The organism is Streptomyces sp. NPDC056580 (assembly GCF_042793175.1).
Taxonomy (GTDB): domain Bacteria; phylum Actinomycetota; class Actinomycetes; order Streptomycetales; family Streptomycetaceae; genus Streptomyces.
The window spans coordinates 112,731-334,476 of the sequence record NZ_JBHTVE010000005.1 but is presented as its reverse complement, the minus strand read 5'-3'; the positions used below and the strand labels follow the sequence as shown (position 1 = coordinate 334,476).

General features: G+C 72.4%; 206 protein-coding genes, 2 tRNA genes and 6 pseudogenes (1 of these 214 running past the window's edge). 114 read left to right on the top strand and 100 right to left on the bottom strand.

Annotated elements, in window-relative coordinates:
* Together ACFQ9Z_RS12910 and ACFQ9Z_RS12905 are read left to right on the top strand one after the other, a co-directional pair.
* Window positions 1-941, top strand: the 3' portion of a protein-coding gene (locus ACFQ9Z_RS12910) for a potassium channel family protein (RefSeq protein WP_383015335.1). Its footprint begins 157 nt before the window's first position; the window shows 941 of its 1,098 coding nt (coding positions 158-1,098); its start codon lies off the left edge, out of view; the stop codon is at window positions 939-941.
* 47 nt (window positions 942-988) lie between these two features.
* Window positions 989-1,969, top strand: a complete 981-nt coding sequence (locus tag ACFQ9Z_RS12905; RefSeq protein ID WP_383015332.1) for an NAD(P)H-quinone oxidoreductase — start codon at window positions 989-991, stop codon at window positions 1,967-1,969.
* 189 nt (window positions 1,970-2,158) lie between these two features.
* Here ACFQ9Z_RS12905 and ACFQ9Z_RS12900 read toward each other — a convergent pair whose 3' ends face one another.
* Entirely contained in the window at window positions 2,159-2,758 is a 600-nt protein-coding gene (locus ACFQ9Z_RS12900; RefSeq protein WP_383015329.1) for a hypothetical protein, read from the bottom strand.
* 163 nt (window positions 2,759-2,921) lie between these two features.
* Here ACFQ9Z_RS12900 and ACFQ9Z_RS12895 point away from each other — a divergent pair, with 163 nt between their 5' ends.
* On the top strand, window positions 2,922-3,458 hold the full coding sequence (locus tag ACFQ9Z_RS12895) for a bacterial proteasome activator family protein (RefSeq protein ID WP_143630103.1): 537 nt from the start codon (window positions 2,922-2,924) through the stop codon (window positions 3,456-3,458).
* Between the two features lie 106 nt (window positions 3,459-3,564).
* Here ACFQ9Z_RS12895 and ACFQ9Z_RS12890 read toward each other — a convergent pair whose 3' ends face one another.
* Window positions 3,565-5,172, bottom strand: coding sequence for a protein kinase (locus ACFQ9Z_RS12890; RefSeq protein ID WP_383015326.1), 1,608 nt, complete (start codon window positions 5,170-5,172; stop codon window positions 3,565-3,567).
* 343 nt (window positions 5,173-5,515) lie between these two features.
* Here ACFQ9Z_RS12890 and ACFQ9Z_RS12885 point away from each other — a divergent pair, with 343 nt between their 5' ends.
* The gene (locus ACFQ9Z_RS12885) at window positions 5,516-7,099 is read left to right on the top strand and encodes a protein kinase (protein ID WP_383015323.1); all 1,584 of its coding nucleotides are present in this window, start codon (window positions 5,516-5,518) and stop codon (window positions 7,097-7,099) included.
* 80 nt (window positions 7,100-7,179) lie between these two features.
* Here ACFQ9Z_RS12885 and ACFQ9Z_RS12880 read toward each other — a convergent pair whose 3' ends face one another.
* The gene (locus ACFQ9Z_RS12880; protein WP_383015320.1) at window positions 7,180-8,223 is read right to left on the bottom strand and encodes a phosphotransferase; all 1,044 of its coding nucleotides are present in this window, start codon (window positions 8,221-8,223) and stop codon (window positions 7,180-7,182) included.
* 503 nt (window positions 8,224-8,726) lie between these two features.
* Between ACFQ9Z_RS12880 and pdhA the strand changes: the two genes are divergently transcribed.
* From pdhA to ACFQ9Z_RS12865, 3 genes are read left to right on the top strand one after another with little or no spacing between them, the layout of a single operon-like run.
* A complete protein-coding gene (pdhA, locus tag ACFQ9Z_RS12875) occupies window positions 8,727-9,914 on the top strand; it encodes a pyruvate dehydrogenase (acetyl-transferring) E1 component subunit alpha (RefSeq protein ID WP_383015317.1) in 1,188 nt (395 codons plus the stop codon).
* A gap of 1 nt (window position 9,915) precedes the next feature.
* The gene (locus ACFQ9Z_RS12870) at window positions 9,916-10,893 is read left to right on the top strand and encodes an alpha-ketoacid dehydrogenase subunit beta (protein ID WP_383015314.1); all 978 of its coding nucleotides are present in this window, start codon (window positions 9,916-9,918) and stop codon (window positions 10,891-10,893) included.
* Window positions 10,894-10,904: 11 nt separating this feature from the next.
* Window positions 10,905-12,317: a dihydrolipoamide acetyltransferase family protein gene (locus ACFQ9Z_RS12865; RefSeq protein ID WP_383015311.1), complete on the top strand. Its 1,413-nt coding sequence runs from the start codon at window positions 10,905-10,907 to the stop codon at window positions 12,315-12,317.
* A 542-nt stretch (window positions 12,318-12,859) separates the two neighbouring features.
* Here the strand turns inward: ACFQ9Z_RS12865 and ACFQ9Z_RS12860 are convergent.
* Complete coding sequence (locus tag ACFQ9Z_RS12860; protein WP_383015309.1) at window positions 12,860-13,765, bottom strand: D-alanyl-D-alanine carboxypeptidase family protein; 906 nt, start codon at window positions 13,763-13,765, stop codon at window positions 12,860-12,862.
* A 188-nt stretch (window positions 13,766-13,953) separates the two neighbouring features.
* Between ACFQ9Z_RS12860 and ACFQ9Z_RS12855 the strand changes: the two genes are divergently transcribed.
* Both ACFQ9Z_RS12855 and ACFQ9Z_RS12850 read left to right on the top strand, forming a co-directional pair.
* Window positions 13,954-14,604, top strand: a complete 651-nt coding sequence (locus ACFQ9Z_RS12855) for a GntR family transcriptional regulator (protein ID WP_383015306.1) — start codon at window positions 13,954-13,956, stop codon at window positions 14,602-14,604.
* Window positions 14,601-15,896: a nitrate/nitrite transporter gene (locus tag ACFQ9Z_RS12850; RefSeq protein ID WP_383015303.1), complete on the top strand. Its 1,296-nt coding sequence runs from the start codon at window positions 14,601-14,603 to the stop codon at window positions 15,894-15,896. Before ACFQ9Z_RS12855 ends, ACFQ9Z_RS12850 begins: the two co-directional genes overlap by 4 nt.
* A 92-nt stretch (window positions 15,897-15,988) precedes the next feature.
* On the opposite strand, the gene ACFQ9Z_RS12845 is transcribed toward ACFQ9Z_RS12850, so the two are convergent.
* Window positions 15,989-16,747, bottom strand: coding sequence for an SAM-dependent methyltransferase (locus ACFQ9Z_RS12845; RefSeq protein WP_383015300.1), 759 nt, complete (start codon window positions 16,745-16,747; stop codon window positions 15,989-15,991).
* A 174-nt stretch (window positions 16,748-16,921) separates the two neighbouring features.
* Window positions 16,922-17,746: a maleylpyruvate isomerase family mycothiol-dependent enzyme gene (locus tag ACFQ9Z_RS12840; protein WP_383015297.1), complete on the bottom strand. Its 825-nt coding sequence runs from the start codon at window positions 17,744-17,746 to the stop codon at window positions 16,922-16,924.
* A gap of 217 nt (window positions 17,747-17,963) precedes the next feature.
* Between ACFQ9Z_RS12840 and ACFQ9Z_RS12835 the strand changes: the two genes are divergently transcribed.
* Window positions 17,964-18,782, top strand: coding sequence for a carbon-nitrogen family hydrolase (locus tag ACFQ9Z_RS12835; protein ID WP_383015294.1), 819 nt, complete (start codon window positions 17,964-17,966; stop codon window positions 18,780-18,782).
* Window positions 18,783-18,856: 74 nt separating this feature from the next.
* On the opposite strand, the gene ACFQ9Z_RS12830 is transcribed toward ACFQ9Z_RS12835, so the two are convergent.
* From ACFQ9Z_RS12830 to ACFQ9Z_RS12815, 4 genes are all read right to left on the bottom strand, one after another.
* The gene (locus tag ACFQ9Z_RS12830) at window positions 18,857-19,348 is read right to left on the bottom strand and encodes an LURP-one-related/scramblase family protein (RefSeq protein WP_383015291.1); all 492 of its coding nucleotides are present in this window, start codon (window positions 19,346-19,348) and stop codon (window positions 18,857-18,859) included.
* 61 nt (window positions 19,349-19,409) lie between these two features.
* Window positions 19,410-19,664, bottom strand: coding sequence for a DUF6458 family protein (locus tag ACFQ9Z_RS12825; RefSeq protein ID WP_383015288.1), 255 nt, complete (start codon window positions 19,662-19,664; stop codon window positions 19,410-19,412).
* A 131-nt stretch (window positions 19,665-19,795) separates the two neighbouring features.
* The gene (locus ACFQ9Z_RS12820; protein ID WP_383015284.1) at window positions 19,796-21,094 is read right to left on the bottom strand and encodes a M18 family aminopeptidase; all 1,299 of its coding nucleotides are present in this window, start codon (window positions 21,092-21,094) and stop codon (window positions 19,796-19,798) included.
* A 112-nt stretch (window positions 21,095-21,206) separates the two neighbouring features.
* The gene (locus ACFQ9Z_RS12815) at window positions 21,207-23,033 is read right to left on the bottom strand and encodes an acyl-CoA dehydrogenase (RefSeq protein ID WP_383015281.1); all 1,827 of its coding nucleotides are present in this window, start codon (window positions 23,031-23,033) and stop codon (window positions 21,207-21,209) included.
* A 143-nt stretch (window positions 23,034-23,176) separates the two neighbouring features.
* Here ACFQ9Z_RS12815 and ACFQ9Z_RS12810 point away from each other — a divergent pair, with 143 nt between their 5' ends.
* From ACFQ9Z_RS12810 to ACFQ9Z_RS12800, 3 genes are all read left to right on the top strand, one after another.
* Entirely contained in the window at window positions 23,177-23,650 is a 474-nt protein-coding gene (locus tag ACFQ9Z_RS12810; protein ID WP_281294675.1) for an SseB family protein, read from the top strand.
* A 136-nt stretch (window positions 23,651-23,786) separates the two neighbouring features.
* The gene (locus ACFQ9Z_RS12805; protein ID WP_383015276.1) at window positions 23,787-24,764 is read left to right on the top strand and encodes a pirin family protein; all 978 of its coding nucleotides are present in this window, start codon (window positions 23,787-23,789) and stop codon (window positions 24,762-24,764) included.
* Between the two features lie 158 nt (window positions 24,765-24,922).
* Window positions 24,923-25,969 (top strand): AI-2E family transporter, encoded by a 1,047-nt coding sequence (locus ACFQ9Z_RS12800; RefSeq protein ID WP_383015273.1) that lies wholly within the window; start codon window positions 24,923-24,925, stop codon window positions 25,967-25,969.
* Here the strand turns inward: ACFQ9Z_RS12800 and ACFQ9Z_RS12795 are convergent.
* Window positions 25,939-28,059, bottom strand: coding sequence for a SpoIIE family protein phosphatase (locus ACFQ9Z_RS12795; RefSeq protein ID WP_383015270.1), 2,121 nt, complete (start codon window positions 28,057-28,059; stop codon window positions 25,939-25,941). The two genes, ACFQ9Z_RS12800 and ACFQ9Z_RS12795, sit on opposite strands and share 31 nt — an antisense overlap.
* Before the next feature lie 176 nt (window positions 28,060-28,235).
* Between ACFQ9Z_RS12795 and aspS the strand changes: the two genes are divergently transcribed.
* Window positions 28,236-29,999 (top strand): aspartate--tRNA ligase, encoded by a 1,764-nt coding sequence (gene aspS / locus ACFQ9Z_RS12790; RefSeq protein ID WP_383015267.1) that lies wholly within the window; start codon window positions 28,236-28,238, stop codon window positions 29,997-29,999.
* Between the two features lie 98 nt (window positions 30,000-30,097).
* Here aspS and ACFQ9Z_RS12785 read toward each other — a convergent pair whose 3' ends face one another.
* Window positions 30,098-30,454 (bottom strand): SH3 domain-containing protein, encoded by a 357-nt coding sequence (locus ACFQ9Z_RS12785; RefSeq protein WP_383015264.1) that lies wholly within the window; start codon window positions 30,452-30,454, stop codon window positions 30,098-30,100.
* Between the two features lie 385 nt (window positions 30,455-30,839).
* Here ACFQ9Z_RS12785 and ACFQ9Z_RS12780 point away from each other — a divergent pair, with 385 nt between their 5' ends.
* Both ACFQ9Z_RS12780 and ACFQ9Z_RS12775 read left to right on the top strand, forming a co-directional pair.
* Window positions 30,840-31,562, top strand: coding sequence for a response regulator transcription factor (locus tag ACFQ9Z_RS12780; RefSeq protein WP_383015261.1), 723 nt, complete (start codon window positions 30,840-30,842; stop codon window positions 31,560-31,562).
* Complete coding sequence (locus ACFQ9Z_RS12775; RefSeq protein ID WP_383015258.1) at window positions 31,559-33,175, top strand: sensor histidine kinase; 1,617 nt, start codon at window positions 31,559-31,561, stop codon at window positions 33,173-33,175. The genes ACFQ9Z_RS12780 and ACFQ9Z_RS12775 overlap by 4 nt, the downstream gene beginning before the upstream one ends.
* A gap of 53 nt (window positions 33,176-33,228) precedes the next feature.
* Here ACFQ9Z_RS12775 and ACFQ9Z_RS12770 read toward each other — a convergent pair whose 3' ends face one another.
* The 12 genes from ACFQ9Z_RS12770 to ACFQ9Z_RS12715 form a co-directional block, all read right to left on the bottom strand.
* Window positions 33,229-34,446: an ABC transporter permease gene (locus ACFQ9Z_RS12770; protein ID WP_383015255.1), complete on the bottom strand. Its 1,218-nt coding sequence runs from the start codon at window positions 34,444-34,446 to the stop codon at window positions 33,229-33,231.
* Window positions 34,443-35,189, bottom strand: coding sequence for an ABC transporter ATP-binding protein (locus tag ACFQ9Z_RS12765; RefSeq protein WP_383015251.1), 747 nt, complete (start codon window positions 35,187-35,189; stop codon window positions 34,443-34,445). The genes ACFQ9Z_RS12770 and ACFQ9Z_RS12765 overlap by 4 nt, the downstream gene beginning before the upstream one ends.
* The gene (locus ACFQ9Z_RS12760) at window positions 35,186-36,607 is read right to left on the bottom strand and encodes a peptidoglycan-binding protein (RefSeq protein WP_383015248.1); all 1,422 of its coding nucleotides are present in this window, start codon (window positions 36,605-36,607) and stop codon (window positions 35,186-35,188) included. Before ACFQ9Z_RS12760 ends, ACFQ9Z_RS12765 begins: the two co-directional genes overlap by 4 nt.
* Before the next feature lie 21 nt (window positions 36,608-36,628).
* A complete protein-coding gene (locus tag ACFQ9Z_RS12755) occupies window positions 36,629-37,210 on the bottom strand; it encodes a hypothetical protein (RefSeq protein ID WP_383015245.1) in 582 nt (193 codons plus the stop codon).
* A gap of 173 nt (window positions 37,211-37,383) precedes the next feature.
* Window positions 37,384-38,109 carry a hypothetical protein gene (locus ACFQ9Z_RS12750; protein ID WP_383015242.1) on the bottom strand — a complete coding sequence of 242 codons (726 nt, stop codon included), beginning with the start codon at window positions 38,107-38,109 and terminating at the stop codon, window positions 37,384-37,386.
* Between the two features lie 68 nt (window positions 38,110-38,177).
* The gene (locus tag ACFQ9Z_RS12745) at window positions 38,178-38,564 is read right to left on the bottom strand and encodes a phospholipase D-like domain-containing protein (RefSeq protein ID WP_383015239.1); all 387 of its coding nucleotides are present in this window, start codon (window positions 38,562-38,564) and stop codon (window positions 38,178-38,180) included.
* 63 nt (window positions 38,565-38,627) lie between these two features.
* Window positions 38,628-38,891 carry a hypothetical protein gene (locus ACFQ9Z_RS12740; RefSeq protein ID WP_383015236.1) on the bottom strand — a complete coding sequence of 88 codons (264 nt, stop codon included), beginning with the start codon at window positions 38,889-38,891 and terminating at the stop codon, window positions 38,628-38,630.
* 153 nt (window positions 38,892-39,044) lie between these two features.
* Window positions 39,045-39,488: a hypothetical protein gene (locus ACFQ9Z_RS12735; RefSeq protein WP_383015233.1), complete on the bottom strand. Its 444-nt coding sequence runs from the start codon at window positions 39,486-39,488 to the stop codon at window positions 39,045-39,047.
* Window positions 39,485-39,655 (bottom strand): hypothetical protein, encoded by a 171-nt coding sequence (locus ACFQ9Z_RS12730; RefSeq protein WP_383015230.1) that lies wholly within the window; start codon window positions 39,653-39,655, stop codon window positions 39,485-39,487. The genes ACFQ9Z_RS12735 and ACFQ9Z_RS12730 overlap by 4 nt, the downstream gene beginning before the upstream one ends.
* Window positions 39,656-39,862: 207 nt before the next feature.
* Entirely contained in the window at window positions 39,863-41,479 is a 1,617-nt protein-coding gene (metG, locus tag ACFQ9Z_RS12725; protein WP_383015227.1) for a methionine--tRNA ligase, read from the bottom strand.
* Window positions 41,480-41,565: 86 nt separating this feature from the next.
* Window positions 41,566-43,449: a VWA domain-containing protein gene (locus ACFQ9Z_RS12720; RefSeq protein WP_383015224.1), complete on the bottom strand. Its 1,884-nt coding sequence runs from the start codon at window positions 43,447-43,449 to the stop codon at window positions 41,566-41,568.
* 126 nt (window positions 43,450-43,575) lie between these two features.
* Window positions 43,576-44,379: an alpha/beta fold hydrolase gene (locus ACFQ9Z_RS12715; protein ID WP_383015221.1), complete on the bottom strand. Its 804-nt coding sequence runs from the start codon at window positions 44,377-44,379 to the stop codon at window positions 43,576-43,578.
* An 88-nt stretch (window positions 44,380-44,467) separates the two neighbouring features.
* Here ACFQ9Z_RS12715 and ACFQ9Z_RS12710 point away from each other — a divergent pair, with 88 nt between their 5' ends.
* Entirely contained in the window at window positions 44,468-45,820 is a 1,353-nt protein-coding gene (locus ACFQ9Z_RS12710; RefSeq protein ID WP_383015218.1) for a PLP-dependent aminotransferase family protein, read from the top strand.
* On the opposite strand, the gene ACFQ9Z_RS12705 is transcribed toward ACFQ9Z_RS12710, so the two are convergent.
* Together ACFQ9Z_RS12705 and ACFQ9Z_RS12700 are read right to left on the bottom strand one after the other, a co-directional pair.
* Window positions 45,714-46,661: a hypothetical protein gene (locus ACFQ9Z_RS12705; RefSeq protein ID WP_383015215.1), complete on the bottom strand. Its 948-nt coding sequence runs from the start codon at window positions 46,659-46,661 to the stop codon at window positions 45,714-45,716. The two genes, ACFQ9Z_RS12710 and ACFQ9Z_RS12705, sit on opposite strands and share 107 nt — an antisense overlap.
* 328 nt (window positions 46,662-46,989) lie before the next feature.
* Window positions 46,990-47,478 (bottom strand): hypothetical protein, encoded by a 489-nt coding sequence (locus ACFQ9Z_RS12700; RefSeq protein WP_383015212.1) that lies wholly within the window; start codon window positions 47,476-47,478, stop codon window positions 46,990-46,992.
* A 143-nt stretch (window positions 47,479-47,621) separates the two neighbouring features.
* Here ACFQ9Z_RS12700 and ACFQ9Z_RS12695 point away from each other — a divergent pair, with 143 nt between their 5' ends.
* Together ACFQ9Z_RS12695 and ACFQ9Z_RS12690 are read left to right on the top strand one after the other, a co-directional pair.
* Window positions 47,622-48,779 carry a PP2C family protein-serine/threonine phosphatase gene (locus ACFQ9Z_RS12695; protein WP_383015209.1) on the top strand — a complete coding sequence of 386 codons (1,158 nt, stop codon included), beginning with the start codon at window positions 47,622-47,624 and terminating at the stop codon, window positions 48,777-48,779.
* 76 nt (window positions 48,780-48,855) lie between these two features.
* A complete protein-coding gene (locus tag ACFQ9Z_RS12690) occupies window positions 48,856-49,992 on the top strand; it encodes a hypothetical protein (protein WP_383015206.1) in 1,137 nt (378 codons plus the stop codon).
* 127 nt (window positions 49,993-50,119) lie between these two features.
* Here ACFQ9Z_RS12690 and ACFQ9Z_RS12685 read toward each other — a convergent pair whose 3' ends face one another.
* The 3 genes from ACFQ9Z_RS12685 to ACFQ9Z_RS12675 all read right to left on the bottom strand — a co-directional run bounded on the left by ACFQ9Z_RS12685 (window position 50,120) and on the right by ACFQ9Z_RS12675 (window position 52,507).
* Complete coding sequence (locus tag ACFQ9Z_RS12685) at window positions 50,120-50,371, bottom strand: hypothetical protein (protein ID WP_383015851.1); 252 nt, start codon at window positions 50,369-50,371, stop codon at window positions 50,120-50,122.
* 166 nt (window positions 50,372-50,537) lie between these two features.
* Window positions 50,538-52,121 (bottom strand): LCP family protein, encoded by a 1,584-nt coding sequence (locus ACFQ9Z_RS12680; RefSeq protein ID WP_383015203.1) that lies wholly within the window; start codon window positions 52,119-52,121, stop codon window positions 50,538-50,540.
* Between the two features lie 179 nt (window positions 52,122-52,300).
* Window positions 52,301-52,507 carry a hypothetical protein gene (locus tag ACFQ9Z_RS12675; RefSeq protein WP_383015200.1) on the bottom strand — a complete coding sequence of 69 codons (207 nt, stop codon included), beginning with the start codon at window positions 52,505-52,507 and terminating at the stop codon, window positions 52,301-52,303.
* Window positions 52,508-52,619: 112 nt separating this feature from the next.
* Between ACFQ9Z_RS12675 and ACFQ9Z_RS12670 the strand changes: the two genes are divergently transcribed.
* Window positions 52,620-53,963 (top strand): tetratricopeptide repeat protein, encoded by a 1,344-nt coding sequence (locus ACFQ9Z_RS12670; protein WP_383015197.1) that lies wholly within the window; start codon window positions 52,620-52,622, stop codon window positions 53,961-53,963.
* Window positions 53,964-54,039: 76 nt separating this feature from the next.
* Here ACFQ9Z_RS12670 and ACFQ9Z_RS12665 read toward each other — a convergent pair whose 3' ends face one another.
* Window positions 54,040-54,816, bottom strand: a complete 777-nt coding sequence (locus ACFQ9Z_RS12665) for a hypothetical protein (RefSeq protein ID WP_383015194.1) — start codon at window positions 54,814-54,816, stop codon at window positions 54,040-54,042.
* A 207-nt stretch (window positions 54,817-55,023) separates the two neighbouring features.
* Between ACFQ9Z_RS12665 and ACFQ9Z_RS12660 the strand changes: the two genes are divergently transcribed.
* The gene (locus ACFQ9Z_RS12660) at window positions 55,024-56,010 is read left to right on the top strand and encodes a nucleoside hydrolase (RefSeq protein ID WP_383015191.1); all 987 of its coding nucleotides are present in this window, start codon (window positions 55,024-55,026) and stop codon (window positions 56,008-56,010) included.
* A 231-nt stretch (window positions 56,011-56,241) separates the two neighbouring features.
* On the opposite strand, the gene ACFQ9Z_RS12655 is transcribed toward ACFQ9Z_RS12660, so the two are convergent.
* Window positions 56,242-57,198, bottom strand: coding sequence for an LAETG motif-containing sortase-dependent surface protein (locus ACFQ9Z_RS12655; RefSeq protein WP_383015188.1), 957 nt, complete (start codon window positions 57,196-57,198; stop codon window positions 56,242-56,244).
* 257 nt (window positions 57,199-57,455) lie between these two features.
* On the opposite strand from ACFQ9Z_RS12655, the gene ACFQ9Z_RS12650 reads away from it, so the two are divergent.
* Window positions 57,456-59,102, top strand: a complete 1,647-nt coding sequence (locus tag ACFQ9Z_RS12650; RefSeq protein WP_383015185.1) for a glycoside hydrolase family 13 protein — start codon at window positions 57,456-57,458, stop codon at window positions 59,100-59,102.
* Here ACFQ9Z_RS12650 and ACFQ9Z_RS12645 read toward each other — a convergent pair.
* Entirely contained in the window at window positions 59,099-59,833 is a 735-nt protein-coding gene (locus ACFQ9Z_RS12645; RefSeq protein ID WP_383015826.1) for a DUF4142 domain-containing protein, read from the bottom strand. The two genes, ACFQ9Z_RS12650 and ACFQ9Z_RS12645, sit on opposite strands and share 4 nt — an antisense overlap.
* A gap of 298 nt (window positions 59,834-60,131) precedes the next feature.
* Here ACFQ9Z_RS12645 and ACFQ9Z_RS12640 point away from each other — a divergent pair, with 298 nt between their 5' ends.
* The 7 genes from ACFQ9Z_RS12640 to ACFQ9Z_RS12610 all read left to right on the top strand — a co-directional run bounded on the left by ACFQ9Z_RS12640 (window position 60,132) and on the right by ACFQ9Z_RS12610 (window position 68,017).
* Window positions 60,132-60,818, top strand: a complete 687-nt coding sequence (locus ACFQ9Z_RS12640) for a DUF6445 family protein (protein WP_383015182.1) — start codon at window positions 60,132-60,134, stop codon at window positions 60,816-60,818.
* A 114-nt stretch (window positions 60,819-60,932) separates the two neighbouring features.
* A complete protein-coding gene (locus ACFQ9Z_RS12635) occupies window positions 60,933-63,491 on the top strand; it encodes a YncE family protein (protein WP_383015179.1) in 2,559 nt (852 codons plus the stop codon).
* Window positions 63,492-63,634: 143 nt separating this feature from the next.
* Window positions 63,635-64,132 carry a SigE family RNA polymerase sigma factor gene (locus ACFQ9Z_RS12630; RefSeq protein WP_383015176.1) on the top strand — a complete coding sequence of 166 codons (498 nt, stop codon included), beginning with the start codon at window positions 63,635-63,637 and terminating at the stop codon, window positions 64,130-64,132.
* A 55-nt stretch (window positions 64,133-64,187) separates the two neighbouring features.
* Window positions 64,188-65,483, top strand: coding sequence for a hypothetical protein (locus ACFQ9Z_RS12625; protein ID WP_383015173.1), 1,296 nt, complete (start codon window positions 64,188-64,190; stop codon window positions 65,481-65,483).
* A 25-nt stretch (window positions 65,484-65,508) separates the two neighbouring features.
* Entirely contained in the window at window positions 65,509-66,225 is a 717-nt protein-coding gene (locus ACFQ9Z_RS12620) for a DUF4328 domain-containing protein (RefSeq protein ID WP_383015170.1), read from the top strand.
* A gap of 84 nt (window positions 66,226-66,309) precedes the next feature.
* The gene (locus ACFQ9Z_RS12615) at window positions 66,310-66,975 is read left to right on the top strand and encodes an SDR family NAD(P)-dependent oxidoreductase (RefSeq protein WP_383015167.1); all 666 of its coding nucleotides are present in this window, start codon (window positions 66,310-66,312) and stop codon (window positions 66,973-66,975) included.
* A 100-nt stretch (window positions 66,976-67,075) separates the two neighbouring features.
* Window positions 67,076-68,017, top strand: a complete 942-nt coding sequence (locus tag ACFQ9Z_RS12610) for an MIP/aquaporin family protein (protein WP_383015164.1) — start codon at window positions 67,076-67,078, stop codon at window positions 68,015-68,017.
* A gap of 131 nt (window positions 68,018-68,148) precedes the next feature.
* Here ACFQ9Z_RS12610 and ACFQ9Z_RS12605 read toward each other — a convergent pair whose 3' ends face one another.
* Entirely contained in the window at window positions 68,149-69,546 is a 1,398-nt protein-coding gene (locus ACFQ9Z_RS12605; protein WP_383015161.1) for a hypothetical protein, read from the bottom strand.
* Window positions 69,547-69,659: 113 nt separating this feature from the next.
* On the opposite strand from ACFQ9Z_RS12605, the gene ACFQ9Z_RS12600 reads away from it, so the two are divergent.
* Window positions 69,660-70,898 carry a molybdopterin-dependent oxidoreductase gene (locus tag ACFQ9Z_RS12600; RefSeq protein ID WP_383015158.1) on the top strand — a complete coding sequence of 413 codons (1,239 nt, stop codon included), beginning with the start codon at window positions 69,660-69,662 and terminating at the stop codon, window positions 70,896-70,898.
* Window positions 70,899-71,241: 343 nt separating this feature from the next.
* Here the strand turns inward: ACFQ9Z_RS12600 and ACFQ9Z_RS12595 are convergent, their stop codons facing one another.
* From ACFQ9Z_RS12595 to ACFQ9Z_RS12585, 3 genes are all read right to left on the bottom strand, one after another.
* Window positions 71,242-71,973 carry a methyltransferase domain-containing protein gene (locus ACFQ9Z_RS12595; protein WP_383015156.1) on the bottom strand — a complete coding sequence of 244 codons (732 nt, stop codon included), beginning with the start codon at window positions 71,971-71,973 and terminating at the stop codon, window positions 71,242-71,244.
* Window positions 71,970-72,581, bottom strand: coding sequence for a DUF2064 domain-containing protein (locus ACFQ9Z_RS12590; RefSeq protein ID WP_383015153.1), 612 nt, complete (start codon window positions 72,579-72,581; stop codon window positions 71,970-71,972). Before ACFQ9Z_RS12590 ends, ACFQ9Z_RS12595 begins: the two co-directional genes overlap by 4 nt.
* A 63-nt stretch (window positions 72,582-72,644) precedes the next feature.
* Entirely contained in the window at window positions 72,645-73,364 is a 720-nt protein-coding gene (locus ACFQ9Z_RS12585; protein WP_383015150.1) for a glycosyltransferase family 2 protein, read from the bottom strand.
* A gap of 104 nt (window positions 73,365-73,468) precedes the next feature.
* Between ACFQ9Z_RS12585 and ACFQ9Z_RS12580 the strand changes: the two genes are divergently transcribed.
* The gene (locus ACFQ9Z_RS12580; protein ID WP_383015147.1) at window positions 73,469-74,206 is read left to right on the top strand and encodes a response regulator transcription factor; all 738 of its coding nucleotides are present in this window, start codon (window positions 73,469-73,471) and stop codon (window positions 74,204-74,206) included.
* Between the two features lies 1 nt (window position 74,207).
* Window positions 74,208-75,320, top strand: a complete 1,113-nt coding sequence (locus ACFQ9Z_RS12575) for a sensor histidine kinase (RefSeq protein ID WP_383015144.1) — start codon at window positions 74,208-74,210, stop codon at window positions 75,318-75,320.
* 140 nt (window positions 75,321-75,460) lie between these two features.
* Here ACFQ9Z_RS12575 and ACFQ9Z_RS12570 read toward each other — a convergent pair whose 3' ends face one another.
* The 3 genes from ACFQ9Z_RS12570 to ACFQ9Z_RS12560 all read right to left on the bottom strand — a co-directional run bounded on the left by ACFQ9Z_RS12570 (window position 75,461) and on the right by ACFQ9Z_RS12560 (window position 80,400).
* Window positions 75,461-76,450, bottom strand: a complete 990-nt coding sequence (locus ACFQ9Z_RS12570) for an NAD-dependent epimerase/dehydratase family protein (protein WP_383015141.1) — start codon at window positions 76,448-76,450, stop codon at window positions 75,461-75,463.
* Window positions 76,451-76,744: 294 nt separating this feature from the next.
* The gene (locus ACFQ9Z_RS12565) at window positions 76,745-78,682 is read right to left on the bottom strand and encodes an N-acetylmuramoyl-L-alanine amidase (protein WP_383015138.1); all 1,938 of its coding nucleotides are present in this window, start codon (window positions 78,680-78,682) and stop codon (window positions 76,745-76,747) included.
* Between the two features lie 173 nt (window positions 78,683-78,855).
* Window positions 78,856-80,400, bottom strand: coding sequence for a M1 family metallopeptidase (locus ACFQ9Z_RS12560; protein ID WP_383015134.1), 1,545 nt, complete (start codon window positions 80,398-80,400; stop codon window positions 78,856-78,858).
* Between the two features lie 144 nt (window positions 80,401-80,544).
* Here ACFQ9Z_RS12560 and ACFQ9Z_RS12555 point away from each other — a divergent pair, with 144 nt between their 5' ends.
* Window positions 80,545-81,318, top strand: coding sequence for a VOC family protein (locus tag ACFQ9Z_RS12555; RefSeq protein WP_383015131.1), 774 nt, complete (start codon window positions 80,545-80,547; stop codon window positions 81,316-81,318).
* 218 nt (window positions 81,319-81,536) lie between these two features.
* Window positions 81,537-82,229: a TNT domain-containing protein gene (locus ACFQ9Z_RS12550; protein WP_383015128.1), complete on the top strand. Its 693-nt coding sequence runs from the start codon at window positions 81,537-81,539 to the stop codon at window positions 82,227-82,229.
* Between the two features lie 22 nt (window positions 82,230-82,251).
* On the opposite strand, the gene ACFQ9Z_RS12545 is transcribed toward ACFQ9Z_RS12550, so the two are convergent.
* The 5 genes from ACFQ9Z_RS12545 to ACFQ9Z_RS12525 all read right to left on the bottom strand — a co-directional run bounded on the left by ACFQ9Z_RS12545 (window position 82,252) and on the right by ACFQ9Z_RS12525 (window position 85,016).
* Window positions 82,252-82,572 carry a GYD domain-containing protein gene (locus ACFQ9Z_RS12545; protein ID WP_383015125.1) on the bottom strand — a complete coding sequence of 107 codons (321 nt, stop codon included), beginning with the start codon at window positions 82,570-82,572 and terminating at the stop codon, window positions 82,252-82,254.
* Between the two features lie 156 nt (window positions 82,573-82,728).
* Window positions 82,729-83,355, bottom strand: coding sequence for a hypothetical protein (locus tag ACFQ9Z_RS12540; RefSeq protein WP_383015122.1), 627 nt, complete (start codon window positions 83,353-83,355; stop codon window positions 82,729-82,731).
* A gap of 44 nt (window positions 83,356-83,399) precedes the next feature.
* A complete protein-coding gene (locus ACFQ9Z_RS12535; protein WP_383015119.1) occupies window positions 83,400-84,224 on the bottom strand; it encodes a rod shape-determining protein in 825 nt (274 codons plus the stop codon).
* Window positions 84,221-84,640 carry a TraR/DksA family transcriptional regulator gene (locus ACFQ9Z_RS12530; RefSeq protein WP_383015116.1) on the bottom strand — a complete coding sequence of 140 codons (420 nt, stop codon included), beginning with the start codon at window positions 84,638-84,640 and terminating at the stop codon, window positions 84,221-84,223. The genes ACFQ9Z_RS12535 and ACFQ9Z_RS12530 overlap by 4 nt, the downstream gene beginning before the upstream one ends.
* A gap of 49 nt (window positions 84,641-84,689) precedes the next feature.
* Window positions 84,690-85,016 carry a TraR/DksA family transcriptional regulator gene (locus tag ACFQ9Z_RS12525; RefSeq protein ID WP_383015113.1) on the bottom strand — a complete coding sequence of 109 codons (327 nt, stop codon included), beginning with the start codon at window positions 85,014-85,016 and terminating at the stop codon, window positions 84,690-84,692.
* Between the two features lie 322 nt (window positions 85,017-85,338).
* Between ACFQ9Z_RS12525 and ACFQ9Z_RS12520 the strand changes: the two genes are divergently transcribed.
* From ACFQ9Z_RS12520 to ACFQ9Z_RS12500, 5 genes are all read left to right on the top strand, one after another.
* A complete protein-coding gene (locus ACFQ9Z_RS12520) occupies window positions 85,339-86,292 on the top strand; it encodes a HAMP domain-containing sensor histidine kinase (protein ID WP_383015110.1) in 954 nt (317 codons plus the stop codon).
* A gap of 2 nt (window positions 86,293-86,294) precedes the next feature.
* On the top strand, window positions 86,295-86,954 hold the full coding sequence (locus tag ACFQ9Z_RS12515; RefSeq protein WP_383015823.1) for a response regulator: 660 nt from the start codon (window positions 86,295-86,297) through the stop codon (window positions 86,952-86,954).
* 1,316 nt (window positions 86,955-88,270) lie between these two features.
* Window positions 88,271-90,502, top strand: coding sequence for a protein translocase subunit SecD (gene secD / locus ACFQ9Z_RS12510; protein ID WP_383015820.1), 2,232 nt, complete (start codon window positions 88,271-88,273; stop codon window positions 90,500-90,502).
* 100 nt (window positions 90,503-90,602) lie between these two features.
* Window positions 90,603-91,547: an RNA polymerase sigma-70 factor gene (locus ACFQ9Z_RS12505; protein ID WP_383015107.1), complete on the top strand. Its 945-nt coding sequence runs from the start codon at window positions 90,603-90,605 to the stop codon at window positions 91,545-91,547.
* Between the two features lie 93 nt (window positions 91,548-91,640).
* Window positions 91,641-92,837, top strand: a complete 1,197-nt coding sequence (locus tag ACFQ9Z_RS12500) for an NAD(P)/FAD-dependent oxidoreductase (RefSeq protein WP_383015103.1) — start codon at window positions 91,641-91,643, stop codon at window positions 92,835-92,837.
* Between the two features lie 80 nt (window positions 92,838-92,917).
* On the opposite strand, the gene ACFQ9Z_RS12495 is transcribed toward ACFQ9Z_RS12500, so the two are convergent.
* The gene (locus ACFQ9Z_RS12495; RefSeq protein WP_383015100.1) at window positions 92,918-93,976 is read right to left on the bottom strand and encodes a PucR family transcriptional regulator; all 1,059 of its coding nucleotides are present in this window, start codon (window positions 93,974-93,976) and stop codon (window positions 92,918-92,920) included.
* 271 nt (window positions 93,977-94,247) lie between these two features.
* On the opposite strand from ACFQ9Z_RS12495, the gene ACFQ9Z_RS12490 reads away from it, so the two are divergent.
* Window positions 94,248-94,397 (top strand): hypothetical protein, encoded by a 150-nt coding sequence (locus tag ACFQ9Z_RS12490; protein WP_383015097.1) that lies wholly within the window; start codon window positions 94,248-94,250, stop codon window positions 94,395-94,397.
* A gap of 55 nt (window positions 94,398-94,452) precedes the next feature.
* Entirely contained in the window at window positions 94,453-94,740 is a 288-nt protein-coding gene (locus ACFQ9Z_RS12485) for a hypothetical protein (protein WP_383015094.1), read from the top strand.
* Window positions 94,741-94,882: 142 nt separating this feature from the next.
* Here the strand turns inward: ACFQ9Z_RS12485 and ACFQ9Z_RS12480 are convergent, their stop codons facing one another.
* Together ACFQ9Z_RS12480 and ACFQ9Z_RS12475 are read right to left on the bottom strand one after the other, a co-directional pair.
* On the bottom strand, window positions 94,883-95,608 hold the full coding sequence (locus ACFQ9Z_RS12480) for an anti-sigma factor domain-containing protein (RefSeq protein ID WP_383015817.1): 726 nt from the start codon (window positions 95,606-95,608) through the stop codon (window positions 94,883-94,885).
* A gap of 23 nt (window positions 95,609-95,631) precedes the next feature.
* On the bottom strand, window positions 95,632-96,216 hold the full coding sequence (locus tag ACFQ9Z_RS12475; protein ID WP_383015091.1) for a sigma-70 family RNA polymerase sigma factor: 585 nt from the start codon (window positions 96,214-96,216) through the stop codon (window positions 95,632-95,634).
* Between the two features lie 169 nt (window positions 96,217-96,385).
* Here ACFQ9Z_RS12475 and ACFQ9Z_RS12470 point away from each other — a divergent pair, with 169 nt between their 5' ends.
* The gene (locus ACFQ9Z_RS12470) at window positions 96,386-96,511 is read left to right on the top strand and encodes a hypothetical protein (RefSeq protein WP_383015088.1); all 126 of its coding nucleotides are present in this window, start codon (window positions 96,386-96,388) and stop codon (window positions 96,509-96,511) included.
* Between the two features lie 102 nt (window positions 96,512-96,613).
* Here ACFQ9Z_RS12470 and ACFQ9Z_RS12465 read toward each other — a convergent pair whose 3' ends face one another.
* The 3 genes from ACFQ9Z_RS12465 to ACFQ9Z_RS12455 all read right to left on the bottom strand — a co-directional run bounded on the left by ACFQ9Z_RS12465 (window position 96,614) and on the right by ACFQ9Z_RS12455 (window position 98,222).
* The gene (locus ACFQ9Z_RS12465; protein ID WP_007383480.1) at window positions 96,614-96,817 is read right to left on the bottom strand and encodes a cold-shock protein; all 204 of its coding nucleotides are present in this window, start codon (window positions 96,815-96,817) and stop codon (window positions 96,614-96,616) included.
* Window positions 96,818-97,047: 230 nt separating this feature from the next.
* Window positions 97,048-97,383, bottom strand: a complete 336-nt coding sequence (locus tag ACFQ9Z_RS12460) for a MerR family transcriptional regulator (RefSeq protein ID WP_383015084.1) — start codon at window positions 97,381-97,383, stop codon at window positions 97,048-97,050.
* Window positions 97,384-97,877: 494 nt separating this feature from the next.
* Window positions 97,878-98,222 (bottom strand): MerR family transcriptional regulator, encoded by a 345-nt coding sequence (locus ACFQ9Z_RS12455; RefSeq protein ID WP_383015081.1) that lies wholly within the window; start codon window positions 98,220-98,222, stop codon window positions 97,878-97,880.
* A 600-nt stretch (window positions 98,223-98,822) separates the two neighbouring features.
* Between ACFQ9Z_RS12455 and ACFQ9Z_RS12450 the strand changes: the two genes are divergently transcribed.
* Window positions 98,823-99,197 carry a hypothetical protein gene (locus ACFQ9Z_RS12450; protein WP_383015078.1) on the top strand — a complete coding sequence of 125 codons (375 nt, stop codon included), beginning with the start codon at window positions 98,823-98,825 and terminating at the stop codon, window positions 99,195-99,197.
* A 127-nt stretch (window positions 99,198-99,324) separates the two neighbouring features.
* On the opposite strand, the gene ACFQ9Z_RS12445 is transcribed toward ACFQ9Z_RS12450, so the two are convergent.
* From ACFQ9Z_RS12445 to ACFQ9Z_RS12420, 6 genes are all read right to left on the bottom strand, one after another.
* Entirely contained in the window at window positions 99,325-99,645 is a 321-nt protein-coding gene (locus ACFQ9Z_RS12445; RefSeq protein ID WP_383015075.1) for an SCO5918 family protein, read from the bottom strand.
* Between the two features lie 73 nt (window positions 99,646-99,718).
* Complete coding sequence (locus tag ACFQ9Z_RS12440) at window positions 99,719-100,051, bottom strand: CBS domain-containing protein (protein ID WP_383015072.1); 333 nt, start codon at window positions 100,049-100,051, stop codon at window positions 99,719-99,721.
* Between the two features lie 104 nt (window positions 100,052-100,155).
* Entirely contained in the window at window positions 100,156-101,646 is a 1,491-nt protein-coding gene (locus tag ACFQ9Z_RS12435) for a DEAD/DEAH box helicase (protein ID WP_383015069.1), read from the bottom strand.
* 181 nt (window positions 101,647-101,827) lie between these two features.
* A complete protein-coding gene (locus ACFQ9Z_RS12430) occupies window positions 101,828-102,031 on the bottom strand; it encodes a cold-shock protein (RefSeq protein ID WP_028799214.1) in 204 nt (67 codons plus the stop codon).
* A 438-nt stretch (window positions 102,032-102,469) separates the two neighbouring features.
* On the bottom strand, window positions 102,470-103,003 hold the full coding sequence (locus ACFQ9Z_RS12425; protein WP_383015066.1) for a hypothetical protein: 534 nt from the start codon (window positions 103,001-103,003) through the stop codon (window positions 102,470-102,472).
* A gap of 442 nt (window positions 103,004-103,445) precedes the next feature.
* Window positions 103,446-103,519 (bottom strand) — tRNA-Gly (locus tag ACFQ9Z_RS12420).
* A 523-nt stretch (window positions 103,520-104,042) separates the two neighbouring features.
* Here ACFQ9Z_RS12420 and dcd point away from each other — a divergent pair.
* Complete coding sequence (dcd, locus tag ACFQ9Z_RS12415; RefSeq protein ID WP_143629928.1) at window positions 104,043-104,618, top strand: dCTP deaminase; 576 nt, start codon at window positions 104,043-104,045, stop codon at window positions 104,616-104,618.
* Window positions 104,619-104,631: 13 nt separating this feature from the next.
* Complete coding sequence (locus ACFQ9Z_RS12410) at window positions 104,632-105,141, top strand: phosphoribosyltransferase (RefSeq protein WP_383015061.1); 510 nt, start codon at window positions 104,632-104,634, stop codon at window positions 105,139-105,141.
* Window positions 105,142-105,205: 64 nt separating this feature from the next.
* Here ACFQ9Z_RS12410 and ACFQ9Z_RS12405 read toward each other — a convergent pair whose 3' ends face one another.
* From ACFQ9Z_RS12405 to ACFQ9Z_RS12390, 4 genes are all read right to left on the bottom strand, one after another.
* Window positions 105,206-105,562, bottom strand: a complete 357-nt coding sequence (locus tag ACFQ9Z_RS12405; protein WP_383015058.1) for a hypothetical protein — start codon at window positions 105,560-105,562, stop codon at window positions 105,206-105,208.
* Window positions 105,563-105,803: 241 nt separating this feature from the next.
* Entirely contained in the window at window positions 105,804-106,829 is a 1,026-nt protein-coding gene (locus ACFQ9Z_RS12400; protein WP_383015055.1) for a YIP1 family protein, read from the bottom strand.
* A 115-nt stretch (window positions 106,830-106,944) separates the two neighbouring features.
* Window positions 106,945-107,199, bottom strand: a complete 255-nt coding sequence (locus ACFQ9Z_RS12395) for a hypothetical protein (RefSeq protein ID WP_383015052.1) — start codon at window positions 107,197-107,199, stop codon at window positions 106,945-106,947.
* 196 nt (window positions 107,200-107,395) lie between these two features.
* Window positions 107,396-109,678, bottom strand: coding sequence for a (Fe-S)-binding protein (locus tag ACFQ9Z_RS12390; RefSeq protein WP_383015049.1), 2,283 nt, complete (start codon window positions 109,676-109,678; stop codon window positions 107,396-107,398).
* A gap of 193 nt (window positions 109,679-109,871) precedes the next feature.
* Between ACFQ9Z_RS12390 and ACFQ9Z_RS12385 the strand changes: the two genes are divergently transcribed.
* The 7 genes from ACFQ9Z_RS12385 to ACFQ9Z_RS12355 all read left to right on the top strand — a co-directional run bounded on the left by ACFQ9Z_RS12385 (window position 109,872) and on the right by ACFQ9Z_RS12355 (window position 117,792).
* On the top strand, window positions 109,872-110,891 hold the full coding sequence (locus ACFQ9Z_RS12385) for an MraY family glycosyltransferase (RefSeq protein WP_383015045.1): 1,020 nt from the start codon (window positions 109,872-109,874) through the stop codon (window positions 110,889-110,891).
* Between the two features lie 94 nt (window positions 110,892-110,985).
* Window positions 110,986-112,824 carry a molecular chaperone DnaK gene (gene dnaK / locus ACFQ9Z_RS12380; RefSeq protein ID WP_383015042.1) on the top strand — a complete coding sequence of 613 codons (1,839 nt, stop codon included), beginning with the start codon at window positions 110,986-110,988 and terminating at the stop codon, window positions 112,822-112,824.
* Complete coding sequence (gene grpE, locus ACFQ9Z_RS12375) at window positions 112,821-113,483, top strand: nucleotide exchange factor GrpE (protein WP_383015038.1); 663 nt, start codon at window positions 112,821-112,823, stop codon at window positions 113,481-113,483. The genes dnaK and grpE overlap by 4 nt, the downstream gene beginning before the upstream one ends.
* Window positions 113,484-113,516: 33 nt before the next feature.
* Window positions 113,517-114,686, top strand: a complete 1,170-nt coding sequence (gene dnaJ, locus ACFQ9Z_RS12370; protein ID WP_383015035.1) for a molecular chaperone DnaJ — start codon at window positions 113,517-113,519, stop codon at window positions 114,684-114,686.
* A 7-nt stretch (window positions 114,687-114,693) separates the two neighbouring features.
* A complete protein-coding gene (locus ACFQ9Z_RS12365) occupies window positions 114,694-115,152 on the top strand; it encodes a heat shock protein transcriptional repressor HspR (RefSeq protein ID WP_383015032.1) in 459 nt (152 codons plus the stop codon).
* A gap of 308 nt (window positions 115,153-115,460) precedes the next feature.
* Window positions 115,461-116,567, top strand: a complete 1,107-nt coding sequence (locus tag ACFQ9Z_RS12360; RefSeq protein ID WP_383015029.1) for a sugar ABC transporter substrate-binding protein — start codon at window positions 115,461-115,463, stop codon at window positions 116,565-116,567.
* 172 nt (window positions 116,568-116,739) lie between these two features.
* Entirely contained in the window at window positions 116,740-117,792 is a 1,053-nt protein-coding gene (locus ACFQ9Z_RS12355; RefSeq protein WP_383015026.1) for a LuxR C-terminal-related transcriptional regulator, read from the top strand.
* 49 nt (window positions 117,793-117,841) lie between these two features.
* Here ACFQ9Z_RS12355 and ACFQ9Z_RS12350 read toward each other — a convergent pair whose 3' ends face one another.
* Window positions 117,842-118,825: a helix-turn-helix transcriptional regulator gene (locus ACFQ9Z_RS12350; RefSeq protein ID WP_383015023.1), complete on the bottom strand. Its 984-nt coding sequence runs from the start codon at window positions 118,823-118,825 to the stop codon at window positions 117,842-117,844.
* A gap of 204 nt (window positions 118,826-119,029) precedes the next feature.
* Between ACFQ9Z_RS12350 and ACFQ9Z_RS12345 the strand changes: the two genes are divergently transcribed.
* Window positions 119,030-119,218 (top strand): hypothetical protein, encoded by a 189-nt coding sequence (locus ACFQ9Z_RS12345; protein WP_383015020.1) that lies wholly within the window; start codon window positions 119,030-119,032, stop codon window positions 119,216-119,218.
* Window positions 119,215-119,550: a hypothetical protein gene (locus tag ACFQ9Z_RS12340; protein WP_250400914.1), complete on the top strand. Its 336-nt coding sequence runs from the start codon at window positions 119,215-119,217 to the stop codon at window positions 119,548-119,550. The genes ACFQ9Z_RS12345 and ACFQ9Z_RS12340 overlap by 4 nt, the downstream gene beginning before the upstream one ends.
* A 166-nt stretch (window positions 119,551-119,716) precedes the next feature.
* Here the strand turns inward: ACFQ9Z_RS12340 and ACFQ9Z_RS12335 are convergent, their stop codons facing one another.
* On the bottom strand, window positions 119,717-120,130 hold the full coding sequence (locus tag ACFQ9Z_RS12335) for a pyridoxamine 5'-phosphate oxidase family protein (RefSeq protein WP_383015015.1): 414 nt from the start codon (window positions 120,128-120,130) through the stop codon (window positions 119,717-119,719).
* A gap of 141 nt (window positions 120,131-120,271) precedes the next feature.
* On the opposite strand from ACFQ9Z_RS12335, the gene clpB reads away from it, so the two are divergent.
* A complete protein-coding gene (clpB, locus tag ACFQ9Z_RS12330; RefSeq protein ID WP_383015012.1) occupies window positions 120,272-122,869 on the top strand; it encodes an ATP-dependent chaperone ClpB in 2,598 nt (865 codons plus the stop codon).
* A gap of 171 nt (window positions 122,870-123,040) precedes the next feature.
* Window positions 123,041-123,571, top strand: coding sequence for a YbjN domain-containing protein (locus tag ACFQ9Z_RS12325; protein ID WP_143629888.1), 531 nt, complete (start codon window positions 123,041-123,043; stop codon window positions 123,569-123,571).
* 46 nt (window positions 123,572-123,617) lie between these two features.
* Here ACFQ9Z_RS12325 and ACFQ9Z_RS12320 read toward each other — a convergent pair whose 3' ends face one another.
* The gene (locus tag ACFQ9Z_RS12320; protein ID WP_383015008.1) at window positions 123,618-124,802 is read right to left on the bottom strand and encodes a pyridoxal phosphate-dependent aminotransferase; all 1,185 of its coding nucleotides are present in this window, start codon (window positions 124,800-124,802) and stop codon (window positions 123,618-123,620) included.
* Window positions 124,803-125,036: 234 nt separating this feature from the next.
* Entirely contained in the window at window positions 125,037-125,414 is a 378-nt protein-coding gene (locus ACFQ9Z_RS12315; protein WP_383015005.1) for an STAS domain-containing protein, read from the bottom strand.
* Window positions 125,415-125,575: 161 nt separating this feature from the next.
* Between ACFQ9Z_RS12315 and ACFQ9Z_RS12310 the strand changes: the two genes are divergently transcribed.
* Window positions 125,576-126,055: an ATP-binding protein gene (locus ACFQ9Z_RS12310; protein WP_383015002.1), complete on the top strand. Its 480-nt coding sequence runs from the start codon at window positions 125,576-125,578 to the stop codon at window positions 126,053-126,055.
* Between the two features lie 140 nt (window positions 126,056-126,195).
* Here the strand turns inward: ACFQ9Z_RS12310 and ACFQ9Z_RS12305 are convergent, their stop codons facing one another.
* On the bottom strand, window positions 126,196-126,528 hold the full coding sequence (locus ACFQ9Z_RS12305) for an STAS domain-containing protein (RefSeq protein ID WP_383015814.1): 333 nt from the start codon (window positions 126,526-126,528) through the stop codon (window positions 126,196-126,198).
* Window positions 126,529-126,808: 280 nt separating this feature from the next.
* Here ACFQ9Z_RS12305 and ACFQ9Z_RS12300 point away from each other — a divergent pair, with 280 nt between their 5' ends.
* Complete coding sequence (locus ACFQ9Z_RS12300; protein WP_383014999.1) at window positions 126,809-127,210, top strand: hypothetical protein; 402 nt, start codon at window positions 126,809-126,811, stop codon at window positions 127,208-127,210.
* 504 nt (window positions 127,211-127,714) lie between these two features.
* Here the strand turns inward: ACFQ9Z_RS12300 and ACFQ9Z_RS12295 are convergent.
* Window positions 127,715-127,858: a hypothetical protein gene (locus ACFQ9Z_RS12295; protein WP_383014996.1), complete on the bottom strand. Its 144-nt coding sequence runs from the start codon at window positions 127,856-127,858 to the stop codon at window positions 127,715-127,717.
* Window positions 127,859-127,872: 14 nt separating this feature from the next.
* On the opposite strand from ACFQ9Z_RS12295, the pseudogene ACFQ9Z_RS12290 reads away from it, so the two are divergent.
* From ACFQ9Z_RS12290 to ACFQ9Z_RS12195, 20 genes and pseudogenes are all read left to right on the top strand, one after another.
* Window positions 127,873-128,109 (top strand): annotated as a pseudogene (locus ACFQ9Z_RS12290) (tyrosine-type recombinase/integrase); the annotation flags it as partial.
* Between the two features lie 202 nt (window positions 128,110-128,311).
* Window positions 128,312-128,692, top strand: a complete 381-nt coding sequence (locus tag ACFQ9Z_RS12285) for a hypothetical protein (RefSeq protein ID WP_383014993.1) — start codon at window positions 128,312-128,314, stop codon at window positions 128,690-128,692.
* 352 nt (window positions 128,693-129,044) lie between these two features.
* Window positions 129,045-129,569: a DUF2617 family protein gene (locus tag ACFQ9Z_RS12280; protein WP_383014989.1), complete on the top strand. Its 525-nt coding sequence runs from the start codon at window positions 129,045-129,047 to the stop codon at window positions 129,567-129,569.
* A 148-nt stretch (window positions 129,570-129,717) separates the two neighbouring features.
* Entirely contained in the window at window positions 129,718-131,355 is a 1,638-nt protein-coding gene (locus ACFQ9Z_RS12275; RefSeq protein ID WP_383014986.1) for a polyamine aminopropyltransferase, read from the top strand.
* A 104-nt stretch (window positions 131,356-131,459) separates the two neighbouring features.
* Window positions 131,460-132,218, top strand: a complete 759-nt coding sequence (locus ACFQ9Z_RS12270) for an SRPBCC domain-containing protein (RefSeq protein ID WP_383014983.1) — start codon at window positions 131,460-131,462, stop codon at window positions 132,216-132,218.
* 77 nt (window positions 132,219-132,295) lie between these two features.
* Window positions 132,296-133,084, top strand: coding sequence for an aldose 1-epimerase (locus tag ACFQ9Z_RS12265; RefSeq protein ID WP_281294389.1), 789 nt, complete (start codon window positions 132,296-132,298; stop codon window positions 133,082-133,084).
* A gap of 10 nt (window positions 133,085-133,094) precedes the next feature.
* Window positions 133,095-133,643 (top strand): orotate phosphoribosyltransferase, encoded by a 549-nt coding sequence (gene pyrE, locus ACFQ9Z_RS12260; RefSeq protein WP_383014979.1) that lies wholly within the window; start codon window positions 133,095-133,097, stop codon window positions 133,641-133,643.
* 156 nt (window positions 133,644-133,799) lie between these two features.
* Window positions 133,800-134,822 carry a class II fructose-bisphosphate aldolase gene (fbaA, locus tag ACFQ9Z_RS12255; RefSeq protein ID WP_383014976.1) on the top strand — a complete coding sequence of 341 codons (1,023 nt, stop codon included), beginning with the start codon at window positions 133,800-133,802 and terminating at the stop codon, window positions 134,820-134,822.
* 63 nt (window positions 134,823-134,885) lie between these two features.
* The gene (locus tag ACFQ9Z_RS12250) at window positions 134,886-136,340 is read left to right on the top strand and encodes an MFS transporter (RefSeq protein ID WP_383014972.1); all 1,455 of its coding nucleotides are present in this window, start codon (window positions 134,886-134,888) and stop codon (window positions 136,338-136,340) included.
* A 262-nt stretch (window positions 136,341-136,602) separates the two neighbouring features.
* A complete protein-coding gene (locus ACFQ9Z_RS12245; RefSeq protein WP_383014969.1) occupies window positions 136,603-137,016 on the top strand; it encodes a DUF3151 domain-containing protein in 414 nt (137 codons plus the stop codon).
* 161 nt (window positions 137,017-137,177) lie between these two features.
* The gene (locus tag ACFQ9Z_RS12240) at window positions 137,178-138,026 is read left to right on the top strand and encodes a tryptophan 2,3-dioxygenase family protein (protein WP_383014966.1); all 849 of its coding nucleotides are present in this window, start codon (window positions 137,178-137,180) and stop codon (window positions 138,024-138,026) included.
* Complete coding sequence (gene kynU / locus ACFQ9Z_RS12235; protein WP_383014963.1) at window positions 138,019-139,215, top strand: kynureninase; 1,197 nt, start codon at window positions 138,019-138,021, stop codon at window positions 139,213-139,215. The genes ACFQ9Z_RS12240 and kynU overlap by 8 nt, the downstream gene beginning before the upstream one ends.
* Before the next feature lie 164 nt (window positions 139,216-139,379).
* The gene (locus tag ACFQ9Z_RS12230) at window positions 139,380-140,285 is read left to right on the top strand and encodes an alpha/beta hydrolase (protein ID WP_383014960.1); all 906 of its coding nucleotides are present in this window, start codon (window positions 139,380-139,382) and stop codon (window positions 140,283-140,285) included.
* 137 nt (window positions 140,286-140,422) lie between these two features.
* Complete coding sequence (locus tag ACFQ9Z_RS12225) at window positions 140,423-141,433, top strand: alpha/beta hydrolase (RefSeq protein WP_383014956.1); 1,011 nt, start codon at window positions 140,423-140,425, stop codon at window positions 141,431-141,433.
* 40 nt (window positions 141,434-141,473) lie between these two features.
* A complete protein-coding gene (locus ACFQ9Z_RS12220) occupies window positions 141,474-142,721 on the top strand; it encodes an acyltransferase (protein WP_383015811.1) in 1,248 nt (415 codons plus the stop codon).
* A gap of 235 nt (window positions 142,722-142,956) precedes the next feature.
* Complete coding sequence (locus tag ACFQ9Z_RS12215; protein ID WP_383015808.1) at window positions 142,957-144,291, top strand: sensor histidine kinase; 1,335 nt, start codon at window positions 142,957-142,959, stop codon at window positions 144,289-144,291.
* Entirely contained in the window at window positions 144,288-144,968 is a 681-nt protein-coding gene (locus ACFQ9Z_RS12210) for a response regulator (RefSeq protein WP_383014953.1), read from the top strand. The genes ACFQ9Z_RS12215 and ACFQ9Z_RS12210 overlap by 4 nt, the downstream gene beginning before the upstream one ends.
* 92 nt (window positions 144,969-145,060) lie before the next feature.
* The gene (locus ACFQ9Z_RS12205; protein ID WP_383014950.1) at window positions 145,061-146,401 is read left to right on the top strand and encodes a histidine kinase; all 1,341 of its coding nucleotides are present in this window, start codon (window positions 145,061-145,063) and stop codon (window positions 146,399-146,401) included.
* Entirely contained in the window at window positions 146,398-147,063 is a 666-nt protein-coding gene (locus ACFQ9Z_RS12200; protein ID WP_143629818.1) for a response regulator transcription factor, read from the top strand. The genes ACFQ9Z_RS12205 and ACFQ9Z_RS12200 overlap by 4 nt, the downstream gene beginning before the upstream one ends.
* 19 nt (window positions 147,064-147,082) lie before the next feature.
* Window positions 147,083-148,303, top strand: coding sequence for a cytochrome P450 (locus ACFQ9Z_RS12195; protein WP_383014946.1), 1,221 nt, complete (start codon window positions 147,083-147,085; stop codon window positions 148,301-148,303).
* A gap of 62 nt (window positions 148,304-148,365) precedes the next feature.
* Here the strand turns inward: ACFQ9Z_RS12195 and ACFQ9Z_RS12190 are convergent, their stop codons facing one another.
* Window positions 148,366-149,967: an ABC transporter permease gene (locus ACFQ9Z_RS12190; RefSeq protein WP_383014943.1), complete on the bottom strand. Its 1,602-nt coding sequence runs from the start codon at window positions 149,965-149,967 to the stop codon at window positions 148,366-148,368.
* A complete protein-coding gene (locus ACFQ9Z_RS12185; protein ID WP_383014940.1) occupies window positions 149,964-150,875 on the bottom strand; it encodes an ATP-binding cassette domain-containing protein in 912 nt (303 codons plus the stop codon). The genes ACFQ9Z_RS12190 and ACFQ9Z_RS12185 overlap by 4 nt, the downstream gene beginning before the upstream one ends.
* A gap of 113 nt (window positions 150,876-150,988) precedes the next feature.
* Here ACFQ9Z_RS12185 and ACFQ9Z_RS12180 point away from each other — a divergent pair, with 113 nt between their 5' ends.
* Entirely contained in the window at window positions 150,989-151,531 is a 543-nt protein-coding gene (locus tag ACFQ9Z_RS12180; RefSeq protein ID WP_383014937.1) for a GbsR/MarR family transcriptional regulator, read from the top strand.
* 16 nt (window positions 151,532-151,547) lie between these two features.
* Here ACFQ9Z_RS12180 and ACFQ9Z_RS12175 read toward each other — a convergent pair whose 3' ends face one another.
* Window positions 151,548-152,402 carry a diacylglycerol kinase gene (locus ACFQ9Z_RS12175; protein ID WP_383014934.1) on the bottom strand — a complete coding sequence of 285 codons (855 nt, stop codon included), beginning with the start codon at window positions 152,400-152,402 and terminating at the stop codon, window positions 151,548-151,550.
* Window positions 152,403-152,599: 197 nt separating this feature from the next.
* Between ACFQ9Z_RS12175 and ACFQ9Z_RS12170 the strand changes: the two genes are divergently transcribed.
* On the top strand, window positions 152,600-153,883 hold the full coding sequence (locus ACFQ9Z_RS12170) for an adenylosuccinate synthase (protein WP_383014931.1): 1,284 nt from the start codon (window positions 152,600-152,602) through the stop codon (window positions 153,881-153,883).
* 127 nt (window positions 153,884-154,010) lie between these two features.
* On the opposite strand, the gene ACFQ9Z_RS12165 is transcribed toward ACFQ9Z_RS12170, so the two are convergent.
* The 3 genes from ACFQ9Z_RS12165 to ACFQ9Z_RS12155 all read right to left on the bottom strand — a co-directional run bounded on the left by ACFQ9Z_RS12165 (window position 154,011) and on the right by ACFQ9Z_RS12155 (window position 156,961).
* Window positions 154,011-154,661 (bottom strand): hypothetical protein, encoded by a 651-nt coding sequence (locus ACFQ9Z_RS12165; RefSeq protein WP_143629802.1) that lies wholly within the window; start codon window positions 154,659-154,661, stop codon window positions 154,011-154,013.
* A 140-nt stretch (window positions 154,662-154,801) separates the two neighbouring features.
* Window positions 154,802-155,494 carry a GntR family transcriptional regulator gene (locus ACFQ9Z_RS12160; protein ID WP_383014927.1) on the bottom strand — a complete coding sequence of 231 codons (693 nt, stop codon included), beginning with the start codon at window positions 155,492-155,494 and terminating at the stop codon, window positions 154,802-154,804.
* Between the two features lie 111 nt (window positions 155,495-155,605).
* Window positions 155,606-156,961 (bottom strand): aspartate aminotransferase family protein, encoded by a 1,356-nt coding sequence (locus ACFQ9Z_RS12155; protein WP_383014924.1) that lies wholly within the window; start codon window positions 156,959-156,961, stop codon window positions 155,606-155,608.
* A 213-nt stretch (window positions 156,962-157,174) separates the two neighbouring features.
* On the opposite strand from ACFQ9Z_RS12155, the pseudogene ACFQ9Z_RS12150 reads away from it, so the two are divergent.
* Window positions 157,175-158,566 (top strand): annotated as a pseudogene (locus ACFQ9Z_RS12150) (serine/threonine-protein kinase); the annotation flags it as partial.
* Window positions 158,567-159,931: 1,365 nt separating this feature from the next.
* On the opposite strand, the gene ACFQ9Z_RS12145 reads toward ACFQ9Z_RS12150, so the two are convergent.
* On the bottom strand, window positions 159,932-160,681 hold the full coding sequence (locus ACFQ9Z_RS12145) for an SLATT domain-containing protein (protein ID WP_383014921.1): 750 nt from the start codon (window positions 160,679-160,681) through the stop codon (window positions 159,932-159,934).
* Window positions 160,682-160,955: 274 nt separating this feature from the next.
* On the opposite strand from ACFQ9Z_RS12145, the gene ACFQ9Z_RS12140 reads away from it, so the two are divergent.
* The 7 genes from ACFQ9Z_RS12140 (at window position 160,956) to ACFQ9Z_RS12110 (ending at window position 167,503) form a co-directional block, all read left to right on the top strand.
* Window positions 160,956-161,300: a YbaB/EbfC family nucleoid-associated protein gene (locus ACFQ9Z_RS12140; RefSeq protein ID WP_383014918.1), complete on the top strand. Its 345-nt coding sequence runs from the start codon at window positions 160,956-160,958 to the stop codon at window positions 161,298-161,300.
* Window positions 161,301-161,411: 111 nt separating this feature from the next.
* Window positions 161,412-162,011, top strand: coding sequence for a recombination mediator RecR (recR, locus tag ACFQ9Z_RS12135; protein WP_383015805.1), 600 nt, complete (start codon window positions 161,412-161,414; stop codon window positions 162,009-162,011).
* Window positions 162,004-162,666, top strand: a complete 663-nt coding sequence (locus ACFQ9Z_RS12130; RefSeq protein ID WP_383014915.1) for a DUF5063 domain-containing protein — start codon at window positions 162,004-162,006, stop codon at window positions 162,664-162,666. Before recR ends, ACFQ9Z_RS12130 begins: the two co-directional genes overlap by 8 nt.
* 159 nt (window positions 162,667-162,825) lie before the next feature.
* The gene (locus tag ACFQ9Z_RS12125) at window positions 162,826-164,118 is read left to right on the top strand and encodes an aspartate kinase (RefSeq protein WP_143629774.1); all 1,293 of its coding nucleotides are present in this window, start codon (window positions 162,826-162,828) and stop codon (window positions 164,116-164,118) included.
* Window positions 164,115-165,188, top strand: coding sequence for an aspartate-semialdehyde dehydrogenase (locus ACFQ9Z_RS12120; protein ID WP_383014910.1), 1,074 nt, complete (start codon window positions 164,115-164,117; stop codon window positions 165,186-165,188). Before ACFQ9Z_RS12125 ends, ACFQ9Z_RS12120 begins: the two co-directional genes overlap by 4 nt.
* A 321-nt stretch (window positions 165,189-165,509) precedes the next feature.
* Window positions 165,510-166,202, top strand: coding sequence for a SigE family RNA polymerase sigma factor (locus tag ACFQ9Z_RS12115; protein WP_143629768.1), 693 nt, complete (start codon window positions 165,510-165,512; stop codon window positions 166,200-166,202).
* Window positions 166,199-167,503, top strand: a complete 1,305-nt coding sequence (locus tag ACFQ9Z_RS12110; RefSeq protein ID WP_383014904.1) for a hypothetical protein — start codon at window positions 166,199-166,201, stop codon at window positions 167,501-167,503. Before ACFQ9Z_RS12115 ends, ACFQ9Z_RS12110 begins: the two co-directional genes overlap by 4 nt.
* A 67-nt stretch (window positions 167,504-167,570) precedes the next feature.
* Here the strand turns inward: ACFQ9Z_RS12110 and ACFQ9Z_RS12105 are convergent, their stop codons facing one another.
* On the bottom strand, window positions 167,571-168,395 hold the full coding sequence (locus ACFQ9Z_RS12105; protein WP_383014901.1) for an SURF1 family protein: 825 nt from the start codon (window positions 168,393-168,395) through the stop codon (window positions 167,571-167,573).
* Window positions 168,396-168,605: 210 nt separating this feature from the next.
* On the opposite strand from ACFQ9Z_RS12105, the gene ACFQ9Z_RS12100 reads away from it, so the two are divergent.
* Window positions 168,606-170,426 (top strand): prolyl oligopeptidase family serine peptidase, encoded by a 1,821-nt coding sequence (locus ACFQ9Z_RS12100; RefSeq protein WP_383014898.1) that lies wholly within the window; start codon window positions 168,606-168,608, stop codon window positions 170,424-170,426.
* A 101-nt stretch (window positions 170,427-170,527) separates the two neighbouring features.
* On the opposite strand, the gene ACFQ9Z_RS12095 is transcribed toward ACFQ9Z_RS12100, so the two are convergent.
* Both ACFQ9Z_RS12095 and ACFQ9Z_RS12090 read right to left on the bottom strand, forming a co-directional pair.
* Complete coding sequence (locus ACFQ9Z_RS12095; RefSeq protein ID WP_383014892.1) at window positions 170,528-172,438, bottom strand: NAD-binding protein; 1,911 nt, start codon at window positions 172,436-172,438, stop codon at window positions 170,528-170,530.
* 104 nt (window positions 172,439-172,542) lie between these two features.
* Window positions 172,543-173,493, bottom strand: a complete 951-nt coding sequence (locus ACFQ9Z_RS12090; RefSeq protein ID WP_383014889.1) for a hypothetical protein — start codon at window positions 173,491-173,493, stop codon at window positions 172,543-172,545.
* A gap of 302 nt (window positions 173,494-173,795) precedes the next feature.
* On the opposite strand from ACFQ9Z_RS12090, the gene ACFQ9Z_RS12085 reads away from it, so the two are divergent.
* The 3 genes from ACFQ9Z_RS12085 to ACFQ9Z_RS12075 all read left to right on the top strand — a co-directional run bounded on the left by ACFQ9Z_RS12085 (window position 173,796) and on the right by ACFQ9Z_RS12075 (window position 175,814).
* The gene (locus ACFQ9Z_RS12085) at window positions 173,796-174,269 is read left to right on the top strand and encodes a carboxymuconolactone decarboxylase family protein (RefSeq protein WP_281296764.1); all 474 of its coding nucleotides are present in this window, start codon (window positions 173,796-173,798) and stop codon (window positions 174,267-174,269) included.
* Window positions 174,270-174,435: 166 nt separating this feature from the next.
* Window positions 174,436-174,819: a BlaI/MecI/CopY family transcriptional regulator gene (locus tag ACFQ9Z_RS12080; RefSeq protein WP_383014884.1), complete on the top strand. Its 384-nt coding sequence runs from the start codon at window positions 174,436-174,438 to the stop codon at window positions 174,817-174,819.
* A 20-nt stretch (window positions 174,820-174,839) separates the two neighbouring features.
* Entirely contained in the window at window positions 174,840-175,814 is a 975-nt protein-coding gene (locus ACFQ9Z_RS12075; protein ID WP_383014881.1) for a M56 family metallopeptidase, read from the top strand.
* 94 nt (window positions 175,815-175,908) lie between these two features.
* Here the strand turns inward: ACFQ9Z_RS12075 and ACFQ9Z_RS12070 are convergent, their stop codons facing one another.
* Entirely contained in the window at window positions 175,909-176,364 is a 456-nt protein-coding gene (locus ACFQ9Z_RS12070; protein WP_143629752.1) for a tellurite resistance TerB family protein, read from the bottom strand.
* A 195-nt stretch (window positions 176,365-176,559) separates the two neighbouring features.
* Window positions 176,560-176,643: pseudogene (locus tag ACFQ9Z_RS12065) on the bottom strand (EF-hand domain-containing protein); the annotation flags it as partial.
* Between the two features lie 97 nt (window positions 176,644-176,740).
* Between ACFQ9Z_RS12065 and ACFQ9Z_RS12060 the strand changes: the two are divergent.
* Entirely contained in the window at window positions 176,741-177,526 is a 786-nt protein-coding gene (locus ACFQ9Z_RS12060) for a calcium-binding protein (RefSeq protein ID WP_383014878.1), read from the top strand.
* 76 nt (window positions 177,527-177,602) lie between these two features.
* Here the strand turns inward: ACFQ9Z_RS12060 and ACFQ9Z_RS12055 are convergent, their stop codons facing one another.
* Window positions 177,603-178,076 (bottom strand): ArsI/CadI family heavy metal resistance metalloenzyme, encoded by a 474-nt coding sequence (locus tag ACFQ9Z_RS12055; RefSeq protein WP_383014875.1) that lies wholly within the window; start codon window positions 178,074-178,076, stop codon window positions 177,603-177,605.
* 78 nt (window positions 178,077-178,154) lie between these two features.
* Between ACFQ9Z_RS12055 and ACFQ9Z_RS12050 the strand changes: the two genes are divergently transcribed.
* Genes ACFQ9Z_RS12050 through ACFQ9Z_RS12040 form a run of 3 tightly spaced genes read left to right on the top strand, consistent with a single transcriptional unit; the run spans window position 178,155 to window position 180,071 of the window.
* Window positions 178,155-178,562, top strand: a complete 408-nt coding sequence (locus ACFQ9Z_RS12050; RefSeq protein ID WP_383014872.1) for an ArsR/SmtB family transcription factor — start codon at window positions 178,155-178,157, stop codon at window positions 178,560-178,562.
* Complete coding sequence (gene arsB, locus ACFQ9Z_RS12045) at window positions 178,559-179,662, top strand: ACR3 family arsenite efflux transporter (RefSeq protein ID WP_383014869.1); 1,104 nt, start codon at window positions 178,559-178,561, stop codon at window positions 179,660-179,662. Before ACFQ9Z_RS12050 ends, arsB begins: the two co-directional genes overlap by 4 nt.
* A complete protein-coding gene (locus tag ACFQ9Z_RS12040) occupies window positions 179,655-180,071 on the top strand; it encodes an arsenate reductase ArsC (RefSeq protein ID WP_383014866.1) in 417 nt (138 codons plus the stop codon). Before arsB ends, ACFQ9Z_RS12040 begins: the two co-directional genes overlap by 8 nt.
* Before the next feature lie 34 nt (window positions 180,072-180,105).
* Here the strand turns inward: ACFQ9Z_RS12040 and ACFQ9Z_RS12035 are convergent.
* Window positions 180,106-180,288, bottom strand: a pseudogene (locus ACFQ9Z_RS12035) (winged helix-turn-helix domain-containing protein); the annotation flags it as partial.
* 8 nt (window positions 180,289-180,296) lie between these two features.
* On the opposite strand from ACFQ9Z_RS12035, the gene ACFQ9Z_RS12030 reads away from it, so the two are divergent.
* Window positions 180,297-181,622, top strand: coding sequence for a sensor histidine kinase (locus ACFQ9Z_RS12030; protein ID WP_383014863.1), 1,326 nt, complete (start codon window positions 180,297-180,299; stop codon window positions 181,620-181,622).
* Window positions 181,623-181,675: 53 nt separating this feature from the next.
* Here ACFQ9Z_RS12030 and ACFQ9Z_RS12025 read toward each other — a convergent pair whose 3' ends face one another.
* Entirely contained in the window at window positions 181,676-182,071 is a 396-nt protein-coding gene (locus ACFQ9Z_RS12025; RefSeq protein WP_383014861.1) for a DUF2267 domain-containing protein, read from the bottom strand.
* A gap of 314 nt (window positions 182,072-182,385) precedes the next feature.
* Between ACFQ9Z_RS12025 and ACFQ9Z_RS12020 the strand changes: the two genes are divergently transcribed.
* The 3 genes and pseudogenes from ACFQ9Z_RS12020 to ACFQ9Z_RS12010 form a co-directional block, all read left to right on the top strand.
* Entirely contained in the window at window positions 182,386-183,018 is a 633-nt protein-coding gene (locus ACFQ9Z_RS12020) for an MBL fold metallo-hydrolase (protein WP_383014858.1), read from the top strand.
* Window positions 183,019-184,153: 1,135 nt separating this feature from the next.
* Window positions 184,154-184,327, top strand: coding sequence for a hypothetical protein (locus tag ACFQ9Z_RS12015; RefSeq protein WP_381426670.1), 174 nt, complete (start codon window positions 184,154-184,156; stop codon window positions 184,325-184,327).
* Between the two features lie 341 nt (window positions 184,328-184,668).
* A pseudogene (locus ACFQ9Z_RS12010) lies at window positions 184,669-185,129 on the top strand (tyrosine-type recombinase/integrase); the annotation flags it as partial.
* Window positions 185,130-185,782: 653 nt separating this feature from the next.
* Here the strand turns inward: ACFQ9Z_RS12010 and ACFQ9Z_RS12005 are convergent.
* The 3 genes from ACFQ9Z_RS12005 to ACFQ9Z_RS11995 form a co-directional block, all read right to left on the bottom strand.
* Window positions 185,783-187,558: an SLATT domain-containing protein gene (locus ACFQ9Z_RS12005; RefSeq protein WP_383014853.1), complete on the bottom strand. Its 1,776-nt coding sequence runs from the start codon at window positions 187,556-187,558 to the stop codon at window positions 185,783-185,785.
* Between the two features lie 191 nt (window positions 187,559-187,749).
* On the bottom strand, window positions 187,750-187,959 hold the full coding sequence (locus ACFQ9Z_RS12000) for a KTSC domain-containing protein (protein WP_383014850.1): 210 nt from the start codon (window positions 187,957-187,959) through the stop codon (window positions 187,750-187,752).
* A complete protein-coding gene (locus ACFQ9Z_RS11995) occupies window positions 187,959-189,854 on the bottom strand; it encodes an ATP-dependent endonuclease (protein WP_383014847.1) in 1,896 nt (631 codons plus the stop codon). The genes ACFQ9Z_RS12000 and ACFQ9Z_RS11995 overlap by 1 nt, the downstream gene beginning before the upstream one ends.
* Before the next feature lie 507 nt (window positions 189,855-190,361).
* Here ACFQ9Z_RS11995 and ACFQ9Z_RS11990 point away from each other — a divergent pair.
* Together ACFQ9Z_RS11990 and ACFQ9Z_RS11985 are read left to right on the top strand one after the other, a co-directional pair.
* Window positions 190,362-190,607, top strand: a complete 246-nt coding sequence (locus tag ACFQ9Z_RS11990) for a hypothetical protein (protein WP_383014844.1) — start codon at window positions 190,362-190,364, stop codon at window positions 190,605-190,607.
* A gap of 180 nt (window positions 190,608-190,787) precedes the next feature.
* Window positions 190,788-191,931: pseudogene (locus tag ACFQ9Z_RS11985) on the top strand (flavoprotein); the annotation flags it as partial.
* Between the two features lie 445 nt (window positions 191,932-192,376).
* Here the strand turns inward: ACFQ9Z_RS11985 and ACFQ9Z_RS11980 are convergent.
* Entirely contained in the window at window positions 192,377-193,141 is a 765-nt protein-coding gene (locus ACFQ9Z_RS11980) for a DUF3800 domain-containing protein (RefSeq protein WP_383014841.1), read from the bottom strand.
* A gap of 461 nt (window positions 193,142-193,602) precedes the next feature.
* On the opposite strand from ACFQ9Z_RS11980, the gene ACFQ9Z_RS11975 reads away from it, so the two are divergent.
* A complete protein-coding gene (locus tag ACFQ9Z_RS11975; RefSeq protein WP_383014838.1) occupies window positions 193,603-194,001 on the top strand; it encodes a tyrosine-type recombinase/integrase in 399 nt (132 codons plus the stop codon).
* Between the two features lie 75 nt (window positions 194,002-194,076).
* Here the strand turns inward: ACFQ9Z_RS11975 and ACFQ9Z_RS11970 are convergent.
* The 3 genes from ACFQ9Z_RS11970 to ACFQ9Z_RS11960 all read right to left on the bottom strand — a co-directional run bounded on the left by ACFQ9Z_RS11970 (window position 194,077) and on the right by ACFQ9Z_RS11960 (window position 196,024).
* A tRNA-Pro gene (locus ACFQ9Z_RS11970) sits at window positions 194,077-194,150 on the bottom strand.
* A 65-nt stretch (window positions 194,151-194,215) separates the two neighbouring features.
* A complete protein-coding gene (locus tag ACFQ9Z_RS11965; RefSeq protein WP_383014834.1) occupies window positions 194,216-194,974 on the bottom strand; it encodes a Pr6Pr family membrane protein in 759 nt (252 codons plus the stop codon).
* 123 nt (window positions 194,975-195,097) lie between these two features.
* Complete coding sequence (locus ACFQ9Z_RS11960; protein ID WP_143629726.1) at window positions 195,098-196,024, bottom strand: metallophosphoesterase; 927 nt, start codon at window positions 196,022-196,024, stop codon at window positions 195,098-195,100.
* A 93-nt stretch (window positions 196,025-196,117) separates the two neighbouring features.
* On the opposite strand from ACFQ9Z_RS11960, the gene ACFQ9Z_RS11955 reads away from it, so the two are divergent.
* The gene (locus tag ACFQ9Z_RS11955) at window positions 196,118-196,585 is read left to right on the top strand and encodes a GatB/YqeY domain-containing protein (protein ID WP_383014830.1); all 468 of its coding nucleotides are present in this window, start codon (window positions 196,118-196,120) and stop codon (window positions 196,583-196,585) included.
* Window positions 196,586-196,792: 207 nt separating this feature from the next.
* Here ACFQ9Z_RS11955 and ACFQ9Z_RS11950 read toward each other — a convergent pair whose 3' ends face one another.
* Window positions 196,793-199,099, bottom strand: coding sequence for a transglycosylase domain-containing protein (locus ACFQ9Z_RS11950; protein ID WP_383014827.1), 2,307 nt, complete (start codon window positions 199,097-199,099; stop codon window positions 196,793-196,795).
* Window positions 199,100-199,653: 554 nt separating this feature from the next.
* Here ACFQ9Z_RS11950 and wblA point away from each other — a divergent pair.
* Window positions 199,654-199,992, top strand: a complete 339-nt coding sequence (gene wblA / locus ACFQ9Z_RS11945) for a transcriptional regulator WblA (protein ID WP_174266212.1) — start codon at window positions 199,654-199,656, stop codon at window positions 199,990-199,992.
* A gap of 341 nt (window positions 199,993-200,333) precedes the next feature.
* On the opposite strand, the gene ACFQ9Z_RS11940 is transcribed toward wblA, so the two are convergent.
* Together ACFQ9Z_RS11940 and ACFQ9Z_RS11935 are read right to left on the bottom strand one after the other, a co-directional pair.
* Window positions 200,334-201,671 carry an ArsA family ATPase gene (locus ACFQ9Z_RS11940; protein WP_383014824.1) on the bottom strand — a complete coding sequence of 446 codons (1,338 nt, stop codon included), beginning with the start codon at window positions 201,669-201,671 and terminating at the stop codon, window positions 200,334-200,336.
* The gene (locus ACFQ9Z_RS11935; protein ID WP_383014821.1) at window positions 201,668-202,645 is read right to left on the bottom strand and encodes an ArsA family ATPase; all 978 of its coding nucleotides are present in this window, start codon (window positions 202,643-202,645) and stop codon (window positions 201,668-201,670) included. The genes ACFQ9Z_RS11940 and ACFQ9Z_RS11935 overlap by 4 nt, the downstream gene beginning before the upstream one ends.
* A 197-nt stretch (window positions 202,646-202,842) precedes the next feature.
* Here ACFQ9Z_RS11935 and ACFQ9Z_RS11930 point away from each other — a divergent pair, with 197 nt between their 5' ends.
* From ACFQ9Z_RS11930 to ACFQ9Z_RS11915, 4 genes are read left to right on the top strand one after another with little or no spacing between them, the layout of a single operon-like run.
* The gene (locus ACFQ9Z_RS11930) at window positions 202,843-203,004 is read left to right on the top strand and encodes a DUF4177 domain-containing protein (protein WP_003975360.1); all 162 of its coding nucleotides are present in this window, start codon (window positions 202,843-202,845) and stop codon (window positions 203,002-203,004) included.
* Entirely contained in the window at window positions 203,001-203,465 is a 465-nt protein-coding gene (locus tag ACFQ9Z_RS11925) for a RidA family protein (RefSeq protein WP_383014818.1), read from the top strand. The genes ACFQ9Z_RS11930 and ACFQ9Z_RS11925 overlap by 4 nt, the downstream gene beginning before the upstream one ends.
* Window positions 203,466-203,522: 57 nt before the next feature.
* Window positions 203,523-204,452, top strand: coding sequence for an NUDIX hydrolase (locus tag ACFQ9Z_RS11920; RefSeq protein ID WP_383014815.1), 930 nt, complete (start codon window positions 203,523-203,525; stop codon window positions 204,450-204,452).
* The gene (locus tag ACFQ9Z_RS11915; RefSeq protein ID WP_383014812.1) at window positions 204,449-205,279 is read left to right on the top strand and encodes an MBL fold metallo-hydrolase; all 831 of its coding nucleotides are present in this window, start codon (window positions 204,449-204,451) and stop codon (window positions 205,277-205,279) included. Before ACFQ9Z_RS11920 ends, ACFQ9Z_RS11915 begins: the two co-directional genes overlap by 4 nt.
* A gap of 37 nt (window positions 205,280-205,316) precedes the next feature.
* On the opposite strand, the gene ACFQ9Z_RS11910 is transcribed toward ACFQ9Z_RS11915, so the two are convergent.
* Both ACFQ9Z_RS11910 and ACFQ9Z_RS11905 read right to left on the bottom strand, forming a co-directional pair.
* A complete protein-coding gene (locus ACFQ9Z_RS11910) occupies window positions 205,317-206,144 on the bottom strand; it encodes a nucleotidyltransferase (protein ID WP_383014809.1) in 828 nt (275 codons plus the stop codon).
* An 84-nt stretch (window positions 206,145-206,228) separates the two neighbouring features.
* On the bottom strand, window positions 206,229-206,903 hold the full coding sequence (locus tag ACFQ9Z_RS11905) for a Crp/Fnr family transcriptional regulator (RefSeq protein ID WP_143629705.1): 675 nt from the start codon (window positions 206,901-206,903) through the stop codon (window positions 206,229-206,231).
* A gap of 276 nt (window positions 206,904-207,179) precedes the next feature.
* On the opposite strand from ACFQ9Z_RS11905, the gene nth reads away from it, so the two are divergent.
* The 3 genes from nth (at window position 207,180) to ACFQ9Z_RS11890 (ending at window position 210,190) form a co-directional block, all read left to right on the top strand.
* Window positions 207,180-208,118, top strand: coding sequence for an endonuclease III (gene nth, locus ACFQ9Z_RS11900; protein WP_383014805.1), 939 nt, complete (start codon window positions 207,180-207,182; stop codon window positions 208,116-208,118).
* A gap of 52 nt (window positions 208,119-208,170) precedes the next feature.
* On the top strand, window positions 208,171-208,875 hold the full coding sequence (locus ACFQ9Z_RS11895; RefSeq protein WP_383014802.1) for an NUDIX hydrolase: 705 nt from the start codon (window positions 208,171-208,173) through the stop codon (window positions 208,873-208,875).
* A gap of 115 nt (window positions 208,876-208,990) precedes the next feature.
* Window positions 208,991-210,190, top strand: a complete 1,200-nt coding sequence (locus ACFQ9Z_RS11890; RefSeq protein ID WP_383014799.1) for a MarP family serine protease — start codon at window positions 208,991-208,993, stop codon at window positions 210,188-210,190.
* Between the two features lie 43 nt (window positions 210,191-210,233).
* Here the strand turns inward: ACFQ9Z_RS11890 and ACFQ9Z_RS11885 are convergent, their stop codons facing one another.
* The 6 genes from ACFQ9Z_RS11885 to ACFQ9Z_RS11860 form a co-directional block, all read right to left on the bottom strand.
* Window positions 210,234-210,413, bottom strand: coding sequence for a hypothetical protein (locus ACFQ9Z_RS11885; RefSeq protein ID WP_143629697.1), 180 nt, complete (start codon window positions 210,411-210,413; stop codon window positions 210,234-210,236).
* 126 nt (window positions 210,414-210,539) lie between these two features.
* On the bottom strand, window positions 210,540-211,475 hold the full coding sequence (locus tag ACFQ9Z_RS11880; RefSeq protein ID WP_383014795.1) for an alpha/beta fold hydrolase: 936 nt from the start codon (window positions 211,473-211,475) through the stop codon (window positions 210,540-210,542).
* The gene (locus ACFQ9Z_RS11875; protein ID WP_383014792.1) at window positions 211,472-211,960 is read right to left on the bottom strand and encodes a phage holin family protein; all 489 of its coding nucleotides are present in this window, start codon (window positions 211,958-211,960) and stop codon (window positions 211,472-211,474) included. Before ACFQ9Z_RS11875 ends, ACFQ9Z_RS11880 begins: the two co-directional genes overlap by 4 nt.
* Before the next feature lie 74 nt (window positions 211,961-212,034).
* The gene (gene nhaA / locus ACFQ9Z_RS11870; protein ID WP_383014789.1) at window positions 212,035-213,492 is read right to left on the bottom strand and encodes a Na+/H+ antiporter NhaA; all 1,458 of its coding nucleotides are present in this window, start codon (window positions 213,490-213,492) and stop codon (window positions 212,035-212,037) included.
* 238 nt (window positions 213,493-213,730) lie between these two features.
* Window positions 213,731-215,686, bottom strand: coding sequence for an acetate--CoA ligase (gene acs / locus ACFQ9Z_RS11865; RefSeq protein WP_383014786.1), 1,956 nt, complete (start codon window positions 215,684-215,686; stop codon window positions 213,731-213,733).
* 117 nt (window positions 215,687-215,803) lie between these two features.
* A complete protein-coding gene (locus tag ACFQ9Z_RS11860; RefSeq protein ID WP_383014783.1) occupies window positions 215,804-218,140 on the bottom strand; it encodes a SulP family inorganic anion transporter in 2,337 nt (778 codons plus the stop codon).
* A 337-nt stretch (window positions 218,141-218,477) separates the two neighbouring features.
* Between ACFQ9Z_RS11860 and ACFQ9Z_RS11855 the strand changes: the two genes are divergently transcribed.
* Window positions 218,478-219,743 (top strand): hypothetical protein, encoded by a 1,266-nt coding sequence (locus tag ACFQ9Z_RS11855; protein ID WP_383014780.1) that lies wholly within the window; start codon window positions 218,478-218,480, stop codon window positions 219,741-219,743.
* Window positions 219,744-219,746: 3 nt separating this feature from the next.
* Here the strand turns inward: ACFQ9Z_RS11855 and ACFQ9Z_RS11850 are convergent, their stop codons facing one another.
* Window positions 219,747-220,727, bottom strand: a complete 981-nt coding sequence (locus ACFQ9Z_RS11850; protein ID WP_383014777.1) for an ATP-binding protein — start codon at window positions 220,725-220,727, stop codon at window positions 219,747-219,749.
* A 100-nt stretch (window positions 220,728-220,827) separates the two neighbouring features.
* On the opposite strand from ACFQ9Z_RS11850, the gene ACFQ9Z_RS11845 reads away from it, so the two are divergent.
* Window positions 220,828-221,652, top strand: coding sequence for an oxidoreductase (locus ACFQ9Z_RS11845; RefSeq protein ID WP_383014774.1), 825 nt, complete (start codon window positions 220,828-220,830; stop codon window positions 221,650-221,652).
* Window positions 221,653-221,746: the final 94 nt, after the last annotated feature.

Sequence of the window (221,746 nt, the reverse complement as noted above, 5' to 3'; positions counted from 1 at the left end):
TCGTCTACGCCGACCGCGACGGCTACCGCGACAGCTCCGACAACTCCGTGGACCTGCTGGACGCGTTCTACTACGCGACCGTCACGCTCTCCACCACCGGGTACGGCGACATCACACCCGTCAGCGACAGCGCCCGGCTCACCAACATCTTCGTCATCACGCCCCTGCGGGTGCTGTTCCTGATCATCCTGGTCGGCACCACGCTGGAGGTCCTCACCGAACGCACCCGGGAGGAATGGCGCCTGAACCGCTGGAGGTCCACCTTGCGCGACCACACCGTCGTCATCGGCTACGGCACCAAGGGGCGGTCCGCCATCCAGACCGTCTGCGCAACAGGCCTGAAGGCGGAGCAGGTGGTCGTGGTCGACCCCAGCTCCAAGGCGGTCGACGCCGCGACGGCCGAGGGCTTCGCGGGTGTCATAGGCGACGCCACCCGCAGCGACGTGCTCCGGCGGGCCGAGGTGCACAAGGCGCGGCAGATCATCGTCGCCCCGCAGCGCGACGACACCGCCGTGCTGGTCACCCTCACCGCCAGGCAGCTCAACCGGAGCGCGAAGATCGTGGCCGCGGTCCGTGAGGAGGAGAACGCCCCACTGCTCAAGCAGTCGGGCGCCGACGCGGTCATCACCAGCTCGGGCGCGGCCGGCCGGCTGCTCGGTCTGTCCGTGCTCAGTCCGGCTGCCGGCATGGTGATGGAGGACCTGATCCAGCAGGGCAGCGGGCTCGACATCATGGAACGGCCCGTGGTGCGGGCGGAGGTGGGCAAGGGCCCGCGTGAGACGGACGACCTCGTGGTCAGCGTGGTCCGCGGGCACCGGGTGCTCGGCTACGACGACCCGTCCATCGGATCGCTGGAGCTGACGGACCGCCTGATCACCATCGTCCGGGTAAGCCCGGGCGCCCGGGTCACCCCGCACCACCGTCCGCTGCCGAGCGACTGAGCGGGCCTGCCCCGGGGAGGGCGCCGGTGAGGAGTAGCGTCACGGGCATGCATGCGATCACGATTCCCGAACCTGGTGGGCCCGAGGCGCTGGTGTGGGACGAGGTCCCCGAACCGGTTCCCGGCGAAGGCGAAGTACTGGTCGAGGTGGTGGCCAGTGCCGTCAACCGCGCCGACATCATGCAGCGGCAGGGCTTCTACGACCCGCCGCCGGGCGCGTCCCCGTACCCCGGCCTGGAGTGCTCCGGAAGGATCGCCGCCCTCGGCCCCGGGGTCTCCGGCTGGGCCGTGGGCGACGAGGTGTGCGCGCTGCTCGCGGGCGGCGGCTACGCCCAGAAGGTCGTGGTGCCGTCCGGGCAGTTGCTGCCGGTGCCGGAGGGCGTCGACCTGAGGCAGGCGGCCGCGCTGCCCGAGGTGGTCTGCACCGTCTGGTCCAACGTCTTCATGGTCGCCCATCTGCGCCCGGCCGAGACCCTGCTGGTGCACGGCGGCTCCAGCGGCATCGGCACCATGGCCATCCAGCTCGCCAAGGCCGTCGGAGCCAGGGTCGCGGTGACCGCCGGGACCAAGGAGAAGCTGGACTACTGCGCCGAGCTCGGCGCGGACATCCTGATCAACTACCGCGACCAGGACTTCGTCGCCGAGATCAAGCAGGCGACGGGCGGCGCGGGCGCCGATGTCATCCTCGACAACATGGGCGCCAAGTACCTGAACCGCAACGTCCAGGCCCTCGCCGTCAACGGCCGGCTCGCGATCATCGGCATGCAGGGCGGGGTCAAGGGCGAACTGAACATCGGCACCTTGCTGAGCAAGCGGGCCGCCATCAGCGCGACCTCCCTGCGGGCCCGCCCGCTGAGCGAGAAGGCCGCGATCGTGGCCGCCGTGGCCGAGCACGTGTGGCCGCTGCTGGCCGGGGGGCACGTCAGGCCGGTCGTCGACCGTGAGCTGCCGATGCCAGAGGCGGCCGAGGCGCACCGGGTGGTCGAGGCGAGCGGCCACATCGGCAAGGTGCTGCTGATCGCCCCGTGACCGCGGCGCCCGTGACCCTGCCGCCCGCGACCCTGCCGCCCGTGACCGTGGTGCACGTGACGGTGCCGCACATGACCGTGGTACCCGTGGCTCTGCCGCACGGGACTGTGGCGCCCGTGACGGTGCCGCCCGTGACCGTGGCGCTCCCGTCCGGCCCGCCGGTCCGTGCGGCGGCGGTGTCCGGGCCGGTCAGCTCCGGCGGATCCGCAGGCCCAGGAGCGCCAGGCCCAGGCCGAGACCGATGAGGACCAGCCCGGTTCCCAGCGGGAGGATCTCCAGCGTCGGCCCGTCCGGGGCGGCGTCCTGGCTCGCGTCGTTCCGCGTCGCGGTCGGCCGCGGGGACCGGGCGGGATCCAGGCCGGCCTCCTCCGGCGGGAGGGAGGCGGTCGCCGAGACCGCGGGGAGGTCGGCGGTCTCCGGTTCCTGCGGACCCGCGGGGTCGGGGACGTCGGGCATCGTCCCGGAGCCGTCGTCGCCCTCCACCTCGGCGACCGGTCCGTCCGGGCGGCCGGGACGCATCCGGCCCTCACCGGCCCTGCTCCCGGCCCGGGACGGCTCGGCGGCCGGACGGGAGTGGCCGTGGGGGTGGGACTCGGGGTGCGAAGCGGCCGGGGAGGCGAAGGCCGGAGCGGCCGGGTCGACCGGCGTGACGGGCCGGGCCGCGGGTACGGGCGGGCCCGGTGGTCCGGCCTGCGCGCCGTACGCGGAGGCCGTGCCGTACACCGGCGCCGTCGCGAGGGCGAGCAGCAGTGGTACGAGGCGGAGCGTGAGTCGCAGCCATGGAGTCACGGCGGTGACCTCCCGGAGCCCAGTCGTCAACATCGACGCAAGCCAGCCTCACATCGTGGGGCAGACCTGGCATTCCGGATTGCTCCGTCGGAGCTAAAGGGTGGATCTGCCCTATGAGGGGGCAGCACGGTGATGAGGTGAGGGCGTGCGAGACAATGGCGGCATGGAGATGCCGAGGAACGAACGGTCGCCGGAGAATCCCCAGATCCTGGTCGTGGGCCAGGACGGCATGGCGATCGGCGGCGGGGACGAGGACTCCCGTGAGACGCCGGTGACGGATCAGGTCGAGCAGCCGGCGAAGGTGATGCGGATCGGCAGCATGATCAAGCAGCTGCTCGAAGAGGTCCGGGTGGCTCCTCTCGACGAGGCCAGCCGGGCCCGGCTCAAGGACATCCACCGCAGCTCGGTCAAGGAGCTGGAGGACGGTCTGGCGCCGGAGCTGGTCGAGGAGTTGGAGCGGCTGTCGCTGCCGTTCACCGACGACACCACGCCGAGCGACGCGGAACTGCGCATCGCGCAGGCCCAGTTGGTGGGCTGGCTGGAGGGCCTGTTCCACGGCATCCAGACGACGCTGTTCGCCCAGCAGATGGCCGCGCGCGCCCAGCTCGAGCAGATGCGCCGCGCGCTGCCGCCGGGCGTGGGCCACGAGGGCGGCGACGACCCGCGCACGGGCGGCCGTTCGGGCGGCCCGTACCTGTAGTCCCTGCCCCGGGCCGGGCGGGCCGGTCCGCCCGGCGTGAACGACGAGGGCCCGGCGGTGTTCCGCCGGGCCCTTCCTCATGGCCGCGGGGCGCGGCCGGGCCGCGTCAGGGGTTGCCCGTCGAGACGTTGAGCTGGATCTCCACGTCCTTCGGATCGACGTCCGTGCCGGGCTTCGGGAACTGGTCGATGATCGCGCCCTGGCCGTAGGTGTTCTCGTCGACGTCCTTGGTGGTCACGCGCCAGCCCGCGGCCGCCGCGCACTCCTTGACGGACTTGATGTACTTGAAGCGGAAGTCCGGGAGCTGGATCTTCTTCTCGTCGTTGTACGACTCCTCCGGCTCCGTGCAGTCGGTCTCCTCGACCGTCTTGGAGGTGTCCGGTCCCCGGTAGCCCGCCGCGTGGGCCGAGGCCGAGGAGCTGGGGTCGCCGCCGCCCTTGTCGTCCGTGCCGCCGCTGTTCAGGGTCAGCGCGACGACCAGGCCGACGACCGCGACGAGGGACACCACGATCGAGCCGACGATCACCGGCTTGTTGCTCCTGCCGCCGCCCCCGCCCGGGGACTGCACGGCCGTCTGCGGCGTGATGCTGTAAGGCGGCGGGGTCGAGGGGGACTGCTGCCCGTACGCCACCGGCGTCTGGTAGCCGCCCTGCTGGGGGTAGCCGTACGCCGGGGTGGGCGCCGGGGTGCCGTACGGGTTCGGCTGGTACGGCGTCTGCACCGGGCCGGTGGGGGCCGGGGCCGCCTGGTCGACGGGCGGGAACACCGTGGCGCCCACGCCCGCGCCGCTCTGCGCCTGCCCGGCGCCGGGCACGATGCTGGGCGGGGCCGTGTGCAGGGAGGCGGCGACCCGCAGGCACTCGTCGCGCATGGACTCGGCGGTCGGGAAGCGCTCGTTCGGGTTCTTCTTCAGGGCGCGGGAGACCAGCGCGTCCACCGCGGGCGGCAGCGAGCGGTTGATCGAGGAGGGCTCGACCGGCTCCTCCTGCACGTGCGCGTAGGCGATCGCCAGCGGCGAGTCCGCGTCGAACGGCAGCCGCCCGGTCACGAGCTGGAACAGCATGATGCCGACCGAGTACAGGTCGGAGCGGGCGTCCACGCCCCGGCCGAGGGCCTGCTCGGGCGAGAGGTACTGCGGGGTGCCGACGACCATGCCGGTCTGGGTCATCGAGGTGACGCCGGACTGCATGGCGCGCGCGATGCCGAAGTCCATGACCTTGACCACGCCGCGCTTGGTCATCATCACGTTGCCCGGCTTGATGTCGCGGTGGACCAGGCCCATCTCGTGGCTGATCTCCAGCGCCGCCAGCACGTCCGCGGTGATCTTCAGCGCCTTGTCGGCGGGCATCGCGCCGAACTGCCGGACGTCCTCCTCCAGGACCGAGCCCAGCGGACGGCCCTCGACGTACTCCATGACGATGTACGGCATGGTCGAGCCGTCCAGCGCGTCCTCGCCGGTGTCGAAGACGGAGACGATGTTGGTGTGCGTGAGCTTGGCCACGGCCTGGGCCTCACGCCGGAACCGCTCGCGGAAGGCCTGTTCCCGGCCCAGCTCGGAGTGGAGGGTCTTGATCGCGACCTGGCGGTCGAGCACGGTGTCGTAGGCCAGGTGGACCGAGGCCATGCCGCCCTGGCCGAGCAGGTCGCGCAGCTGGTAGCGGCCGCCGGCCAGCGTCCGCCCCGCGTACCGCTCCTGTGCGCCGTCCTGGCTCATCTCTCCGCGTCCCCCACTGGCCGTCCGGCGCCGTCGCTGGGCGAACATGCCTTGATCGAATGTCTCATTCCCGGCCAAGTCTGCCCGAGGGCACTGACACGTCAAGCTCGGTGCCCGTTCCGTGACCGTACGCGAAAGAAGCGTCGCGTAAGCGTTACAGCGGACGTACGAGCGGTGCACAGAATTTGCACGAGAGCGCGTGCTACGGGTTTCATGGCCGGTCCGTCTCGGGCCGCCTCCGGTTCCGGTTCCGGACCGGAGGCGGACGCGGAGGCTGTAGCGTGGCCGACGGAGACCGTGACAACACCGCGCGCACCGCGGGCAGAAACGACGGCGAGGACCGATGGCACAGACGCACAGCGCCCAGGGCCCGTCCGACCCCGAGGCGACTGGCGGCGGCATGTCAGAGACGCCGGAGATGTGGGGCAACGGCGGGCTCGTCGGCGACGGCCGGTACCGGCTGACACACCGGCTGGGCCGGGGCGGCATGGCCGAGGTCTTCGCGGCCGAGGACGTCCGTCTGGGCCGCACGGTCGCGGTCAAGCTGCTCCGCGCCGACCTGGCCGAGGACCCGGTCTCCAAGGCCCGCTTCACGCGTGAGGCCCAGTCGGTGGCCGGGCTCAACCACCACGCGATCGTCGCCGTGTACGACTCCGGCGAGGACGCCGTGGGCGGTCAGTCGGTGCCGTACATCGTGATGGAGCTGGTCGAGGGCCGCACCATCCGCGACCTGCTGCTCAACGCCGAGGCGCCGGGCCCCGAGCAGGCCCTGATCATCGTCTCCGGGGTGCTGGAGGCGCTCGCCTACTCGCACCAGCACGGCATCGTGCACCGCGACATCAAGCCCGCCAACGTCATCATCACCAACAACGGCGCCGTGAAGGTGATGGACTTCGGCATCGCCCGCGCGCTGCACGGCGCGTCGACGACCATGACGCAGACCGGCATGGTGATGGGCACCCCGCAGTACCTCTCCCCCGAGCAGGCGCTCGGCAAGGCCGTCGACCACCGCTCCGACCTGTACGCGACCGGCTGCCTGCTGTACGAGCTCCTCGCCCTGCGGCCGCCCTTCACCGGTGAGACCCCGCTCTCGGTGGTCTACCAGCACGTCCAGGACATCCCCACCCCACCCTCCGAGGCCTCCGACGCCTGTCCGCCGGAGCTGGACGGCCTGGTCATGCGCTCGCTCGCCAAGGAGCCCGACGACCGGTTCCAGACCGCCGAGGAGATGCGCGGCCTGATCCAGTACGGCCTGCAGATGCTCTACGAGCAGGGCGGCCACACGGGCACCTGGAACACCGGGCCGGTGGACGCGCACGACGGCCGGCGCGCCGCCGCGGCCGGCTTCGCGGGGACGGCGGTGATGCAGCAGCCCGGCGACTTCGGCGCCGGCACCGCGCAGATCCCGCAGCCCATCCTGCCCTCCGGGTACGGGGGCGACGACGGCGGCTTCGAGGGGCACGGCAACCGGGGCAGCGGCCGCGGCAAGCTGTGGATCCTCGCCGTGCTCGCCGTGATCGCGATCGCGGCCGGTGTCGCGCTGGCGCTCAACCACAACAACGGCGACGGCGGCGGCGGCGGGACCACGCCGGCGCCGACGCACTCCAAGGCCACGAAGGACGAGACGGCCTCCGAGTCGCCGTCCGACGACAACACCGACCAGGCCACGGACCCGTCCACCGGCAAGGGGACGGACAACGGCAGCGGCTCCAACTGGGGAACGCCGTCCTACACCCCGTCGTACACCCCGTCCCAGCCGGCCACCGCGAACCCGAGCAACGAGCCGTCGGACCCGGCGCCCTCGCAGTCGCAGCCGTCGGACCCGACGGACGGCGGCACCGACGGCGGGACCACGGACGGCACCGACGGCGGCGCCACGGAGGGCTCGGACGGGGGCGTCACACCGTCGGCCCCGGTGTCCCCCTGAGCCGGCCCGGCTGAACCACTCCCACGCGCGCGGGCGAGCCACGGCTCACCCGCGCGCGTGGCGTTCCGCCCCCCGCGCCCTCACCCGGCGAAGGCGTCGCGCACCGCCTCGTACTCGCGCGTCCACCAGACCGCGAGCGCCGAGGCGGCCGGGAACTGGCAGTCGGCGCGGGTGTCGCCGCGCTCGTAGTGCCAGCGCAGCATCCAGAAGTCGTTCAGCCGCTCCCACCACACCCGGTGCACGGCGGCCGCCAGCTCGGACGGAGTGGCGCGGGCCGCGCGCCGGTACGCACGCGCGTAGGCCCGCACCTTCGGCAGGTCCAGCGCGCCCGCCGGCCGTACGAAGAAGATCGCGGCGGCGCGCACGGCCTCCTCGGCGCGGGGCTGCACGCCCAGCCGGTCCCAGTCGACGATGGCGGCGGGTGCGTCGTCCCTGTAGAGCAGGTTGAAGGGGTGGAAGTCGCCGTGCACCCAGCCGACCGGGCCGCCGCGCGGCGGACGCCGTCCGGCGTGCTGCTCCAGCAGGTCGCGGCGTTCCAGGAGCCGGTGGCGGGCCAGCTCGTCGAAGGCGTCGGCGGGGCGGTGGCGGCGGACGCGGCCGAGCAGCTCGTCGATCAGGGCGAAGGTGTCGGCCGGGTCGGCGCTCTCGACGGGATGCGGGCCGCTCGCCGGGCGGGTGCGCCCCTTGGGTGGCATCACCCGCTCCAGACAGGCGTGCACGGCGCCCAGGAGGGCCCCCAGATGTGCGCTCTCGGAGCGGGTGAGCTGGCCGCCGTGGCGGTGCCGGCCGTCGATCCAGGGGTGCAGGGCGTAGGCGTGGCCGCCCACGACGGCGACCGTGCGGCCGCCGCGGTGGGCGAGCGGCTGGGCGACGGGGACGCCCAGGTCGGCCAGGCGCTGGGTGGCCCGGTGTCGGCGCTCGATGGCGGCCGGGTCGGCGGTGTCCGGATCGAAGTGGTGCTTGAGGAAGTAGCGGCCGCGGGTGGTGCGCACCCGGTAGCCGCGGTTCAGCAGGCCCTGGTCGACGGGTTCGCAGGCGAGGGCGGTACCGGCGGCGTACAGGCGCAGCAGAGCGCCCAGAGGGGGCGCGTGGGGTACAGAGGGTGGTACACATGAGCGCGGCACGCCCCAGATGCTAGGGCACGAAAAGACGCCGTGAGCTGCGGCTTGTCACAGCCAGTCATCGGTGATCGCTTTTGGTCACAGGATGCGCAGGGGTGGACCGCGTCCCTGGCTGTCCAGGATCTCGTCTCGTATCGCGAGACGGTGCAACGGTCATGTCGTGAATTGTCTACTTTCGTTCGCGAGGCGCGAGTCACAAGTCGACTCTTCCCGTGTCCGGGGTCGCCGGGATAACGTGCCGTTGCTCCGGCCTCCTGCAAGGCTGTGACCAGCGACCTTCCGCCCCCTGCGGATTTACTTGGAAATCCAAGCAAAAACGCAGGTCAGGAGGGGTTTCACAGATATGTGGAGCACTGGGTAACGTAAACGTCGCAGGGCGCTCGCCGGGGCACCTGTCACGCCTGTTCCCGGCCGAGTGGCACCCACCCCGTGCCCGGTGGTCGAGAACAGGTGAGCCGCACTGGCCTACCGGCAACCCCGGGGGCCGGAACGACGGAGGAGCACACGTGACCGTGGACAGCAGTGCCGCGCGCAAGCCGCGACGCAGCGCCGCAGGCAAGGCCGGCACCACCGGCACCAAGCGCACCACTCGCACCACCCGGAAGAGCACCGACCCGGAGCTGGTGCAGCTGCTGACGCCCGAGGGCGAGCGGGTCAGGAACGCCGAGTACGACGGCTACGTCGACGGGATCACCCCCGACGAGCTGCGCGGCCTGTACCGCGACATGGTGCTCACCCGGCGCTTCGACGCCGAGGCCACCGCGCTGCAGCGCCAGGGCGAGCTGGGCCTGTGGGCCTCGCTGCTCGGCCAGGAGGCCGCGCAGATCGGCTCCGGCCGGGCCCTGCGCGACGACGACTACGTCTTCCCGACCTACCGCGAGCACGGCGTCGCCTGGTGCCGCGGGGTCGACCCCACCAACCTGCTCGGGATGTTCCGCGGCGTGAACAACGGCGGCTGGGACCCGAACGGCAACAACTTCCACCTGTACACGATCGTCATCGGCTCCCAGACGCTGCACGCCACGGGATACGCGATGGGCGTGGCCAAGGACGGCGCCGACTCGGCCGTCATCGCCTACTTCGGCGACGGCGCCTCCAGCCAGGGCGACGTGGCCGAATCGTTCACCTTCTCCGCGGTCTACAACGCGCCGGTGGTGTTCTTCTGCCAGAACAACCAGTGGGCGATCTCCGAGCCCACCGAGAAGCAGAGCCGGGTGCCGCTCTACCAGCGCGCCCAGGGCTTCGGCTTCCCTGGCGTGCGGGTGGACGGCAACGACGTGCTGGCCTGCCTCGCGGTCACCAAGTGGGCCCTGGAGCGCGCCCGCAACGGCGAGGGCCCCACCCTGGTCGAGGCGTACACCTACCGCATGGGCGCCCACACCACCTCCGACGACCCCAGCCGGTACCGGGGCGACGAGGAGCGGCTGGCCTGGGAGGCGAAGGACCCGATCCTGCGCCTGCGCCGGTTCCTGGAGGCGTCGAATCACGCGGACAAGGGATTCTTCGCGGAACTCGAGACCGAGTCCGAGGCGTTGGGCAGGCGGGTGCGTGAAGCGGTCCGCGCCATGCCGGACCCGGACCACTTCGCCATCTTCGAGAACGTGTACGCGGACGGGCACGCGCTCGTCGACGAGGAGCGAGCCCAGTTCGCCGCCTACCAGGCGTCGTTCGCGGACGCAGAGGGGGGTCACTGAGATGGCCGAGAAGATGGCTCTGGCCAAGGCGATCAACGAGTCGCTGCGGCGCGCTCTGGAGACGGACGACAAGGTCGTCGTCATGGGCGAGGACGTCGGCAAGCTCGGCGGTGTCTTCCGGGTGACCGACGGCCTGCAGAAGGACTTCGGCGAGAGCCGGGTCATCGACACCCCGCTCGCCGAGTCGGGCATCGTCGGCACCGCGATCGGTCTCGCCCTGCGCGGTTACCGCCCGGTGGTGGAGATCCAGTTCGACGGCTTCGTCTTCCCGGCCTACGACCAGATCGTCACCCAGCTCGCGAAGATGCACGCCCGGTCGCTGGGCAAGGTCAAGATGCCCGTCGTCATCCGCATCCCCTACGGCGGTGGCATCGGCGCCGTCGAGCACCACTCGGAGTCCCCCGAGACCCTGTTCGCGCACGTGGCCGGCCTGAAGGTGGTCTCCCCGTCGAACGCGTCGGACGCCTACTGGATGATGCAGCAGGCCATCCAGAGCGACGACCCGGTGATCTACTTCGAGCCCAAGCGCCGCTACTGGGACAAGGGCGAGGTGGACCCGGATGCGATCCCCGGCCCGCTGCACAAGGCGCGGGTGGTGCGGGAGGGCACGGACCTGACCCTGGCCGCGTACGGCCCGATGGTGAAGCTGTGCCAGGAGGTCGCGGCCGCGGCGGCCGAGGAGGGCAAGTCCCTGGAGGTGCTGGACCTGCGCTCGGTCAGCCCACTGGACTTCGACTCCGTCCAGGCCTCGGTGGAGAAGACCCGCCGCCTGGTCGTGGTCCACGAGGCGCCGGTGTTCTTCGGCTCCGGCGCCGAGATCGCCGCCCGGATCACCGAGCGGTGCTTCTACCACCTGGAGGCCCCGGTGCTCCGGGTCGGCGGCTACCACGCCCCGTACCCGCCGGCCCGCCTGGAGGAGGAGTACCTGCCGGGTCTGGACCGGGTGCTCGACGCCGTCGACCGTGCCCTGGCGTACTGAGGAGAGGGTTCGTGACGACGATGACGGAAGCATCCGTACGCGAGTTCAAGATGCCCGACGTGGGCGAGGGGCTCACCGAGGCCGAGATCCTCAAGTGGTACGTCCAGCCGGGTGACACGGTCACCGACGGCCAGGTGGTGTGCGAGGTCGAGACCGCCAAGGCGGCCGTCGAACTCCCCATCCCCTACGACGGCGTGGTGCGCGAGCTGCGCTTCCCCGAGGGCACCACGGTCGACGTGGGCACGGCCATCATCACGGTGGACGTCTCGGGCGGTGCCGCGCCGCAGGCCCCCGCCGGGCAGCCGGAGGCGGCCGCCGCCGCACCGGAGCCCGAGGCGCCGGAGCCCGAGCCGACGGGCCGCCAGCCGGTCCTGGTCGGCTACGGCGTGGCCACCACCTCCACCAAGCGCCGTCCGCGCAAGGGTCCCGAGGTCACCGTCCCGGCCGCCGCCCAGGCGGTCCAGGCCGAGCTGAACGGCCACAGCGCCCCGGCGGCCCCGGCCGAGACCCGCCCGCTGGCCAAGCCGCCGGTGCGCAAGCTGGCCAAGGACCTCGGCGTCGACCTCGCCACGATCACCCCGTCCGGCCCGGACGGCGTCATCACCCGTGAGGACGTCCACGCGGCCGCCGCGCCGAAGGCCGCCGGGACCGCCGCGCCGGCCGTGGAGGCGCCCGCCGCCCCGGCTCCGGCCGCCGCGCCCGCCGTCGCTACCCAGGACGGCACGCGCGAGACCCGGATCCCGGTCAAGGGCGTCCGCAAGGCGACGGCGGCCGCGATGGTCGGCTCCGCCTTCACCGCGCCCCACGTCACGGAGTTCGTGACGGTGGACGTGACCCGCACCATGAAGCTGGTCGAGGAACTCAAGCAGGACAAGGAGTTCCAGGGCCTGCGGGTGAACCCGCTGCTCCTGATCGCCAAGGCGCTGCTGGTCGCCATCAGGCGCAACCCGGACATCAACGCGTCCTGGGACGAGGCGAACCAGGAGATCGTGGTCAAGCACTACGTCAACCTGGGCATCGCGGCCGCCACCCCCCGCGGCCTGATCGTGCCGAACATCAAGGACGCCGACGCCAAGACGCTGCCCGAACTGGCGCAGTCGCTGGGCGAGCTGGTGTCCACGGCGCGCGAGGGCAGGACCTCGCCGGCCGCGATGCAGGGCGGCACGGTCACCATCACCAACGTCGGCGTCTTCGGCGTCGACACCGGCACGCCGATCCTCAACCCCGGCGAGTCCGCGATTCTCGCGGTCGGCGCGATCAAGCTCCAGCCGTGGGTGCACAAGGGCAAGGTGAAGCCGCGCCAGGTGACGACGCTCGCGCTGAGCTTCGACCACCGCCTGGTCGACGGCGAGCTGGGCTCCAAGGTGCTGGCGGACGTGGCGGCGATCCTGGAGCAGCCCAAGCGGCTGATGACCTGGGCCTGACGGCTGTGGCCCGGAGGGCCTCCGGGTCATGAGAGGGGGTGGTCGCGATCCCGGATCGCGACCACCCCCTCTCCCGTCGGCTCCGCGGCCCCGGCCGCCGCGTGCCCCCGGTCACGGCCGCCGTGCCGCCCGGCGCGCGTGCGGACCGGGCGCCGGCTCCTCCCGGAGCCAGTGGCCGCCGGTGCTCCAGCCCGGCAGACGGCGGCCGGCGCCGTCGTCCGCCTGCCCGCGGGACAGGACCCGACGCAGCCCGGTGACGGCGGGGGGGCGCCGTCCGGCCACGTGCCAGGGCTGCCGCGCGCACTCCTCGGCGACGCGGCCCGGGACGCGCCGCTGCCGGTCCGGCGGGTCCGGGGGTCCGGGTGGAGGGAGTAGGCGACCGAAGGCCGCCGTCACAGAGGGTTTCCGGTGGCCCGCCGGGCTCGTCCGGTGACAGGGGGACACTCCGACCTGACGTCGGGGACGCGTCCGCCGGGCCCGGGACCGGACGTGAAAGGGCCCGCCGCACTGAGTGCGACGGGCCCCGGTGGCCGGTGCGGCCGTCAGCCGAGCTTGGCGAAGCCGTAGTTGAGCAGCTTCTTCGCGTCCGACTCGCGCTGGGTGATGGAGGTGGAGGCGAGGACGGTGCCGACGACCGTCTTGCCGTTCCGGGTGGCGGCGAAGACCAGGCAGTACTTGGCCTCCGGGCCGGAGCCGGTCTTCACACCGATGGTGCCGCTGTAGCTGCTGAGCAGACCGTTGGTGTTGTCCCACGTCTTCATCGTGCGGGTGCTGCCGGTCTTGGTGATCGTCTTGGCCGTGTAGTGCTTGGTCTTGACGACCGTGCGGAACGTGGAGCTCTTCAGCGCGTTGCTGGCCAGCTTGGTCAGGTCGCGCGGCGTCGAGTAGTTGGAGCCGTTGCCGATGCCGTCGAACGAGTCGAAGTGCGTGTTCGTCATGCCGAGGCTCCGGGCGGTGGAGTTCATCTTGGAGATGAACGACGCCACGCGGGTGGCCCGCGTCGAGCCGGTGCCGAACTTGTCCGCGAGCGCGTAGGCGGCGTCGCAGCCGGACGGCAGCATCAGGCCGTACAGCAGCTGGCGGACGGTGACCTTGTCGCCGACGATCAGGTGCGCCTGGGAGGCGTTGTTCGCGACGACGTAGTCGCTGTACGCCTTCTGGATCGTCACCTTGGCGTCCAGATTGAGGTTCGACTGGGCGAGCACGACCTTGGCGGTCATGATCTTGGTGGTGGAGCCGGTGGAACGCTTGGTGTCCGCTGCCTTGGTGTACAGCGTCTTGGCGTTGGCGTTGTTCATCACGTAGCCGCCCTTGGCCACGATCGAGGGCGTGGTGACGGCCTGCGCGGGTGCCGCGGTGAGAGCCCCGGTCGCGAGCAGCGCGCCGGACGTCACGGCGACGGCGGTTGCTCGGCGGATACGGCGGGTGCCCTTGATGCCGGTAATCAAAGTGAAGTACCCCGATTGTCTGGAATGCCCCTGGTATGCGGCCGAGTTGAGGTGGCGAGCGAGTGGGGCCGCAAGAGTGTGACATGTAAGTAGCACAGATGGTTGTGCGGGCGCTGGGGGCGATGTGCGTCACGTCCGCATGGTGGACGTGGACCCTCATGCGTACGTGTTGTATCTATCCTGTGGACATGGCCACGTCCGTGAAGCAACCACCCGCCGCCGACCGCGTCTACACCCATGTCAAACAAGGAGTGCTCGACCGCCGTTACGAGGGCGGGACGCTGCTCACCGAGGGCGAGCTGGCCGATGCCGTCGGGGTCTCGCGCACGCCCGTCCGGGAGGCGCTGCTCCGGCTGGAGATGGAGGGCCTGATCAGGCTCTACCCGAAGAAGGGCGCGCTGGTGCTGCCGGTGTCGGCGCAGGAGATCGCCGACGTGGTCGAGACCCGGCTGCTGGTGGAGGCGCACGCGGCGCGCAAGGCCGTGCCCGCCCCGCCGGGCCTGGTGGAGCGGCTCGCGGAGCTGCTGGAGCGGCAGAAGGAGCAGGCCGCCGCCGGCGACCTCGCCGCCGCCGCGGTGACCGACCGCTGCTTCCACGCCGAGATCGTGCGCAGCGGCGGCAACGAGATCCTGTCGCGGCTGTACGACCAGTTGCGCGACCGCCAGCTCCGGATGGGCGTAGCCGTCATGCAGTCGCACCCGGACCGGATCGCCAAGACGCTCGCCGAGCACGAGGAGATCCTCCAGGCCCTGCGCTCCGGTGACGCGGAGGCGGCCGTCGGGGTCGTGCACCGGCACGTGAGCTGGTTCTCCCACCTCGCGCGGGGTGAGGTGCGATGAGCGGCGCCACCCTGCCGGGTGACCCCCCGGGCGGCCGCCGCGCCGTTTGGATGTGGTCGATCGGCGTCTCGGTCTACTTCGTCGCCGTCATCTTCCGCACCTCCCTGGGCGTGGCCGGCCTGGACGCGGTCGAGCGCTTCCACGTGGGCGCCTCGGCGCTGTCGACCTTCTCGATCCTCCAGCTCCTGGTCTACGCCGGCATGCAGATACCCGTCGGCCTGCTCGTCGACCGGCTCGGCACCAAGAAGGTGCTGAGCCTCGGCGCGGTGCTGTTCACGCTGGGCCAGCTCGGCTTCGCCTTCTCGCCCTCCTACGGCATGGCGCTGGCCTCGCGCGCGCTGCTCGGCTGCGGTGACGCGCTGACCTTCATCAGCGTGCTGCGCCTCGGCACCCGCTGGTTCCCCGCCCGGCGCGGGCCGCTGGTCGCCCAGCTCGCGGGCCTGGTGGGCATGGCCGGGAACCTGGTATCGACCCTGGTCATCGCCCGGCTGCTGCACGGCATCGGCTGGACCGCCGCGTTCGCCGGCAGCGCGCTGGCCGGCGCGGTCGTGCTCGTCCTGACGCTGCTGTTCCTGAAGGACCACCCCGAGGGGCACGAGCCCGCGCCGTCCCCGCACCAGGGCGCGGTCTACGTCCGCCGGCAGATCGCGGCGGCCTGGCGGGAGCCCGGTACCCGGCTGGGTCTGTGGGTGCACTTCACCACCCAGTTCCCGGCGATGGTCTTCCTGCTGCTGTGGGGCCTGCCGTTCCTGGTCCAGGCGCAGGGCCTGAGCCGCGCCACGGCCGGTGAGCTGCTCACCCTGGTCGTGCTGTCCAACATGGTGATCGGCCTGGTCTACGGCCAGGTCGTGGCCCGGCACCACGCGGCCCGGCTGCCGCTGGCGCTCGGCACGGTGGCCGCGACGGCGCTGATGTGGGCGGTGACGCTCGCCTACCCGGCCGAGCACGCGCCGATGTGGCTGCTGGTGGTGCTGTGCGCGGTGCTCGGCGCCTGCGGCCCCGCCTCGATGCTCGGCTTCGACTTCGCCCGCCCGGCCAACCCGCCCGAGCGACAGGGCACCGCCTCCGGCATCACCAACATGGGCGGTTTCATCGCCTCGATGACGACGCTGTTCGCGATCGGTGTGCTGCTCGACGCGACCGGCGACGACTACACCGTGGCCTTCTCCGCGGTGTTCGTCCTGCAGGCACTCGGGGTCAGCCAGATCCTCCGCCTGCGCGGCCGGGCCGCCCGCCGCGAGCGGGAACGCCTGGTGGCGAGCCGGGTGGAAACGGTCCACGTACCCGCGTGAACCGCGCCCCCGGGCGTGCGGGGCGGCCGGCGCCCAGCGCCGGGAGGGGGACCGGCGGACGCGTCCCGCGGGCCCGCATACCCCGGAGCGCGTCAGCGGGCGACCGGCACCAGCGTGAGGTAGGCGAGGCCGAGGACGCCCCGGTAGGCCATCCACCGGGCCCGGTGCCGGTCGAGGCGGTCGCGGACCGCCGCGGCCGAGGGATGTCGCGGGTGGGCGGCGAGCCACACCTCGGCGTCCGCCTGGTACCCGGACTCGAACGCCTCCCACTCGTCCCGGCTCGCGGTCTCCGTCCACTCGGGCCGGAAACCGGCCCCGACGGCGAGGTCGAGCAGGGCGCCCAGGTCGCAGTGGTCCGCAGCGGACGCCTCCGGCCACATCCGGGCCAGCTCGTGCGGGGCCGGGGGGCGCTCCCAGAAGCCCTCGCCGAGCACCACCCGACCGTCGTCGGCCACCAGCCGCCGCAGCTCGCGCAGCGCCTCGGCGGTCGGCGACGCGGCCGTGCTCAGCGCCTGGCTCGCGCCCAGGCACAGCACCAGGTCGGCGGGTCCGCGCCGGGTCCCGAGCGCGGACTCCTCGGCGAACTCCACACGGTCCGCCAGGCCGCGCAGCCCGGCGTCGCGCCGCCCGCGGGCCAGGTCCTCTCCGTTGACGTCGACGCCTGTCCCGCGGGCTCCGGGCACCGCCTCCAGCACCCGGAGCAGCAGTTCGCCCCAGCCGCAGCCGACGTCCAGGACGGTCCGGGGCCGCGCCGCGGCCAGCCGCCGTACCAGCGCCGTCGCCCGGGCGTCGGAGAGGGGGCCGTGGAAGGAGAGGCGGGTGAGCCGGGGAGGGCCGTCGTCGTCGGTCATGGGGGCACGCTAGTGAGCCGGGCGGCGCCGGTCACCGGAATATCCCGCCCGCCCCACGCGCGGAAGCCGCTCCACGTACGGAAGCCGCCCCGGGCGCGAGCCGACCCACGCCCGAGCCGTCCCATGCCCGAGCCGACGTGCGTCCCGAGGCCGCCGTGCCCGGCGCGCGTTCCGTTACGGCGTCACCCTGAGGTTCCGCAGGATCGCCGACGTCAGTTCGGGCTCGCCCTCGGTCTTCACCCGGTCCGCCACCGCCTCCGGGGTCACCCGGCCGCAGGAGAGCCGGACGTAGGTCTCCCAGTCGAGGGTGAGGGTGGCCGCCGGACCGAGGGCGGGCGCGGTCTCCAGGGTGCCGCGGCCCTGGATGTCGACTCGGATCGTGCGCAGGAACTCGACGGGCCCGTGCACGTCGAAGACGATCGCGGAGCTGCGCGGCGCGTTCGCGTCCTTCGCGACGATCCTGGGCAGCGCCTCCAGCAGCACGTCGCGGGCGACGTGCGCGCCCGGCGAGTCGAGGTTGCCGGGGCGGGCGAGGGCCGCGCGCAGGTCCTGCTCGTGCACCCACACGTCGAACGCCCTGTTGCGCATCGCCTGTTCGAGGGTGATCTCGCGGCCCATCGGGCCGCGCACCGTGGTGCCGGGGTCACGGGACTCGTTGCGAAGCTGGCGGTTCCTGCGGATGACGGTGTACTCCAGCTCCGCCGTCATCTCCGGCGCCGTGTGGTGGCGGCGGACGTCGACCTGCATCTCCATGTACCGCTGGTGCTCGTTGGTGACGTGGAAGAGGTCACGGGGCAGGGTGTGGATGGGCCGCGGGTCGCCGAGCATCTCGCAGTCCAGGCCGATGACGTGCGAGACCACGTCGCGCACGGACCAGCCCGGGCACGGGGTCCGCCGGTTCCACTCGGCCTCCGGGAGCGGCTGCACCAGCTCGGATATCGCTTCGATGGAGTGGGTCCAGGCGTCGGCGTAGGGCTGGAGGGTGGGATGCAGACTCACGGAACGGGACCCCTCGGCGGTCGGTACACGGGCAGGTTGCGGCGGCGTTGCCGGCGGACGGTGGCTGCACTCGGCGGGTGTCGTGGCGCTCCCCCGGCTCTCGACTCCGCTCGAGCGGGGGAACCCCAAGTTACGCTGCTGCGAGGCACCCCGGCAGTGCTTTCGTGTGACGATCGTAGGCCTGTATGGACGACTCGAATGCCAGGACGGTGGTAGTGTGCGCGCCTCGCTGATCCAGATCGCCGTGGACGAGGGCGAATCGGTGGCCTCCCGACGGCGGCGGGCGGCCGCTCTTGTCCGGGAGCAGGCCGGCTCCGACCTCGTGGTCCTGCCCGAGCTGTGGACCACCGGCGCCTTCGCCTACGAGGAGTTCGGCACGGAGGCCGAACCGCTCGAGGGACCGACGTTCGAGGCGATGGCCAAGGCGGCGAGCGACGCCGGCGTGTGGCTGCACGCCGGTTCGATCCCGGAGCGGGCCGCGTCCGGGGACGGCTCCGCCGCGGCGGACGGCCCCCTCTACAACACCTCTCTGGTCTTCTCGCCCTCCGGTGACCTGGTCGCGGCCTACCGGAAGATCCACCGCTTCGGCTTCGACAAGGGCGAGGCCGTGCTGATGAGCGCTGGTCGGGACGCGGTGACGGTGCCTCTGCCCCGCACCACCCTCGGCGTCGCCACCTGCTACGACCTCCGCTTCCCCGAACTGTTCCGCACCCTGGTCGACGCGGGCGCCGAGACGCTGGTGATCCCGGCCGGCTGGCCCGAGCGGCGGCGGGCGCACTGGACGCTGCTGGCCAGGGCGCGGGCGGTGGAGAACCAGGCGTTCGTGCTCGCCTGCGGAACGGCCGGGACGCACGCCGGGGTCCCGCAGGCGGGCCACTCGATCGTGGTCGATCCGTGGGGCGAGGTGCTCGCCGAGGCGGGCGCGGGCGAGGAGGTCCTCACGGTGGAGTTCGACCCCGCGAAGGTGGCGGTCACCCGTGAGCAGTTCCCGGCCCTGAAGGACCGCATGATGGGCCTGGAGCCGCCGCGCCGCTGAGCCGCCGACCGCCACGCTGCTGAGCCGCGCCCCGGCGCCGCAGCCGGGGTCCCACCCTGCCGCGGCCCCGGCGCTCAGTCCTCGCGCTCCTTCTCCGCCAGATGGATCACGCACACCGCCACCGCGATCAGCAGCGCCGGGTCCGCGTCCTCCCGGACGACGTCGACGCCGTACGTCTCCCGGACGTGCAGCCAGCGCCGGGAGATGACGGCGAGCAGTTCGCCGTCGTACTCGACGGCGAACTCACGGTCGAGGATCTTGCCGCTGACGTCCAGGTCGGTGCCGTCGGCCAGGGACACCCGGTAGTGGTTGCGCAGCAGGGACAGCCGCTTGCGCCGGATCGTGGCCAGGCCCTCGCCGTCCCGTTCGATCACCATGGTGTCGCGCAGGGCGAACATCTTCTGGTGGATGTCGATGAGGACGCGCCCCTGGGCGTCCTTCAGCTCGAAGGTGTCCCGCAGCCGCATGGCCTTGCCGTCGACGAGGAACACCTTCTGGCCGTGTTCGTCCTCGATCCAGTAGTCGTCACCGATGCCGAGGAGTCGGTCGCGCACGAGGAATCTCATACGGTCACCGTTCCCCGGCGCCGGGCGGTCGTCACAAAGCCGTCGCCGGGCCGGGGGACCCTCACACGCCGTAGCCGTCGGTGTAGCCGTCGCGGCCGTGATGGTGGTGGTGCGGTTCCTCCTCGACCACCGGCGTCGACGGCACCACGACCCGGCGGCGCCGTGCGATGCCGCTGAACGTGGCGATGCCGATGAGACCGACGGCCATGAAGATGATCCCGACGAGGTCGAGGTTGACTCCCTGCATGTGCCAGTCCGTCGCGAACGTCAGGATGGCACCCAGGGCGATGAGGATGATGCAACCGCCGAGGCCCATTGTCGTCGCCTCCCCTTCCGGTTCCGGAATCTCCGGTGCGCTCCGGGTACCCGGAGCCGCCCCGAACATGTGTGGGGGCGGCGCGTGACGGTCGCTCAGGGGCCGGGCCGGGGCGGGCCGGACGGCGGGGCTCAGTCCTCCAGGAACGCCACCAGGGCGTTCGCCAGCAGGAACGGGTCGTCAGCGCCGCACAGTTCACGCGCGCTGTGCATCGACAGGATCGCCACGCCGATGTCGACGGTGCGGATGCCGTGCCGGGCCGCGGTGATCGGGCCGATGGTGGTGCCGCACGGCATGGAGTTGTTGGACACGAAGCTCTGGAACGGCACGCCCGCCCGCTCGCAGGTGGCGGTGAACACCGCGCGGCCCGAACCGTCCGTGGCGTAGCGGTTGTTGACGTTGACCTTAAGGATCGGCCCGCCGTTGACCCGCGGGTGGTGCGTCGGGTCGTGCCGCTCGGCGTAGTTGGGGTGGACGGCGTGGCCGGTGTCGGAGGACAGGCAGACGGTGCCGGCGAAGGCGCGCGCCCGGTCCTCGTAGGAGCCGCCGCGCGCGAACACCGAGCGCTCCAGGACCGAGCCGAGCAGCGGGCCGTCCGCGCCGGTGTCCGACTGCGAGCCGTTCTCCTCGTGGTCGAAGGCGGCCAGCACGGGGATGTGGCCGAGCGCGGCGCCCGAGGACGCGGCGGCGGCCAGGGCGGCCGTGCCGGCGTGCACGGACAGCAGGTTGTCCATCCGGGGGCCGGCGACCAGTTCACGGTCCCGGCCGAGGTAGGCCGGCGCCTCCACCGGGTGCACCATGAGGTCCCAGCCGGCCACCGAGCCGGCGGCGAGCCCGGCCTCCTCCTCCAGGAAGGCGATCAGGCCGCCGTCGCGCAGGTCGTCGCCGAGTCCCCAGACGGGCTGCAGGTGGCGCTGCTTGTCGAGCTTGAGGCCGTCGCTGTTGACCGCGCGGTCCAGGTGGATGGCGAGCTGCGGCACCCGCAGCAGCGGGCGGTTCACGTCGACGAGGACGGCGCTGCCGTCGCGCAGGGTCAGCCGGCCGGCCAGGCCCAGGTCCCGGTCGAGCCAGGAGTTCAGCAGGGGGCCGCCGTAGATCTCCACCGCGACCTGCCGCCAGCCGTGGGCGCCGGTGTCGGGCAGCGGCTTGACCCGCAGGTTCGGCGAGTCGGTGTGGGCGCCGATGATGCGGAAGGGGGTGTGCGGTGCGGCGCCCTCGGGGACGTACCAGGCGACGATCGCGCCACCGCGCAGCACGTACTTGCCGCCGCTCGTACCGTCCCAGGCGTCCGTCTCGGCGACCTGCCTGAAGCCCGCCTTCTCCAGCCGCTCGGCGGTGTTCGCCACGGCGTGGTACGGCGACGGGCTCGCCGCCAGGAAGGACATCAGGTCGTCGGTGTGGCCGCGGTCGAAGCGGGCTGCTGCGCTCATGGGTTTACCTTAACGACGTGCGTGGGCCCGCCCCCGGTACGGGAGCGGGCCCACGACCGCGGTCGGTGGACGCGGAACGGGCCGCCCGGCGCGCGGCCGGCCCGGGTCCGTCCTAGAAGGCGGCCTCGTCCAGCTCCATCAGGTCGAGCTCGACGCCCTCCGCGACCTTGCGGGCCAGGGTGACGCCCGGCAGCACGTTGGCCGCGAAGAACTTCGCCGCAGCGATCTTGCCGGTGTAGAACGCCTTGTCCTTCGCCGAGGCCGTCTGCAGCTTCTCGGCGGCGACGGCGGCGCCCTTCAGCAGCAGGTAGCCGACCACGACGTCGCCGGAGGCGAGCAGCAGGCGGCTGGTGTTCAGGCCCACCTTGTAGATGTTCTTGACGTCCTGCTCGGTGGCCGCGAGGTCGGTCAGCATCAGGCCGACGATGGCCTCCAGCTCGACGGCCGCCTTCGCGAGGTTCTCGCGGGCGCCCGCCAGCTCCTCGCCGCCGGTGCCGAGCGCCAGGAACTTCTTGATGTCCTCGGCGAGCGAGTTCAGCGCGGCGCCCTGGTTGCGGACGATCTTCCGGAAGAAGAAGTCCTGGCCCTGGATCGCGGTCGTGCCCTCGTACAGGGTGTCGATCTTGGCGTCGCGGATGTACTGCTCGATCGGGTACTCCTGCAGGAAGCCGGAGCCGCCGAAGGTCTGCAGCGACTGGGCGAGCTGCTCGTAGCCCTTCTCGGAGCCGTAGCCCTTGACGATCGGCAGGAGCAGGTCGTTGAGCGCGTGCTCGGCCTTGGCGTCCTCACCGTTCGCCTCCTTGACCGCGATGGCGTCCTGGATCGAGGCCGTGTAGAGGACGAGGGCGCGCATGCCCTCGGCGTACGCCTTCTGCGTCATCAGCGAGCGGCGGACGTCGGGGTGGTGCGTGATGGTGACCTTGGGCGCGGTCTTGTCCATGAAGTTCGCCAGGTCGGGGCCCTGCACGCGCTCCTTGGCGTACTCCAGGGCGTTGAGGTAGCCCGTGGAGAGGGTGGAGATCGCCTTCGTGCCGACCATCATGCGGGCGAACTCGATGATGCGGAACATCTGGCGGATGCCGTCGTGCTTGTCGCCGATCAGCCAGCCCTTCGCGGGGTGCCGGTCGCCGAAGGTCATCTCGCAGGTGTTGGAGGCCTTCAGGCCCATCTTGTGCTCGACGTTGGTGGCGTAGACGCCGTTGCGCTCGCCCAGCTCGCCGGTCTCGAAGTCGAAGAGGTACTTCGGGACGAGGAAGAGGGACAGGCCCTTGGTGCCGGGGCCGGCGCCCTCGGGGCGGGCGAGCACGTAGTGGAGGATGTTCTCCTCCATGTCGTGCTCACCGGAGGTGATGAAGCGCTTCACGCCCTCGATGTACCAGGAGCCGTCCTCCTGCTGGACGGCCTTGGTGCGGCCGGCGCCCACGTCGGAGCCCGCGTCGGGCTCGGTGAGCACCATCGTGGAGCCCCAGGTCCGCTCGACGGCGATCCGCGCGATGTTCTTCTGGACGTCGTTGCCCTCGTCGAAGAGGATGCCGGCGAACGCCGGGCCGGAGGAGTACATCCACACGGCCGGGTTCGCGCCGAGGACCAGCTCGGCGTAGGCCCAGATCAGGGACGGCGGGGCCGTGGTGCCGCCGATCTCCTCGGGCAGGCCCAGGCGCCAGTACTCGGACTCCATGAAGGCCTTGTAGCTCTTCTTGAAGGACGCCGGGACGGGCGCGGTGTTCGTCTCCGGGTCGAAGACGGGCGGGTTGCGGTCCGCGTCCGCGAAGGACTCGGCCAACTCGTTCTCCGCCAGGCGCGTCAGCTCCTCGAGGACGCTCCTGGCGGTGTCCGTGTCCATCTCGCCGAACGGGCCGGTGCCGTAAAGCTTGTCGCGCCCGAGTACTTCGAACAGGTTGAACTCGATGTCGCGGAGGTTCGACTTGTAGTGCCCCATGGTGACGGCTCCGTATCGGACTCGGCGAGGCACTGTCTCCTCGCATCTGGTTCACGTACCAACAAGTAGTTCCGATGATGCTACCCGTCGGTAATAAGACGCAAGCCCGATCCGGTCATCTGTGACTGAGTACTCTTCTGCGCATGTACGGATACGGCCAGCCCATGGACGGTGGCGCCGCTCAGCAGAGTTACGTCCCTCCGCAGCAGGGCGGTGTCGGCGGGTACGGACAGCAGCCTCCGCTCTATCCGGAGCCGTCCCCACCCTCGCTCGCGGACGCGGTGCGCGCCTTCACCACCGGTCAGATGCCCGCCGAGGACTTCCAGCAGATCTTCGCCACCTCGAAGGTGTACTGCCCGCGCGGTGACACCCCGGGCTTCCTCGCCCTGCACAACACGCAGCAGCCGGTGATCCCGATGTTCACCTCGCTCAAGGAGCTGCGCCGGTACGCGGGCAAGGAGTCCAAGTACTTCGTGATCACCGGGGCCGAGGTGATCGACCTGCTGCCGAGCGGCTACGGCTTCGTCCTGGACATGGAGGGCGAGCACCGGATGGTGTTCGACGCCAAGGCGGTCGAGCAGATGGTCGACTTCGCCATGCGCCGCATGTACGGCTAGCCGCCATCGCTGCGCACACGCCGGCCGCCCCGCAGCCGCCGCGAGCCCGGAGGGAATGCCCTCCGGGCTCGCTCTGTTGCGGGGTGGCAGAAAGTTCAACGCTCAACTAAACTGGGTACACAAGGAGGTACCGACCATGCCTGCAGTGACCGTCGAGAACCCGCTGACCCTGCCCCGCGTGACCGCTCCCGCCGACGCGGTGGCACGGCCCGTGCTCACCGTCACGACCGCCCCGGGCGGTTTCGAGGGCGAGGGCTTCCCGGTGCGCCGGGCGTTCGCCGGGATCAACTACCGGCACCTCGCCCCGTTCATCATGATGGACCAGATGGGTGAGGTGGAGTACGCGCCGGGCGAGCCCAAGGGCACCCCCTGGCACCCGCACCGCGGCTTCGAGACCGTCACCTACATCATCGACGGGATCTTCGACCACCAGGACTCCAACGGCGGTGGCGGCACCATCACCAACGGCGACACCCAGTGGATGACCGCGGGCTCGGGCCTGCTGCACATCGAGGCCCCGCCGGAGCAGCTCGTCATGTCCGGCGGTCTCTTCCACGGGCTGCAGCTCTGGGTGAACCTCCCGGCCAAGGACAAGATGATGGCCCCGCGCTACCAGGACATCCGCGGCGGCAGCGTCCAGCTCCTGACGACCCCGGACGGCGGCGCGCTGCTGCGCGTGATCGCGGGCGAGCTCGACGGCCACGCGGGCCCCGGCATCACGCACACGCCGATCACGATGATCCACGCGACCCTGGCCCCGGGCGCCGAGGTCACCCTGCCCTGGCGCGAGGACTTCAACGGCCTCGCCTACGTCATGGCCGGCCGCGGCAGCGTCGGCGCCGAGCGCCGGCCGATCCGCCTCGGCCAGACCGCCGTCTTCGGCGCGGGTGGCTCCCTCACCGTCCGCGCGGACGAGAAGCAGGACTCCAACACCCCGGACCTGGAGGTCGTCCTCCTCGGCGGGCAGCCGATCCGTGAGCCCATGGCCCACTACGGCCCGTTCGTCATGAACACCAAGGAAGAGCTGATGCAGGCGTTCGAGGACTTCCAGAAGGGCCGCCTCGGCACGGTCCCGGCCGTCCACGGCATGACCCCGAACGGCCCCCAGGCCTGACCCCGAAGGCCCTGACGGCCTGATCCGCCCGTCCCGTCGCCCGGACCGCGCACCCAGCGGCCCGGGCGACGGCCGTGCGGGCGCCGGGCGCCGTGCCCCTCACCCGGCCGGACCCGTGCGGCAGGACAGACGGGCCCGGGGCGTGGTCGGCTGGGACCGTGCCGCTGTTGCCCGAGTCCGTGCGCCGTCTCGCCGCCTGGTGTGCCGTCGTGCTGCTGGTCGCCGGGGTCGGGTGGATCGTGATCCGGCTGTGCGAGGTGCTGCGCACCGCCGTCGTGCCGGTGCTGCTCGCGCTGCTCGGCACGGCGCTGCTCGGGCCGCTGTACCGGCGGCTGGTGCGGGCCAGGGTGCAGCGGTCGCTCGCCGCCGGGCTGACCTGCGTCGCCGTGGTGGCCGTCGTCGGCGGCGCCGTTTACATCGTGGTCGCCGCGCTCGTCGACACCGGCGACCAGATCATCGCCTCCGTACGCCAGGCCGTCAGGGCCCTGACGAAGCACTTCGGGGCCGCCGGGACCGGTCTCGACGACCTGATCGGCAACGCCAGGAAGCTGCTGGGCAAGTACGGCGGGACCGCGGCCTCCAACGTCCTCAGCGGGGTCGGCGTGGTGGGCGAGTACCTGGCGATGGCGCTGCTCGCGCTGCTGCTCGTCTTCTTCTTCCTGCGCGACTCGCACCGGGCGGCCGCCGCCCTGCGGTCCGTCGCACCGGGCGCCCGCGGCGAGGAGCTGGAGGCGATGGCCCGGCGCGCCTTCGGGGCGGTGCAGGGGTTCATGCGGGGCACCACGCTGATCGCCCTCATCGACGCCGTCTGCATCACCGTCGGCCTGCTGATCCTGCGGGTGCCCGGCGCGATCGGGCTCGGCGCGCTCGTCTTCGTCGGCGCCTACATCCCCTACCTGGGCGCCTTCATCTCCGGGACGGTGTCCGTGCTGGTCGCGCTCGCCGACCGCGGTTTCGTGATCGCGCTGTGGGCGCTCGGAGTGGTGCTCGCGGTGCAGGTGCTGGAGGGGCACGTGCTCCAGCCGGTCATCCAGAGCCGGACCGTGCAGATGCATCCCGCGGTGGTGCTGCTGGCGATCACCGCAGGGGCGTCCGTGGCGGGCATCATCGGCATACTGCTCTCGGTGCCGCTGACCGCGGCCGCCGTCGGGGTCGTCGACGAGCTGCGCGAGCGTCACACGGCGGCCGGGCCGTCGGACTCGTAGAGCTCGAACCAGATGCTCTTGCCCTTGCCCCTGGGGTCCACGCCCCACAGGTCCGCGAGCAGCTCGATCAGCATCAGGCCGCGGCCGGAGGAGGCCAGTTCCCCGGGCCGGCGCCGGTGCGGGAGGTCGTCGCCGGAGTCCGTGACCTCCACCCGCAGCCGGCGTCCGCCCTGCCTGCCGGCGACCTCGGCGAGCAGCAGCGCGTCGGCGTCGGTGTGCACGAGGACGTTGGTGACCATCTCGGAGACCAGCAGCACCGCGGAGTCCACCTGCTCCGCCGACGCCCAGTCGTGCAGCAGCTCCCGCAGGTGCCGTCGGGCCTCGGCGATCCGCTCGGGCTCGTCCTGGGCCACCGGCAGCAGGGTGCGCCGCGGCCGGGACAGCGGGACCGGGACGCCGTCGTGGCCGCCGCCCGCGCCACGGCAGAGCAGCAGCAGCGCGATGTCGTCCTCGCGGCGGTCGGCGAGGGGTCCGGTGGTGTGGTGCGAGGACGGCCCGTGCACGCCCTGCACCAGCGCGTCGGCCATCGACTCCAGATCGCCCCGGTGGTCCTCCAGGATCGCGCGGATGCGCCGCCAGCCGCTCTCCATGTCGTGGCCGCCGGTCTCGATCAGGCCGTCGGTGCAGAGCATCAGCGTCTCGCCGGGCTCCAGCGTGAACCGGGTGGTCGGGTAGTCGGCGTCCGGGTCGACGCCCAGCGGCACGCCGCCCGCCGTCGGCCGCATCATCACCGTGCCGTCGGCCATCCGGATCGCCGGGTCCGGGTGCCCGGCGCGGGCGATCTCCAGCACGCCGGTGGCCGGGTCGGCCTCGACGTAGAGGCAGGTCGCGAAGCGCAGGTCGGTCATGTGCTCGTCGTGCGTGATGCCGTGCAGGAAGCGGGCGGCGCGGGAGAGCACGGCGTCCGGGCGGTGGCCCTCGGAGGCGTAGGCGCGCAGCGCGATCCGCAGCTGCCCCATCAGGCCGGCCGCGCGGACGTCGTGGCCCTGGACGTCGCCGATGGCCAGCGCGAACCTCCCCGCGGGCAGCGGGATCAGGTCGTACCAGTCGCCGCCGACCTGGAGCCCGCCACCGGTCGGGATGTAGCGGGCCGCCACCGTCATCCCGGGGATCTCCGGGCCCAGGGACGGCAGCATGGAGCGCTGCAGGCCCTCGGTCAGCTCCCGCTGGGTGTCGGCGGCGCCGGCCCGGTTCAGGGCCTGGGCGAGCATCCGGGCGACCGTGGTCAGGACCGCGCGCTCGTCGGGGGTGAAGGCCACCGGGTAGGTGAAGGCCGCCATCCAGGCGCCCATCGTGCGCCCGGCCGACGTCAGCGGCAGGAACGCCCAGGAGCGGCGCTCGAAGTGCCGGGCGAGGGGCCAGGTGCCGGGGTAGCGGGACCGGTACTGCTCGGGGGAGGAGAGGTAGACGGCCCGGCCGGTGCGGACCACCTCGGCCGCCGGGTAGTCCGCGGCGAGCGGCATGTGCAGGAAGGGGCGGTCCTCCCCGGGCTGCTGTCCGTGGTGGCCGATCACCGTCAGCCGGTCGCCCTCCACGCCGAACACCGCGAGCCCGTCCGGGGTGAACCCGGGCATGGACAGCCCGGCCGCGACCCGCAGCACCTCCGCCGTGGACCGCGCCTCCGCCAGGGCCCGGCCGGCGTCCAGCAGGAACGCCTCCCGTGAGCGCCGCCAGTCGCCGGTCACCGCGTTGCGGGCCGCCGCCGTGCCGGGGTTGGGCTCGGTGACCTCCTGGAGGGTGCCGATCAGCTCGTACGCCCGCCGGTCCGGGTCGAAGGACGGCTTCGACCGGCTGCGCACGACCCGTACGACCAGGCCCTCCTCGTCGATGATCCGGATCCGCACCTCGGCGAGCGTGCCCTCGTCGACCGCCAGCGGGACCACTCCGGTGATCTCGTTCCAGTCCTCCGGGTGCAGCCGGGCCCGGGTCTCGTTCTCCGTGAGGGTGACCGGCCGCGCGGGCAGGCCGAGCAGCCGCGCCGCCTCCGCGTCTACGGTGACCAGGCCGGCGGCCGTGTCCCAGTGCCACAGCCCGGTCGCGAGGGCGGCGAGGACGTCACCGACGGACGGCAGGGGCTCGCCTGTACGCATTGCCCCACTTTAGGAAGATGCGATCGATAACTGCCACCCTTGGCGGCGCGGTGAAAAGGTGGGGAGCCGATCTTGGGGTGCCCGGTACCCTTGATGGGTCCGGGCCCCGTGCCCGGCCCCCGCCGGGGCGGCAGTCCCGGCAGTCATCACCCCACCACGAAGGACGATGAACGACGATGCATCGGTACAGGTCCCACACCTGCGGCCAGCTCCGCGCCTCTGACGTCGGCACCGACGTCCGGCTGAGTGGCTGGCTGCACAACCGGCGCGACCTGGGCGGCATCCTCTTCATCGATCTGCGCGACCACTACGGCATCACGCAGCTCGTGGCCCGTCCCGGCACGCCCTCGTACGAGGCCCTGGACAAGCTCTCCAAGGAGTCCACGGTCCGCGTCGACGGACGCGTCGTCTCACGTGGCGCCGAGAACGTGAACGCCGACCTGCCCACCGGCGAGATCGAGGTCGAGGTCTCCGAGGTCGAGCTGCTCGGCGCGGCCGCCCCGCTGCCGTTCACCATCAACGCCGAGGACGGGGTCAACGAGGAGCGGCGCCTGGAGTACCGCTTCCTGGACCTGCGCCGCGAGCGCATGCACCGCAACATCATGCTGCGCACGGCCGTGATCTCCGCGATGCGGCACAAGATGGCGGCCATGGGCTTCAACGAGATGGCGACGCCGATCCTGTCCGCCACCTCCCCCGAGGGCGCCCGCGACTACGTCGTGCCCTCCCGGGTCCACCCCGGCAAGTTCTACGCGCTGCCGCAGGCCCCCCAGCAGTTCAAGCAGCTGCTGATGATCTCCGGCTTCGACCGCTACTTCCAGATCGCGCCCTGCTTCCGCGACGAGGACGCCCGCGCCGACCGCTCGCCGGGCGAGTTCTACCAGCTCGACGTCGAGATGAGCTTCGTGGAGCAGGAGGACGTCTTCCAGCCGATCGAGAAGCTCATGACGGAGCTGTTCGAGGAGTTCGGCGGCGGCCGCCATGTCACCTCGCCCTTCCCGCGCATCCCGTTCCGCGAGGCGATGCTGAAGTACGGCTCGGACAAGCCGGACCTGCGCGCCAAGCTGGAGCTCGTCGACATCACCGACGTGTTCGAGGGCTCGGAGTTCAAGGCGTTCGCCGGCAAGCACGTGCGCGCTCTGCCGGTGCCGGCGGTCCAGGACCAGCCGCGCAAGTTCTTCGACCAGCTCGGTGACTTCGCGGTCTCGCTGGGCGCGAAGGGCCTGGCGTGGGTGCGCGTCGGCGAGGACGGCGCGCTGTCCGGCCCGATCGCCAAGTTCCTGACCGACGACAACGTCGCCGAGCTGACCAAGCGCCTGTCGCTGGCGCCCGGCCACGCCGTCTTCTTCGGCGCCGGCGAGTTCGACGAGGTCTCGAAGATCATGGGCGCGGTGCGGGTCGAGGCCGCCCGGCGCGCGGGGCACTTCGAGGAGAACGTCTTCCGCTTCTGCTGGATCGTCGACTTCCCGATGTACGAGAAGGACGAGGAGACCGGCGCGATCGACTTCTCGCACAACCCGTTCTCGATGCCGCAGGGGGGCCTGGAGGCCCTGGAGAACCAGGACCCGCTGGACATCCTCGGCTGGCAGTACGACATCGTCTGCAACGGTGTCGAGCTGTCCTCCGGCGCCATCCGGAACCACGAGCCGGAGATCATGCTCAAGGCCTTCGAGATCGCCGGTTACGACCGCGAGACGGTCGAGGACAAGTTCGCCGGCATGCTCCGCGCCTTCCGTTTCGGCGCCCCGCCGCACGGCGGTATCGCGCCCGGCGTGGACCGGATCGTCATGCTCCTCGCGGACGAGCCCAACATTCGCGAGACGATCGCCTTCCCGCTCAACGGCAACGCCCAGGACCTGATGATGGGCGCGCCGACCGAACTGGACGAGTCCCGCCTGCGCGAGCTGCACCTTTCCATCCGGAAGCCGCAGCCGAAGTAATACGGGCGCCGTTCTCGCGACGGCCCGCAGGGGCGGCCCCCACAGGGGGCCGCCCCTTTTCGCTTTTCCGGATTTCCGCCCGGATTCCGTTTCGCGGATCAGAATCCGCAGTACACCCCGCTGCCGTAGTCGCTCAGCAGGTCGTCGCGGATCCAGCCGTACACGCCCGTGCTGTCGTTGCGGACGTACGTCCAGGTGTAGTCGCCCGCGACGGTGTAGCAGTGGTAGTCCAGCCGCTGGGTCGAGTAGGCCACCCCGTTGATCGAACAGTTCGTGCTGGAGCCGCTGCGCTCGTTGGCCCCGTTCGCCGTCTTGTTCCAGGCACTGCCGTCCTTGTCCGCCACGGTGGTGCCGCAGGAAGCGGCCGCCGAGGCGGGCGTGGTCGCCAGGGCGATCGGCAGGCTCGCGGCCACCGCCACGAGCGTGGGCAGAACGACTGCGAATCGACGCTTCATTGGTCCCCCATCGTCGTTGTTCCTGTCGCCTTCGCTTTTCCTTTCGTGTCACCCGGGATCGTCCGGGCCCCGAGTGGCACTAGTACGATTCGGTGCCGGACGGGCTGAAGAAATGCTTCCGACAAGGGATGTCCGTTTCTGTTCGATAGGCGTCCGAAAAGGGAACGATGGGGGAACAAGCCATTCCTGTGCTGTGGTGCGACATACGTACGGCCTCGGGCGGGGCCGCCTTTCGGCTCGAAATGGTCGGCCGCCGGGCCGTGGATCCGCGGATTCCGGAATTCCCGTTCTCCGGGAGGCGGCGGATGAGAATGCTCCGAATCCGCCCCTGATCAGTGCGGGCGTAATCCGGTACCGTGTGGAAATCCCAGGCGAAGGAGTCGCGTTGCCCGCTCGCATACTGGTCGCCGAGGACGACGTGAAACAGGCGCAACTCATCCGTATCTACCTGGAACGGGAGGGCCACGAGGTCCAGACCGTGGCCGACGGACGCTCCGCGATCGACCGCGCCCGCGCCTCCCGGCCGGACCTGATCGTCCTCGACGTGATGATGCCGGGCGTCGACGGGCTCGACGTCTGCCGCATCCTGCGCGTGGACTCCCGGGTGCCGATCCTGCTGCTGACCGCCCGCAGCACCGAGGAGGACCTGCTGCTCGGCCTCGACCTCGGGGCCGACGACTACCTGACCAAGCCGTACAGCCCCCGCGAACTCACCGCCCGGGTGCGGGCGCTGCTGCGCCGGGCGCGGGCCGCCGAGGACGGACGGCCGCCCCTGCTCCGGGCCGGCGACCTGGAGGTCGACACCGCGCGCTTCGAGGTGCGGGTGGCCGGTGGGCCGGTACCGCTCACCGGCAAGGAGTTCGCGATCCTGGCCGTGCTCGCGGCCGAGCCGGGGCGGGTCTTCACCCGGGCGCAGATCATCGACCGGGTCTTCGGGTTCGACCAGAACGTGCTGGAGCGCACCGTGGACGCCCACGTGATGAACCTGCGGCGGAAACTGGAGCGCGGTCACGACGCCGGCCGCTACGTGGAGACCGTGTACGGGCGGGGATACCGCCTGGCGACGCGGCCGCCCGGGGCGCCGGCGCCGGACGGCGGGACGCGGTGAGCTTCCGGCTGCGGGTGCTGGCCCTGCTGGCGCTCATCGCCCTGACCGCCACCGGGGCCACCGCCTGGCTGACGCTGCGCCAGGCGGCCAGCCAGGCCAGGGACTCGGTCACCGCCGGGCGCCAGGACGTGGCGCGGATCACCGGCGCCCTCCAGACGTACGGCCTCGGGCACGGCACCTGGGACGGGGTGGCCCCCACCGTGCGGAGACTCGCGGCGGACACCGGCCAGCGGATCCGGGTCAGCACCGAGACGGACGTCCTGCTCGCCGACTCCGACGCCCTGGCGGGCCGCACCCCCCGCCCGGCCGGCGGCCAGCCGCCCGTCCTCGTCGACCCCCGGCCGCGGCTGCGGCTGCCGGAGACCACCGTGCCGCTCGCCTCGGTCAAACGGACGGTCACCGCGATCGCCGACTACCGGTCCGCCGTCACCTACGCCGCCTGCCTGACCCGGGCCGGCGCGCGGGTCACCGCCCGGACCGGCCGGACCGGCATCCCGCGGATCACCGCCGACCGGGACCGGGCCCAGTGCGTCCGGCCCGACCCCGGGGCCGACACCCGGGCGGGCGAGGACCACGCGGCCGTCTCCCGGTGCTCCGGCGAACAGCGCTTCACCGCCTGCCTGCAGCGGGTCTTCAACGAACGGACGGCCGCCCTCGCCCCGCCGCGCCTCCAGGTGGGACTCGGCTTCCGGGGCGAGGCGCCGGCCGGCCTGGCCGCCGCGCCGACCGTGGCCGTCGCCTCCGGAGTCGCCCTGGTCGCGGTGCTCGGCGCGCTGCTGCTCAGCCGTGCGGTGCTGCGCCCGGTACGGGCCCTGACCTCGGCCGCCCGGGACCTCGGCGAGGGCGAGCTGGAGAGGCGGGTGCCGGTCTCCGGGCGGGACGAGATGGCCGAACTGGGCCGGGCGTTCAACCGCATGGCCCGCTCGCTGCAGGCCGCCGAGGAGCGTCAGCGCAGGCTCACCGCCGACATCGCGCACGAACTGCGCACCCCGCTCGCCAACCTGCGCGGCTACCTGGAGGCGCTGCGCGACGGCGTGGTCGACCCGACGCCCGAACTGCTGGACTCCCTGCACGAGGAGGCGATGCTCCAGCAGCGGATCGTCGACGACCTCCAGGACCTGGCGCTGGCCGAGGCGGGCGCGCTCACCTACCACCGGGCCGTCGTGGACCTCGGCGAGCTGCTGGAGACCAGCCGCACCGCCCACCTCGCCCAGGCGGAGACCGCGGGTGTGACGCTGCGGACCGAGGCGCCCCGGCCGGTGCGGGTGCACGCCGACGCCGACCGGCTGCGGCAGGTGGTCGGCAACCTGGTCGGCAACGCGCTGCGGGCCACCGCGCCCGGCGGGACGGTGACCCTGAGCGCCGAGCGCCGCGACGGCACGGCGGTGCTCCGCGTGCGGGACACGGGCACGGGGATCCCCGCGGAGCAACTGCCCCACCTCTTCGACCGCTTCTGGCGCGCGGACGCCGCACGCGGCCGGACCACGGGAGGCAGCGGCCTCGGCCTCGCCATCGCCCGCCAGATCGTCACGGACCACGACGGCACGATCGAGGCGACGAGCCGGCCGGGCACGGGCACCACGTTCACGGTGACGCTGGCCGCGGTGGGGTGAGGGGCGCGGCGCGGCGGCCGGCCGGTCGCGGGCAAGGCCGCCGGCCGTGGGTCTCACGGCGCCGCCAGGGCCTCCGTCGGGGTCAGGCGGCCCGCACGGACCGCCGGGTACAGGCCGGCCAGCGCTCCGATGAGGAGGGTGACGGCCACCCCCGCCGCCGTCGCCCAGACCGGGACCTGCGTCGGCCAGCCCCGTACGGACGCGAAGACCGCGGTGATCGCCGTGCCCAGCACCGTGCCGCCCAGGCCGCCCAGCGCGGACAGCAGCAGCGACTCCGAGACGAACTGGCCCCTGATCTGCCCGCTGGTGGCGCCCAGCGCGCGGCGCAGCCCGATCTCCGGGCGGCGTTCCAGGACCGAGATCACCATGGTGTTGCCCACCCCGACCCCGCCCACCAGCAGGGCCACCGAACCGAGGCCGAGCAGCAGCCCGGTCAGCGTCGACTCGGTGGCCTCCCGGGCGGCCAGCGCGTCGGACGGCCGGGAGACCAGCACGGCGTTCGGCTTCTCCGGGTTCGCGGTGGCCGCGAGCACCGCCCGCACCTGGCCCACCCGGTCGTCGCGGGCCCGTACGTACACCGTCGACGGATGGCCGTCGAAGCCCAGGTACGTCCGGGCCGCCCGCCAGCCGACCAGTGCCGAGCCGTCGATCTCCGGTGCGAGCGGCACCGGCTCCAGCACGCCGACCAGGGAGAACCACTTGCCGCCGAGCCAGAGGCGGGTGCCCGGCGTGTAGACGTCGAGCCGGCGGGCGGCCTGCGCGCCCAGCACCACCGCCGGGTACTCCTGGGTCGCCTCGGTCAGCCAGCGCCCGATCCGCACCTCGCCGCCGATCGCGGGCAGCAGCCCGACCCCGGCCGCGGCCACCTCCACGCTGCCGGTGCGCCCCACCGGTATGTGCTCGTTGCGGTAGACCGCCGCGTCTCTGACCTCACCGGTCGCCGCGACCTGGGCCACCGGCCCGATCCGGCGGATCATCGGCACCGCCTCCTGGGGCAGCCGGGTCGCCGTGCCGTCCGGGGTCCGCCCGGGCGCGACCCGCAGCATGTTGGTGCCCAGCGCGTCCAGCCGGCGGTCCACCTCCGCCCGGCTGGAAGAGGAGATGCCGACCACGGCGACCATCGCCGCCACCCCGATCGCGATCCCCAGCGCGGAGAGGAAGACGCGCAGCGGCCGGGTGCGCAGTCCGGTGCCGCCGAGCCGCAGGAAGTCGGCGGCCCGCAGCCGGGCCGGCCGGAGCGTTCCCCGGCTCGGGGCGGCGCCCGGCCTCACCGGCGCTCCCCCGTGCCCGCCGGGGACGTGCGCGGGCCGCCGCCGCTGTCGGCCACGACGCGGCCGTCGCGCATCTCCACCCTGCGGTCGAACACCTCGGCCATCTCCCGGTCGTGCGTGATGACGACGACCGTGGTGCCGGCCGCGTGCAACTCCCGCAGCAGAGCCAGCACCGCCGCCCCGGAGGCCGAGTCGAGGTTGCCGGTCGGCTCGTCGGCCAGCAGCAGCGCCGGTTCGCCGATCACCGCGCGGGCCACCGCGGCCCGCTGCCGCTCGCCGCCGGAGAGCTGGTGCGGGAGGTGGCCGAGCCGGTGGTCCAGCCCGACGCGGGCCAGCGCCCGCGCGGCCCGGCGCCTGCGCTCGCGCAGCGGCACCCCGGTGTAGAGCAGGCCGTCCGCGACCGTGTCGAGCACGGGCACCCCGATCGCGAGGTGGAACTGCTGGAACACGAACCCGATGCGCTGCGCGCGCAGCGCGGACAGCTCACGGTCGGAGAGTCCGGCGACCTCGTACCCGTCGATGACGATGCGCCCGGCGGACGGCCGGTCGAGGGTGCCCATCAGGTGCAGCACGGTCGACTTGCCCGAGCCGGACGGGCCCACCACACACGCGAGTTCGCCGTACCGGATGCTCAGGTCGACGTCCGCCACGGCCCGGACGCCCCCGGCGTACGTCTTGGAGACGCCCGCGAACTCGACCACGGGGGCGCTGGAAGCGGCGTACTCGACGTCCTCCGGGCTCACTTGGGGATCCTCACCTTCATGCCCTCGCGCACGCCGGGGCCGCTGACCTCCACCCGGCCGCCGGCGAACAGCCCCGTCCGCACCGGGACGAAGCGTCCCGGGCCGCCGGCGTCCCCGCCGCCCCGGGGGCCGTCGCCGGCGAGTTCCAGGCCGTAGCCGCCCTCGGCGAGCGCGGTCAGCGCGGCGACCGGCACGGTGAGGACGTCCTTGCGCTGCTTGCGCGTGTAGCGGACGGTCACCGGTCCGCTCTGCAGCCGGCCCAGGGAGTCCTGGTCGTCGAAGGTGATCACGACCGAGACCGTCGCGGACCGGCCGCCCGCACCACCGCCGGACCCGCCGTCCGTGCCGCCGCCGTCCGTGCCGCCGTCGCCCGCGCCGCCGTCACCCGCGCCCGCGCCGTCACCGCCGACGCCGGACGCCGACGCGGCGTCCGAGCCCAGACTGGCGACGGTCCCCCTGACCGAGCGGCCGTCGGGCAGGTCGACGGTGACCCCGCTGCCGCGCCGCGCCCAGTCCGTGTCGGCGGCCGGGGCGCCGACCGTCACCATGCGGGCGGTGCTGGTGTAGCTGACCTGGCCGACGGCGGCCTCGTCGCCGACGCGGGCGCTGGTGCCCGCGACCCGGACCGGACCGGGCGCGTACACGACGTCGCCGGCCCCGACCCGGCCGGTCTGCGGCAGCCCCAGGTCCTTCTGCCAGCGCTTGACGGCGTTCGCGGTCAGTTCGGTGTACGACTCGTCGACGGTGAAGCCCGAGTAGCCGAGGGCGTTGAGATTGCTCTCGAACTGCTTGACGTCCATGCCGTGCAGGGGAGCCGCGGCGTCCGCGGCCGGACGGGTGACCGAGGCGGCCGGCGCGGACGGGGCCGCCCCCGCCGGGGACTTGCCGCCCGCCGATCCGCCGTCGCCCGTGCCCGCGTCCGAGCCGGAGCCCGTGCCCGCGGCGCTGGAGCGCTCCGGCTCGACGACGCCCAGGTCCCGGTACATCGGCAGGCTGCCGTACAGCAGGACCACGGGACGGTCGTCGGCCCGCATCACCGCCTGCCCGCGCCGCAGGGTCGTGCCGGTGGACGGCAGCCAGGTCACCGTGCCCTTCGCCCTGACCGGGAAGGGGACCTGGGGGCCGTGTCCGAGCTGTCCGTCGATCTCGGTCTGGTCGGTGAGGGTTGCCCGGGTGACGTGGACGACCTCGCTGCTGCGGTTCGGGGCCCGGCCGCCGTGGTCCGGGCCGCCACCGCCGCCGAGGCCGAGGGCGCCGGCCACGCTGACGCCGGTCACGACGAGGAAGCCCACAACGACGAGAGCGAGCCTGTTGCGCCGGCGAGCGACGGCCCGGTCCGCGCCCGGAACCCGGCCCGCGTCCTGGGGGTCCTCGGGACCCGCCGCGCCCGCCGCCGGATGACGGGGGCCGTCCTTCATCACGTCCACGGCACCGGCCCGTCAGCCCTGGGCCGAGGGCGCGTCGGTCGGCACACCGATGACGGAGGCGCACTGGCGCGCCGCCCGCTTGGCGCCCGCGGACGTGGAGTCCCAGGTCACGTCGCGGAAGTGGCCGCCGGAGTCGGTGTCCGGGAAGTCGGCGGCGCCGTGCTCCTGCATGCACTTGGCGTACTTCTGGTTCTTGCGGATCTCCGCCTTGGACAGCTCGGGCTGCTGGGCCTTCTCGACGCTGTCCGGGACGGGCACGCTGAGGTCCGCGCACTTCTCCTGAGCCTTGAGGGCCTTGGGGTCGCGCTTCCACTTGGACTGGTCGCCGAGGTCCACCTTGCCCTGGGCGTCGGGGTCGGGCGCGTCGAGTCCGGCGCCGCGCAGGCACTCGACCCACTTGCGCTGGGCGTCGACGTACTCGGTCAGCTCACTCGACGCGTCCTTGGAGGCGCCGGCGCCCGTCCTGCCGCCGCCGGCCGAGGCGACCTCGCCGCCGCTGCCGCCGTCACCGCCGCAGCCGGCGACGCCCACCACGGCCGCCACCGCCACCCCGACCAGCCAGGTCCGCGCCCCGGACCGCCGCCGCGTACTCATCACCCCGTGCCCCCTTCACGCCGTCGCCGCCCGGCCTGTTCCGGCCGGGCGGCGACGAATGTAGATCCGGGGTGATGAAGGACCTATGAAGAAGCCGTCAAGAACTGTTCCGGCAGGGGCTTTCTTCTGGCTCTTCCGGCGCCTTCGCCGTTGTCGGCGCTGAGGGTGCCTGGTCAGGCACCGGTGTCCGGATCGGATTCCCGGTCCGGGTCAGGCTCGGTATCGGGCTCGGTGTCCGGCGACGCGCCGTCCTCCATCAGCCGTTCGGCGATGTCGTCGGACCAGTGCTGGGCCCAGGCGCGCAGGGCGAGCACCTCGGGTTCGTCCAGGCCGTACCGGCGGAAGTCGGCGTCGGCGTAGAAGTCCGTGCCGGTGAGCCGGGACTGCAGGGTGGTCAGGTCGAAGGGGTCGTGGGCGTGGCGGCGGCCCAGTTCCTCCAGGCGGGGCAGGGAGAACCGGGCGGCGGCGGCCCGCGCGTCCACGAGGTCCACGGCCGCCCCCCGGTCGTACAGCGCGCGGATCTTCGTGCCGACGGCGTCCTCCAGGGACAGGGCGGGTCCGTACCCGGTCAGCTCGGGCGGCTGCCAGAAGGCCTCCTTGTGCAGCGCGAGCACGAGGGGCTCCCCGCTCGGGGGGTCGGTGACGGTGAGCTGCGCGGTGAGCGGGGTGACGGCCCCGACCCGCACCCGGCGCCCGCGCGCCTCCAGGGCGGAATCGACGGCGGCCACGATGTGCTCCATGACCTTGGGGCTCTCGGTGGCGAAGTCGACGTTGCCGTGCGGACGGCACACCAGTCCGTGCGCCTGCAGGGCATGACCGCCGGCGATCACCAGCGCATACGGGCTGCCTGCACCGAGAACGTCCGCGAGAAGCCGCCGCTGGGGCTCGGAAGGGGTCACGGCATCCGTACTTTGCCAGATGGGGGGCGGGGCGGTGGGGCGCCCCGCCCAGAAGCCGTGGCTGGAATTCACGCGGGCCGCATGACCTTGTTGTCAGGTGCCAGCAGCCAGCGGAAATGGTCGACGAGCGGCCCCACCAGGTGCGGATCGCGCAGCACCACACCGAGTTCGATGTTGTCGGACAAGGCGCGATCAGTGAGGTTGGCGCTGCCCAGCACCGCCGTGTGCCGGTCGGCGGCGATCAGCTTGGCGTGCAGGACGCCCGACGACCCGACCCGATGCCAGACGTGCACAGCCTCGGGAAGCGCAGCGAATGCCGCCGCCGCCTGAGTGGACTCTTCGAGCAGGAGGGCGCGGACCACCGGGTCAAGCTGGTAGTCCTGGATCTCCACACCGGAGCGGAACGGGGCCTGGAGCGCGGTCTTGTCCGCGGAGGCGATGGCGCCCCAGCGCACGGCGTCCAGGAAGGCGTCCAGTCGGCTGGGGTCGTCGAATCCGCTCTCGGGGGACGGCAGCTCCTAGGCGTCGTGGACGTCCGTCGCCTGTTCCAGCTCCCACACGACCCGCAGCTCCTCGTCCCGGCCGTCAGTCTCCAAAGAGGAGAGCTTGACCAGGTGAGTGGGGGTGGCCTCGGCGGCGCGCGCCGGGTCGTCGCTGGCGGCGGTGGAACGGACGACGTCGGTGACCACCCAGGGGCGGTGGCGGACAGTGACGCGTTGACCGGGCACCGGTACCGGCACGCTCGATGCTTCCGGATTCTCCTTCACCGACTGCGTGGTCATCTCGCTCGTCCCCCCAGCTTTCACGGACAGCCCCTTCCCGGCGGTCGTAGAAGTCTAGGTGCGCAGGGGGAGCGGACGTCTCGGTTGAGCGGATCCTTCCTGGCCTCAGGCACCGACGGTGCCTGAGGCCAGGACGCAGCGGGTGGTAGCGGCTCAGGAAGCGGAGGGCTGGGCGTGACCGGGTTCGGCCATGAACAATTCCTCGACGTTCTTGACGGTGAAGGCCAGGTCCTGCCAGCGGGCGAGGATCGCCAGGTCGGTGCAGGCGGTGACGCGCTCCCAGGTGTTGGCGGTGATTCCGACGCCCCGCCTCTGGAGGGTCCGCAGGACTGCCACGGCCCGTCCCTCCGCGAAGCCGGCCCGCCACGCCGTCATGTACTCATCGGTCCAGCTCCCCGCCAAGGCGCGCAGGCAGGCGACGTCTTCGAGGGACAGGGAATCGCGCCGGCTGATCTCGTTCAGGTGCGCGTTCTGGCCGGCGGCCGCATCCTCGCTAGGCAGCCCGAAGGCCATGGAGAGGGCCGTGACCATGTACCGGCCCCTCACCTTCTCCTGCAGTTCCGGGCTCATCCGGTCGATCAGGACCCGCGGATTCATGCGGGAACCTCGAAGTACGCGGCATCACCGTCTCGGACGACACTGGAGAACGAATCATCTCCTGCGCCGACGCGAAGTACCCCCTTGGCGGCCTCGCCCTCGGCTTTGTCCTCCGGGGACGGCTCCTCCCCGAGAGCGCCCCGGCCGGGGAAGTAGGTGGCGACCATCTTCTGGAGTCCTTTCCCTGTCTCCCTGGCTGGATGTTCTCCAAGCCGACTTCAACGTAGAGGGGTCAAGAGCCAGGGCGTTCCGCGGAGCGACTGGTTCACTCGTTCGGGGAAGAGAGAAACGTTCCCCCTTTCCGGTGGGCGCCCGCGCATGCGCAGAGGCCCGGAAACGTGGCGTTTCCGGGCCTGTGGCGTCGCGTAGGCGGGTTACGCGGTCGGCTTCTCCTCCAGACGGGGGAAGAGGACCGCGCCCTTGGTGACCGTGGCGCCGGCCGGGAGCCGGCCCCAGGTGCCGGACTCCTGGACCCGCTGGTCGGACAGGGCGCCGAGGGAGGCCTCCGCGCCGAGGGAGTCCCAGAGCTTCTGGGAGGTGTCCGGCATGACCGGGTTGAGCAGCACGGCGACCGCGCGGAGGGACTCGGCGGCCGTGTAGAGGATGGTGGCCAGGCGGGCCTTGCCCTCGGACGAGTCGTCCTTGGCGACCTTCCACGGCTCCTGCTCGGTGAGGTAGCCGTTGACCTGCTTCACGAAGTCGAAGACGGCCAGGATGCCGCCCTGGAAGTCCAGCTCGTCGCCGATGCGCCGGTCGGCCTCGGCAGCGGCCTTGGCCAGGCCCTCCTGGACGGCCTTCTCCGCCTCGCCGGCGGCCGTCGCCTCGGGCAGCTCGCCGCCGAAGTACTTGCCGACCATGGCCGCCACGCGGGAGGCGAGGTTGCCGTAGTCGTTGGCCAGCTCGGAGGTGTAGCGGGCGGAGAAGTCCTCCCACGAGAAGGAGCCGTCCTGGCCGAAGGCGATGGCCCGCAGGAAGTACCAGCGGTAGGCGTCCACGCCGAAGTGCGTGGTCAGGTCCTGCGGCTTGATGCCGGTCAGGTTGGACTTCGACATCTTCTCGCCGCCGACCATCAGCCAGCCGTTGGCGGCGATCTTCCCGGGCAGCGGGAGGCCCTGGGCCATCAGCATGGCCGGCCAGATCACCGCGTGGAAGCGGAGGATGTCCTTGCCGACGAGGTGCACGTCGGCCGGGAAGGTGGCCTCGAACTTCTCGTGGTTCTCGTTGTAGCCGACCGCCGTGGCGTAGTTCAGCAGCGCGTCGACCCACACGTAGATCACGTGCTTCTCGTCCCAGGGGATCGGAATGCCCCAGTCGAAGGTCGAGCGGGAGATGGAGAGGTCCTGCAGGCCCTGGCGGACGAAGTTCAGGACCTCGTTGCGCGCGGACTCGGGCTGGATGAAGTCCGGGTTGGCCTCGTAGTGGGCCAGCAGCTTGTCCGTGTACGCGCTCAGCTTGAAGAAGTAGTTCTCCTCGCTGAGGATCTCCACGGGCTTCTTGTGGATCGGGCAGAGCTTCTGACCCGCGTACTCGCCCTCGCCGTCGAGCAGCTCGCCCGGCAGCTTGTACTCCTCGCAGCCGACGCAGTACGGGCCCTCGTAACCGCCCTTGTAGATCTCGCCCTTGTCGTGCAGGTCCTGCACGAACTCCTGGACGCGGTCCGTGTGCCGCTTCTGCGTGGTACGGATGAAGTCGTCGTTCGCGATCTCCAGGTGCTCCCAGAGGGGCTTCCAGGCCTCGGTGACGAGCTTGTCGGCCCACTCCTGGGGGGTGACCCCGTTGGCCTCGGCCGTGCGCATGATCTTCTGACCGTGCTCGTCCGTGCCGGTGAGGTACCACACCTTCTCGCCACGCTGGCGGTGCCAGCGGGTGAGCACGTCGCCTGCGACGGTCGTATAGGCGTGGCCCAGGTGAGGAGCGTCGTTGACGTAGTAGATGGGGGTCGAGACGTAGTACGCCTTCGCCCCCTGCTTCTCGGATCCAGTGGCCGCCATAAGTCGAAATCCTACTTGGCCGCCGAAGATCGACTCACCCGCGTTCCGGGGGGTGGACGCGTCGTCCGCCCCCCGGGAACGGCTTCCTACGGGCGCCAGGCCGCCAGCAGGCCCTCGTAGAGCTCGGTGTCCGTGAGCTCGCGGGGGGCGGGGCCGGCGTGGAAGAAGGACGTGTTGTCGGTCTTCAGTTTGCGCAGGTAGTCGAAGGCCTTGTTGTCGTGCTCGCCGAAGGCGACGAAGGAGAAGAAGACGCCGGGGTGCTTCTTCGCGGCCTCGGTGAGGGACTGGGTCGCGGGGGTCTTGGCGTCGGGGGCACCGTCCGTCTGGAAGACCACCAGGACGGGGGTACCGGCTTCGTTGTTCTCCTCGTGGTGGGCGAGTACGGCTTCCACGGCGGCGTGGTAGCTGGTACGGCCCATGCGGCCGAGGCTCGCGTGGATGTCGTCGATCTTCGTCTCGTGGCCCTCGGCCAGGGTGAGGTCGGTGGTGCCGTCGATCTCCGTGGAGAAGAGGACGACGTGGACCGTGGCCTCGGGGTCGAGGTGCGCGGCGAGGGCGAGGGTCTGGTCGGCGAGGGCCTGGGCGGAGCCGTCCTTGTAGTACGGGCGCATGCTCGCGGAGCGGTCGAGGACGAGGTAGAGCTTCGCTCGGGTGCCGGTGAGGCTGTGCTTTTCGAGGGTGGTGGTGGCTGCGTTGTAGGCGGTGGTGAGGGAGGGGGTGCGGGAGTTGATTTTGGTGAGGGGGGTTGCGGGTTCGGGTGCCGCTGTTGTTTCGGCGGAGGGTGCCGGGGTTGTTTCGGCGGAGGGTGCCTGCGGCTCGGTCGCCTCGGCTTCGCCTTCGGCGGGATCGTTCCCACCCGCACCACCCGTGCGGCTCTCGTTGTCGGGTGCGGGTGGCCCCTGTGGGGTGTCCTCGCCGTCGGCGGCTCGCGGCTCGGGGGTGGAGGCATTCTGGCCCGCCTCGGCCTGCGTCGATTCGGAGCTCGGCTCCGGCTCCTGCTCCGTGGCCGCCTTGGCCGGCTCCGGGATGGGCTGCGAAGTCGGCTCGGGCTCCGCCTCGGGCTCGGGCTTGGCTTCGGGCTCGGGCTCCGCCTCGGGCTCGGCCTTCGCCTCGGGCTCGGGCTTGGCTTCGGGCTCGGGCTTGGCTTCGGGCTCGGGCTCCGCCTCGGGCTCGGCCTTCGCCTCGGGCTCGGGCTTGGCTTCGGGCTCGGGCTCGGCCTTCGCCTCGGCCTCAACCTTCGGCTTCGGCTCCGGCTGAGCCTCAGCCTTCGGCTTCGCTTCCGCCGCCGGGTCTGCGTCAGTCGCCTCGTTCGGCTTCGCCTCGCTCGCGTCCGCCTCGGGCGTGGCCTCGGCCTTCGGCTCCGCCTTGGCTTCGCTCGGCTCGGGCTCTGTCGCGGCCTTCGCCTCTGCCTCTGCCTGAGGCATGGCATCCGCCTCAGGCTCGGCCTCGGCCTTCGGCTCCGACTCGGGTTCGCTCGGCTCGGCCTCGGCCTCGGCCTCGGCCTCGGCCTCGGCCTTCGGCTCCGGCTCGGGCTCGGTGTGGGCCTGAGGCGTCGTCTCCGGCTCGGCCTTCACCTCAGGTGCCGGGGGCGTGTCGGCCGTCGCCTCCGCCGCCGCTGCCGTCTCGGCCTGGGCCGCTGCCTCGGTGGCCTCGGCCGCTGCCTTCGTCGGCTCGGGCTCGGGGGCCGGCTCCGGTTCCGGGGTGAGGTCGAGGACGAGCTCGGGTTCCGGGGCGCGGTCGGTGGGCTGGCGGGGGACCGCGATGTTGTCGAAGGCGGCCGAGACCAGTTCGTGCTCGTCGGGGGACGAGGTGCGGGGCTCGGGGACCTGGGCGGTCGGGGCCGGGGCCGGGTCGGTGGTGGTCGTCGGCTCCGGTTCCTGCGACGGACGTCGGTCCGCACCCTCTGCTTCGGCGGTGCGCGCCTTGCGCCCCCGGCCGAATGCGTTCCGCAGGAGAGTGAGAATGCCCATGTGCGCAACCCTTTGCGTGAGTTGGTACCCGTTAATCCCTGGCCAGGACGGACACGTAAGGTTAGCGGCCCGAGGTTGCTTTTCGGTCTCTGCGACAGCCGGGAACGGCGTCGGCGGAGGTGACGGTCACCCGGTGGGGCCTGTGCGCGCCGCGTCCACCCGGGCCAGGAACTGTCCCAGCACCTCGTTGAACTCCTCGGGGCGCTCCAGGTTCGGCATGTGGGCCGCGCCCTCGGACACGTGCAGGGTGGAGTCGGGCAGCAGCGCGTGCATGGCCCGCGCGTCGGCGACCGGTGTGAAGGTGTCGTCGGCGCCCACCACGACCAGTGCCGGAACGGTGATGCGGGTCAGCAACGGGCGGTAGTCGGGGCGTTCGGCGCGGCCGCGCAGGGAGGCCGCGGCGCCCTCCGGGGAGGTGGCCGTCATCATGCCGTGCACATGGGCCTTGACCCGCGGGTCGGCGTAGGGGGCGACCATCTTCTCCAGGACCTCGTCGGCGTAGCCGCGCATGCCCTCGGCGACCAGCCGGCCGGCCAGGGCGGTGCGGCCCCGCCTGCCCTCCGGTGTCTCGGGGGCGGGGAAGGTGTCCGCGAGGACCAGGCCCCGCACGCGGTCGCCGAGACGGTCGCAGCACTCCATGGCGATCTGGCCGCCCATCGACAGCCCGGCCAGGACGAAGGTGTCCACCCCCAGGAAGCCGAGCAGTTCCTCGATGTCGCGGGCGTGGCGGGAGAGCGGGACGGTGCCGGGGGTCACCGGGGAGGCGCCGTAGCCGCGCAGGTCGGGGGCGATCACCCGGCGCCCGTCTGCGAGCGCGGCCAGTTGCGGGGCCCACATCGTGCGGTCGAAGGGGTGGCCGTGGACGAGCACGAGCGGGGTGCGGGCGGAGGTTCCGGGGTCTTTGTCAGCGTATGCGAGGAAGGGGGGCATGTGATCGACCCTAGGGTTCCCCGTCTCGTCGGTGCAATAAAATCTTTGCCCTCGGTGCAATCCAAAGCGACTGTCGGCAGGGGGACTTGTGGAGGACTACCGGCGCATCGCCGACCGGATCACCGCCGACATCGGCTCCGGGCGGCTCCGGCCGGGACAACGGCTGCCACCGCAGCGGGCGTTCGCCCGGCGGCACGGGATCGCCGCCTCCACGGCGGGCCGGGTGTACGCCGAACTCGTGCGCCGGGGGCTGGTGGTGGGCGAGGTCGGGCGCGGCACGTTCGTCCGGGCCACCGAGCCGGACGGGCAGCCGGGCCGGTCGCTGACCGAGGCGGCCGCCGCCACGCCCGTGAACCTGGAGCTGAACTACCCGTCAGCGCCCGGCCAGTCGGAGCTGCTGGCCCCCGCGCTCGCGTCGCTGTTGCGGCCGGACGCGCTGACCGGGGCGCTGCGGCCCGCCGCGGCCGCCGGCACCGGGGCCGCCCGGGAGGCGGTCGGAGCGCTGCTGGCCACGGACGGCTGGCGGCCCGACCCGGCGGGGCTGCTCTTCACCGGCAACGCCCGCCAGGCCATCGCCGCCACCCTCGCCTCCCTGGTCCGGCCGGGCGGCCGGGTCGGTGTGGAGCCGCTGACGTACCCGCTGGTCAAGGAGATCGCGGGCCGGCTCGGCTGCGTCCTCGTCCCGCTCGCGGCCGACGACGGAGGACCGCTCGCCGAGTCGGTCGCGGCGGCCCACCGCACCGCCCCGCTGTCCGCCCTCTACCTCCAGCCGACCCTGCACAACCCGACCTCGCTGACCATGGACGCCGAGCGCCGGGCCCGGCTGGCCGACGTCGTCCACAGCCTGGGGATACCGGTCGTGGAGGACCGGATCTGGTCCTTCCTGCAACCGGCCGGCCCGCCGCCGCTGGCCGCCCTGGCCCCGGACCTCGTGCACCTGGTCGACGGGCTGTCCAAGCGGGTCGCGCCAGGGCTCACGGCGGGGTTCACCGCGGTGCCGGCCGGGCGGGCCGAGGCGGTGGCGCGCGCCATCAGGTCCGGCGGCTGGAGCGCGGGTTCCTTCGCGCTGGAGGCGGCCGTGCGGTGGATCGGCGACGGGACCGTGGCGCGGCTGGTCGACGCCAAGCGGCGGGACGCCGCCCGCAGGCAGCGGCTGGTCGCCGAGGAACTGGCCGGCTTCGCCGTACGGTCCGACCCGGCCGCCTACTTCGCCTGGTGGCGGCTGCCCGCGCCCTGGCGGGCGGACACCTTCACCGCGGCGGCCCGGGCGCACGGGATCGCGGTGACCCCGGGCACGGCCTTCCGGGTGGACCCGAGCCGTACGCCGGACGCGGTCAGACTCGGGCTCGGCTCGGCTCCGGAGCCTCGGCTTGCGTGGGCGCTGCGGACCCTCGCCGGCGTCGCGCGGGACGGGGCGGCCGCGACCGCAGCCGGCGGGTGAGCAGAGCGGTGAGGGCCACCGCGAGGCCGAGGCCGATCAGCAGCCAGGAGGCCGTGCGCAGGGTGCCGGTCAGGGCGTCGTAGACCGCTCCTGCGGCCGGGCGGGACACGCCGTCGGCCAGGCCGTCGAGGGTGAGGCCGCGGCCGACGACGAGGGCGAGGGCGAGCAGCCCGCCGCCCAGGGCCGTGCCCAGCGCGGTCGCCACGATCGCGCGCCGGCGGTGGACCGCCAGGGCGATTCCGGCGACCGCGAAGACGACGGCCGCGACAGGGCACCAGAAACCGGCGACTTCGAGCACGTGGAATCCCTTCCGCAGCGGGGCCACCTCGTGCGCCTCGAGCACCGGCACAGCGGTGTGCTCGACCGGGATGCGCGCGGCGAGCGTGATGTGGTCGTCGGCGAGCTGCTGCTTGACCTGGGCGGTGACGGGGGCGAGGTCGACGGTGACCGGGCCGGCGTCCGCCGCGCCGGAGCCGGCGTCCTGGCGCAGGGCGCGCAGGACGGCGTCGTGGGTGACCCGGTTGCCGGTGTCCCAGGCCATCCGGAAGGCCCGGGTCTGGGTGAAGGAGCGCACCGCCTCGTGCACGAACGGGGTGACCGAGCCCTGCAGCGGACGCACGTGCATCCGCTGGTCCACCTCGCGCAGGATGCCGTCCCCGACGGTCTCCACGACGGCTTCCCGCACGTCGGGGTCGGCGGCGAGCGGGGCCATCGCGGTGACGTACCGGCCCGTGTCGGCTAGTCCGTACGCCGCCCAGGCCGCCAGCGCGCCGAACGGCACGAGGAGGCAGGAGACGGCGATCAGGGCGGCCGACAGGGCGCTCCTGAGGCGTGGGGGCACCCTTCAAGGCAAGAGCCGCGCGCCCGGGTGCGCGAGCGGGACGACTGCATTCGGGGGACGGAGTCCACCGAACGGGCCAGCCGGGCCGCCCACCGCCGGAACCCGAGTGCCCCTGCTTCCGGCGGAGGGTTCACCCGGGCGGGCGCTCACCGGCGCCGGGAGGAGCAGCCCGGAGGCGGGCCCTGCGACCGGTGAGGGCGGTGGGCACAGGGGTGTGCGCGGGCCCCGGGCGGATCGTCCGGCCGGGGCTCAGGCGCTCACCGCGCGCCGGGCGGACGCGGTGCCGATGACTCGGGTCCGCCCGCGCCGCGCGGGCGGACCCCGGCCGTCACCGGATGCGGCGGCCCGCGGCGTCCTCGTGCGTGTAGTAGCGGTAGAACACCACCACGAACATTGGTACGGCGACCGCCAGGGCCAGCACCGTGGACTCCCACACGCCGTGGCCGCGCCCGCTCAGGCTGTACAGGAAGCCGACGGCGATGCCCGTGAAGGCCGCCCACAGCACCGCGTGCACCTCGCGCCGGCGTCGTACGGCGTAGGACTCAAGGGCCCGGAAGACGGCGAAGAAGACGACGCCCGTCACCACGCCGAACAGCACGTTCCAGCCGGTGATGGGACCGCCGTAGCGGGTGTTGGCGGCCGCCCAGTAGCCGTAGACCACACCGAGCACGATGGGCAGCGCCCACCGCGCGACCGCGTGGGTCCGCTCGCTGAAGATGTCGGGCAGCCGGCGGACCGCGCCGGTGTCCCGGCCGCCGGGCCGGGGCGCCGTCGTCCGCTGGGGCATTCCGCCGGGTGCGGGTGCCGCATGAGCCATGAGAGCACTCCTCTCGCTCCTCGCCCCCGGTCTCCAGGGCACACCTGGCGGGACGGCCTGGCAAGTCGGTCGGACGGGCCGGGTGCCCGGATGCGGCCGTCGTGATCCCGTGTTTCGCTGAACGGCATGGAGCGCTGCCCGCCGTGACGCAGGTGGAGTCCCGGCGCCGGCGGCAGCCGCTGTGGACGCGCGGGCGGACCGCGCTCCAGCTGCTGCCGCTGCTGCTGCTCGCCGCCATCACGCTGCTGGACCTCGAGACGGGTGAGTGGTTCCGCATCGTCTCCTGGATCGTGCTGGTCCCCGGCACGGCCGCGGCCGTGTGCGGGGTGTGGACGACCGCCGGGTACGCGGTGCTGTCGCTGTTCACGTACGTCGCCGTGGACCGCGTCTGGCCCAGCGAGCACCGGGCGGGACTCCCCGACTTCCTGCTGGTCGCCCTCGGCGGCGCCCTGGCCACCCTGGCCTCCGCCGCGCGGGTGCGCAGGGAGCGGGAGATGCTGCACATGCGGGACATCGCCGACACCACCCGCCGCACCGTGCTGCGCAGGCTGCCGCCGGACTGGGGCGGGCTGGAGCACGCGGGTGTCTACCTGGCCGCCGACGTGGACGCCCGGGTCGGCGGCGACTACTACGACATCCAGCCCGGCCCGCACGGCACCCGGGTCCTCGTCGGGGACGTCCAGGGCAAGGGGCTCGGCGCGGTGGAGACGGCGGCCGCGCTGCTCGGCACCTTCCGGGAGTCCGCCTACCACGAGGCTGACCTGACGGTCGTCGCCGAGCGGCTGGAGAACCGCATGACACGGCACCGCCTGCACCGCATCGCGCTGGGCGCCGACGACGGCGACCGCTTCTCCACCGCCGTGCTGCTCGGCTTCCCCGACGACGCCACGGAGACCGTCGAGCTGATCAACTTCGGCCATGAGCCGCCGCTCGCGGTCGGCCCGCAGGGGGTGCGCGCGCTGCCGGCCGGGGACGGCCTGCCGCTCGGGCTCGGCGACCTGGCGGGCAGCCGCCCGCCGCTGCACCGGGTGCGGTTCGGCTGCGAGGAGACCCTGCTGCTGGTGACCGACGGGGTGACCGAGGCACGGGACGAGGCCGGGGAGTTCTACCCGCTCGTCCCCGAGGTGGCCCGGGCGGCCACGGCCGACCCGCGCCGCGCCGAACCGCACCGGCTGGTGCGCCGGGTCCGCGACGGCGTGCTCGGACACACCCGCGGCCACCTGGAGGACGACACCACGGTCTTCGCCGTCCGGCGGACACCCACACCCGAACAACCCGAACAGGGACGTTTGCGGTCCTGAGCCGACCCTTTGCAGCAGCAGCGGCTACGGTGCTGGCTGTAGGCGAGCCACAGGGGCGATCCACAGGGGAGGGACGATGCCCGGAACCGTGCTGCTGCTCGCGGCCTCGCCGCTGGGCCGGGGGCGTCTGGTGGACGCGGCCGGCGTGCTGCCCGTCCTGGCCGCGGTCGCCCCCGCGGTGCTGTCCGGCACCGACACCGCGAACGTGGTCGAACTCGCCGACCCGCTGCAACCGCAGGCCGTCCTCACCCGGCTGCGCGCCGCCGCGGCCGCGCCGGGGCCGCTCACCGTCTACGTCACCGGGCAGCTCCACCTGGACCGGCGGCAGCGCCGGCCCCACCTCGCGCTGGCCCGCACCACCCCGGCGACCGTCCGCTACACGGCCCTGCCCTGGGACTGGATCCGGGAGGAGCTGCGGCTGCGCTCCGCCGCCGACACCGCGCTCCTGGTCGACCTGCACGCGGACGCGGAGACCTGGCGCCGGCTCGCCGAGCACCCCCTGGACTCCGGGCGCACGACCGCGGTCTACGGCCGGATCGCGCCCCCGGCCAGGAGACGGGGGCCGGCCGAGCCGGCGTACATGAAGGCGGTGGCGACGCTGCTGCGCAGCGGGCACCGGCCGCCGCTCGCCCGGTTGCACGAGCAGGCGCTGGCCCGGCTCACCGAGCAGGACGCTGGACGCGACCTGGTGCTGGCCGGCCCCGGGGGGCCCGTCCAGGGGCCCGCCCACCTGCCCGTGGTGCCCCGCCCGTACACGCCGGGCGCGCCGGTGGCCGCGCCGCCGGCCGCCCCGGGCGATCCGCACGGGGCCATCAGCGACGCCGTCCGGGCGGGCCGGCACGCCGAGGCCGACTCGCTCGCCGCGCGGCAGGAGGAAGCCGCCGTGCGCGCCTTCGGACCCGCCTCCGGGGAGGCCCTGCACTGGGCCGAGGTCCGCGCGGACCTCGCCATGTTCGCCGGGGACGCGGCACGCAGCTGCCGGGCCTGGCTGGCGGTGGCCCAGGTGCGGCTGGCGGCGGGGCAGGCGCCGGACGCGCCCGCCGTGGAGGCTGCCGTGGACCGGGCCCACCATCAGTGGAGCCGTGTGAAGGACGCGGCGCGGGCCCGTGAACTCGGGCCCGCGCTCGCGGAGCTGAGGCTGCGGGTACCGGGCCGCCGCCGGGGCGCGCTGGAGAACGTCCAGCGGCACCTGCGGCAGCTCCAGGCGGGGTGACCCGCTCAGCTGGTGAAGACGAAGTACTTCCAGGCGCCGTGCGTCGTGGAGTTGACGTTGTCGCCGGACGAGAAGTTGTAGCAGGAGGAGCGGACGCGCATCCGCCGGCCGGTGCCGGCGTCCGGGCTCAGCTGGAGGTCCGCGACCCGCCGAGGCCGGTGACGGTGCCGACGACCCGGCCCGAGTAGTCGGTGACGACGATCTGGTTCTTGTAGCTGTCGCTCAGGAAGACCTGCTGGTGGAGCCCGTCGACCACGGTGTCGTCGACGTTCCAGACCGGAATGGACCGGTCGGTGTCGGCGTACGACGGCGCGGCGAGCGCCATCGAGCCGATCGTGGCCGCCAGTGCGGCGGCCGCGGGAAGGGTGCGTATACGCACGCTGGTTCGAACCCCCCCCGGAACGAATGAGGAGATGGGGCGCCACGCGGCGCGGCCGGCGTACGGCCGCCGCGCACCGCGCGTGACGAGTGAGCGAAGACTAAGTCATGTCACCGACAAAAAAGCCGGTGGCCCCTGAGTCTCCCTCTTCTTGGGAGAAGCCGCCTCACCAGGTGAAACCCGGTTGCACCGGCATGCAGGCGTCGGTCTTGTCGCCGTTCAGCACGGCGGCGGACTCGGGCGCCTTGGCCGGGGCCGCGGACTTCGGATAGGTGGGGCCGGTGCGCCAGTCGGCGCCCACGGTCAGGGTGACGCCCGTGACGTCGCCGGAGACGCGCAGCTGGGTCAGCGGGATGCCGAGGGCCTTGGCCACGGCCTGGGCGTCGCCCTCCAGGTGGTGGTCCGGGTACTGCAGAAGCGTCTGTGCCGCCGGTGCGGCCGCGGCGCCCACGACCGCCTCGGTGAACCCCTCGTCGCGCAGCGCGCGGACGACCGCGTCCGCCCGGCGCGGCACGGGGGCCTCGGTGGTGGTGCCGGTGGCGTTGCGGACCTGCACGGAGAGGGTGCCGGCGGGGGCCGCGGGGTCGTCCGACACCTGCTCGGTGAGCTGTGCCGCGCCCTTGCCGTCGAGCGGGGTGTCGGTGCGGACCATGGCGAGGAGCTGGTCGGCGTCCTCGGCGGCGGGCATCAGCCGGTTGTGGTCCTGGGACCACTGCACGGTGGGCAGGGTCGTCATCGTGATCCGCTCGGTGGGGACCTTCTGCAGTTCCGTGGACAGGTCGTACAGCTTCTTGACCGTGCCGAGGCCCTCGTCGACCGTGAGCGCCTTCGTCGCGGTCTCCGCGAGCCGGCGCATCTCGGTGGGGTTGCCCAGGGTCGCGTTCGCGCGCAGCTGGCGGACCATCGCGTTCATGTACATGTGCTGGGCGTGGGTGCGGCCGACGTCGGTGCCGTCCTCGAAGCCGTAACGGGTGCGCAGCCACTGCAGGGCCTGCTCGCCCCTGACGTACGTGGTGCCCGCCTTGAGCTTCAGGCCCGAGCCGTGGCCCTCGGAGGTGTGCGACCAGACGTTCTCCTTGACGCACACCGGGACCCCGCCGATGGCGTCGGCCATCGCGACCACACCGGAGAAGTCGACCATCATGAAGTGGTCTACGCGGATGCCGGTGAGCTTCTGCCAGGTGGCGACCGTGCAGCCCGGGCCGCCGCGGCCCAGCGACTCGTTGGCCATGGCCAGGGTGAGCGCGCCGTACACCCTGCCGTCGTCGGGGCCGGTGCACCTGGGGATCGGGATCATCGTGTCGCGCGGCAGGCTGACCACGGACATGTTGCTGCGGTCGGCCGAGACGTGCAGCAGCATCTGGACGTCCGCGAGCGGCGGGCGGCCCACGTCGGCCCTGGAGCCGCCGAGCTTCAGGTCCGCCGCGCTGTTCCGGCTGTCCGAGCCGATCAGCAGGATGTTCAGCGGGGTCTGGCCGTCGGCGTTCGGCGCCGCCTCGGGCGGCGCGGAGTCGCCGAGGTTCAGCCTGGCCTTGGTGATGTTGCCGTTGAGGTGCTCGTAGTAGAGGTAGCCGGCGCCCGCGCCACCGAACAGGAGGGCCGCCAGGGCCAGGGCCGCCCAGCGCAGTATCCGCCGCCAGCGGCGCGGTCTGCCGGACGTGTCGTCGTCCTCGCGGCCGTCCCCCCGGCCCTCGTCGTGGCCGCCGTGGCCGCCGTGGCCGTCCGGCCGCGCCTGTGCGTCCAGCGTCATTCTCTGCCTTCCCACCCCGACGACGGCGCCTGCCGCGTCTCCGGCTGCACCGGATCGCACACTTTATCGGCGTGACTCGATGAGAATGGATGGCTGGTGAGATATGCCACTCCCGTACAACCTTCGAAGGGGTTGACGAACTCGTCCCAACACTTCGGTGGTTCGGGCGCGCGGGGGTGTCAGGGCAGGCTCCGGCCCACGGCCGGCGGGTCCGGCGGCCGGTCCGCCGCCCTGGCCGGTCCCACGTTGGCCGCCGTGACCAGCGCCGCGACGGCGAGCACGGCCGCGGCCACTCCGCGGGCGGTGGGCGTCCGGCCGCCCGGGCGGAGCCGGACGGGTGCCGGTGCGGCGGGGCGTCCGTAGGGTTCGGATGTACGTCCGGGCACGGCGACCTCGCTACGACAGCGGCTTGTTAAACATGCTTAATCCGCCGTTTAACCTAGAGGGGGCCCAGGGCGAACGGCAAGGGCTCACAGGGGAGTTGGGGGCGACGGGGCGATGCCGGAACGAGACGATCCGCAGGTCGTGGGGCGGCGCGTACAGCAACTGCGCACCGAACGGGGCCTGACCCAAAGGCAGTTGGCGGAGCCCGCTTACACCCCCGCCTACATCTCCACCCTGGAGGCGGGCCGGGTCCGGGCCTCCGACGAGGCGCTGCGGCACATCGCGGGCCGGCTCGGGGTCGCCTTCGAGGAACTCGCCGTCGGCCGGCCCGCCCACCTGGCCACCGCCCTGCGGCTGCGGCTCGCCGAGGCCCAGCGCGCCCTCGCCGACGGCGACTGCGAGGAGGCGGCCACCCGGTACGCCGGGCTGCTCGCCGAGGCGGAGGCCCACGGGCTGCTCGCCGAGCAGGCCACCGCGCTGCTCGGGCTCGGTGAGACCGCCTTGCAGGCGGGAGAGCTGGAACGGGCCCGTGAGCACTTCGAGCGGGCCGAGGAACGCCTGGCCGGGGAGTCGCTGCCCGCCCGGGTACCGGCCGTGCGCGGCCGTGCGGTCTCCCACTACCTCGCCGGCGAACTCCGTTACGCCGTCTACCTCCTGGAGTCCGCGCTCGACGAGCTGAACCGCGGCGGCCTGCACGACCCGGACGCCCTGCTGCTCCTGTACGCCGGTGTCATCGGCCCGTACATGGACATGGGCGCCCACGCCCGCGCCGCGCAGGCCGCCGAGTTCGCCCTCGCGCTCGCCCCGCAGGTGGCCGACCCCGCGCTGGTCGCCCGGATGCACCGCTCGGTCGCCCGCACCCTGCTCGCCGAGGGCCGCCTCGCCGAGGCGGACGCCTCCCTGGCCAAGGCGGCCGAGCTGAACCGGCAGCTCCAGCTGCGCACCGAACTCGCCAACTGCCACTGGATGCGCGGCTACGTCTGCGCCCAGAACGGCGAACTCGACCGCGCGGAGGCCGAGCTGCGCCAGGCCCTCACCATGCTCTCCCAGACCCGGGCGGCGCTCTACCGCAGCCAGGCCGCCGTCGAACTCGCCGACGTACTGCACCGGCGGGGCCGGTCCGCCGAGGCGGCCGAGCTGCTGAACGGGGTCCTCGGCGACTTCTCCTCCGAGCGCGGCGCCGTCCACGCGGCCGCCGCGCACCGCCTCCTCGGCATCATCGCCGAGGACGCCCGCGACACCGAGGCGGCCGAGGAGCACTACGTCCGCGCCCTCAGCCTGCTGGAACGGGCCGGGGCGGCCGGCGACCTCGCCGACCTGTGCCGTCTGCTGGGCGACCTGCTGCGCCGCACCGGCCGGGTCGAAGCGGCCCTCGACGCCTACCGCACCGGCCTGGGCCACCGCACCGCCCCCGGCACCACCACCCTCGGCCCGGCCCCGGCCCAGCCCCCGCTGTGACCCCTTCCCGCCGAGGGCCGGCCGGCCCTCGGCGGGTGCCTGGCGTATCTGGCGTGCCTGGCGTGCCTCGGGTGCCTCAGACCTCGGCCCGGCCCTGCTTGCGCACGGCTGCCAGGCGCAGCGCGCCGACCTGGACCGCGGCCTGGGTCGCCTCGTTCGGCACGTCGCCCAGGCCGCCGTTGGTGAGCGCGAGACTGTCCGCCCCGACGCGGACGGCGGCCACGTCCATCGTGAGGACGACGTCCTGCTCGTCGGACGTCGTGGTGTAGAGGCTGAGCCGCAGGCCCTGGCGCGCGTCACCGACCTCCGGCAGCGGAGCCTCCTGCACCTGGACGTCCTCCACCAGGCCGTTCTGCGTGGTGGCGGTGAACCGGGCGCACCGCTCCGGCATCGTGCGCAGCCAGGCGAGGGCGGCGTCCACGTCCGCCGGGCGGCGGGCGCCGACCTGGTAGCGGAGCTGGGCGCCGGTGTCCGGGTCGTCCAGGCCGACGGCGGCCCGTGCGGGGGCGCCGAGGAGTTCGTCGGTGTAGAGCGCGTCGAGCAGGCGCTGGCACTCCGCCGTCGTGGTCGACGCCTTCAGCAGACCGTCGCGCCAGGTGGCCGCCCCGCCCGTGGCCGTCCAGGGGGCGCCGAGGTCGGTCTGCGTGAGCAGCGCGGCCCGGGCCTGGTCGTCGCTGAGCAGGACGCCGTCGCCGCCGGACGCCTTCGGCGTGGGCGAGGCGGCCACGGTGGGCAGCGGCTGCTCCGCGGTCGGCGGGTGCTCCAGGCCGAGGGCCGCGCAGCCGGAGAGGGCGGGGAGGCCGGCCGCGAGAGCGGCGAGCGGGAGGGCACGGGTGCGTATCGCGGCGGTCATCGGGGGGCCTCCTGGGCGGGCCGGTGGTGGTGCCACCTCTCAGGCCACCACCGCTCCCACCGGCCCACCAGCGCTCCGGGCCGTCCGAGTGAGGGGCCCTCGCCCGCGCCAGGCTCCGGGCGGCCGCCGCGCGACCGGGCACGCCGGGCGGCCGTAGGCTGAGGAGGCTTTCGTGGCGCGTTCCCCGGGTGGTGGAAGGAGACCGTCGTGACCGGGCAGTCCGGTATTCCCGTGATCATCGACTGTGACACCGGCGTCGACGACGCCCTGGCCCTGCTGTTCGCCGTACGGCATCCGGGGCTGGACCTGCGGGCCGTCACCTGCGTGGCCGGGAACACGGACGTGGACGGGGTGGTCCGCAACACCCTGACCGTGCTGGAGCGGGCCGGCGCCCCCGGCATCCCGGTGGCGCGCGGCGCCGAGCGCCCGCTGATCGAGCCGGCCCGCCCGGCCCGGCACGTGCACGGTTCGGACGGCATGGGCGACCTGGGCCTGCCCGCGCCCAGGCGCGCCCCGGCCGACGTGGACGCCGTGACCCTGCTCCGCCGGGAGATCCTGGCCTCCCCCCGCCCGGTCACCCTCGTGCCCACGGCCCCGCTCACCAACATCGCCCTGCTGCTGCGCACCCACCCGGAGGTGACCCGCAATATCGAGCGGATCGTCTTCATGGGCGGCGCGGTCGCCACCGGAAACGCCACCCCGGTGGCGGAGTTCAACGTCTGGCACGACCCCGAGGCGGCGGCGGTGCTGCTCACCGCCGGGGTGCCGATCACCATGTACGGACTGGACGTCTTCATGCGGGTCGTCGTGCCCGGCGCCGATGTGCAACGGCTGCGCGCCGCCGCCGACCCGGGCACCCGGCTGGCCGGGGAACTCCTCGCCCACCGGCCCACCGCACAGGGCGGCGAGCCGGAGGCCGAGGAGGCGGGCGGACTGGGTGACGCGGGCGCGGTGTGCGCGGTCGCCGATCCGGTGGGCATCACCACCCGCCTCCTGCCGGTCGAGGTCTCCCTGGCCCCCGGTCCGGCCCGCGGGCAGACGCTGGTCGACCGCCGCCCCCGCCCCGGCGAGTCCGAGATCCACGAGGGCGCCCGCGAACAGGCGCTGGTGGACGTGGCGTTGCAGGTGGACGTGGACCGGTACGTGAAGCTGTACCTGGAGACCGTCGAGGGGCCCCAGGGCACGGCGGCCTGAAGCGCCGCCCGCGGACCCGGCCTCCCGCTGGACGGCGTTCCCCCACCCGCGCGCCGCTGTGCCCGCGCCGCTCCCCGGGGACCGGCCGCCCGCGCCGCCGGTCGGGCCCGCCCGGCACGACGACCCCCACCGCCCGCGGGCCTTGCGGCCGCTTCGGGCGACGGGGGTCGTGGCGGGCGCTCGGCCCCGTGCGCGTGTCCCGCGGAGCGTGTTCGGCCTCGCGGGGAGCGGTCAGCTCTGGGCGCCCCGCTTGCGGCGGGCGACGAGCACGAACGCGGCGCCGCCGGCGACCAGCACGGCTGCCCCGCCCGCGATCAGGCCCGAGTTGCCGCCGCCACCGGTCTCCGCGAGGTCGCCCCCGGTGTCACCGCCGCCGTTCGGCGTGGGAGCGGAGCCGGCCTGCGACTCGGAGGCGGACGGCGCCGGCGCGGACTCGGAGGAGGACGGGGCGGGCGCGGACTCCGAGGCGGCCGGGGACGGCGTCGTGGAGGACTCCGAGGCGCCCGGCGTGGGCGTGCCCGTCTCCTCGGCGGGGGCGCTGGGCGACGGGGACTGCGGCTTCTCGGCGCCCGTGCAGTCCTTCGTGCCGCCGTTCCAGGCCGCGATCAGCTTGTCCTTGATGACCGGGTGGTCCGGGCCCTTGGGCAGGTCCCCGTGCTCGAGGCCGTCGTTCGCGTCGGTCCTGCCGTCGAACTTGACCGCGCCCCGGTAGAGGTCGATCTGCGCGAAGCAGCCCGCGTCCGGGACCGCGATGTCGAGGGAGTCGGTGGCGCCCGGCTTGACGTTCACCGTGTCGAAGTCGGCGAAGACCTGCTCGCCGGAGGTGGCGAAGCTCGCGCCGTGGGCGAGGTAGGAGGCGAGGGAGGCGGTGCAGCCGGCCGCGTCCCCGGCGGCGCGGACCTTGATGTGGACCTTGCCGTCCTCGGTCGGCTTGAGGTTCTGGTCGTCCACCTTCACCGAGTCGAAGAAGTTCACGCCGTCCAGCGAGAACTGGCAGCGGTCGGTGCCGGTCTCGGTGCCCGCGCCGGTGCCGGGCGCGTAGTGGCCGCCGGTCTTCCAGCCGTCACCGCCGTGCGAGCCGTGGGCCCAGGCGCCGGAGGCGGCGGCGACCGAGGCGGCGCAGAGGGCGAGCGACGCGGCGCCCGTCCCCAGCAGGCGGCGCGCGGTGACACGTCTGGCTATGGACATGGATATCCCATCGCAGAAGCTCGAGTGAGCGAAAGAAGTCAGAGGAGACACGCGGCCCATTGGTCACATGCGCCACAGTGTGAGGCCATGGTGATCGGCCCTGCTGAAACCTGTCAACCTGCGCGAATCCAGGGATCGTTCATGGGGTCGTCACAACTCCATCACACGGGGAATGATCCTCTCCCCATCATCCGAAGGTTCCCTTTCCGGGCAATGTGGACAGTCTCTGTACTGTCGTCTTCCCGAAGGGAGCCCGCATGGCAGACCTCTCGTCCCGGAACCCCGACTGGTGGCGCCAGGCCGTCGTCTACCAGGTGTATCCGCGCAGCTTCGCCGACGCCGACGGCGACGGGCTCGGCGACCTCCGGGGCGTCACCCAGCGCCTGGACCACCTCGCCACGCTCGGCGTGGACGCCCTGTGGCTGAGCCCCTTCTACCCCTCCGAACTGGCCGACGGCGGCTACGACGTCGCCGACCCCCGGGACGTCGACCCCCGGCTCGGCACCCTGGACGACTTCGACGCCCTGGTGGCCGAGGCCCACCGGCTCGGCCTGAAGGTCGTCGTCGACATCGTCCCCAACCACACCTCGGACCGGCACCCCTGGTTCCAGGAGGCCCTGCGGGCCGGCCCCGGTTCCGCCGCCCGGGACCGCTACGTCTTCCGGCCCGGCCGTGGCGCCCACGGCGAACTGCCGCCCGCCGACTGGCAGTCGGTGTTCGGCGGGAGCGCCTGGCGGCGGACCGCCGACGGCGAGTGGTACCTGCACCTCTTCGCGCCCGAACAGCCCGACCTGAACTGGGAGAACGAGGAGGTGCGCGCCGACTTCCGCACCACGCTGCGGTTCTGGTCCGACCGCGGTGTCGACGGCTTCCGCGTCGACGTCGCGCACGGCCTGGCCAAGGACCTCACCGAACCGCTCCGGGACGTCGGCGGCGTCGGCGCGACCGGCGAGGAGGCCCTGCTGCGGGTGGCGCCCGGCAGCCACCCCTACTGGGACCGCGACGAGGTCCACGAGATCTACCGGGACTGGCGCAAGATCTTCGACGCCTACACCCCGCCCCGCACCGCGGTCGCCGAGGCCTGGGTCCCCGACGCCCGCCGCGCGCTGTACGCCCGCCCCGACGAACTGGGTCAGGCCTTCAACTTCGAGTACCTGCAGGCCGGATGGGACGCAGAGGAGCTGCGGGAGGTCATCACCGGCTCGCTCGCCACCGCCCGCACCGTCGGCGCCTCGGCCACCTGGGTGCTCTCCAACCACGACGTCGTACGGCACGCCTCCCGTCTGCTGCTGCCGCCCGGCACCGACGAGAACGCCTGGCTGCTGTCCGGCGGCAGGGCCCCCGCCGTCGACCCGGAGGCGGGGCTGCGCCGGGCCCGGGCCGCGACCCTGCTGATGCTGGCGCTGCCCGGCTCCGCGTACGTCTACCAGGGCGAGGAACTCGGCCTGCCCGAGGTCGCCGACCTGCCCACCGAGGTGCTGCAGGACCCGATCTGGGAGCAGACCGGCCGCGTCCGCAAAGGCCGCGACGGCTGCCGGGTGCCGCTGCCCTGGACGCCGGACGGGCCGTCGTACGGCTTCGGGCCGGGGGCCGCCTGGCTGCCGCAGCCGGAGTCCTTCGCCGCGTACGCCGTGGCGGCGCAGGCCGGCGCCGAGGGCTCCACCCTGGAGCTGTACCGCACCGCCCTGCGGCTGCGCCGGAAGCTGCTGGAGGGCGAGGCGCTGACCTGGACGCCCGGCGCCCCCGCCGGCGTCCTCGACTTCGCCCGTACCGAGACCTGGCGCTGCGTCACCAACCTCACCGGTCGGCCCGTGCCGCTGCCGCCGGGTGAGGTGCTGCTCGCCAGCACCCCGCTCCCGGCGGCCGGGTCGCTCCCGCCGGACACCACGGTGTGGCTGGGCTAGCCCACGGTCGGAGTGGGCGTGGGCGCCGGCGCGTTGCCGCCGGCGTCACCGGTCAGGCCGCTGAGGTTCAGCGGGGTGGAGGTGGCGTTCGGCGGCGGGGTGAGCACCACCTCCGGCTGGCCCGCGGGCGGCGGGGGCGGGGTGAGGTTGTCGGAGGGCAGCTTCGGCGGGGTCGTCTGCTGGAAGATGGTCTGGTCGAAGTCGACCAGGCCGGTCTTCTCCATCACCGTCATGTGATCCAGCACGGTGTCGTTGGCCTGGTCGGCGAGGGCGCGCACCAGCGAGTTCTTGGTGGTGGAGCGGATCTTGGCGATCGAGTTGAAGATGGAGCCGTGCGTCATCCGCAGGATGTTGGCGAAGTCGGTGTCGAACGCCTTGCCGCTCTCCGCCTTGAGCTGGGTGACGAAGCCCTCCTGCTGGGGGCTGGCCACGTTGGGCAGGGTGATGTTCAGCATCGGCGCGATCTTGCGGCAGCTCGCGTCCAGCGCGGCGTGCCCGTCGACCAGGTGCTTGCTGGCCTCCAGGACGCCCTTCGAGGCGCCCTTCTGCAGCCCGATCTGGCCGAGCGGGTACTCCCACAGGCCGGCGGCCCGCACCCTGACCACGAAGTCCCGGTCGCCCTCGGTGAGCGGCCCCCACTGGGTCTGGGCGATGATCCGTGTCTGGGAGGTGGAGACGGTGTTCAGGCCGAGCATGCTCGGGTAGGCGAGCGCGCCGAGTGTCAGGGCCATCGCACCGCCCACGAAGAGAGTTCCCGTCGCGTTCCGCGAAAAGCGCACCGTGCCTCCTGCCCGGTCGTGGAGCCCGCCCACGTCGTTACGCGGGCAGTTCGGACGCACAGCAGTACGGATGCGAAGGCCGATCGTTTCTGTGCTGAGGGTAAAAACTCCGCGCGGCTTCCGACGGCGGGCGCCGGCGGCCGGTGATTGCGATCCGTTGGCGATCGATAAATGTAGATGGCAAATGGCTGGGCGAAGGTTGACCCTCCGTCGGGAGAAGGCAGACCGGGGGCGGTCCTAGATTCGCGGCATGCCCCCACCACCGTCCCCCGGGACGCCCGCCGCGCTGCCCGTGCTGCCCTACCGCAAGCCCACCAGGGGCCGTGACTACTGGGTGCTGGACGACGTCCTCCCGGACCCCGACGCCGTACGCGAGCGGTGCCTGGCCAGGGACGACTGGACCAGGGGCTATCCGTACACCGCCGAGACCTGGCCAGGGATGCGCGCCATGCCCGGCCTCGAAGCCCCGGAACTCGCCCGTGTGGAACGGCTGGTGCGGCAGGCGACCGGGGCCCGGAGGCTGTGGGTCCAGCAGACCCCCGGCGGCGGCACCCTGAACCACAACTGCGTACAGGTGGTCGGCGAGGGCGAGAGCGAGCCCCGCCCGCACACCGACTCGCGCGCGCTGTGCCGGTACGCGGCCGTGCTGTACCTCAACCCGGACGGGCCCAAGGACTGCGGCACCAGCTTCTACCGCCAGTCCCTGCCCGGCGGCCGGCTCGGCGGCAACGTCGTCCAGGCGCCGCACAACAACCTGGTGGAGGCGCTGGGCACCCGCTTCGTGGCCGCCGACGCCTTCGAGGAGGACGTCCGCGTCCCGCACCGGTACAACCGGCTGCTCCTGTACAACGCCAACCTGGTGCACAGCGCGACGGGTTACTTCGGCCGCGAGCAGGCGCAGAAGCGGATGACGGCGGTCTTCTTCTGGATGGCCTGAGCCGTGCTCCCGGGGGGCGGGCGGCACACCGCCGGCCGCGGGCGCCGCCGCCGGGGCCGTCGGCGCCGGGCGATATCGTCCGGACCTGATCCACTACTCCACCCGAGGAACACCATGCACAAGCGGGTCCCGCTCGCGACGGCGATATCGGTCGTCGCGGGGCTGACCACCGCCACCGTCGGCCTCACCGGAGCCGCCGCCCAGGCCGACGGCACCGCGCCGCTGCCGCTGGCCCACTACTCCCACATGCTGGTGGACACCGCCCACCGGCACATCTTCCTCAGCCAGGGCGCCGGTTCGGACGGCATCGTGGTGACCGACCTGAACGGCGCCCCGGTCACCACCATCACCGGTGAGCAGGGCGCCACCGGCCTGGCCCTGTCGGCCGACGGCGGCACCCTCTACGCGGCCCTGGCCGACGGGGACGCCGTCGCCGCCATCGACACGGCGGACCTCGCCGAGTCCACCCGCTGGCCGACCGGCGCCGGCAGCGCCCCGGTCTCCGTCGCGGTGGCGGGCGGCCGGGTCTGGTACGGGCACACGGCCGGCGGCAAGGGGGCCATCGGCTCCGTGGACCCGTCGGCCGCCGACCCGGTGGCGACCGGACAGCCGTCGATGTCGCAGTGGGCGGCCGCGCCCCTGCTCGCCGCCGGCGGCGGAGTGCTCGCGGCCGAGGAGCCCCAGGGCAGCCTCAGCCACGTGGCCACCTTCGACGTCTCCTCCGAAACCGCTTCGGTCAGGGCGGACACCGAGGTGTACGGCGGCACGGCGACCGGTTTCCAGGTCACCGGCGACGGCGGGCGGGTCCTGCTCGCCGCCGTCCAGCAGCCGGCCCCGCACGTCTACGGCACCTCGGACCTGAGCCCGGCCGATCCCGCCGTGTACTACGCCGGCGGGGTGTACTCCGGCCCCAACTCCCTGGCGGCCGACGCCGACGGGACGATCGCCGTGGGCAGCTCGGCCGGCTCCGGCGCCGGAATCTACGTGTACGCCGGCTCGAACACCACCGCCGAGAACCACCCCACCTTCCCGTCCGGCACCCTGGCCCCGGACGGGCTGGCCTGGGGAGCCGACGGGGCGACCCTCTACGCCGTCACCCGGGACTCCGCGGGCGCCTACACCCTCAACGTGCTCGGCGGCGCGAAACTCACCGACACCGAGCTCTCCCTGACCCACCCGCGGTACGCGGTCCCCACCGAGCGGTACACGGTCACCGGGTCGCTGAGCACCAGGGGCTCCGTCCCCGCCGGCGCCCCGCTCCAGGTCACCCGTGACGGCACGGCACTGCCCGACGCCGAGGTCGGCGCCGACGGATCGTTCACCGTCGGCGACACCCGGCCGGAGGAGGGCGCGTACACCTACCAGGTGAGCTACGCGGGTGACGCCGCGCACCGGGCCGCTTCGGCTTCGCTGACGGTGCACGTGGCGCGGCTGGCCACCACCATCCCGTTCCCGGAGATCAGCTCGGCGACGCCGCACGCGGTGGCCTTCACCGGCTCGCTCACCAGCCAACCGGGCCTCGGCGGCCTGCCGCAGGGCACCACCGTCCAGGTCTCCAGGACGAACGAGGACACCCAGGAGACCGAGGACCTCCCGCCGGTCCCGGTGGACCCGGCCACCACCGAGTTCACCGTCCGGGACGCCCCCGACGCCTCCGGCAGGTTCACCTACCACCTGTCGTACGCGGGGGACGTCACGCACCAGCCGACGTCCTCCGACGCGTCCGTGCAGGTCTCGCCGTACGCCCCGGCCCTGACGCTGAAGGCGCCCGGCACCGCCGTCCGCGCCGCCGCGCTGTCCTTCACCGGCTCGCTCGACGACGCGCCCTACACCGCGGGTGAGAAGGTCACCGTCTCCCGCACGGACGCCGCCCACACCACGACGCCCGTGACCTGGACCGCGCCCGTGGGCACCGACGGCACGATCACCGTCGAGGACACACCGGCCGTCGGCGGCTCCGACACCTACACGGTCAGCTACCCCGGGGACGCCTCCCACCAGGCGGCCACCGCCTCCGCGATCGTCCAGGTCTCCCGGGCCAGGACGGCCCTGACCGTCTCGACCGGCGCGTCCACGTACGCGTACGGCGCGACGGCCACCGTCACCGCCCACCTCGGCACCACGTACAACGGCCGCACGGTCTCGCTGTACGCCCAGCCCGGCGGCGGCGCCAGGACCCTGCTCAAGACCGGCACGGTGGACGGCAAGGGCAACCTGTCGGCGACGTACCGGCTCAGCCGCGGCACCACCTTCACGGCGTCCTACGCCGGCGACTACCGCTACGCCCCGGCGACGGCGGCCCGCGCCGTCTCCGCCTACGCGAAGGTCGCCGAGAAGCTCAGCGGCTACTACACGAGCACCACGTACGGCGGCACCACCTACCGCGTCTACCACCACACGGTGAAGCCCCAGGTGACCGCGACCGTGACGCCCGCCAAGCCCGGCCAGTGCGCGCGCTTCCAGGCCCAGGAGTACTACGGCGGCGCCTGGCACACGCTCACCACGTCGGGCTGCTTCACCCTCGACGCGCACAGCACCGTGGTGACGAAGCTGACCCTCACCAACGCCACGGGCCACCGCTTCCGCGTCCGCACCGAGTACGTGCACGGCGAGACGGACACCGCCAACCTGTCCACCTGGAGCTCCTGGCTCCACCTCACGGTCAGAACCTGACCTCCCGCACCGGGGCCCCGGCCCGGACACCGCACGACGGTGCCCGGGCCGGGGCCTTTTTCCGGGCGGTGGCCGCGTACCCGTAACGCGGCCGTGCCCCCGTCGCGTGTAAAGGGTGACGTCCGACCACGAAGGGACACACGGTGAGGGAAGCACCTGCGGACTACCTGGAGTTCGCGACCGCCCGCAGCGGACCGCTGTTCCGCACCGCGTGCCTGCTCACGGGCGACTGGCACCTCGCCGAGGACCTGGTGCAGGAGACCCTGGCCAAGATGTACCGCTCCTGGCGGCGGGTCAGCCGCGCGGGCTCACCGGTGGCCTACGCCGACACCGTGCTGGTGCGGACCTTCCTCTCCCAGCGCCGGCTCCGCAGCTCCACCGAGCGCCCCAGCGACCGGCTGCCGGACGCCGCCGGACCGGCCCGGGACGCGGAACTGCGCATGGCCCTGCTGGACGGGCTCGCGCGGATGACCGCCAGGGACCGTGCCGTGCTGGTGCTCCGCTACTGGGAGGACCGCTCGGTGGACGACACCGCACAGGTCCTGCGGATGTCCCCCGGAGCCGTCCGGGCCCAGAGCAAGCGCGCCCTGCACCGGCTGCGCACGCTCCTCGGCGGCCAGTTGGCCGACCTGGCCGCCTGACGGATCCGGAGCCGTCCCACCGACCTCCCCCGACGAACGGAGACCACACCCCGCCATGCGACGCGACGAGGACCGCACCGACGACTTCGAGGAACGCGTGACCCACGCCCTGCGCGGGGCGAGCGACGAGTTCCCGCCCCACTCGGCCGACCTGGTGAACCGCTCCGTCGCCCGGGGCCGCCGGATGCGCCTGATCGGCGCCGCCCGGATCGCCGCCGCGGCCGTCACGGTGGTCGCCGTGGGCGGCACGCTGACGGCCACGGACGCCCTCGGCACCTGGCGCGGAACCGGCGGCCGGCTCGGCGCCGAGGCCTCGGCGGGCGCCCCCGCCTCCGCCGGCACCGCATCTTCCGCCCAGGCCCCGTCGTCGATCAGCGGCGAGGAGATGGTCCGCATCCTGAAGAGCCTGCTGCCGCCCGGCGGCACGGTGTCCGCGGCCTCGGGCCGCGGCTCCCGGTCCGACGGACCGGACGTCTGGCCCAGGGCCAAGCTCACGTACTCCACCGCGGCCGGATCGTCCGGCGTCGACATCAGCATCGCGCGGCTGTCCTCCGGTCTCCCCGCCGACCAGCAGGGCGCGAGCGGGTGCCTGCCGGTGGAGGTGCGGCCGTACGACAAGTGCACCACCCGCAAGCTCCCCGGCGGTGCCGTGCTCAGCACCACCGAGTCCTTCACCTATCCCAGCAGCGACACCGGCCAGAAGCGCTGGTACGTGGTCCTGACGACCGCCGGCGGAGCGCAGCTCACGGCACAGGAGTTCGGCGGCGGCGGCGAGAAGGGCGCCACCGGGGGAGCCGACCCCCTGCTGTCGACCGCCCAGCTCACGGCGATCGTGCGCAGCCCGGCGTGGAACAGGGCGATCGAGGCGCTGCCGGCCCGGGACACCGCTCCCGGCGACCCGGCCCGCACCGACCGGGCCGACGGCGCCCGCCTGACCAGGGTCCTGCGGTCCCACCTGCCCCGGGGCACCGTCTCCGACATCAACAGCGGCGCGGGCATCGTCCAGTTGGTCCACGACGACGGCCGGGGCAGGAACATGGTGGAGGTCGACGTCCAGTACGACATGACCCCGCTCCTCGCCCGCCACATGGGCTGCGCCGGCGTCCCGGACGACTGCGAGGCCGGGACCCTGCCCGACGGCACCAGGATCAAGCGGGTCAGGACCCGTTCGGAGAAGGGCGGCCCCGCCTCGGTCTGGCTGGTCGACACCCTCCGGACGGACGGGCGCCGAGTGACGGTCCGTGAGATCAACTCCTACGCGGAGAGCACTCCGGTGACCCGTCCCCGCCCGGAGCTCAGCCTGGACCGGCTGCAGGAGATCGCGCTCGACGAGGAGTTCTTCGCGAGCTGAGCGGGCGATGCGTCAGGATGGGCCCGTGGATGAACTCACGGGGGAGGCGGCCGCGCGCGTGCGGCCCAGGACGCGGCCCGTCCGGACGTTCGGCGTGCTGACCGCCGGCGCGCTGCTGGCCGCCGGGGCCGCCTGGCTGGTGCGGGGGGTCTGGGAGATCAGGCTGGCCGCGGCGGGGGAGCCCGCCTCGGGGCCGCCGGACCAGGGCGGCGGGGTGCACCGGCCGCTCACCGGGCTGGAGGACTCGTACCACGTCGTGACCTCGGTGGGCGGCGGTGTCGCCTTCGTGTGCGCGCTGCTGTTCCTGGCCTGGCTGTGGCGGGTGCGGGACAACGCGCGGATGCTGTCGGGGCGGACGCCGAAGTACCTCGGGATCTGGGTGTACCTCGGGTGGATCGTGCCCGTCGTGAACCTCTGGTTCCCGCGCGGGATCGTCGCGGACGCCTTCCGGGCCACCGCCCCGGAACGCAGGCTGCCCGGCTCGGTCAACGTGTGGTGGGCGCTGTGGCTGGCCGGCATGCTCGGCGGGGCCGGGATCGTGTCCCGCGACTCCACCGACGAGATCATCGCGCGGGCCTACCACGGGGTCTGGCCGCTGCTCGCCGCCGACGCCGCCGTGGTCGGGGCCGCCGTGGCGGGGGCGGTCGCGGTGCGGGCCGTCAGCGCCGTGCAGGTGGAGCGGATCCGGCAGGACCGGGGAGAGAGCGCGCGGGAGGGGTTCCCGGGCGTCGCCGGCGGGTGACGGGGAACCCGCGCCGCGGCCCGGGCGGCGGTCCCGCCGGCGTGCGGGTGGTGGGGCGGCCGTGGGACGAGGAGGATTCCTACCGTGAGTGTCATCGCCGTCGTCGGGGCCGGGCCCGGGCTCGGGGCCGCCGTCGCCCGCAGGTTCGGGCGCGAGGGGTACGACGTCGCGCTCCTCGCGCGCGATCCGGGCCGGCTGGACGACCTGGTCCGCGAGCTGGCCGGGGACGGGGTCACCGCGCGCGGCTTCGCCGCCGACGTGCGCCGGCCGGAGGAGCTGGCGGCCGCGCTGCGTGACGCGGGCGGCGCCCTGGGGACCGTGGAGGTGCTGCAGTACAGCCCGGTGCCGCACCGGGACTTCATGCGGCCGGTGCTGGAGACCGGGCACCGGGACCTGCTCGGGCCCATCCAGTTCTCGGTGTACGGCCCGGTCGTGGCGGTGCAGCAGGTGCTGCCGGGCATGCGGGAGCTGGGCCGCGGGACCATCCTCCTCGTCAACGGCGGTACGGCGGCCGTGCCCCATCCGGACCGGGCCGGCACCTCCATCGCGTTCGCCGCGGAGAGCGCGTACGGGCACCTGCTGCACGACCGGCTGGTCGGTGAGGGCATCCACGTCGCCCAACTGGTGATCCCGGGGTCGATCACGCCCGGGCACGTGCGCAAGGACCCGGCCGTGCTGGCGGACACCCTGTGGGCCATGCACCGCGACCGGCGCGGGTTTCGGCACTACGCCGACGACCTCGACAGCTGAAGCACAGGCGGGACGGGCTACCGAGCGTTGCCCTGCGTGAAGAGCATTTGTGGGCCAATATGGTGATGTTGGCCGCATTGCTCTCTGCGAGGGGGCCTCAATGGCTGTGGACATACCTTCGCTCATCAAGCCCTCCCGGCTCAGGAGCCGGGGAGGGCTGCTGGGCGAGTGTCTGGCGGAGTTCCTGGGGACCTTCGTCCTGATCTCCTTCGGCTGCGGCTCGGTCGCGACGGCGGTCGCGGCACTGCCCGGCTCGGGCCGTGCCGCCACCCCCACGACGATCTTCCTCGCGGCCGGTGACTGGCTGCTGGTCACCTGGGGCTGGGCCTTCGCCGTCGTCTTCGGCGTCTACGTGGCCGGAGGAGTCAGCGGCGCCCACATCAACCCGGCGGTGACGCTGGCCATGGCCGTGCGCCGCGGGTTCCCCTGGGTCAAGGTGCTGCCGTACTGGTTCGCGCAGATCGTGGGCGCGTTCGCCGGGGCGGCGCTGGTCTACCTGGTCTACCACCAGGCGATCAACGCCTTCGACGCCGTGGTCCCGGGCCCGAAGGTGAACGGGCACACCAACACCACGTTCTCCATCTTCGCGACCTTCCCGGCCCCGTATTTCCACGGCGGGATCTGGGGACCGCTGATCGACCAGATCGTCGGCACGGCCTTCCTGCTGATGCTGATCGCCGCCGTCCTCGACCTGCGCAACCAGGCCGTGAAGGCCAACCTCGCTCCGCTGATCGTCGGCTTCGTCGTCGCCGCGATCGGCATCTCGTACGGCGCGAACGCGGGCTACGCCATCAACCCGGCCCGCGACTTCGGGCCGCGGCTGTTCACCTGGGCGGCGGGCTGGGACAGTCTGGCCTTCCCGGGCAGTGTGGCCGGCTCGTTCAGCGCGTACTGGTGGATCCCGATCGTCGGGCCGCTGGTCGGCGGCGTGATCGGCATCCTGGTCTACGACCTGTTCATCGGCGACGTGCTGACGGTGCGCGCCGAGACGGCCCAACTGACCGAGCCGGGCCGCGGCCGGCCGGTGGTGGAGGACTACTAGGGCGGGTCGCGGAGGCGACCGCCCTCCGGGCGAGGAGGCCGAGTTCGCGACGGGCCCTGAACGCCGTCGTCCACAGGCTGTGGACCGGCGTCCCCGACCCCGTCCTTCCACGGGCGCCGGGCTTCGCCCCGTCACCATCCGGTCAGCAGCAGGTGGTTCAGGAGCAGGGCGAGCAGCGCCTGGGCCGTGAGCCAGGCCCGGGGGCGCGGAAGGTACGCGCAGGCCGGGAGCAGCCACACCGCGAACGGCAGCCAGATCCGCTCGGTCTCGGCCTTGCTCATCCCGGAGAGGTCGGCGGCCAGCAGGGCGAGGAGGGCGGCGCAGACGAGGACCGCGAGGCGGGCGGTGGCGGGGGGCGCGCGGTGGGCGAGGACCGTGGCGGTCCGGCGCAGGCCCGCGACCGTCGCCGGGCCCGTGATGAGCGCGGTGGCGGCCAGGTTGGCCCACACCCAGTAGCCGTAGGGCCGGATGCCGCCGACGCCCTGGCGGTAACGGATCTCCAGCAGGCGGTACGCCGTCCACCAGTCGAACCCGGCGAGCGTGAACACCGCCGGTACGACGGCCAGTCCGGCGAGCAGGGCCAGCAGCAGCACGGGACGCCGGCGCACCCCGTCCCGGGCCGTCCACAGCACCGCGGCGCCGGGCAGGGCCATCAGCGTGAGCCCGTACGACAGGTAGCAGGTCAGGCCGAACAGCAGGCCCGAGGCGGCCGCCCACGGCAGGGAGCGCCGGGTGACCGCGAGCGCCAGCAGGGCCACCGCCCAGGCCGCGGCCGCCGCGAACCAGCCGTCCGCCGAGGTGCCCGTCCAGACCGCGGCCGGGGCCAGGACCAGGAAGGGCGCGGCGCGGCGGGCGAGCGTCTCACCGGCCAGGGCCCGCACCGCGACCAGGACGGCCACGCAGGCCGTGGCGCCGGTGAGCACGCACCACAGCCCGGCCCAGCCGCCCCCGCGCAGCCCGGCCCGGTCGAGGAGGACGAAGGTGAGCGTGGCGCCGGGCGGGTGCCCGGCGACATGGGCCGGCCAGGGGTCGGGGGCGCCGGCGACGATGTGCCGGGTGAAGTCGCGCAGGGCGGCCGGGAGGTCGTGGAAGCGACCGATGACCCGGAGGTACTCCTCACGGGTGGTGAGCCGGCCCGCGACGCCCCGGTGCCAGCCGTCGACCAGCGCGAGGGAGAGGATCCAGGCCGTCGCCGCCGCCCAGGCCGCCGCGAGCAGCGCGCGCCAGGGCAGGCGGGCGGCGAGCGACGGCCCGTACGCCACCCCGGCCGCGGCGAGGAGCACGGCGGCCGGGGTGCCGGGGCCCAGGTGCGGGTCCCACTCGGCCAGCAGCGGCGGCCAGTGCACGAACAGGGTGTGCCGGGTGGACTGGATGCGGCGGCCTGCCAGCACGGCGGCCGTCACCAGCAGGGCGGCGGCGCCGGCCGCGTACAGGTCACGGCGCGGGCCGCGGCCGGTGTCGCCGCGCGGGCCGCGGCCGGGAGCACGGCGCGGGTCGCGGCCGGCGTCACTGCGGAGGGAGCGGGTCACGTCGGCACGTTAGGCCGCACGGCCGCGCCGAGGCCGTCGTACGGGGCGGACGTCAGCGTTTCGTCACCGGTCGAGGGCGCCTTCCGGGGCTCCTCCCGGCCTACCGTCGGGACATGCGCGACCATCCCCGGCTCCCCACCGCCCCCGGCTTCTGGCGTAGCCCCCTGCGCGGGCCCTGGTTCACCTCGGTGCTCGGTCTCGTGCTGCTCGCGGGCGTCACCGTGCTGTTCGTGACCGGCCTGGTGTCGTACGCCGCCTACAACCCGGACCTGTCCCCGGTGAACGACACCACGCCGGACAAGGGCGTCCTCGGGTTCTACCTCTTCCCCTGGCCGACCGGCCCGGTGTGGCTGTACCGGTTCACCCAGGGCGTCCACGTCACCCTCGGCGTCACCCTGGTACCGGTCCTGCTGGCCAAGCTGTGGTCGGTGGTGCCCCGGCTGTTCACGCTGCCGCCGGCCCGTTCCCTGGCGCACGCGCTGGAGCGGCTCTCGCTGCTGCTGCTCGTCGGCGGCGGGCTGTTCGAGTTCACCACCGGGGTGCTCAACATCCAGCTCGCCTACGTCTTCCCGGGCTCCTTCTACCCGCTGCACTTCTACGGGGCCTGGGTGTTCTTCGCCGCGTTCACGGCGCACGCCGTGCTCAAGGCGCCGGCCGCCGTGCGCACCGTACGGCGGCGGCTGCGCGAGCAGCCGGAGAGCGACCTGACCGCCCCGCGCCCCGACCCGCCCACCGTCTCCCGGCGCGGAGCGCTGTGGCTGGCCGGCGGCGGCTCGCTGCTGCTGTTCCTGACCACCGTGGGCCAGAGCCTGGGCGGCCCGTTCCGCCGCACCGCGCCGCTCGCGCCGCACGGCGGCCCCGACCCGGGCGGCGGTCCGAACGGGTTCCAGATCAACAAGACGGCCGCGTACGCCGGGATCGACCCGGCCGAGACCGGCGCGGAGGCATGGCGGCTCGTCGTCACCGGGCGGACCGGCACGGTGCGCCTCAGCCGGGCCGAGCTGCTGCGCCTCCCCCAGCACAGCTCGTCGCTGCCCATCGCGTGCGTGGAGGGCTGGTCGACCGCCGACCAGTGGTGGCGCGGGGTGCGGCTGCGCGATCTCGCGGCGCTCGTCGGCCACGACGGCGCGGCGCCGGACGTGCTGGTCGAGTCCCTGCAGCGGCACGGCGCCTTCCGCCGCGCGGCCCTGCGCGCCAACCAGGTGGCCGACGGCCGCTCCTTGCTCGCCCTGTCGGTCAACGGCGAGGACCTGTCCCTGGACCACGGCAGTCCGGCGCGCGTCATCGTGCCCGCCGCGCCCGGCGTGCTCAACACCAAGTGGGTGGCCCGGCTGACCTTCGGAGACCTGTGATGCGCCGCCCCGCGGTCGGCAGTCCGTTCCAACTGCTGCTGTTGGCCTGCACGTTCGCGGTCGCCGGGTATGCGGGGGTGCGGCTGTTCGCCGGTGACTGGCGCGCGATCGCGCTGTGGATCGTGGGGGCCGCGCTGCTGCACGACCTGGTGCTCCTGCCGTTGTACACGGCGGCGGACCGGGCGGTCGTCCGCGGGCTCGGCGCGGCCGGGCGACGCGAGCTGACCTGCTACGTGCGGGTGCCGGCCCTGCTGTCGGGACTGCTGCTGCTCGTCTGGTTCCCGCTGGTGCTGAACCTGGTGGACGAGCGGTACCGCCTGGCCACCGGGCAGTCGGCGGACGTCTACCTCGGCCGCTGGCTGCTGATGACGGCGGTGCTCTTCGGCGGCTCGGCGCTGCTGCTGGCGCTGCGGGGACTCAGGGCGCGCAGGGCGACGAAGCACCGCCCGCCCGCCGTCCACTGAGCGGCCGTCCGCCACCCGGCCCGCTCCGCCGTCCCGAGCAGGGCCGGGGCGCCGGTCCAGGCCCACGGGAACGGCTCCCCGGACGCCTCCCGGCCGTGGCCGACGACCCGCACCTCGGCGCGCTCGTCGACGTCCGCCGGGTCGGTCTCGGCCACCAGGAGGCCGCCGGGACGCAGCAGTCGGCGCATCCGGCGCAGCAGCGCGGGCGGGTCGCCGCCGATGCCGATGTTGCCGTCCATGAGCAGGACGGTCTCCCAGCGGCCCTCGCCGGGCAGCGGGCCGAACACCGAGCGGCGCAGCGCCTGGCCGCCCACGGCCACGGTCCGGGTGACGGCGGCCTCGCAGACGTCGACGCCGAGGACCGTGCGGCCCTGGGCGGCGAGTTCCGCGACCAGCCGGCCCGGGCCGCAGCCGACGTCCAGCACGGCGCCCTCGCAGCGGGCCAGCACCGCCCGGTCCACGGCGTCCGCCTCCGCGCACCACCGCTCCACCTCGAGCGGCAGCAGCCGGCCGTCGGCGCGGCGCAGGAACAGCGGGCCCCGGCCGCTGCGCAGGGCGGCCGCGTACGGGTCGGAGGCCGCCCAGGCGGGCGGGGCGCCGGCCGGGCTCACCGGCCGGCCGCGCAGTCGGCCAGCCGCGCGGCGAAGGCGCCGTGCGGGGCGAGGGCGGCGACGGCGCGGGCGTCGGCGGCGGTGTCGACGTCCCGCAGCCGCGGCAGGTCGCGCACCCGCAGCCCGGCGGACACCAGCCGCTCCCGCTGCACGGCCCCGGTCACCGGCGTCGACATGGGCACACCGCGCAGCAGTGCGGGTTCGGGGCGGGCCAGGCCCAGCGCCCAGAACCCGCCGTCCTCGGCCGGGCCGAAGCAGGCGTCGCAGTCCGAGAAGTCCACGGTGAGCAGGGCGGGGGTGACCTGCGGGGTGTCCATGCCGATCAGCAGGGCCGGGCCGGAGCAGTGGGCGAAGGCGTCGGCGAGGCGTTCGTCGAGGCCGCCCGCGCACTGGGGCACGACGTCGAAGCCGGGCGGCAGCCAGGGGCCGGGGCGGCCGTCCAGGACGAGGAGCCTGCGGCCGGCGGGGGTCTCCGCCACGGCGCGCAGGGTGTCGGCGAGGGCCGCCTCGGCGAGGGCGGCGGCCTGGGCGGGGCTGAAGGGCGGGGTGAGGCGGGTCTTGACCCTGCCGGGCAGGGGCTCCTTGGCGATGACCAGGAGGACGGTCATGGTCGGGTCTCCTTGTGCGGCGCGGGACGGTGCGACTCCTCGGGGACACGGGGCACGGCGCGGTCAGCCACCGCCGGTGCGCGGCCGGGACCGCACGACGGGCGGCTCGCCCAGGACCGCTCTCATGTCCCGCACGGCGTGCCATGTGCCGCGCCAGGTGCCGGTGACCTTGGAGGCGCCGGTACGGGGCAGGTAGGGGACGTCGTGCTCGGCGACACGCCAGCCGGCGTCGGCGGCGCGGACCACCATCTGCAGGGGGTAGCCGCTGCGCCGGTCGGTGAGGCCGAGGTCCAGCAGCGCCTCCCGGCGGGCGGCGCGCAGCGGGCCGAGGTCGTGCAGGCGCAGCCCGGTGCGGCGGCGCAGCAGGCGGGCGAGCACCAGGTTGGCGGCGCGCGCGTGGGCCGGCCAGGCGCCCCGGGCCTGCGGGCGGCGCCGGCCGAGGACCAGGTCGGCCCCGCCTTCGCGCACCTCGTGGACGAACGGGACCAGGTGCGCGGGGTCCAGGGAGGCGTCGCAGTCGCAGAAGCAGACCACGTCCGCGGTGGCGGCCAGCAGCCCCGCGTGGCAGGCGGCGCCGAAACCGCGCCGCTCCTCGCGCACGACGGTGGCGCCGAGGGAACGGGCGAGGGCGGCGGAGCCGTCGGTGGACCCGTTGTCGACGACGAGGGCGCGCCAGCCGGGCGGTACGCGCTCCAGGACCCAGGGCAGCGCCCCGGCCTCGTTCAGACAGGGCAGGACGACATCCACGCCGGTGGAGGACGGTGAGGTGGTCACGGCGTTCACCTTACGAAGCCGAACCATGACGAACCGGACACCCGCTCCTTACGAAACCCGGACGTCGCGCCCGGGACCGGGCCTCGGCGGCGGCGCGGTGCCAGGGTGGGGGCATGCAGCAGCCACACGCATCACCGGACACCGGGGGGCGGCCGGACACCCGGGGCCGGATCCTCGTCGTGGACGACGACCCGACCGTCGCCGAGGTCGTCGCGGGGTATCTGGACCGTGCCGGGTTCGCCGTGGACCGCGCCGGCGACGGTCCCGCCGCCCTCGAGCGGGCCGCCCGGCACCGGCCGGACCTGGTGGTGCTCGACCTGATGCTGCCCGGCATGGACGGCCTGGAGGTGTGCCGCCGGCTGCGCGAGCGGGGTCAGGTGCCGGTCGTCATGCTCACCGCGCGCGGCGACGAGGACGACCGCGTCCTCGGCCTGGAGGTCGGCGCCGACGACTACGTCACCAAGCCGTTCAGCCCGCGCGAACTGGTGCTGCGGGTCGAGTCGGTGCTGCGCCGCGTCCGGCCCGCCGTGCCGCGCGGCCGGCTCGCGGCGGCCGGCCTGGCCGTCGACCCGGAGGCCCGCCGCGCCACCAAGAACGGTGACGAACTGCTGCTCACCCTGCGCGAGTTCGACCTGCTCGCCTTCTTCCTGCGCCACCCGGGGCGGGCGTTCGGCCGGGAGGAGCTGATGCGGGAGGTGTGGGGCTGGGACTTCGGCGACCTGTCGACCGTCACCGTCCACGTCCGCCGGCTGCGCGGCAAGGTCGAGGACGATCCGGCCCGGCCCCGGCTCATCCAGACCGTGTGGGGCGTCGGCTACCGCTTCGACGCCACCGGGAAGGAGGCGGTCTGACGTGCGCGACAACCTCCTCATCGCCCTCTACGCCTTCCTCGGCGCCGCCGCCACCGGTCTCGCGGGCGCGGCCGTGCTGCGCCTGATCCGCAGGCGCTCGCTCACCGTCTCGCTCGCCGTGGTGGCCGCCGTCGGGGTGCTGGCCATGCTCGCCGGGACCATGGCGGTGGCCCGGGCGATGTTCCTGTCCGCCCACGACCTGCGGGTCGTGACCGCGGTGGTCGCCATGGCGGCCGTCGTCTCGCTGGGCACCGCACTGCTGCTGGGCCGCTGGGTGGTCGCCCGCAGCCGGGAACTCACGGACGCCGCACGGAACTTCGGCGACGGCGGCGCCTTCGCCGCGCCCGCCGCCCCGGCCACCGCCGAGCTGGACGCGCTCAGCCGCGAGCTGGCCGCCACCAGCGCCCGGCTGGCCGCGTCCCGGGACCGCGAACGCGCGCTGGAGACCTCCCGCCGCGAGCTGGTCGCCTGGATCTCACACGACCTGCGCACCCCGCTCGCCGGGCTGCGCGCCATGTCGGAGGCGCTGGAGGACAAGGTGGCCACCGATCCGGACCGCTACCTCAGGCAGATCCGCACCGAGGTGGAGCGCCTCAACGACATGGTCGGCGACCTCTTCGAGCTCTCCCGCATCCACGCCGGCACGCTCCCCCTCAGTCCGGCCCGCGTCTCCGTGTACGACCTGGTCGGCGACGCCCTCGCGGGCGTGGGCCCGCTCGCCCGCGAGCACGGCGTGCGGCTGGTGGGGGACGGGGTGGAGCCGGTGCCGGTGGAGGTCGACGGCAGGGAGATGAGCCGGGTGCTGGCCAACCTGCTGGTGAACGCGATCCGCCGCACCCCCGCCGACGGCACGGTCGCCGTCGCCGCCGAGCGCGCGCCCGGGGGCGTGCTGCTGTCGGTCACGGACGGCTGCGGCGGCATCCCGGAGGAGGACCTGCCCCGCGTCTTCGACACCGGCTGGCGGGGCACGGACGCCCGGACGCCCCCGGCGGGGGCGGGGCTCGGTCTGGCGATCGTCCGCGGGATCGTGGAGGCGCACCAGGGCCACGCCTCGGTGCGCAACATCCCGGGCGGCTGCCGCTTCGAGGTGACCCTGCCGGCGGCCGGGCCGTAGGGCCGGGTCCGCGGACGCGTCCGCCCGGCCGGCGCGCCGGCCGGGCGCAGGGTTGACGAGGCCGTCCGGCACGAACCGGAGCGCGCCCCCCGCCCTGGCGCCCGGGGGCGCCGGGGCACGGCCGCGCCGCCCGCGTCGGCTCAGCGGTTCCGGGCGAACTCCCGCATACCCGCCTCGAAGCCGGTCTCCGGCCGCCAGCCGAGTTCCGCGCGCAGGCGGGAGGAGTCCGCCGTGATGTGGCGGACGTCGCCCAGCCGGTACTCGCCGGTGACCAGCGGCTCGGGGCCGCCGTGGGCCGCGGCGAGGGCGGCGGCCAGTTCGCCGACCGTGTGCGGCTCACCGCTGCCGGTGTTGTACGCGGTGAGCGTTCCGGGGCGCCCCCCGGCCTCCAGCGCGGTCACGTTGGCGGCGGCCACGTCACGCACGTGGACGAAGTCCCTGCGCTGCCGCCCGTCCTCGAACACCCTTGGCGGCTCGCCGCGTTCGAGGGCCGAGCGGAAGAAGGAGGCGACGCCGGCGTAGGGGGTGTCGCGGGGCATCCGGGGGCCGTACACGTTGTGGTAGCGCAGCGAGACGGCCGTACCGCCGGTGCAGCGCGCCCACGCGGCGGACAGGTGCTCCTGGGCGAGCTTGGTGGCGGCGTAGACGTTGCGCGGGTCGGCCGGGGCGTCCTCGGCGACCAGTCCCGGGGCCAGTTCGGCGCCGCAGAGCGGGCAGTCCGGTTCGAAGCGCCCGGCCGCCAGCCCGGCTTCGGCGCGCGGTCCGGGACGCACGACGCCGTGCGCCGGGCACTCGTAGCGGCCCTCCCCGTACACCACCATCGAGCCCGCCAGCACCAGCCGCCGCACGGCCGCCCCGGCCATCGCGGCGAGCAGGACGGCGGTGCCCAGGTCGTTGTGCGAGACGTACCCGGCCGCGTCCGCGACGCCGTCGCCGAGGCCCACCATGGCGGCCTGGTGGCAGACCGCGTCCGTCCCGGCGAGCGCGCGGGCGACCGCCGCCGGGTCGCGCACGTCGGCGCCGGGGTCGTCCCGGACGTCGTACACGACCGGCTCGTGCCCGTGTGCCCGCAGGGCGTCGACGACATGGGACCCGATGAACCCGGCGCCGCCGGTGACCAGTACGCGCATACGCCCACGCTAGGCCGCGTCCGGCCGCCGGCCCCGACCGGCGGGCGGCGCGTCACGGGTCCGTAAGGGTTCGCTCGCCGGCAGCCGGGACGGGACGGGACGGGCGCGGCGGGCCACCGGGACGGCGCCGGCGCGGCAGAGCACGCCGGTGGTGCCGCGACGGCCATGAGGCCGCAGGCGGAGGCCCGGTCGTCGCCCACCAGTTGGCGCTGCCCGCACAGGCGGCCGGTGGTGGGAGGGGAGACGGCCACCTCCAGTGATCCACGTCCCGGGGGTCCGCCGGAGAGGGGTGCGTCAGTTCTGGGGGCCGGCCGCCGTCCCGGGGCCCGGGGTCTTCGCGGACGGCGCCTTGATCAGGTCCACGTCCTGCTCCCGGACGTAGGCGAGACGGTGCCCGAACTGGATCTCGTAGTAGCGTTCGCGGCCCTTCACCACCGGGCTGGGCTGGTTGCCGAAGGACTTGCCGGCCCAGGTGCCGAGGACGCTGGACCGGGTCACGTACCGCTGGCCGGCGCGCAGGACGTACGGCAGTGGCGACTGGGGCTGCTCCGCCACGCCCTCCGGGTAGGAGTCCCCGTCCGGCAGGGCGCGCCCGTACACCGGGATCTCGCTCAGTCCCGCCTTGGGCGTCACCATCCGGCCGGCCGCGCCGACCGCCGTCGGGTGCTCCTTCGGGTTCTTGAACCACGCCTTGTTTCCCTGGAACCAGATCGCCGTCCAGTCGCCGCTGCGCCCGGCGACCGCGAACTCCTGGCCGGCCGAGACCCGCGAGCCCAGGTCGTTGACGTCCTCGGTGGAGTCGGCGCCGTCCGGGTGCCGGCCCATGTCCTGGATGAGCGGCGCGTCGTCCGACGGCTGGGTGTGCAGGCGGACGGCGCTGGAGCCGTGCGGCGCGCACGGGTCGCCCTTGCCCGCGCACCCGGTGAACCGCGGCTTGTGGGTGGCGTAGCCGGGCAGCACGGTCACCATGGGGCTGTCCGGCCCGGCCGTCGCCTTCAGCGGGGCGCCGAGCAGGTCGAAGTAGTGCCGCCAGTCCCAGAACGGGCCGGGGTCGTCGTGCATGTCGGGAATGGAGCCGGCGGTCGGGGCGGGCACGTTGTCGTGGCCGAAGACGTGCTGCCGGTCCAGCGGGATGCCGTACTTCCTCGCCAGGTAGCGCACCAGACGGGCCGAGGTCCGGTACATCTGCTCGGAGAACCAGGCGTCGGGCTGGGTGAGGAAGCCCTCGTGCTCGATGCCGATCGAGCGGCCGTTGACGAACTGGTTGCCCGCGTGCCAGGCCTCGTCCTTGGTCTTGATGTGCTGGGTGACGTGCCCGTCACGGGAGCTGATCGAGTAGTGCCAGGACGCCTCCGTCGGGTCCTGCACGGTCTTGAACATGATCGGCAGGAACGCCTCGGTGTCGTGGATGACGATGTACTCGATCTTCTGGTCCCGGGGCCGGTCGGCCAGGTCGTGGTTGCCGTAGCCGCCCTGGTCGTCGGTCGTGGCGTAGGACGCGCTCAGCCAGGAGCAGGAGAGCTCCGGCGGGCACTCGGGGTCCTCCGCCCGCTGCGGCCCCGACCGGCCGGCCGGGTTCCAGCGGACCTCGGGGCGGGCGGCCAGGCTGACCCGCTGGCCCACGTCGGTGGTGCGGTGCGCGCCCTGCCGGATCACGTCGAAGACGTCGTGCGCGTACGTCGCCGCCTCCGCCTTGTCGCTGGAGGCGGAGAAGCGGGACACCGTGTCCCACCAGTCCGCCGGGTTGTCGCTCAGCGGCTTGCCGAGCGCCTTCTGGGTCGCCGCCAGCAGGGCCGCGCCGCCGCGCACGTTGGCGGACGCGTCCAGCCGGAGCCGGTCCGCCGCCTCGCCGGTCAGCCGTGCGGCCCGGCGCAGGTCCGTCGCCCGCTGTTCCGGGCGGCCGCGCGCGGGCTGCGCGGCGGGCCGGGGCGAGGGGCCGGCCGCTCCCACGGCGCCGGCGTCCACCAGGTGCATCGGCCCGTAGCCGCCGCCGGTGCTCGGCACGCCCGGATGGGAGTCCCAGCGCGACTGCAGGTAGGACACGCCCATGAGGACGCTCACCGGTACGTGGTAGTCCCGCGCGGCGGTCGCGAAGTCGTCCTGCAGGCGCCGGTCGTCGGTCGCGCCCTCGTCGGACGACGGCCAGGCCAGCAGCGGCAGCAGGAGCGCCGCCGAGGCGGTGGCGCAGATCAGCCCGTTGCGCTCGCGTACGGCGCCGGGGATACGGGACATGACACGACTCCACATATGCAGGGGCCTCCGACCGCGCTCGTACTGCCCAGGGGGAAGCGAGTGCTCCCGCCACCCCTAGTACGCTGCCGTGCCCTCCCCGCCGCGTCGCGCCAAGGGTCACCGGCGTGGACCAGTGACCCCGTCCAGGCCACCCGGTCGGCGGCGTGGACCGCTCAGTCCTCGACGCCGGCCACCCGCCAGTCCGGGTGGCCGGGCATCGGCGGGGTGTGCGGCCCGTACAGCCACGGCGTCAGGAACGGTCCCAGGTCCCGGCCCGCGACCTCGGAGGCGAGCGCGACGAAGTCCGCGGTGCCGGCGGCCCGCCCCCGGTACCGGGTCACCCATGTGCGTTCGATCCGCCCGAAGGCGGCCTCGCCGACCTCCTCCCGCAGCGCGTAGAGCACCAGCGCGGAGCCGTCGTAGCGGATGTTCCGGAAGAGGGTCGCTTCGGTGGGTTCGGCGGGCGCCCCGTCGTCGTGGCGCCACTGGTCGTGCTGTTCGTACGCGTCCCGCATCGCGTCGTCGAGGGACACCCCGCCGTGCGAGCCGGAGTACAGGCGTTCGTAGAAGCGGGCGTGACCCTCGCTCAGCCACAGGTCCGACCAGCGCCGCACGGCCACGCTGTCGCCCGTCCACTGGTGGGCCAGCTCGTGCACCAGGTCGCGCTCGGCGTGCACCCGGTCGGCCAGCAGGCTGTCCCTCGGCAGGACGGACAGCGACTGGGTCTCCAGCGCGACCGGCAGGTCGGTGTCGGCGACCAGCACGCCGTAACGGCGGAACGGGTAGGGGCCGAGCCGCTGTTCCAGCCAGGCCAGGTGGTCCGGGGTGCGGGAGCGGTGCTCCCGGGTGGCGTCGACGAGGCCCTGCGGGACCACGTCCCGCACCGGCAGCCCGTGCGGTCCGGTGCCGTCGGCGAACGCGAACCTCCCGATCGCCACCTGGACGAGCTGGGCCGCGATCGGCTCCTCGGAGTCGTACGTCCACCGCACGCGTCCGTCCGGCTGCCGCGCCCGCTCGACGAGCCGGCCGTTGGCCACCGCCGACAGGTCCGCCGGGGTGGTGATGCGGAAGGTGAACGGCGCCCGCAGGCTGGGGTGGTCGTCGGCCGGGAAGATCATCTTGGCGCCGTCGGGCTGGGGATAGAGCACGGTGCCGTCGGGGGTGGGCACCCAGCCGTACTCGCCGATCGCGTCGCGCCGGTGGCGGCGCTGGGCGGGGTCGGCGGTGTAGGCGACCCGCACGGTGAAGACGGTGCCCTTGGGCAGCGGCCGCGCCGGGGTGACGACGAGTTCGTCGCCGTCGCGCTCCGTCCGCGCCGGGCGGCCGTCGACGGTGACCGCGTGCAGCGCGTTGCCCGCGAAGTCAAGGTCGAAGCGGGACAGGGCCTGGGTGGCGATGGCGGTGACGGTCGCGGCGGCCTCGAACGGCGTGGCCGGCGCCCGCCAGTCGAAGGCGAGGTCGTAACGGCGCACCGTGTAGCCGCCGTTGCCGTCGAGCGGCAGCAGCGGGTCGCCGATGCCCCGGGCGCCGGGCGTGGGGGCGGCACCGAGGGCGCCGGCTCCGGGACCGGGCGCGTGGCGGGCCGGGACGGGCGCCGGGCGGCCGCCCTGGCAGGAGAGCGCGCCGGCCAGGAGGGCGGTGCAGGCGAGCACGAGGGCCTTGCGGCGGCCGCGCGGGCGTGCGGTGCGGGCACGGCTGCCGGTCCTCGTGGATTTCATGGCCGCACTATGTCAGCAAAGCGATGAATCACCGCTTATTTTCCTATGAACACTTTCATGTCTCTCTGTCACATACTGTCTCTTCTTCGGGCTGTTTGCGGCATAGTGGCGGGCGTCTTCGCCCCGGCCCAGGAGGAACCACGCATGCTCGGTACCGACTTCCGCACCGGATCGCCCGTCTGGCTCGACCTCGGAAGCCCGGACACCGACGCGACCGCCGCCTTCTACGGCGCCGTCTTCGGCTGGCAGTTCGCCTCCGCCGGGCCGGAAGCGGGCGGATACGGCTTCTTCCTGAAGGACGGCAGGACCGTCGCCGCCCTCGGCCGCCTCACCGAAGAGGGCGCCGCCCCGGCCTGGACGACGTACTTCCACAGCGACGACCTCCCGGCCACCGCCCGGGACGTGGCCGAGGGCGGCGGAACGGTGCGCGTGGAGCCGATGAGCGTGGGCGAGGGGTCGATGGCCCAGTTCACCGACCCCCAGGGCGCCAGGTTCGCGGTGCTGCACTCCCCGATGGGGCTGGAGCGCACCTCCGAGGACGACGCGCTGGTGTGGGTCGAACTGCACACCACCGACCCGGAGTCGGCGATCCGGTTCTACGCCGGTGTGTTCGGCTGGCGCTCGGCGGAGATGACGGCCCCCGGCATGACGTACCAGGTGCTCAGCATCGCGGACGGCGACCAGCAGGAGGGCGCCTTCGGCGGGGTGGCCCCGCTGCAGGGCGGCCAGGGGGACGCGCGCTGGGTGCCGTACTTCGCCGTGGCCGACCCGGCGGCCGTCGTCGCCACGGCGCGGGACAACGGCGCGACGGTGCTCATGCCCGCGGTGGAGGTCCCGGACGTCGGCACCATCGCCTGGCTCAGCGCCCCCGACCAGTCGGTGTTCGCCCTCCTGCGGCCGAACCCGCGCCAGGGCTGAGGGAGTCCGCCGCCGGGCGGCGGCGCCCTCGGCCGCCCGGGGTGTTCTGTTACGCCGTTCCGGTGCCCCTCCCGCCGCAGTTCGGCGCTCCGGCCTCGCGCCGCGCATTGAATGCACCTGCCGCGCGAGGGGCGCCCGCTGGGTGTCCGTCCCTTCGCGCGTCCACGAACCTGCCGCGTACTCGGTGCCCCGCCGGCACCGCAGGAGAAGGGACCCGGATGCGCGAACTGCGCCGTTTCCTGTGGAGCGTGCTCGCCTCGGCGCTCCTGCTGCTCTGGGCCGCACCGGCCCCCGCCCAGGCCGCCGGAGCACACCTCCGCCACGACGGCCGCGCCTGCCCGGTCGTCCACCGCACGGCGAACCAGACCAAGGCGCCGCCCGCCGGACTGGAGAACTACTACCGCGACGACTGGCGGCTGGGCCCCAGCCACCTGCCCACCACGGGCCCCGTCGCGCGGATGCTCAAGGGCTGGAGACCCCAGGACAGCACCTCGCCGTACTGGTTCCTCGGGTGCTACTGGCAGACCAGCCAGCAGAACGTGTCCGGCTGGTGGTACCCGGACAACAACGGGTTCGTGCTGCGCGACGGCCGCCCCGTGCAGGAGACGCAGACGCTCCGCAAGGGGCGGCTCGTCGACCTCTTCGGCAGCGGACGCGGCAACTTCCTCGCGCCGGCCGGCACACCGTACGCCAAGCGGGCCATCCCGCCGACCAACCTGGACGAGTACGACCCGGCCGCCCCGCCGTTCAACTACCACCTCTACCGCGTCGTCGAGGACTTCCCGGTGCAGGCCGGCCCGATCAGGCCGTGGTTCGGGCAGCCGGGGCTGGGCCGGCAGTACGTGACGAGCTCGACCGTCCCGGACCTGATCGCCGCCCGGAAGCTGGAGGAGATCACACCGGCGGCCTGAGGACCCGGGGCACCGGCCCGGCTCACCCGCCGGGAGCGCGGAAGGCCACCTGCCGGCGGGCGGCCTCGTCGACCTCCTCCAGGGTGAGCAGCGGGGTGGCCCGGGTGAGCAGGGCGCCGCTGGCCTTGACGTGGAGGGCGACGGCGGCCATGGCCGCCGGGTCGGGGAAGTCGACGACGAGCACGACGTCGTCCGCCCCGAAGGCGAAGTACATGGCCTCGACGCTTCCGCCCAGCCCGGTGACGACCTGGTCGACTGCGGCTCGGCGACCGCTGCCGCCCTCGCCGAGCAGGCCCTTCGTGCCCTCGGCGGTGTAGCTGGCCTGGATGAGGAACTTCGGCATGACGCTCCCTGCCGGTCGGTGATCCGGTACGCACAAGGGGCTTCCCGCCGCGGCCCCGCTCGCCTTCCGCCACCCGCCCGGAATCACCCGTTGGGCGGTCACCGGACCCGCCGCAGCGGGCCCGGTGACCACGCCCGCCGCCGTCACGCCGCGCGGTCAGGGCGAGAGCGTCCAGCGGGGCGCCGTCCTGGCCCAGGCCGCTTCCCACGCGGCGAAGTTGTGCCGCCGCACGGCGAGGGCCGCGGCGCCGTGGACGGCCGCGCCGGCGCCGACCGTGGCCAGGACCGCGCAGACCGCCCAGCCCATGCTGCGGGAGCGGATCTCCTGCGCGGTCAGCGGCGGCCCGGTGATCTCCCCGTTCCGGTCGGCCCAGACGCGCACGGTGCTGCCCGCGGGCAGCCCGGGCTCGACCTCGGTCCGCACCGTGCGGGCACGGCCGTCGGGGCCGTCGATCAGGACCCGCGCCGGGTAGCGCGTCGCGCCGGCCTCCGCCGAGCCCGGCTCGGGGTGGCGCGGCGCGTCCCGGAGCAGGACCGCGGTGGTGGGCCGCCGCGTCTCCGCCTGGTGCTGCGCGGTGCGGGCGTAGTGCCGGCGGGCGGCGTCGCCGGTCAGCAGGGCGACGGCGGGGGCGGCCGCGAGCACGGCCGTCAGCAGACCGATGCCGAGCCACCCCAGGAGCAGGTCGGAGCGGCGGCGCAGGGGATTGCTGCGCAGCCGCCACATGGCGAACCGGGGCAGGTCCTCGGGAGGCTGGGGTGCGGGCGGGGGTACGCGGCCGGCCAAGGTGACCTCCTCACGGCGGCTGGGACGGCGCACGGGAGGGCGGGCTAGCGGGGATGCGGGCCGGGCGGCAGCAGCGCGGCGGCCCCGATCGCGGCGGGGTGGCGGTGGGCCGCTTCGAGGAGCCGGGCGGCGCCGCGCACCGCCGCGGTGTGCGGCGCCGGTACGACGCGCAGCGGCACGTCCAGCCGTCCGGTGAGCCGGTGGGTGATCTCGGGCCGCAGGGCGCCGCCGCCCGCCAGCAGGGGGCCGCGGCGCAGGGCGTCGAGGGTGGCGGAGGTGCGGTCCTGCCGCAGCATCGTGGTCACCATGCCGGTCACCGCGTCGCCGAGGTCCGCGGGCGGCACGGTGTCGAGGTCGCCGGTGCCGAGCGCGGTGCGCCGGGCGTCCACGACCGCGCCGTCGGTCAGCAGCACCACCTCGGTGAGGTGGGCGCCGATGTCCACCACGAGCACGGGACGGCTCTGGTCCGCGCCGGCGGCCAGCGCGACGGCCCGGGCGCTGGGTACGGTCAGCACGCCGCGCGGGCGCAGCACGCTCACGGCGGTGCGGGCCGCGTCCCGGTAGGCGACGCCGTCCAGGACCGGCGCGGTGACGATGACCAGGGGCCGGGTGAGGCGCGGCAGCCGGTTGCCGAGCAGGCGTTCCAGCATCCTCGCGCAGCCCGGGGTGTCGACGATGGTGCCCCGCTGGACGGGGTGGAGCGCGCCCGCGCCCGGGAAGGTGACCGTGGGCACGTCGAGGACGAGCCCACGGCCGGCGATCCAGGCGCGGGTGCGGGCGCTGCCCAGGTCCAGGGCGATGCCGCAGCACCTCGGGCACCGGGGCCAGGGCCGGTGCCCGGTGACGCCGAGGCGCGGGACGACGGTCATCGGCCGGCCTCCCGGACCTGCTGGCAGCGCGCGCAGTAGCGGGCCTGCGGCACTATCAGCAGCCGCTCGCGGTCGATGGGCCGCCGGCACAGATGGCAGGCGCCGTAGCGCCCCTGGTCCATGCGCTCGAGCGCCGCGACCACGTCGGTGAGGACCATGCGGGCGGAGGCGGCGAGCTTGACGTGGACCTCGACCTGCCCGGCGGCGCCCCGCCGCAGCAGGTCGTCGGTGCGCGACGGGACGGCGGACGCGATCTGCACGAGCTGCTCCTGGCGGAACAGGCGCTGCTCGAGGAGGATCTCGCGCAGCGCGGCGAGATCCTCGGGCGACAGGTGTCGGTACGGGGCGTGCCTCGCGGGAACGCGCGGGTCGGTGCCGTGCGTCCCCGGGTCGCCGATGGTCTGGTGGGTCACCACTTCACCCCTCGGGCAGAGCGGAATGCGAGAAGTCGGGAGCGGATCGGGGTCAGGGGGCCACGCGCCGGCAGCCGACGCAGTAGCGGGTGTAGGGAAGGATCTCCAGCCGTTCCACCGGCACCGGCTTGGCGCAGTTCTCGCAGGTTCCGTAGGTGCCCGCCGCGACCCGGGCGAAGGCGTCGTCGATCTCCTTCAGCACCCGCTCGATGGCGGTCCGCTGCGCGGACATGAGCTGGTCGTCCGCCGGCTGCCCGTTCTCGTTCACCGCCTCCAGCTGCACCAGCCGGGCGCCGCGCGCGTGTTCGAGGCGCTGGCGGGCCTCGTGGGCGGTGAGGCTCCGCAGGTGGCCATCGGCGGGAGTGGTGTCGATCGACATGGTGCGTCCCTCTCTCGGTCTCGGTCGGTCGCCGGTGCCCGGCGGTTCCCGGCCCCGGACGGGCCGGTCCGGGTCACTGACTCGAGCCTCGCCGTTCCGGCCGTCCCTGCCCATCGGGCGCAGACCCCATTTACCGAGCGTCACGAGCCCTGCCCGGGCGGCGGATGGGTGGACGGCGGCGGAGAAAATGGGCCGCGCGCCCCATCGATCCGGCGGGCGGGCGACGGGCAGGCTGGGGGCGGCCAGGGCGGCGGCCCGTCCGGGGGCGCTCGATGCCCGACAGTGGAGGAAGGCCGCATCTCGGAAGGAGGCGTACGTCCCGGTGACCCTGTTCTGGCGGATCTTCGGACTCAACGCCGTGGTGCTCGGTACGGCTACGGCACTGCTGCTGTGGGCTCCGGTGACCGTCTCCGTCCCGGTCGTGCTGACCGAGGCCGTCATCCTGCTGGGCGGCCTGGCGGTGATGCTGGTCGCCAACGCCGGCCTGCTGCGCTGGGGTCTGGCCCCGCTCGACCGGCTGACGAAGCTGATGACCACCGTGGACCTGCTCCGCCCCGGCCAGCGGCTGCCCGCCCACGGCGGCGGCGAGGTCGCCGAGCTGATCCGCGCGTTCAACGCGATGCTGGAGCGGCTGGAGCAGGAACGCGCCACCAGCAGTGCCCGCGCCCTGTTCGCGCAGGAGGCCGAACGCCGCCGTATCGCGCAGGAACTGCACGACGAGGTGGGGCAGAGCATGACCGCGATCCTGCTCTCCCTGAAACGGGCCGCCGACCAGGCCGGTGAGCCGCTGCGGGGAGAACTCCACCAGATGCAGGAGATCACCCGCGAGAGCCTGGACGAGGTGCGCCGCCTGGTGCGCCGGCTGCGGCCCGGGGTGCTGGACGACCTGGGCCTGGTCAGCGCGCTGACCTCGCTCACCGAGGACTTCGCCGCGCACACCGGGCTGCAGGTGCAGCGCCGGTTCGACGCCGACCTGCCCGCCCTGGAGCCGGAGACCGAGCTGGTCTTCTACCGGGTCGCGCAGGAGGGCCTGACCAACGCCGCCCGGCACGCGGACGCCGACCGCGTCGTCGTGGCCCTGCACCACGCCGGGGACACGGTGGAGCTGGCCGTCACCGACGACGGCTGCGGCATCGAGGCCGCCCGCGAGGGCGCCGGCATCCGCGGCATGCGTGAGCGGGCGCTGCTCATCGGGGCCCGTCTCGACATCACCCCCGCGCCCGGTGCGGGCACCCAGGTGCGGCTCACCGCGCCCGTTCCCAGGAAGCAGCCGTGACCATGCCCGCAGCCGCCCCGATCCGCATCCTCCTCGCCGACGACCACGCGCTGGTCCGGCGTGGGGTGCGGCTCATCCTCGACCAGGAGCCCGACCTGGAGGTGGTCGCCGAGGCGGGCGACGGCGCGGAGGCCATCGCGATGGCCCGCACCCACGACGTCGACCTCGCCGTGCTGGACATCGCCATGCCCCGGCTGACCGGACTGCAGGCCACCCGCGAGCTGATCGCGCTGAAACCGGGGCTGCGCGTGCTGATGCTGACGATGCACGACAACGAGCAGTACTTCTTCCAGGCACTGAAGGCCGGCGCCTCGGGGTACGTGCTGAAGTCCGTCGCCGACCGGGACCTGGTCGCCGCCTGCCGGGCCGCGATGCGCGACGAGCCCTTCCTGTACCCCGGCGCGGTCACCGCCCTCATCCGCAACTACCTCGACCGGGTGCGGCACGGCGAGGAGACGCCGGACCAGATCCTCACCCCGCGCGAGGAGGAGGTCCTCAAGCTGGTCGCGGAGGGGCACTCCTCCAAGGAGATCGCCGAGATCCTCTTCATCAGCGTCAAGACCGTGCAGCGCCACCGCGCCAACCTGCTGCAGAAGCTCGGTCTGCACGACCGCCTCGAACTCACCCGCTACGCCATCCGCGCCGGCCTGGTCGAACCCTGACCCCGGCTCACCGACCGCCCGGAGCCCCGGCCGCCACTCCCCGGCCGGGGCCCGGGCCACTGCCACCGCGACCGCCACGAAAGGGGGCCGGCGCATGCGCCCAGCACCACGCACTCCCCTGCGCGCGCCGGCCCGCCTCCTGACGATCCCGGCCCTGCTCGCCCTCACGATCCTGACCCTGCTCACCGGCCCCCCGCCCCCGGCCCTCCCCGCACCACCGGCCACTCCCGCAGCCGACGCCTTCCCCGCCGTCACGCCCGCATCCGGCCCACAGGCGACCGGTGGCCATCGTGCTCCCGTCCCCGCTTCCGTGCCGATGGCGCGCCCGGATGTCCCGCAGGGCGTTACGCCCGCTCCCGGCCCGCAGACGGCCGGTGACCATCGCGCCCCCGTCCCCGCTTCCGTGCCGATGGCGCGCCTCGATTGCCCGCAGGGCGTTACGCCCGCTCCCGGCCCGCAGACGGCCGGTGACCATCGCGCCCCCGTCCCCGATCTCGTTTCCACCGCCTCCCTCTCCGCACCCCTTGAGACCCGCGGAGGCGGTGAAGCCATCCACGGCTCACTCCCCGCCGACGACAGCGGTGCCGTTCCGCTCGCCGACGAGCCGTGGGCCGGTGTTCGCGCCGCCCGGGCGGCTGTCCGGCACGAGGGCCACGGGGAGCGCCCGGCACCGGCCGGACCGCTCACCGGTGCCGTGCCCGGTACGGCACCGCTCCAGCCCGGCGCCGGACGGGCCGACGGACCCGAGGGGGGCACCTCCTCCTGGTCGGACCAGGCGGCGACTGATCACGGGCGGGCGCCGCCCGCCACGGCCCGCGCCTGAGACCGCCGCCCGCCAGGGCCCGCGCCGGCCGCGGCCCACGCCGGAAAGCGGAGCCCGCCACGGCTCGCGCTGAGAGCGGGAGCCTGTCACGGCCCCCGCCTGACAGCGGTTTCTGCCACGGCTCGCGGGTGACGGCGGTTTCTGCCACGGCTCGCGCTGAGAGCGGAGCCCGCCACGGCCCGCGCGTGACGGCGGCGCCCGCGACGCGACCCGCCTGACAGCCGCGCCCGCCACGGGCCCCGCCTGACACCGGCGTCCGCCGCGACCCGCGTCTCGGGCCGGCGAGCGGCGGCCGCGGCAGCCCGCGCCTCACATCGGCGCCGGCCGCAGCGGCCCGCGTCTCGTACCCGCGCGTGCCCGCGCCCCGGGCCCCACGTCTCGGGTCGCCGTCCGTCGACCTGGCCCTTCCCCCATCCACCCGTTCACCCATTCGTCCGTGCCATCCGCCGCGGCCGCACGGCCGCAGCCGTGGCATGCCCGCCGGAGGCCCGTGTTGATCCGCTCCGCCCGGGTGAGGGCACTGCTCGCCCTCACCGTGATCGCCGTGTCGCTGTACATCGCCCTCACCGTGCCGATCCGTCTCGGACTCGATCTGCGCGGCGGCACCCAGATCGTGCTCCAGACACGTTCCACCCCGACCGCCACCGCCGACCGCGAGGCCACCGACCGCACCCTGGAGGTGCTGCGCGGCCGCGTGGACGCGCTCGGCGTCGCCGAACCCACCCTCGTCCGCTCCGGTGAGGACCGGATCATCGTCGAACTCCCCGGTGTGCGGGACCCGAAGCAGGCGGCCGAGGTGCTCGGCCGCACCGCGCAGCTCACCATCCACCCGGTGGCCGGCACCGCCACCGCCGGCACCGAGCGGGCCGGGGAGCGGGTCCTGTCCGACGAGTCGGGCGAGCGACTGCGCCTGCGGGCCGCCGCCCTGACCGGACAGCAGGTCGAGGACGCCGCCGCCCGCTTCGACCAGGAGTCCGGCGCCGGATGGCACATCACCGTCGACTTCGGCGGCGCCGGCCGCGCCGAATGGGCCCGGCTGACCGGGGAGGCCGCCTGCAAGCCGGTGGGCGACCCCGGTCGCCGTATCGCGATCGTCCTCGACGACAAGATCATCTCGTCGCCGGAGGTCGCCTCCTCGATCGCGTGCGGCACGGGCATCACCGCCGGCTCCACGCAGATCACCGGTTCCTTCGACGACACCGAGGCCCGTGAACTGGCCCTGCTCATCAAGGGCGGCGCCCTGCCGGTGGCCGTGGAGACGGTGGAGCAGCGCACCGTCGGTCCCACTCTGGGCGCCGAGGCCATCGCGGCCAGCACCTGGGCGGCCGTCATCGGCACCGTCCTGACCTCGCTGTTCGTGATCGCCGTCTACCGGCTGATGGGCATGCTCGCGGCCCTCGCCCTGCTCTGCTACGGCCTCATCTCCTACGCCGCCCTGGCCGCCCTCGGCGCCACCCTCACCCTGCCGGGCCTCGCCGGTTTCGTCCTGGCGATCGGCATGGCGGTGGACGCCAACGTGCTCGTGTTCGAGCGCGCCCGCGAGGAACACGCCGCCCGTGAGCGCCCCACCCCGCGCTCGTCGCTGACCGCCGGCTTCCGCAACGCCTTCAGCGCGATCGCCGACTCCAACATCACCACCCTGATCGCGGCGGCACTGCTCTTCTTCCTCGCCTCGGGACCCGTACGCGGCTTCGGCGTCACCCTCGGCATCGGCGTCCTCGCCTCCATGGTCAGCGCCCTGCTCATCACCCGGGTGCTCGCCGACCACGCCGCGTCCCGCCCGTGGCTGCGCAACCGCCCCCACCTCAGCGGCATCGCCACCACCGGCCCGGTCCGCGACCGCCTGCTGCGCCGCGACCCGCAGCTGATGCGGCGCCCCCGCCGCTGGCTGGCCGGGTCCGCCGTGCTCCTGGTGCTCTCCGGGGCAGGCATCGCACTGCGCGGCCTCGACCTCGGCGTCGAGTTCACCGGCGGACGGCTGGCCGAGTACACCACCGGTGCCCCGGTCGACCCGGACAAGGCCCGCGCCGCGCTCGCCGACGCGGGCTTCCCCCGGGCGGTCGTGCAGTCCTCCGGGGACGACCGTCTGACCGTCCGCACCGGGGCGCTCTCCGACGCCCAGGCGGCCGAGGTCACCCGCGCCGTCGACGCCGTCGCGGGCGGGGCGGACCGGGTCCGCGACGAACTGATCGGCCCCAGCCTCGGCGAGGAGCTGCGCCGCAACGCCCTGATCGCCCTGGCGCTCGCCCTGGGCGCCCAGCTGCTGTACCTGGCGGCCCGCTTCCGCTGGGTGCTCGGCACCGCGGCGGTCAGCGCCCTCGCCCACGACGTGCTGGTCCTGCTGGGCGTGTTCGCCTGGCTCGGCAAGCCGGTGGACGGCGTGTTCCTCGCCGCCCTGCTCACCGTCATCGGCTATTCGGTGAACGACTCCGTCGTCGTCTTCGACCGCATCCGGGAACTGCGCCGGCGCCATCGCACCGCCCCGCTGCCCCGGATCACGAACGAGGCGATCCTGCAGACGGTGCCCCGTACGGTCAACACCGGCATGGGAGCCGCCCTCATCCTCACCGCCCTGGCCGTGCTCGGCGGGGACTCCCTCACCGACTTCGCCCTCGCACTGCTTATCGGCCTCGTCGTGGGCACCTGGTCCTCGGTCTTCGTGGCCGCGCCGGTGGCCATCGAACTCCACGACCGGACCGGCGGGCGCGGGAAGCGCGCGGCCTGAGGAGGGCGGGGGCCGGACCGGCCCCCGCCCTCGATCACGGGCACCGCGGAGCCGCACCACCGCGGCGTCCCCGCGACGGCACGGGCTAGGATCCGGGTCCATGGCGCTGACCGTGCACGACGTGGACCGGTTCGAGTCGTCCAGGCCCCGCCTGGAGGCCATCGCCTACCGCCTGCTCGGCTCGGCGAGCGAGGCGGAGGACGCCGTGCAGGAGACGTTCCTGCGCTGGCAGGCCGCCGACGTCGGCCGCATCCAGGTCCCCGAGGCCTGGCTGACGAAGGTGCTCACCAACCTGTGCCTCACCCAGCTCGCCTCGGCCCGCGCGCGCCGCGAGACGTACGTGGGCCAGTGGCTCCCCGAGCCGCTGCTCGCCGGGGACCCGATGCTCGGACCCGCCGACACCGCCGAGCAGCGCGAGTCGCTCTCGTACGCCGTCCTCACCCTGCTGGAACGGCTGTCCCCCAACGAGCGCGCCGTGTACGTGCTGCGCGAGGCGTTCGACTACTCGCACCGGGAGATCGCCGAGATCCTCGACCTCACCGAGGCCGCGAGCCAGCAGATCCTGCACCGTGCCAGGAAGCATCTCGCCGAGGGCAGGGCCCGGGCGGAGATCGACGGGGCGGCCGCCCGGCGGGTCGTGGAGGAGTTCCTCGTGGCCGCCACCAGCGGCCGGACCGAGCCGCTCGTTCGGCTGCTCACCGAGGACGCCTTCGCGATCGGCGACGGCGGCGGGAAGGTGCCGGCCCGCGCCAAGGCGTTCGAGGGCGCGCTCGCGGTCGCGAAGTTCATGCGGGGCCTGTTCAAGCCCGGCACGGCCCAGCGCAAGCTGGTCGGCGGCTCGCCCGAGATCCACGTCACGACGGCCAACGGCGGCCCGGCCGTCCTGGTCGTCGTGGACGGCCGGGTCATCGGCGTGCTGTGCATGGAGATCACCGCCGCCGGCATCGCCGCGTTCCGCAGCCAGGTCAACCCCGACAAGCTGGAACGCGCGACCAGGCGCTGGGCGGCCACCGACCACGGAGAACCCCGGCTCAGGCCCTTCTGAGGCCGGTGTGACCTGCTTCACATCGCGTATCTGTCAGGAAACGGCGGGCCGCCCGGTTCAAGGGGCGAATCCGCTGAAGACAGGAGCAGGGACATGCAGCACCGCATCGTCGTCCTCGGAGCCGGATACGCCGGGGCCATCGCCGCCGGACGCCTCGCCAGGCGGCTGCGCCGCGAAGAGGTCGCCATCACCCTCGTCAACGCCGAGCCCGACTTCGTCGAGCGCATCCGGATGCACCAGCTCGCGGCCGGCCAGGACCTGCGGCCCCGGCCCCTCGGCGAGATCTTCGCGGGCACGGGCGTGGAACTGAGGATCGCACGGGTCACCGGCGTCGACGCCGACCGCCGGACGGTGGCCGTCGAGAGCGCGGACGGCGCCGGGGAACTGGGCTACGACACCCTCGTGTACGCCCTCGGCAGCGGCTGGGACGACCAGGGCGTCCCCGGCGCCGCCGAGCACGCGCACGAGATCGCCGGCCGGCCCGGCGCGCTCCGGCTGCGCGAGCGGCTGGCCGGCCTGGGCGCCGGGCAGTCCGTGGTCGTGGTCGGCGGCGGCCTCACCGGCCTGGAGGCCGCGACCGAGATCGCCGAGGCCCGCCCGGACCTCGACGTCGCCCTCGCCGCCCGCGGCGGCCTTGGCGACTGGCTCTCCCCCAGGGGCCGCCGCCACCTGCGCGAGGTCTTCGGCAGGCTCGGCATCACCGCGCACGAGAACGCCGCCGTCACCGCCGTCGAGGCCGACCGGGTGCTGACGGCCGACGGCGGGGCCATCCCGGCGGTGGTCACCGTGTGGACCACCGGCTTCGCCGTCCACCCGATCCCGAAGGCCACCACCCTGGAGGTCACCGACACCGGCCGGATCGTGGTCGACGGCACCATGCGCTCGGTCTCCCACCCGGACGTGTACGCCGTCGGCGACGCCGCCCTGGCGATGGGCCCCGGCGGCAAGCCGCTGCGCATGTCGTGCGCCTCCGGCGGGCCTTCCGCCTGGCAGGCCGCCGACGCCATCGTGGCCCGTCTGACCGGCGGCGAACTCCCCGACGTGCCGCTGCGCTACTTCAACCAGTGCGTCTCGCTGGGCCGCCGGGAGGGCCTGATCCAGTACGTCACGGCCGACGACCGGTCCGTCCGGGCGGCCCTGACCGGCCGGTTCGCCGCCGTCTACAAGGAGCTTGTCTGCAAGGGCGCGGCCTGGTCCGTCGCCAACCCGACCCTCGGCATCCCGGGCCGGCGGCGCCGCGTCGTGCCGCAGCCGGCCCGGCGGGACCCGGCGGTCGAGGCGGCCGTCTGACCACACCACGGGACGGGCGCCCCGCGGTCCGGGCGCCACTTGCGGTCCGGGCACCCGGACCAGCCGCCGGCCGCCGCTCGTCACAGCTCCGTCGCGGGCCAGTCCAGCAGCCGGGCGCCGATCGTGGCGGTCTGCAGCATGTAGCGGTGGGCCGGGTCCGCGAGATCGGCGCCGGTGAGCCGGCGGATGCGGTCGAGGCGGTAGGTCGTGGCCCGTACGCTCAGCGACAGCCGACGGGCCGCCTCGGCGGCTACACAGCCGGAGTCGAAGTACGCGGTGAGGGTGTCCAGCAGCGGCCGGGCACCGCCGCGGGCGGCCGTCAGCGGGCCGAGAGCGCCGAGCACCAGGTCGGCCAGGGCCTGGCGGTCACGGGCGAGGACCGGATAGACGAGCAGGTCGGCCGCGTACAGCACCGGGGCGTCCAGACCGAGGCGCTCGGCCATCTCCAGCGCTTTCAAGGCCTCTTCGTACGACTGGACCACCCCGCCGGGGCCGGGCTGCGGGCGGCCGACGGCGACCCGCCCGCCGCCGGTCGCGGCGTGCGCCTGCTCGGCGAAACAGGGCAGGACCTCGTCCTCGTGACCGGGGGCGATGCACAGCAGCCGGCCGTCCTTGGTGGTCACCAGGACGTCACGGTGGCCGAAGCGGGCCGACAGCGCACGCTCCACCTGCCGGGGCACCGCGTCGCCCTCCTCATAGCCGACGGGGCCCTGGGCGACGGCCACGGCGTGGGCGTGGGACAGCCGCAGGCCGAAGCGTTCCGCACGCTCGGCGAGCCTGCCCAGATCGCTGCGGCCGAAGAGCAGGTCGTCGATGAACTCCCGCCGCGCCGCCTCCTCCTGGCGCACGGCGAGCCGCTGGGCGCGTTCGTACCCCTCGGCGAAGGCGTCCACCACCTGCTGCACGGCGGCCAGGGCGCTGTCGGCGGAGCCGGGCGAGCGCGGCCAGGCGGTCCGGGCGGCGGCGAGGTGGGCGCCGACCAGGGCGCGCAGGCCGTACCCGGCCTCGGCGGCCTGTTCCCCCAGAGCGCGCCGGGACTCCAGCTCGGGGCGGGTGAGGCGCCGCCCGGTGGCCGACACCTCGGCAAGGATCGGCGCGTAGCCCTCCAGGTACCGCTCAGGGATCTCCCGCTCCGCCACGCCGTCCCCCCGCGTCTCGACGCGCCGGTGACGGTCCCTCAGTGGCTCACCGGCATGCAGACCCTAGTGAACTTTGCCGGGAACCGGCAATGCGCCGGACGGTGCGGACAGGGCAGCATGGGGTGCGGGGAGCACCACGGACGGCTCCGGTGCCGGACACCGGCAGGTGTCCGGCACCGGGTCGGAGACGGACGCCGTCGGACGTGCCGCCCGTGCCGGCCGCGCCGCTGGGCCGGGAAGAAGGCCGCGAACGTCGCACCCGGGAGGCCCGATGATCACGTCTTTCCTGATACCGCCGGCCACCGCGGCGCTGCTCGTGGCCTTCTTCACCGCAGTGCTGATCCGCCGGGACCGCCGCAGGTCGGCGACGTCCGCCGACACCCGCGACACCCCCTCCGGGCCTTCTCCGTCCGGTGGCTGACCGGCCCGGCGGGGCGCGGGCCGGACGGGCCGTGAGGCCGGTGTAGCTTCATGGCGTGTCCATGCTGTTCGTATCCCTCGGCGCCCTGGCGGCCCTGCTGGCCGTGCTCAACGCCACGCAGGCGCTCCTGGGCCGCCGGCTCATCGGACCCTCGGCGGGCGCCCGCCCGGCCCGCCGGCTCCGCGCCGAGTCCGCGGCGGCGGCCGTCGCCATGTCCGGCGCCGCCCTGGCGGCCTTCGGCATCCCGGCCGGCGGCCGGTGGCCCGCGGTGGGCGGCGCGGTGACGCTGGCCGGCTGGATCGCCCTGATCGCGGTGCGCCGGCGGTTCACCGCCCGGGCATAGGTGTACTCGGCCAAGAGGTTGATGACTCGCGTCGGTAGTTGATCAAGAGAACCCGGCACACCGCTTCCCGAGCGCCCGCCCGCGCAGCGCCCCGGCACACCGCTTCCCGAGCGCCCGCCCGCGCACCGCCCAGGACCGGCGTTCAGGCAGGGAGGCCCAGCAGCGCGACCGGCGCGGAGGTCGGCTTGGTGGAGCCGCCCGCCGGCTCCACGGTGACCCCCATGCCGGAGGCGCCGTCCACACCGCCGCGCAGCAGCACGGCCTGGTCGGTGCGGCCGGGATCCATGAGGCCGGCCGACCGCATCGTCCCGTCGTCGTCGAACCAGAGCTGGTAGACCTTGCCTCCCGCGGGCCGGGCCATCCCGGAGACGACGAACACCGCCCTGTTCCGTTCCCTGGACACGACGACGCTGCCGGTTGCGCCGTCACCCAGGGCGGCGGCCCGGGCCCGCGCGTCGGGTGCCGCCAGCACGGCGGCGATCCCGGCGCTGCCCTGCCGGGCGACACGCGCCTGGCGCACGGCGTCCTCGGCCCGCTGGTGCTGCCACACCGTCGTACCGCCGAGGCCGGCGGCCGCCGCGAGACATGCGGCCAGGGCCCACCGGGGCAGCGGCCGCGCCCGCTTTCCGGCCCGGCCCGCACGGACGCCGGCCGTGCCGGGCGACACCTGCCGGACCGAGGAGATCCGGCGCAGGACCTGCCCACGCAGGGCCGGCGACGGCGTCACGGTGGCGGCGAGGCCAAGCCGGACTGCTGTGGCGGACAGCTCGGCCGTCTCCTGCGCACACGACTCGCAGCCCGCCAGGTGACGCTCGAACGCGGAGCTCTCCTCGTCGGAAAGGGCGTGCAGGGCGTAGGCACCGGTCATCCGGTGCGGGTCGGCGGTCGAGGTCACGCGGTCACCCCCAGGCAGTCGCGCAGCCGGATGAGACCGTCCCGCAGCCGGGTCTTGGCCGTGCCGAGAGGAAGGGCGAGCGCCTCCGCGACCTGACGGTAGGTCAGCCCCCGGTAGTAGGCGAGCGTGACGGCCTGCCGCTGGATCTCGGTCAGCGTGCGCAGGCACCGGCGCACCTGCTCCCGCTCGAGCCGGGCCTCGACCTGCTCGGTCACCTCGTCGAACTCGGGCGTCCGCGCCAGCAGGGCGGCCTTGTGGTCCCGGACCGCCGCGGCCTCCACCGAGCGCACCCGGTCCACCGCCCGGCGGTGCGCGAGCGTGAGGACCCAGTTGCGGGCCGTCCCGATCTCGGGCCGGTAGCGGGGCGCGGTCCGCCACACCTCCACCAGCACCTCCTGCGCCACTTCCTCCGACTGGGCCGGATCGCGCAGCACGGCCTGCACGACCCCGAGGACGGGGCCGGCCACGGCGTCGTAGACGGAGGCGAACGCGTCCTCGTCGCCCAGGGCGACGCGGCCCACCAGCTCCTGCAGATCGGGTTCCGACGAGCGGTTCGCGCCGATGTACACGGCTTCTCTCACCAAGGGCCTCCGCGGTTGCGACATCTCCGGACGTAATCCGGTCCTGGGGAGGCGGCGGATTGGTCCCGGCGGTGAAGAAGCGCGCATACCCCGGAAGGGCCGTCCGGCACCTCGCCCGGGCCCGCCGTCACCCCGGCTGGGCAGGCCCCCACTCGGACGAGCCGAGGGGATGGCTGTACGCGGGGCGGCCGAGGTTCCCGCTCGTCCGGAAGGGCCTGCCTTCGTCGTGTACGTGGACGACTCGATCCAGGTGACGTACCGGCAGTCGACCATGGCCGACGCCCTGGACCGGTGACGCGGAAAAGGACACGGAAACGAGCCGGGGCCCGCACCTCAAGGGTGCGGGCCCCGGCCACGTGCCGCGCGAGCCACCGGCTCGCGGCGATTCGCGTACGCGTCAGGCGGGAACGATGTTCTCCGCCTGCGGGCCCTTCTGGCCCTGCGTGACGTCGAAGGTCACCTTCTGGCCTTCCTGAAGCTCGCGGAAGCCGCTGGTGGCGATGTTCGAGTAGTGGGCGAACACGTCGGCGCCGCCGCCGTCCTGCTCGATGAAGCCGAAGCCCTTTTCCGCGTTGAACCACTTCACGGTGCCAGATGCCATATTCAGTCTCCCTAGAGGGGCAGTGTTCGAATCCGCACTTTACGGAACCGAGTCGCCGCGATGATCACCCCTCCGGAAGGATCCGGAAAGCAGTGCAAAGAAAAATCTCCGGCAACCAAAACTGCAACCGCTAGCACGCTAACACAGGTACCGGTCACGGCAACCGCGCCATTTCCGGAGCGTCCGGCAATTCTCGTCCCCTCGCAGCCCATAATTCTGTACCGGCGGAACTAGATATCCGCGCCGTGCCCGTCCAGCTTCCGGCGCGCTTCCCGGTTCAGCCGCAGGGCGTGGCCGAGCTGGTCCTCCAGGGAGACGATGCGGCACGCGGCCCCCACCGGAGTGCCCTGGTCGACCAGCTCGCGGGCCCGCGCGGCCACGCGCAACTGGCGGCGGGAGTACCGGCGGTGGCCGCCTCCCGAACGCCGGGGGGTGATGAGCCCGGCCTCGCCGACGGCCCGCAGGAAGGCGGCGGTGGTCCCGAGCACGTCGGCGCCCCGGCCCATCGTGTAGGCGGGATAGTCGTCGTCGAGGTTGCCGGCGGCGGGTGATCTCTCGGCGGGCATGGCACCTTCGTTTTAGGGGCGCGGCGGGAGTCCGGGCGGGTCTTGCACCCGCGCCGCGCAGGGCCGGCGCTCGTCTGCCTCGTGGGGCAACCCTAACGCCGCCGGGCCCGCGAATGTGATTTCGCCGTGACAGATTCTCGCCCGCGGCCACACCTGCCATGGCGTCGAAACGGGCCGGCCGGCCGGCGGCCTCCGGGCCGACGACCTCGAGGTGGCGTGGGTCACTATGACGGTCGGCCCGAAGATCAACGACGCCGCACTGAAGTGGACCTTGTCCCGGCTGCGCGTGGAGCCGGTGACTCAGACGGTTGCGCAGGCGGCCGCGACCTTGCTGCGAGCCGCGGGCTGCACGGCCACGCGGCCGCATGGACTGGTGCCGGACGCCTCAGGGAGTGATCTGGACGACGAAACGGCGGCATCGGACCGGCCGCTTTCCGGGGCACGCTCTCCTTCGGCCGCAAGGGGCGTTCCGGCTACGGCCCGAGCCCACGGGTTCAGCCGGATCCGGAACTGCCCGCCGATTCGCCGGCGGCACGGCGGTACTCGGCGTTGATGCGCTGCGCTTCCTCGAGCTGGTCCTCGAGGATGACGATGCGGCACGCGGCCTCGATCGGAGTCCCCTTGTCGACGAGCTCGCGGGCGCGCGCGGCGATCCGCAGTTGGTAGCGGGAGTACCGGCGATGTCCTCCCTCCGAGCGGAGCGGCGTGATCAGACGGGCCTCCCCGATGGCCCGCAGGAAGGCCGGGGTGGCGCCGAGCATCTCGGCCGCCCGGCCCATCGTGTACGCGGGGTAGTCGTCGTCGTCCAGACGATCATTCAGGGGATTGTCCGATGTCATGTCACCTCGCTGTGCAACGCGTCGAGGGGCCCTGGTGCCGAACGGCACCAGGGCCCCGAAGGAAATTGAACACCATCTGTCGGCCCTACTGCTGTGCCGACCTTCTGTTTCCGCTACCCGGCCCGGCAGAGGGGGTGCGGGGGGATCGCAGCTGCTTGACCGGGGACCACCATCCATTCCGGGGTCTTGCGGACCCGGGCCGAGTGCTTCTCGGGCCGGGCGATCCTGATGGCGTCTGCTCCTCCGTTCCTCTCGCTCCGACCACTGAGCAAAGCTGTACTGCTCCTCGGCGGCTCCTCGACGTGCGAGCCGCCGAGCGCGTCTCTCGATCGAGAGACGCGCTGACCTGCGTACTTCGCGTCAGCCACCCGCCAGTTCGTGTCTGACGGGGTCTCGTTCGACCGTGTCTACGAGAAGAAGCGTACCCATGTCAGCAGCGGAAAGCTACTTCAGCTGGATGAGATTTCGCTCTTCTGAAGAAGGAGGAAGCTTGCTGCGACCGGCCCCCCCGCCAGTTGGCGGGACCACCTCCTGCCGCGCGCAACCCCTCCAGTTCCCCGGGCGGTTCGGGCACGGCTGGACCGCGTAAGCTCTGCTGTCATGTCGAACCCTGATGAGCTGCTCGTCGCCATCTCCGCCGCGGTGGAGTCCGAGCGAAGCAATCAGATGTCGCTGACCGTGGTCGTCGGTGGCGCCGTCATCACCGGCCGGCTGGCTCCCGAGGCCGTATGGAGGGAGCGGGTGGCGGAGGTGCTGAAGGACTCGGACCGTCTCGGCCCGTTCTCGGACGTCTTCGTCCGCACTCCACGAGGGAACCGGCCCGGTCGCGGCGAGGCGCCCACGCATCTGCACTTCCATCTCGCCCGGATCCTGCAGGGCAGCCTCGGGATCCCGGAGACGGGCGGAATGTACCGAGTCGCGATCAAGGACGTCACCGCATGGACCGTAGGAGATCTCGTCCACTTCGACCAGTGAGAGGCGGTCTCCGGCCCGTCGCCCGGCAGGCGGGTGCCGAGCGGACGGCGGCACAACGGTGGGGGCCCTGCCGACGCGCGTCGGCAGGGCCCCCACCGGGATCCTGAGGGCGGTCTCCCGCGCGTCCTCACACGGCCACGGGGCCGGTGCCGCCGAGCAGTGCGGACGCGGTCCGCAGGACAGTGGGTCCACCCTCGCCCACGGGCGCGCCCACGGGGCAGTCGTGGCAGGTGAAGCCGAGACGCGTCATAGCCCGCACGACTTCACCGGCGGTGAAGTCACGGGGGTCCTGTCCTGTGATGACCTGGCCCACCTGCTTGACCGGATAGCGGCGGCGGCCGATGGTCACGGACGCACCCGTGACGAGCCCGGGCCTGACGCCCTTCATGGCGGCCAGCACCCCTGTCCTGGTCAGGTCGAACGGGTACCGGGCGATGACACAGCGCATGATGCCTCACAGGGGAGAAGTCGCGGGGGAGAAGGAGAACAGGCCGCCCGGGGCGAGACGGATGCAGACGGATTCAGTACGAGAGAGCGGGTGCGGCCGGTACCCGGCCGTACTCGCCGCCGGCGTGCGGGGCCAGTGGTCCGTCGCGGACGTCGCGCAGACGGATCCGGTCCGTGTACGCGGAACTCTTGCGGACGACGGCCAGTGCGACCCGGGTCACCAGGCCTGTGCTCTCGTCGTCCCCGTCGCACACGGTCAGGTACTCCACCCGGGCACCCGCCATGACGGCCAGAGCCACCTCGACGGTCATGTCGTCACACACCCGAGGGCCGTGCCCTTCGATGTCCTCGGCCCCGGTCACGGGAGCGGGGTCCGGCTCACGGTGCTGCGTCCGCGATGGCCTCAAGGGTGTCTCCTTCGGTAAGGGATGGTCTGCTTGGCGGCCCTTGCGGCCCCGGGAGACCACGGCGGCTCTCGGAAAGGCCGAGGGTGGCCGTGGCCCGCGCCGGCCTAGGCAGCCGAGTTCTTCCCGGGCAGCCGCTGTCCCTGCCGACGCGCCCCCGCGCCGACGGATCGGCCCCGGACGGTGCGGCCCCGGGGGTCCCGGGACGGTGCGGAGACGCGGCGGGTGCGTTCCACGACGGGCGCGGTGATGACCACGGGGACCCCGGAGGGCGCCCGGGCGCCTGTGATCCGGCTCAGTTCCGCCTCGCCCGAGCGGACCGCGGTGACGCGCGCGGTGATGCCGGCCGACGCCATCAAACGGGTCATGCCGCGGCGCTGGCCGGGGGTCACCAGGGTGACGACGCTGCCGGACTCCCCGGCGCGGGCCGTACGGCCGCCACGGTGCAGGTAGTCCTTGTGGTCGCCGGGCGGATCCACGTTCACGACCAGGTCGAGGTTGTCGACGTGGATGCCGCGGGCCGCGACGTTGGTGGCCACCAGGACGGTGACGTGACCGCTCTTGAACTGCGCCAGGGTCCGGGTGCGCTGCGGCTGGGACCGGCCGCCGTGCAGGGCCGCGGCGCGGACACCGCTGTTCAACAGGTGCTCGGTCAGCCGGTCCACGGCGTGCTTGGTGTCCAGGAACATGATGACCCGGCCGTCCCGGGCCGCGATCTCGGTGGTCGTGCGGTGCTTGTCCGCGTCGTGCACGTGGAGTACGTGGTGCTCCATCGTGGTGACGGCACCGGCCGACGGGTCGACGGAGTGCACCACCGGGTCGGTCAGGTAGCGGCGGACCAGCAGGTCGACGTTGCGGTCCAGGGTGGCCGAGAACAGCATCCGCTGGCCCTCGGGCCGCACCTGGTCCAGCAGGGCGGTGACCTGGGGCATGAAGCCCATGTCGGTCATCTGGTCGGCCTCGTCGAGCACCGTGATGCCGACGTCGTCGAGCCGGCAGTCGCCCCGGTCGATGAGGTCCTTGAGCCGACCGGGCGTCGCTACGACCACCTCCGCACCGGCGCGCAGCGCACCGGCCTGCCTGCCGGTGGACATTCCGCCGACGACGGTAGCGAGCCGCAGGCACACGGAGCGGGCGTAGGGAGCGAGCGCGTCGGTGACCTGCTGGGCCAGCTCACGGGTGGGGACGAGGATCAGCGCCAGCGGGCGGCGCGGCTCGGCGCGCCGGCCCGCGGTTCGGGCCAGTGCCGCGAGGCCGAAGGCGAGGGTCTTGCCCGATCCGGTGCGGCCGCGGCCGAGCACGTCGCGGCCGGCCAGGGAGTTCGGCAGGGTGGCCGCCTGGATCGGGAACGGCACGGTCACACCTTCGTGGCCGAGCGCGGTCAGCAACGGCGTCGGCATGGCGAGATCGGCGAATTCCTCGACAGCGGGCAACGCGGGTGTGACCGTCTTCGGCGGCGCGAACTCGCCGGCCGCGGACTGCTGTTTTCCGTTACCGGCGCTCCGGCGCGGAACGCCGGAGCGGCCAGCGGCGGCGCTTCCTCCGAAGCGGTCGTATACGCGATTGCTGCGTGCGCGAGTGGTACGTGTGCGGTTCATGCGGAACCTTCCTTGATGCGGGCACGTATCAAGGAATTTCCGCAGCAGTATGAGCGGCGCAGAGAATCGCGTGAACGGGCCGGTAAATGACAGGGGCGAATCACCCTGGGAGTGAAGCGAGCTGGGGCCCGCACCCCAAGGTGCGGGCCCCAGCTGCGAAGTATGCGGCTGTGCCGGTGCGTCAGGCGGGAACGATGTTCTCGGCCGTCGGGCCCTTCTGGCCCTGCGCGATGTCGAACGACACCTTCTGGCCTTCCAGCAGCTCGCGGAAGCCCTGGGTGGCGATGTTCGAGTAGTGGGCGAAGACGTCGGCGCCGCCGCCGTCCTGCTCGATGAAGCCGAAGCCCTTTTCCGCGTTGAACCACTTCACAGTGCCAGTAGCCATGTTGTTTCTCCTTCGGAGGCGGTAGCAGGAATACGCCCTGCGCGCATTCCGTGTCGCCGTGATGATCAGCCGTCGGAAAAACCTTCTGGCAACCTCACCTGCAACTGATGACGACAGTAGCATGATGCGATCAGTTTGGCGCGGTCGATAATTCCACTCCGCCGGGCGGTCGAGGAATACTCGCCATACCCCGCACTTATTTCTCATTTCACGGACACAGATATTGCTCTTCGCGGACGCGGCCTTCCTGCCGTGCACTTCCGCCCACAGCTCTGTGACCTGCCTGGCACGGCCCCGGACGCGACGAAGGGCCAGCCCGGGAGGCGAACCTCCTGCGCTGGCCCTTCGGCCTGTGCCCTGGCGGGATTCGAACCCGCGACACCAGTCAGCTGTGGATGTCAGGTGGGCCAGGGTCTTTCTCTGCGCCGGGCGCCACTGTCACCACTCGTCGTGGTCGTTGATCACCCGGAAGCTGGCCACGACCCCATCGTCACCGAACATGCCAACGAGGTCGGTACCGAACGTGCCAGCGAGGTCGGTACGGGGCACAGTGCCGGAGGTCTCGTCGTGGGGACCCACGATGGCGACCGGAGAACCGGCACAGTTGAAGCCCCGGAAGACCGCGACGGTCTGCCGGCTGTCATTGAAAATGTTGAAGCTGCTGGAGCTGTCCGCAGTGATGCAGCCGTCGGCGGACGCGGAGTACGTACGTTCGTTGAAGTAGATCCTCCCGCCTTCCTCGTGACCGTAGTCGCGTCCGCCCTCGTCGTGGCCCTCGTTCCTCTCGCCGCTCGCGCTTCTGTCGCCCGAGGGAGCCGCGACTGGAGCGGCTCGGTGCACAGGCAGGGCCGCTTGGTGCGCAGGTCGGGCCACTCGGTGGACAGACTGGGAGGCCGGGGTGGATCCGGCGGTCGGGGCGTAGATGATGCCGGCGGCTGCAAGGGCGGTCGCGCCTATTCCGGTGCCAACCACAGCAAAAATATGCGGAGGCATGTCACTTCTCTCTGTCGGACGGACGTCGGCCGGGCAACCGACCTGCGATGAACGTACCGACAGCTCCCATGGCGGGCATTTCGGACGTATCTCTGGTGTGATTCCGTGAGTCCAATCGGGTACCAGCGGTTCAGGAACCGTTGCATCGCCGCAGGTCCCGGGCCGAGATCGGACGCGCTCGCCGGCGGACGGGGACCTCGTAGACGATCTTGCGCAGCGCGGCTGAGGCGACGATGTCTGCGGGTTCCACGGGCTGCCCCTCGTCGCGGCCCACGCCGTGCCATCACGAGCGCGAGCGGATCGACCGATCATTCAGAGTCGCGTCGGCGGTAGCCTGCGCGTGAATGTCCTCAGCTGGCACGCGACGAGTGATCGCCGAGGACAGCAAAAAGGCCCGGGTCTTTGACCTGGGCCTTCTTCGTGGAGCGGGTGACGAGAATCGAACTCGCGCTCTCAGCTTGGGAAGCTGATGTTCTACCATTAAACTACACCCGCGTAACTTCGGGCGGACCGGCTCCGCGGAGTCGATGCCCGAACGCTCGCTCACTGTACCCCATCGTGGACCCCCGGTGCCCGGACCGGGGGTCCACGTGTATTCGGGGCATGGGATCCGCCTGCGGGGGAACGGAGTTGAGGCGTACCGTGGCGGGGTGGTGAGAGGGGCCGGGCGGGGCCGGAGTGCCGCCTGGAGAGTCGTCTCTTTGATCCCGTAATGTGGCTTTCGTCGGCAGTGCAGCAGGCCGACGCGGCTCTTGGGGAAGGGACTTGAGGGATTTGATGGAACGCACCGACGTTCGTTGCGCGGACGGGCACGTCTTCAGCGCCACTTCGTTCCCGATGCAGAAGGCCGAGCGGCTGGGCCCCGGCCGGCTCATGAGGTGTCCACGGTGTGCCCGGCTCCGCAGTGTGGTGCCGGTCGCCCTGGAGAAGCGGTAGCCGTAACCCGGCGCACACGGACACAGGCCCGCGGAGTCGTCACGATTGTCGGGGCTCCGCGCGCCTTGCGTATCCTCGGGGCGTGCTTCTCTCAGACAAGGACATCCGGGCCGAGATCGACGCCGGGCGGGTACGGATCGATCCCTATGACGAAACCATGGTGCAGCCGTCGAGCATCGACGTGCGGCTGGACCGTTACTTCCGGGTGTTCGAGAACCACCGGTACCCGCACATCGACCCCTCGATCGAGCAGGCGGATCTGACCCGGCTGGTGGAGCCGGAGGGCGACGAGCCGTTCATCCTGCACCCCGGCGAATTCGTGCTGGCGTCGACGTACGAGGTGATCACGCTTCCCGACGATCTCGCCTCGCGCCTTGAGGGCAAGAGCTCCCTCGGCCGGCTCGGGCTCGTCACGCACTCCACCGCCGGGTTCATCGACCCGGGGTTCAGCGGTCACGTGACCCTGGAGCTGTCCAACCTCGCCACCCTGCCGATCAAGCTGTGGCCCGGCATGAAGATCGGCCAGCTCTGCATGTTCCGGCTGACCTCGCCGGCGGAGCACCCGTACGGCAGCGAGCGCTACGGCTCCCGGTACCAGGGGCAGCGCGGGCCGACCGCCTCGCGGTCCTACCTGAACTTCCATCGGACCCAGGTGTGAGGACGGCGACGACATGAGCGAAGTACGCGAGAACCTGACCTACGAGCGGTTCGGCACCGCCATCCGCGAGCTGGCGCAGACCATCGCCGACGACGGCTACGAGCCCGACATCGTGCTGAGCATCGCGCGGGGCGGGGTGTTCGTGGCGGGCGGGCTGGCCTATGCCCTGGACTGCAAGAACATCCACCTGGTGAACGTCGAGTTCTACACCGGCGTCGGCACCACCCTCGAGATGCCCGTCATGCTCGCGCCCGTGCCGAACGTGATCGACTTCTCCGACAAGAAGGTGCTGATCACCGACGACGTCGCGGACACCGGCAAGACGCTCAAGCTGGTGCGCGACTTCTGCCTCGACACGGTCGCCGAGGTGCGCTCCGCGGTGATCTATGAGAAGTCCCACTCCCTGGTCAAGTGCGAGTACGTATGGAAGCGCACCGAGGACTGGATCAACTTCCCGTGGAGCGTCCTGCCTCCCGTACACAGGTCGGGCGCGGCGCCCAAGGCGAACAGGGAAGCGCTCTAGAACGGCCCGGCGGCCGGGCTCGTGTGCCATCCGGCCGCCGGGCCGTCGGATCAGGTGGCCGCCGTCACTTCCCGCCCTGCTGTTGCTGCTGTTGCTGTTGCTGCTGCTGGTTGCAGTTGATGACGGTGTTGCCGTCGGCGTCCTTGACGGTCTTCAGGACCTTGGTGGTCTTCTTGGCCGCCGGGTCCCCCTGCTGCTGCTGTTGTTGCTGCTGCTGCTGCTGGTTGCAGTTGACGGTGATCGTGCCCGCCTTCTCGCCCTTGGCGGACCTCAGGGCCCTGGTAGCGGTGTTGCCCGGCCGTGCCTGGTCCATGGAGGGGTAGGAGATCCGCAGGAGCGTCGTGTTGTTCAGCAGCGGAAGGACGTCCCCGATACCGTGCGCCTGGGCGCCGCCGGCGCTGAAGAGCACTGCCGCCGTCACAGCGGCGCTGACAGCGGCACATCGCTTGGCGAACTTCACTCGACCAACCTTTCGTCGTCGCTGACGCCGGATTCCCGGCTTCGCTGGACACAATGGCGACGGCGGACGGCGAACGATCAGTGGGCGCGCTGCAACGCCCTTCTTTTCCCCCGGACAGCCTCACCGGCGCAGTGCGCGGGGCGTGGCGAAAGGCCCCCGGCGGTCGACCGCGCGGGGGCCTCGGCGTGCGGTGCGGGGCGGGCTAGAAGGTGCCCAGCTTCACGATCGACAGCAGCGCGACGAGCTGGATGGCCGACGCGGCCAGCGCCTTCGGCCAGGGCAGGTCGTGCGAGCGGGACACCATCAGGGTCAGCAGGGCGCCCGCGCCGATCCAGGTGGCCCAGCCGAGGAGCTGGACGAAGCCGGCGTCGCCGCCGAAGAACATGGCGAAGACCAGGCGGGGGGCGTCCGTGAGGGAGGTGATCAGCATGGACAGGCCGACCGTGGGCTGCCAGGCGCCGTCGCCGCCGAGCTGGCGGGCCAGGGTGTGGGTGACCACGCCCAGGATGAAGGCGCTCAGCACCATCGCCACGGCGGTGACCAGGACGATCGGGATCGCGTTGGAGAGCGTCGCGTCGATCACGTCCGCGCGGGCCCCGTCGAAGCCGAAGACGGCGAGCAGGCCGTAGAGGAAGGTGACGATGAGCGCCGGGGCCCACATCGTGTAGTCCCGCATCCGCAGGAACGTCTGGTTCGGGGCGAGGACGACGCCCTTCAGCAGTTCCTTCCAGTGCAGGGGCGGGCCGATCGGGCCGGACGGCGCGGCCGCGCCGGCGTGGTAGGTCGAGCCCTGGGTGTAGCCGGCCGCCTCGTCGACCGAGAACGCCTGGGTGTGGCCCGGGTTGTTGGCCGCGTACGGGTCGTGCCCGCCGTGCCCGGCGCCCGGGTGGCCGCCGTCGCCGAAGTACTCCGGGCCGTCGTCGGCCGACCCCGGGTACCCGTACGGCTGTCCCTGCTGCGGGTACGGCGGCTGCGGCGCAGAAGGGTAGCCGTACGAGGGGCCCGGGGGCCGGCCGTGCGGCGGCTGCTGCCGTCCGTGCGACGGCCCGCCGGGCCGCCCCTGTCCGTACGACGGTCCCTGCGGCGCCTGCTGTCCTTGGGGGGTGCGGTTGTCCCGGCCCCCGCGTCCGTTCCTGAATCCAGCCACGCCCTCGAACGTACCTGGTCCCGGAGACTCCCGTGCCGGACCGGGGCGTCCGGGCCCGGCTTTGCGGCCGACCTGTGACATCCCCTAAGGGACCGTCAGCAGCAGGTCCCGGGTCATCTCGGGGTCCGCCGGGGTTCACCCGGGTCCGCCGGGGCCACGGCGGTCGCGGTGGCCGCAGGGCCGGCCCCGGACCGGGTCACCCCGCCAGGAACTCCGAGGTGGAGAAGGTCACCGCGGGCCTGCCGCCGAGCAGGTCCCTCGCCGACCCCCGGTACACGGCGACGGTGTCCTCGGTGCCGCCCCGGTGCGTGCGCACCACCAGGTCCGCGTCGGCGATCCGCGCGGGCGTGGGGCCGTCCGCGCCGTCGGCGCCGCCCGGGCCGCAGGCGGCGAGGAACAGGGTGCCGCACAGGACGGCGGTACTCGCGGTACTGATCCCATGTCTGCGCACGCGCACCGCGCACCTCTCCCGGCTCTCGGACGACGATCCGGCAATCATGCACGCGTCACCGAGGCGCGGTGAGCGGCGGGGCCGGGGAACCGGCCGGTCATGGCCGGCGGCCCGCTCACGCCACGGCGCCCCCTGCTCCGCCGTGCGGTTCAGGGGGCGCCGTGGGCCGTTCAGCCGTGGGCCGTCCGGAGGGTGGTCACTTCACCGGCTCGGGCTCCGGTTCGCTCTCCGTCTCCGCCTCGCCCGCCGGGTCGACCGGCGTCCTGACGGAGTCGAGGAGCAGCTGGGCGACGTCCACGACCTGGATGGACTCCTTGGCCTTGCCGTCGTTCTTCTTGCCGTTGACCGAGTCGGTCAGCATGACGAGGCAGAACGGGCAGGCGGTGGAGACGATGTCCGGGTCGAGGGAGAGGGCCTCGTCGACGCGCTCGTTGTTGATGCGCTTGCCGATGCGCTCCTCCATCCACATCCGCGCGCCGCCGGCGCCGCAGCAGAAGCCACGCTCCTTGTGGCGGTGCATCTCCTCGTTGCGCAGGCCGGGGACCTTGCCGATGATCTCGCGCGGGGGCGTGTAGATCTTGTTGTGGCGGCCCAGGTAGCACGGGTCGTGGTAGGTGATGACGCCCTCGACCGGGGTGACCGGGACCAGCTTGCCCTCGTCCACCAGGTGCTGCAGGAGCTGGGTGTGGTGGATGACCTCGTAGTCGCCGCCGAGCTGCGGGTACTCGTTGCCGAGGGTGTTGAGGCAGTGCGGGCAGGTGGCGACGATCTTCTTCGCCGACTTCGGCTTCCTCGACTCCGCCGTGACCTTGCCGTCGTCGTCCAGCTCCTCGCCGAACGCCGTGTTGAGGGCCATGACGTTCTCCATGCCGAGCTCCTGGAACAGGGGCTCGTTGCCCAGGCGGCGGGCGGAGTCACCGGTGCACTTCTCGTCGCCGCCCATGATCGCGAACTTCACGCCCGCGATGTGCAGCAGCTCGGCGAAGGCCTTGGTGGTCTTCTTGGCGCGGTCCTCCAGGGCGCCGGCGCAGCCGACCCAGTAGAGGTACTCGACCTCGCTGAGGTCCTCGACGTCCTTGCCGACGACCGGGACCTCGAAGTCGACCTCCTTGGTCCACTCCAGGCGCTGCTTCTTCGCCAGGCCCCAGGGGTTGCCCTTCTTCTCCAGGTTCTTGAGCATCGTGCCCGCCTCGGACGGGAACGCGGACTCGATCATGACCTGGTAGCGGCGCATGTCGACGATGTGGTCGACGTGCTCGATGTCCACCGGGCACTGCTCGACGCAGGCGCCGCAGGTGGTGCAGGACCACAGCACGTCCGGGTCGATGACGCCGTTCTCCTCGGCGGTGCCGATCAGCGGCCGCTCGGCCTCCGCGAGGGCGGCGGCGGGCACGTCCTTGAGCTGCTCCTCGGAGGCCTTCTCCTCGCCCTCCACGGTCTTGCCGCCGCCGGCCAGCAGGTACGGCGCCTTGGCGTGGGCGTGGTCCCGCAGGGACATGATCAGCAGCTTCGGGGAGAGCGGCTTGCCGGTGTTCCAGGCGGGGCACTGCGACTGGCAGCGGCCGCACTCGGTGCAGGTGGAGAAGTCCAGCAGGCCCTTCCAGGAGAACTGCTCGACCTGGGAGACGCCGAAGACGTCGTCGTCGCCCGGGTCCTCGAAGTCGATCGGCTCGCCGCCGGACGTCATCGGGAGCAGCGCGCCGAGGGAGGTCTCACCGCCGGCGTTGCGCTTGAACCAGATGTTCGGGAAGGCGAGGAAGCGGTGCCAGGCCACACCCATGTCGGTCTTCAGGGCGACCGTGATCATCCAGATGAAGGAGGTCGCGATCTTCAGGCCCGCGAAGAAGTAGGTGAGGTTCTGGAGCGTGGAGACGTCCATGCCCTCGAGCCAGTGGACGACCGGGTACGAGATGAAGAACGAGGCCTCGTAGCCGTCCACGTGGTGCTGGGCGCCCTCCAGCGCGTGCAGCATGAAGATGCAGACGCCGACGATGAGGATGACGGCCTCGACGAAGTACGCCTGGCCGAAGTTGGAGCCGGCGAAACGGGACTTGCGGCCCGGCTTGCGCGGGTGCGTGAGCTGGCGGATGACGATCAGGGCGAGGATGCCGAGCACCGTCATCGTGCCGATGAACTCGACGAAGACGTTGTACGGCGCCCAGTCGCCGATGACCGGCAGGATCCAGTCGGCCTGGAAGAGCTGGCCGATGGCGTTGACGATCGTCAGCAGCAGCGAGAAGAAACCGACCGCCACGAACCAGTGCGCGACGCCGACGACACCCCAGCGGTTCATCCGGGTGTGGCCCAGGAACTCCCTGACCACGGTGACGGTGCGCCGGCCGGGCTCGTCGGTCCGGGTGCCCGCGGGCACGTTCTGGCCGAGCCGCATGAAGTTGTAGATCTGCAGGAGGGCGCGGGCGAACAGGGCCACGCCGACCACGATCAGAACCAGCGACACGATGATCGCGGCGAGTTGCATTTCGGGGCTCCTCGGGCCTGCGAGGGAAATTACTAAGCGGTAACTTATGCAGTCCGTTCGAGACTACCCGCATCTTTACTCGCACTGTAGCCAGGCGCGAGGTGATCTGGGTCGCTGAGGTGTGCCTGAGCCGACCGGCAATCAGATCGTGTTATTCGTACCGAATTGCTACTTTCGCGCCTAACTTAGAGCCGTGCTCTACGGGATCGCCGCGGCCTGCGCCGCCCTCCTCCTCACCGCCGTGCTCGCGGCGCTGCTCCGGCTGCCCGCGCTGCGCGCGGGAATCGTGGACCGGCGGCGGCAGCGGCCCCTCCCGGTGCTCGGCGGAGTGGCCGTCGTGGCCGTCACCTGTCTGGTCGCCTGGGCGGGGCAGTGGTCCGGGATCGCGCCGTTCGGGGACGGGGTCGGCCGGCTGCTCGCCGTCGCCGCCGGGATCGCCCTGCTGGGGCTGGTCGCCGACGTGTGGCGGCTGCGGGCGCGGGTACTGGTCACCGGCGCGGCCGTCGCGGCGGCCGGCGTGGTGCCGTACGACGAGACGGGCGCCTGGGGCGGGCTGCTGGCCGTGGGCTGGATCGTCCTCGCCACGCTGGCCTTCAAGGGGCTCGACCACGCCGACGGGCTGGCCGGGACCGTCGGGGTGGTCACCGCCTTCGGGGCGGGGGTCTGCGCCGCGGCGGAGCTGATGGACGGGCTCGCCGTGCTGCTCAGCGTGTTCGCCGCCGCGCTGACCGGCTTCCTCATGCACAACTGGCACCCCGCGCGCGTGGGGCTGGGGGCCTGCGGATCGCTCTTCACCGGGTTCCTGCTCTCCTCGGCCGTCGTCTTCACGCGCGCGGGGTACGGGCTAGAGCGGACGGCGGGTGTGGTGTTCAGCCTGAGCGCCGTGGCCGCCGCCGACCTCCTGCTCGTCGTCCTGGCCCGGCTCCTCTCCCGCCGGCCGCTGCTCAGGCGGGGCCCGGACCACCTGGCCCACCGGCTGCGGCGGCTCGGGCCGACCCCGCCGGGCGCGGTGGTGCTGCTGGGCGCCGGGTCCTTCTCCTCGGTGCTCGTGGGAGTGCTCGTGCACACGGGGTGGACCGGGGAGAGGGCGGTGCTGTGGGTGGCCGGCGGGGTGGTGCTCGCCGTCCTCGTACTCCTTCGCATTCCTGTCCAACCGCCTCGTCGAAGTGTGTCGACGCAGGTCAGAGGGCAGTTGCGTGTAAGGAGCGGATAAGACTTGAGTCCCGTTGACTCAGGTCTGTTGACCGCGCGGGTCTCCTCATGCACACTTGAGCCTGTTCCACTCAAGTCAGCTGGAGGAATCAACCATGGCACGTGCGGTCGGCATCGACCTGGGCACGACTAACTCCGTCGTCAGCGTTCTGGAGGGCGGCGAGCCCACCGTCATCACCAACGCCGAGGGTGCCAGGACCACGCCGTCCGTCGTCGCCTTCGCGAAGAACGGCGAGGTGCTCGTCGGCGAGGTGGCCAAGCGCCAGGCGGTCACGAACGTGGACCGGACCATCCGCTCGGTGAAGCGCCACATGGGCACCGACTGGAAGATCCAGCTCGACGGGAAGGACTTCAACCCGCAGCAGATCTCCGCCTTCATCCTGCAGAAGCTGAAGCGGGACGCCGAGTCCTACCTGGGCGAGAAGGTCACGGACGCGGTCATCACCGTCCCGGCCTACTTCAACGACTCCGAGCGCCAGGCGACGAAGGAGGCCGGCGAGATCGCCGGTCTGAACGTCCTGCGCATCGTGAACGAGCCCACCGCCGCGGCCCTCGCGTACGGCCTCGACAAGGACGACCAGACGATCCTCGTCTTCGACCTCGGTGGCGGCACCTTCGACGTGTCCCTCCTGGAGATCGGCGACGGCGTCGTCGAGGTGAAGGCCACCAACGGTGACAACCACCTCGGTGGCGACGACTGGGACCAGCGCGTCGTCGACTACCTGGTGCAGCAGTTCAAGTCCGGTCACGGCGTGGACCTGGCCAAGGACAAGATGGCCCTGCAGCGTCTGCGCGAGGCCGCCGAGAAGGCGAAGATCGAGCTGTCCTCGTCCACCGAGACCTCGATCAACCTGCCCTACATCACCGCGTCCGCCGAGGGCCCGCTGCACCTGGACGAGAAGCTCACCCGCGCCCAGTTCCAGCAGCTCACCGCGGACCTGCTGGAGCGCTGCAAGACGCCGTTCCACAACGTCATCAAGGACGCCGGCATCTCGATCAACGAGATCGACCACGTCGTCCTGGTCGGCGGCTCCACCCGCATGCCCGCCGTCGCCGAGCTCGTCAAGGAGCTGACCGGCGGCAAGGAGGCCAACAAGGGCGTGAACCCGGACGAGGTCGTCGCCATCGGCGCCTCGCTCCAGGCCGGTGTCCTCAAGGGTGAGGTCAAGGACGTCCTGCTCCTCGACGTGACCCCGCTGTCCCTCGGCATCGAGACCAAGGGCGGCATCATGACCAAGCTCATCGAGCGCAACACCACGATCCCGACCAAGCGCTCGGAGATCTTCACCACGGCCGAGGACAACCAGCCGTCGGTGCAGATCCAGGTCTACCAGGGCGAGCGCGAGATCGCGGCCTACAACAAGAAGCTCGGCATGTTCGAGCTGACCGGTCTGCCGCCGGCGCCCCGCGGCGTCCCGCAGATCGAGGTGTCCTTCGACATCGACGCCAACGGCATCATGCACGTGACCGCCAAGGACCTGGGCACGGGCAAGGAGCAGAAGATGACCGTCACCGGCGGCTCCTCGCTGCCGAAGGACGAGGTCGACCGGATGCGCCAGGAGGCCGAGCAGTACGCGGAGGAGGACCACCGCCGCCGCGAGGCCGCCGAGACCCGCAACCAGGGCGAGCAGCTCGTCTACCAGACCGAGAAGTTCCTCAAGGACAACGAGGACAAGGTCCCGGGCGAGGTGAAGACCGAGGTGGAGGAGGCCGTCGCCGAGCTGAAGGAGAAGCTCAAGGGCGAGGACACCACCGAGATCCGCACCGCCACCGAGAAGGTCGCCGCCGTCTCGCAGAAGCTGGGCCAGGCCATGTACGCCGACGCCCAGGCCGCCCAGGCCGCCGGTGGCGCGCCCGGCGGCGAGGCCAAGGCGGACGACGACGTCGTGGACGCCGAGATCGTCGACGACGAGCGCAAGGACGGTGCCGCGTGACGGAGGAGACCCCGGGCTTCGAAGAGAAGCCCGACGTCCCCTCCGGCGCCACCCCTGACGACGCCGAGCCGAAGGCCGCCCCCGAGGAGGGGGCGGCCCCGGCCGGGGACGCAACCGCAGACGCCGGTCTGGTGGCACAGCTGGACCAGGTGCGCACGGCGCTGAACGAGCGCACCCTGGACCTCCAGCGCCTGCAGGCCGAGTACCAGAACTACCGCCGCCGCGTCGAACGCGACCGGGTCGCGGTCCGGGAGATCGCCATCGCGAACCTCCTGACCGAGCTCCTGCCCGTGCTCGACGACATCGGCCGGGCACGGGAACACGGCGAACTGGTCGGCGGCTTCAAGTCGGTGGCCGAGTCGCTGGAGACCGTCGCGGCCAAGATGGGCCTGCAGCAGTTCGGCAAGGAGGGCGAGCCCTTCGACCCGACGATCCACGAGGCCCTGATGCACAGCTACGCGCCGGACGTCACCGAGACGACGTGCGTGGCCATCCTGCAGCCCGGGTATCGCATCGGCGAGCGCACCATCCGCCCCGCGCGGGTGGCCGTCGCCGAACCGCAGCCCGGCGCGCAGACGGTCAAGGCCGAGGGCGCCGAGGAGAGCACCGAGGCGAAGGCGGCCGACGACAAGGAGAACGGTGGCCCGGAGGAGGGCTGACGTAATCACCGCGAGGAAGGAGGGACGTCGGGGATGAGCACCAAGGACTTCATCGAGAAGGACTACTACAAGGTCCTCGGCGTCCCCAAGGACGCCACCGAGGCCGAGATCAAGAAGGCGTACCGGAAGCTCGCCCGCGAGTTCCACCCGGACGCCAACAAGGGCAACGCCAGGGCCGAGGAGCGCTTCAAGGAGATCTCCGAGGCGAACGACGTCCTCGGCGACCCGAAGAAGCGCAAGGAGTACGACGAGGCGCGCGCCCTGTTCGGCAACGGCGGCTTCCGCCCCGGGCCGGGCGCCGGCGGCGGCAACTTCAACTTCGACCTGGGCGACCTCTTCGGGGGCAACGCACAGGGCTCGGGCGGCTTCGGCGGCGGCATCGGCGACGTCTTCGGGGGCCTGTTCAACCGCGGCGGCACGGGTGCCACCCGCACCCAGCCGCGGCGCGGCCAGGACATCGACACCGAGGTCACGCTGAGCTTCACGGAGGCCATCGAGGGCGCCACGGTGCCGCTGCGGATGTCCTCCCAGGCGCCCTGCAAGGCGTGTTCGGGCACCGGCGACAAGAACGGCACACCGCGCGTGTGCCCGACCTGCGTCGGCACCGGACAGGTGGCCCGGGGCTCGGGCGGCGGGTTCTCGCTCACCGACCCCTGCCCCGACTGCAAGGGCCGCGGCCTGATCGCCGAGCACCCCTGCATGGAGTGCAAGGGCAGCGGCCGTGCCAAGTCCTCGCGCACCATGCAGGTCCGCATCCCGGCCGGCGTGACGGACGGGCAGCGGATCCGGCTGCGCGGCAAGGGCGCGCCCGGCGAGCGGGGCGGACCGGCGGGCGATCTCTACGTGGTCGTGCACGTCGGCGAGCACCCGGTGTTCGGACGCAGGGACGACAACCTCACCGTCACCGTGCCGGTCACGTTCGCCGAGGCGGCCCTCGGCGGCGAGGTCCGGGTCCCGACCCTCGGCGGCCCGGCGGTCACCCTGAAACTGCCGCCCGGCACCCCGAACGGGCGCACCATGCGCGCCCGGGGCAAGGGCGCGGTCCGCAAGGACGGCACCCGCGGCGACCTGCTGGTCACCGTCGAGGTGAGTGTGCCGAAGGACCTGTCGGGGAAGGCTCGTGACGCGCTGGAGGCGTATCGCGAGGCGACCGCGGGGGAGGACCCGCGGGCGGAGCTGTTCGAGGCCGCGAAGGGAGATTGAGCGCCCCATGGACACACCCGGCCGTCGGCGTAATCCGTACGAACTGACCGAGGAGACCCCGGTCTACGTCATCTCGGTGGCGGCCCAGCTCTCCGGTCTCCATCCGCAGACGCTGCGCCAGTACGACCGTCTGGGTCTGGTCTCCCCGGACCGCACGGCGGGGAGGGGCCGCCGCTACTCGGCCCGTGACATCGAACTGCTCCGCCAGGTGCAGACGTTGTCGCAGGACGAGGGCATCAACCTGGCCGGAATCAAGCGCATCATCGAACTGGAGAACCAGGTCGCCGCGTTGCAGTCCCGCGTCGCGGAGCTGCAGGCGGCCCTGGACGGCGCGGCGGCCGCGATGCGGCAGCGCGAGGCGGCCGTGCACGCCTCCTACCGGCGCGACCTGGTGCCGTATCAGGAGGTCCAGCAGACCAGCGCGCTGGTGGTGTGGCGGCCGAAGCGGCAGCAGCAGGCCGACTGACCGCAGGCCGCGGCGAGCACCGGCAGGGGCCGGGGACGGGTGACCGTCCCCGGCCCCTTTCGCGTGCGCCGCGGCCGCCGCCGGCTGGGCGGATCTTTGCCCTTCCATGAACTTCCTTTGCGTGGAGGGTCCGTAAAGAGTGTTTGGAGGGGATTCCGCTCCTCCTTCACAGGTGCAGCGGAGCGTGCTGTTGCGCACTCGTTAAGTAGTTCTGCTTGACGCCGGGTGGGCGCGCCGCGTTGTCTTTTCAGACACCTGGGTCGTAAAGCAGCACCCACGTCCGGATCGCACCTGAAGTGAGCCCTCGAATGCGTCGTATCGCCATATCCGTGGCCGCGTCCACGATGATCCTTTCGCTCGCCGGGTGCGGCGTGCTGAACGCGACGGGGGACGGTGCGAGCGCCAGCCCGACGAAGGGCGACGACGTCACCGTCGGTCTGCTGCTGCCGGAGAAGGCGAACACGCGCTACGACAAGTTCGACTACCCGATCATCAAGGCCAAGGTGGCCGAACTGACCCACAAGAAGGGCACGGTCCAGTACGCCAACGCGGACGCGGACGCATCCCGGCAGGCCGGCCAGATGCAGACGATGATCGACGACAAGGTCGACGTCATCCTGCTCGACGCGGTCGACTCGCACGGCATCGTCGGCGAGGTGAAGAAGGCCAAGGAGGCGGGCATCCCCGTCATCGCCTACGACCGGCTCGCCGAGGGCCCGATCGACGCCTACATCTCCTTCGACAACGAGCTGGTCGGCGAGGTGCAGGGCCGCTCGCTGCTGGAGGCCCTGGGCTCGCGCGTGGACACCTCCGACAAGATCGTCATGATGAACGGCTCGCCCACCGACCCCAACGCCAAGCAGTTCAAGCAGGGCGCGCTGTCGGAGCTGAAGGGCAAGGTGGACATCGCGGAGTCCTTCGACACCACGGACTGGAAGCCGGAGAACGCCGAGGCCAACATGGCCAAGGCGATCGCCGGTATCGGCAAGGACAACATCGTCGCGGTCTACTCCGCCAACGACGGCATGGCGGGCGGGGTCATCAAGGCCCTGACGGCGGCCGGTGTCACCAAGCTGCCCCCGATCACCGGCCAGGACGCCGAACTGGACGCGGTGCAGCGCATCGTGGCCGGTGAGCAGTACATGAGCGTCTACAAGTCCTACCCGGACGAGGCCGAGGCCGCCGCCCAGATGGCCGTCACCAAGGTGCAGGGCAAGGACATCCAGTTCGACGCCCTGACCCAGGACCGCGTCGACAGCCCCACCGACAAGGACATTCCGTCCCGGCTCGTCCAGGTGAGCGCCCTGACCCGGTCCAAGATCAAGGACACCGTCATCGCCGACGGCATCTACTCGGTCGGCGACATCTGCACGGCCAAGTACAAGGCGGCCTGCGCGTCGATCGGCCTGAAGTAGCCCACGTCCCACCCTTGCAGCTTGTTGCTGCCGCGGCGGGCGGAAGACCGTACGCAACGGCGCATACCGGCTGGTTTCCCCGCCCGGGGCGGCCGGAGCCGTGTTGCGGACCCGATCCCGGCCGCGCATAGTTGCGCTGCGGAAGTGGCAGCAACCGGGGGTGGAATGGGCGATGGCCGGGCACGGGACGGAGGAGCATCCTCACGGTGCCGACCGGCTGTGCGAGGCCGGGGACCGGGTGTACTCCCGGGCCGTACGCCGGGGGCGGGTGCCGCGCACGGACGCCGGGCCGGTGCCCTGTCTGCTGGAACTGGCCCTGCTGCACCCCGACCCCGACGACATGGACTGGCTGGTGCCCACCTCGCCGCAGGAGGTCATGACCAGGCTGCTGCGCGGGGTCCACGACGAGGTCAGGGAGAGCCAGCGCCGGGTGGGCTCGGCGGTGGCCGCCTTCGAGTGGTACGCGGGCCTGGGCACGCAGCTGCAGGCGCTGTCGGCGTCCGGTGAGGGCACGGCCATCCGGGTGCTGGACGGGCTCTCCCGCATCCAGGCCGCGATGGACGAGGCGACCGCCGCGTGCGCCGCGGAGGTGCTCACCGTGCAGCCCGGCGGCATCCGGCGCGAGGACGAGCTGACCGAGGGGCTGCACCGGGCGCTCGCGCTGCGCGGCCGGGGCGTGCGCATGCGCGACCTGTACACGCACGTGGCCCGGCACGGGCAGGGGCTGCTCAACTACCTGGAGCTGATGGGCGGCACGGTCGAGGCCCGCACCCTGGACGAGGTCATCGACCGGCTGATCCTCTTCGACCGCACGGTCGCGTTCATCCCCGCCAACGCCGAGCGCACGATGGCCCTGGAGCTGCGGCACCCGGCCCTCGTGGAGTACCTGGTGACCGTCTTCGAGCGGCTGTGGCGGCTGGCGCTGCCGCTGACGGCCCCGCTGCCCGACACCGGCATCGAGGGCATCTCGCACCGCGAGCGGTCCATCGCGGCGCTGCTCGCCGAGGGGCACCAGGACGCGGTGATCGCCGAACGCCTCGGCATCAGCGTGCGCACCTGCCGGGCGCACATCGCCCGGCTCTCGGACACGCTCGGCGCGGCCAGCCGTACCCAACTGGGCGTGCGGATCGCCCAGGTGGGCCTGGACCGGCCTCCGCACAGCGGCCCGCCGGCCGCCCCCGCAGCGCTGGGAGCGCCCGGCCAGGAGTCCTCGGGCGTGCGCTGAGCCGTACGCGCCGGGCACGGCTCCCGCGCCGCCTCACCGGGGCGGGCCGTCAGCCGTGCGGTGCCGGGGCCGGCAGGCCGGGCTCGGGGTCCGGTTCCTGGTCCAGCAGCCCGGAGCGGGCTATGAGGTAGCCGAGCTGGGCGCGGCTGCCGCTGCCGAGGGCGGCGGCCAGCTTGGCGATGTGGGCCCGGCAGGTCCGTACGTTCATGCCGAGGCGGCGGGCGATCGCCTCGTCCACGTGTCCCTCGACCAGCAGCTTGGCGATGGAGCGCTGCACCCCCGTGACGCCGTCGACCGGGGGCGCGTAGGCGGGCTCCTCCAGGAGCGGGACCGCGCGCCGCCAGAGCTGTTCGAAGACCTTCACCAGGTACGCCACCAGGGCCGGGTGCCGCAGTTCCAGGGCCACCTGGCGGTCGTCGCGGGCGGGGATGAAGGCGACCTCCCGGTCGAAGATCATCAGACGCTCGATCAGCTCCTCGAGCGTGCGTATCTCGACCTTCCCCTTGGCCATGATCTCGGCGTACGCGAGCGTCCCCTGGCTGTGCCGCACGGTGTGCTGGTACAGCGTCCGCATGGAGATCCCGCGTTCGATGACGGCCTGACCCCGTTTCAGCGCGATGCCGAGGACGTTCTCGCTGCGTCCGCCGCCGGGCTGCACGGTGAGCACCTCGTGCCGGCAGTCGGCGGTGGCCCGTTCGATGGCCGCGTTGATCCGCTCGATGCCCTCGTGCACGGTGACCGCGTTGGTGTCCCCCGTACTCTGGGCGCTGATGGCCATGAATGGCTCGAAGGAATCGGTGAGTTCGATCGCGGCGTGTCTGCGCTCCTGGATCTCCCGTTCGATCGGGTGCAGACGCTGGGCGAGCGCGGCGGCGGGCGGTACCGGCCGCAGCCACTTCGGATCGTCCGGATCGGGGTGCAGCAGCGCGAGTTCCAGCAGGCAGGGGGCTGCTTCCGCCTCCGGGCGGGCGACGCGTCCCAGCCGCAGCGCGTCGGCGTACAGGCGCTTGCCGTCTTCACAGAGATCCGTCATCCCGTGAGGATGATGTGTCTCGTTCGTGTGAGTATTAGGCAAATCTCCACCCCCCAGGGTCCTGTACATGCAGGAACATGATGCACCGCTTCTGTGGCTTTGACGTGGCTTGATGAGCCATCGTCTTCAAGGCGGGGGAGAGACACAGGGGAAGTGAGGACGAAGCCCATCATGTGCAAGAGAATGCTTCGCTCAGTACTTGCCGTGGCCTTCTCCACAGGACTGGTCTTCGGCACGGTGAGCACGCTGGACCTCGGCTGGGACATCGTACGGCCGGCCGGTCACGCCGACTCCGCGCTGGACCTCGGCTGGGACATCACGCCGCGCACCAGCCAGACCGCGTCCGGGCAGGATCTCGGCTGGGACACCGTCCGGGCGGGTGCGAGGGCATGACCACCCCACCCGACGACCGGTCCTTCAGGCGGGAGATGGCCACCGCCTACCGCTCCGGCTGGCACTTCATCGACCTGGTCACCGCCATCCCCCACAGTGGTGACTCGCTGATGGTGACCGTCTTCGGAGAGCCGGTCGTCGTCACCCGGGACGAGGACGAGGACGTACGGGCCTACCGGTGCCTGCGCAAGCCGCGCGGGGCGCCGCAGCCGGTGCGGTGCGCCATCCGCTACGGCATGATCTTTGTGAACCTGGACCAACGGGACCATCGGCTGGCAGAGCCGGAGGACCCGGAGCTCACGACCATCTCAGCCACCCCCCGCAGTGCCTGACGCGATTCCCCCGTCGTAAAAGATCGCTCAGGTGCTTCCCCCCGCAGCGGCGTCACCGTGACCTGAACACGGTGACGCCGCTGCAGTTTGCGCTGACATTTCCACGTATGGGCGCGTTCCCACACTGGCCGGAAATCGATGGCCGCCGTCTGCGGGGCGGCCCGGGTCAGCCGTGTCCGAGCGCCCGCTCGACCTCGATCTCGATCACCACCCGCCGCGGGTTCTCCGCCGGCACGCGGTGGTAGCGCTCGGTGTACCGCCGCTCCGCCTCCGCCACCCGCTCGCGGTCCTCGCGCACCCGCGCCCGGCCCTCCAGCGTGGCCCAGCGCCGGCCGTCCACCTGGCACACCGCGACCCGGGCGCCCTCGTCGCCGGCCGCGCGGACGTGGGCCGCCTTCGCGCTGCCCCCGTTGGTGATCACCCGGGCCAACCGTGCCGCGGGGTCGTACGTCACCCCGACCGGGACCACGTGCGGGCTCCCGTCCGGGCGCAGGGTCGTCAGGGTGCACAGATGCCGTTCCCGCCAGAAGGCGAGATAGGGCTCGTCCGGGGCAGCCGGGTCTACGGAGTGCTTGGCCATGGCCGAAACCTAGCCGCTGATTTCCCCATCCCGTGCGCTGCCCCGCCTTGAGCGGAATAGACTCAACTTTGTGTACGCTGATCTAGTCAGCACTGGGAAGGGCCTGGCCGTCGAGCCGACGCCGAGGAGGAGAACGGACACGTGGACGCCGAGCTGACCAACAGGAGCCGGGACGCGATCAACGCCGCCGGCAACCGCGCGGTGACCGAGGGGCACCCGGACCTCACCCCCGCTCATCTGCTCCTGGCTCTGCTCCAGGGCCAGGACAACGAGAACATCACCGACCTGCTCGCCGCCGTCGAGGCCGACCAGGCCGCCGTGCGCTCCGGCGCCGAGCGGGTGCTGGCCGGACTGCCCAGCGTGACCGGCTCCACCGTCGCGCCCCCGCAGCCCAACCGCGAGCTGCTCGCGGTCATCGCCGACGCCTCGGAACGGGCCAAGGCGCTCGGCGACGAGTACCTGTCGACCGAGCACCTGCTCATCGGCGTCGCCGCGAAGGGCGGCGCGGCCGGCGAGGTGCTCCGCAAGCAGGGTGCCGACGCCAGGAAGCTCGAAGAGGCCTTCACCAAGGCCAGGGGAGGACGCCGCGTGACCACCGCCGATCCCGAGGGTCAGTACAAGGCCCTGGAGAAGTTCGGCACCGACTTCACCGCCGCCGCCCGCGAGGGCCGGCTCGACCCGGTCATCGGGCGGGACCAGGAGATCCGGCGGGTGGTGCAGGTGCTGAGCCGCCGTACCAAGAACAACCCCGTGCTCATCGGCGAGCCCGGCGTCGGCAAGACCGCCGTCGTGGAGGGGCTCGCCCAGCGGATCGTCAAGGGCGACGTGCCCGAGTCGCTGAAGGACAAGCGGCTGGTCGCGCTGGACCTCGGCGCGATGGTGGCCGGCGCCAAGTACCGCGGCGAGTTCGAGGAGCGGCTGAAGTCCGTGCTCGCCGAGATCAAGGAGTCCGACGGCCAGGTCATCACCTTCATCGACGAGCTGCACACCGTGGTGGGCGCCGGCGCGGGCGGCGACTCCGCCATGGACGCGGGCAACATGCTCAAGCCCATGCTGGCCCGCGGTGAGCTGCGCATGGTCGGAGCCACGACCCTGGACGAGTACCGGGAGCGGATCGAGAAGGACCCCGCCCTGGAGCGCCGCTTCCAGCAGGTGCTGGTCGCCGAGCCGACCGTCGAGGACACCATCGCCATCCTGCGCGGGCTCAAGGGCCGCTACGAGGCCCACCACAAGGTGCAGATCGCGGACAGCGCCCTGGTGGCCGCCGCCACCCTCTCCGACCGGTACATCACCTCCCGCTTCCTGCCCGACAAGGCCATCGACCTGGTCGACGAGGCGGCCTCCCGGCTGCGCATGGAGATCGACTCCTCCCCCGTGGAGATCGACGAACTCCAGCGCTCCGTCGACCGGCTGAAGATGGAGGAGCTGGCGATCGCCAAGGAGACCGACCCGGCCTCCCGGGAGCGCCTGGAGAAGCTGCGCCGCGACCTCGCCGACAAGGAGGAGGAGCTGCGCGGCCTGACCGCCCGCTGGGAGAAGGAGAAGCAGTCCCTCAACCGGGTCGGTGAGCTGAAGGAGCGCCTGGACGACCTGCGCGGCCAGGCCGAACGCGCCCAGCGCGACGGCGACTTCGACACCGCGGCCAAGCTGCTCTACGGCCGGATCCCGGAGCTGGAGAAGGAGCTGGAGGCCGCCTCCGAGGCCGAGGAGGAGGTCGCCCGGGACACCATGGTCAAGGAGGAGGTCGGCGCGGACGACATCGCCGACGTCGTCGGCGCCTGGACCGGCATCCCCGCCGGGCGGCTGCTGGAGGGCGAGACGCAGAAGCTGCTGCGCATGGAGGACGAGCTGGGCCGGCGCCTCATCGGCCAGACCGAGGCCGTGCGCGCGGTGAGCGACGCCGTGCGGCGTTCGCGGGCCGGCATCGCCGACCCCGACCGCCCCACCGGCTCCTTCCTCTTCCTGGGCCCGACCGGTGTCGGCAAGACCGAACTGGCCAAGGCGCTCGCCGACTTCCTCTTCGACGACGAGCGGGCCATGGTCCGCATCGACATGTCGGAGTACGGCGAGAAGCACAGCGTGGCCCGGCTGGTCGGCGCGCCCCCCGGCTACGTCGGCTACGAGGAGGGCGGCCAGCTCACCGAGGCGGTGCGGCGGCGCCCGTACAGCGTGGTGCTGCTGGACGAGGTGGAGAAGGCCCACCCCGAGGTCTTCGACGTCCTGCTGCAGGTGCTGGACGACGGCCGGCTGACGGACGGTCAGGGCCGCACGGTGGACTTCCGCAACACCATCCTGGTGCTCACCTCCAACCTGGGCAGCCAGTTCCTGGTCGACCCGGTGAGCAGCGAGGCGGAGAAGCGGGAGCAGGTACTGGAGGTCGTACGCGCCTCCTTCAAGCCGGAGTTCCTCAACCGGCTCGACGACCTGGTGGTCTTCACCGCGCTCACCAAGCCCGAGCTGGAGCGGATCGCGAAGCTCCAGATCGACCGGCTGGCCAGGCGGCTGGCCGAGCGCCGGCTCAGCCTGGACATCACGCCCGCGGCGCTGGCCTGGCTCGCCGAGGAGGGACTGGACCCGGCCTACGGCGCCCGTCCGCTGCGCCGGCTCGTGCAGACCACGATCGGCGACCGCCTCGCCAAGGAGATCCTCTCCGGCGAGGTCAAGGACGGCGACACGGTCCGGGTGGACCGCTTCGAGGGGGGCCTGATCGTTGGCCCGGCGACGGGCAAGACGCTCTGAGCCGGACGGCCGGCCCGCCGGGGCGGCGCCTGCCCCCGGCCGCTCCGGCGGGCGCCGTGCGGCCGGTCCGGCCGGATCATGTCAGCCCTGGGCTGACAGGCCGCGTCGGGGCTTGCCACCCCCCTCCCCGCATGGGGGAGGATGGCGGGATCCAATGAAGGGAAAAACACGGTGAGCATCGACCCGTCCTCGATTCCGAACTTCGGGGGCCAGCCAGAACCGCAGCCCCAGGGACCGGTGGGCCCCGTCGTCCCGGATCAGGACCTCGTGAAGCAGCTCCTCGACCAGATGGAGCTGAAGTACGTCGTCGACGAGGAGGGAGACCTCGCGGCGCCCTGGGAGCAGTTCCGCACGTACTTCATGTTCCGCGGGGAGGATGAGCAGGCGGTCTTCTCGGTCCGGACCTTCTACGACCGCCCCCACAAGATCGACGAGAAGCCGCAGCTGCTGGAGTCCGTCGACGACTGGAACCGCCGCACGCTGTGGCCCAAGGTGTACACCCACACCCACGACGACGGCACCGTCCGCCTCATCGGCGAGGCGCAGATGCTGGTCGGCACCGGCGTCGACCTCAACCACTTCGTCTCCTCCACGGTCAGCTGGGTGCGGGCCGCGATCGAGTTCGACAAGTGGCTGGTGGAGCAGCTCGGTCTGGAAGAGGAAGTGAACGAAGCGGAGAAGCCCGAGGAGGACGGGGAGTAACCCCGTTCCCGGCCGGTCCGGGGGCCGCGGCCCCCGGACCGCGCCCTCACATGCGCCGCAGCCGCTCCGCGGCCTCCCGCAGCACGTCCTCGCGCTTGCAGAACGCGAACCGCACGAACGGCGCGCCCGCCTCGCGGTCGTCGTAGAACACGGCGTTGGGGATCGCCACCACGCCCGCCCGCTCCGGCAGCGCGCGGCAGAAGGCGAAGCCGTCCTTCTCGCCGAGGGGCCGGATGTCGGTGGTGACGAAGTAGGTCCCGGCGGGCCGGAAGACCTCGAACCCGGCCTGGGCCAGGCCCTCGGCCAGGATGTCCCGGCGGGCCCGCATGTCCCGGCGGAAGTTCTCGTAGTACGAGTCCGGCAGCGCCAGCGCCTGCGCCACCGCGTACTGGAACGGACCCGCGGACACGTAGGTCAGGAACTGCTTGGCCGAGCGCACGGCGCTCACCAGGGGCGGCGCGGCCGTCACCCAGCCGACCTTCCAGCCGGTGAACGAGTAGGTCTTGCCGGCCGAGCCGATCGTCACCGTGCGCTCGCGCATCCCGGGGAACGTCGCCAGCGGTGTGTGCTCGGCGTCGTCGAAGACCAGGTGCTCGTAGACCTCGTCCGTCACCACCAGCAGGTCGCGCTCCACCGCCAGCTCGGCCACCGCCGCCAGCTCGGCCCGGGTGAGGACCGTGCCGGTCGGGTTGTGCGGGGTGTTGATCAGCAGCAGACGGGTGCGGTCCGTGACGGCCGCGCGCAGCTCGTCGAGGTCCAGGCGGAAGGCGCCCTCGTGCGGCCGGAGCGTCACCGGCACCCGGCGGCCGCCCGCCATCGCGATGCTCGCCGCGTAGGAGTCGTAGTACGGCTCAAGGGCCACCACCTCGTCGCCCGGCTCCAGCAGCGCCAGCAGGGACGCCGCGATCGCCTCCGTGGCGCCGGCCGTCACCAGCACCTCGGTGTCGGGGTCGTACGACAGCCCGTAGCGCCGCCGCTGGTGCGCGGCGATCGCCGCGCGCAGCTCGGGGACGCCCGGCCCCGGCGGGTACTGGTTGCCGCGCCCGTCGCGCAGCGCGCGCACCGCGGCCTCCCGGATCTCCTCGGGGCCGTCGGTGTCGGGGAAGCCCTGCCCCAGGTTGATCGCCCCGGTCGACGCGGCGAGGGCGGACATCTCGGCGAAGATCGTCGTGCCGAACTCCGCCAGGCGGCGGTTGAGGTACGGGCGTGCGCTGGAGGTCATGCCGGCCATCCTGCGCCCAAGCTCTGGACTTCCTCAACATAGCTTCGGCGATGGACACCTGGGATGTCACCCGGCGTGCCTCACCTGACCAGGAAGAAAGCCCCCATCATCTGGCGTCGCCTGTCATCGTTGGCCGCCCTCGGACGGCCCAGAGACGGCCCAGGGATGCCGGGTGGTCGTACGCTCGTGGCCACGTGATGCCCAGGGCGACTTCGCGGAGAGCGGAGGCTGGCGGAGCGGCCTTCAGATACTGAGTGCCTGGGAGAGGGTTTCGTGGCAGTCGATGACGGTGTCGATGCCGACGAGGTGCAGAACGCGTTGCACGGATTCGCAGGGTCGGGCCAGGCGGAGCCAGCCGCCGGTGTCGCTGAGGGCGCGGTGGGTGGTGATGAGGACGTTGATGCCGCTCGAGTCCATGAAGGTCACCTGCCCCAGGTCCACCACGACTCGGGGCCGGGGCGCGTCGGGGACTTCGAGGGCTTGGCGGAACGTGTCACCGGTCTGGTGGTCGATCTCTCCGGCGACGGTCAGCACGTGGATACCGTCGGTGACAGAGAGGGTGGTCGATAGCCCGCCCGCCTGCACCGCCTGTTCGGTATCCGCCACCTCTTTTTCAGCCATGTCGGTGATACTGGCACAGCCATGTCCTCGCGGGAATCGGTGCCCTAGACGGCACGAGGTGATGCCTGGATGAGACGAAGACAACACGGGGGCGCCAGGCGTCACCTTCCTTGGCGCGGGTAAACGCGCGGGGTGTGAACGGGGTAGTGAAGGCGGCCGTCATGGAATCAGCCCCTGTGGGCCAGGAAGGCACCACGCCTGGTGAACAGGTCATCCAGACCGCAGTGGCCTTGGACGGGACCGGCACGGTCATCGCCGAGGCCCGGCACCTGGCCGCCGACTTCCTCACCCGCGTCCAGGCCGACCACGGCCTGCCGGTCTCCCAGCGCGCCCTGGACCTCACCCAACTGGTGGTGAGCGAGCTGGTCACCAACGCGCTCAAGTACGCTCCGGGGCCGCTGCTGCTGGATTTGCGGATCGCCGGTGACACGGTCGAGGTCGTCGTGTGGGACTCCGACCCGGTACTGCCCATCGCCCGGGCCGCGGATGTCGGCCGGGTGGGCCAGCACGGCCTGGAGATCGTCCTGGCCGTTGCCCAGGCCTTCGAAGCACAGCGAGAACCCGTCGGCAAACGCATCACCGCCCGCATCGCCCTGCTGGACGACCCGAGCGGTGCGGTCGCCGGGCGACGCCCCCTGTAAGGGCACGGCGCCGAGCTCCTCAGGTCCGTCACACAAGCAGCCTGGCAGCGAGCTGGCGAATTGCGCCACTGGTGGCATCGTCGGCGCTCAGTGGGTCGCTTGGCAGCCACAGCAACAAGCTGACCTGTGCGAGTCATGTCCTATCCGATCAGGGCGGCCTCAGCGTCCGTGACCGTGTCGTACGGACGCATGAGTTGGTCAACTCCAGTAATCCGAAGCAACTGGCTCAGGAACGCTGGCAGGCATGTGAGGGCCACTGTCGCTCCCGCCTGCTCCGCGTGCCAACGCGCCGCCAGTATCACGTTCAACCCTGCTGAATCGCAGAACTCGACACCGGACATGTCCAAGACGATGAATGGAGCGCCGGAGTCCACCAGTTCGAGAATTTGTGGCGTGAAGATCGGCGCAGTCATATGGTCCATCTCGCCGTACACCTGGGCCACCAGGCAGGGGCTAGTGCGGACTGGTTTCACTGCGGGATCAGCAGTCACGACCCATCACCTGTCACGAGCACGACCAGCGGATGCGGACAGTGCCGTCGTGTCCATGTCGAGTAGCGGGCCCGCGCGGACGAGCCTACCCCCGCGACCTAGACGCAGCACGGGTGCTGCAACCGGGGCTCAGGGCCTGAGCACGGTGCCTGCCGCATCCTTGCTGCGGTCTGAGTGCCGCGCTTTCAGCGCCTTACACCCACTCATCCGTCGCCTATCGAGGTGGGTCACTGAGAGCGCTTGAACCTTACGGAGCGTAATAATGCTCTTCGTGCAGCCACTGCCGGTTCCGTGCCCCGCCCGCCTCATCCCGGTCGCCACTGGCGCCGGCGCGTTCTACGACGCGTACCAGAAGGCCATAGCGGACAGTGCTGTGTTCGTCGCCATCGAATGTGAAGGAAACCGGTGGACGGTGAAGGCGGATACGCTCACTGCTGGCCCCCGGCACGTGGTTTCCGATGTAGTCAACGAGGAAGTCCGGGCCGCGATGACTCGCCTAGTGGAGAGGGGCGAGGTCGACTGGGGCGCTTACATGGGGCCGATTTACTTCATGATGCATGGGGTGCGGCCCGAAGAACGAGCCCGCGAACTCGCTGCCGCGCTTCACGCCGCTCTGTACGGAGATCTTGAACCCCTGACCCGGTCCGTCCCTCCCACAGTTTGACCGCACACGGCTGCGCCGGCTGACGACCTCGACCACCACCTAACCTCAGCTCCCATCCCGTACGCCGTCGACCCACACACCGTGGAGCGGGCGTGGTTCCTGGCGTCCAGGTGGAGCGCGCCACTGTACGAACGACCTGGACGCCAGGGGCCGCGTCTGCTCGGCTCTGCCTGGGTCGATGGTGTGCGGGATGGGAGCCCTCAGCATCCGCCATCACGGACCCGCGGGCGGCGATGGCGCCCCCTCCATCCCGGTGCCGGCCGATCCCCCGCCGGAGGCACTGTTCTGACCGTGGCCGCGCCATGCGGTGATCGGCTCATGGCCACCGGCCCTATCCACCTGTGGGCGCGCGTCGGCGCAGCGCGGGCGGAGCGGGCCGGAGGGAGGAGCGGCGCCCGCAGCGGAGCCGGGAACGCGCCCGGCGGAGCGGAGCGCAGCCGGGGCTTGATGAGGTAGAGAAACCTGTAACAGCTCTCGGCCTGGTGGCTCAGGAGGCTGCGTGGCTCAGGGAGAGGGCTGGTTGGTAACCAGGAGTCGGCTGGTGAAGCCCTCGTGGCGCAGCCGGTCGTAGGCCTCGAGTACGTCGTTCGGCACGGGCTGGCTGATCATGAAGCCCTGCGCCGGATACGGCCGCAGGGTGTGGCCCATCTGGTGGTGACGGTGACGGCAAGTACGAGTCGGCGCGCGAGCACGGGATGCATGCCCTCCGGCACTTCTACGCCTCCGCGCTGCTGGACGCCGGCGAGAACATCAAGGCCGTCAGCGAGTACATGGGGCATGTCGACCCGGCTCTGACGCTGCGGGTGTACGCCCACCTGATGCCTGACAGCCGCGAGCGTGCCCGGCGTGCCATCGACTCCGTGCTGTGGGGTGCCTCGCGAAAAGATCACGGCCCCTAGACGGCCCAGGAAGACAGCGACGGCCCCTGATCTGCCCTTTTCCGCAGGTCAGGGGCCGTTGGCGTGGAAGAACCCTCTGAACTTCCTCAACTCCGCTTTGACGCGGCCGGCGGCCGGGCATCCCCCGGTCACCGCACGCAAGGCGGTGACAGCGAGGCGCCCACGGGGGGCCGCTTCGGGGGAAAGGAAGGAGGGCGGCGCCATGGAGATCGGTTTCAGCCTGGCTCTGCTCGCGCTGCTGATCATCGCGGGGACGGCGGGCCGCGTGCGCAGGAAGCGGGCCGGCAGGAAGGGCCCGGACCTCGCCAAGGGCAGGTCCCGCCCGGCCGGCCGGGCCCGCTCGTCCCGCACCAGGTCCTCGTCGTCCTCGTCGTACGACAGCGGCAACAGCTGGTGGGCCGCGGGCGCGGCGGACGGCGGATCGTCGTCCGGCGGTCATCACGGCGGCCACTCCGGCGGCCACCACTCCTGCGGGGGAGGGCACTCCTCCTCGTGCGGCGGTGGCTCCTCCTGCGGTGGCGGCTCGTCCTGCGGCGGGGGCTCCTCGTGCGGTGGCGGCGGTGGCTGCGGCGGGGGCAACTGACACGACGGCGGCGGGGGAGGCGGCCGGGCACGGGGCGGCCGCCTCCCCGGGGCCCCGGGCGCCCGCCGGAGGGCACCGGTCCGGCGGACGCCCCGGTGTTTCCCGGCCGCGCGCCCGGCGCACGCCGTAGTTGAACAGTTGAGCTGTGGAGCCCTCTGAGGGATGGAAACCCCACGAACTTGGGTAAAAACGCTGTGGTGGCCCCACTGTTCATGATTCCCTCTTATTCACCAATACGGCCACCTTGCTCACCGACACAGCCCTCGGACTCCCGCAGTCACCCCCACCGGCCGGGCTGACTGGGCTGACAAGGCCGAACTCCCCTCTCCTTGTTCGTTAGCGGAGCCGACCCATGCTCACGACCCTGAACACCGCCTACACCGACACCCGTGCCGCCGACCTCGCCTGGGCCCTCGGCCGCGAGCCGCTGCCCGCCCTGGCCACCCTCGACCTGGAACTCGGCGGACTCAGCCTGCAGTTGCGGCTCCTCGGCGCGTCCCACCAGGTGCTGCTCGAGGAGGAACGGGGGCGATGTTCGGAGACGGTCGCGTGCATCCCCGGATCCAGCACCCCGCTTCCGCTGGGCGTGGCCAAGCGGGTCGACGACTGGGAGTACGAGTTCGCGGCGCGCGTCGAGGTGCTCACGCCGGGCTCGTTCGAGGGGCGCGCCCAGGAGCTGCTGGCCCTCGTCTCCGACCACCCGCACGGCCTCGCCGGTGTCTTCCCCGGCAGCCCGCACGCCTTCACCGCGCTGCTGGCCCAGTGGCACGAGGGCCAGGTCCACTGGCGCACCTGGCATGCCTATCCGCAGGACGGGCAGCTGGTCGCGACCCGGACCCGGGTCGGTGCGCGGGTCCCGGCCGGCCGGGCGGGCTGACGCCCGCCGGGAGGCGCGGCGCGGGTCCGCCGGGGACCCGCCGGGCCGCACGCTTCCCGCGCGTCCCAAACCGGTAATGCGACAACTGCCCGGAGTTCCACACGCGCGGGTGACGAAGCGTACCGAGTGCGTGACGTAACGTCGCAGCGTGATCGAACCGCACGCTCCCGCTCGCCCGGGGACCCCGCCCTGGACGGCCCCCGTACGGCTGCCGGTGCGGCCCCGCACCGGACGGTTCCTGGTCCTCGCGTGCGTCTTCGTCTGCGCGGCCTGCGGGCTGGTGTACGAACTCGAACTCGTGGCCTTCGCCTCGTACCTGATCGGCGACTCGGTCACCCAGGCGTCCGTGGTGCTGTCCGTGATGGTGTTCGCGATGGGCGTCGGCTCCCTCGCGGCCAAGCGGCTGCGCTGGCACGCGGCCGCCGGGTTCGGCGCGATCGAGATCGCGCTCGCCCTGGTCGGCGGCTGCAGCGCGATGGCGCTGTACGCGGTCTTCGCCTGGACCGGCGGCTGGGGCGGGATCTGGGCCGACGGCCCGCGCTGTCTGCTGGTCGCCTTCTCGCTCGCCATCGGCCTGCTCGTGGGCGCCGAGGTGCCGCTGCTGATGGAGCTGATCCAGCGCATCCGCCGCCAGGACGCGGGCGGCGCGGTCGCCGACCTGTTCGCCGCCGACTACGTGGGCGCGCTGGTCGGCGGTCTCGCCTTCCCGTTCCTGCTGCTGCCGTTCCTCGGCCAGTTGACCGGGGCGCTGCTCACCGGCGCGGTCAACGTGCTCGCCGGGGGCGCCCTGGTGCTCGGCCTGTTCCGCCGCGACCTGAGCCGCCGGGCCCGCTGGACCCTGCTGCCGGCCGGCCTCGCCGTGCTCGGCGTCCTCGGCTGCGCGGCCGCCCTCGCCGACGACTTCGAACGCGCCGCCCGGCACGCGGTGTACGGCAAGGACGTGCGGGTCGCCGTGCGGACCGGCGGGCGGGAGGTCGTCCTCGCCGGCGGCACCGGGGGCCGGCCCCTGTACCTCTTCCTGGACGGCCGGCTCCGGGTCGGCGGCCGCGACGCGCTGCGCCGTCCCGAGGCCCTCGTCCAGCCCGCGCTGAGCGGCCCGCACGCCCGCGTGCTGATCCTCGGCGGCGGCGACGGCCTGGCCGCCCGCGAGGTCCTGCGCCACCACGACGTGCGCCGCGTCGACCTGGTCGAGCCCGACGCCGGGCTCACCCGCCTGGCGCGCCGCGACCCCGGCCTGTCCCGCCTCAACGGCCACGCCTACGCGGACCCCCGCCTGCGCCTGACGACGGCGGACGCGTTCACCTGGCTGCGCGGGACGCCGGCGGGGGCGTACGACGTCCTGATCGCGGACCTGCCCGACCCGGGCGACACCGCCGGCACCAAGTTGTACTCCCAGGAGTTCTACGGCCTGGCCCGCCGCGCCCTCGCGGCCGACGGGCGGCTCGTGGTGCACGCCGGCCCGGTCACCGCCCGCCCCCGCGCGTTCTGGACGGTGGCCTCGACCCTCCGGGCGGCCGGCTTCGCCAGCACCCCCTACCGGGTCCCCGGCCGGGACTCCGGGTTCCCGGCCGGTCCCGGCCGCCCGGCCGAGGCCGCCCGGGCCCCGGACGACTGGGGGTTCCTGCTGGCGGCTCCGGGCGGTACGGCGCCGCGGCTGCGGCTGGACCCGCGGGGACCCCGGCCGCGCACCCTGACCGAGGACGACCTGGCCTCCGACGCGCGCGCGGCGGCCGCCACCCGGATCGCGGGGCTGCCGGCCTCGACGCTGGTGCACCCGCGCTACTGACCCACGGGGCGCTCCCGGGCTCGCGGGCGGTCGCGGAAGGCGGGTTCACGGCTTCCCCGCGCGGGAGGGTGCGTTCCGGCCGGGACTGGGTAGGCTCAGCCGACATGGAGCACCAGGTCTTCGTCCCGGTTCCGGCCGACCGGCTCAGGGAGGCGCTCGCCGAGCCCGCCCGGGTCGCCCGGGCGGTCCCCGGACTCCAGCAGGACGCCGGTGCCGAACCCGTCGCGGGACGGCTCAAGCTGCGGGTCGGCGGACACTCCGTCACCTACCGCGGGGCGCTGCGCATCACGCCCCGCGACGACGGCAGTTTCGCCGTCGACGGCGAGGCCGGCGAGGCCCGCGGCAGCGGCACCGCCAAGGTCGCGCTCACCCTGCGCCTCGCGGGCACCCAGGACGGCACCACCGTCACGGTCGAGGGCACCGCGGACGCCGACGGGCGTATCGCGGAGCTTCCGGCGGAGGCGGTCAGCTCGGCGGTCACCCGGCTGCTGAACCGCTTCGTGGAGAGCCTGGCGGCGAGCCCGGACAACCCGGACCGGGCGCCCGGTCCCGAGTCCGCCTCCCTCTTCGAGACCGAGGTCCCGCCGCCCTCCCTCGACCCGGCCGCGGACGCCGCCGACCGCACGGCGGACGACTTCGCCGCCACGGGCGAGCCGCCCGCCGAGGCCGCGCACGCGCGCCGGACGATGATCGGCCGCAGCGCGGAGGAGGTCGACCACGCGCCGCCGCGCGGCCGTTACGCCCCGGTCCCGGCACCCCAGACCGTCGCCGGCAACCAGATCCTGCGTTGGGCGGCCCCCGCGGCCGCCCTGGCCCTGGCCTCCGCGATCGTGGTGAACCGCGCCCTGCGCCGACGCCGGTAGGGCCTGTGCACGGGCCGGACCGGGCGGACGCGTGCGTGCGGCGGACGCCCTCTTGATCGCCCCAGTAGGGTCGTCCCGTGAGTAACGAAGACATCACGCTGACCGCGGGCGACGCGGAGGTGAGCGTGCGGCCCGGCAACGGCGGCCGTATCGGTGGGCTGCGGATCGGCGGCGTGGAGCTGCTGCGCCAGGGCGAGCGCTACGGCTGCTTCCCGATGGTGCCCTGGTGCGGCCGGGTCCGCGAGGGCCGCTTCCTGGACGGCGCCACCGTCCGCCAGATGCCCCTCAACTCCCCGCCGCACGCCATTCACGGCACCGCGCGCGACGGCGCCTGGCGCACCGCCCGGGTGTCGGCGGACGAGGCCGTCATCACCTACGACCTGACCGACCCCTGGCCGCACCGCGGCCGCGTGACCCAGGTGGTCTCGCTGACCGGGGACAGCCTGACCCTGACCATGTCCGTGGAGGCGTACGACGACTCCTTCCCGGCGCAGATCGGCTGGCACCCCTGGTTCCACCGCAGCCTCGGCGGCGCCGACGTGCTGCTCGACTTCAAGCCCGCCTGGCAGGAGGAGCGCGGCGCCGACCACCTGCCCACCGGCAACCGCGTCGACCCCGGGCCCGGCCCCTGGGACGACTGCTTCGGCATGCCCGGCGGCGTCGACGTCACCCTCACCTGGCCCGGGCAGCTGGAGCTGAAGGTGACCAGCCGCGAGGAGTGGGTGGTCGTCTACGACGAGCAGGCCGAGGCGGTGTGCGTCGAGCCGCAGACCGGCCCGCCCAACGGCCTCAACACCCTCCCGCGCCTGGTCACCCCGCTGGAGCCGCTGGAGGCGACGACCACCTGGACCTGGCGACGCCTCTAAGCTGGGCGGCATGACGGACACACGCGGCGCGCTGCTGCAGCAGATCAAGGACAAGGCCGTGGTGCACGGCAAGGTGACCCTGTCTTCGGGTCTCGAGGCCGACTACTACGTCGACCTGCGCCGCGTCACCCTCGACGGCGAGGCCGCCCCGCTGGTCGGCCAGGTGCTGCTGGACCTGACCGCCGACCTGGAGTTCGACGCGGTGGGCGGCCTCACCATGGGCGCCGACCCCGTGGCGGCCGCCATGCTGCACGCGGCCGCCGCGCGCGGCAGGCGGCTCGACGCGTTCGTCGTCCGCAAGGCCGCCAAGGCGCACGGCATGCAGCGGCGCGTGGAGGGACCGGAGATCGCGGGCCGGCGGGTGCTCGTCGTGGAGGACACCTCCACCACCGGCGGCTCGCCGCTCACCGCCGTCGAGGCCGTGCGCGAGGCGGGCGCCGAGGTCGTCGCCGTCGCGACCATCGTCGACCGGGCCACCGGCGCGGCCGAGAAGATCGAGGCCGGCGCGGGCGTTCCGTACCGGTTCGCCTTCTCGAAGGATGAACTGGGGCTGGACTGACGCCCGGAATTGACCTGGACTTGCCCGTGGCTTGGCCGGAGCGCCTCGCACCGGCTCATGTCTGGAAAGATGGGGACGACGATGACGTCACACCCAAGGTCTAGGTCAGGGCCGTAGTACGCAGAACCCCAACCCGCACACTCCAAGGAGCGGACCATGCCCATCGCAACCCCCGAGGTCTACAACGAGATGCTCGACCGGGCGAAGGCAGGCAAGTTCGCCTACCCGGCCATCAACGTCACCTCGAGCCAGACCCTGAACGCCGCCCTGCGCGGCTTCGCGGAGGCGGAGAGCGACGGCATCGTCCAGATCTCCACTGGTGGCGCCGAGTTCCTGGGCGGCCAGTACAACAAGGACATGGTGACCGGCGCCGTCGCGCTCGCCGAGTTCGCGCACATCGTCGCCGAGAAGTACCCGGTCAACATCGCGCTGCACACCGACCACTGCCCGAAGGACAAGCTCGACGGGTACGTGCGTCCGCTGCTGGCGCTCTCCCGCAAGCGCGTCGAGGCCGGTCTCAACCCGCTGTTCCAGTCGCACATGTGGGACGGCTCCGCCGAGACCCTCTCCGACAACCTGAAGATCGCGCAGGAGCTGCTGGAGCAGGCCCGCGCCGCGAAGATCATCCTCGAGGTGGAGATCACCCCGACCGGCGGCGAGGAGGACGGCGTCTCGCACGAGATCAACGACTCCCTCTACACCACGGTCGAGGACGCGATCCGCACCGCCGAGGCCCTGGGCCTGGGCGAGAAGGGCCGCTACCTGCTGGCCGCCTCCTTCGGCAACGTGCACGGCGTCTACAAGCCGGGCAACGTCGTGCTCCGCCCCGAGCTGCTGAAGGAACTGGCCGACGGCGTCTCCGCCAAGTTCGGCAAGGCGGCCCCGTTCGACTTCGTCTTCCACGGCGGCTCCGGCTCCACCGAGCAGGAGATCCTCACCGCGCTGGAGAACGGCGTGGTGAAGATGAACATCGACACGGACACCCAGTACGCCTTCACCCGTCCGGTCGCCGACCACATGTTCAAGAACTACGACGGCGTCCTGAAGGTCGACGGCGAGGTCGGCAACAAGAAGACCTACGACCCGCGCACCTGGGGCAAGCTGGCCGAGGCGAGCATGGCCGCGCGCGTCGTCGAGGCCACGCAGAACCTGCGCTCGGCGGGCAACAAGATCAAGTAAGTCGCCTACCGCGACTTCGGCGGGCCCGGTGCCTCGGCACCGGGCCCGCTGTATATCTGGAACATGCCCGATGTCCGGCTGGGCTCGTCCCAGGGCAAGTGGATCCTGCTCACCACGGTGCTCGGCTCCAGCATGGCCTTGCTGGACTCCACCGTGGTCAACGTCGCGCTGCCGACCATCGGCCGCGACCTGGACGCGAGCCTCGCGGCCCTGCAGTGGACGGTCAACGCCTACATGGTCACGCTGGCCGGCCTGATCCTGCTGGGCGGCTCCCTGGGCGACCGCTACGGCCGCCGGCGAATCTTCGTGCTGGGCGTCGTCTGGTTCGCGGCCGCCTCCCTGCTCTGCGGGCTCGCCCCGAACCCCGTGGTGCTGATCGCCGCCCGTGCCCTGCAGGGCGTCGGCGGCGCCCTGCTCACCCCCGGCTCGCTCGCCCTCATCCAGGCCTCCTTCCACCCGGACGACCGCAGCCGGGCGGTCGGGCTCTGGTCCGGCTTCGGCGGGGTCGGCGCGGCCGTCGGCCCGTTCCTGGGCGGCTGGCTGGTGGACGGTCCCGGCTGGCGCTGGGTGTTCCTGCTCAACGTGCCGCTCGCCCTGCTGTGCGCGCCGATCGCCGTACGGCACGTGCCGGAGTCCTCCGCGGGCCCCGGCAAGGGCCGCTTCGACGTGCTCGGCGCCGGCCTCGGCGCGCTCGCCCTGGCCCTGCTGACGTACGCCCTGATCGAGGCGGGCGGCGGCGGTCCCGGGGTGGTGGTGAGCGCGCTCCTCGGCCTGGCCGCGGCGGTGGCCTTCGTGTACGTCGAGAGGCACCGCGCCGACCCCATGCTCCCGCCCGGCATCTTCGCCTCACGCCGGTTCACGGCGGTCAACCTGGTCACGCTGTGCGTGTACGCGGCCTTCGGCGGCTTCTTCTTCCTGACCGCGCTCCAGCTCCAGGTGGTGTCCGGCTACTCGCCCCTCCAGGCCGGCACGGCCCTGCTGCCGACGACGGTCCTGATGCTGCTGTTCTCGGCCCGCTCGGGCGCCCTGGCCGACCGCACCGGCCCGCGGCTGCCGCTCACCGTGGGGCCCCTGCTCTGCGCGGCGGCGATGCTGCTGATGCTGCGGGTGGGCGAGCACGCGGACTACCTCACCGACGTCCTGCCCGCGCTCCTCGTCATGGGCACCGGCATGGTCACCCTGGTCGCCCCGCTGACCGCCACCGTGCTCGCCTCCGTCGACACCGCCCGGGCGGGGCTGGCCAGCGGCATCAACAACGCGGCGGCCCGGGCGGCGGGCCTGGTCGCGGTGGCCGCGCTGCCGCTGCTGACGGGCATGGGGCCGCAGGCGTACCGGTCCCCGGCGGCCTTCGACGCGGCGTTCTCCCGGGCGATGCCCATCTGCGCGGCGGTGCTGCTGCTGGGCGCGGTGCTGGCGTTCACCTTGATCCGCCGGCCGCCACCCGGCTGCCGCCACCCGGAGTGCCACACCCACTGCGGCGTGGCGGCTCCCCCGCTGGAGCCGGAACGCCGCGGTTAGCCGCGGGCGGGGCCGGGGGCCGGGTCGCGGGTCGGCTGCGGGTGCGTGAGGGCCGGCCGCGCAGTTCCTCGCGGCCCTGGTCAGGCGCCGGTGTCGTGTGGTCGGTGGGGTGGGGGTTGGTCGCGCAGTTCCCCGTGTCGCCGGTCAGGCCTGCGTGCGGCACAGGGGGAGCGCGTCCGCACCGGTCGAGCGGAGGCGTCCGCGAAGATCAGGTACCCCCCGCCGGTCCGCCGCGGAACCGCCCGTGCGCCAGACTGGTGGCATGACGATTCACGAGAACCTCCTCGGCGGCCCGCCCCCCACCCACCTCCCCGACGACCCGGAGCCCCGCGAACTGCTGGCGACCGGCACCGCCCCCGCGGACGTCGCCGCCAAGTACCCCACCTCCTCCCTCGCCTGGGCCCAGCTCGCCGACGAGGCGTTCGAGCGGGGCGCGGTCGTGGAGTCGTACGCCTACGCCCGGACGGGCTACCACCGCGGCCTGGACGCCCTGCGCCGCAACGGCTGGAAGGGCCACGGCCCGGTGCCCTGGGAGCACGAGCCGAACCGCGGCTTCCTGCGCGCCCTGCACGGCCTCGCCCGCGCCGCCCAGGCGATCGGCGAGCAGGAGGAGTACGAGCGCTGCTCGCAGTTCCTGAAGGACTCCTCGCCCACGGCGGCCCAGACCCTCGGCTGACCGACCCGGCCGGCCACGGCGTCACCTGTGTGGCCCGTCTGGCAGCAGGCGGGCCTTGCCGTGACCGGAGTGATTGCGGAGGATTCGGGGTGGGGACCGGGGCCCCCGTGCCGGCATCGGCAGGGGCGGACCGCCACCCGGAGCAACAACAGGAGACAGCGATGTCGCAACCGGCTCACCCCCCTCACGAGGCCGCTGAGCCCGAGACCCCGCATCTCGACTTCGCGGGCACGACGCCGTACGAGGACTATGTCCGGGCGGACGTGCTCACCCACCTCCAGCACACCCTCTCCGACGATCCCGGAGAGATGGTCTTCCTGGTGACGACCCAGGTGATGGAGCTGTGGTTCACCGTGGTCGTGCACGAGTGGGAGACGGCCGCGAAGGCCCTCCGCCAGGACGACGTGCCGACCGCGATCGCCGCGCTGAAGCGTTCCGTGCGTGAACTGGAGGCGCTGAACGCCTCCTGGAAGCCGCTCGGCCAGCTCACCCCGGCGCAGTTCAACTCGTACCGCGGCGCCCTCGGCGAGGGCTCCGGATTCCAGTCGGCGATGTACCGCCGGCTGGAGTTCCTGCTCGGCGAGAAGTCCGCGTCGATGCTGGTCCCGCACCGCGGCGCCCCCCGCGCCCACGCGGAGCTGGAGAAGGCCCTGCACGAGCCGAGCCTGTACGACGAGGTGCTCCGGCTCCTGGCCCGCCGCGGCCACGCGATCCCCGCCTCGGTGCTGAACCGGGACGTCTCCCAGCGCTACGAGCCCTCGGACGCCGTCGAGTCGGCCTGGGCCGCTCTCTACGCCGGCGACCAGGACGACGAGCTGGTGCGTCTCGGCGAGGCCCTGTCCGACGTGGCCGAGCTGGTCTGGCGCTGGCGCAACGACCACCTGGTCGCCACCCGGCGCGCGATGGGCTCGAAGACCGGCACGGGCGGCTCGGCGGGCGTGGCCTGGCTGGAGAAGCGCGCCCGCAAGAACGTGTTCCCCGAGCTGTGGACGGCGAGGTCCCATGTCTGAGCGTCCCGAACTGGCCCTGCGCGCCAAGGAACTGGACGCGGCCGACGAACTGGCCCCGCTGCGCGGACGCTTCGTCCTCGACGACGTGGTCTACCTGGACGGCAACTCCCTGGGCGCCCTGCCCGTGAACGTGCCGGACCAGGTGGCGGACGTGATCCGCAGGCAGTGGGGCGAGCAGCGCATCCGCTCCTGGGACGAGAACGGCTGGTGGACGGCTCCGGAGCGGATCGGCGACCGGATCGCCCCGCTGGTCGGCGCGGCACCGGGCCAGATCGTGGTGGGCGACTCCACGAGCGTCAACGTCTTCAAGGCGCTCGTGGCGGCGGTCCGGATGGCGGGCGACGACCGTGACGAGCTCCTCGTCGACGCGACGACGTTCCCCACGGACGGCTACATCGCCGAGTCGGCCGCCCGGCTGACCGGCCGCACGCTGCGCCCGGTGACCCCGGCGGACGTGCCCGCCGCGCTGAGCGGGCGCACGGCGGCGGTGCTGCTCAACCACGTCGACTACCGCTCCGGCCGGCTGCACGACCTGCCCGGCCTCACCGCCGCGGTCCACGCCTGCGGCGCCCTCGCGGTCTGGGACCTGTGCCACAGCGCGGGCGCGCTGCCGGTGGGCCTGGACGAACACGGGGTGGACCTGGCGGTCGGCTGCACCTACAAGTACCTGAACGGCGGGCCCGGTTCACCGGCGTACCTGTACGTGCGCCGGGAGTTGCAGGACCGCTTCGACTCGCCCCTGCCCGGCTGGACCTCCCACGCCGAACCCTTCGCCATGAACCCGGCCTACGCGGCGGCGCCGGGCGCGGTGCGCGGCCGGGTCGGCACCCCGGACATCCTCTCCATGCTGGCCCTGGAGGCCGCCCTGGAGGCGTGGGACGGGGTGTCCGTCGACGCGGTACGCGCCAAGTCCCTGGCACTGACGGACTTCTTCCTGGAGTGCGTCGGCGCGTACACCGAGCCCGGCCGGGTCGAGTGCGTGACCCCGGCGCCGCACGCGGAGCGGGGCAGCCAGATCGCGCTGCGCTGCCCCGACGCCGGCGAGGTGATGAAGCGGCTGATCGAACGGGGCGTGGTGGGCGACTTCCGCCACCCCGACGTGCTCCGCTTCGGCTTCACCCCGCTGTACGTCGGCTTCGCGGACACCGAACGCGCGGCCCGGGTGCTGGGAGAGCTGCTGAGCCCGTGACGTGAACGGCGGCGGGGCGCCCCCAGGCCCCCCCGCCGCCGCCCGGCGACCCCGTGTCCGCCCACGTCACCCGCCTGGTACCGTCCCGGCCAACGGCCGACGCCGCGTACCGACCCGTACCCGCCAGGTCCGCCGAACCCATCCCGCCGCTGAGAGGTTGGAGCATGCCGGACGACGCCGCAGCAGCCCGCGCCGCCGCCGAAGAGGAGTCGGCCTTCTCGCACCCCGAGGTCGACCCCGACGCCACCGCCTCCTACGGCGACCACCCCGACCAGGTGATCGACTTCTACGCCCCGCGGACCGGCGCCCCCGGCGCCCCCCTGGTCGTCGTCCTGCACGGCGGGGCCTGGCGCGCCCGCTACGACCGCCGCCACGTCACCCCGTTCGCCGGCCACCTGGCCCGCGCCGGGTTCGCGGTGGCCAACGTCGAGTACCGGCGCGGCGGCGAGCCCCTGATCCCCGCCCGGACACAGGGCGACGGGCCCGGTCCCGAGGCCGCGACACCGCCGGCCGGCCGCTGGCCCGACACCTTCGACGACGTGGCCGCCGCCCTGGACGCCCTGCCCGGCCTGGTCCGCGAGGCGCTCCCGCAGGCCGACGCGCGCCGCACGGTGCTCACCGGGCACTCGGCGGGCGGCCACCTCGCCCTGTGGGCCGCGGCCCGGCACGTCCTGCCCGCCGACGCCCCCTGGCGCACCGACGGCCCCGCCCCGCTGCGCGGTGTGGTGGCACTCGCCCCGATCGCCGACTTCGACGTGGCGGAGAAACTGGACGTCTGCGGCAACGCCTCCCTGCAACTCCTCGGCGGACACGACCACTTCGCCGAGCGCCGCCCGTACGCCGACCCCGCGCTGCTGCTCCCGACCGGCATCGCCACCACGCTGGTCCAGGGCCGCGAGGACCTGGTGGTGCCGCAGCCGGTGGCCGAGTCGTACGCGGACGCGGCGGCGAAGGCGGGCGAGATGGTGGGTCTGACCCTGCTGGCGGACGTCGGCCACTTCCCGCTGATCGACCCGGCGACGGACGCCTGCGCGGTGGTGACCGAGGAGATCGCCCAGCTCGCCTGGTGAGCCGCCCCGGTCATACCCGTAGTACCTGAGAGCTACCCCGCGGGACAGCTCTCCGGCGGGACGCCGGCGACGCCCTCCGGCTCCTAACTTCCCTTCTCGACAAGCCCGATGGCCGGGCTTGGCGAAGGGAAGCCACCATGGGGCAAGCGCCGCCGTCCGCCGCCGGTCCGCACCCGCCGCCGCCCCGCCGGGGCCGGTGTCGGCCGGGGCGGAACGGGATCTGGCGCCAGGCGCTGCTCACCGCCGCCACGGTCGTCGCCCTGACCGCCGCCGCGCGCTCCACGATCCCCGCCCCGCCCCCGGCCGGTCACGCCCCGCCCACCGCGGCCACCCTGGCGTCGGTCTACGCGGCGAACCGGGCCAACGCCGCCGAGGCCGCCGTCATGGCCGCCGCCCACGGCGACGCGCACCGGGCCGCCGCCGACCGGGCGCTGGCCGCCCGCGAGCTGCTCGCCTTCGACGGCCGCGGCCCCGGCCAGGCCACCGAGGTCCTCGGCGAGCTGCGCCGGGCCGACCGCGTCGCCGTCCTGGTACCCGGCTCGGACACCTCGATCGACACCTACGCCCGCTTCCACCGGGCGGCGGCCGCCCTGTACGACGACCTCACGCGCCGTGCTCCCGCCGGCGTCCGCGTCGCCGTGGTCGCCTGGCTCGGTTACCGCACCCCCGGCACGGTCAGCGCCACGGTGACCACGACCGCCAGGGCCGACGAGGCGGCGCCCCGTCTTCGCGCCCTCACCGGGCGGTTGCGCGCCATCGCCCCCGCGCGGGCCCGGATCTCCCTGCTCTGCCACTCCTACGGCTCCGTCGTCTGCGGCCGGGCCGCGCACGGTCTGGACGTCGGCGACGTCGTCCTCGTCGGCAGCCCGGGCACGGGCGCCGCCACCGTCGCCGGGCTGCACACCCGTGCCCGGATCTGGGCGGCGCGCGGCAGCCGCGACTGGGTGGCCCACGTCCCGCACGTACGGGCCGGCCTGCTGGGCGCCACCGTCGGCTTCGGCGCCGACCCGGTCTCCCGGGCCTTCGGCGCCCGGGTCTTCGACGCCGCGGACGCCGATCACAGCGGCTACTTCGCCCCGGGCTCGGCCGCCCTCGCCAACCTGGCCCGGATCACCCTCGGCACCACCTCGGAGGTGACCCGTGCCTGAGCCGGTCCCCGGCCCCCGTCGCCGTACTCCCGACCGCACCCTGACGGCAGAGGCCCCCCGCCCGCCGCGCCTGACGCACGCGGTACGGCGGGGCGCCCGCCGCGTGGACGCCGCCACCCCGGCCTCCCGGGACCGCGCGGTCGACGCGCTGCGCGCCCTCGCGATCCTCGGTGTGGTCCTCGGCCACTGGCTGGTCACCGCCCTGGTGCCGCAGGACGGGGCGCTGCACACGGCGAGCCCGTTGCGGCACCTGCCGTGGCTGGCCCCCGTCTCCTGGGTCTTCCAGACCCTCGCGGTGTTCTTCCTGGTCGGCGGTCATGTGGCGACGCGCTCACTGGCCTCGGCGCGGACCCGGGGGCTCTCGTACGGGGCATGGCTGCGCAGCCGCCTGGCCCGTCTGCTCCGGCCGGTGCTCGCGCTCCTCGCCCTGTGGACGGCGGCGGCCGCCGCCCTGCTGCTGAGCGGCGTCCCTTTCGCGACGCTGCACACGCTGCTCAAACTGGCCCTGTCGCCGCTGTGGTTCCTGCTGGTCTTCGCCGCCCTCACGGCGGCCACCCCGCTGCTCGTCCGGCTCAGCCCGCTCTGGCCGCTGGCCGTCGTCCTGCATGTGGACATCCTCCGCTTCGGCCTGCACACCGGCCCCTCCTGGCTGGGCTGGGTGAACGTGGCGGCCGGCTGGCTGGTCCCGTACACCCTGGGCGCCGCCTGGACCCGCGGTGAGCTGGACGGCCGCCGCGCGGCCCGGCTGCTGCTCCTCGGCGGCACGGCGGCCACGGTCCTGCTGGTGACGTGCGCGGGCTATCCCGCGTCCATGGTCGGGGTGCCGGGCGCCACCGTCTCCAACCTGAACCCGCCGACGCTGGCGGCCGTGACCTTCGGACTGGCCCAGTGCGGGCTGGCCCTCCTGCTGCGCGACCGGCTGCGCCGGGCGATGCGCCGCCCGCTCGCCTGGGCGGCCGCGGCCCTGGTCAACCTCTCCGCGATGACCGTCTTCCTGTGGCACCAGACGGCCCTGATGACCACCACGGTCACCGCCCTCGCGGCCGGCCGGCTCCCCGGCCTGCACACCCAGCCGGACGGCCCGCACTGGGTCGCGGCCCGGCTCCTCTGGCTGCCGGTGTTCACCGCCGTACTCGCCCTGTACTGGTCGGTGTTCCGCTCCTGCGAGCAGGGCACGCGCCGCCGTCCCGCGAGCGGCGGTTCCTCCGGCCGGTCCCGGGTGGTCCGCGTGCACCGCGCCGCTGACCGGGGCCCCGCGGGCGCGGGCCACCGGACCCGCAGGCCTTAGGGCATGTCTGACGATTCCCGCCGGGCCCGCGACGTCTGGCACCGCACCTCGCCGCGTTGTCGGGTGCGCCCAGGTACGTCCAGTACGAGGGCGACCCTCCGCCTTGCGATGCACGGCACCGGACGCCGCGGGCTGATCCGCCGCGGATCGTCAGACAGGCCCTAGGGTGGACCGCGTGACGGAGACGGGGGGCCGCCGGGCACCGGTGCTGCTCGCGGACTGGGGCCGGCGCCGGATGCGGGTGCTGCGCGGCGACCTGTGGGACTTCAGGCCGGATCCGCTGCCCGTCTCCGTGTGGCTGCGTTGGCTGCCGCACGGCCTGCTGTGGCTGACCGCGTTCGGGGTCACCGTCGGCGGCAGCGCGCAGCTCGGGGACAACGGACACCTGCAGCCCGGAGCGGCCTTCGTGATCGCCCTGGCGCAGGGCGGTGCGATCGTGCTCGCGATGTGGCGGCCCGTCGCGGGCTGGTGGCTGTCGACGGCCGGGACCGTGGTGGGCGCCGCGGCGGTGCACGGCAGGCTGGACCTGGTGCCAGGCGTGACGTTCACCTGGCCCTGGACCGCGGCCGGCATCGTCGCCCACCTGCTCGTCCTGCTGCTGCTCGCGCTGCGCGTGCGCACCCGGGTCTCGGCCGAGGCGCTGGCCCTGACCGCACTGGTCACCTGGCTCCTGCAGGGTGTGTGGGGCGGCTCGCGCTACCAGCCCACCGGAGTCCTCGCCGTCGTCCTGTCCGCGGTCGTCGTGGTCCTCGGCGCCGCCCTGCGCGGCCGCCGGGTGGCCCGCGCGGAACTCGTCGAGCAGACCTCCCTGACCGCTGAGGAGCGGGCCCGCCGCACCCTGCTGGAGGAGCGCAGCCGCATCGCCCGGGAACTGCACGACGTGGTCGCGCACCACATGTCGGTCATCTCCATCCAGGCGCAGGTGGCCCCGCATCTCGTCGAGCGGCCGTCGCCGGAGCTGGTCGAGAACCTCGCGGGCATACGGCAGAACGCGCTGGAGGCGCTCACCGAACTGCGCCGGGTGCTCGGCGTGCTGCGGTCGGAGAACCCCGAGGACCCCTACGGCCTGGGCGACCCCGGCACCGGCACGGCCCCGGACGCCCCCCAGCCCACGCTCGACCGGCTCGACGCGCTGATCGAGAACACCCGGGCGGCCGGACTGGACGTGACCGCCGAGGTCGGCGGCGCGGCGCGGCCCTGCGCCCCGGGGGTGGAGCTGTCGGCGTACCGGATCGTGCAGGAGGCGCTGAGCAACGCCCTGCGGCACGCGCCCGGTTCGACGGTCCGGGTCGAGGTCGCGCACGGCCCGGACGGGCTGCGGCTGACGGTGACCAACTCACCGCCGCGCCGCCCCGTGCCGTCCTCCCCGGGCGCCGGGCACGGGCTGCTCGGCATGCGGGAGCGCGCGGCGATGCTCGGCGGCCGTGTCACCGCCGGCCCGGCACCGGACGGCGGCTTCGCGGTCGCAGCCTTCCTGCCCCGGGACGGCGCCCCGTCCGCCGCCCCGCCCGGCGCGCTCGACCGTGGCGAGCCGCCCCACCCGTCCACGACAGGAGACCAGACGCCATGACGAGCGGCGCCGGCACCATCCGCGTACTCATAGCCGACGACCAGCAGATGGTCCGGCAGGGCTTCACCGTGCTGCTCGACACCAAGCCCGGCATCCGGGTGGTCGGACAGGCGGTGCACGGTCTGGACGCCATCGCCAAGGTCCGCGAACTGAGCCCCGACGTGGTGCTGATGGACATCCGGATGCCCGAGCTTGGCGGCATCGAGGCGACCCGCCGCATCACCGCCGACCACCCTGACGTCCGGGTCCTGGTGCTGACCACGTTCGACCTCGACGAGTACGTGTACCAGGCGCTGCGCGCGGGGGCCTCCGGCTTCCTGCTGAAGGACGCCTCCGCCGACCAGCTGGCCGAGGCGGTCCGGGTGGTGGCCGCCGGAGACGCGCTGCTCGCCCCGGGCATCACCCGCCGGCTGATCGCCGAGTTCTCCCGGCTGGACGGCACGCCCCGGCCCCCGCTCAAGCGGCGGGTCGGCGACCTGACCGAGCGGGAGACCGAGGTGCTGACGCTGATCGCGCAGGGCCTGTCGAACGCGGAGATCGCCGGGCGGCTGGTGGTGGCCGAGCAGACGGTGAAGACGCACGTGGGCCGGATCCTGGTGAAGCTGGGGCTGCGCGACCGCACCCAGGCGGCCGTCTTCGCCTACGAGTCGGGCCTGGTGCGGCCGTCCCGGTACTGACGCCCGGCGGAGCCGTAGTACTTGAGGGGGACGGCCGAGGACCCTTCTGCGAGGTGACGACCGCCGGCCCGGCGCGGCCTACCGTTGCCCACGTGACCGAGACGACGCACACGCAGACGATTCCGGCGGGTGGAGCCGAGCGGCCGCGCAGCCCCGAGCGTGAGCTCGCCGGGGACGCCCTGCGCGGCCTGCGGCAGGACCTGTTCGACGACGCCTTCGCCTACCGCCCGCTGCCCCGGACCGGGGCCGTCGGGCGCTCCGGCAGCCCGACGCGGTACTCGGGCTGGACACCGCACGCCGTCGTCATCGGTCTTGGCGGGCTGGCGATGCTGATCGGGCTGGCGGGCACGAGCGGCTCCGGCCCGGTGCCGCTGCTGTGCGGGCTGCTGGCGCTGGGACCGGTGCTGCTGACCCTGGTGCGTCCGGTGGGCGCCTTCTGGTTCTCGCTCGCCGCGACCACGGTCCTCTCCGTGATCGGCGGGGCGACCGGCATGGACTGGCCGTGGGGACCGGGCAGCTTCGTCTCGCACCTGGTGGTGCTCACGGTGGTGGCGATACGCACCCGCCCGCGCACGGCGGCCTGGATGTGGGTGCTCACCGCGGTCTACGGCTTCCTGACCGACACCCTCCTCGGCTGGAGCCACTACGACACCGACGTGGCGCCGATGCTGATCCTCTCGGCGCTGATCCTGCTGGTGGTCACCGTGCGGCACATCCGCCGGCAGGCCCAGCGGGAGGTCACCGAGCAGCGGACGGTGACCGCGGAGGAACGCTCCCGGCGGACCCTGCTGGAGGAGCGCACGACCATCGCCCGCGAGCTGCACGACGTGGTCGCGCACCACATGTCGGTGGTCGCCATCCAGGCCGAGGCGGCGCCGTACCGGGTGGACAACCCGCCTGAGGAGCTGGAGAAGGCGTTCGCCACCATCCGGGAGAACGCGGTGGCGGCGCTGACCGAGCTGCGCCGGGTGCTCGGGGTCGTCCGCGCGGAGGACTACGAGGCCCCGGACGCCCCGCAGCCGACCCTCGCCGACCTGGACCGGCTGCTGGCCAACGTGCGGCAGGCAGGTCTCGGCGTGGAGAAGGCGGTGACCGGCGCGGTGCGCGAGCTGCCGCAGGGCGTGGAGCTGTCGGCGTACCGGATCGTGCAGGAGGCGCTGAGCAACTCCCTGCGGCACGCGCCGGGCGCGGACGCCCGGGTGGAGATCGGGTACGTGCTCGGCGGCCTCGGCCTGCGCGTGGTCAACGGCCCGCCGCCCGCTCCCCACCTCGTGCAGCCGTCCCCCGGAGCCGGCCACGGCATCACCGGCATGCGGGAGCGTGTCGCCATGCTGAACGGCGAGATGACGGCGGGGCCGGCGGCCGACGGGGGGTACGAGGTGACGGTGTTCCTGCCGGTCCCTGCGGCCGGAGCGACCGAGGACGGGGCATGACGATCCGGGTACTGGTCGCCGACGACCAGATGATGGTGCGCGAGGGCTTCTCGGTCCTGCTGAACGCGATGCCGGACATCGAGGTCGTCGGCGAGGCCGTCAACGGCCGGGAGGCGGTCGAGCGGGTGCGGGAACTCGCCCCGGACGTGGTGCTGATGGACATCCGCATGCCCGAACTGAACGGCATCGAGGCCACCCGGGAGATCGTCGCAGCGGACGGCGCCGCGAAGGTGCTGGTGCTGACCACGTTCGACCTGGACGAGTACGTGTACCAGGCGCTGCGCGCCGGCGCCTCCGGGTTCCTGCTGAAGGACGCCTCGGCCCGTCAACTGGCGGACGGCGTCCGGGTGGTGGCCTCCGGCGAGGCGCTGCTCGCCCCCTCGGTGACCAGGCGGCTGATCACCGAGTTCTCCCGGCTCGCGGACTCCCCGCGCCTGATGCCGTCGGCGCAGGCGGCCTACGGGGAGCTGACCGAACGGGAGACGGAGGTGCTGGTCCTGATCGCGCAGGGCCTGTCGAACGCGGAGATCGCCGGGCGGCTGGTGGTGGCCGAGTCGACGATCAAGACCCATGTGAGCCGGATCCTGGTGAAGCTGGGCCTGCGGGACCGCACCCAGGCTGCGGTGTTCGCGTACGAGGCGAGGCTGGTCACACCGGGCTGAGCCGGGCTAGCGTCCCTCCATGGCAACTGCCGCTGACCTCGCTTTCGACCCCTGGGACCCCGGCTTCGTCGCCGACCCGTACCCGGCCTACGCCGAGTTGCGGGCGCGTGGCCGGGTGATCCGGTACGAGCCCACCGACCAGTGGCTGGTCCCGCACCACGCGGACGTCTCGGCGCTGCTGCGCGACCGCCGCCTGGGCCGCACCTACCGGCACCGCTTCACCCACGAGGAGTTCGGCCGGACCGCGCCCCCGCCGGAGCACGAGCCGTTCCACACCCTCAACGACCACGGCATGCTCGACCTGGAGCCGCCGGACCACACCCGGATCCGGCGTCTGGTGTCCAAGGCGTTCACCCCGCGCACGGTGGAGCGGCTGAAGCCGTACGTGCACGGCCTGGCGGACGACCTGGTGGCCGGGCTGGTCGAGGCGGGCGGCGGCGATCTGCTCACGGACGTCGCCGAGCCGCTGCCGGTGGCGGTGATCGCCGAGATGCTGGGCGTCCCTGAGGCCGACCGCGCGCTGCTGCGGCCCTGGTCGGCGGCGATCTGCGGGATGTACGAGCTGAACCCGTCCGAGGAGACGGCGGCGAGCGCGGTCCGGGCCTCGGCGGAGTTCTCCGCCTACCTCGCGGAGCTGATCGCGGCCCGCCGCGAGCGGCCCGGCGAGGACCTCGTCTCGGGGCTGATCGCCGCGCACGACGAGGGCGACCGGCTGACCGAGCAGGAGATGATCTCCACGGCGGTGCTGCTGCTCAACGCCGGTCACGAGGCCACGGTGAACGCCACGGTGAACGGCTGGTGGGCGCTGTTCCGCAACCCCGGCCAACTGGCGGCCCTGCGCGCCGACCACTCCCTGGTCCCGTCCGCGGTCGAGGAGCTGATGCGCTACGACACCCCGCTCCAGCTCTTCGAACGCTGGGTCCTGGACGACATCGAGATCGCCGGGACGACGATTCCCCGGGGCGCGGAGGTCGCCATGCTCTTCGGCTCCGCCAACCACGACCCGGCCGCCTTCGCCGACCCCGCCCGCCTCGACCTCACCCGCCGGGACAACCCGCACATCTCCTTCAGCGCGGGCATCCACTACTGCATCGGCGCCCCGCTGGCCCGCATCGAGCTGGCCGCCTCGATGACGGCCCTCCTGGAACGGGCCCCGACCCTCACCCTGGCGTCCGAGCCGCGGCGCAAGCCGAACTTCGTGATCCGGGGCCTGGAGGGCCTGAGCGTGGAGGTGAGGTGATCACCCGTTCGGTGATCATCGAGTGACACCGGGGAACTCAAGCAGTACCTCGACTGAGCCGCTCAGCCCGCCAGGTCCCGCCGTCGCAGGGCCGTCAGGCCCGCCGCGGTCAGCGCCACGGCCAGACCCGTGAGGGTGAGGACCGGGCCCCACTCCATGCCCCCGCCCGGCAGCTTCGGCAGGTGGCCGAAGGGGGAGAGGTCCAGGACGATCCGCGGTGCGTCCAGGGCGGGGCCCACCCAGCCGATCAGGAGGACCGTCACCGCGAGGCCCCAGGCGGCCGGTGCGAGCCGGGGAGCCGCGCCGTACAGCAGCAGCGCCGCTGCGCCGATCACCCACACCGCAGGGAGCTGCACCAGGCAGGCGCCCAGGACCGGCACGACCTGCCTGCCGTAGCCGACGGCGAAGCCGAGGCCCGCCAGGAGCATGATCAGGACCGAGCCGCCGAAGGCGATCGTGAGATGGCCCGCGGCCCAGCGCAGCCGTCCCACCGCGCACGCCAGCACCGGTTCCGCCCGGCCCGAGGTCTCCTCGCCGTGCAGACGCAGCACCGAGGCGACCGCGTACAGGGCCGCGATCAGGCCGAGCATGCCGGTCATCGACGCCAGGAACGCGTCCGTGGGTCCGTCGCCGCCGCCCATCCGCTCGAGGACGCGCCGCGCGCCGTCGTTGTCGCGGACCAGGCCGGCCGCGCCGTCGGTGAGACCGCCGTAGACGACCCCCGCGAGGAAGAAGCCGGCCGACCAGCCGAGCAGACCGCCCCGCTGCAGCCGCCAGGCCAGCGCCCCCGCCGTGCCGAGGCGGCCGGCGGCCGGGCCGGGCCGGGTGGGCAGGAAGCTCATGCCGACGTCCCGGCGCCCGGCGAGCGCGTACGCCACCGCCCCCTGCACGGCCGCCGCCGCCGCGAACAGAGCGAGCACCCACCAGCGTTCGTCCGCGAAGGGGCGCAGGTTCTCCAGCCAGCCCAGCGGCGACAGCCAGGTCAGCGGCGAGGAACCGTCGTCCCCGGCCGAGTCGCCCGCCGCGCGCAGCACGAACGCCGCCCCGAGGACGGCCGCCGTCAGGCCCCGGGCGAGCCGGGCGCTCCCGGTGAGCTGGACGACGATCGCCGCCGTCGTGGCGAAGACCATGCCGACGGCCCCGAGGCCGAGGCCGAAGGCCAGAGCGCCGCCCGCTCCCCGCCCGGCGAGACCGGCCGCGACCAGCAGGGCCAGGGCCGCGTCGGCGACGGCCGCCGCCAGCAGCGCCGCCGTGAGGGGGGCCCGGCGGCCCACCGTTCCGGACGCCACCAGCTCGTGCCGGCCGCTCTCCTCCTCGTCCCGGGTGTGCCGTACGACGATCAGCAGGCTCATCGCGGCGGTCAGCAGGGCGGCGTACACGCCCACCCGCCAGGCGGTCAGCGCGCCGACCGAGGTGTCGAAGACCGGTCCGATCAGCGCCCGGAACGAGGCGTCGGCCTCCAACTGGTCGACCAGGCGGACGCGTTCGGCGGTGGTGCCGTAAAGGTTCCGCAGCGTGCCCGGCATGGAGAGGACCATTAGGGCGTTCGCCGCGACCCAGACCGGGGTCGTCACCCGGTCCCGGCGCAGTGCGAAGCGCAACAGGGTGCCCGTGCCCGCCAGTTGACGGGACCGGGCGGAGGTGTGCGCCGCGAGCGTGCTCACCGCGCCACCTCGGTCGCCTCGCCGCGCTCGTCCCGGTAGTGCCGCAGGAACAGTTCCTCCAGCGTGGGCGGGGTCGAGGTCAGGGACCGCACGCCCGACTCGCCGAGCTGCCGCAGCACCGCGGCCAGCTCGCCGGTGTCCACCTGGAGCCGGACCCTGCGGCCCTGGACGTGGAGGTCGTGGACGCCGGGAAGATCCGCCAGCCCGTTCGGCGGGCCGGCGAGTTCGGCGCTGACGCTGGTGCGGGTGAGGTGGCGCAGGTCCGCCAGCGAGCCGGTCTCCACCGTGCGGCCGCCCCGGACGATGCTCACCCGGTCGCACAGCTCCTCCACTTCGCCGAGGACGTGCGAGGAGAGCAGCACGGTCCGGCCCCGGTCCCGTTCCTCCTCGACGCACCGCCGGAAGACCGCCTCCATCAGCGGGTCGAGGCCCGAGGTCGGCTCGTCCAGGATCAGCAGGTCCACGTCCGAGGCGAACGCCGCCACCAGGGCGACCTTCTGCCGGTTGCCCTTGGAGTAGGCGCGGCCCTTCTTCGTCGGGTCCAGCTCGAACCGCTCGGTCAGTTCGGCGCGCCTGCGCGGGTCGAGGCCCCCGCGCAGCCGGCCGTAGAGGTCGATGACCTCGCCGCCGGACAGGTTGCGCCACAGGGTCACGTCACCGGGGACGTAGGCGATGCGGCGGTGCACCTCCACCGCGTCGGCCCACGGGTCGCGGCCGAGGACCCGCGCGGTGCCCGCGTCGGCGCGCAGCAGGCCGAGCAGGACGCGGACGGCGGTGGACTTCCCGGCGCCGTTGGGGCCGAGGAAGCCGTGGGCCTCACCGGTCTCGACGTCCAGGTCCAGGCCGTCCAGCGCGTGCGTACGGCCGAAGGACTTGCGGAGTCCGCGGACCGCGATCGCCTCAGTCATGTTTCGCAACATACGCTTCTTTCATAAACTTGTGAAGTTAAGAAACCGTATAAACTGCGGTTGAGGTGGTCGCGGCGGTGACGGCGGGCCTGATCAGGGGAGATGATCCGGGAATGGCGGAGCGGGCGGACAGGGCCGAACGGCCCGGAGCGGCGGACCGGCAGGCCTCCCGGGCGCCGGAACGCGATCCGGAGGCGGTCTCCCGGTTCGTGGAGCACTTCGCGGCCCAGCTCGTCGAGGCGGGCGTGCCCCGCATGCCGGCCCGGGTCTTCGCCGCCCTGCTCGCCTCCGACTCCGGCACCCTGACCTCGGCCGAACTGGGCGAGCGGCTGCGCATCAGCCCCGCGGCCGTCTCCGGCGCGGTGCGCTACCTCGCGCAGGTTCACATGGTCTCGCGGGAGCGCGAACCCGGCTCGCGCCGGGAGCGGTACCGGGTGCACGGCGACCAGTGGTACGAGGCCCTGACCAGCCGCGAGGCCGTCATCAAGCGATGGGAGCACGCCCTGCGGGAGGGCGTGGAGAGCCTCGGCGCCACCACCCCGGCCGGGCTCCGGCTGGCCGAGACGCTGGCCTTCTTCGAGTTCGTCGACACCGAGCTGGCCGCGCTGATGGTCCGCTGGCGTGCCCGGCGGGAGGAGCTCTTCGGATCCCCGTGACGCCCCGCGTCCGGGGCTAGCCCGGCATCGGCAGGGTCAGCCCCCAGGCGCCCTCCCGCACCGTCCACGTCCGCCGGCGCACCGGCCCGGACACCATCGCGTCCGCCCGGTAGCGGAAGTCCGCGCCCGCGACCGTCACCGTGCGCCCGGCGACCAGCAGCGGCGCGGCCGCCGCGCCGGGTCCCGACAGCGGGCGCACCTCGACCGCCGCCGCCCCGCCCGCGCCCGGCGTCACCGACACCGCCTCCACCGGCTGGTCCAGGTCCACGACCGTCTCCCCGTCGACCTCCACCCGCAGCCGGGAGGGGCCGGGGCCGGGTATCGCGGTGAGCCGGGCGGGCCGCGGGGCCAGCGTGCGGACCAGGGAGCGGTACCGCGTACGCAGCCAGGGGTGCCCCCCGGGGGCGTCCACCGGCTGGGCCCCGGCCGTCCGGACCGGCGCCGGCGGGATGCCCAGCGCGCCGAGCACCACCCCGTCGCTGTCGTCGACCAGCAGGTCGAGCCGCCGCTCGGCCCCTTCGAGCACGGCCCGCGCGGCCGCCACCGGGCCGGCCGGCACGCCGAGGGACTCCGCCAGCGACGCCTCCCCGACCGGCACCACGGCCAGCGCGCATCCGGCCAGCTCCCGGTGCCGGTGCAGCAGGGCCACCGCGCGCACCAGCGCCCGGTCGTCGCCGATCACCACCGGCCGCCGGGAACCCCGTCGGCCGAGTGCCCGGGCGAATTCCTCCGGGCCCTCCGGCAGACACACCTTGGTGGTCGCACCCGCGCTGAGCACGTCTTTCGCGATCCGTACGGACTCCCCGTCCCCCTGCCGTGCCGTCGGATCGATGATCACCAGCAGATGATCGGACGTCGCGAAGGTCGCCACCTCGGTCCTGCCTCACTTCCTCGGGTAGCATCTTTGTGCAAGAGCCCCTTGCGCTATTGCGCCAGGGGCTTCGTCTATTCCGGGGCATCCGGTCCGACGGTTGTGCGGCCGACGACGGTCGCGGTGGTACGCGGCGGTGCACCTTACGCCCATGCCCCCGACCTTGGACATGCCCCGCCCGGAAGGGGTGTACGCGCGTGCCCGCACTTGTGCTGCTCGGTGCTCAGTGGGGTGACGAAGGCAAGGGGAAGGCGACCGACCTGCTCGGTGGCTCGGTGGACTATGTAGTGCGATACCAGGGCGGCAACAACGCCGGCCACACGGTCGTCGTGGGCGACCAGAAGTATGCACTCCACCTCCTCCCTTCCGGAATCCTCTCGCCCGGCTGTACGCCGGTCATCGGCAACGGTGTCGTCGTCGACCCGTCGGTCCTGCTCTCCGAGCTGAGCGGTCTGAACGAGCGTGGCGTCGACACGTCAAAGCTCCTGATCAGTGGTAACGCGCACGTCATCACGCCGTACAACGTGACCGTCGACAAGGTGACGGAACGCTTCCTCGGCAAGCGCAAGATCGGCACCACCGGCCGCGGCATCGGCCCGACCTACGCCGACAAGATCAACCGCGTCGGCATCCGGGTCCAGGACCTCTACGACGAGTCGATCCTGACCCAGAAGGTCGAGGCGGCCCTCGACGCCAAGAACCAGATCCTCACCAAGCTCTACAACCGCCGCGCGATCGCCGCCGGCCAGGTGGTCGAGGAACTGCTGGGCTACGCCGAGCAGATCAAGCCGTACGTCGCCGACACCGTCCTGATCCTCAACCAGGCGCTGGAGGACGACAAGGTGGTCCTCTTCGAGGGCGGCCAGGGCACGCTCCTGGACATCGACCACGGCACGTACCCGTTCGTCACCTCCAGCAACCCGACCGCGGGCGGCGCCTGCACAGGCTCCGGCGTCGGCCCGACGAAGATCAGCCGCGTCATCGGCATCCTCAAGGCCTACACGACCCGCGTCGGCGCGGGCCCCTTCCCGACGGAGCTGTTCGACGAGGACGGCGAGGCGCTGCGCCGCATCGGCGGCGAGCGGGGTGTGACCACCGGCCGCGACCGGCGCTGCGGCTGGTTCGACGCGGTCATCGCCCGCTACGCGACCCGCGTGAACGGCCTGACCGACTTCTTCCTCACCAAGCTGGACGTGCTCACCGGCTGGGAGCGGATCCCGGTCTGCGTGGCCTACGAGATCGACGGCAAGCGGGTCGAGGAACTGCCCTACTCGCAGAGCGACTTCCACCACGCGAAGCCGGTCTACGAGACCCTGCCCGGCTGGTCCGAGGACATCACCAAGGCGAAGTCCTTCTCCGACCTGCCGAAGAACGCCCAGAACTACGTCAAGGCGCTGGAGGAGATGTCCGGCGCCCCGATCTCCGCGATCGGCGTGGGCCCGGGCCGGGACGAGACGATCGAGATCAACTCGTTCCTGTAGAGGGGCCTTTCCCGGAAGCCCGGACTTCCGGTGGGACGGCCGGCGCGCAGCCGCGCCCGGCCGTCCACTCCCCGCCCCTCAGGGCAGGCGCCGCAGGGCCGGCGTGGCCCGCTCGGCGGCGGCTCCCTCAGCTGAACACGATCATCGAGCCCTGGGCCAGCGACCGGGTCGCCGCCGCGTGCAGGCCCAGCCACACGTGCCGCTCCCGGGCGAACGGGCTGGGGTCGTACGGCGCGGGGACGGCCGGCTCCTCCAGCTCGGTGGGGGCGGCGGGCGGCTCCGGCGCCGCCGGCGGGTTGGCCGGGTCGATTCCGATCGACGGGGCGACGTGCTCCAGCTCGCGCAGCAGGCTCTGCGAGGAGCCCAGCGGGCCGCCGCCGGCCAGGAGTTCGTCGTTGGACAGCGGGTGCGGGAAGTCGACGGGGACGTACGCGCCCGCGTGGTCGTAGTGCCACACCAGGTGGGACTGCTGGGCCGTCGACTCGAACATCTCCAGCAACTGCTCGTAGTCGCCGCCGAGTTCGTCCACCGGGGTCACCGGGAGCCCGCAGACCTGGAGCAGATAGGCCCGGCGCAGGAAGTGCAGCGCGTCGTAGTCGAAGCCGGCCACCGGGGCGACCTCGCCGGACAGGCCCGGCATGTACTGGTACACCGGCACCGGCGGGAGCCCGGCCGCGGCCAGCGCGTCGTTGTAGTGCGCGAGTTCCTCGGCGAACGGGTTGTCCGGGGTGTGGCACAACACGTCCACCAGCGGTACCAGCCACAGATCACAGGCCAAAGAGAGCTCCTCGCATCGGCAGGCGCGCGTCTCACGCACGGCGGAAGGTGGTCAGGGAAGGGTAGTCGGTGCGGGACGGGCCCAGCCCCTGTCGTACGGGTCCCATACCCCGAGCCCACCACGGATCCCACCGCTCCGCGTCATCGCGGCGGCAGTCGTTCCAGCAGGGCCAGCGAGTGGGCGTTGGCGGCGGCGACGATCTCCCGCGCGGCCCCGGCCTCGCGGCGGGCCAGCGCGTCGACGAGTTCGGTGTGCCCGGCCCACAGCCGGCCCCGGACGTCCGGCAGGCGGCGCAGGTGCTGCACCGCGCACACCCAGGACTGCACGCGCAGCCGGTGCAGGAAGTCGGCGAGGTACGGGTTGCCGAACAGCCCGCTCAGCTCGCGCCAGAAGCGCAGGTCGTAGCCGATCAGCACGGTGAGGTCGCCGGCCGCCGCGGCCCGCTGCGCCTCCTCGCCGCGCCGGCGCACGGCGGCGAGGGCCGCCGTCGTCCGCGGGCCGGCCATGTCGGCGAAGGCCGGGTGATCGTGGGTGAGCGCCTGGAACATCCCGTCGGTGACCAGGCCGCGGGCCTCGAGCATGCGGCGGTAGTCGGTCAGGGAGTACTCGGGGACCCGGAAGCCCCGGTGCTGGTCGGCCTCCAGGATGCCCTGCGCGGACAGGTCGACCAGCGCCTCGCGGACCGGCGTCGCCGAGACGCCGTACTGCTCGGCTATCTCCTTGACGGTGAACGCCCGGCCCGGCGTGAGGCGGGCCGCCAGCACCTCGTCGCGCAGCGCGTCCGCGATCTGCTGGCGCAGGGTGCTGCGCGTCACGGTGCCGTTGCCGGGCATCGTCGGGGCCTCTCCTCACGCGTGTGGGTGACGTACTCGCACGTATTCGTCATTCCTTACGAGCACGTCACCTTACGCGTTCGCATCGGCCCGGCGGCAGCCGTGGTGTGGCTACTCCGTGTACTCGTCGGCCGTGCTCAGCGCCGTGTCCAGGGCCGCGAGACCCTCCTTCAGCTCGGCCTCCGTGACGTTGCACGGCGGCACCACGTGGGTGCGGTTCATGTTCACGAAGGGCCACAGGCCGTTCCGCTTGGCGGCGGCCGCGAAGGCGGCCATCGGGGCGTTCGCCTCGCCGGCCGCGTTGTACGGCACCAGCGGTTCGCGGGTCTCCCGGTTCCTCACCAGTTCCAGCGCCCAGAACATGCCGGTGCCGCGGACCTCGCCCACGCTCGGGTGCCGCGCGGCCAGCTCGGCCAGGGCCGGGCCCACCACGCTCTCGCCGAGCCGCCTGGCGTTGTCGACGACGCCCTCCTCCGCCATCACGCCGATGGTGGCGACGGCGGTGGCGCAGGCCAGCGGGTGCCCGGAGTAGGTGAGCCCGCCGGGATAGGGCCGCTTGCCGAAGGTCTCGGCGATCTCCGCGGAGATGGCGACGCCGCCGAGCGGCACGTATCCCGAGTTCACGCCCTTGGCGAAGGTCATCAGGTCGGGGACCACGCCGAACAGGTCGGCCGCGAACCACTCGCCGGTCCGCCCGAACCCGGCCATGACCTCGTCCAGGACGAAGACGATCCCGTACTTGTCGCACAGCTCGCGGACGCCGGCCAGGTAGCCGGGCGGGGGCAGCATGATCCCCGCGGTGCCGGGGATGGTCTCCAGGACGATCGCGGCGATCGTTCCCGGCCCCTCGAAGGCGATCGTTGTCTCCAGGTGCTCCAGGGCCCGCGCGGTCTCCTGCTCCTCGGTCTCGGCGTAGAAGCGGGAGCGGTACAGGAACGGCGCCCAGAAGTGGACGACACCGGCGCTGCCGCTGTCGGAGGGCCAGCGGCGCGGGTCGCCGGTGATGTTCACCGCCTGCTGGGTGCCGCCGTGGTACGAGCGGTACGCCGAGAGCACCTTCGGGCGGCCCGTGTGCAGCCGGGCCATGCGCACCGCGTGCTCGACGGCGTCCGCGCCGCCGTTGGTGAAGAAGATCTTGTCCAGGTCGCCGGGGGTCCGCTCGGCGATCAGCCGGGCCGCCTCCGAGCGGGCCTCGATCGCGAAGGCGGGCGCGAAGGTCGTCATCCTCGCCGCCTGCTCCTGTATCGCGGCGACGACCTTGGGGTGCTGGTAGCCGATGTTGGTGTAGACGAGCCCGCTGGTGAAGTCCAGGTACCGCTTGCCGTCGTAGTCCCAGAAGTACGACCCCTCGGCGCCGGCCACGGCGAGCGGGTCGATGAGGTCCTGGGCGGACCAGGAGTGGAAGACGTGCGCACGGTCCGCGGCCTTCACTGCGGCACCGGCTTCGGGATTGGGCTGAGGGGTCATGCGCCCGAGGGTAGAGGCCCCCGCCGCGGTCGCGACATCGGCGTCCTGTTCCCTGGCCGGGGGCTTTTCACGACAGGTTGTCGACGTGCCCGGGGCGGCCGGGGCCCGGCACGGCGGCTGTTACCCAACCGTGGACGCGGGCCCGTACGGCCGCCGGCACGCCCGCACTATCCTCGATCCGTTGCAGACCTATGGGGGGAAGGCGGCGCGGGGATGGACAAGCTGGGACCGGGGGACCCGCGGCAGATCGGCGCGTACCGGCTGCTGGCACGGCTGGGCGCGGGCGGCATGGGGCAGGTGTTCCTGGCGCGGTCGGACCGGGGCCGGACCGTCGCCGTGAAACTGGTCCGCGAGGAGCTGGCCGCGCGGGAGGAGTTCCGGGCGCGGTTCCGGCAGGAGGTGGGGGCCGCGCGGCGCGTCGGCGGGTACTGGACCGCGCCCGTGCTGGACGCGGACACCGAGGCGCCGGTGCCCTGGGTGGCCACCGGGTACGTCGCCGGGCCGAGCCTCCAGCAGGTCGTCGGGCACGACCACGGGGCGCTGCCCGAGCGATCGGTACGCATCCTCGCGGCGGGACTCGCGCACGCGCTGCAGGACATCCACGCGGCCGGGATCGTCCACCGCGACCTCAAGCCGTCGAACGTGCTGGTGACGATCGACGGGCCGCGCGTGATCGACTTCGGCATCGCGCGGGCGCTCGAGACGCTGGCCGGGGACGGCCTGACCCGGACCGGCTCGCTGGTGGGGTCGCCCGGTTTCATGGCGCCGGAACAGGTGCGCGGCGACCGGGTCACGCCCGCCTGCGACGTCTTCTGCCTCGGCTCCGTGCTGGCCTACGCGGCGACCGGGGTCATGCCCTTCGGCGGCGCCGGGAGCGGGGCGCACGCCCTGATGTTCCGCATCGCCCAGGAGGAGCCCGACCTGGAGCGGGTGCCGGAGGGCATCGCCGACCTGGTCCGCGACTGCCTGCGCAAGGACCCCGCCGCCCGCCCCCCGCTGACCCGGGTCCTGGAGTGGACGGGCGCCGAGGACACGGTGGCCGACGGCCGTTCCCGCGACCCCTGGCTCCCCGGCGCCCTGGTGGCCCAGCTCGGCCGCCACGCGGTCCGGCTCCTGGAGACCGAGGACCCACAGGGCGGTGCGGACACGGGCGCTTCGAGGGGGAGCGGTACGGCGGGCGGGAGTGCGCCCGGGGCCCTGGGGGCCGGGGCGGCGGTGCCGGGGGCTCCGGCGGGCTGGGCGGCACCGGGCGCCGGCGCTGCGCGGGTTCCGGTGGAGGGTGCGGGGGTGTCGTCGGGCCCGGGTGGTGCGACGGGCGGGGGCGTGCCGGCTGCTTCGGGCGGTGGGGGCGCGGGCGGTCCCGTGGGCCCGCCCGCGCCGGTGCGGCCGGTTGTCCCGGCGGGTTCGGGTGCCTCGGGGGTCGGCGGGGTGGCCGTGGGTCGGGGTGCTGGTGGGCCTGGCGGTGCCGAGGGTGCGGGGGTGTCGTCGGGTCCGGGCGGCCCTGAGGAGGTGACCGTCTCGGCCGGTTCGGCGGCCACGGAGGGCGCCGACGCCCCGGTGGGCCCGGTCGGCCAGGCAGGTCCCGCCGACCTGGCAGGTCCGGGCGTCCCGGCAGATGCCCCGGGTGCGTCCGGCCCCGGTGGTGCGCAGGTCCCCGGGGCCGCCGGGCACGGCGGGGAGGGGGCGAGCGGACCGCTGGACAAGGGCTCGGCTCCCCCCGCTGGAGCAGGCGCAGGTTCCTCCCCCGCCAGCCCGACCGCCGGTGCCCGTCCCGCCGGCGCCGGAGCCGTCGCCTTCCCCGCGGACCAAAGCGCGGGCGCTCACCCCGCAGGCCCGGGCGCCGGTGCCTTCGCCGGGGCGGGTGGCGCTCTCGGCGGTGCTGGTGCGAGCGGCGGGCAGGCAGCCGGGTCCGGCACGTCGCCCGAGCACGGGCTCGCTGCCGATGGCGCCCCGAGGCCGGTGGACCGGTCCGACGGTGGCGGAGCGGCCGTCGGGCACCTGCCGAGCGCGCCGGCCGGACAGGCCCCGCCCGCCGGAGCCTCCCAGGCCCCTTTGGGATACGGCGCCCCGGATCCGTACGGCTCGCCCGCTCCGTACGGCTACGGCTACCCGCAGCAGGCCCAGCAGCACCCCCAGCCCGCTTCCGCCGGCTACGGCTACCCGCAGCCCCCGTCCGCCGGGTACGGCTATCCGCAGCAGCCCTACCCCCCGTACGGCGGGCTCGGCGCCACCCCGCCGCACGGGCCGCCGCCGTTCGCCGGGCAGCCGGAGCCGGCGCGGCCCGGCGGCCGGTCCACCGCGCTGCTCGTCGTGATCGCGCTGGTGGTGGCGCTGGGAGCGGGCGGCTCGGTGTACGCGCTGATGAGGCCCGGCGGCGACACGGCCGGCCCCGCGCCGGCCGGCGCCACGAGCGCGCCCGGCACCTCCCGGGCGCCCACGCCGACGGACTCCGCCTCGCCCTCCGTCACGGCCTCACCCACGGCCGTGGACGGCGCCGTCCCCGCCGCCTACCTCGGCACCTGGAAGACCACCATCGACAACACCGGCGGCGCCAACACCCGCCGGCTGACCATCGCGCAGGGCGAGGTGGGCGACACGGTCCTCACCCTCGTCGCGGACGGCCCGGTCGAGGGCGGCGGCACCTACCACTGCGTCTTCGAGGCCGCCCTCGCCGAACAGCCGCACGGCGAGGGCCCGTTGGAGATAGGCCCGTCCACCGTCACCAGCGGCGACCCGATGTCCTCCTGCTCACCGGGCGAGGCCACCGAGGTCACCCTGCTCCCGGACGGCCGGCTGAAGCGCGCGAAGGCGGGCGGCGGCGAGAGCCTGACCTACACCCGCCAGTGAGGTGAAATCCCCTTCGCCGCAAGGTGGTTGAACGTTCGGCGAGCTTCCGTGTACGTGCCCGGTTCCCGCCCTCCCGCGTGCGTACCGTGACCCCACCATCCGGCTCCGGGAGTGGCGGGGGCGCTACCGCGGCTCGGGCGGCCGCTGGCGGGGCATGTTCGGGCGGGCGCCGTTCGCGGGCGGCAAGGGGTGCCGGCCGCCCGGGGCCGCGGGCTCCGCCCGCATGCCGGACGCCACCGCCGCCTGGATGCCGAGCGGCGCCGACCCCGTGCGGAACGCCACCATCCAGTCGGCCGTCTCCGTGCGCACCAGGTCCTGCACGTCCTCCGAGAAGCGCCGCAGCAGCCCCAGGCACCGCTCGGCGGCCTCGCTCGCCGTGCCCTCAGCCGGACCCAGCACCTCCCGGACGCTCTCCGACGCCCAGTCGAACTGCAGCACCTGCAGCCGCCGCTGCACGGCCTGCGCGGTGGCCACGTCCCTTATCCACCCGGAGGTGACCCCGAAGAACCGGTCGGCGCCGACACAGGCCACCGCGAGCAGCAGCGCCAGATACCCCCAGGGCGCCACCCCGCCGACCACCCGGGTCATGTCCAGCAGCGGCAGCGCGGCGCCGAGGACCGCCCCGGCCGCGGCGCCGGCCCGCAGCGCCCGTGCGCCCCGCCGCTTCCACACCCGGTCCTCGAGGTACCAGGCCGCCGTCCGCAGAGCGCCGAGCTCCACCCACCGGTACAGCTCCTCCAGGCGTTCGGCGGGCTCCCCCCAGTCCCCGAGCGGGAAGGTCCGCCCGGTCAGATCGCCCGGCCGCGGTCCGGCCGGACCTTCGCCCCGCCCGTCCTGCGGCGGACCCTCGGGCTGCATCTCCGGCTGACCCACCCGGCACTCCCTACTGAACACGACACCGAACACGCCAACGCGCACCCCCGTCACACCGCGTGACCCCGGATGCCGACGTGCGGCCCCCTTCCTACCGCCCAATGGGTGGCGCGGACGTGGCTTTGCCGGCTTTTCCGCCCGGAAGAGGGCCTTGATCAGGTATAGGGCTGCCGTTGTTGTCACTCGAAAGAGTGGCGGGGCGATGGCCGGGCGGACCACGTAGGCTCGTGCACAGCGAATGACAACGCAGCGGACGAGGAAGCAGGAGCCGATCGTGATTCCCGGTGGTGGCCAGCCCAACATGCAGCAGCTGCTCCAGCAGGCCCAGAAGATGCAGCAGGACCTCCAGCGCGCCCAGGAGGAACTGGCGAACACGGAGGTCGACGGGCAGGCGGGCGGCGGTCTGGTACAGGCCACCGTCACCGGTTCCGGCGAGCTGCGGGCCCTGAAGATCGACCCGAAGGCGGTGGACCCCGAGGACACCGAGACCCTCGCCGATCTGGTCGTGGCCGCCGTGCAGGCGGCCAACGAGAACGCGCAGTCGCTGCAGCAGCAGAAGCTGGGCCCGCTGGCCCAGGGCCTCGGCGGCGGCAGCGGGATCCCGGGGCTGCCCTTCTGATCCGCCGGCCGTTCCGGTGCCGGCCACCGGAGCGACATGCCCGCCGCCTTCCTAGGACGGGCGGCCGCCGACTACCGTACGTACCGAAAGGTCTCCAGGAAGGTCAGTCCGTTGTACGAAGGCGTGGTCCAGGACCTCATCGACGAGCTGGGGCGGCTGCCCGGCGTCGGTCCCAAGAGCGCGCAGCGGATCGCCTTCCACATCCTGCAGGCGGAACCGGCCGACGTGAAGCGGCTCGCGCAGGCTCTCCTGGAGGTCAAGGCGAAGGTCCGCTTCTGCGCGACCTGCGGCAACGTGGCACAGGAGGAGCTGTGCAACATCTGCCGCGACCCGCGCCGCGACCCGGCCGTCATCTGCGTGGTGGAGGAGCCGAAGGACGTCGTCGCGATCGAGCGCACCCGTGAGTTCCGCGGCCGCTACCACGTCCTGGGCGGCGCGATCAGCCCGATCGAGGGCGTGGGCCCCGACGACCTGCGCATCAGGGAGCTCCTGGCCCGGCTGGCGGACGGCGCGCTGACCGAGCTGATCCTCGCCACCGACCCCAATCTCGAAGGCGAGGCGACGGCCACCTACCTCGCCCGCATGATCAAACCCATGGGCCTGAAGGTCACCCGCCTGGCCAGCGGCCTCCCGGTGGGCGGCGACCTGGAATACGCGGACGAGGTCACTCTCGGCCGCGCCTTCGAGGGGAGACGACTCCTAGATGTCTGACGCCACGCTGCACGACTCGACGCGTAACCCGGACGACTTCTCGGTCCAGATCGCGGACCAGGTCGAGAGCTTCCTGGTGGCCGTCACGGAGGTGGCGAGGGGAGACGAGCCCGGCTCGACCGTTCCCTTCCTCCTCCTGGAGGTCTCCCAGCTCCTGCTGGCCGGCGGCCGGCTCGGCGCCCACGAGGACATCGTCCCGGAGGAGCGCTACGAGCCCGACCTCGGCCCCGAACCGGACGTGGACCAGCTCCGTGAGAACCTGGCCCGCCTGCTGGACCCGGTGGACGTCTACTCCGAGGTCTTCGACCCCTACGAGCCCCGCAGGGCCTCCGTGCCGGCCCGGATCTCCGACGACATCGCCGACATCATCACCGACCTCCGCCACGGCATGGCCCACTACCGCTCGGGCCGCATCACGGAGGCCCTGTGGTGGTGGCAGTTCTCCTACTTCTCCAACTGGGGACCCACCGCCTCCGCCGTGCTGCGCGCCCTGCAGTCCGTGCTGATCCACGTCCGCCTCAACCAGCCCCTGGAGGAGCTCGACGGCCTCGACACCGACCAGGGCATGGGCGACGAGACCCTGGAGTTCGAGGCGGGCCGGGTCATGGCCGAGGAGATCGGCGGCCCCCTCGGCCTGGGCGGCCCGGGCAGGTAGCCGCCGCGCTGTGACGCGGGGCACTTTGCGCGTGCCCCGTCGGGGGCTGGGCAGGTGCCGGTTGCGGGCGTCCGGTGTCTCACCATGCGGGAGCAGGGGGGCGGAAAACGGACGCTCGGTAAACTGAGCCGACACAAACGAACCGAGCGAGGAGCGCACGTGGGCCTTGTCGTGCAGAAGTACGGAGGCTCCTCCGTAGCCGATGCCGAGGGCATCAAGCGCGTCGCCAAGCGGATCGTGGAAGCGAAGAAGAACGGCAACCAGGTGGTTGTCGTGGTTTCCGCGATGGGCGACACGACGGACGAGCTGATCGATCTCGCCGAGCAGGTTTCGCCGATGCCTGCCGGCCGGGAGTTCGACATGCTGCTGACCGCCGGCGAGCGCATCTCCATGGCGCTGCTGGCCATGGCGATCAAGAACCTGGGGCACGAGGCCCAGTCGTTCACCGGCAGCCAGGCAGGCGTCATCACCGACTCGGTCCACAACAAAGCCCGGATCATCGACGTCACGCCGGGGCGCATCCGCACCGCGCTGGACGAGGGCAACATCGCCATCGTCGCCGGGTTCCAGGGCGTCAGCCAGGACAAGAAGGACATCACCACGCTCGGCCGCGGCGGGTCCGACACCACGGCGGTGGCCCTGGCGGCCGCCCTCGACGCCGAGGTGTGCGAGATCTACACCGACGTCGACGGCGTGTTCACCGCCGACCCGCGCGTGGTGAAGAAGGCGAAGAAGATCGACTGGATCTCCTTCGAGGACATGCTGGAACTCGCGGCCTCCGGTTCCAAGGTGCTGCTCCACCGCTGTGTGGAGTACGCCCGCCGCTACAACATCCCGATCCACGTCCGTTCCTCGTTCAGCGGGCTGCAGGGCACGTGGGTCAGCAGCGAGCCAGTGGTGCCGAAGACACAGCAGCAAGGGGAGAAGAAGGTGGAGCAGGCCATCATCTCGGGCGTCGCGCACGACACCTCCGAGGCCAAGATCACGGTCGTCGGCGTCCCGGACAAGCCGGGCGAGGCCGCCGCGATCTTCCGGACCATCGCCGACGCCCAGATCAACATCGACATGGTCGTGCAGAACGTGTCCGCCGCGTCCACCGGCCTGACGGACATCTCCTTCACCCTGCCGAAGACCGAGGGCCGCAAGGCCATCGACGCCCTGGAGCGCAACAAGGGCGGCATCGGCTTCGACTCCCTGCGCTACGACGACCAGATCGGCAAGATCTCCCTGGTCGGCGCCGGTATGAAGACCAACCCGGGTGTCACCGCCTCGTTCTTCGAGGCGCTCAGCGACGCGGGCGTGAACATCGAGCTGATCTCTACCTCCGAGATCCGCATCTCGGTCGTCACCCGCAAGGACGACGTGCCGGAGGCCGTCCGCGCCGTCCACACCGCCTTCGGGCTCGACTCCGACACCGACGAGGCCGTCGTCTACGGGGGCACCGGCCGATGACCGCCAAGCCGACGCTCGCGGTCGTGGGGGCGACCGGAGCCGTCGGCGCGGTCATGCTCCAGATCCTGTCCCAGCGCGCGGACGTCTGGGGCGAGATCCGTCTGATCGCCTCCGCGCGCTCGGCCGGCCGCAAGCTGGCCGTGCGCGGGGAGGAGGTCGAGGTGACGGCCCTGTCGGAGGACGCCTTCGCCGGCGTCGACGTCGCGATGTTCGACGTGCCCGACGAGGTCGCCGCCGAGTGGGCGCCGGTCGCCGCCGCGCGCGGTGCGCTCGTCGTCGACAACTCCGGCGCCTTCCGGATGGATCCCGACGTGCCGCTCGTCGTGCCCGAGGTCAACGCGCACGCGGTGCGCAGCCGGCCGCGCGGCATCGTGGCCAACCCCAACTGCACCACCCTGTCGATGATCGTCGCGCTGGGCGCGCTGCACGCCGAGTTCGGGCTGCGCGAGCTGGTGGTGTCGTCGTACCAGGCGGTGAGCGGCGCCGGCCGCGCCGGGGTGGACACCCTGCGCGCCCAGCTCTCCCTGGTCGCCGGGACCGAGCTGGGCACCAAGCCCGGTGACCTACGGCGGGCCGTCGGGGACGACACCGGGCCCTTCCCGGAGCCGGTCGCGCTCAACGTCGTCCCGTGGGCCGGGTCGCTGCGGGAGGACGGCTGGTCCTCGGAGGAGATGAAGGTGCGGGACGAGTCCCGCAAGATCCTCGGACTGCCCGCGCTGCCGGTCGCCGTCACCTGTGTACGGGTGCCGGTGATCACCGCGCACTCCCTCACCGTCCACGCCCGCTTCCAGGGCGAGGTGACCGTCGACGGCGCCCGCGAGATCCTCGCCACCGCGCCCGGCGTGGTCCTGTGCGACGACCCGGCCGCCGGTGAGTTCCCCACCCCCGCCGACGTGGTGGGCACCGATCCCACCTGGGTGGGGCGGGTGCGGCGCGCGCTGGACGACCCGACCGCGCTGGAGCTCTTCGTCTGCGGGGACAACCTGCGCAAGGGCGCCGCACTGAACACCGCTCAGATCGCCGAGTTGCTGGCGGCGGAGCTCACGGGGGAGACGGCCCCCCGTAGTTAGAGTGTTTGTAGTATTCATGTAAGCAGCGTGGCCGGGAACATGGGTCGATCCACTTGATCCGCGCTTCCCGGCGTCAGAGGATTTTCTCCCCGTCCCCCGCAACCGTGCGGAGGGCGGGGAGCGTCTTTGCAGTGACCCTTGCGAGGCGGAGCGTGAGGATCCCGGCGTGGGGACGCCGTGATCCCGGGCGTGGGGGACGCCCGTTCAAATGGGACATAAGGGAAGAGCGGGACGCATGACGGCAGTTGAGGAACCGCCGGTAGTCGCACATGTGACGCCCGGCACGTACAACCCTCCCGGGGGGAAACGTGTCCAACTGGCGTGGCAGAGGTACTCGAACTCAGTGCGGCCCGCGGTACAGCGGCCCTCAGACCGCCCCGTGCGGCGCTCCGGCCGCGCATGCCCGGCGGCATGCCGGTGATCGCGCCCATGCCTGCAGCGCGGCCCACCCGCATCCCCAGCCAGCGTGACGGTTCCGACGAGACCGCGGCCGCCGAGCCGGCCGCGGACGCGGCGGCCGCCGGCACCACCGTCGACCACCTCACCGAGACCTACCGCGCGCACTACCGTTCGCTGCTCGGACTCGCCGCGCTGCTCCTCGACGACACCGCCTCCTGCGAGGACGTCGTCCAGGAGGCCTTCATCCGCGTCCACTCGGCGCGCAAACGCGTCCGCGACCCCGAGAAGACCCTGGCCTACCTGCGCCAGACGGTCGTCAACCTGTCCCGCTCCGCCCTGCGCCGCCGCATCCTCGGCCTGAAGCTGCTCTCCAAGCCGATGCCGGACATGGCGAGCGCGGAGGAGGGCGCCTACGACCAGCTCGAGCGGCGCGAACTCATCAAGGCGATGAAGGGCCTGCAGCGCCGCCAGCGCGAGGTCCTGGTGCTGCGTTACTTCGCGGACATGACCGAGGCCCAGGTCGCCGAGACGCTCGGGATATCGCTGGGCTCGGTGAAGGCGTACGGCTCCCGGGGCATCGCCGCCCTGCGGGTGGCCATGGAGACGCCGGTATGAGCGAGCACACCGAGCGCGGCGACGAGGACGTCCCGCACGAGAACGTCTCGCACGAGACCTCCTCGGACGAGAACCCCTCGCACGAGAACCCGTCGGACGTGAACCCCTCGCCCCAAAACCTCTCCGACGAGCCCCACGAACCCCCCGCCCGGCGAGATCCGGCGCAGGGGCACGGGCAAGAGCACCCGAAATCGCACGCTGGGAACAGAACTGTGAACCACGGCCCCGACGAGAAGGGCTCCCAGGCGCCCGGCACGGGCCTCGACGGGCTCGGCGGGCTCGGCTCGGACGAGCTGGACCTGCGCAGCCTGCTGCATTCGGCGGTCGACGACCTCGAACCGCGCACCGGCACCCTCGACCACCTGCGCCGGGCGGTACCGGCCCGCCGAGCCCGCAAGCGCCAGGCCGCCGTCGGCATGGCCGCCGCGGCCCTGTTCATCGGCACCGCCGTCCCCGCTCTCGTGCACGTCTCGAACGCCGGCGGCACCGACCCCAACACCGCCATGGCCGGGCAGTCCTCCGAGGCGCAGGGCGGCGCGAGCCAGGGAAAGGACCCGCGGGCCGGCACCGGCGGCACCGGTCGCTCCCACGGCAGCACCCCCGGGCGGGACAAGCACGACGGCAAGACCGGTGAGCAGGGCAGCACCGGCGGCGGCAACGGCTCGTCCGGCGGCACCGGTTCGTCCGCGCCCTCGGCCTCGGGCGCCGCACTGTGCACCGCGGTCCAGCTCGGCTCCGTCACCGGCGGCGCCGACGCCCCCGACTCGACGGGCGTCGTCTACGGCACCTTCCGCGTCACCAACACCTCGGGCACCGCCTGCACCGTGACCGGCGGGGTCGTGGTCAGCACGGTGGCGCAGGGCGCGGCGGACCCGGCCAAGGTCAGCGCCGTCCGGCATGTGGCCGGGGACGCGGCGGCCGCGCTGCCCGATCCCTCGCTCGAGGTCGCCAAGCTGGTCCTGCAGCCCGGCGGCGCCTACGAGGAGCGGTTCGCCTTCGTGCCCTCCGAGACCTGTCCCGCCGCCGGCGGCGGCACCACCACCACCACCACCGGCGGCACCGACGGCGGCGCCCCCTCGCCCGACCCGACGCCCTCGCAGTCCGCGGGCGTCGGCGGCGGCGGCACGGACACCGGCGGCACGTCGGGCACCACCACCCAGCTCCTCACCGAGGAAGGCACGGCGGACGGCAGCGTCGTCGTCGGCTACACCGGCGAGACGGGCTCCCCGTCGGCGTCCGCGACGGTGCCCAACGCCTGCGCGGGCACGGTGTACTACACCGGGGTGCTGGCGGCGTCGTAGCCCTTCCCGGTCGTCGTCCGGGCCCCGGACGGCGACCGGACCGGCCGCGACCGCGGGGTGACGCGGGTCAGACGGCGGTGGGAGCGGAGGGGTTTCCCTGCTGCTCCCGCTCCCGGTCCTGCTCCTGCTCCTGGTCCGGCACCAGACCGAGCGCCGCGTCCCGCTGGAACTCCACCTCGCGGCGCAGCAGCCGGAACCACATGAAGACCACGAAGCCCGCGAAGACGAACCACTCGCCGGTGTAGCCGAGGTTCTGGAAGGCCTTCAGGTCGAGGCCGGTGCCCTCGGGCGCGGTGGCGGGCACGGCCTTCATCCCCGCGTCCGCCCGGTCGAGGGTGACCCAGGCGTCGTAGAGGCGGTCCGGCACGAGGTTCACCAGCGTGGCCGAGCTGATCGCCGCGGTCTGCCCCGCGGGCAGACCGCCCTGGGCGCCGGCGCCGTTGTCGCCCGGCGTCTCGGAGGCCTGCAGCGCGCCGGTCACGGTGACTTCGCCGGACGGCGCGGCCGGCGCCTTGGCAGCGTCCGCCGTGCCCGGCAGCCAGCCCCGCACCACGGGCAGGGACCGGCCGGCGCCGGTGCGCAGCAGCGTCAGCACGTAGAAGCCGTTCCTGCCGTCCAGCTCCCGGCCGGGCACCAGAAGCTGCCTGCCGTACCGGCCGCTCGCGGTGACCCGCCGTCCCGAGGTGCTCTTGTCGACGGGCAGCATCGTGTCCAGGGGCCGGGCCGTCCCGTGCCCGTCCGACGCGGCCTGCTCGGTCGCGGCGCGGTGGTCCTGCACCCGCCCCTCGAACCTGCTGAGCTGCCAGGACCCCATGAACACGCAGAACGGGATGGCGAGCAGCACGAAGACGTTGATGCCCCACCAGCGGGGAGTCAGCAGAAACCGGTACACGCCCTCAACGGTACGGCTCCGGTGCGGCGGCCCCGCTCCGGGGTCGGCCCCGCGCGCGCCGACGGCCCCGAGCGAGCGTGCCCGTGCGCCCGCCTGAACGTGCGGCCGGGCACGCGCCCGTGCGCGTGCGCGGTGGGTGTGATCGGGAAGTTGTCCACAGGCTGGGGGCACCGCCAGCGGATTGTCGGCCGGACCAGGCACTATGGGCGCATGACTGGGGCGAAGAGTGAGAGCAGGACGCCGGACACACCGGACATGCCGGACTGGGAGAAGCGCTTCCGGGCGCCGCGGGTCTCGCTGCCCGACTGGGCCGAGGACGCACCGGACCGCTCCCTGTTCGTGTCGAACGCGACGGGCACGTACGAGCTGTACGCCTGGGACCGGGCGACGGGCGGGCAGCGGCAGGCCACGGACCGGCCGAACGGCACGACGGACGGCGTGCTGTCCCCGGACGGCGCGTGGATCTGGTGGTTCGACGACAAGGACGGCGACGAGTTCGGCGTCTGGCGCCGCCAGCCGTTCACGGGTGGCGCGGACGAGACCGCCGTCCCCGGCCTGAAGCCCTCCTACCCGGCCGGCCTGGCCCTGGCCAGGGACGGCCGTACGGCGGTGGTCGGCCGCTCGACCGACGACGAGGGCACGACCATCCACCTCGCCCGCGAGGGCCGGGACCCGGTGGAGATCTACCGCCACCGCGAGTCGGCCGGCGTCGGCGACCTCTCCCACGACGGCACCCTGATCGCCGTCGAGCACACCGAGCACGGCGACGCGATGCACGCGGCCCTGCGCGTGCTGCGTCCGGACGGCACCACGGTCGCCGAGCTGGACGACACCGGGGGCGGCACCCGGGAGCTGGGCCTTGAGGTGCTGGGCTTCGCCCCCGTGGACGGCGACACCCGGCTGCTCATCGGGCACCAGCGCCGGGGCCGATGGGAGCCGCTGGTGTGGGACGTGGCCACGGGCGCCGAGAAGGACCTCGCCCTCGACCTGCCCGGCGACGTGAGCGCCGAGTGGTACCCGGACGGCACCGCACTGCTCGTCGTCCACAGCTACGAGGCCCGCAGCGAGCTGTTCCGCTACGACCTGGCCGCCGGTGAGCTGACCCGCATCCCCACCCCGCCCGGCTCGGTCTCGGGGGCGACGGCCCGGCCCGACGGCAGTGTGGAGTACCTGTGGTCGTCGGCCGCCGAGCCGCCCGCGGTGCGCTCCACCTCCGGCCGCGTCGTCCTGGACCCGCCCGGCATGAAGTGCCCGCCGTCGGTCCCGGTGGAGGACGCCTGGGTGGAGGGCCCCGGCGGCCGCATCCACGCCCTGATCCAGAAGCCGGCGGGCGCGACCGGCCCGCTGCCCATGGTCTTCGACCTTCACGGCGGTCCGACCTGGCACGACAGCGACGCCTTCGCCGCGGGCCCGGCCGCCTGGGTGGACCGGGGCTACGCCGTGGTCCGCGTCAACTACCGGGGCTCCACCGGCTACGGCCGCGCCTGGACGGACGCCCTGAAGCACCGGGTCGGCCTGATCGAGCTGGAGGACGTGGCCGCCGTGCGCGACTGGGCGGTCTCCTCCGGCCTCGCCGACCCGGACCGCATGGTCCTCACCGGCGGCTCCTGGGGCGGCTACCTCACCCTCCTCGGCCTCGGCACCCAGCCGGAGGCGTGGGCGGTGGGCATCGCGGTGGTGCCGGTCGCGGACTACGTCACCGCGTACCACGACGAGATGGAAGCCCTGAAGGCGATGGACCGCACCCTGCTGGGCGGCACCCCGGAGGAGGTCCCGGACCGCTTCCAGGCGTCGTCCCCGCTGACCTACGTCGACCAGGTCAAGGCCCCGGTGTACATCTCGGCGGGCGTCAACGACCCCCGCTGCCCCATCCGGCAGATCGACAACTACGTCGAGCGCCTCGAGGGCCGCGACGCGGTGCACGAGGTCTACCGCTACGACGCGGGCCACGGTTCCCTGGTCGTCGACGAACGGATCAAGCAGGTGCGTCTGGAACTGGACTTCGCCGACCGCCACCTGAACAACGCCTGACCCATGTGTTCCGGCCGGGGCAGGGCCCTGCACGACCGACCGGGACGGATGGGTGCGGTGGGCGAGAACGGGGGTCCAGGGGGCCTGAGCCCCCTGGACGCTCAGCCCAGCTCCGCCAGCCCCCGGCGGGTGGCGGCGACGACAACCCGGTCACCGGACACCAGCAGGTGATCCGGGCCCGCATCGGCCCGCCCCTCGACCGCCAGCACCCGCCACGCCCCGGCCCGGAACGCCGCACCCACCGTCCGCCCCTCCAGCTCCGGATGCCCGGCCACCGGCACCGAGGCGAACAGCAGCACCCTCCGCTCCACCGGCAGCGCCCCCAGCACCTGCCGCCCCAGCATCGCCCCCGCGAACGCCGGCGCCGCGAGGTGCGACACACTCCGGCTCCGCGTCGAGGCACGCGGATGCGCGACCCGCAGCGTCCGGTACACCGCCGTGGCGAAGTCGTCGTCGTACAGCCGCAGCACCACCCGCAGATCCGGCCGCACCGACCGCGCGTACAGCACGGCCTCCAGGTTCGTCGTGTCGGCGCTGGTCACCGCGAGCAGCGCGTACGAACGGTGGATCTTGGCGGCCTCCAGCACCCCTTCCTGCGTGACGTCCCCCAGCACCACCGGCACCCGCAGCCGCCGCGCGGTCGCCAGCCCCCGCGCCTCCGGGTCGGCCTCGACGCACACCACCGGGATGTCCAGCTCGCGCAGCCGGGTCAGCACCCGGGTACCGATCTTCCCGAGCCCCAGCAGCACCACATGTCCCCCGAGCCCGCGCGGCGGCTTGCGCAGCGCGGACGCGGTCCGGAAGGTGCCCAGCCCTTCGAGCACGGCGGCCAGCAGCACCGGCAGGAGCAGCAACCCGACCAGCCCGGACAGCAGTTGGAGGACCTGCCGCCCGAGCGACTTCCCGATCGCCGGATCGTCGATGGCGAACAGGTCCAGCAGCGTCAGGTAGAAGGCCCCCAACGGGTGGATGCCGGTGACCACCCACAGCGCCACGGCGAGCGCGACCACACACGCCACAAGCCCGGCAAGCGACCACCGCAGCCGCCGCGAGAAGAGGGAGGCGAGCGCGGGCACGACCTCGGCGCCGACCCCCGTGCCCGCCCCGGCGCCGCGCCCCGCCGCGTCCGCCCCGGCGCCACCGGCGGCCGACACCTGCTCCAGCACCACGGCGGACCGCCCACGGGCGAGCCGCACCTCGTCGTCGTCCGGCAGCAGCCGGGGTTCCTGCTCCGCGCCGTGCCAGCCCCCGTGAGCCCCGTCGGCCCCGGCGTCTCCGCCCGCGCCGCCCGCCCGCGCGGACCCGCCGCCGTTGCCGGACAGCAGCGCCAGGGTGCACAGACCCCGCTCGGCGAGCCGCCCGTCCCGGCCGGGCTGCTGTTCCACGGCGCGCAACAGCAGACCCGCGGTCTGCACGACCCTGGTGGTGCCGGCGACGGCGGCCGCGGCCAGTGCCGGCGCGGCGGTGTCGGCGTCGGACAGCACGGTCGTGGACGCCTCCGGCCCACCGTCCGGGCCCTCGCCGGAGGCCAGGGTCGCCGCCTGGTCGAGGAGTCCCTCGATGTGCTGGCCCAGCCTCCGGTTGTACAGCCGCAGCACGAGCCGCAGGCGTGGATTGAGCCGGCGGGCGGTCAGCGCGGCCCGGATGTTCGTCTCGTCGTCGTCGTACACGAGCGCCAGCGCGGCGGCCCGCTCCACCCCGGCCTCGGCGAGCACGGCCTCGGTGACGTCGAAGGCCTCCAGCACCCGCTCGCCGTCGCCGCGTTGGGCGGTTACGCCGATACCGCCGGCCCCCGCGGGCGTACCGCCGCCGCTGCCGATCCCCGCCCGGCCCACCGCGGCGCTGACCACCCGGTCGAACAGCGCGGCCGAGGCGGCACGCGCCCGCCCGACCACCGGGGGCCGGGCCAGGCGCTCGTTCGGCGGCACCACGAGGGTGACCTGTTCGCCGTGGACGGCGCGCAGTTCGGCGGCCAGCCGGTGCGCGAGACCGTCGTCACCGCACACCACCATCGGCGCCGCTCCCGCGCCGGCCCCACCTTGATTCGGAACGCTCGCCACGAGGGAGAAGACTGCCCCACCGGCAAGGGTGGTTCCAGCGACCGGATGAACTCGGCTCAGCCGAGGCACACCACGAGCAGGCACAGTTGCGACGGCGAGGTGGCCGCGGGCGAGGGACTCGTCGCGGACGTCCCCGAGCCGGTACCGCCGCCGTCGTTCGAGGACGCCGAGCCGGCCGGCGTCTGCGCCGCCGACCCACCGCTCCCGGAGGCGGTCCCCGCCCCGGTCCCGGACCCGGTCCCTGCGCCGGTCCCGGACCCCGTCTGGGCGCCGGAGCCGGCCCCGGACTTCGTTCCGGACACCGAGCCGGCCGTTTCCTCGACCGCCCGGGTCACCGCCGGAGGCGGCGTGGCCGCGGCGTCCGCCCGGCCGGCCGGCGCTGCGGACCGCGTCCCGGCGGCCATGGCGTGCCTGCCCTGCCCGCCGGACGCGGAGCGAGGGGCGTCCGCGGGCGCCGCCGGGGTGTGCGCGGACCGCGGCGCCCGGTGCCGGCCGCTGGGCGGTGCCGTGTCGGGCCGGGACCCGGCGGAGGCCTGCTGCTCGGAGACGCCCATGGTGTGGCTGTCGGGGGCCGCGGCCGCCTGGGCGCGGTCACCGGACTGCCGGTCCACGGTGGCCAGGGTGAGCCCGCCGCCGACGATCGCGAAGGCGGTCGCGACCGCCGCCCTGCGCTTGTTCTTCTTCCAGCGTGCGAGCTGCCGGCGCCGGGCCGCCCGTCCCCGGGACGTGGTGGGAGGGCCGCCCGCCGCACCGGACGGCTGAAGCCGCGGCGCCGAGGCCGGCGCGGGCTCCTCACCGGCCTCGGCCGAGTCGTCGTACCAGTCACCGGCGCCGAAGGCGTCGAACGCGTCGACGGGGTGTGCCTTCGCGGCCGCCGCCGGTGTGCCCGGCGTCGCGTCCGGCGTGCTCACCGCCACCGGCGGAGCGATGTCGGGGGCGTAGGCGCCGCAGCCGGGGCACACCAGGGCGCCGTTGAGATGCCGACGGCAAGAGGAGCAGTAGTCCATTCACGTCTTCCTGGATCGACGGCGCCTGCGGCCACGGCCGGGGCCTGTTCACGTTCGCACGGGAGACCGAGCGGTCGCACGGGAGACCGAGCGGCCAGCAACGCTAACGAGGCATTCCGCAGACTGTGTGCGGCCTGTGTGGCGCTCCTGCGCACATTTCCTGCGGATCCATGACCGGCTCGGGATCGACGGTCCGCACTCCTGCCCCCTGGGGTGATCCACGTCACATCCGCTGCTGTCACATCTCTCCGGGCCGCTCCGTCAGAGAGGTGTAGCCGACAGCAACCGCACAGGAGGACGTCATGGACGCTCGCTTGAACCTTTTCGAGAACCCGGTCGCCGGCAAGTTCTTCCGCTACATCAACTCGGCCGGGAAGGTCCTGTCGGACTCGACGCTGCCGCTCGCCACACAGGAACTGGTGAAGCTGCGCGCCAGCCAGATCAACGGCTGCGGTTTCTGCACCGACATGCACAGCAAGGACGCCGCGCACGCGGGGGAGACCGCGGTCCGCCTGAACCTGGTCGCCGCCTGGAGGGAGGCCAAGGTCTTCACCGACGCCGAGCGCGCCGCACTGGAGCTGGTCGAGCAGGGCACCCGTATCGCCGACGCGGCCGGCGGCGTCAGCGACGAGGCCTGGGCCGACGCAGCCAAGCACTACGACGAGGAGCAGCTCGGCGCCCTGGTCTGCCTGATCGCCCTGATCAACGCCTACAACCGCCTGAACGTCGTCGTCCAGCAGCCGGCCGGCGACTACGAGCCGGGCATGTTCGGCTGAGGAACGGGGGGCACAGAGGCCCGCCGGACCCTCGCCGAGAAGGGCCCGGCGGCCCCGGGAAACGGCCGCCGACCGGACCTGGCGCAGGCGGCCTCGGCGGCGACCGGCCCGGTGTACCTACGATGTACCGCCCACGACGTGTGGGGCGGCGGAGAGGAGACAGGGCGTGACGGCTGACCGGCGGCGTTCCCGGCGCGGGCAGGGCGAGCTGGAGGCGCAGGTCCTGTCGGTGCTGCGGGAGGCGGGCGGACCCGCGACGGCCGGCTGGGTGCAGGAGCGCCTGGGCGGGGACCTCGCCTACACGACAGTGGTCACGATTCTCACCCGGCTGCTGGCCAAGGGCGCGGTCACCAGGGAGCGGGCGGGCCGGTCCTTCGCCTGGACGCCCGTGTCGGACGAGGCCGACCTGGCCGCGCGGAAGATGCGCAAGGTGCTGGACGCCGGGAGCGACCGGCAGGCCGTGCTGGCCAGCTTCGTCACCGGCCTCGGACCGGAGGACGAGCGGCTGCTGCGCGAACTGCTGGGGGAAGACCTGCTGGAGGGCGACTGAGGTCTGATGGGGGCCTTCTGATGGGATTCTTCGTCTTCCTGCCGCTGGTGCTGCCGCTGACCGCGTGGCCGGTCGCGCGCCTGGCCGAACAGCACCTGCACCCCCGTTCCGCCACGCGGCTGCTGACCGCTGTCGCGGCGGTGATGGCGGTGTGCAGCACCGTGTGCCTGGGCCTGGTGATGGTGGTCGGCACCGCCCAGCTCCCCGGCAACCCGCTGCCGGACGCCTGGTCCGATCCCGAGGTGCGCGCCGCGGTGCCCTACGACGAGATCGCCGGCAAGGCCGCGATCCCGGCCCTGTGCGCGGTGGTCGGGGCGTGCGGCCGGACCCTGTGGGGCCATGTCCTGACCCGTCGCCGCGCACACCGGGCACTGGCCGGCCTGCCGGGCACCGAGGTGGCCGTGCTCCGCGACGGGACGCCGTACGCGTACGCGCTCCCCGGCCGGCGCGGACGCGGACGCGGACGCGGGCTCGGGCACGGACGTGGCCGCAGGGACCGCGTGGTCGTCACCACGGCCCTGCTGGACCGTCTCCGGTCCGGTGAGCGCAGGGCACTGTTCGCGCACGAGCGCGCCCACCTGGCCGCCCGGCACCACCGCCTCCTGCTGGTCGTCCAACTGGCGGCCCGCGCCAACCCGTTCCTGCGCCCGCTGCGTACGGCGGTGTCGTACACGGCGGAACGGTGGGCGGACGAGGAGGCGGCCCGCGTGGTCGGCAGCCGCCGCACGGTGGCCCGGGCGATCGGCGTGGCGGCCCTGTCCTCGCACCGCTCCCCGGTCACGACGCTGCCGTGCCTCGCCGCCCCCGGCCCGGTGCCGCGCCGGGTGGCGGCGCTGCTCGCACCGGCTCCGGCGGGGCGCCGCTGGCCGCCGGTGTCCACCTCGGCGGGCCTGGCGGCCTGGGGCGCGGCGGTGGGCACGGCCGTGTCCGCGATGTCGTCGGCGAACTCGGCCGTGACGATGTTCCTCATCCTCCAGACGGCGACGCCCCTTTGAGGGGCGCCCTGGCCTGCGCCGCCCATCTGAGGGCTGCCCGGGCCTCCACCGCCCCTGCGAGGCGCCCCGGGCGTTTCCGCCCGGGGCCCTCCTGTCAGAGGTCGAACTCGTGCGGCGGCAGGTCCAGCGCGTAGCACGCCTCCCGCACGACGGCCTGCTCGTCCTTGTCGAAGTCGCCGTCGGCGCCGCCGATGACGATGCCGATCTGGATCACCGCCCGGGCCTCGGCGGGCTTCTTCTTCGCCTTGGCGATCTCCTGCATGACGCTGACCTTGCCGAAGGCGAAGTCCGCGGTGAGCTTGTTCAGGTTCTCCTCGAAACGGCGGCGCAGATCGTCGGCGGGGAAGTTCTGCAGCACCTCGTTGGTGCCGATGAGCTGGGCCACGCGCTGCCGCTCGGAGGGATCGACGGTCCCGTCGGCAGCCGCGACCAGCGCGCACATGGCCATGCTCGCGTCACGGAAGGCACCGCTCTTGAGGTCGTTCTTCTTCGCCACCAACTGGGTCTGCATCTGAGACGCGGACTCCTTGATGCGGTCCCACAGGGCCATGCCAACCAACTCCACATGCGATAGACGGCGTTGCGGCCGCTGGGAAGCGCGACCGCATCTTCTACAGCAACGTAGAAGTTGGCGGCGGGGTTCCCGGGCGGAGCCGTGTTCATCCGGGCCGTCCCCGTCCGTGTCCAGCCTGTCGAACGCCTCCATCGCGTCGGGCGCGTCGCTCTGCCACACGCCCCGCAGGAAGCGCGCGAACTCGTCCTTGCCGATCTCGTTGTCGCCGTCGACGTCGATGACGTCGAAGATCGCGTGGCCGCCGCCCTCGGTCACGTTGAGGCGGCGCCGAAGCACGCAAAGGGCATGCCGAACCCTTGGCCAACGCTCTACGCTCCCTCTTGATCGATCAGGACTTCACAGGGGGACCTCCATGCGCACAACCACGCGTCTCGCGCTTCTCGGCGCGGGCGTCTCGCTGCTCACCACGGCCGTCTGCGCCTCCTCGGCCCAGGCGGAGGACGGCGGCAGCGGCAACATCACGATCGACAAGGTCGTCGTCAACGGCGGCAAGCCGGTCGTGGTCGGAACCACCAAGGTCGTGTCCGCCAAGGTCTCCGTCACCGCGTCCGACGACTCGGGCATCGCCAGGACCACGTACATCAGCGCCTTCGGGCCCACCCCGAACTACGCGCAGATCTGGGCGGACGACGGTGACATCACCTGCGTCAGGGCGAACGCGACCACGTCCACCTGCTCGGGCGCGCTGACGTTCGACCCGCAGGCGTCCACCGGCTTCGTCGACAACGGCGCGGCGGCCACCTGGAAGCTCGGCACGCTCGTCTCGGCCAACGACTACGACTTCATCCACCGCGACGCGGCCACCACGTTCAAGGTGCAGCGGGCCTCGAAGCTGACGGTCAACGCCTCGCCGGAGCCGGTGAAGAAGGGCCGCGCCGTCACGGTCACCGGCAAGCTCTCCCGCGCCAACTGGGAGGACAACGAGTACCACGGCTACGCGAGCCAGCCGGTGAAGCTGCAGTTCCGCAAGAAGGGCAGCAGCGCCTACACCACCCTGAAGACCATCAGGACCACCTCCACGGGCAGCCTCAAGGCCACGGTCACCGCCTCCGCCGACGGCTACTTCCGCTACAGCTTCGCCGGCACGGCGACCACCCCCGCGGTCAACGCCACCGGCGACTTCGTGGACGTGCGCTGACCCGACCCCTCAGCCGTACGGGTCGACGCACGAAGTGGGCCGGGGGCCGTCGGAACAACCCCCGGCACCGCCCGGATCACCGGCCGCAGGCGCATCCTGCGGCCGCCGGAGCCTCCTCGGGCACCCGGCCGGCGCAGCAGCCGTCGCCGGGCGCGTCGGGTGCGGCGCTCCTGCCGAGGGTGTCCGCGTCGGCCTTCACGACGTACACCTCCCACGGCTCCTTGCCGGGGCCGTGGACCCACACCTTGTCCTGCAGGGCGTAGCAGCACGAGGTGTCGTTCTCCTCGAAGGCGGCCAGGCCGGCCTCCTCGAGGCGGGCGGTGGCGGCGCGGACCTGGCCGGTGGACCCGACCTCGACGCCGAGATGGTCGAGGCGGGTCTCCTCGCCGGACTCGCCCTCGATCAGGACGAGCTTGAGCGGTGGCTCGGCGATGGCGAAGTTGGCGTAGCCCGGGCGCCGCTTGGCCGGTTCGGTGCCGAACAGCTTCGAGTAGAAGGTGATCGACGCCTCCAGGTCGCTGACGCGCAGGGCGAGCTGAACACGGGACATGGCGGACCCCCATCGGGTTGCATTGATGTCTTTCGATGCAAGATTGCGTCCTGTATCGAAGACTGTCAACATAGAGGCATGTCGAATCAAGAGCGGGCGGTACTCGGTCAGGGCGACGGCGCCGAAGCGTGCTGCCCCGGACTGCTGACCGCGCCCCTGGACGAGGGCCAGGCCGTCGAGCTGGCCAGGGTGTTCAAGGCGCTGGGCGACCCCGTGCGGCTGCGCCTGCTGTCGATGATCGCCTCCAGGGCGGGCGGAGAGGTGTGCGTCTGCGACCTGACCCCGGCCTTCGACCTGTCCCAGCCGACGATCTCCCACCACCTGAAACTGCTGCGGCAGGCCGGCCTGATCGACTCCGAGCGGCGCGGCACATGGGTCTACTACCGGCTGGTCCCGGAGATGACCGACCGCCTCGCGGGCATCCTGAGCCGCCCCGCGGGCCGGCCCCTCCCCGCCCGCACCGCGCCGGCCGGAGCCGCCTCGTGAGCGCTGCCGAGCCCGGACCGAAGGTGGCGGGCCGGCTGTCCTTCACCGACCGCTACCTCGCCGTCTGGATCCTCGCCGCCATGGCCGCCGGGCTCGGCCTGGGCCGCCTGGTCCCGGGCCTCGGAGACGCACTCGCCCAGGTGACCGTGGCCGGGGTGTCCCTGCCGATCGCCCTCGGCCTGCTGGTGATGATGTACCCGGTGCTGGCCAAGGTCCGCTACGACCGCCTCGACACCGTCACCCGCGACCGCCGCCTGCTGGTGCCGTCGCTGCTGCTCAACTGGATCGCCGGCCCGGCGCTCATGTTCGCCCTGGCCTGGCTGTTCCTGCCGGACCTGCCCGCCTACCGCACCGGCCTGATCATCGTCGGCCTGGCCCGCTGCATCGCCATGGTCATCATCTGGAACGACCTCGCCTGCGGCCACCGCGAGGCCGCCGCCGTCCTGGTCGCCCTGAACTCCGTCTTCCAGGTGGTCGCGTTCTCCGCGCTGGGCTGGTTCTACCTCTCCGTCCTGCCAGGCCGGCTCGGCCTGGAGCAGACCGGCCTTGATGTGCCGGTGTGGGAGATCGCCCGCAGCGTGCTCGTCTTCCTGGGCATCCCCCTCGCGGCCGGCTACCTCACCCGCCGCGTGGGCGAACGCACGAAGGGCCGCGCCTGGTACGAGACCAGACTGATCCCGCGCATCGGCCCCTTCGCCCTGTACGGGCTGCTGTTCACGATCGTCGTCCTCTTCGCCCTGCAGGGCGAGGCGATCACCTCACGACCCCTCGACGTCGCCCGGATCGCACTGCCGCTGCTGGTCTACTTCGCCGTCATGTGGACCGGCTCGATGGCCCTGGGCCGCGCCGTCGGCCTGGACCACCCGCGCGCCACGACGCTGGCCTTCACCGCCGCGGGCAACAACTTCGAACTGGCCATCGCGGTCGCCATCGCCACCTTCGGCGCCTCGTCCGGCCAGGCACTCGCCGGGGTCGTCGGCCCCCTCATCGAAGTACCCGTGCTGATCGGCCTCGTGTACGTCGCCCTGTACGCCCGCCGCCACTTCACGGCTCCGGCCGCCCCCGCACCCGCACCCGAGGAAGACCCCGCACATGCCTGACACCGCAGCCCCGTCCGTACTGTTCGTCTGCGTCCACAACGCCGGACGCTCCCAGATGGCCGCCGCCTTCCTCACCCACCTCGCGGGCGACCGCGTCCGGGTCCGCTCCGCCGGTTCGGCCCCCGCCGACAGCGTCAACCCGGCCGTCGTGGAAGCGATGTCGGAGGCGGGCATCGACATCACCGCGGAGGTGCCCAAGGTGCTCACGGCCGAGGCGGTCCAGGCGTCCGACGTCGTGATCACCATGGGCTGCGGCGACACCTGCCCGGTCTTCCCCGGCAAGCGCTACCTCGACTGGCAGCTCCCCGACCCGGCCGGCCAGGGCGTCGACGCCGTACGCCCCATCCGCGACGACATCGAGAAGCGCGTCCGGGCCCTCGTCGACGAGATCGCCCCGGCGGCTGGCTGACAGGGCGTCTCGACCGGTGCTCCGGGCGGCCCGCTCAGTCGTGGAGGGCCTGGCCGCTCACCCGGTGATCCGCGTGACTGAGGGCTTCCATGACCAGCCGCCGCAGATGTCCGTCCCGGAGGCTGTAGTACACGTGACGTCCCTCGCGGCGCGTCTCCACGAGCCCGGCGAGCCGGAGCCTCGCCAGATGCCGGCTGACACCGGTACGCGAGGCCGCGAGCTGACTTGAGCAGCCTCGGACAGACAGCCTGGCTGCTGTCATCGGTGGTGAAACTTTGGGGATCTGCTGGGCTGCTGCTCTCCGAGAACATCGAGAAAGGCGACCTGGACGCCCTGCCCGATGTCGTGGGCGACTACGCCACCCGCACGGGCGGCCGCGTCGTCGTCACCGACCGGCAGGGCATCGTCCTGGCGGACTCCGACCCGTCCGGCCGCGTGGGCACCAGCATCGCCGCCGAGCCGGACATCGCCCGAGCCCTGCACAACCAGCCGACGGTGGCCGACGCAGACGAGTCGCTGTCAGCCACGATGCCCGGTTCTTCCGGCACCACCATCAGGGGTGCCCTGCGCCTGACGTACCCCATGGCCGAGGTCAACGCCCGGGTGCACCGCATCTGGGGCGCCCTCGCCCTGGCCGGAGCCTGCATCCTGGCCGCCGTGGCGCTGGCCGCCTTCGCCCTCGCCCGGTGGATCACCCGCCCTCTGCGCACCCTGGAAGCCGCCACCGCCCAGCTCGCCGAGGGCCGGCTCACCAACCCGCCGGACGCCACCACGGGGCCGCCCGAACTCCGCAGCCTCGCCGCCGCCTTCACCCACACAGCCACCCGCCTGCAACAACTCCTCAAGGCACAGCAGGCGTTCGCCTCCGAAGCCTCCCACCAGCTCAAGACCCCGCTGACCGCGCTGCGCCTGCGCCTGGAGAACTTCGAGCCCTACCTCGCGCCCCGGGCGCACGGCAGCCTGGAGGAGGCCATCGGCGAGGTGGAACGCCTCAACCGCATGGTGCAGGGCCTGCTCGGCCTGGCCCGCCTGGAGAACAGCGCCACCACCCCGGAACCGGTCGACCTCGACACCGTCATCGCCGACCGAGTCGCCATGTGGGAACCACTGGCCGCCGAACAGTACGTGGCGCTCACCGTGACCGGCCACCGCGCCGGCCCGGTGTGGGCACTCCCAGGGGCCCTGGAGCAGGTCATCGACAACCTGGTCGCCAACGCACTGCGCGTCTCCCCGTCCGGCACGACCATCACGCTCCACCGCGCGCCCGGCGCCGAACTCCACATCATCGACCAAGGCCCCGGCATGACCGAGACCGACCGAGCCCGCGCCTTCGACCGCTTCTGGCGAGCCTCTGACTCCCACCATGACGGAACCGGCCTTGGCCTGCCCATCGTCCGCCACCTCGTCCAGGCCTCCGGCGGCGAGATCACCCTGCACATCGCTCCGGGTGGCGGACTGGACGCCACCGTGCGGCTGCGCTCAGTGGCAAACTTCTCGCGCGACTCGAGCGGCCGCCCCCGGCCTGGGCCGGCTTCGGTGACAGTGCCTTGATCGCCGCGATGGGTTTCCGTATCGCGGCGACGGCGCGGCTGACGAAACGGTCGCTAGCCGGCGCCGGCCGGGCCCGCGGGTGTGGACAGCAGGATGTCGTACTCCCTGGGCAGTTGCGCGGTCGCGTCGCGGAACTCCTGGTCGCCGACCGCTTCCCTCAGGGTGGCCAGGACTGCCCGGATCCCGGCCTCCGCGAGCTCGCGGGGCACTTCCGCGCGGTCCGCCACACGCCGGACGAATGACTGGGCCCCGTAGCCCTTCGCGATCTCCTCGTCCGTGCGCAGCCAGCTCTCAAGCGGCTCCGGCAGCGGCTCCGCGAGGTCCTGTGCCTCTCCCCCGCTGATCCGGTCGGCGAGTACCTCAAGGGTGGCGCGTGTGAGGGTCTCCGCGACGTCAAGGGAGACGCCCGCCCGCTCCGCTGCCTTCGCCAGGAATGCGTCGTACTCCATGCGACCCTGCCCCAGTCGTCGTCAGGCCGTCCGCCGGCGTGATCACCAACAGATCCAGTCAAACCCATACCTGTCGCCCCGGCCACTGGGCAGGGCCGGCATCGATCCCGCCGTGCCGCGGACGGGCCATGAGTTCCTGCAGTTCAGCGCATACGCCCCGGTAGGGGAAGACCTGCCGGTTGCTGCCGCATGCCCGGCGGGGTCCACTGGAGTGAAGGGCCTCATCCGGAAAGGGGCTGTTCCATGGAACGGCAGGCGAAGGACCCCAGAGCGCGGGTGACTGCCCGCAGCCGAGCGCTCCCGACGGTGATGTCGTGACCGCGCGGGTCGAGTGCGTGGTGACGACCGGTGTCGTGGCCGGGTCGGACGCCGACACCACGCCGATGGAGAACAACGTGTGGATCATCGGTGACGACGAGCAGGCGATGGTGGTCGACGCCGCACACGAGCCGGACGTCATCGCCACGGCGCTCGGCGACCGACGCGTGGTGGCGATCGCGTGCACCCACGCACACAACGGACACGTCGACGCGGCGGTGGCTCTCTCGGACCGCACCGGCGCTCCGATCATGCTGCACCCGGACGACCTGGAGCTGTGGCGCCGCAGCTTTCCCAGCCGTGTCCCCGACGAGGAACTCGTCGACGGCCGGGTGATCGACGTCGCCGGAACCGCCCTGACGGTACGTCATACTCCGGGACACACGGCGGGATCGGTAAGTCTGTACGATCCGGCGCTGCACAGCGTCTTCACCGGGGACATGCTGTTCTCACGCGGCCCTGGAACCATCGGGCCGGAGGACTCCGACTTCCAGGCGATGATCCAGTCGATCCGCGAGCGCCTCGTCACCCTGCCCCCCGAGACGGTGGTGTGCCCGGGGCACGGCGAGGTCACCACGGTCGGCGAGGTGGGCGAGCGCGTGGAGGACTGGCTCCGCCGCATCGCGTGAGAGCGAGAGGCCCACGCCTGGCACCGCAAACACCCAGAGGCCCATTCACGATCACGTGAATGGGCCTCCGACCTGTGTCGGGGTGGCGGGATTTGAACCCACGGCCTCTTCGTCCCGAAGCAACTTGGTTGGGGGTGCTGCCTTGGGCTGGTGTGGCTCTCAGCTGCGCTGATGGTCCGCGGACGTTCGTGTGCGTCCGCCGCTGTTCGTCGGCGTTGTCACGCAGTCAGACTGCCCCCCAGTAGAAGATCCACCGAACGGCAAGGCCTCCACGCGCAGGATCCTGCACGATTCATGAAGCCATCGACGTGTTCGCGGCACGGTATGAGGAACTACGCCGTGATCGTCCGAACGACTTCACCGTCGGGCCCGAGGAGTACGGACAGGGCTTCTACTCCCGATCGGCGGCCTACTAGTTTGGAAGATCGCGTAACCGGATCTGGGCTGACCTGGCAAGAGGCTGACCTGCGAATGTCCGGGCGACCCGCCGAGGTTCCCCGCTGCCCCCAGTCTGTGGCCGTCCGATCGGGCACCCAGGGGGCACGCGTGGCCTTGTCCCGGCATCCCATGCTGCGAGTGAGATTCTCACCGTACTGAGCCGGCTCGGCGCTCACGCGCTCGGCGGATTCTCACGAGCCCAGTCGAAAGGCATCGGCGCGCCCTGCGGGATCACCCAAGGGTGGGGATAGCGAGCGTGACAACCGGTGCAGCGCGCGACGAACGGACCGACCTCGGGGTTCGTGAGAACGCTGTAGTGGCTGGAGGGCTGAGCCAGGAGCATGTACCCGTTCGCCGTCGTCTCCAAGCCGGGCCACTCCGGCGAGCATTGGCACGGGCGCCCTGCCGCGAACGGGTCGCCGTCAGGAGTCCTCTCCATGGTCTTGAAAAGCTTGGCGAAGTTCTCACGTATTGGCACGGCAGCGGCCTCCCCGTCACTGCGCCCGACTCTCGGACCTCCAGACAGTAACTGAGGCCGGCGGAGTCGATGATCTTGATAAGTCAGGGAGCGGATCTGGAACCCCTCCGCGTCGGGCCCGTTGGCATTCGGCCGCCCTCTGCCAACGCGGCCCGCAAGGGTGGCTTCACCCTTTTCCTACAGGGGCACACGGTCAGTGAGACCCACGGAGGTACCGAGATGAGCGCCGGAGAACGGGCCAAGGCAAAGGCCGAACAGATCGTCGGAAAGACCGTGCGGACGGCAGCCCACGCGATGCACAAGGAAACGCTCGCGGCGAAAGGCGCCGCTCTCGAAGCACGAGGCAAGATGCGGGGCACGAAGGAACAGACCAAGGGCTCCTTCAAGCCCTGAGCGCGCTGCCGCAGGCTAACGCGCCCCAGGAACGGCTGAAGACCCAGGGAGAGGGAAACAACCTCTTGCCTGGGCCTTCGGCGTTCAGAGCGGGCGGCAGGAATCGAACCCGCGTAGCTAGTTTGGAAGATCGCGTATGCGGGTCGCTCCCTAGCTGCGGACTTGCTGACCTGTGGCTCAGCGGTGCCATGCCCCAGACCCCCGGTTGTTCCCCGTCAGTGCTCGCCGCATCGGGCACGCGGGGGGCACGTCTACACGAGCCTGGGCGCGCCGACCGATCGGGTGCGCGTGTGTCTCGCTGCAGCCCCACTGGCCTCAGCCACGCTGCCGGCTTTGTGGCCGCGGTCTGGCGGTCGGTGCGAAGGAGTGGGGACACCAAGACCCGGAAGTCGCGCGCACGCTCGCTCTGCCGGCGCGCTGCGTGGATGCCCTCTGGCAGCAGTTCGAGGATCAGGGGTGGGACCGGCTCGCCGCTGATGAGGAGTGGGAGGAACACGGCCTGGTCTTCTCGTCGGCCGTGGGCAAGCCGCTCGATGCCGCCAACGTCCGCCGTGCCTTCCGCCAGGCGCTCAAGGGCATCGATGGGATCAACGCCGACGAGTGGACTCCGCGGGAGCTGCGGCACAGCTTCGTGTCCCTCCTCTCCGACCGGGGCGTGCCGCTGGAGGAGATCTCTCGGCTCGTCGGGCACTCCGGGACGGCCGTGACTGAGGAGGTCTACCGGAAGCAGATCCGGCCCGTGATCCAGACCGGCGCCGTGGTCATGGACGGCATCTTCGGCACGCAGGAACGGCGGCCGTAGACACGCGGAAGCGGTAGTCACTCAGATAGACACGCAGACAGAAACAAGAAGACCACCTAGGAACGTTCCTAGGTGGTCTACCTGCTGCTTCGGCTGTCGGGGTGGCGGGATTTGAACCCACGACCTCTTCGTCCCGAACTCTCGGCAGGGTGGTCATTGAGGTCTGCTGAGCTGGTCAGTCGGTCTTTGAGGGCTACCAGCAGCTGGTTGCGGTCGAGGAGGTTGCTGTACTTTCCTGCTGTACAGCAGCGGCCACAGCGCTTTCCCCGGACTGATCGTCAGGGGCAGACTGCTCGCAGTTCGGCGCAGAGTAGCGAGGTCCTGCAGACCTCGCGCTGGAGACGAAAGCGGGCCCATCGTCCGCGAGCCCTGCCGGTCGAGAGGAATCAGGTTCGCGTGACCGGTTTCGGCCGCTCACCAGCTACGGCCGGCCGGTCCAGCACGGCTGGTGGTCGAACGAGGCGGTGGCGCGCGATAAGCACCGGGGCTGTGTCGGCTCTGTCGGCATTATGCTGACCGCGCGTCACCCTCAGGCGAGAGATTCAGCGCCCAGCCCGGCCTCTTGAGTTGCCTGGATATTCGAACAGGTACTTATGCGTTCCGCAGCGTCGACGCCCAACGGTTCAGCTACACCAAGTGCCAGCCGCTGCCGCTCAGATGACGTCTTGCTGTCCCTGGTGAGGCTGTTCCAATTGCTGCTCGCGCTTGCGCTGCTCCACCCGTAGTGACTCGACGGTTTCAGCCAGTCGCTCCAGGTTGGCCGTTTCGTCCCTTTGGTTGTAGGGGGTAATGGCCAGGTCGTAGGCGGTCACATGCTGCTCGATCGCATCGGCAGTCTGCTGGAGATTGAACGCGCGTTCCCTGAACTTGAAGTATCCGGTTACGGCGGTGTTGAAGCTGACGAACGCCCCCAGCCCTATCAAGACACCCTTTCCAGGCTGTGGAGGATCGTAGATGGCCGTGGTCACCGATATCGCCACTGAAGCGCCGAAAAGGCCCCATTGAAAAAAATTATGCACCCGCCGGTAGCGTCGTGTCTCGCCGCGCAGTCGGTCAATCTCCTGCGGGATGGATTCACGGTAGGAGTGCTGGCGATCCTTCGAGGATCGGGCTCCCTGAGCAGCTTCCAGGATGCGCCGTTCCTCCAGCAGTTCGAGGTCCAGTTTCAGTACGGCAAGCGACTTCTTTCCCTCATCCTTCGGCTGGCCGGTGTCCATGCGCATTCCGGCAGCAAAGATGAAGGACAGGAAAGCCAGGAGGGCGCCGACGACGATGTTGTATGGCTTCATGTCGAGCTGCCGCCACGTAGCAGCGTTGACGGCGAGCGCTCCAACCACCACGAGGAAGAAGGTAACAGTGGATCCGACGACTAGAGATCGCGCTATGCGCGAAAGCCGTATCCGACTGTGCAGGGCGGCGGCCGTACGCCGATACAAAAGCAACCGGTCGACGTGATCCTCACTGGGCGACTGGGGCTGCTCATCTGTTTCGGGCGAACGGCTCTCACTGTCAGAAACTGGAGTGTATAGGACTGGACCACTGTCGAACAATTCAGTCACGCTTTGAATGGCATAGACAACGATATCGCCCCACGTAGGGGTATCGTCCCTCGGGACATGGCTTCGCACGTTGACGCGATCCCACTGAAGCACTTCTTCAGCTTGGTCTTCGTCGAGACTGACATGACGAACCAGTGCAAGTTCTCGTGAATTTCGATATGGCAAGATCTCCCAGAAGGACAGCCAATGAATATTGCATTCCCGAGCAGCATCAAAGAAGTCAGCTATATGGCCCCAGTGAACCTCACCCTCGAACGGCGCGTGTTCGTGTTCTCCGAGATGGGCAAGAATGGTACGCGCCCATTCGGCTTCCTGCGTATTCAGGGACGTAGTCCCTCCGGACGCGTACCCCTCAGCCCCTTCCGCCTCCGAGGCGTATTCCTCCGGACCTGTTTCACCGTCGGGCGCGTAACCGCCTGGGTTCACCTCTTTACTCTCCTTGGGCTCTGGCTCTGGGTGGTTATCCGCGGCGTGGACACTAACGGGACCCCGGGCAGAACGGCGGATCGTTGCCATGGCCTTTGACAAAGTGGTCATACTTGTCAGGGTCCAAGAGATAGCGTCGCCCCATGTCGGGGCAATTGTGGACGGACGGTGGTCTTCGATGTGGATGCCGGTCCACAGGCTTTCGGTCCCATCACCGTGGCTACAGCGGATTAAGGCGCCTTCGGGCTTCTTGCGGTAAGGATGGACGAACCACGGGTCAAGCCACTCGACGCCGGCAACCGTGGCGGCATCGAGAAAGTCATCGACTAGCCCCCAATCGATAGGGCCACCGGGTATCGGCTCGAACGCGTCGTCATACGCGAGCGTGGAGCCCTCCGACGGTATCTCGGCGAGGATCGCGAAGACCCAAGCGGCATACGGCATAGGTCAGTCCGCCATGTCCGGTGAGGTCGCAGAGATGCAGGGCATCACAGTCCTCTCCCTTGGTGGTGTGCTCTGGTTGCTGGCAATATGACGCTAGGGACTGATCAGACTAGCGGCGGGGCGGCCCGTCACCAAGGCCCGGGATTCGAAATGGTTGATGGGACACCACCTCTTGAGGCATGTCCCATCAACTACGCAAGCCGTGAGAAGTCGAAACGGCCTCTTATCATCTGAGCAAAGTAGCGGCCGTGACTAGAAGCCTCCATCAGCCCCTCGAAGACAGCCTCCGGAACGGAAGAATATCTGTAGATGCCGGACCTGAATTCTATTTCCAGCACCCTACTGTCAGGGTCATATCCAATAGCCATGATATTGGAGGAGGTGACAGGTGTTCTATCCATCACTGTCCTTTCCTGGCCATCGCCTTGACGTTTTCGATGATTTGCTTGATCACGGTGGGTACCTCTCCAGGAGCTTCAAATGCTGCCCGGGCGTACGTATGTGAGTTTTTTTCGCTGTACCCCAATTCGGAATGGATCAGGTCCTGAACTTTCTCACCCCACTCCGGCCACTCATCCCTCAATGTCTCCTCAAGGCGATCAGCGAAAACCGCGTAGTCGCTATCTGCGTGGGTGTGTGGCAGGTCTGCAACACCACGGCGGCCGAGGTACATGAGGAGCCTGTGGTTCTCTGCGCGTTCCTTCAGTTCTGCGTCGCGGATGTCGCGAGAGCCCTTGCCCTTCGCTTCCATCCTGATACCGACACCTGCGTCGGCGTCGAAGACAACGAAGCAGGGAATCCCAAGAAGGGTCAGGATCGCATGACTGAGGTAGATGGCCGTCTTATTTCCGGCCTCTGCTACGTGAATCCCTTCAACGCTCAATGGTGAACCATTGCGCGTAGCGCAACCTTCAAGAACCGCCTTGTCAGTGTCACCCTCGACTAGCACCACGGCAGAAGCAAAGAGCGCTTCTGCCAAGCGGTGCAAAATCGCCGCGCCAATCTGTTTTTTCACTCTCTCTTCGGGGACGAATCCTGAAAGCGCTTCGATCACGTCAGCAACGCTCACGTGAGCGATAGAGAGAGCCCTCTGACTAGTCCCACTGTGAATTCTGCTGATTCGGCGAATTTCGTGGAAGTGATGAGGGTCTACGAAAATGGGATTATGAGTGGCGTAAGCCACTTGAGCCATTTGCGTAGGATCTTCTGCAATTGTTCTCAGGACTTGAGCGAAGGCGCGCGCCTGTACAGGGTGCTGGTACAGTTCGGGTTCCTCAATGGCCAGGCACAATGAATTGGAACGCGAACCGCCACCGCTACGGTCCGACAGTAGCTTGAGAGCCGCGATAATCATTGCGCGCTGGAAACCATGTCCCTGCCGCTCCACGCTGGTTTCTACTGGGCCATCAACGATACTTACCTTGAAAGATGCCTTGACTGGCTTGTAAGGCGTGTCGACAGGGGAGACCGCAACGTTTCTACCGGCCGAGAAGACCTCAACCGCTTTCGTGAGCTCTTTAGAGATCAGATCCAACTGTGGTGCAAAGTTCTTCGTTGAGATACGGGCCCGCTCCAGGTTGAGGCGAGCGTCGAGGTCGGCAAGTTCCGAGTCAGCTACCTTTCTATCGACTGCGCGTTCAATGATCCGCCCAAAGATTGCGGAACGTGTGTCAGTCGACTCCTCAAGCGCCCGCAGGTCGGCACTAACCAGAATAAACTCAAAAAGACTTGCCAGCTTTCCTTTCCCGGCGAAGCCAAAAAAATTAGTAGCCTGGATATCGGACTCGACGAGCTGTTCGGGGTGATTTCTTTCCCAGACAGTCATGGCCTCTTCTACAAGAGCTTCACTGCCGGCGGAGGGTAGTCCGAGCTCAGGTCGCTCGTCTCGGAGTGAATTGTATGCGCGTCGCTTGCTGGTGGCATTTGGTTGGCTGCGTACTAGCTCGAAGGGAGGAAACGTCTTCCCCTTGCCGGTGATTTTGTCGTCGCCATTTTCCCAAGTCCGCCAGATGGTTACCGTTTCTACGCCTGCGGGGGCGTAGTGACCTAGCTCTTCCCGATCACCGGGGGTGAGCGAATCAAACTCCACCTCGACAAGGATTTTGTTTGACGTTGCATCGACGCAGAGATCGTCGGTGCTCAGTGATGTTCCCTTTTCCCCATTGAAGAACCAGTCAAGAGCGCGGAGGATAGTGGACTTTCCAACCCCATTCGGCCCAATGATGGAGGTCACATCATTGAAGCGGACTTCAGCCGATTGTAGGCAGCGGAAATTTTCGATCCGCGCGCGGAGCATCCTCATGCTTCATGATGAGTGGTCCCGTTCAGCGCAGACAACCCGTTTCTACTTATACGTAGCTTTGCTCAATTTAGTCCGGTTAACCCCTCCTTTCTCTCGAACCTCAGTTCTATATGGCGGTTACATTGCACCTCGCATCTACGCGGCGGCAAGCGGGGCCGATGGTGCGTCAAGAGTCGAGCCCATGGGCGCCCTCCGCCCGCGAGGACGGCCCCTCGTCCCGTAGGTCGTCTGTGCCTCAGCCGACGAAAGTCAGCCACGGCGGCGGGCACGCCGACCGGCCAGGTGCGTGTGTGTCTCGCTGCAGCTAAACCGGCCTCAAGCACGCTGTTGAGACGCACGGGCGCGGGCTGACCAGGCCCTTCGGATCGGCCGCAGGCGCATCCGGCCGCGGCCGGGGTCTCGTCGGCGGCCTGGCTGGTGCGGCTGGCCTGTGCGCTGCGGTACCTCGGCTTCAGGCGCTATCGGCGTGCTGCGGCCACGGGGCTCGCATACCTTCACGTCATGGACTTCGACATCACCGCGGGGGAGGAAGCCGTCGTGTTCCACGTGGCGAGCCGTGTACAGGATGGCTTCTCCCTCACGGACGACGACTTGGCAGAGGAACTGGGCGAAGAGGTCCGCCCCCTGCTGCAATCGCTCCTGGGCAAGGGTTGGCTTGTCGTTGACGAGGGTCGTGAGCTGGCCTTGTCCACGATCGCGCGGCAGGTCGTGTCCAGCCGGAGGGATGTTGAGGGGCCGCAGGCATAGCAACAAGACCGGCCCCGCTTTGGACGTCGCGTGGCTAATGGCCGGTGCTAGGACGCTGCGGCCTCCTCGACGGAGGCGCGGACATCGAGGACACAGTCCGCTCCGGTGAGTCGCATCACCCTATGGAGCTGTGGCGCAGGCGCGCCAACGCGAAGCGCGGTCATGGTGCGGAACGCGGGCACCTACCCGTCGGGCGGGGACTGGGTCGACCTCTACCTGAAGCCCCTCGCGGACGTGCTCGGGGACAAGGTCCGCACCGGTGCCCGGGTGACCGGCGTCTCCCGTACTGGCCGTGACCGGATCGTCGACGCCGACCGCGAAACGCAGCCCTTCGTCGTTCATGTCGAGCACGCCGACGGCCGGGAGGAGCGCCTGTTCGCCCGCGCGGTCATCGACGCCTCCGGGACCTGGACCATCCCCAGCCCCGCCGGCGGAAGCGGCCTGCCCGCCCTCGGCGAGCGGGCAGCCGCCGAGAACATCACCTACCGCGTCCCCGACCTCAAGGACCCGGCTGTGCGCGCCCGGTACACGGGCAAGCGCACCCCCGTCATCGGCTCCGGAGCCTCCGCGTTCACCGCGCTGGCCTACCTCGCCGACCTGGCCAAGACCGACTACGGCACGGACACGAAGGCCGTGTGGATCCTGCGCCGAGGCATCTCCGGGGCGACCTTCGGGGGCGGCACCGCCGACCAGCTCCCGGCCCGTGGCGCCCTCGGCCTGGCGGCAAAGGCGGCAGTGGACGACGGCCACGCGGACGCGGTCACGGGTTTCCGCACCGAGGTTATCGAGCGCGACGGCGACGGGCGCCTGGTCCTGGTCGCCGAGGACGGCCGCCGCCTGGAGCCGGTGGACGAGGTAATCGTGCTGACCGGCTTCCGCCCCGACGTGTCGTTCCTCTCGGAGATCCGCCTTGGCCTGGACGAACGCCTCCAGGCGCCGACCGCGCTCGCTCCGCTGATCGACCCCAACCAGCACTCCTGCGGCACCGTCTACCCGGACGGCTACCAGGAGCTGGCCCACCCGGAACAGGGCGTCTACCTCGTCGGCATGAAGTCCTACAGCCGCGCTCCGACGTTCCTCGCGATGACCGGCTATGAACAGGTCCGCTCCGTCGTGGCCGCCCTCGCCGGCGACCTCGAGTCCGCCAACCGCGTCGAACTCACCCTCCTGGAAACCGGGGTGTGCGGCGGAGCGGGCCTGTTCGACACCCCCGAGGCAGACCAGAGCGGTGGCGGATGCTGCGCCCCGGCACCCCAGCTGATCCAGCTCGGCGCAAACGCCCCGGTCGAAGAAGCGAGCGGCGGGTGGCTGCTGCGGCTCGTGACCAGCCTCAACACCCGGAGACTCGGGGCCGCGACCGGATCGGGGGATCGGTCGCGGCCCCGTTGCTTGCTGCCTGCCCGCTGCCTTACCCAGATCACCGGCTGGGGCATCATCGGGTCAACGGTCGAGGCGGGTGTGCCGGTTGTACGACGGCTTACGAGCTCGCCTTAGAGGCGTTTGTAGCATCGCTGAATGGCACCAGCAGTCCCGGTAACCTCATAGATCGCCTCAGCTAGGCGGTAGCCACAAGTCGCCCTCACGATCAGATTTCACGTTCGGACGAACCTCGTACGCGGTGTGGCCCCTTGCAACTTGAACCCGCTAGGGTAGAGGAAGCAAGCAAGGGCCACCTAAGTGGTCGCGGGGAGAACGCTTGGTCTGCTGCCAGACCCTTCCGAGATGTCGGTTGAAGCGCCCCGGGCCTCTTAGGTGGCCCTTCTGCTGTGTTACAGACCTTCCTTGGGCCACCACGGCAAAGACGTGAAGGTAGCTTCGTTGCCAAGGATCTTGAAACCGTAGTTGCGTGTCACGCCTCGACCACTGCGCCGTATCTGGTGACGTATCGCAAGCAAGTGCGCAGGCTCGTAGCCGCCATAACCGTCAGGACGTATGGCAGCGCTGAGCATTCCTGCGTACTGGTCGGCGGCCTGGAGGCCATCCCACTTGGCTTGGTCCTCAAAAGTCGGCTGACCGCGGAGTAGGCGCCACGGCACCCACGCTGGGCCTTGCTGCGTCTTGATCTTGAAGTAGTCGCAAGTGGTTCGATGGTCGAAGCCCCGCACGTGCCCGAATTTCACGACGATGTCACGGGCGCCACCCGGCCAGTCGCCGGCGGCGAGCAACAGTCTTTCCAAGATCATGCCCGCGGCGAAGTTGTAGAAGATCACCTGATCCTGTCTCATCCCAGCGTGCGCGGGGATTGCCGCCTTTTCGACGACCACGTACACGATCTTGACGCCTGGTACCTGCGAGAGGATCTTGGATACGTACTGGCGCCTGGGGTAGACCTTGACGTGATCTTTCCAGTGGAGAGCTTTACCGGGCGGCACCCTAAGATCGCGCCGGAGCTGGGACAGGGCCGCGCGCATTACGGCTTCCTGCTCGTCCGCGATCAGGACGGCAGCGAAGGAGAAGTACGGAGACGCTGTAGCGGAGATACCGCGATCGCCAGTCTCATCTACGTATGCCCGAATAAGCTGGCGTGTGGGCATCTCACTCCCTCCACATACGATATGACGTGCTGTTAGTGGAAAGCTACACCACTCACATGGCCAGCCACCACTAGATGTGGTGGTCGTTTTTCATCCTCCCACTACATCTAGTGGTTGGCCCTAAGGTCGGTGGAGCGGCTTTGGGCTGGAGCTGCTTTGGCGCGAGTGATCATGGCCCCGTAAGCTTCCGGCGCGTCGGGCAGTCTGTGGACCTGCCCGGTAAAGCACGACGTTGGGGCCATGATCTTCGAGGCTCGCGCCAAAGTGGCTGCCTAAAGCCGTGGAGCCGACCGCCCCAGCCGCGATGTACCCCTTCTCCGGCATCAGGCGGCTGATTGCTCTGAGCACGGTACGGGCGCCGGCCGGGCTGAAGCGGGGCGGAGACAGAGGCCTCCGAGGCGGTGCTTCCGCTGCCGGACATCTGCCTGGCGGCTCTACGTCTCCGTAAGAAGGAGCAGGAGGTGGCGAGGGAGCGGGCCGCGGATCTCTGGACGGAATCGGACCTCGTCTTCGCTACCCGTAACGGCACTCCGGTGGAGCCGCGGAACTTCACCCGCGAGTTCGACCGCCGCTGCGAGCGTGCCGGCGTCCGGCGGATCCGCGTGCACGACACCCGCCACACGTGTGCGTCGCTTCTGGCTGCTCTCGACGTCCACCCTCGGATCGCGATGCAGATCCTCCGGCACTCCGAGATCGCGGTGACCATGGAGGTGTACACGCACGTTCCCTCGGCGGACACCAGGCGGGCCCTCCGGAAGCTCGGGAAGGCTCTGGGCGGCAGCAAGCGGAAGGACGGCAAGAAGAAGGGCAAACGCGATCAGGAGGAGCAGCCGGACGGGGATGGCCGTCAAGAGCCATAACGGTTGCTGTACTCCGCTGCTGTACAAACGCTCAGAGGCCCATTCACGATCACGTGAATGGGCCTCTGACCTGTGTCGGGGTGGCGGGATTTGAACCCACGACCTCTTCGTCCCGAACGAAGCGCGCTGCCAAGCTGCGCTACACCCCGATGTCGCTGCTGTCGCGGCGACGTCGTTTACTTTAGCCCACTGGTGGCCGGAGACGAAATCCGGTTTAGCCGCGGTGGCGGACCGGACTCGGGCGGACGTGGTCCAGGGTGACGAGGAGGACCGCCACGGCGTAGATGGCGAGGCCGATGAGGAGGGCGTTCGCCAGGGTGTCGCGGTAGCCGTGGGTCTGGGCGTCGAGGAAGGGATAGAGGTAGCGGGACGGGGTGGAGGAGGGCAGGAACGCGGCCTGGGTGAGGTAGAAGACCAGGTAGGCCAGGGGATAGAGGAGCCAGGTCACGGCGTTGCGGAGGTGCAGGCGGGCCGCGGGGGTGAGCAGGAGCCAGTCCAGGAGGGCCGCCAGCGGGGCCACCGTGTGGAGGAGCTGGAGCGCCGTCCACTGGGCGTGCCAGCGGGCGGGCGGCGGGGCCGCTCCCGTCATGGTGAACGGGGGCGTGGCGTGGGCCAGCAGCAGGTGGTACGTCAGCGCGGCGATCAGGGCGTAGAGCAGCGCGGCGCCGGTCACGGACGCGGGCAGCGGGCGCCGGGTCCGCCAGGCCCTGGAGGCCGACGAGAGCATGACGACGGCCAGCAGGATGCCGGCTTGGACGCTGAAGTAGCTGAGGGTCCGGGCGGGGGAGCCGAGGAGCAGTTCCAGGGCGACGCCGGCGGCCGCGGTGAGGGCGGTCAGGAGCCGGAACAGCGCCGCCAGCGGACGGTGCACCGGAGCCACCACCGCCGTGGCCGGGACCGGGGCGGGCAGCCGGTGGGGCGGGCGCGGCAGCGCGGGAAGGTCCGGGATGTCCCTGGGTATCGGGGCGGTCATGCCCTCACGCTAGGCAGGGGGGATGAATGGGGCTATATGGGGCGGTCCGAATGGGTGCGCGTCCGCCCCGGCCCCGAGCCCTCGAACCCCGGCCCGAAACTCCGAGCCCCGCCCCCGGCCCCCCTACTCCCGCCCCACCAGCGTCAGCAGCGTCGCCTCCGGCGGGCAGGCGAAGCGGACGGGGGTGTAGCGGTTGGTGCCGCAGCCCGCCGAGACGTGCAGGTACGACGTGCGGCCCTCCGCCGTGTGCCGGGACAGGCCCTTCACGCGGTCCGTGTCCAGGTCGCAGTTGGTGACGAGGGCGCCGTAGAAGGGAATGCACAGCTGGCCGCCGTGGGTGTGGCCGGCCAGGACCAGGGGGTAGTCGTCCGCCGTGAAGGCGTCGAGGACGCGCAGGTAGGGAGCGTGGACGACGCCCATCGAGAAGTCGTACGAGCCGGAGGGGCCGCCCGCCACTTGCGCGTAGCGGTCGCGCTTGATGTGCGGGTCGTCCAGGCCGGTCAGCTCGATCGACACGCCCTCCACCTTCAGGGCGCCCCGGGTGTTCGTCAGGTTCAGCCAGCCCGCCGCGTCGAAGCCGTCCCTGATGTCCTCCCAGGGGTTGTGGACCACGCCCACGGCCGGCGGGTTGCCGTTCAGGCCGTGGCGGCCGCTCATCTTCTCCACCAGGTAGCGGGCGGGGTTGCGGGGCCTGGGGCCGTAGTAGTCGTTGGAGCCGAAGACGTACGCGCCCGGGAACTCCATCAGCGGGCCGAGCGCGTCCAGGACGTCCGGGACGCCCTCGGGGTCCGAGAGGTTGTCACCCGTGTTGATCACGAAGTCCGGGCGCAGCCCCGCGAGCGACTGCAGCCAGCGCTGCTTCTTGCGCTGGCCGCGCACCATGTGGATGTCGGAGACCTGGAGGACGCGCAGCGGGCCCATGCCCGGCGGGAGGACCGGGACCGTCACTCGTCGGAGGCGGAAGGAACGGGCCTCGAAGCCCGCCGCGTAGGCCACTCCGGCGGCGCCTGCCGCCATGATTCCCAGGGGTACTCCGTATCGCGCGCGCATACGACCATCGTGTCAGACCCGGCGGTCGGTCAGGGACCGGCCGCCGCTAAATCGGTGGGCGTGCGCGCCCCGGTACCTGAGACAATCGTCCCCATGACCACCACGCTCAAGTCGAAGCTGCAGGACGACCTCAACGCCGCGATCAAGGGGCGCGACGAGCTCCGCTCCTCGACGCTCCGGCTGACCCTCACCGCGATCACCAAGGAGGAGGTCGCGGGCAAGGAAAAGCGCGAGCTCTCCGACGACGAGGTGCAGAAGGTGATCACCCGCGAGGCGAAGAAGCGCCGTGAGGCGGCGGAGGCCTTCGCGCAGGGTGGTCGTGCCGAGCAGGCCGAGCGGGAGAAGGCGGAGGGCGAGGTCCTCGCCGCCTACCTGCCGAAGCAGCTCAGCGACGACGAGCTGAACGCGATCGTCGCCCAGGCCGTCGAGGAGGCGAAGGCGGGCGGCGCCGAGGGTCCGCGGGCCATGGGCGCCGTGATGAAGATCGTGAACCCGAAGGTGGCCGGCCAGGCCGAGGGAGGCCGCGTCGCCGCCGCGGTGAAGAAGCTGCTGCAGGGCTGAGACGCGGGTCCGGCCCGTACCCCACGGGGGTGCGGGCCGGCCCGGATGCCGCGTGCACGACGGCGGGGCCGCACCCTCATCCACCGAGGGTGCGGCCCCCGCCGTTTCACGCTCATCCGCCGAGGGCGCGGCCCCGCCCCGTCCCTGCACCCTCATCCGCCGAGGGCGCGGCCCCCCTTATCACGGTCGTCCGGCCGAAGGCCGCGCCTATCCCCGGCGCCCGCCGTTCCCGTTTCCGTGGGTGCCGCCGTTCGTCTGGCCCTGGAGGAAGCCGCCGGGGAGGGAGAAGGTCGGGGTCGGTGCGGTGCCGCCGGTGTCACCGCCCTGGCTTGTGCCCCCGGCCGTGAGTCCTCCGATCAGGCCCCCGAGTGTTCCCCCCGTGTTGTCCCCGTTCTTGTCGCGTCCCCCCTGATCGCCTTTTCCCTGGTCACCACCGTCCCCCTGGTCGTCGGGGATGTCGACCAACTGGAAGTCGGGGGCGTCCTTGCCGGCGAGGGCGCCGGCCATGGCGTCCCGCCAGATCGGACCGGGGACCTGACCGCCGAAGACCAGGTCGCGGTAGACGCCGCCGATCCTGATCCCGGTCATCTTCACGTTCTGCTTGGCGCTGCCCACCCAGACCGCACCGGACATGTTGGGGGTGTAGCCGACGAACCAGGCGTTCTTGCGCTCGTCGGTCGTACCCGTCTTGCCCGCGCTCTCACGGTCGCTCAGGCCCGCCTCCTGGCCGGTGCCGGAGTCGACCACGCCGCGCAGCAGGGTGTTGACCGTGTCGGCGGTCTTCTCGCTCATCGCCCGCGAGCAGGTCGACTTGGGCACCTCGAGCGACTTCTGCTCGTTGCCGACCTTCTGGACGATCGACTCGATGGCGACCGGGGTGCAGTACATACCGCGAGAGGCGAAGGTGGCGTAGGCGCTCGCCATGGTAAGCGGGGAGAGACCGATCGAGCCGAGCGCGATCGACGGGGTCTCCGGCAGCTTCGAGCCGTCGCCCTGCACCACGTGGAGCGCGTCGGTCATCTTGACCACCGGGCACAGGCCGATGTCGGAGATGAGCTGCACGAAGTAGGTGTTGATGGACTTGGCCATCGCCTCCTTCATGCGGTACGGGCCCTTCTCCGACTCGTTCTCGTTCTCGACCGTCTCGCTCTTGGTGTTGACGTAAGGGTTGCTGCTGCACCGCTGGACGGGGCTCGGGTAGTTCATCTTGTACGGAGCCGAGTACTCCTGCGTCGCCGGCTTGCCGCCCTCGATCGCGGCCGCCGCCACGAACGGCTTGAACGTCGAACCGGTCGGGAAGCCGTAGTTGGAGCCGCCCATGTCCCGGTTGACCGAGAAGTTGTACTCCGTCTCGTTGTCGCCGTAGCCGAACGGCTTCGACTGGCCCATGGCCAGGACCTTGCCGGTGCCGGGCTCGACCAGCGTGGCGGCCGCGGCGACCTTGTCGGACTTGTAGACGTGGTCCTTCAGCGAGGCCTGGACGGAGTCCTGGGCCTGCGGGTCGAGCGTCGTACGGATCGTCAGGCCGCCGCGGTTCCAGAGCTTGGCGCGCTCCTCGCGGGTCTTGCCGAAGGTCGGGTCGGTCAGGAAGACGTTCTCCACGTACTTGCAGAAGAACGCCGAGCCCTTGGTGGCGGTGATGCAGCCGTTCTTCGGCTGGCTGACGTGCAGTCCGAGCGGCTCCTGCTTCGCCCGGTCTGCCTCCGCCTGGGAGACGTTGCCGACCTCCGCCATGCGCTGCAGCACGGTGTTGCGCCGCTTGGTGGCCTCGGCCTCGTCGTTCACCGGGTCGTAGCGGCTCGGGGACTGCACGATGCCGGCCAGGAGCGCCGACTCCTGCAGGTTCAGGTCCTTGGCGTGCTTGGAGAAGTAGCGCTGGGCGGCCGCCTCGACGCCGTAGGCCTGCTCGCCGAAGAAGGTGATGTTCAGGTAGTTCTCGAGGATCTTCTTCTTGCCGAGCTTCTCCTCGATCTGGATCGCGTACTTCAGCTCCTTGACCTTGCGGCCGAGGGTCTGCTGGGTGGCCTCGGCGACCTTCGTCGGGTCGTCGCCGGCCTCCTCGATGAAGTAGTTCTTCACGAGCTGCTGGGTGAGGGTGGAGGCGCCCTGGGCGACACCGCCGCTCTGCGCGTTCTTGTTCAGGGCGCGCAGCACGCCCTTGAGGTCGATCGCGCCGTGCTTGTAGAAACGCGAGTCCTCGATCGCGACGATCGCCTTCTGCATGTACGGCGAGATGTTCTTGAGGTCCACCACCGTGCGGTCACGGGAGTAGACGGTCGCGATCTGCCGCCCCTGGCTGTCCAGTATGGTCGTGCGCTGGCTGAGCTGGGGGCTCTTGAGGTTGGCCGGGATCTCGTCGAAGCCCTTCACCGAGCCCTTGGCCGCGAGGCCCAGGGCGCCGGCCGCGGGCAGCGCGATGCCCGCCATCACGGCTCCCGCGAGCACACTGACACCGAGGAACTTGGCAGCCTGCTGCGTTGCGGACAGGCCGCCGCTCGAGCGCTTCTTTGCCATGGGGGCAGCCTAATCCGTACTCATGAGCGTTCCGAGGGAGCGGCCCTCCGTCGGGAGGTTCGGGTGCCGGATCGTGACGTGCGCGTACCGGGCCGGGCGGCCGGCGGCCGCTGTCATGGCACGACGAAGAGGGGCCCAGGTTCTCATTCGCCGGACAGGCCCGCAGGCCTTGGCCTAAGCTGCTCGTAACTGTCACAGCGGCGCGGCCACACATCGGTACGTCTGACGACCCCGGATCGTTCCGGAAGTACCCCTGATCGTTCTGGAAGTACCCCTGGATTCCTGGCGGGGCGTGTCCGAATCCGCCTCGTGTGTCACCTGGCGCCCGGTGTGGCGCACCGCAGCCGTCCCGGTATGCCGGGATGGTCGCGCATGTCGTCAGCTCACTCCCCCGGGTGATCTGCCGCTTACCCATAGTCCGTTCGGACCATTCAAGATTGGGCCCGACGGGGGTGTTGCGCCGTGCCCACCTTCCGTAACGTCCTCAACTGGCGGCGGTGAATATGCCGCTGCCGCCGTGGGGGAGCCTCGATTCGGGAGAGGACGGCGCCGGTATGGGCTGGGTAACCGACTGGAGTGCGCAGGCTGCCTGCCGCACTACCGATCCGGATGAACTGTTCGTGCAGGGAGCAGCGCAGAACAGGGCCAAGGCGGTGTGCACCGGATGCCCGGTACGCACCGAATGCCTGGCTGACGCGCTGGACAATCGCGTCGAGTTCGGCGTGTGGGGAGGCATGACGGAGCGGGAGCGCCGCGCACTGCTGCGCAGGCGTCCCACCGTGACCTCCTGGCGCCGGCTGCTGGAGACCGCGCGTTCGGAGTACGAGCGCGGCGCCGGCATCGTGTCCCTCGACAGCGACGAGGTCTACGAGAACTACGCCGCGGTCAGCTGAGGGCGACGCCCCTGATGTCGACCCGTCAGCCGCCCGGCGTGAGCAGGGTCCGGGCGGGGCGCGGTCGAGGTGAGGACCGCTGCGAGAGCGGTCTGCGCCACGATCCGGCCCTCGGCGCGGCGCCGTACGCCCGGTGCGCGCCGGTCCGCGCGCAGCGCAGGTGACGTGTGCCGTACGCAGCGCTGGTGACGTGCGCCGTGCGCGCACGTCGGCACCCGCGCGCCGGCACCGTGCGCCGAGCAGGCCCGCGCGCGCCTGCACGGGTGCGCCACGCGCACGGCAGCGCGCACCCGCACGCGGGGTACGGACACGGGTGCGCAGACACGTCTACGCACCTCGCGCTAGGACAGCTCCGTACGCCCCGCCGCCAGGCGGTCGCCGATGTCGCGCAGGCCCGTGAGGTCGTGCACGTCGCCGGGCAGCGCGGGCACCTCGACGACCGCCACCTCGGGGTGGCGGGCCAGAAAGCGGTCGCGCGTGCGCTGCTCGCGTGCGAGCAGCTGCATGCGCTCGGCGTGCAGCCTCAGCAGGCCTGCTGTGAGCTGGTCCACTGTTCGCTCCGGGTCCACGGCGGGGGAGCCGTCGTCGGTGTCGGCGGGGGAGCCTTCGTCCGGAGTCGACGGAGCAGCGGGAGTTCCTGAACTGCCGTACGTGTCGGGAGAGTTACGAAGTCCAGCTTTCCCGTCCCCCTGATCCACAATGCGGAGGTCCGCAAGATTTTCCGCGGCGTCGAGGGCCCGCTCCGCCGACAGCCGGCCGGCGCCGCTGCCGTGCACCCGGTTGAGCACCAGTCCGACCAGCGGCATGTCCTCAGCGGCCAGCCGCTCCACGAAGTACGCCGCCTCGCGCAGCGCGTCCCGCTCCGGCGCCGCCACCACCAGGAACGCCGTACCGGGCGCCTGGAGCAGCTTGTACGTGGCGTCCGCGCGGGTGCGGAAGCCGCCGAAGGTGGTGTCCATCGCGGCCACGAAGGTCTGCACGTCCTTCAGCAGCTGACCGCCCAGCAGCTTGCCCAGGGTGCCGGTCATCATCGACATGCCTACGTTGAGGAAGGCCATCCCCGCGCGGCCGCCCAGTTTGGCCGGGGCGGTCAGCAGGCGGATCAGCCGGCCGTCCAGGAAGGAGCCGAGCCGCTTGGGCGCGTCCAGGAAGTCCAGCGCCGAGCGGGAGGGCGGGGTGTCGACCACGATCAGGTCCCACTCGTCCCGCGCCCGCAGCTGCCCCAGCTTCTCCATCGCCATGTACTCCTGCGTGCCCGCGAAGCCCGCCGAGAGCGACTGGTAGAAGGGGTTCGCCAGGATCGCGGCCGCCCGCTCCCGGTCCGCGTGCGCCTCCACGACCTCGTCGAAGGTGCGCTTCATGTCGAGCATCATCGCGTGCAGCTCGCCGTCGCCCTCGGTGCCCTTGACCCGCCGGGGCACGTTGTCCAGGGAGTCGATGCCCATCGACTGGGCGAGCCGCCGGGCCGGGTCGATGGTGAGGACGACCACCTTGCGGCCCCGCTCGGCCGCCCGCAGGCCCAGCGCAGCGGCCGTCGTCGTCTTGCCTACGCCGCCCGAGCCGCAGCACACCACGATCCGGGTGTCCGGGTCGTCCAGCAGCGGATCGACGTCCAGCACGCACGCGGGGGAGAGGTGGGGGCGGGCGGCGTCCTGCGCCTCGGCCGGGTCCGGACTCATGACAACCCCTGCTTCCGCAGCTCGGTGGCGAGTTCGTACAGGCCCGCCAGGTCCATGCCCTCGGCGAGCAGCGGCAGCTCGTGCAGCGGCAGCTCCAGCTCGCCCAGTACCGCGCGCTGCTCCTGCTCCAGCGCGTACCGCTCGGCGTACTCCGCGGCCTGCCCCAGCAGCGGGTCCACCAGCCGCTCGGCGTGCCCGCCGCGCCGCGCCCCGCCGAGCCCGGCGGCCGACAGGGCCTGGGCGACGGAGGAGTGCGACACGGTCCGTACGAGTTCCAGGTCCGCCGCGTCCAACACCCGCGGCCGGACCATGTTCACGATGACCCGGCCCACCGGGAGCCGGGCCGCGCGCAGTTCGGCGATCCCGTCGGCGGTCTCCTGGACGGGCATCTCCTCCAGCAGCGTCACCAGGTGCACCGCCGTCTCCGGCGACTTCAGCACCCGCATCACCGCCTGTGCCTGATTGTGTATCGGGCCGATCTTCGCGAGCCCGGCGACCTCGTCGTTGACGTTGAGGAACCGGGTGATGCGCCCGGTGGGCGGCGCGTCCATCACGACGTGGTCGTACGTGAATTGTCCGGCCCTGTCCTTGCGGCGGACCGCCTCGCACGCCTTGCCGGTCAGCAGGACGTCCCTGAGCCCCGGCGCGACCGTGGTGGCGAAGTCGATCGCGCCCAGCTTCTTCAGCGCCCGGCCCGCGCCGCCGAGCTTGTAGAACATCTGGAGATACTCCAGAAGGGCCAGTTCGGGGTCGATGGCGAGGGCGTACACCTCCCCGCCACCGGGAGCGACCGCGATCTTCCGTTCCTCGTAGGGCAGCGCATCTGTCTCGAAGAGCTGTGCGATGCCCTGCCGGCCCTCCACCTCGACGAGAAGCGTCCGCTTCCCCTCGGTGGCGAGGGCCAGCGCGAGTGCGGCGGCGACCGTCGTCTTTCCGGTCCCGCCCTTGCCGCTGACGACCTGGAGCCTGCTCACGTATTCGAGCCTAACCAGTCCGGCCGACGGCCACGCGGCAGGCTGTGGACAACGGGGCTCCCGTTCGGCCCCACGACGCGTCTGCCGCGCCCTCGTGCCCGGCGTCCGCCACCCTCCGCCGATCGGGTGTCCGACCTGGTCGGCGACGTCCGTGGTCGGCCGTCCGTCCCGGCGGCCGCAGCGGCTACAGTCGGCCCATGACCAAGTGGGAATACGCAACCGTGCCACTGCTCGTCCATGCCACGAAGCAGATCCTGGACACCTGGGGCGAGGACGGCTGGGAGCTCGTCCAGGTCGTGCCCGGACCCAACAACCCCGAGCAGCTCGTGGCGTACCTGAAGCGGGAGAAGCAGGCGTGAGCGCGGTCGAGGAGAAGCTGGCCGAACTGGGCCTGACCCTGCCGGAGGTCGTACCGCCGCTGGCCTCGTACCAGCCGGCCGTGCAGTCCGGTGTGTACGTCTACACCTCCGGCCAGCTGCCGATGGTGGAGGGCAAGCTGCCGGTCACCGGCAAGGTGGGCGCCGAGGTGACGGCCGACGAGGCCAAGGAGCTGGCGCGTACCTGTGCGCTGAACGCGCTGGCCGCCGTGAAGTCCGTCACCGGCGACCTGGACCGCATCGCGCGCGTGGTGAAGGTCGTGGGCTTCGTCGCCTCGGCCGCCGACTTCACCGGCCAGCCCGGTGTCGTCAACGGCGCCAGCGAGCTGCTCGGCGAGGTGCTCGGCGACAAGGGCGTGCACGCCCGCAGCGCGGTGGGCGTCGCGGTGCTGCCGCTGGACGCCCCGGTGGAGGTCGAGGTCCAGGTGGAGCTCGTCCAGTAACCCCTGCGGCCTCGGGCGCCTCTCGAACATTCGCCCTACACGGGATAGCCTCCGGCCATGGCGAACGGTCAGTGGTACCCCCCGGAGTGGCCCGACCGAATCCGCGCGCTCGCGGACGGCACCCTCGCTCCGGTGCCCCCGAAGCGCGCGGCCACGGTGCTGCTCCTGAAGGACACTCCGGCCGGACCGGCCGTCCACATGCTGCGCAGACGCGCCTCCATGGCCTTCGCCGGAGGCGCGTACGCGTACCCCGGCGGCGGTGTCGACCCGCGTGACGACGACCGCCTGGTCCGCTGGGCGGGTCCCGCGCGCGCGTGGTGGGCCGAGCGGCTGGGCGTCGACGAGAGCGGCGCCCAGGCCGTCGTGTGCGCCGCCGTGCGGGAGACGTACGAGGAGGCGGGCGTCCTGCTCGCCGGCCCCGACGCCGGGTCGGTCGTCGGGGACACCACCGGGGACGACTGGGAGGCGGACCGCGCCGCCCTGGTCGCGCGCGAGCTGTCGTTCGCCGAGTTCCTGGACCGACGCGGCCTGGTGCTCCGCTCCGACCTGCTGGGCGCCTGGACCCGCTGGATCACCCCGGAGTTCGAGTCCCGCCGCTACGACACCTGGTTCTTCGTGGCAGCCCTGCCCGCGGGCCAGCGCACCCGCAACGCCTCCACGGAGGCCGACCGCACCGTGTGGATCCGCCCCGGGGAGGCCGCGGCCGGGTACGACAGGGGTGAGCTGCTGATGATGCCGCCCACCATCGCCACACTGCGCCAGCTCCTCCCGTACGACACGGCTGCCGGGGCACTCGCGGCGGCGCCGGCGCGGGACATGACCCCGGTGCTGGCCAGGGCCCGCCTGGTGGACGACGAGATCGTCCTGTCCTGGCCCGGGCACGACGAGTTCACCAAGCACGTGCCCACGACTGGGGCCGCCGTCGACGGGGCACCTGGGACGGGACGCGAGACGACGGCGCCGAGCAACGCGGGAGGCCTGGCATGACGGACGCGGCAGCGCTGCCCGGTCAGCCGCGGGGCGGTGTCCTCACCGGCCCGGCGACCGAACGGGCCGTCAACGTGCTCGCGCCCAACGCCTCCGCGATGACCCTGGACGGCACCAACACCTGGATCGTCGCCGAGCCCGACTCCGACCTGGCCGTGGTGATCGACCCCGGGCCCCTGGACGACGGCCACCTGGGCGCCGTCGTCGACACGGCCGAGAAGGCCGGCAAGCGCATCGCCCTCACCCTGCTCACCCACGGCCACCCCGACCACGCCGAGGGCGCCGCCCGGTTCGCCGAGCTGACCCGCACGCGCGTGCGTGCCCTCGATCCGGCGCTGCGGCTCGGAGACGAGGGACTGGCCGCCGGCGACGTGATCACGGCCGGCGGCCTGGAGCTGAGGGTCGTACCGACCCCGGGGCACACCGCGGACTCCCTGTGCTTCCACCTCCCGGCCGACCGGGCGGTGCTGACCGGGGACACCGTCCTCGGGCGCGGCACGACCGTCGTGGCCCACCCGGACGGCCGCCTCGGCGACTACCTGGACTCCCTGCGCCGCCTGCGCTCCCTGACCGTGGACGACGGCGTGCACACGGTCCTGCCGGGCCACGGGCCGGTCCTGGAGGACGCCCAGGGAGCCGTCGAGTTCTACCTCGCCCACCGCGCCCACCGCCTCGCCCAGGTCGAGACGGCGGTCGAGGACGGCTACCGCACCGCAGCCCAGGTCGTCGCGCACGTCTACGCCGACGTGGACCGCTCCCTGTGGCCGGCGGCGGAGCTGTCGGTGCGGGCCCAGATGGACTACCTGAGCGAGCACGGGCTCATATAGCGGGCCCGTGCGGCGGGCTCCGGGGGCCTGGGGCGGTTCAGAGGTCCTCGGGGCGGGGCGCCTTCACGCCGTGCACGCGCGCGTACTCCGCGGCGAGCCAGGGCCCGAGATCGTCCACGTACGACCGCAGCACTTCCGGGTCGCCGACGGGCTCGTAGCCGTACTCGGCCGCCCGGCGCATCTGCGCGGCCCGCCCGGGATGGTGGGCGCCGAACGCCCCGGCCATCTCGCGCAGGTCGCTGGTCCAGCCGTGCCAGCGGGGCATGACGAGGGTGAAGCCGGTGCGCACGAGGTGCCGGGACATGAAGCGGACGAGCGGCCGCAGGGCCTCCTCGGTGCCGGCCGTCCGCCGGATCCGCTCGCGCCAGCGCGGCAGCAGCCGGGCGAGGTCGCCGTTGGTCTCCCGGGCCAGCAGGGAGTCGGGGCGGTACCGGGGCAGGTGCTCGGCCAGGTCCGGCCCGAGCAGCGGGGTGCACAGGCAGGCGACGAACCAGCCCATGTCGTACCGCTCCAGGTCGCTCAGCAGCCGCGCCCGGCCGTAGAGCAGCGTGCCGACGCCGTCGATCTGCGGGAACTCCTCGTCGAACGTCTCGCCGAAGGCCCGGACGGCTTCCCGGTCGGCGTCCGACGGATCCTCGCGCAGCGCGAGCAGCAGATCGAAGTCGCTGCGCCCCACGCGCGCGGTGCCGCGCGGGATCGACCCGTAGAGGTACGCGCTGTGCAGCCGCGCCCCGAGGAGCTCCGGCACCCGTTCGCGCGCGGCGGTCACGACGGGACGGAACTCGTCCGTCACGCGGGTGAGGGAGCCCTCGCGGACGAGGTATCCCTCAGCGTCGAGTCCGGGACGGCGCTCGCTGTCGGGCATGCGGCCACTGTGCCGTGCGGGAGGCGTTCGTGCCGCCGAATTACCGCTGCGGGGCCCGATCGCGGCGGCGGGCCGCCAGGGCGGTCAGCGGGACCGCTTGGCCAGGCGCTCCACGTCCAGCAGGATCACGGCCCGCGCCTCCAGGCGGAGCCAACCGCGCTGGGCGAAGTCCGCGAGCGCCTTGTTCACGGTCTCGCGCGAGGCGCCGACGAGCTGGGCCAGCTCCTCCTGCGTGAGGTCGTGGACGACGTGGATGCCCTCCTCGGACTGCACGCCGAAGCGGCGGGAGAGGTCCAGCAGGGCGCGCGCGACACGGCCGGGTACGTCGGAGAAGACCAGGTCGGACATGGCGTCGTTGGTCTTGCGCAGGCGCCGGGCGACGGCGCGCAGCAGGGCGCCGGCCACCTCCGGGCGCACGTTCAGCCAGGGCTGGAGGTCGCCGTGGCCGAGGGCGAGCAGCTTGACCTCGGTCAGCGCGGTCGCGGTGGCGGTGCGCGGGCCCGGGTCGAACAGCGACAGCTCGCCGATCAGCTCGCTGGGGCCGACGACGGCCAGCATGTTCTCCCGGCCGTCGGGGGAGGTGCGGTGCAGCTTGACCTTGCCCTCGGTGACGACGTACAGCCGGTCGCCGGGGTCGCCCTCGTGGAACAGCGAGTCACCGCGCGCGAGGGTCACCTCACTCATGGAGGCGCGGAGCTCCGCGGCCTGCTCGTCGTCGAGCGCCGCGAAAAGCGGGTTGCGCCGCAGAACGTCGTCCACGAGTTCTCTCCCTTGTCGACCTGCTCAGGGGTTCATGATCCCCCGTGTACCAGGGGACCGTGTTCCCCATTTTGCCGGGCGGTCCAAACAGTGTGATCTGTCACAAGGATGCCGCACAGATGTCCCGGGGTATGCGGCAGGGGTCCAATCGGGGGCCGATCCCCCGGGTCCGGGGCGGATGTCGGTGCCGGGCTTTAGGCTGGCCGGGTGTCCAAAACGCCGGTGAGAGCACAGGGCAAGGGGGCTGCACGGGTGGTTGTACGTCGTGATTCCGCTGTGGGCGAACAGAGCTCCGGCGGTAGTAGTAAAAGCCGCAAAACGGCTAAAAAGGCCACACCGGCCGGGAAGGCGGTGGCGGCCACCGAGGCCGCGGCGCCGGTGAAGGCCGCGCCGGTGAAAAAGGCCGCGCCCGCCGGGAAGGCCGTCGCGAAGCCCCCGGCCGGGGAGTCCCGCACCGCGCTCGTCCGCCGCGCCCGGCGCATCAACCGCGAACTCGCCGAGGTCTACCCCTACGCCCACCCGGAGCTGGACTTCGAGAACCCCTTCCAGCTGCTGGTCGCCACCGTCCTGTCGGCCCAGACCACCGACCTGCGGGTCAACCAGACCACCCCGGCGCTGTTCGCCAAGTACCCCACCCCCGAGGACCTCGCGGCGGCCGACCCGGAGCAGGTCGAGGAGATCCTGCGCCCCTGCGGCTTCTTCCGGGCCAAGACCAGGTCGGTGATAGGGCTCTCCAAGGCCCTCGCCGAGGACTTCGGCGGCGAGGTGCCAGGACGTCTCGAGGACCTGGTCAAGCTGCCCGGCGTCGGCCGCAAGACCGCCTTCGTCGTGCTGGGCAACGCCTTCGGACGGCCCGGCATCACCGTGGACACGCACTTCCAGCGGCTGGTCCGGCGCTGGCAGTGGACCGACGAGACCGACCCCGACAAGATCGAGGCGGCCGTGGGCGCGCTGTTCCCCAAGAGCGACTGGACCGACCTGTCCCACCACGTCATCTGGCACGGCCGCCGCATCTGCCACGCCCGCAAGCCCGCCTGCGGCGCCTGCCCCATCGCCCCGCTCTGCCCGGCCTACGGCGAGGGCGAGACCGACCCGGAGAAGGCGCGAAAGCTTCTGAAGTACGAGAAGGGCGGCTTCCCGGGCCAGCGCCTGAAGCCACCGCAGGCCTACCTCGACGCCGGCGGCAGGCCCGCGCCGCCGCTGGGGGCCGGATGACGGAACGATCTCGGTGCCCTCGGGCGTTGGACACGACAGGACGGGGGTGGCGATGACGTACACGCACGAGACGCAGGACACGCACAGGGGGCCGGTGACGCTGAGCAAGGAGGGTCTGCCCGACTGGCTGGACCCGGTGGTGCGAGCGGCGGAGACGGTCAAGCCGCTCCAGCTCAGCCGCTTCCTGCCGCCGGAGAACGGCTCGGGACGGCAGTCCGCCGTGCTGATCCTCTTCGGCGAGGGCGCGCGCGGGCCCGAGCTGCTGCTCATGGAGCGGGCCGTCTCGCTGCGCTCGCATGCCGGCCAGCCGTCCTTCCCGGGCGGTGCCCTCGACCCGGAGGACGGCGATCCGGAGGGCGACGGGCCGCTCAGGGCGGCGCTGCGCGAGGCCGAGGAGGAGACCGGCCTCGACCCGTCCGGCGTGCAGCTCTTCGGCGTGCTGCCCGCGCTCTACATCCCGGTCAGCGAATTCGTCGTCACGCCCGTGCTCGGCTGGTGGCGCGAGCCGAGCCCGGTCGGCGTCGTCGACCCCAACGAGACGGCCCGTGTCTTCACCGTCCCCGTGGCGGATCTCACGGACCCCGCCAACCGGGCCACCACCGTCCACCCGAGCGGCCACCGGGGCCCGGCATTCCTGGTCGAATCGGCCCTCGTCTGGGGCTTCACCGCCGGCGTGATCGACCGTCTGCTGCACTACGCGGGCTGGGAGCGTCCCTGGGACCGGGACAACCAGGTCCCGCTCGACTGGCGGTCATGACAGGGTGACCCCGTGCTGTGTTCGCCCGAGGGCAGTGGCGGCGGCTGCGCCGCGGGCCCTCGGACCCCCGGCCGAGGCTGCTGGGACCGGAGTGGAGTAGGCGAGGCCTGAAGCAGTGAACGTGCTGGACATCCTGTTGCTGGCCGCGGCCGTGTGGTTCGCGGTCGTGGGCTACCGCCAGGGCTTCGTCGTCGGCATCCTGTCGGTGATCGGGTTCCTCGGCGGCGGTCTCGTCGCCGTGTACACGCTGCCCGTCATCTGGGACGCCGTCTCCGGCAAGGCCGAGGTGAGCACCACCGCCGCCGTCGTCGCCGTGGTCGTCGTCATCGTCTGCGCCTCCGTCGGCCAGGCCCTGACCACCCACCTCGGCAACAAGCTGCGCCGCTACATCACATGGTCCCCGGCCCGCGCCCTGGACGCCACCGGCGGCGCCCTCGTCAACGTCGTCGCCATGCTGCTCGTCGCCTGGCTGATCGGCTCCGCCCTGGCCCAGACCACCCTGCCGACGCTCGGCAAGGAGGTCCGCAGCTCCAAGGTGCTGCTCGGCGTCTCCGAGGCGCTGCCGGCCCAGGCCGACACCTGGTTCCAGGACTTCACCTCGGTCCTCGCCCAGAACGGCTTCCCGCAGGTCTTCAGCCCCTTCTCCAACGAGCAGATCAAGGACGTGGAGCCGCCCGACCCGGCCCTGGCGAAGAGCCCGGTCGCCACCCGCGCCCAGCGGTCCATCGTCAAGGTCACCGGCACCGCGCAGAGCTGCGGCAAGGTCCTGGAGGGCAGCGGCTTCGTCTTCGCCGACCGGCGTGTCATGACCAACGCGCACGTGGTCGGGGGCGTCGACGAGCCCACCGTGCAGATAGGCGGGGTGGGCCGCAGGTACGACGCCAAGGTCGTCCTGTACGACTGGAAGCGCGACATCGCGGTGCTCGACGTGCCGGACCTGAAGGCGAACGCCCTGAAGTTCGACACCCGGGACGCCTCCGGCGGCGACGGCGCGATCGTCGCGGGCTTCCCGGAGAACGGCTCCTACGACGTGCGGGCCGCCCGGGTGCGCGGGCGCATCACCGCGAACGGCCCGGACATCTACCACCGCGGCACGGTCGGCCGCGACGTCTACTCCCTGTACGCGACCGTCCGCCAGGGCAACTCCGGCGGCCCGCTGCTCACGCCCGACGGCAAGGTGTATGGCGTGGTGTTCGCCAAGTCCCTGGACGACGCCGACACCGGCTACGCCCTCACGGCGGACGAGATCCAGCAGGACATCACCCGCGGCCGCACGGCGAACCAGCAGGTGGGGACAGACAGCTGCGCCCTGTGATCCCGGCGGGGCGGTCGGGCCGCGGTGACTGCCGGGCGGCGGATCAGCCGCGCGGGTGACGCAGGCGCACCGAGACCCAGCGCGCACGGCGGCGCAGGATACGCGGAATTCCCACCCTGAGGTCCGCCTCCGCGAGCTGCGGAGTGCCTCGCTGCGGGGAGCTCAGCCCGGAGGCCGAGCGGCGGTTGCGGGGTGCGTCACTGTAATCGTGCGTCCAGCCCATACCCCCACATCTGCCCCGCCCGAAGGTCGATAACCGCCCCCGAGCCCCCCAATTGGCCTATGCGGCAGGCATGTGGCCGTTCGAGGAACAGGTGTTCAGTACCGCGTACCCCACGCGCCCGTTACCTCACCTGTCCGGCTCGGGATCCTTCAGCCAGTTGACCAGTTCCGCGGAGAAGGCCGCCGGGTCCTCCTCGTGCGGGAAGTGGCCGAGTCCGTCGAACAGGCGCCAGCGGTACGGGGCTTCGACGTACTCGCCCGAGCCGGCCGCGCTGCGCGTCCGGGCCACCGGGTCCAGCGAGCCGTGCAGGTGCAGCGTCGGCACGCGCACCGGCCGCTTCATCCTGCGGTTGAACTGGATGCCATCCGGGCGGAGCAGCGAGCGCACCAGCCAGCGGTACGGCTCGATCGAGCAGTGCGCGGTCGACGGGATGCACATGGCCCGCTGGTACGTCTCCACGGCCTCGTCCTCCGGCAGCCGCGGCCCGGACCACTCACGGATCAGCCGGCCCACCAGCGCGCCGCCGTCGGCGGTCAGTTGGCGCTCCGGGATCCAGGGCCGCTGGAACCCCCAGATGTAGGAGCCGGCCGCCGTCTGCCGGGCGTCCCGGAGCATCGCGGCCCGCCAGCGGCGGGGGTGCGGCATCGAGACGACCGCGAGCCGCCGCACCAGCTTGGGCCGCATCGCCGCCGCCGTCCACGCCAGGTAACCGCCCAGGTCGTGGCCGACCAGCGCGGCGTCAGGCTCGCCGAGGGAGCGGATCACCCCGGTGACGTCCAGGGCCAGGTTGGCGGGGTCGTAGCCGCGCGGGGTGCGGTCGCTGCCGCCGACGCCCCGCAGATCCATCGCCACGGCCCGGTAGCCCGCGTCGGCGAGTGCGGTCAGCTGGTGGCGCCAGGTCCACCAGAACTGGGGGAAACCGTGCAGCAGCAGCACCAGGGGGCCGTCGCCGAGCTCGGCGATGTGGAAGCGCGCGCCGTTGGCCGCGACGTCCCGGTGTGTCACCTTCTCCCCGGAGGGAAGGCCGATCCGTACGGCCGCTGCCGCGGCGGGTTCCGTCATGAGGACGAGCGTGCCACAGCTTCGATGGCCTGGGGGGCACGGTCCTGCGGCAGCTCGGGACGCGGGTGCGGCTTGGCGTTCTGCAGCACGCTCGCCGACTCCTTCACGGACGCGGCGACCTTCTGCGGACCCTGGCTCTTCTTGGCCTTCTTGGCGAACATCACGCCGATGAGCGCGAGCAGGCCGGCGACCAGCACGTTGGCCGCGAAGGACAGCAGGAAGCAGACCGCGAGGTTCCAGCCGCTCCAGGTCCGGATGCCGTACGCCAGCGCGAAGTTGAGCATCGGCAGGGAGAACAGGAGCAGCATGCCGGCGGCGCTGAACGCGCCGCCGCTGGTCGCCCCCCGCTTGACGTCCTGCTTCAGCTGGGCCTTGGCCAGCGCGATCTCGTCGTGCACCAGCGCCGACAGATCGGTCGTCGCCGAGGCGAACAGCTGGCCGATGCTGCGTTCGGCGCCGACCGGGGTGCCGTCGGGTGCGCTCATCGCGTTCTCCCTTTGAAGTCTTGCGTGCCGTGTGGAGTCTTGGGTGCCGTCTTGTTTTGTACCGTCTCGTCAGATCATGCCGGACGGTCGTCCTCATCGCCTGCCCCGCCCGGCACTTCCCGAAGCCCGTTGCGCGCCGCGGCGGCCTTCTGGGCGGCGACGCGGCGGTGATCGGCGGCCTTGCGCTCCAGGATCTCCGCCATCCGCAGGTGGTAGGCCGGGTCGTCCTGCTCGTAGACGTCCGGGATGCCGTCCTGGTCCTCGTCGCGCTCCTCGTCCTCCCAGAGCCTGCGGTATCTGGCGTTGCGTATCTTCAGCAGCACCGTGGCGCACACGGCCGCGATCAGCGATCCGGTGAGTACGGCCGCCTTCACCTCGTCGGTGAGCACCGTGTCGCCCTCGAAGGCCAGCTCGCCGATGAGGAGCGAGACGGTGAAGCCGATTCCGGCGAGCGAGGACACCGCGAAGACGTCGGCCCAGGCGAGGTCCTGGCTGAGCGAGGCCCGGGTGAAGCGGACGGTCAGCCAGGTGCCGCCGAAGATGCCGAGCGCCTTGCCCACGACCAGCCCGAGCACCACGCCGAGCGTCTCGGGCCTGGTGAACACGTCCCCGAGCGCCCTGCCGGACACCGACACCCCGGCGCTGAACAACGCGAACAGGGGTACCGCCAGCCCGGCCGACAACGGCCGCACCAGATGCTCGATGCGCTCGCCCGGCGAGCGTTCCTCGCCCTCGCGGCGGGTGCAGCGCAGCATCAGGCCCATCGCCACGCCGGCGATGGTGGCGTGCACGCCGCTGTTGTACATCAGCGCCCAGACGACGACCGCCAGCGGCACGTACACGTACCAGCCGCGCACCCCCGCGCGCAGCAGCAGCCAGAAGACCACCAGCCCGGCGACGGCTCCGCCGAGGGCGGCGAGGTCGATCCGGTCGGTGAAGAAGACGGCGATGATCAGGATCGCGAAGAGGTCGTCGACCACGGCCAGGGTCAGCAGGAAGGCGCGCAGGGCGCTGGGCAGCGCGGTGCCGATGACAGCGAGGACGGCCAGGGCGAAGGCGATGTCGGTGGCGGTGGGCACCGCCCAGCCGTCGGTGGAGCCGTGCCCGGCCAGATTGGTCAGGGTGTAGACGAGGGCGGGTACGGCCATTCCGCACAGCGCGGCCGCCACGGGCAGCACCGCCGCCCTGGGCTCGCGGAGGTCACCGGCGACCAGCTCCCGTTTGAGCTCGATGCCGGCGACGAAGAAGAAGACGGCGAGCAGTCCGTCGGCGGCCCAGTGCGCCACGGACAGGTTCAGGCCGAGGGCGGCGGGACCGAAGTGGAAGTCGCTCACGGTCTCGTAGCCGTTGTGCAGTGCCGGGATGTTCGCCCAGACCAGGGCGGTGACGGCGGCGGCGAGGAGGAGGATGCCGCCCACGGTCTCGGTGCGCAGCGCGTCCGCGACGGCGTTCCGCTCGGGCAGGGACAGACGTTCCAGGACCTTGCGGGCGGTGCGTGCGGTGGGGGACGCGGTGTCACGGGGGGCGGGCACGGTGGAGACCTCCGGGTGTGGTGGGCAGGGCCGAGCACATGCCGACCAGACTTCCCGGCGCACCTTGAGGCTCTTCGCTTCGAGCGCTGTTCAGGTTACCCAAGGTGCCCTCGGGACGCATCCGGCGATCCGAACATCAGACGCAAAAGGGGCGCCCGGCGTGCTCCTGCCACCCGGGTGCCCCTTTGCGCCGCTCCCGCGGGTCGGCGGGCGGCGTGGCCGCCGACCCGCGGCCCGTCTAGTCCTCGCTCGGCGTCGCCGGGAGCTTCGTCTGGATGAGGTCCATGACCGCGGAGTCGGTCAGCGTGGTGACATCCCCGAGCTGACGGTTCTCGGCGACGTCCCGCAGCAGGCGGCGCATGATCTTGCCGGAACGCGTCTTCGGCAGCTCCGCCACCGGCAGGATCCGCTTCGGCTTGGCGATCGGGCCGAGGGTGGCGCCGACGTGGTCGCGCAGCGCGCCGATCAGCTTGTCGTCCTCGGACGCCGAGCCACGCAGGATGACGAAGGCGACGATGGCCTGGCCGGTGGTCTCGTCGGCGGCTCCGACGACCGCCGCCTCGGCGATCGACGGGTGCGAGACGAGCGCCGACTCCACCTCGGTGGTGGAGATGTTGTGGCCGGACACCAGCATCACGTCGTCCACCCGGCCCAGCAGCCAGATGTCGCCGTCGTCGTCCTTCTTGGCGCCGTCACCGGCGAAGTACTTGCCCTCAAAACGCGACCAGTAAGTGTCGATGTACCGCTGGTCGTCGCCCCAGATGGTGCGCAGCATCGACGGCCACGGCTCGGTGAGCACGAGGTAACCGCCGCCTCCGTCGGGCACCTCGTTCGCCTCGTCGTCCACGACGGTGGCGCTGATGCCGGGCAGCGGGCGCTGCGCCGAGCCGGGCTTCGCCGCGGTGACGCCGGGCAGCGGCGAGATCATCATCGCGCCGGTCTCCGTCTGCCACCAGGTGTCCACCACCGGGGTGGCGTCGGCGCCGATGTGCTTGCGGTACCAGATCCACGCCTCGGGGTTGATCGGCTCGCCCACGGAGCCGAGGACCCGCAGGGACGAAAGGTCGAACCGCTCGGGGATCTCGTCGCCCCACTTCATGAACGTACGGATCGCGGTCGGCGCGGTGTAGAGGATCGTGACCCGGTACTTCTCCACGATCTCCCAGAAGCGGCCCTGGTGCGGGGTGTCCGGGGTGCCCTCGTACATGACCTGGGTCGCGCCGTTGGCCAGCGGCCCGTACACGATGTACGAGTGCCCGGTGACCCAGCCGACGTCCGCCGTGCACCAGTAGACGTCCGTCTCCGGCTTGAGGTCGAACACCGCCCAGTGCGTGTACGCAGTCTGGGTCAGGTAACCGCCGGAGGTGTGCAGGATGCCCTTCGGCTTACCCGTGGTGCCCGAGGTGTAGAGGATGAACAGCGGGTGCTCCGCGTCGAACGCCTCCGGGGTGTGCTCGGCGGACTGCCGCTCCACCAGCTCGTGCCACCACACGTCCCGCTCGCCGTCCCAGGCGACGTCCTGCCCGGTGCGGCGCACCACGAGCACGTGCTCGACGTTGTCGACCTTGGTGATCGCCTCGTCCACGGCCGGCTTGAGCGCGGAGGGCTTGCCGCGCCGGTAGCCGCCGTCGGAGGTGATGACGACCTTGGCGTCGGCGTCCTGGATCCGGGTGGCGAGCGCGTCCGCCGAGAAGCCGCCGAAGACCACCGAATGCGCCGCGCCGATCCGGGCCGAGGCCAGCATCGCGATCGCGGTCTCGGGGATCATCGGCATGTAGATGGCGACCCGGTCGCCCTTGCGGACCCCGAGCTCCAGCAGCGCGTTGGCCGCCTTGGAGACCTCGTCCTTCAGCTCCGCGTAGGTGATCGAACGGCTGTCGCCGGGCTCCCCCTCGAAGTGGATGGCGACCCGGTCCCCGTGCCCTGCCTCGACATGCCGGTCCACGCAGTTGTACGCGACGTTCAGCTCGCCGTCCTTGAACCACTTGGCGAACGGCGGGTTCGACCAGTCCAGCGTCTCCGACGGTTCCTTGGCCCAGGTCAGCCGGCGGGCCTGCTCGGCCCAGAAGCCGAGCCTGTCAGCCTTGGCCTGTTCGTACGCCTCGGCCCTGACGTTGGCGTTTGCGGCCAGGTCAGCGGGCGGCGCGAAGCGTCGCTCCTCCCTCAAGAGGTTGGCCAGGCTTTCGTTGCTCACGACATCTCCCTTTCCCAGGGTGTCCGTTGTGTCCCGGGCCACAGCTCATCAGACGCAGGGGTCCGATGACAAGGGTCGACGGCAAAATTGGTTTAGACCTGTCGACCGGCTCGGCGCTCAGACCGGACTCCGCAGCTCCGGGGCCGTACCCATCCCCTGTTCCGCCTCCTTTCCCGCGGCTCCCGCCACATACTCGAAAACCGCGCCGCCGTCCCCGCCCGCGTCGAGCAGATAGGCCTGCGCCTCGCCCACGTGGAAGTACATCCCGTGCAGTTCCAGCGCGCCGGCCGCCAGAGCGCGCGCGACCGTCTCGTTCGCCCGCAGGTGGTCGAGCTGCTGGACCACGTTGGTCAGGCAGAGCCGCTCCACCGCGTCGGCGGGCGGACGCCCGGCCAGCCGGGGCCGGACGCGGTGGTCGCCGGCCATCCGGGCGAGGCTCGGCCGCCCGTGCCCGAGCCAGCGCTTCAGCGGCGTCTCCGCGCCCCCGGGCTCGGCGGCCAGCAGCGCCTGCATGGCCCCGCACCCGGAGTGCCCGCACACCGTGATCGACCGCACCCCGAGCACGTCCACCGCGTACTCGACGGCGGCGGCCACCGAGTGGTCGCCGTGCTCCTCGTCCGGCGGCGGCACCAGGTTGCCGATGTTGCGGACGACGAACAGGTCACCCGGACCGCTGGAAGTGATCATCGAGGTGACCAGCCGGGAGTCGGCACAGGTGAGGAAGAGCTGCGAAGGCCGCTGCCCCTCCCGCGCGAGCCGCGCCAGCTCCTCGCGGACCAGTGGGGCGGTGTTCCGCTGGAAGGAGCTGATGCCCCGGGCGAGGTCATGGGTGACGGGGGTGACGGGGGCCTGCGCGAAGCAGGCCTGGTGGTTGCGCCAGGGCGTCCAGGGCCGGCACCGGCACTCCGCGGACGGGCCCGGATCCGACGGCCGGACTCTTCCGCGCCGGCCGGTCAGCTCCGCGGTTCCGCCCCGCGCGGTGTGCGCGTTCTGCCAGTCCTGCAGTGACTCGTACGCCGCGTGGTCCATGAACGAACCGTCCAACTCCACAACGGCGTGCGCGCCGTGGGGTACGAGATGCAGGGTTCTGCTGAGCCGGGGCACGGCGAGGAACGTCAGCTGGCCGCGTACGTGTACGTGATGGACTCCTTCCTTCTTCGTGTGCGAGATGCGGGTGTGGGCGAGGCGGTGCAGGGCGAGGGCGACCGCCACGGCGATCCCGAGGACGACGCCCTCCAGAACTCCGAAGATCACCACGCCGAGGGTGGTGGCGGCGTACACCAGCACTTCACGGTGGCGGGTCACCGTGCGGATGTGGTGCAGGGACACCATCTGGATGCCGACGGCCATCACCAGGGCGGCGAGCGAGGCGAGCGGGATCCACTCCAGGAGCGGGACCATCAGCAGCGCGGCGACTACTACGAAAACGCCGTGCAGCATCGTGGAGTTCCGGCTCACCGCACCCGAGTTCACGTTCGCGGTACTGCGCACGGCCACCCCCGCCACCGGCAGCCCGCCCAGCGCTCCGGAGACGATGTTGGCGGCGCCCTGGCCGAGCAGCTCGCGGTCGAGGTCCGAGCGTCCGACATCGGCCTGGGGGCCGGGCCGGGCGGCGACCAGCTTGTCCACGGCGACCGCGCCGAGCAGTGACTGCACACTGCACACCAGGGTCGTGGTGAGCACGGCGGCGGCGATCCCGAGCCCCGGGCCCTCGGGAAGTCCGGCCAGCGCGTGGCTGCTCCAGGACGGAAGGTCGACGCGGGGCAGGGTCAGCCCTGTCAGCGCGGCGGTGACGGTGGCCCCGGTGACGGCCACCAGGGCGGCCGGGAGCCGGCGCAGCAGCCGGCCGGCCCGGCCGGGCACGCGTGGCCAGGCCAGCAGCAGGGTCAGGGTCAGCGCGCTCATCGACAGGGCGGCCGGGTCCAGGTCCGCGAGCTGGGCGGGCAGGGCGCGCAGATTGGCGAGGACGGAACTGTCCGGGCTGCCGCCGAGGACGATGTGCAACTGGGCGACGGCGATGGTGACGCCGATGCCGGCGAGCATGCCGTGCACCACGGCGGGGCTGACGGCGAGCGCGCCGCGGGCCACGCGCAGGCAGCCCAGGCCCAGTTGGGCGAGCCCGGCGAGGACGGTGATGGCGCAGGTGGTCCGCCAGCCGTAGCGGTGAATGAGGTCGGCGGTGACCACGGTGAGTCCGGCGGCGGGGCCGCTGACCTGCAGGGGACAGCCACCGAGCCGGCCGGCGACCAGTCCGCCCACCGCGGCGGCGACCAGACCGGCCTGGAGCGGGGCGCCGGTCGCCAGGGCGATGCCGAGGGACAGGGGCAGTGCGATCAGGAAGACCGCGATGGACGCGGACAGGTCGGCGCCCCGAACGAGGCGGTGACGCGGGGTCCGTGGCGGGCTGTGCGGCGGGTGGGATTGGTGGGTGTGTGCGGGGGCGCAGGCTGACATGGTCCCGTCTCCTCCGGGTGGCGCGGTCGCGTACTGGGTGGTTCCCCGTCATGGCGGGGGCTCGGTCGCGGCCGTGGGGTCACGGCGTGCAGTGGCGGGAAGAGTTCAACGCTTCGTAAATGAACCGTAATCCAGAGTAAAGGTCACGCATAGCTTTTAGTGGCAAATGGGGTAAAGGGTCACCTATACGGGCGAAGCGATCATTTCTTCGGCTTGTCGTACTAATTCCTTCCCGGCCCCGTGCGACCTTGGCGGCGCTGTCGGCACAACCCGGCACATCACCTGAGAACGCCCTCATCAGCGTTGGCCTGAGAGAAGGAAGAAGGTGAGGCGGAAGATGGCCGCCACCCAGAGGATCGCCGTGGGCGCCATGGTCGCCGCGGCCTGTACCGCGTCGCTGGCCGGCTGCTCGTCCGGCGGCGACGGCCCGAAGGAAGCGGCGTCCGGCCCGCGGCAGGGGGCGCCGGCGCCCAACAGCGTGCTGCGGCTGATCGGCGACGGATCCACCGCCTACACCGGCGGGCAGCCGCACCTGCCCGTGCCCGAGCGGCTGAAGCCCGGTGAGAAACCTCCTCAGTTCGTGGTGTTCTCCTGGGACGGCGCGGGGGAGGACAGCCAGAAGCTGTTCTCCCACTTCCGCAAGGTCTCCAAGGAGAACAACGCGACGATGACGTACTTCCTCAGCGGCGTGTACCTGCTGCCGAAGGAGAAGCGCGAGCTCTACAGACCGCCGCAACACGCCCCGGGCAGCTCGGAGATCGGCTTCAACGACGCGCAGGGCATTGCCGACACCCTCAAGCAGGTGCGGCTGGCCTGGCTGGAGGGCAACGAGATCGGCACCCACTTCAACGGCCACTTCTGCGGCCCCGACGGCGGCGTCGGCGAGTGGTCGGTGAAGGAGTGGGAGAGCGAGGTCGCCCAGGCCAAGCAGTTCGTGAAGGGCTGGCGGACCAACACCGGCACGAAGAAGGCCGCCCCCCTGCCCTTCGACTACGACAAGGAGCTCATCGGCGCCCGGACCCCCTGCCTCGAGGGCCAGAAGAACTTCAGGAAGGCGGCCCGCCAACTGGGCTTCCGCTACGACTCGAGCGGAGTCGACGACCAGGTGTGGCCCGAGAAGAAGGAAGGCCTGTGGGACCTGTCGATGCAGCTCGTCCCGTTCCCCGGGCACACCTACGAGCAGCTGACCATGGATTACAACTTCATGGTCAACCAGTCCGGCACGCAGACCCAGGGTGACCCCGACATGTACGACTACTGGGGCGACCAGATGCGTGACGGCCTGCTCAAGGGCTTCTACCGGGCCTACGACGGCAACCGCGCACCGCTGATCATCGGCAACCACTTCGAGTCCTGGAACGGCGGCACCTACATGCGTGCCGTCGACGAGGTGGTGAAGGAGGTGTGCAACAAGCCCGAGGTGCGCTGTGTCTCCTTCCACCAGCTCGCGGACTGGCTGGACGCGCAGGACCCGCAGACGCTGGCCAAGCTGCGCACCCTGAAGGTGGGCGAGGCGCCCCGGCAGGGCTGGGCTTCACTGCTGGCGGGGCGCCCGGCCCCGGCGCCCAAGGGGGTCCCCGGGGCGCCGGCGGTCAAGCAGTAGGCGTCACACGGGGGTTGCCAGACCCTCACCGAGCACGAACCCGGGATCGACCTGCGCCGCCAGGTCGGTCCCGGTGCGCTCGTTGCCCCAGGCCTCGGCGTTCCTGAGGTGGAAGTGGACCATCTGGCGCGTGTAGCGCTCCCAGTCGCGCGATGCGTAGGTGGCGTCGGCGGCGGCCCGCAGCGCCTGCAGGGAACGGACGTTGGCCTCCTCCAGGAGACCGAACCGGGGCGGGCGGCCCTTCTCCATGGCGCGCACCCAGTCCGAGTGCCCGACCGTCACCAGCAGGTCGTCGCCGACCTCCGCGCGGAGGAAGTCGATGTCGTCCTGCCCCTGGACCTTGTTGCCGACGACCTTCAGGATCACGCCGAAGTCGCGGGCGTACTCCTGGTACTGGCGGTAGACGGAGACCCCCTTCCGGGTCGGCTCGGCGACGAGGAACGTCATGTCGAAGCGGGTGAACAGGCCGGAGGCGAAGGAGTCCGAACCAGCCGTCATGTCGACCACGACGTACTCGTCGGGTCCGTCGACGAGGTGGTTCAGGAACAGCTCCACCGCTCCCGTCTTGGAGTGGTAGCAGGCGACCCCCAGGTCGGCGTCCGTGAAGGGGCCGGTGACCATCAAACGGACGGCGCCGCCGTCGAGTTCCACCGGGCGCGCACAGGCGTCGTACACCGCGTTCGGCTCCTGCACCCGGACCAGCCGCGAGCCCTCGCCGGGCGGAGTCGTCTTGATCATCGTCGCGGCGGAGGCGATGCGCGGGTTGGTGCCGCGCAGGTGGTCCTTGATCAGCGACAGCCGCTCGCCCATCGCGGGCAGCGCGGCCGCCTGGGCCTCGTCGAGCCCGAGTGCGGGACCGAGGTGCTGGTTGATGTCGGCGTCGATGGCGAGCACCGGGGTGCCGGCAGCCACTAGGTGGCGGATGAAGAGGGAGGAGAGCGTGGTCTTGCCGCTGCCGCCCTTCCCGACGAAAGCAATTTTCATGTTCACCAACAGTAGTCAACTGATAGCTGTACGTGTCAGGCCAAGTGAAGAAGACCACTCCTTCGTGGGGTGGGGCGGCGGGGTGCGTAGTGTCGTACTCATGAGTACGACAGGCGCGACCGCCGATCCGCTCGCGGCCCTGGGCTCGCTGCCCGGCGTGGCCGAGTCCGTGGAATCCGTGCGCAAGGCCGTGGACCGGGTCTACGGGCACCGGGTCATGCGGCGCCGCAGCAACGAGATCACCTCCGAGGCCGCCCTGCGCGGCGCCCGCGGCTCCGCGGCACTGTCCGGCGCCGACTGGGCCCTGGAGGAGGTGCGCCGGCGTTCCGACTTCGGCGTCGACGCCGATGCGATGGTCATGGGCGCGGCGCTGAGGCTGACGGCCGAGGCGGGACAGCTGCTGTCCATCTGGCGGCAGTCGCCGCTTCGGGTGCTGGCCCGGCTGCACCTGGTGGCCGCCGCGACCCAGGGCGACGAGGTGGGCCGGCCGCGCCAGGCGGGCGAGCCGGTCGACGAGCCCCTGCTCGAGCTGCCGCTGCCGGACGCAAAGGAGGTCTCGGGCCGACTGGAGGGACTGGCGGACCTGATCATCGCGGGCACTGCGGCGCCGGCCCTGGTCACCGCTGCCGTGGTGCACGGTGAGCTGCTCGCGCTGCGCCCGTTCACCTCGCACAACGGGCTGGTCGCGCGCACCGCCGAGCGGATCGTCCTGATCGGCAGCGGTCTCGACCCCAAGGCGGTCTGCCCGGCCGAGGTGGGACACGCCGAACTGGGCCGCGCCTCCTACCAGGCCGCGCTCGAGGGGTACGTCTCCGGCACCCCCGAGGGCATGGCGGCCTGGATCGCCCACTGCGGCCGTGCGATCGAGCTGGGAGCGCGCGAGTCCACCGCGGTGTGCGAGGCGCTGCAGCGCGGGGCCGCCTGAGTCGCAGGCCGCGGACATGTGCGAAAGGCCCCTCGAAGGGGCCCGGACAGGGTTGCGGCGGTACGAGTAACTCGTACCGCCGCTGGCACGCTCA

Excerpts from the sequence above, each read along its gene's own strand:
- ACFQ9Z_RS12905 (WP_383015332.1), top strand. The coding sequence starts at position 989 with ATGCATGCGATCACGATTCCCGAACCTGGTGGGCCCGAGGCGCTGGTG.
- ACFQ9Z_RS12895 (WP_143630103.1), top strand. The coding sequence starts at position 2,922 with ATGGAGATGCCGAGGAACGAACGGTCGCCGGAGAATCCCCAGATCCTG.
- ACFQ9Z_RS12890 (WP_383015326.1), bottom strand. The coding sequence starts at position 5,172 with ATGAGCCAGGACGGCGCACAGGAGCGGTACGCGGGGCGGACGCTGGCC.
- ACFQ9Z_RS12885 (WP_383015323.1), top strand. The coding sequence starts at position 5,516 with ATGGCACAGACGCACAGCGCCCAGGGCCCGTCCGACCCCGAGGCGACT.
- ACFQ9Z_RS12870 (WP_383015314.1), top strand. The coding sequence starts at position 9,916 with ATGGCCGAGAAGATGGCTCTGGCCAAGGCGATCAACGAGTCGCTGCGG.
- ACFQ9Z_RS12855 (WP_383015306.1), top strand. The coding sequence starts at position 13,954 with ATGGCCACGTCCGTGAAGCAACCACCCGCCGCCGACCGCGTCTACACC.
- ACFQ9Z_RS12850 (WP_383015303.1), top strand. The coding sequence starts at position 14,601 with ATGAGCGGCGCCACCCTGCCGGGTGACCCCCCGGGCGGCCGCCGCGCC.
- ACFQ9Z_RS12845 (WP_383015300.1), bottom strand. The coding sequence starts at position 16,747 with ATGACCGACGACGACGGCCCTCCCCGGCTCACCCGCCTCTCCTTCCAC.
- ACFQ9Z_RS12830 (WP_383015291.1), bottom strand. The coding sequence starts at position 19,348 with ATGAGATTCCTCGTGCGCGACCGACTCCTCGGCATCGGTGACGACTAC.
- ACFQ9Z_RS12825 (WP_383015288.1), bottom strand. The coding sequence starts at position 19,664 with ATGGGCCTCGGCGGTTGCATCATCCTCATCGCCCTGGGTGCCATCCTG.
- ACFQ9Z_RS12820 (WP_383015284.1), bottom strand. The coding sequence starts at position 21,094 with ATGAGCGCAGCAGCCCGCTTCGACCGCGGCCACACCGACGACCTGATG.
- ACFQ9Z_RS12815 (WP_383015281.1), bottom strand. The coding sequence starts at position 23,033 with ATGGGGCACTACAAGTCGAACCTCCGCGACATCGAGTTCAACCTGTTC.
- ACFQ9Z_RS12810 (WP_281294675.1), top strand. The coding sequence starts at position 23,177 with ATGTACGGATACGGCCAGCCCATGGACGGTGGCGCCGCTCAGCAGAGT.
- ACFQ9Z_RS12805 (WP_383015276.1), top strand. The coding sequence starts at position 23,787 with ATGCCTGCAGTGACCGTCGAGAACCCGCTGACCCTGCCCCGCGTGACC.
- ACFQ9Z_RS12795 (WP_383015270.1), bottom strand. The coding sequence starts at position 28,059 with ATGCGTACAGGCGAGCCCCTGCCGTCCGTCGGTGACGTCCTCGCCGCC.
- aspS (WP_383015267.1), top strand. The coding sequence starts at position 28,236 with ATGCATCGGTACAGGTCCCACACCTGCGGCCAGCTCCGCGCCTCTGAC.
- ACFQ9Z_RS12785 (WP_383015264.1), bottom strand. The coding sequence starts at position 30,454 with ATGAAGCGTCGATTCGCAGTCGTTCTGCCCACGCTCGTGGCGGTGGCC.
- ACFQ9Z_RS12760 (WP_383015248.1), bottom strand. The coding sequence starts at position 36,607 with ATGAAGGACGGCCCCCGTCATCCGGCGGCGGGCGCGGCGGGTCCCGAG.
- ACFQ9Z_RS12755 (WP_383015245.1), bottom strand. The coding sequence starts at position 37,210 with ATGAGTACGCGGCGGCGGTCCGGGGCGCGGACCTGGCTGGTCGGGGTG.
- ACFQ9Z_RS12740 (WP_383015236.1), bottom strand. The coding sequence starts at position 38,891 with ATGACCACGCAGTCGGTGAAGGAGAATCCGGAAGCATCGAGCGTGCCG.
- ACFQ9Z_RS12735 (WP_383015233.1), bottom strand. The coding sequence starts at position 39,488 with ATGAATCCGCGGGTCCTGATCGACCGGATGAGCCCGGAACTGCAGGAG.
- ACFQ9Z_RS12730 (WP_383015230.1), bottom strand. The coding sequence starts at position 39,655 with ATGGTCGCCACCTACTTCCCCGGCCGGGGCGCTCTCGGGGAGGAGCCG.
- metG (WP_383015227.1), bottom strand. The coding sequence starts at position 41,479 with ATGGCGGCCACTGGATCCGAGAAGCAGGGGGCGAAGGCGTACTACGTC.
- ACFQ9Z_RS12720 (WP_383015224.1), bottom strand. The coding sequence starts at position 43,449 with ATGGGCATTCTCACTCTCCTGCGGAACGCATTCGGCCGGGGGCGCAAG.
- ACFQ9Z_RS12715 (WP_383015221.1), bottom strand. The coding sequence starts at position 44,379 with ATGCCCCCCTTCCTCGCATACGCTGACAAAGACCCCGGAACCTCCGCC.
- ACFQ9Z_RS12700 (WP_383015212.1), bottom strand. The coding sequence starts at position 47,478 with ATGGCTCATGCGGCACCCGCACCCGGCGGAATGCCCCAGCGGACGACG.
- ACFQ9Z_RS12690 (WP_383015206.1), top strand. The coding sequence starts at position 48,856 with ATGCCCGGAACCGTGCTGCTGCTCGCGGCCTCGCCGCTGGGCCGGGGG.
- ACFQ9Z_RS12680 (WP_383015203.1), bottom strand. The coding sequence starts at position 52,121 with ATGACGCTGGACGCACAGGCGCGGCCGGACGGCCACGGCGGCCACGGC.
- ACFQ9Z_RS12670 (WP_383015197.1), top strand. The coding sequence starts at position 52,620 with ATGCCGGAACGAGACGATCCGCAGGTCGTGGGGCGGCGCGTACAGCAA.
- ACFQ9Z_RS12665 (WP_383015194.1), bottom strand. The coding sequence starts at position 54,816 with ATGACCGCCGCGATACGCACCCGTGCCCTCCCGCTCGCCGCTCTCGCG.
- ACFQ9Z_RS12655 (WP_383015188.1), bottom strand. The coding sequence starts at position 57,198 with ATGTCCATAGCCAGACGTGTCACCGCGCGCCGCCTGCTGGGGACGGGC.
- ACFQ9Z_RS12650 (WP_383015185.1), top strand. The coding sequence starts at position 57,456 with ATGGCAGACCTCTCGTCCCGGAACCCCGACTGGTGGCGCCAGGCCGTC.
- ACFQ9Z_RS12645 (WP_383015826.1), bottom strand. The coding sequence starts at position 59,833 with ATGGCCCTGACACTCGGCGCGCTCGCCTACCCGAGCATGCTCGGCCTG.
- ACFQ9Z_RS12640 (WP_383015182.1), top strand. The coding sequence starts at position 60,132 with ATGCCCCCACCACCGTCCCCCGGGACGCCCGCCGCGCTGCCCGTGCTG.
- ACFQ9Z_RS12635 (WP_383015179.1), top strand. The coding sequence starts at position 60,933 with ATGCACAAGCGGGTCCCGCTCGCGACGGCGATATCGGTCGTCGCGGGG.
- ACFQ9Z_RS12625 (WP_383015173.1), top strand. The coding sequence starts at position 64,188 with ATGCGACGCGACGAGGACCGCACCGACGACTTCGAGGAACGCGTGACC.
- ACFQ9Z_RS12610 (WP_383015164.1), top strand. The coding sequence starts at position 67,076 with ATGGCTGTGGACATACCTTCGCTCATCAAGCCCTCCCGGCTCAGGAGC.
- ACFQ9Z_RS12600 (WP_383015158.1), top strand. The coding sequence starts at position 69,660 with ATGCGCGACCATCCCCGGCTCCCCACCGCCCCCGGCTTCTGGCGTAGC.
- ACFQ9Z_RS12590 (WP_383015153.1), bottom strand. The coding sequence starts at position 72,581 with ATGACCGTCCTCCTGGTCATCGCCAAGGAGCCCCTGCCCGGCAGGGTC.
- ACFQ9Z_RS12580 (WP_383015147.1), top strand. The coding sequence starts at position 73,469 with ATGCAGCAGCCACACGCATCACCGGACACCGGGGGGCGGCCGGACACC.
- ACFQ9Z_RS12570 (WP_383015141.1), bottom strand. The coding sequence starts at position 76,450 with ATGCGCGTACTGGTCACCGGCGGCGCCGGGTTCATCGGGTCCCATGTC.
- ACFQ9Z_RS12565 (WP_383015138.1), bottom strand. The coding sequence starts at position 78,682 with ATGTCCCGTATCCCCGGCGCCGTACGCGAGCGCAACGGGCTGATCTGC.
- ACFQ9Z_RS12560 (WP_383015134.1), bottom strand. The coding sequence starts at position 80,400 with ATGAAATCCACGAGGACCGGCAGCCGTGCCCGCACCGCACGCCCGCGC.
- ACFQ9Z_RS12555 (WP_383015131.1), top strand. The coding sequence starts at position 80,545 with ATGCTCGGTACCGACTTCCGCACCGGATCGCCCGTCTGGCTCGACCTC.
- ACFQ9Z_RS12550 (WP_383015128.1), top strand. The coding sequence starts at position 81,537 with ATGCGCGAACTGCGCCGTTTCCTGTGGAGCGTGCTCGCCTCGGCGCTC.
- ACFQ9Z_RS12545 (WP_383015125.1), bottom strand. The coding sequence starts at position 82,572 with ATGCCGAAGTTCCTCATCCAGGCCAGCTACACCGCCGAGGGCACGAAG.
- ACFQ9Z_RS12535 (WP_383015119.1), bottom strand. The coding sequence starts at position 84,224 with ATGACCGTCGTCCCGCGCCTCGGCGTCACCGGGCACCGGCCCTGGCCC.
- ACFQ9Z_RS12525 (WP_383015113.1), bottom strand. The coding sequence starts at position 85,016 with ATGTCGATCGACACCACTCCCGCCGATGGCCACCTGCGGAGCCTCACC.
- ACFQ9Z_RS12515 (WP_383015823.1), top strand. The coding sequence starts at position 86,295 with ATGCCCGCAGCCGCCCCGATCCGCATCCTCCTCGCCGACGACCACGCG.
- ACFQ9Z_RS12505 (WP_383015107.1), top strand. The coding sequence starts at position 90,603 with ATGGCGCTGACCGTGCACGACGTGGACCGGTTCGAGTCGTCCAGGCCC.
- ACFQ9Z_RS12500 (WP_383015103.1), top strand. The coding sequence starts at position 91,641 with ATGCAGCACCGCATCGTCGTCCTCGGAGCCGGATACGCCGGGGCCATC.
- ACFQ9Z_RS12490 (WP_383015097.1), top strand. The coding sequence starts at position 94,248 with ATGATCACGTCTTTCCTGATACCGCCGGCCACCGCGGCGCTGCTCGTG.
- ACFQ9Z_RS12480 (WP_383015817.1), bottom strand. The coding sequence starts at position 95,608 with ATGACCGGTGCCTACGCCCTGCACGCCCTTTCCGACGAGGAGAGCTCC.
- ACFQ9Z_RS12470 (WP_383015088.1), top strand. The coding sequence starts at position 96,386 with ATGGCTGTACGCGGGGCGGCCGAGGTTCCCGCTCGTCCGGAAGGGCCT.
- ACFQ9Z_RS12465 (WP_007383480.1), bottom strand. The coding sequence starts at position 96,817 with ATGGCATCTGGCACCGTGAAGTGGTTCAACGCGGAAAAGGGCTTCGGC.
- ACFQ9Z_RS12460 (WP_383015084.1), bottom strand. The coding sequence starts at position 97,383 with ATGCCCGCCGAGAGATCACCCGCCGCCGGCAACCTCGACGACGACTAT.
- ACFQ9Z_RS12455 (WP_383015081.1), bottom strand. The coding sequence starts at position 98,222 with ATGACATCGGACAATCCCCTGAATGATCGTCTGGACGACGACGACTAC.
- ACFQ9Z_RS12450 (WP_383015078.1), top strand. The coding sequence starts at position 98,823 with ATGTCGAACCCTGATGAGCTGCTCGTCGCCATCTCCGCCGCGGTGGAG.
- ACFQ9Z_RS12445 (WP_383015075.1), bottom strand. The coding sequence starts at position 99,645 with ATGCGCTGTGTCATCGCCCGGTACCCGTTCGACCTGACCAGGACAGGG.
- ACFQ9Z_RS12435 (WP_383015069.1), bottom strand. The coding sequence starts at position 101,646 with ATGAACCGCACACGTACCACTCGCGCACGCAGCAATCGCGTATACGAC.
- ACFQ9Z_RS12430 (WP_028799214.1), bottom strand. The coding sequence starts at position 102,031 with ATGGCTACTGGCACTGTGAAGTGGTTCAACGCGGAAAAGGGCTTCGGC.
- ACFQ9Z_RS12410 (WP_383015061.1), top strand. The coding sequence starts at position 104,632 with ATGAGCGAAGTACGCGAGAACCTGACCTACGAGCGGTTCGGCACCGCC.
- ACFQ9Z_RS12400 (WP_383015055.1), bottom strand. The coding sequence starts at position 106,829 with ATGTCACAGGTCGGCCGCAAAGCCGGGCCCGGACGCCCCGGTCCGGCA.
- ACFQ9Z_RS12390 (WP_383015049.1), bottom strand. The coding sequence starts at position 109,678 with ATGCAACTCGCCGCGATCATCGTGTCGCTGGTTCTGATCGTGGTCGGC.
- dnaK (WP_383015042.1), top strand. The coding sequence starts at position 110,986 with ATGGCACGTGCGGTCGGCATCGACCTGGGCACGACTAACTCCGTCGTC.
- dnaJ (WP_383015035.1), top strand. The coding sequence starts at position 113,517 with ATGAGCACCAAGGACTTCATCGAGAAGGACTACTACAAGGTCCTCGGC.
- ACFQ9Z_RS12365 (WP_383015032.1), top strand. The coding sequence starts at position 114,694 with ATGGACACACCCGGCCGTCGGCGTAATCCGTACGAACTGACCGAGGAG.
- ACFQ9Z_RS12360 (WP_383015029.1), top strand. The coding sequence starts at position 115,461 with ATGCGTCGTATCGCCATATCCGTGGCCGCGTCCACGATGATCCTTTCG.
- ACFQ9Z_RS12355 (WP_383015026.1), top strand. The coding sequence starts at position 116,740 with ATGGCCGGGCACGGGACGGAGGAGCATCCTCACGGTGCCGACCGGCTG.
- ACFQ9Z_RS12350 (WP_383015023.1), bottom strand. The coding sequence starts at position 118,825 with ATGACGGATCTCTGTGAAGACGGCAAGCGCCTGTACGCCGACGCGCTG.
- ACFQ9Z_RS12340 (WP_250400914.1), top strand. The coding sequence starts at position 119,215 with ATGACCACCCCACCCGACGACCGGTCCTTCAGGCGGGAGATGGCCACC.
- ACFQ9Z_RS12335 (WP_383015015.1), bottom strand. The coding sequence starts at position 120,130 with ATGGCCAAGCACTCCGTAGACCCGGCTGCCCCGGACGAGCCCTATCTC.
- ACFQ9Z_RS12320 (WP_383015008.1), bottom strand. The coding sequence starts at position 124,802 with ATGGCCGGCATGACCTCCAGCGCACGCCCGTACCTCAACCGCCGCCTG.
- ACFQ9Z_RS12315 (WP_383015005.1), bottom strand. The coding sequence starts at position 125,414 with ATGGCTGAAAAAGAGGTGGCGGATACCGAACAGGCGGTGCAGGCGGGC.
- ACFQ9Z_RS12310 (WP_383015002.1), top strand. The coding sequence starts at position 125,576 with ATGGAATCAGCCCCTGTGGGCCAGGAAGGCACCACGCCTGGTGAACAG.
- ACFQ9Z_RS12300 (WP_383014999.1), top strand. The coding sequence starts at position 126,809 with ATGCTCTTCGTGCAGCCACTGCCGGTTCCGTGCCCCGCCCGCCTCATC.
- ACFQ9Z_RS12295 (WP_383014996.1), bottom strand. The coding sequence starts at position 127,858 with ATGGGCCACACCCTGCGGCCGTATCCGGCGCAGGGCTTCATGATCAGC.
- ACFQ9Z_RS12285 (WP_383014993.1), top strand. The coding sequence starts at position 128,312 with ATGGAGATCGGTTTCAGCCTGGCTCTGCTCGCGCTGCTGATCATCGCG.
- ACFQ9Z_RS12280 (WP_383014989.1), top strand. The coding sequence starts at position 129,045 with ATGCTCACGACCCTGAACACCGCCTACACCGACACCCGTGCCGCCGAC.
- ACFQ9Z_RS12270 (WP_383014983.1), top strand. The coding sequence starts at position 131,460 with ATGGAGCACCAGGTCTTCGTCCCGGTTCCGGCCGACCGGCTCAGGGAG.
- pyrE (WP_383014979.1), top strand. The coding sequence starts at position 133,095 with ATGACGGACACACGCGGCGCGCTGCTGCAGCAGATCAAGGACAAGGCC.
- fbaA (WP_383014976.1), top strand. The coding sequence starts at position 133,800 with ATGCCCATCGCAACCCCCGAGGTCTACAACGAGATGCTCGACCGGGCG.
- ACFQ9Z_RS12250 (WP_383014972.1), top strand. The coding sequence starts at position 134,886 with ATGCCCGATGTCCGGCTGGGCTCGTCCCAGGGCAAGTGGATCCTGCTC.
- ACFQ9Z_RS12245 (WP_383014969.1), top strand. The coding sequence starts at position 136,603 with ATGACGATTCACGAGAACCTCCTCGGCGGCCCGCCCCCCACCCACCTC.
- ACFQ9Z_RS12240 (WP_383014966.1), top strand. The coding sequence starts at position 137,178 with ATGTCGCAACCGGCTCACCCCCCTCACGAGGCCGCTGAGCCCGAGACC.
- kynU (WP_383014963.1), top strand. The coding sequence starts at position 138,019 with ATGTCTGAGCGTCCCGAACTGGCCCTGCGCGCCAAGGAACTGGACGCG.
- ACFQ9Z_RS12230 (WP_383014960.1), top strand. The coding sequence starts at position 139,380 with ATGCCGGACGACGCCGCAGCAGCCCGCGCCGCCGCCGAAGAGGAGTCG.
- ACFQ9Z_RS12225 (WP_383014956.1), top strand. The coding sequence starts at position 140,423 with ATGGGGCAAGCGCCGCCGTCCGCCGCCGGTCCGCACCCGCCGCCGCCC.
- ACFQ9Z_RS12215 (WP_383015808.1), top strand. The coding sequence starts at position 142,957 with ATGCGGGTGCTGCGCGGCGACCTGTGGGACTTCAGGCCGGATCCGCTG.
- ACFQ9Z_RS12210 (WP_383014953.1), top strand. The coding sequence starts at position 144,288 with ATGACGAGCGGCGCCGGCACCATCCGCGTACTCATAGCCGACGACCAG.
- ACFQ9Z_RS12200 (WP_143629818.1), top strand. The coding sequence starts at position 146,398 with ATGACGATCCGGGTACTGGTCGCCGACGACCAGATGATGGTGCGCGAG.
- ACFQ9Z_RS12195 (WP_383014946.1), top strand. The coding sequence starts at position 147,083 with ATGGCAACTGCCGCTGACCTCGCTTTCGACCCCTGGGACCCCGGCTTC.
- ACFQ9Z_RS12185 (WP_383014940.1), bottom strand. The coding sequence starts at position 150,875 with ATGACTGAGGCGATCGCGGTCCGCGGACTCCGCAAGTCCTTCGGCCGT.
- ACFQ9Z_RS12180 (WP_383014937.1), top strand. The coding sequence starts at position 150,989 with ATGGCGGAGCGGGCGGACAGGGCCGAACGGCCCGGAGCGGCGGACCGG.
- ACFQ9Z_RS12160 (WP_383014927.1), bottom strand. The coding sequence starts at position 155,494 with ATGCCCGGCAACGGCACCGTGACGCGCAGCACCCTGCGCCAGCAGATC.
- ACFQ9Z_RS12155 (WP_383014924.1), bottom strand. The coding sequence starts at position 156,961 with ATGACCCCTCAGCCCAATCCCGAAGCCGGTGCCGCAGTGAAGGCCGCG.
- ACFQ9Z_RS12130 (WP_383014915.1), top strand. The coding sequence starts at position 162,004 with ATGTCTGACGCCACGCTGCACGACTCGACGCGTAACCCGGACGACTTC.
- ACFQ9Z_RS12120 (WP_383014910.1), top strand. The coding sequence starts at position 164,115 with ATGACCGCCAAGCCGACGCTCGCGGTCGTGGGGGCGACCGGAGCCGTC.
- ACFQ9Z_RS12110 (WP_383014904.1), top strand. The coding sequence starts at position 166,199 with ATGAGCGAGCACACCGAGCGCGGCGACGAGGACGTCCCGCACGAGAAC.
- ACFQ9Z_RS12100 (WP_383014898.1), top strand. The coding sequence starts at position 168,606 with ATGACTGGGGCGAAGAGTGAGAGCAGGACGCCGGACACACCGGACATG.
- ACFQ9Z_RS12095 (WP_383014892.1), bottom strand. The coding sequence starts at position 172,438 with ATGGTGGTGTGCGGTGACGACGGTCTCGCGCACCGGCTGGCCGCCGAA.
- ACFQ9Z_RS12090 (WP_383014889.1), bottom strand. The coding sequence starts at position 173,493 with ATGGACTACTGCTCCTCTTGCCGTCGGCATCTCAACGGCGCCCTGGTG.
- ACFQ9Z_RS12085 (WP_281296764.1), top strand. The coding sequence starts at position 173,796 with ATGGACGCTCGCTTGAACCTTTTCGAGAACCCGGTCGCCGGCAAGTTC.
- ACFQ9Z_RS12075 (WP_383014881.1), top strand. The coding sequence starts at position 174,840 with ATGGGATTCTTCGTCTTCCTGCCGCTGGTGCTGCCGCTGACCGCGTGG.
- ACFQ9Z_RS12070 (WP_143629752.1), bottom strand. The coding sequence starts at position 176,364 with ATGGCCCTGTGGGACCGCATCAAGGAGTCCGCGTCTCAGATGCAGACC.
- ACFQ9Z_RS12060 (WP_383014878.1), top strand. The coding sequence starts at position 176,741 with ATGCGCACAACCACGCGTCTCGCGCTTCTCGGCGCGGGCGTCTCGCTG.
- ACFQ9Z_RS12055 (WP_383014875.1), bottom strand. The coding sequence starts at position 178,076 with ATGTCCCGTGTTCAGCTCGCCCTGCGCGTCAGCGACCTGGAGGCGTCG.
- ACFQ9Z_RS12050 (WP_383014872.1), top strand. The coding sequence starts at position 178,155 with ATGTCGAATCAAGAGCGGGCGGTACTCGGTCAGGGCGACGGCGCCGAA.
- ACFQ9Z_RS12040 (WP_383014866.1), top strand. The coding sequence starts at position 179,655 with ATGCCTGACACCGCAGCCCCGTCCGTACTGTTCGTCTGCGTCCACAAC.
- ACFQ9Z_RS12025 (WP_383014861.1), bottom strand. The coding sequence starts at position 182,071 with ATGGAGTACGACGCATTCCTGGCGAAGGCAGCGGAGCGGGCGGGCGTC.
- ACFQ9Z_RS12015 (WP_381426670.1), top strand. The coding sequence starts at position 184,154 with ATGAGCGCCGGAGAACGGGCCAAGGCAAAGGCCGAACAGATCGTCGGA.
- ACFQ9Z_RS12005 (WP_383014853.1), bottom strand. The coding sequence starts at position 187,558 with ATGCCGTATGCCGCTTGGGTCTTCGCGATCCTCGCCGAGATACCGTCG.
- ACFQ9Z_RS12000 (WP_383014850.1), bottom strand. The coding sequence starts at position 187,959 with ATGGATAGAACACCTGTCACCTCCTCCAATATCATGGCTATTGGATAT.
- ACFQ9Z_RS11995 (WP_383014847.1), bottom strand. The coding sequence starts at position 189,854 with ATGCTCCGCGCGCGGATCGAAAATTTCCGCTGCCTACAATCGGCTGAA.
- ACFQ9Z_RS11990 (WP_383014844.1), top strand. The coding sequence starts at position 190,362 with ATGGACTTCGACATCACCGCGGGGGAGGAAGCCGTCGTGTTCCACGTG.
- ACFQ9Z_RS11980 (WP_383014841.1), bottom strand. The coding sequence starts at position 193,141 with ATGCCCACACGCCAGCTTATTCGGGCATACGTAGATGAGACTGGCGAT.
- ACFQ9Z_RS11965 (WP_383014834.1), bottom strand. The coding sequence starts at position 194,974 with ATGACCGCCCCGATACCCAGGGACATCCCGGACCTTCCCGCGCTGCCG.
- ACFQ9Z_RS11960 (WP_143629726.1), bottom strand. The coding sequence starts at position 196,024 with ATGCGCGCGCGATACGGAGTACCCCTGGGAATCATGGCGGCAGGCGCC.
- ACFQ9Z_RS11955 (WP_383014830.1), top strand. The coding sequence starts at position 196,118 with ATGACCACCACGCTCAAGTCGAAGCTGCAGGACGACCTCAACGCCGCG.
- ACFQ9Z_RS11950 (WP_383014827.1), bottom strand. The coding sequence starts at position 199,099 with ATGGCAAAGAAGCGCTCGAGCGGCGGCCTGTCCGCAACGCAGCAGGCT.
- wblA (WP_174266212.1), top strand. The coding sequence starts at position 199,654 with ATGGGCTGGGTAACCGACTGGAGTGCGCAGGCTGCCTGCCGCACTACC.
- ACFQ9Z_RS11940 (WP_383014824.1), bottom strand. The coding sequence starts at position 201,671 with ATGAGTCCGGACCCGGCCGAGGCGCAGGACGCCGCCCGCCCCCACCTC.
- ACFQ9Z_RS11930 (WP_003975360.1), top strand. The coding sequence starts at position 202,843 with ATGACCAAGTGGGAATACGCAACCGTGCCACTGCTCGTCCATGCCACG.
- ACFQ9Z_RS11920 (WP_383014815.1), top strand. The coding sequence starts at position 203,523 with ATGGCGAACGGTCAGTGGTACCCCCCGGAGTGGCCCGACCGAATCCGC.
- ACFQ9Z_RS11915 (WP_383014812.1), top strand. The coding sequence starts at position 204,449 with ATGACGGACGCGGCAGCGCTGCCCGGTCAGCCGCGGGGCGGTGTCCTC.
- ACFQ9Z_RS11910 (WP_383014809.1), bottom strand. The coding sequence starts at position 206,144 with ATGCCCGACAGCGAGCGCCGTCCCGGACTCGACGCTGAGGGATACCTC.
- ACFQ9Z_RS11895 (WP_383014802.1), top strand. The coding sequence starts at position 208,171 with ATGACGTACACGCACGAGACGCAGGACACGCACAGGGGGCCGGTGACG.
- ACFQ9Z_RS11885 (WP_143629697.1), bottom strand. The coding sequence starts at position 210,413 with ATGGGCTGGACGCACGATTACAGTGACGCACCCCGCAACCGCCGCTCG.
- ACFQ9Z_RS11880 (WP_383014795.1), bottom strand. The coding sequence starts at position 211,475 with ATGACGGAACCCGCCGCGGCAGCGGCCGTACGGATCGGCCTTCCCTCC.
- ACFQ9Z_RS11875 (WP_383014792.1), bottom strand. The coding sequence starts at position 211,960 with ATGAGCGCACCCGACGGCACCCCGGTCGGCGCCGAACGCAGCATCGGC.
- ACFQ9Z_RS11860 (WP_383014783.1), bottom strand. The coding sequence starts at position 218,140 with ATGTCAGCCTGCGCCCCCGCACACACCCACCAATCCCACCCGCCGCAC.
- ACFQ9Z_RS11855 (WP_383014780.1), top strand. The coding sequence starts at position 218,478 with ATGGCCGCCACCCAGAGGATCGCCGTGGGCGCCATGGTCGCCGCGGCC.
- ACFQ9Z_RS11850 (WP_383014777.1), bottom strand. The coding sequence starts at position 220,727 with ATGAAAATTGCTTTCGTCGGGAAGGGCGGCAGCGGCAAGACCACGCTC.
- ACFQ9Z_RS11845 (WP_383014774.1), top strand. The coding sequence starts at position 220,828 with ATGAGTACGACAGGCGCGACCGCCGATCCGCTCGCGGCCCTGGGCTCG.